226 protein-coding genes (2 of these 226 only partly in view) are annotated in these 230,686 nt (G+C 45.6%); 105 read left to right on the top strand and 121 right to left on the bottom strand.

Annotation, left to right across the window (positions count from 1 at the left end):
* On the top strand, window positions 1-757 hold the 3' portion of the coding sequence (gene lptG, locus AYW75_RS02700; RefSeq protein ID WP_067030383.1) for an LPS export ABC transporter permease LptG. It extends 305 nt beyond the left edge of the window; the window shows 757 of its 1,062 coding nt (coding positions 306-1,062); the start codon falls outside the window, past its left edge; its stop codon occupies window positions 755-757.
* A 21-nt stretch (window positions 758-778) separates the two neighbouring features.
* On the opposite strand, the gene AYW75_RS02695 is transcribed toward lptG, so the two are convergent.
* On the bottom strand, window positions 779-1,204 hold the full coding sequence (locus AYW75_RS02695) for an RDD family protein (protein WP_067094963.1): 426 nt from the start codon (window positions 1,202-1,204) through the stop codon (window positions 779-781).
* Between the two features lie 121 nt (window positions 1,205-1,325).
* The gene (locus tag AYW75_RS02690; RefSeq protein WP_067094960.1) at window positions 1,326-2,486 is read right to left on the bottom strand and encodes an aminotransferase class I/II-fold pyridoxal phosphate-dependent enzyme; all 1,161 of its coding nucleotides are present in this window, start codon (window positions 2,484-2,486) and stop codon (window positions 1,326-1,328) included.
* A gap of 169 nt (window positions 2,487-2,655) precedes the next feature.
* Between AYW75_RS02690 and dksA the strand changes: the two genes are divergently transcribed.
* From dksA to pgi, 8 genes are all read left to right on the top strand, one after another.
* Window positions 2,656-3,090, top strand: coding sequence for an RNA polymerase-binding protein DksA (gene dksA / locus AYW75_RS02685; RefSeq protein WP_067094957.1), 435 nt, complete (start codon window positions 2,656-2,658; stop codon window positions 3,088-3,090).
* A gap of 3 nt (window positions 3,091-3,093) precedes the next feature.
* A complete protein-coding gene (gene gluQRS / locus AYW75_RS02680) occupies window positions 3,094-3,975 on the top strand; it encodes a tRNA glutamyl-Q(34) synthetase GluQRS (RefSeq protein ID WP_067094955.1) in 882 nt (293 codons plus the stop codon).
* A gap of 64 nt (window positions 3,976-4,039) precedes the next feature.
* Window positions 4,040-5,461, top strand: coding sequence for a sigma-54-dependent transcriptional regulator (locus AYW75_RS02675; RefSeq protein WP_067094952.1), 1,422 nt, complete (start codon window positions 4,040-4,042; stop codon window positions 5,459-5,461).
* Window positions 5,462-6,018: 557 nt separating this feature from the next.
* Window positions 6,019-7,443, top strand: coding sequence for a polynucleotide adenylyltransferase PcnB (gene pcnB / locus AYW75_RS02670; RefSeq protein ID WP_067094949.1), 1,425 nt, complete (start codon window positions 6,019-6,021; stop codon window positions 7,441-7,443).
* A 9-nt stretch (window positions 7,444-7,452) separates the two neighbouring features.
* A complete protein-coding gene (folK, locus tag AYW75_RS02665) occupies window positions 7,453-7,938 on the top strand; it encodes a 2-amino-4-hydroxy-6-hydroxymethyldihydropteridine diphosphokinase (protein ID WP_067094946.1) in 486 nt (161 codons plus the stop codon).
* 3 nt (window positions 7,939-7,941) lie between these two features.
* The gene (panB, locus tag AYW75_RS02660) at window positions 7,942-8,769 is read left to right on the top strand and encodes a 3-methyl-2-oxobutanoate hydroxymethyltransferase (RefSeq protein WP_067094944.1); all 828 of its coding nucleotides are present in this window, start codon (window positions 7,942-7,944) and stop codon (window positions 8,767-8,769) included.
* Window positions 8,766-9,617 carry a pantoate--beta-alanine ligase gene (gene panC / locus AYW75_RS02655; RefSeq protein WP_067094940.1) on the top strand — a complete coding sequence of 284 codons (852 nt, stop codon included), beginning with the start codon at window positions 8,766-8,768 and terminating at the stop codon, window positions 9,615-9,617. Before panB ends, panC begins: the two co-directional genes overlap by 4 nt.
* A 30-nt stretch (window positions 9,618-9,647) precedes the next feature.
* A complete protein-coding gene (gene pgi / locus AYW75_RS02650; RefSeq protein ID WP_067094936.1) occupies window positions 9,648-11,291 on the top strand; it encodes a glucose-6-phosphate isomerase in 1,644 nt (547 codons plus the stop codon).
* A gap of 69 nt (window positions 11,292-11,360) precedes the next feature.
* Here pgi and AYW75_RS02645 read toward each other — a convergent pair whose 3' ends face one another.
* From AYW75_RS02645 to AYW75_RS02605, 9 genes are all read right to left on the bottom strand, one after another.
* Window positions 11,361-12,089 carry an SDR family oxidoreductase gene (locus tag AYW75_RS02645; RefSeq protein ID WP_067094934.1) on the bottom strand — a complete coding sequence of 243 codons (729 nt, stop codon included), beginning with the start codon at window positions 12,087-12,089 and terminating at the stop codon, window positions 11,361-11,363.
* 123 nt (window positions 12,090-12,212) lie between these two features.
* Window positions 12,213-12,785, bottom strand: a complete 573-nt coding sequence (locus tag AYW75_RS02640; protein WP_067094931.1) for an Lcl C-terminal domain-containing protein — start codon at window positions 12,783-12,785, stop codon at window positions 12,213-12,215.
* Window positions 12,778-14,142 (bottom strand): Lcl C-terminal domain-containing protein, encoded by a 1,365-nt coding sequence (locus tag AYW75_RS02635; protein WP_067094928.1) that lies wholly within the window; start codon window positions 14,140-14,142, stop codon window positions 12,778-12,780. Before AYW75_RS02635 ends, AYW75_RS02640 begins: the two co-directional genes overlap by 8 nt.
* Before the next feature lie 143 nt (window positions 14,143-14,285).
* A complete protein-coding gene (gene greA, locus AYW75_RS02630; RefSeq protein WP_067030337.1) occupies window positions 14,286-14,762 on the bottom strand; it encodes a transcription elongation factor GreA in 477 nt (158 codons plus the stop codon).
* Window positions 14,762-17,980, bottom strand: coding sequence for a carbamoyl-phosphate synthase large subunit (gene carB, locus AYW75_RS02625; RefSeq protein WP_067094925.1), 3,219 nt, complete (start codon window positions 17,978-17,980; stop codon window positions 14,762-14,764). The genes greA and carB overlap by 1 nt, the downstream gene beginning before the upstream one ends.
* A 17-nt stretch (window positions 17,981-17,997) precedes the next feature.
* Complete coding sequence (carA, locus tag AYW75_RS02620; protein WP_067030330.1) at window positions 17,998-19,128, bottom strand: glutamine-hydrolyzing carbamoyl-phosphate synthase small subunit; 1,131 nt, start codon at window positions 19,126-19,128, stop codon at window positions 17,998-18,000.
* A gap of 249 nt (window positions 19,129-19,377) precedes the next feature.
* Window positions 19,378-19,929 (bottom strand): DJ-1 family glyoxalase III, encoded by a 552-nt coding sequence (locus AYW75_RS02615; RefSeq protein ID WP_067094922.1) that lies wholly within the window; start codon window positions 19,927-19,929, stop codon window positions 19,378-19,380.
* Window positions 19,930-19,932: 3 nt separating this feature from the next.
* Window positions 19,933-20,400: a ribosomal protein S18-alanine N-acetyltransferase gene (gene rimI, locus AYW75_RS02610; RefSeq protein ID WP_067094919.1), complete on the bottom strand. Its 468-nt coding sequence runs from the start codon at window positions 20,398-20,400 to the stop codon at window positions 19,933-19,935.
* Between the two features lie 10 nt (window positions 20,401-20,410).
* Window positions 20,411-21,214, bottom strand: coding sequence for a hypothetical protein (locus tag AYW75_RS02605; RefSeq protein ID WP_082856355.1), 804 nt, complete (start codon window positions 21,212-21,214; stop codon window positions 20,411-20,413).
* A 179-nt stretch (window positions 21,215-21,393) separates the two neighbouring features.
* Between AYW75_RS02605 and AYW75_RS02600 the strand changes: the two genes are divergently transcribed.
* Window positions 21,394-22,182 (top strand): transporter substrate-binding domain-containing protein, encoded by a 789-nt coding sequence (locus tag AYW75_RS02600; protein ID WP_067094916.1) that lies wholly within the window; start codon window positions 21,394-21,396, stop codon window positions 22,180-22,182.
* 11 nt (window positions 22,183-22,193) lie between these two features.
* Window positions 22,194-23,003 carry an amino acid ABC transporter permease gene (locus AYW75_RS02595; protein WP_067094913.1) on the top strand — a complete coding sequence of 270 codons (810 nt, stop codon included), beginning with the start codon at window positions 22,194-22,196 and terminating at the stop codon, window positions 23,001-23,003.
* A gap of 62 nt (window positions 23,004-23,065) precedes the next feature.
* Here AYW75_RS02595 and AYW75_RS02590 read toward each other — a convergent pair whose 3' ends face one another.
* From AYW75_RS02590 to AYW75_RS02580, 3 genes are all read right to left on the bottom strand, one after another.
* On the bottom strand, window positions 23,066-24,151 hold the full coding sequence (locus AYW75_RS02590; RefSeq protein WP_231886130.1) for an alpha-hydroxy acid oxidase: 1,086 nt from the start codon (window positions 24,149-24,151) through the stop codon (window positions 23,066-23,068).
* 28 nt (window positions 24,152-24,179) lie between these two features.
* The gene (locus AYW75_RS02585; RefSeq protein ID WP_067094907.1) at window positions 24,180-24,863 is read right to left on the bottom strand and encodes a Fe2+-dependent dioxygenase; all 684 of its coding nucleotides are present in this window, start codon (window positions 24,861-24,863) and stop codon (window positions 24,180-24,182) included.
* Between the two features lie 68 nt (window positions 24,864-24,931).
* The gene (locus AYW75_RS02580; protein ID WP_082856354.1) at window positions 24,932-27,178 is read right to left on the bottom strand and encodes a TonB-dependent receptor; all 2,247 of its coding nucleotides are present in this window, start codon (window positions 27,176-27,178) and stop codon (window positions 24,932-24,934) included.
* A gap of 147 nt (window positions 27,179-27,325) precedes the next feature.
* Here AYW75_RS02580 and AYW75_RS02575 point away from each other — a divergent pair, with 147 nt between their 5' ends.
* A complete protein-coding gene (locus AYW75_RS02575; RefSeq protein WP_067094904.1) occupies window positions 27,326-28,366 on the top strand; it encodes an extracellular solute-binding protein in 1,041 nt (346 codons plus the stop codon).
* A gap of 184 nt (window positions 28,367-28,550) precedes the next feature.
* Here AYW75_RS02575 and thiL read toward each other — a convergent pair whose 3' ends face one another.
* From thiL to nrdR, 7 genes are all read right to left on the bottom strand, one after another.
* A complete protein-coding gene (gene thiL, locus AYW75_RS02570; protein ID WP_067094901.1) occupies window positions 28,551-29,501 on the bottom strand; it encodes a thiamine-phosphate kinase in 951 nt (316 codons plus the stop codon).
* A 66-nt stretch (window positions 29,502-29,567) separates the two neighbouring features.
* Window positions 29,568-30,050 (bottom strand): transcription antitermination factor NusB, encoded by a 483-nt coding sequence (gene nusB, locus AYW75_RS02565; RefSeq protein WP_067094898.1) that lies wholly within the window; start codon window positions 30,048-30,050, stop codon window positions 29,568-29,570.
* A complete protein-coding gene (ribH, locus tag AYW75_RS02560; protein ID WP_067094894.1) occupies window positions 30,050-30,529 on the bottom strand; it encodes a 6,7-dimethyl-8-ribityllumazine synthase in 480 nt (159 codons plus the stop codon). Before ribH ends, nusB begins: the two co-directional genes overlap by 1 nt.
* A gap of 16 nt (window positions 30,530-30,545) precedes the next feature.
* Complete coding sequence (ribBA, locus tag AYW75_RS02555) at window positions 30,546-31,685, bottom strand: bifunctional 3,4-dihydroxy-2-butanone-4-phosphate synthase/GTP cyclohydrolase II (protein ID WP_067094891.1); 1,140 nt, start codon at window positions 31,683-31,685, stop codon at window positions 30,546-30,548.
* Between the two features lie 34 nt (window positions 31,686-31,719).
* The gene (locus tag AYW75_RS02550; protein WP_067094888.1) at window positions 31,720-32,388 is read right to left on the bottom strand and encodes a riboflavin synthase; all 669 of its coding nucleotides are present in this window, start codon (window positions 32,386-32,388) and stop codon (window positions 31,720-31,722) included.
* On the bottom strand, window positions 32,388-33,530 hold the full coding sequence (gene ribD, locus AYW75_RS02545) for a bifunctional diaminohydroxyphosphoribosylaminopyrimidine deaminase/5-amino-6-(5-phosphoribosylamino)uracil reductase RibD (RefSeq protein WP_067094885.1): 1,143 nt from the start codon (window positions 33,528-33,530) through the stop codon (window positions 32,388-32,390). Before ribD ends, AYW75_RS02550 begins: the two co-directional genes overlap by 1 nt.
* The gene (nrdR, locus tag AYW75_RS02540) at window positions 33,531-34,007 is read right to left on the bottom strand and encodes a transcriptional regulator NrdR (protein WP_067030298.1); all 477 of its coding nucleotides are present in this window, start codon (window positions 34,005-34,007) and stop codon (window positions 33,531-33,533) included.
* A gap of 160 nt (window positions 34,008-34,167) precedes the next feature.
* Between nrdR and AYW75_RS02535 the strand changes: the two genes are divergently transcribed.
* Both AYW75_RS02535 and ettA read left to right on the top strand, forming a co-directional pair.
* On the top strand, window positions 34,168-35,073 hold the full coding sequence (locus AYW75_RS02535) for a DMT family transporter (RefSeq protein WP_067094882.1): 906 nt from the start codon (window positions 34,168-34,170) through the stop codon (window positions 35,071-35,073).
* Between the two features lie 120 nt (window positions 35,074-35,193).
* The gene (gene ettA / locus AYW75_RS02530; protein ID WP_067094879.1) at window positions 35,194-36,855 is read left to right on the top strand and encodes an energy-dependent translational throttle protein EttA; all 1,662 of its coding nucleotides are present in this window, start codon (window positions 35,194-35,196) and stop codon (window positions 36,853-36,855) included.
* An 84-nt stretch (window positions 36,856-36,939) separates the two neighbouring features.
* On the opposite strand, the gene AYW75_RS02525 is transcribed toward ettA, so the two are convergent.
* Entirely contained in the window at window positions 36,940-38,553 is a 1,614-nt protein-coding gene (locus AYW75_RS02525; RefSeq protein WP_067094876.1) for a methyl-accepting chemotaxis protein, read from the bottom strand.
* A 208-nt stretch (window positions 38,554-38,761) separates the two neighbouring features.
* Here AYW75_RS02525 and AYW75_RS02520 point away from each other — a divergent pair, with 208 nt between their 5' ends.
* Together AYW75_RS02520 and AYW75_RS02515 are read left to right on the top strand one after the other, a co-directional pair.
* Complete coding sequence (locus tag AYW75_RS02520; RefSeq protein ID WP_067094873.1) at window positions 38,762-39,988, top strand: DUF2868 domain-containing protein; 1,227 nt, start codon at window positions 38,762-38,764, stop codon at window positions 39,986-39,988.
* Between the two features lie 3 nt (window positions 39,989-39,991).
* Window positions 39,992-41,359, top strand: a complete 1,368-nt coding sequence (locus AYW75_RS02515; RefSeq protein WP_067094870.1) for a DUF3482 domain-containing protein — start codon at window positions 39,992-39,994, stop codon at window positions 41,357-41,359.
* On the opposite strand, the gene AYW75_RS02510 is transcribed toward AYW75_RS02515, so the two are convergent.
* The 3 genes from AYW75_RS02510 to AYW75_RS02500 all read right to left on the bottom strand — a co-directional run bounded on the left by AYW75_RS02510 (window position 41,356) and on the right by AYW75_RS02500 (window position 44,113).
* Window positions 41,356-42,075, bottom strand: coding sequence for a 1-acylglycerol-3-phosphate O-acyltransferase (locus AYW75_RS02510; protein WP_067094868.1), 720 nt, complete (start codon window positions 42,073-42,075; stop codon window positions 41,356-41,358). The genes AYW75_RS02515 and AYW75_RS02510 overlap by 4 nt on opposite strands.
* Window positions 42,076-42,149: 74 nt before the next feature.
* Window positions 42,150-43,100: a 23S rRNA (adenine(1618)-N(6))-methyltransferase RlmF gene (rlmF, locus tag AYW75_RS02505; RefSeq protein WP_067094865.1), complete on the bottom strand. Its 951-nt coding sequence runs from the start codon at window positions 43,098-43,100 to the stop codon at window positions 42,150-42,152.
* 77 nt (window positions 43,101-43,177) lie between these two features.
* The gene (locus tag AYW75_RS02500) at window positions 43,178-44,113 is read right to left on the bottom strand and encodes a LysR family transcriptional regulator (RefSeq protein ID WP_067094863.1); all 936 of its coding nucleotides are present in this window, start codon (window positions 44,111-44,113) and stop codon (window positions 43,178-43,180) included.
* Window positions 44,114-44,223: 110 nt separating this feature from the next.
* On the opposite strand from AYW75_RS02500, the gene AYW75_RS02495 reads away from it, so the two are divergent.
* Together AYW75_RS02495 and AYW75_RS02490 are read left to right on the top strand one after the other, a co-directional pair.
* Window positions 44,224-45,201 carry a DMT family transporter gene (locus tag AYW75_RS02495; protein ID WP_067094860.1) on the top strand — a complete coding sequence of 326 codons (978 nt, stop codon included), beginning with the start codon at window positions 44,224-44,226 and terminating at the stop codon, window positions 45,199-45,201.
* Between the two features lie 63 nt (window positions 45,202-45,264).
* On the top strand, window positions 45,265-45,681 hold the full coding sequence (locus tag AYW75_RS02490; RefSeq protein WP_067030261.1) for a CBS domain-containing protein: 417 nt from the start codon (window positions 45,265-45,267) through the stop codon (window positions 45,679-45,681).
* A 6-nt stretch (window positions 45,682-45,687) separates the two neighbouring features.
* Here AYW75_RS02490 and AYW75_RS02485 read toward each other — a convergent pair whose 3' ends face one another.
* The 9 genes from AYW75_RS02485 to AYW75_RS02445 form a co-directional block, all read right to left on the bottom strand.
* Window positions 45,688-46,050, bottom strand: coding sequence for a DUF6164 family protein (locus AYW75_RS02485; protein ID WP_067030257.1), 363 nt, complete (start codon window positions 46,048-46,050; stop codon window positions 45,688-45,690).
* 61 nt (window positions 46,051-46,111) lie between these two features.
* Window positions 46,112-46,651: a DUF3833 domain-containing protein gene (locus AYW75_RS02480; RefSeq protein ID WP_067094857.1), complete on the bottom strand. Its 540-nt coding sequence runs from the start codon at window positions 46,649-46,651 to the stop codon at window positions 46,112-46,114.
* 16 nt (window positions 46,652-46,667) lie between these two features.
* Entirely contained in the window at window positions 46,668-47,375 is a 708-nt protein-coding gene (locus tag AYW75_RS02475; protein ID WP_067094854.1) for a hypothetical protein, read from the bottom strand.
* Window positions 47,368-47,892 carry a DUF2878 domain-containing protein gene (locus tag AYW75_RS02470; protein ID WP_067094850.1) on the bottom strand — a complete coding sequence of 175 codons (525 nt, stop codon included), beginning with the start codon at window positions 47,890-47,892 and terminating at the stop codon, window positions 47,368-47,370. Before AYW75_RS02470 ends, AYW75_RS02475 begins: the two co-directional genes overlap by 8 nt.
* Before the next feature lie 26 nt (window positions 47,893-47,918).
* Entirely contained in the window at window positions 47,919-49,181 is a 1,263-nt protein-coding gene (locus tag AYW75_RS02465; RefSeq protein WP_067094847.1) for an SAM-dependent methyltransferase, read from the bottom strand.
* Between the two features lie 10 nt (window positions 49,182-49,191).
* Complete coding sequence (locus AYW75_RS02460; protein WP_067094846.1) at window positions 49,192-49,971, bottom strand: DUF1365 domain-containing protein; 780 nt, start codon at window positions 49,969-49,971, stop codon at window positions 49,192-49,194.
* Window positions 49,971-51,224: an NAD(P)/FAD-dependent oxidoreductase gene (locus AYW75_RS02455; protein ID WP_067094843.1), complete on the bottom strand. Its 1,254-nt coding sequence runs from the start codon at window positions 51,222-51,224 to the stop codon at window positions 49,971-49,973. The genes AYW75_RS02460 and AYW75_RS02455 overlap by 1 nt, the downstream gene beginning before the upstream one ends.
* 10 nt (window positions 51,225-51,234) lie before the next feature.
* Window positions 51,235-51,996 (bottom strand): SDR family NAD(P)-dependent oxidoreductase, encoded by a 762-nt coding sequence (locus tag AYW75_RS02450; RefSeq protein WP_067094839.1) that lies wholly within the window; start codon window positions 51,994-51,996, stop codon window positions 51,235-51,237.
* A gap of 1 nt (window position 51,997) precedes the next feature.
* Entirely contained in the window at window positions 51,998-52,447 is a 450-nt protein-coding gene (locus AYW75_RS02445) for a nuclear transport factor 2 family protein (RefSeq protein ID WP_067094835.1), read from the bottom strand.
* A gap of 175 nt (window positions 52,448-52,622) precedes the next feature.
* Between AYW75_RS02445 and AYW75_RS02440 the strand changes: the two genes are divergently transcribed.
* From AYW75_RS02440 to AYW75_RS02405, 8 genes are all read left to right on the top strand, one after another.
* Entirely contained in the window at window positions 52,623-53,204 is a 582-nt protein-coding gene (locus AYW75_RS02440; RefSeq protein WP_067094832.1) for a sigma-70 family RNA polymerase sigma factor, read from the top strand.
* Window positions 53,205-53,210: 6 nt separating this feature from the next.
* Window positions 53,211-53,897, top strand: coding sequence for a ChrR family anti-sigma-E factor (locus tag AYW75_RS02435; RefSeq protein ID WP_067094829.1), 687 nt, complete (start codon window positions 53,211-53,213; stop codon window positions 53,895-53,897).
* Window positions 53,898-53,980: 83 nt separating this feature from the next.
* The gene (locus AYW75_RS02430; protein ID WP_067094825.1) at window positions 53,981-54,163 is read left to right on the top strand and encodes a hypothetical protein; all 183 of its coding nucleotides are present in this window, start codon (window positions 53,981-53,983) and stop codon (window positions 54,161-54,163) included.
* Window positions 54,164-54,307: 144 nt separating this feature from the next.
* Window positions 54,308-56,041, top strand: coding sequence for a GNAT family N-acyltransferase (locus tag AYW75_RS02425; protein ID WP_067094822.1), 1,734 nt, complete (start codon window positions 54,308-54,310; stop codon window positions 56,039-56,041).
* Between the two features lie 359 nt (window positions 56,042-56,400).
* Window positions 56,401-56,706 (top strand): isoamylase early set domain-containing protein, encoded by a 306-nt coding sequence (locus AYW75_RS02420; protein WP_067094819.1) that lies wholly within the window; start codon window positions 56,401-56,403, stop codon window positions 56,704-56,706.
* 254 nt (window positions 56,707-56,960) lie between these two features.
* Window positions 56,961-58,418, top strand: a complete 1,458-nt coding sequence (betB, locus tag AYW75_RS02415) for a betaine-aldehyde dehydrogenase (protein ID WP_067094816.1) — start codon at window positions 56,961-56,963, stop codon at window positions 58,416-58,418.
* A 15-nt stretch (window positions 58,419-58,433) separates the two neighbouring features.
* Window positions 58,434-60,098 carry a choline dehydrogenase gene (gene betA, locus AYW75_RS02410; RefSeq protein ID WP_067094813.1) on the top strand — a complete coding sequence of 555 codons (1,665 nt, stop codon included), beginning with the start codon at window positions 58,434-58,436 and terminating at the stop codon, window positions 60,096-60,098.
* A gap of 259 nt (window positions 60,099-60,357) precedes the next feature.
* Window positions 60,358-60,807 (top strand): GNAT family N-acetyltransferase, encoded by a 450-nt coding sequence (locus tag AYW75_RS02405; RefSeq protein ID WP_067094810.1) that lies wholly within the window; start codon window positions 60,358-60,360, stop codon window positions 60,805-60,807.
* A 43-nt stretch (window positions 60,808-60,850) separates the two neighbouring features.
* Here the strand turns inward: AYW75_RS02405 and AYW75_RS02400 are convergent, their stop codons facing one another.
* Entirely contained in the window at window positions 60,851-61,531 is a 681-nt protein-coding gene (locus AYW75_RS02400) for a zinc metallopeptidase (RefSeq protein WP_067095069.1), read from the bottom strand.
* An 86-nt stretch (window positions 61,532-61,617) separates the two neighbouring features.
* Between AYW75_RS02400 and AYW75_RS02395 the strand changes: the two genes are divergently transcribed.
* Together AYW75_RS02395 and mltA are read left to right on the top strand one after the other, a co-directional pair.
* Window positions 61,618-62,202 (top strand): DNA-J related domain-containing protein, encoded by a 585-nt coding sequence (locus AYW75_RS02395; protein ID WP_067094807.1) that lies wholly within the window; start codon window positions 61,618-61,620, stop codon window positions 62,200-62,202.
* A 63-nt stretch (window positions 62,203-62,265) separates the two neighbouring features.
* Window positions 62,266-63,381, top strand: a complete 1,116-nt coding sequence (gene mltA, locus AYW75_RS02390; protein WP_067094803.1) for a murein transglycosylase A — start codon at window positions 62,266-62,268, stop codon at window positions 63,379-63,381.
* Here mltA and AYW75_RS02385 read toward each other — a convergent pair whose 3' ends face one another.
* From AYW75_RS02385 to AYW75_RS02370, 4 genes are read right to left on the bottom strand one after another with little or no spacing between them, the layout of a single operon-like run.
* The gene (locus AYW75_RS02385; protein WP_067094800.1) at window positions 63,382-64,194 is read right to left on the bottom strand and encodes an energy transducer TonB; all 813 of its coding nucleotides are present in this window, start codon (window positions 64,192-64,194) and stop codon (window positions 63,382-63,384) included. It abuts the gene before it with no gap.
* Window positions 64,191-64,631 carry an ExbD/TolR family protein gene (locus AYW75_RS02380; RefSeq protein WP_067094798.1) on the bottom strand — a complete coding sequence of 147 codons (441 nt, stop codon included), beginning with the start codon at window positions 64,629-64,631 and terminating at the stop codon, window positions 64,191-64,193. Before AYW75_RS02380 ends, AYW75_RS02385 begins: the two co-directional genes overlap by 4 nt.
* Window positions 64,628-65,050: an ExbD/TolR family protein gene (locus tag AYW75_RS02375; protein WP_067094795.1), complete on the bottom strand. Its 423-nt coding sequence runs from the start codon at window positions 65,048-65,050 to the stop codon at window positions 64,628-64,630. Before AYW75_RS02375 ends, AYW75_RS02380 begins: the two co-directional genes overlap by 4 nt.
* Window positions 65,040-65,714, bottom strand: coding sequence for a MotA/TolQ/ExbB proton channel family protein (locus AYW75_RS02370; protein WP_067094792.1), 675 nt, complete (start codon window positions 65,712-65,714; stop codon window positions 65,040-65,042). The genes AYW75_RS02375 and AYW75_RS02370 overlap by 11 nt, the downstream gene beginning before the upstream one ends.
* Window positions 65,715-65,856: 142 nt before the next feature.
* Between AYW75_RS02370 and AYW75_RS02365 the strand changes: the two genes are divergently transcribed.
* From AYW75_RS02365 to AYW75_RS02355, 3 genes are read left to right on the top strand one after another with little or no spacing between them, the layout of a single operon-like run.
* Entirely contained in the window at window positions 65,857-67,176 is a 1,320-nt protein-coding gene (locus tag AYW75_RS02365) for a DASH family cryptochrome (RefSeq protein WP_067094789.1), read from the top strand.
* On the top strand, window positions 67,173-68,660 hold the full coding sequence (locus AYW75_RS02360; RefSeq protein ID WP_067094787.1) for an FAD-binding domain-containing protein: 1,488 nt from the start codon (window positions 67,173-67,175) through the stop codon (window positions 68,658-68,660). The genes AYW75_RS02365 and AYW75_RS02360 overlap by 4 nt, the downstream gene beginning before the upstream one ends.
* Window positions 68,657-70,207 (top strand): cryptochrome/photolyase family protein, encoded by a 1,551-nt coding sequence (locus AYW75_RS02355; RefSeq protein ID WP_067094784.1) that lies wholly within the window; start codon window positions 68,657-68,659, stop codon window positions 70,205-70,207. Before AYW75_RS02360 ends, AYW75_RS02355 begins: the two co-directional genes overlap by 4 nt.
* A gap of 32 nt (window positions 70,208-70,239) precedes the next feature.
* Here the strand turns inward: AYW75_RS02355 and AYW75_RS02350 are convergent, their stop codons facing one another.
* From AYW75_RS02350 to AYW75_RS02335, 5 genes are all read right to left on the bottom strand, one after another.
* Window positions 70,240-71,559, bottom strand: a complete 1,320-nt coding sequence (locus tag AYW75_RS02350; RefSeq protein ID WP_067094781.1) for an MATE family efflux transporter — start codon at window positions 71,557-71,559, stop codon at window positions 70,240-70,242.
* Between the two features lie 58 nt (window positions 71,560-71,617).
* Window positions 71,618-71,782 (bottom strand): DUF2256 domain-containing protein, encoded by a 165-nt coding sequence (locus AYW75_RS18595; protein ID WP_082856353.1) that lies wholly within the window; start codon window positions 71,780-71,782, stop codon window positions 71,618-71,620.
* 18 nt (window positions 71,783-71,800) lie between these two features.
* Window positions 71,801-73,366 (bottom strand): cation:proton antiporter family protein, encoded by a 1,566-nt coding sequence (locus AYW75_RS02345; protein WP_067094778.1) that lies wholly within the window; start codon window positions 73,364-73,366, stop codon window positions 71,801-71,803.
* A gap of 77 nt (window positions 73,367-73,443) precedes the next feature.
* The gene (locus tag AYW75_RS02340; RefSeq protein WP_067094776.1) at window positions 73,444-75,027 is read right to left on the bottom strand and encodes an L-lactate permease; all 1,584 of its coding nucleotides are present in this window, start codon (window positions 75,025-75,027) and stop codon (window positions 73,444-73,446) included.
* 85 nt (window positions 75,028-75,112) lie between these two features.
* Window positions 75,113-75,994, bottom strand: coding sequence for a LysR family transcriptional regulator (locus AYW75_RS02335; protein WP_067094773.1), 882 nt, complete (start codon window positions 75,992-75,994; stop codon window positions 75,113-75,115).
* A 133-nt stretch (window positions 75,995-76,127) separates the two neighbouring features.
* Between AYW75_RS02335 and AYW75_RS02330 the strand changes: the two genes are divergently transcribed.
* The gene (locus AYW75_RS02330; protein WP_067094770.1) at window positions 76,128-77,690 is read left to right on the top strand and encodes an NADH-quinone oxidoreductase subunit L; all 1,563 of its coding nucleotides are present in this window, start codon (window positions 76,128-76,130) and stop codon (window positions 77,688-77,690) included.
* A 2-nt stretch (window positions 77,691-77,692) separates the two neighbouring features.
* Entirely contained in the window at window positions 77,693-80,083 is a 2,391-nt protein-coding gene (locus AYW75_RS02325; protein ID WP_067094768.1) for a YbcC family protein, read from the top strand.
* A 252-nt stretch (window positions 80,084-80,335) separates the two neighbouring features.
* Here AYW75_RS02325 and dkgB read toward each other — a convergent pair whose 3' ends face one another.
* The 7 genes from dkgB to AYW75_RS02290 form a co-directional block, all read right to left on the bottom strand.
* A complete protein-coding gene (dkgB, locus tag AYW75_RS02320; protein WP_197478882.1) occupies window positions 80,336-81,136 on the bottom strand; it encodes a 2,5-didehydrogluconate reductase DkgB in 801 nt (266 codons plus the stop codon).
* Between the two features lie 135 nt (window positions 81,137-81,271).
* On the bottom strand, window positions 81,272-82,099 hold the full coding sequence (gene xdhC, locus AYW75_RS02315; RefSeq protein WP_067094762.1) for a xanthine dehydrogenase accessory protein XdhC: 828 nt from the start codon (window positions 82,097-82,099) through the stop codon (window positions 81,272-81,274).
* The gene (xdhB, locus tag AYW75_RS02310; protein ID WP_067094759.1) at window positions 82,096-84,456 is read right to left on the bottom strand and encodes a xanthine dehydrogenase molybdopterin binding subunit; all 2,361 of its coding nucleotides are present in this window, start codon (window positions 84,454-84,456) and stop codon (window positions 82,096-82,098) included. The genes xdhC and xdhB overlap by 4 nt, the downstream gene beginning before the upstream one ends.
* Window positions 84,449-85,891, bottom strand: a complete 1,443-nt coding sequence (gene xdhA, locus AYW75_RS02305) for a xanthine dehydrogenase small subunit (protein ID WP_067094754.1) — start codon at window positions 85,889-85,891, stop codon at window positions 84,449-84,451. The genes xdhB and xdhA overlap by 8 nt, the downstream gene beginning before the upstream one ends.
* A gap of 225 nt (window positions 85,892-86,116) precedes the next feature.
* Window positions 86,117-86,605 carry a DUF2059 domain-containing protein gene (locus tag AYW75_RS02300; RefSeq protein ID WP_067094751.1) on the bottom strand — a complete coding sequence of 163 codons (489 nt, stop codon included), beginning with the start codon at window positions 86,603-86,605 and terminating at the stop codon, window positions 86,117-86,119.
* 66 nt (window positions 86,606-86,671) lie between these two features.
* A complete protein-coding gene (locus AYW75_RS02295; protein WP_067094748.1) occupies window positions 86,672-87,211 on the bottom strand; it encodes a M23 family metallopeptidase in 540 nt (179 codons plus the stop codon).
* A gap of 168 nt (window positions 87,212-87,379) precedes the next feature.
* Window positions 87,380-88,063: a P-loop NTPase family protein gene (locus AYW75_RS02290; protein WP_067094745.1), complete on the bottom strand. Its 684-nt coding sequence runs from the start codon at window positions 88,061-88,063 to the stop codon at window positions 87,380-87,382.
* 361 nt (window positions 88,064-88,424) lie between these two features.
* Here AYW75_RS02290 and AYW75_RS02285 point away from each other — a divergent pair, with 361 nt between their 5' ends.
* Window positions 88,425-89,204: an SHOCT domain-containing protein gene (locus AYW75_RS02285; protein WP_067094741.1), complete on the top strand. Its 780-nt coding sequence runs from the start codon at window positions 88,425-88,427 to the stop codon at window positions 89,202-89,204.
* A 45-nt stretch (window positions 89,205-89,249) separates the two neighbouring features.
* Here AYW75_RS02285 and AYW75_RS02280 read toward each other — a convergent pair whose 3' ends face one another.
* Window positions 89,250-89,555: a YrhK family protein gene (locus AYW75_RS02280; RefSeq protein WP_067094739.1), complete on the bottom strand. Its 306-nt coding sequence runs from the start codon at window positions 89,553-89,555 to the stop codon at window positions 89,250-89,252.
* Window positions 89,556-89,743: 188 nt separating this feature from the next.
* Between AYW75_RS02280 and AYW75_RS02275 the strand changes: the two genes are divergently transcribed.
* Window positions 89,744-89,929: a DUF6435 family protein gene (locus tag AYW75_RS02275; RefSeq protein ID WP_067094736.1), complete on the top strand. Its 186-nt coding sequence runs from the start codon at window positions 89,744-89,746 to the stop codon at window positions 89,927-89,929.
* A 61-nt stretch (window positions 89,930-89,990) separates the two neighbouring features.
* Here the strand turns inward: AYW75_RS02275 and AYW75_RS02270 are convergent, their stop codons facing one another.
* The 9 genes from AYW75_RS02270 to AYW75_RS02230 form a co-directional block, all read right to left on the bottom strand.
* Complete coding sequence (locus AYW75_RS02270) at window positions 89,991-92,225, bottom strand: methyl-accepting chemotaxis protein (RefSeq protein ID WP_067094733.1); 2,235 nt, start codon at window positions 92,223-92,225, stop codon at window positions 89,991-89,993.
* 357 nt (window positions 92,226-92,582) lie between these two features.
* The gene (locus AYW75_RS02265) at window positions 92,583-94,004 is read right to left on the bottom strand and encodes an FAD-dependent oxidoreductase (RefSeq protein ID WP_067094730.1); all 1,422 of its coding nucleotides are present in this window, start codon (window positions 94,002-94,004) and stop codon (window positions 92,583-92,585) included.
* An 87-nt stretch (window positions 94,005-94,091) separates the two neighbouring features.
* The gene (gltB, locus tag AYW75_RS02260; RefSeq protein WP_067094727.1) at window positions 94,092-98,543 is read right to left on the bottom strand and encodes a glutamate synthase large subunit; all 4,452 of its coding nucleotides are present in this window, start codon (window positions 98,541-98,543) and stop codon (window positions 94,092-94,094) included.
* Between the two features lie 399 nt (window positions 98,544-98,942).
* Window positions 98,943-100,532, bottom strand: a complete 1,590-nt coding sequence (locus tag AYW75_RS02255; protein WP_067094724.1) for an SPOR domain-containing protein — start codon at window positions 100,530-100,532, stop codon at window positions 98,943-98,945.
* A 25-nt stretch (window positions 100,533-100,557) separates the two neighbouring features.
* Complete coding sequence (aroB, locus tag AYW75_RS02250; protein ID WP_067094721.1) at window positions 100,558-101,655, bottom strand: 3-dehydroquinate synthase; 1,098 nt, start codon at window positions 101,653-101,655, stop codon at window positions 100,558-100,560.
* Window positions 101,656-101,658: 3 nt separating this feature from the next.
* Entirely contained in the window at window positions 101,659-102,198 is a 540-nt protein-coding gene (gene aroK, locus AYW75_RS02245; RefSeq protein ID WP_067094718.1) for a shikimate kinase AroK, read from the bottom strand.
* Between the two features lie 39 nt (window positions 102,199-102,237).
* On the bottom strand, window positions 102,238-103,425 hold the full coding sequence (locus AYW75_RS02240; RefSeq protein ID WP_067094716.1) for a type II and III secretion system protein: 1,188 nt from the start codon (window positions 103,423-103,425) through the stop codon (window positions 102,238-102,240).
* Window position 103,426: 1 nt separating this feature from the next.
* Entirely contained in the window at window positions 103,427-104,104 is a 678-nt protein-coding gene (locus tag AYW75_RS02235) for a hypothetical protein (RefSeq protein ID WP_067094713.1), read from the bottom strand.
* Entirely contained in the window at window positions 104,101-104,979 is an 879-nt protein-coding gene (locus tag AYW75_RS02230; protein WP_067094712.1) for a hypothetical protein, read from the bottom strand. The genes AYW75_RS02235 and AYW75_RS02230 overlap by 4 nt, the downstream gene beginning before the upstream one ends.
* Before the next feature lie 184 nt (window positions 104,980-105,163).
* Here AYW75_RS02230 and AYW75_RS02225 point away from each other — a divergent pair, with 184 nt between their 5' ends.
* Window positions 105,164-107,623 carry a penicillin-binding protein 1A gene (locus tag AYW75_RS02225; protein WP_067094710.1) on the top strand — a complete coding sequence of 820 codons (2,460 nt, stop codon included), beginning with the start codon at window positions 105,164-105,166 and terminating at the stop codon, window positions 107,621-107,623.
* Between the two features lie 53 nt (window positions 107,624-107,676).
* Here the strand turns inward: AYW75_RS02225 and AYW75_RS02220 are convergent, their stop codons facing one another.
* From AYW75_RS02220 to AYW75_RS02180, 9 genes are all read right to left on the bottom strand, one after another.
* The gene (locus AYW75_RS02220) at window positions 107,677-108,480 is read right to left on the bottom strand and encodes an HAD-IIB family hydrolase (protein ID WP_067094707.1); all 804 of its coding nucleotides are present in this window, start codon (window positions 108,478-108,480) and stop codon (window positions 107,677-107,679) included.
* A complete protein-coding gene (locus AYW75_RS02215; RefSeq protein WP_067094705.1) occupies window positions 108,473-109,246 on the bottom strand; it encodes a DeoR/GlpR family DNA-binding transcription regulator in 774 nt (257 codons plus the stop codon). Before AYW75_RS02215 ends, AYW75_RS02220 begins: the two co-directional genes overlap by 8 nt.
* Window position 109,247: 1 nt before the next feature.
* Window positions 109,248-109,976: a glycerophosphoryl diester phosphodiesterase gene (locus AYW75_RS02210; RefSeq protein ID WP_067094702.1), complete on the bottom strand. Its 729-nt coding sequence runs from the start codon at window positions 109,974-109,976 to the stop codon at window positions 109,248-109,250.
* On the bottom strand, window positions 109,973-111,049 hold the full coding sequence (locus AYW75_RS02205) for a sn-glycerol-3-phosphate import ATP-binding protein UgpC (protein ID WP_067094699.1): 1,077 nt from the start codon (window positions 111,047-111,049) through the stop codon (window positions 109,973-109,975). The genes AYW75_RS02210 and AYW75_RS02205 overlap by 4 nt, the downstream gene beginning before the upstream one ends.
* Before the next feature lies 1 nt (window position 111,050).
* Window positions 111,051-111,893 carry a sn-glycerol-3-phosphate ABC transporter permease UgpE gene (ugpE, locus tag AYW75_RS02200; RefSeq protein WP_067094696.1) on the bottom strand — a complete coding sequence of 281 codons (843 nt, stop codon included), beginning with the start codon at window positions 111,891-111,893 and terminating at the stop codon, window positions 111,051-111,053.
* Window positions 111,893-112,768 carry a sn-glycerol-3-phosphate ABC transporter permease UgpA gene (gene ugpA, locus AYW75_RS02195; RefSeq protein ID WP_067095066.1) on the bottom strand — a complete coding sequence of 292 codons (876 nt, stop codon included), beginning with the start codon at window positions 112,766-112,768 and terminating at the stop codon, window positions 111,893-111,895. The genes ugpE and ugpA overlap by 1 nt, the downstream gene beginning before the upstream one ends.
* An 87-nt stretch (window positions 112,769-112,855) precedes the next feature.
* On the bottom strand, window positions 112,856-114,154 hold the full coding sequence (gene ugpB, locus AYW75_RS02190) for a sn-glycerol-3-phosphate ABC transporter substrate-binding protein UgpB (RefSeq protein ID WP_067094693.1): 1,299 nt from the start codon (window positions 114,152-114,154) through the stop codon (window positions 112,856-112,858).
* Between the two features lie 197 nt (window positions 114,155-114,351).
* Entirely contained in the window at window positions 114,352-114,690 is a 339-nt protein-coding gene (locus tag AYW75_RS02185) for a hypothetical protein (protein WP_067094690.1), read from the bottom strand.
* A gap of 3 nt (window positions 114,691-114,693) precedes the next feature.
* Window positions 114,694-115,269, bottom strand: a complete 576-nt coding sequence (locus AYW75_RS02180) for a DUF502 domain-containing protein (RefSeq protein ID WP_197478881.1) — start codon at window positions 115,267-115,269, stop codon at window positions 114,694-114,696.
* Window positions 115,270-115,446: 177 nt separating this feature from the next.
* On the opposite strand from AYW75_RS02180, the gene AYW75_RS02175 reads away from it, so the two are divergent.
* The 12 genes from AYW75_RS02175 to AYW75_RS02120 all read left to right on the top strand — a co-directional run bounded on the left by AYW75_RS02175 (window position 115,447) and on the right by AYW75_RS02120 (window position 131,464).
* Complete coding sequence (locus tag AYW75_RS02175) at window positions 115,447-116,181, top strand: 5-oxoprolinase subunit PxpA (protein WP_067094687.1); 735 nt, start codon at window positions 115,447-115,449, stop codon at window positions 116,179-116,181.
* Window positions 116,182-116,183: 2 nt separating this feature from the next.
* A complete protein-coding gene (gene pxpB / locus AYW75_RS02170; protein WP_067094685.1) occupies window positions 116,184-116,894 on the top strand; it encodes a 5-oxoprolinase subunit PxpB in 711 nt (236 codons plus the stop codon).
* Complete coding sequence (locus AYW75_RS02165; protein ID WP_067094681.1) at window positions 116,884-117,807, top strand: 5-oxoprolinase subunit C family protein; 924 nt, start codon at window positions 116,884-116,886, stop codon at window positions 117,805-117,807. The genes pxpB and AYW75_RS02165 overlap by 11 nt, the downstream gene beginning before the upstream one ends.
* Window positions 117,808-117,978: 171 nt before the next feature.
* A complete protein-coding gene (locus tag AYW75_RS02160; protein WP_067094677.1) occupies window positions 117,979-119,181 on the top strand; it encodes an ABC transporter substrate-binding protein in 1,203 nt (400 codons plus the stop codon).
* A complete protein-coding gene (locus AYW75_RS02155; protein ID WP_067094675.1) occupies window positions 119,178-123,029 on the top strand; it encodes a hybrid sensor histidine kinase/response regulator in 3,852 nt (1,283 codons plus the stop codon). Before AYW75_RS02160 ends, AYW75_RS02155 begins: the two co-directional genes overlap by 4 nt.
* A gap of 14 nt (window positions 123,030-123,043) precedes the next feature.
* Window positions 123,044-124,102 carry a response regulator gene (locus AYW75_RS02150; RefSeq protein ID WP_231886129.1) on the top strand — a complete coding sequence of 353 codons (1,059 nt, stop codon included), beginning with the start codon at window positions 123,044-123,046 and terminating at the stop codon, window positions 124,100-124,102.
* 134 nt (window positions 124,103-124,236) lie between these two features.
* Window positions 124,237-124,794: an alkyl hydroperoxide reductase subunit C gene (gene ahpC, locus AYW75_RS02145; RefSeq protein ID WP_067094672.1), complete on the top strand. Its 558-nt coding sequence runs from the start codon at window positions 124,237-124,239 to the stop codon at window positions 124,792-124,794.
* A gap of 202 nt (window positions 124,795-124,996) precedes the next feature.
* Window positions 124,997-126,544 carry an alkyl hydroperoxide reductase subunit F gene (ahpF, locus tag AYW75_RS02140; RefSeq protein WP_067094670.1) on the top strand — a complete coding sequence of 516 codons (1,548 nt, stop codon included), beginning with the start codon at window positions 124,997-124,999 and terminating at the stop codon, window positions 126,542-126,544.
* Between the two features lie 141 nt (window positions 126,545-126,685).
* The gene (locus AYW75_RS02135; RefSeq protein ID WP_067094667.1) at window positions 126,686-127,066 is read left to right on the top strand and encodes an MAPEG family protein; all 381 of its coding nucleotides are present in this window, start codon (window positions 126,686-126,688) and stop codon (window positions 127,064-127,066) included.
* 79 nt (window positions 127,067-127,145) lie between these two features.
* A complete protein-coding gene (locus AYW75_RS02130) occupies window positions 127,146-127,541 on the top strand; it encodes a DUF3465 domain-containing protein (RefSeq protein WP_067094664.1) in 396 nt (131 codons plus the stop codon).
* Window positions 127,542-127,704: 163 nt separating this feature from the next.
* Window positions 127,705-130,026 (top strand): methyl-accepting chemotaxis protein, encoded by a 2,322-nt coding sequence (locus AYW75_RS02125; RefSeq protein WP_067094661.1) that lies wholly within the window; start codon window positions 127,705-127,707, stop codon window positions 130,024-130,026.
* 127 nt (window positions 130,027-130,153) lie between these two features.
* Window positions 130,154-131,464, top strand: coding sequence for a sensor domain-containing phosphodiesterase (locus AYW75_RS02120; protein ID WP_197478879.1), 1,311 nt, complete (start codon window positions 130,154-130,156; stop codon window positions 131,462-131,464).
* Here AYW75_RS02120 and AYW75_RS02115 read toward each other — a convergent pair.
* Together AYW75_RS02115 and AYW75_RS02110 are read right to left on the bottom strand one after the other, a co-directional pair.
* Window positions 131,444-132,634 carry a leucine-rich repeat-containing protein kinase family protein gene (locus AYW75_RS02115; RefSeq protein WP_067094658.1) on the bottom strand — a complete coding sequence of 397 codons (1,191 nt, stop codon included), beginning with the start codon at window positions 132,632-132,634 and terminating at the stop codon, window positions 131,444-131,446. The genes AYW75_RS02120 and AYW75_RS02115 overlap by 21 nt on opposite strands.
* Window positions 132,635-132,647: 13 nt before the next feature.
* The gene (locus AYW75_RS02110; protein WP_067094655.1) at window positions 132,648-132,929 is read right to left on the bottom strand and encodes a hypothetical protein; all 282 of its coding nucleotides are present in this window, start codon (window positions 132,927-132,929) and stop codon (window positions 132,648-132,650) included.
* 193 nt (window positions 132,930-133,122) lie between these two features.
* Here AYW75_RS02110 and AYW75_RS02105 point away from each other — a divergent pair, with 193 nt between their 5' ends.
* The gene (locus AYW75_RS02105) at window positions 133,123-134,019 is read left to right on the top strand and encodes a DMT family transporter (RefSeq protein ID WP_067094652.1); all 897 of its coding nucleotides are present in this window, start codon (window positions 133,123-133,125) and stop codon (window positions 134,017-134,019) included.
* Here AYW75_RS02105 and AYW75_RS02100 read toward each other — a convergent pair.
* Window positions 134,016-135,062, bottom strand: coding sequence for a helix-turn-helix domain-containing protein (locus AYW75_RS02100; RefSeq protein WP_067094647.1), 1,047 nt, complete (start codon window positions 135,060-135,062; stop codon window positions 134,016-134,018). The two genes, AYW75_RS02105 and AYW75_RS02100, sit on opposite strands and share 4 nt — an antisense overlap.
* A 141-nt stretch (window positions 135,063-135,203) precedes the next feature.
* On the opposite strand from AYW75_RS02100, the gene AYW75_RS02095 reads away from it, so the two are divergent.
* Both AYW75_RS02095 and AYW75_RS02090 read left to right on the top strand, forming a co-directional pair.
* A complete protein-coding gene (locus AYW75_RS02095; protein ID WP_067094644.1) occupies window positions 135,204-135,551 on the top strand; it encodes a DUF805 domain-containing protein in 348 nt (115 codons plus the stop codon).
* Entirely contained in the window at window positions 135,548-136,057 is a 510-nt protein-coding gene (locus AYW75_RS02090; protein ID WP_067094641.1) for a hypothetical protein, read from the top strand. The genes AYW75_RS02095 and AYW75_RS02090 overlap by 4 nt, the downstream gene beginning before the upstream one ends.
* 17 nt (window positions 136,058-136,074) lie before the next feature.
* Here AYW75_RS02090 and AYW75_RS02085 read toward each other — a convergent pair whose 3' ends face one another.
* Complete coding sequence (locus tag AYW75_RS02085) at window positions 136,075-137,313, bottom strand: MFS transporter (RefSeq protein WP_067094638.1); 1,239 nt, start codon at window positions 137,311-137,313, stop codon at window positions 136,075-136,077.
* 126 nt (window positions 137,314-137,439) lie between these two features.
* The gene (locus tag AYW75_RS02080; RefSeq protein WP_067094636.1) at window positions 137,440-137,946 is read right to left on the bottom strand and encodes a glycine cleavage system protein R; all 507 of its coding nucleotides are present in this window, start codon (window positions 137,944-137,946) and stop codon (window positions 137,440-137,442) included.
* 237 nt (window positions 137,947-138,183) lie between these two features.
* On the opposite strand from AYW75_RS02080, the gene AYW75_RS02075 reads away from it, so the two are divergent.
* From AYW75_RS02075 to AYW75_RS02060, 4 genes are all read left to right on the top strand, one after another.
* Window positions 138,184-140,013, top strand: coding sequence for a two-component system response regulator (locus AYW75_RS02075; RefSeq protein WP_067094633.1), 1,830 nt, complete (start codon window positions 138,184-138,186; stop codon window positions 140,011-140,013).
* Complete coding sequence (locus AYW75_RS02070) at window positions 139,995-143,018, top strand: ATP-binding protein (RefSeq protein ID WP_067094629.1); 3,024 nt, start codon at window positions 139,995-139,997, stop codon at window positions 143,016-143,018. The genes AYW75_RS02075 and AYW75_RS02070 overlap by 19 nt, the downstream gene beginning before the upstream one ends.
* A gap of 64 nt (window positions 143,019-143,082) precedes the next feature.
* Window positions 143,083-144,996, top strand: a complete 1,914-nt coding sequence (locus tag AYW75_RS02065; protein WP_067094626.1) for a putative bifunctional diguanylate cyclase/phosphodiesterase — start codon at window positions 143,083-143,085, stop codon at window positions 144,994-144,996.
* 113 nt (window positions 144,997-145,109) lie between these two features.
* A complete protein-coding gene (locus tag AYW75_RS02060) occupies window positions 145,110-145,640 on the top strand; it encodes a DUF3750 domain-containing protein (RefSeq protein ID WP_067094625.1) in 531 nt (176 codons plus the stop codon).
* Window positions 145,641-145,661: 21 nt separating this feature from the next.
* Here AYW75_RS02060 and AYW75_RS02055 read toward each other — a convergent pair whose 3' ends face one another.
* Complete coding sequence (locus AYW75_RS02055) at window positions 145,662-145,922, bottom strand: YheV family putative zinc ribbon protein (RefSeq protein ID WP_067094622.1); 261 nt, start codon at window positions 145,920-145,922, stop codon at window positions 145,662-145,664.
* A gap of 208 nt (window positions 145,923-146,130) precedes the next feature.
* The gene (prlC, locus tag AYW75_RS02050) at window positions 146,131-148,161 is read right to left on the bottom strand and encodes an oligopeptidase A (protein WP_067094619.1); all 2,031 of its coding nucleotides are present in this window, start codon (window positions 148,159-148,161) and stop codon (window positions 146,131-146,133) included.
* 164 nt (window positions 148,162-148,325) lie between these two features.
* Here prlC and AYW75_RS02045 point away from each other — a divergent pair, with 164 nt between their 5' ends.
* From AYW75_RS02045 to AYW75_RS02030, 4 genes are all read left to right on the top strand, one after another.
* On the top strand, window positions 148,326-148,883 hold the full coding sequence (locus AYW75_RS02045; RefSeq protein ID WP_067094616.1) for a gamma carbonic anhydrase family protein: 558 nt from the start codon (window positions 148,326-148,328) through the stop codon (window positions 148,881-148,883).
* Window positions 148,880-149,332 carry a hypothetical protein gene (locus AYW75_RS02040; RefSeq protein WP_067094613.1) on the top strand — a complete coding sequence of 151 codons (453 nt, stop codon included), beginning with the start codon at window positions 148,880-148,882 and terminating at the stop codon, window positions 149,330-149,332. Before AYW75_RS02045 ends, AYW75_RS02040 begins: the two co-directional genes overlap by 4 nt.
* Window positions 149,333-149,424: 92 nt before the next feature.
* Entirely contained in the window at window positions 149,425-150,051 is a 627-nt protein-coding gene (locus AYW75_RS02035; RefSeq protein WP_067094610.1) for an RNA polymerase factor sigma-70, read from the top strand.
* On the top strand, window positions 150,048-150,251 hold the full coding sequence (locus AYW75_RS02030; RefSeq protein WP_067094606.1) for a zf-HC2 domain-containing protein: 204 nt from the start codon (window positions 150,048-150,050) through the stop codon (window positions 150,249-150,251). The genes AYW75_RS02035 and AYW75_RS02030 overlap by 4 nt, the downstream gene beginning before the upstream one ends.
* Window positions 150,252-150,311: 60 nt before the next feature.
* On the opposite strand, the gene AYW75_RS02025 is transcribed toward AYW75_RS02030, so the two are convergent.
* Window positions 150,312-150,542, bottom strand: a complete 231-nt coding sequence (locus AYW75_RS02025; protein ID WP_067033409.1) for a hypothetical protein — start codon at window positions 150,540-150,542, stop codon at window positions 150,312-150,314.
* 232 nt (window positions 150,543-150,774) lie between these two features.
* Here AYW75_RS02025 and AYW75_RS02020 point away from each other — a divergent pair, with 232 nt between their 5' ends.
* The 4 genes from AYW75_RS02020 to AYW75_RS02005 are packed head-to-tail and all read left to right on the top strand — an operon-like array spanning window position 150,775 to window position 153,155.
* Window positions 150,775-151,050 (top strand): BufA1 family periplasmic bufferin-type metallophore, encoded by a 276-nt coding sequence (locus AYW75_RS02020; protein ID WP_067033406.1) that lies wholly within the window; start codon window positions 150,775-150,777, stop codon window positions 151,048-151,050.
* Window positions 151,051-151,058: 8 nt separating this feature from the next.
* Window positions 151,059-151,949 (top strand): MNIO family bufferin maturase, encoded by an 891-nt coding sequence (gene bufB / locus AYW75_RS02015; protein WP_067094604.1) that lies wholly within the window; start codon window positions 151,059-151,061, stop codon window positions 151,947-151,949.
* A complete protein-coding gene (locus tag AYW75_RS02010; RefSeq protein ID WP_067094601.1) occupies window positions 151,933-152,679 on the top strand; it encodes an HvfC/BufC N-terminal domain-containing protein in 747 nt (248 codons plus the stop codon). Before bufB ends, AYW75_RS02010 begins: the two co-directional genes overlap by 17 nt.
* An 11-nt stretch (window positions 152,680-152,690) precedes the next feature.
* Window positions 152,691-153,155, top strand: coding sequence for a DoxX family protein (locus tag AYW75_RS02005; RefSeq protein WP_082856349.1), 465 nt, complete (start codon window positions 152,691-152,693; stop codon window positions 153,153-153,155).
* A gap of 81 nt (window positions 153,156-153,236) precedes the next feature.
* Here the strand turns inward: AYW75_RS02005 and znuB are convergent, their stop codons facing one another.
* From znuB to AYW75_RS01965, 8 genes are all read right to left on the bottom strand, one after another.
* Window positions 153,237-154,031, bottom strand: coding sequence for a zinc ABC transporter permease subunit ZnuB (gene znuB / locus AYW75_RS02000; protein WP_067094596.1), 795 nt, complete (start codon window positions 154,029-154,031; stop codon window positions 153,237-153,239).
* A gap of 17 nt (window positions 154,032-154,048) precedes the next feature.
* The gene (gene znuC, locus AYW75_RS01995; RefSeq protein ID WP_067094593.1) at window positions 154,049-154,831 is read right to left on the bottom strand and encodes a zinc ABC transporter ATP-binding protein ZnuC; all 783 of its coding nucleotides are present in this window, start codon (window positions 154,829-154,831) and stop codon (window positions 154,049-154,051) included.
* Window positions 154,828-155,325 (bottom strand): Fur family transcriptional regulator, encoded by a 498-nt coding sequence (locus AYW75_RS01990; protein WP_067094590.1) that lies wholly within the window; start codon window positions 155,323-155,325, stop codon window positions 154,828-154,830. The genes znuC and AYW75_RS01990 overlap by 4 nt, the downstream gene beginning before the upstream one ends.
* Window positions 155,325-156,299 carry a nickel/cobalt transporter gene (locus AYW75_RS01985; protein WP_231886128.1) on the bottom strand — a complete coding sequence of 325 codons (975 nt, stop codon included), beginning with the start codon at window positions 156,297-156,299 and terminating at the stop codon, window positions 155,325-155,327. Before AYW75_RS01985 ends, AYW75_RS01990 begins: the two co-directional genes overlap by 1 nt.
* 76 nt (window positions 156,300-156,375) lie before the next feature.
* Window positions 156,376-156,987 (bottom strand): MarC family protein, encoded by a 612-nt coding sequence (locus tag AYW75_RS01980; RefSeq protein WP_067094587.1) that lies wholly within the window; start codon window positions 156,985-156,987, stop codon window positions 156,376-156,378.
* A gap of 33 nt (window positions 156,988-157,020) precedes the next feature.
* Window positions 157,021-157,653 (bottom strand): LysE family translocator, encoded by a 633-nt coding sequence (locus AYW75_RS01975; protein ID WP_067033383.1) that lies wholly within the window; start codon window positions 157,651-157,653, stop codon window positions 157,021-157,023.
* Window positions 157,654-157,694: 41 nt separating this feature from the next.
* Window positions 157,695-158,267, bottom strand: coding sequence for a DUF1007 family protein (locus AYW75_RS01970; RefSeq protein WP_067094584.1), 573 nt, complete (start codon window positions 158,265-158,267; stop codon window positions 157,695-157,697).
* Between the two features lie 3 nt (window positions 158,268-158,270).
* The gene (locus tag AYW75_RS01965; RefSeq protein WP_067094582.1) at window positions 158,271-159,233 is read right to left on the bottom strand and encodes a homoserine kinase; all 963 of its coding nucleotides are present in this window, start codon (window positions 159,231-159,233) and stop codon (window positions 158,271-158,273) included.
* Between the two features lie 267 nt (window positions 159,234-159,500).
* Here AYW75_RS01965 and AYW75_RS01960 point away from each other — a divergent pair, with 267 nt between their 5' ends.
* From AYW75_RS01960 to AYW75_RS01940, 5 genes are all read left to right on the top strand, one after another.
* Window positions 159,501-160,565: a GGDEF domain-containing protein gene (locus tag AYW75_RS01960; RefSeq protein ID WP_067094579.1), complete on the top strand. Its 1,065-nt coding sequence runs from the start codon at window positions 159,501-159,503 to the stop codon at window positions 160,563-160,565.
* Window positions 160,566-160,697: 132 nt separating this feature from the next.
* On the top strand, window positions 160,698-163,427 hold the full coding sequence (polA, locus tag AYW75_RS01955) for a DNA polymerase I (RefSeq protein ID WP_067094576.1): 2,730 nt from the start codon (window positions 160,698-160,700) through the stop codon (window positions 163,425-163,427).
* 51 nt (window positions 163,428-163,478) lie between these two features.
* Window positions 163,479-165,431, top strand: coding sequence for an ATP-binding protein (locus AYW75_RS01950; RefSeq protein WP_067094574.1), 1,953 nt, complete (start codon window positions 163,479-163,481; stop codon window positions 165,429-165,431).
* Between the two features lie 26 nt (window positions 165,432-165,457).
* Complete coding sequence (locus tag AYW75_RS01945; protein ID WP_067094572.1) at window positions 165,458-165,754, top strand: hypothetical protein; 297 nt, start codon at window positions 165,458-165,460, stop codon at window positions 165,752-165,754.
* Between the two features lie 269 nt (window positions 165,755-166,023).
* Window positions 166,024-167,028, top strand: a complete 1,005-nt coding sequence (locus tag AYW75_RS01940) for a hypothetical protein (protein ID WP_067094569.1) — start codon at window positions 166,024-166,026, stop codon at window positions 167,026-167,028.
* Window positions 167,029-167,316: 288 nt separating this feature from the next.
* Here the strand turns inward: AYW75_RS01940 and AYW75_RS01935 are convergent, their stop codons facing one another.
* Complete coding sequence (locus AYW75_RS01935; protein WP_231886127.1) at window positions 167,317-167,793, bottom strand: transposase; 477 nt, start codon at window positions 167,791-167,793, stop codon at window positions 167,317-167,319.
* 20 nt (window positions 167,794-167,813) lie between these two features.
* The gene (locus AYW75_RS18950) at window positions 167,814-168,017 is read right to left on the bottom strand and encodes a transposase (RefSeq protein ID WP_231886126.1); all 204 of its coding nucleotides are present in this window, start codon (window positions 168,015-168,017) and stop codon (window positions 167,814-167,816) included.
* 258 nt (window positions 168,018-168,275) lie between these two features.
* Between AYW75_RS18950 and AYW75_RS01930 the strand changes: the two genes are divergently transcribed.
* The 4 genes from AYW75_RS01930 to AYW75_RS01915 all read left to right on the top strand — a co-directional run bounded on the left by AYW75_RS01930 (window position 168,276) and on the right by AYW75_RS01915 (window position 170,578).
* The gene (locus AYW75_RS01930) at window positions 168,276-168,683 is read left to right on the top strand and encodes a hypothetical protein (RefSeq protein WP_067094565.1); all 408 of its coding nucleotides are present in this window, start codon (window positions 168,276-168,278) and stop codon (window positions 168,681-168,683) included.
* The gene (locus AYW75_RS01925; protein WP_067094562.1) at window positions 168,680-169,012 is read left to right on the top strand and encodes a helix-turn-helix transcriptional regulator; all 333 of its coding nucleotides are present in this window, start codon (window positions 168,680-168,682) and stop codon (window positions 169,010-169,012) included. The genes AYW75_RS01930 and AYW75_RS01925 overlap by 4 nt, the downstream gene beginning before the upstream one ends.
* Window positions 169,013-169,233: 221 nt before the next feature.
* Window positions 169,234-169,800: a hypothetical protein gene (locus AYW75_RS01920; protein WP_082856347.1), complete on the top strand. Its 567-nt coding sequence runs from the start codon at window positions 169,234-169,236 to the stop codon at window positions 169,798-169,800.
* A gap of 235 nt (window positions 169,801-170,035) precedes the next feature.
* Window positions 170,036-170,578, top strand: a complete 543-nt coding sequence (locus tag AYW75_RS01915) for a hypothetical protein (protein WP_067094559.1) — start codon at window positions 170,036-170,038, stop codon at window positions 170,576-170,578.
* A 37-nt stretch (window positions 170,579-170,615) separates the two neighbouring features.
* On the opposite strand, the gene AYW75_RS01910 is transcribed toward AYW75_RS01915, so the two are convergent.
* On the bottom strand, window positions 170,616-170,834 hold the full coding sequence (locus AYW75_RS01910) for a hypothetical protein (protein ID WP_067094556.1): 219 nt from the start codon (window positions 170,832-170,834) through the stop codon (window positions 170,616-170,618).
* 341 nt (window positions 170,835-171,175) lie between these two features.
* Between AYW75_RS01910 and AYW75_RS01905 the strand changes: the two genes are divergently transcribed.
* Both AYW75_RS01905 and AYW75_RS01900 read left to right on the top strand, forming a co-directional pair.
* Window positions 171,176-171,460, top strand: a complete 285-nt coding sequence (locus AYW75_RS01905) for a hypothetical protein (protein ID WP_082856346.1) — start codon at window positions 171,176-171,178, stop codon at window positions 171,458-171,460.
* A gap of 75 nt (window positions 171,461-171,535) precedes the next feature.
* The gene (locus AYW75_RS01900) at window positions 171,536-172,522 is read left to right on the top strand and encodes a restriction endonuclease (protein WP_067094553.1); all 987 of its coding nucleotides are present in this window, start codon (window positions 171,536-171,538) and stop codon (window positions 172,520-172,522) included.
* Window positions 172,523-172,646: 124 nt separating this feature from the next.
* On the opposite strand, the gene AYW75_RS01895 is transcribed toward AYW75_RS01900, so the two are convergent.
* Window positions 172,647-173,468, bottom strand: coding sequence for an NAD(P)H-binding protein (locus AYW75_RS01895; RefSeq protein WP_067094552.1), 822 nt, complete (start codon window positions 173,466-173,468; stop codon window positions 172,647-172,649).
* Window positions 173,469-173,607: 139 nt separating this feature from the next.
* On the opposite strand from AYW75_RS01895, the gene AYW75_RS01890 reads away from it, so the two are divergent.
* Window positions 173,608-174,585 carry an AraC family transcriptional regulator gene (locus tag AYW75_RS01890; protein WP_197478878.1) on the top strand — a complete coding sequence of 326 codons (978 nt, stop codon included), beginning with the start codon at window positions 173,608-173,610 and terminating at the stop codon, window positions 174,583-174,585.
* A gap of 8 nt (window positions 174,586-174,593) precedes the next feature.
* Here AYW75_RS01890 and AYW75_RS01885 read toward each other — a convergent pair whose 3' ends face one another.
* Window positions 174,594-175,406, bottom strand: coding sequence for an arylamine N-acetyltransferase family protein (locus tag AYW75_RS01885; RefSeq protein WP_067094546.1), 813 nt, complete (start codon window positions 175,404-175,406; stop codon window positions 174,594-174,596).
* A 302-nt stretch (window positions 175,407-175,708) separates the two neighbouring features.
* Between AYW75_RS01885 and AYW75_RS01880 the strand changes: the two genes are divergently transcribed.
* On the top strand, window positions 175,709-176,662 hold the full coding sequence (locus tag AYW75_RS01880) for a YihY/virulence factor BrkB family protein (RefSeq protein ID WP_067094544.1): 954 nt from the start codon (window positions 175,709-175,711) through the stop codon (window positions 176,660-176,662).
* 112 nt (window positions 176,663-176,774) lie between these two features.
* Here AYW75_RS01880 and AYW75_RS01875 read toward each other — a convergent pair whose 3' ends face one another.
* On the bottom strand, window positions 176,775-177,659 hold the full coding sequence (locus AYW75_RS01875; RefSeq protein ID WP_067094541.1) for a LysR family transcriptional regulator: 885 nt from the start codon (window positions 177,657-177,659) through the stop codon (window positions 176,775-176,777).
* 97 nt (window positions 177,660-177,756) lie between these two features.
* On the opposite strand from AYW75_RS01875, the gene AYW75_RS01870 reads away from it, so the two are divergent.
* The 5 genes from AYW75_RS01870 (at window position 177,757) to AYW75_RS01850 (ending at window position 183,052) form a co-directional block, all read left to right on the top strand.
* Window positions 177,757-178,761 carry an NAD-dependent epimerase/dehydratase family protein gene (locus AYW75_RS01870; protein ID WP_082856345.1) on the top strand — a complete coding sequence of 335 codons (1,005 nt, stop codon included), beginning with the start codon at window positions 177,757-177,759 and terminating at the stop codon, window positions 178,759-178,761.
* A 103-nt stretch (window positions 178,762-178,864) separates the two neighbouring features.
* On the top strand, window positions 178,865-179,425 hold the full coding sequence (locus AYW75_RS01865; RefSeq protein ID WP_067094539.1) for a cysteine hydrolase family protein: 561 nt from the start codon (window positions 178,865-178,867) through the stop codon (window positions 179,423-179,425).
* Between the two features lie 148 nt (window positions 179,426-179,573).
* Window positions 179,574-180,107, top strand: coding sequence for an RNA methyltransferase (locus AYW75_RS01860; protein WP_067094535.1), 534 nt, complete (start codon window positions 179,574-179,576; stop codon window positions 180,105-180,107).
* Between the two features lie 268 nt (window positions 180,108-180,375).
* Window positions 180,376-181,467, top strand: a complete 1,092-nt coding sequence (locus AYW75_RS01855) for a cobalamin-independent methionine synthase II family protein (protein ID WP_197478877.1) — start codon at window positions 180,376-180,378, stop codon at window positions 181,465-181,467.
* The gene (locus tag AYW75_RS01850) at window positions 181,460-183,052 is read left to right on the top strand and encodes a response regulator (RefSeq protein ID WP_067094533.1); all 1,593 of its coding nucleotides are present in this window, start codon (window positions 181,460-181,462) and stop codon (window positions 183,050-183,052) included. Before AYW75_RS01855 ends, AYW75_RS01850 begins: the two co-directional genes overlap by 8 nt.
* Before the next feature lie 133 nt (window positions 183,053-183,185).
* On the opposite strand, the gene AYW75_RS01845 is transcribed toward AYW75_RS01850, so the two are convergent.
* From AYW75_RS01845 to AYW75_RS01825, 5 genes are all read right to left on the bottom strand, one after another.
* On the bottom strand, window positions 183,186-183,524 hold the full coding sequence (locus AYW75_RS01845) for an AzlD domain-containing protein (RefSeq protein WP_067094532.1): 339 nt from the start codon (window positions 183,522-183,524) through the stop codon (window positions 183,186-183,188).
* Complete coding sequence (locus AYW75_RS01840) at window positions 183,521-184,249, bottom strand: AzlC family ABC transporter permease (protein WP_067094529.1); 729 nt, start codon at window positions 184,247-184,249, stop codon at window positions 183,521-183,523. Before AYW75_RS01840 ends, AYW75_RS01845 begins: the two co-directional genes overlap by 4 nt.
* Window positions 184,246-184,776, bottom strand: a complete 531-nt coding sequence (locus AYW75_RS01835) for a helix-turn-helix transcriptional regulator (protein WP_067095044.1) — start codon at window positions 184,774-184,776, stop codon at window positions 184,246-184,248. Before AYW75_RS01835 ends, AYW75_RS01840 begins: the two co-directional genes overlap by 4 nt.
* Before the next feature lie 474 nt (window positions 184,777-185,250).
* A complete protein-coding gene (locus tag AYW75_RS01830) occupies window positions 185,251-185,703 on the bottom strand; it encodes a hypothetical protein (RefSeq protein ID WP_067094526.1) in 453 nt (150 codons plus the stop codon).
* A gap of 134 nt (window positions 185,704-185,837) precedes the next feature.
* On the bottom strand, window positions 185,838-186,575 hold the full coding sequence (locus AYW75_RS01825) for a helix-turn-helix transcriptional regulator (RefSeq protein WP_067094523.1): 738 nt from the start codon (window positions 186,573-186,575) through the stop codon (window positions 185,838-185,840).
* Window positions 186,576-186,661: 86 nt separating this feature from the next.
* Between AYW75_RS01825 and AYW75_RS01820 the strand changes: the two genes are divergently transcribed.
* Window positions 186,662-186,988 carry a hypothetical protein gene (locus AYW75_RS01820; protein ID WP_067094521.1) on the top strand — a complete coding sequence of 109 codons (327 nt, stop codon included), beginning with the start codon at window positions 186,662-186,664 and terminating at the stop codon, window positions 186,986-186,988.
* Between the two features lie 68 nt (window positions 186,989-187,056).
* Window positions 187,057-187,905 carry a DNA alkylation repair protein gene (locus AYW75_RS01815; RefSeq protein WP_067094518.1) on the top strand — a complete coding sequence of 283 codons (849 nt, stop codon included), beginning with the start codon at window positions 187,057-187,059 and terminating at the stop codon, window positions 187,903-187,905.
* 71 nt (window positions 187,906-187,976) lie between these two features.
* On the opposite strand, the gene AYW75_RS01810 is transcribed toward AYW75_RS01815, so the two are convergent.
* The 3 genes from AYW75_RS01810 to AYW75_RS01800 all read right to left on the bottom strand — a co-directional run bounded on the left by AYW75_RS01810 (window position 187,977) and on the right by AYW75_RS01800 (window position 190,172).
* On the bottom strand, window positions 187,977-188,537 hold the full coding sequence (locus AYW75_RS01810; RefSeq protein WP_067094515.1) for a YbhB/YbcL family Raf kinase inhibitor-like protein: 561 nt from the start codon (window positions 188,535-188,537) through the stop codon (window positions 187,977-187,979).
* A gap of 88 nt (window positions 188,538-188,625) precedes the next feature.
* Window positions 188,626-189,432 (bottom strand): helix-turn-helix transcriptional regulator, encoded by an 807-nt coding sequence (locus AYW75_RS01805; protein ID WP_067095041.1) that lies wholly within the window; start codon window positions 189,430-189,432, stop codon window positions 188,626-188,628.
* Window positions 189,433-189,575: 143 nt separating this feature from the next.
* The gene (locus AYW75_RS01800; protein WP_067094512.1) at window positions 189,576-190,172 is read right to left on the bottom strand and encodes a glutathione S-transferase family protein; all 597 of its coding nucleotides are present in this window, start codon (window positions 190,170-190,172) and stop codon (window positions 189,576-189,578) included.
* 126 nt (window positions 190,173-190,298) lie between these two features.
* On the opposite strand from AYW75_RS01800, the gene AYW75_RS01795 reads away from it, so the two are divergent.
* Both AYW75_RS01795 and AYW75_RS01790 read left to right on the top strand, forming a co-directional pair.
* Window positions 190,299-191,033 carry a helix-turn-helix transcriptional regulator gene (locus AYW75_RS01795; RefSeq protein WP_067094509.1) on the top strand — a complete coding sequence of 245 codons (735 nt, stop codon included), beginning with the start codon at window positions 190,299-190,301 and terminating at the stop codon, window positions 191,031-191,033.
* A 233-nt stretch (window positions 191,034-191,266) separates the two neighbouring features.
* Window positions 191,267-192,280, top strand: coding sequence for a DUF5924 family protein (locus AYW75_RS01790; protein WP_067094506.1), 1,014 nt, complete (start codon window positions 191,267-191,269; stop codon window positions 192,278-192,280).
* 69 nt (window positions 192,281-192,349) lie between these two features.
* Here the strand turns inward: AYW75_RS01790 and AYW75_RS01785 are convergent, their stop codons facing one another.
* A complete protein-coding gene (locus tag AYW75_RS01785; RefSeq protein WP_067094503.1) occupies window positions 192,350-193,426 on the bottom strand; it encodes a mechanosensitive ion channel family protein in 1,077 nt (358 codons plus the stop codon).
* 117 nt (window positions 193,427-193,543) lie between these two features.
* Between AYW75_RS01785 and AYW75_RS01780 the strand changes: the two genes are divergently transcribed.
* Window positions 193,544-194,500, top strand: coding sequence for a YihY/virulence factor BrkB family protein (locus AYW75_RS01780; protein ID WP_067094500.1), 957 nt, complete (start codon window positions 193,544-193,546; stop codon window positions 194,498-194,500).
* A gap of 59 nt (window positions 194,501-194,559) precedes the next feature.
* Here the strand turns inward: AYW75_RS01780 and AYW75_RS01775 are convergent, their stop codons facing one another.
* From AYW75_RS01775 to AYW75_RS01765, 3 genes are all read right to left on the bottom strand, one after another.
* Complete coding sequence (locus AYW75_RS01775; RefSeq protein ID WP_067094497.1) at window positions 194,560-195,321, bottom strand: substrate-binding periplasmic protein; 762 nt, start codon at window positions 195,319-195,321, stop codon at window positions 194,560-194,562.
* Window positions 195,322-195,361: 40 nt separating this feature from the next.
* Window positions 195,362-196,645, bottom strand: a complete 1,284-nt coding sequence (locus AYW75_RS01770; RefSeq protein WP_197478875.1) for a sensor domain-containing diguanylate cyclase — start codon at window positions 196,643-196,645, stop codon at window positions 195,362-195,364.
* Window positions 196,646-196,766: 121 nt separating this feature from the next.
* Window positions 196,767-197,075 carry a 4a-hydroxytetrahydrobiopterin dehydratase gene (locus AYW75_RS01765; RefSeq protein WP_067094494.1) on the bottom strand — a complete coding sequence of 103 codons (309 nt, stop codon included), beginning with the start codon at window positions 197,073-197,075 and terminating at the stop codon, window positions 196,767-196,769.
* 201 nt (window positions 197,076-197,276) lie between these two features.
* Between AYW75_RS01765 and AYW75_RS01760 the strand changes: the two genes are divergently transcribed.
* Complete coding sequence (locus AYW75_RS01760) at window positions 197,277-198,110, top strand: AraC family transcriptional regulator (RefSeq protein ID WP_067094491.1); 834 nt, start codon at window positions 197,277-197,279, stop codon at window positions 198,108-198,110.
* Here the strand turns inward: AYW75_RS01760 and AYW75_RS01755 are convergent.
* A complete protein-coding gene (locus tag AYW75_RS01755) occupies window positions 198,107-198,697 on the bottom strand; it encodes a LysE family translocator (RefSeq protein ID WP_067094488.1) in 591 nt (196 codons plus the stop codon). The genes AYW75_RS01760 and AYW75_RS01755 overlap by 4 nt on opposite strands.
* Window positions 198,698-198,839: 142 nt before the next feature.
* Here AYW75_RS01755 and AYW75_RS01750 point away from each other — a divergent pair, with 142 nt between their 5' ends.
* The 5 genes from AYW75_RS01750 (at window position 198,840) to AYW75_RS01730 (ending at window position 202,168) form a co-directional block, all read left to right on the top strand.
* On the top strand, window positions 198,840-199,679 hold the full coding sequence (locus AYW75_RS01750) for a helix-turn-helix domain-containing protein (RefSeq protein ID WP_067094485.1): 840 nt from the start codon (window positions 198,840-198,842) through the stop codon (window positions 199,677-199,679).
* Window positions 199,680-199,757: 78 nt separating this feature from the next.
* Entirely contained in the window at window positions 199,758-200,189 is a 432-nt protein-coding gene (locus AYW75_RS01745; RefSeq protein WP_067094482.1) for a GNAT family N-acetyltransferase, read from the top strand.
* A 258-nt stretch (window positions 200,190-200,447) separates the two neighbouring features.
* On the top strand, window positions 200,448-201,140 hold the full coding sequence (locus tag AYW75_RS01740; RefSeq protein WP_067094480.1) for a CsgG/HfaB family protein: 693 nt from the start codon (window positions 200,448-200,450) through the stop codon (window positions 201,138-201,140).
* A gap of 1 nt (window position 201,141) precedes the next feature.
* Window positions 201,142-201,534 carry a DUF4810 domain-containing protein gene (locus tag AYW75_RS01735; RefSeq protein WP_067094477.1) on the top strand — a complete coding sequence of 131 codons (393 nt, stop codon included), beginning with the start codon at window positions 201,142-201,144 and terminating at the stop codon, window positions 201,532-201,534.
* On the top strand, window positions 201,521-202,168 hold the full coding sequence (locus AYW75_RS01730; protein ID WP_156490790.1) for a DUF799 domain-containing protein: 648 nt from the start codon (window positions 201,521-201,523) through the stop codon (window positions 202,166-202,168). Before AYW75_RS01735 ends, AYW75_RS01730 begins: the two co-directional genes overlap by 14 nt.
* A gap of 178 nt (window positions 202,169-202,346) precedes the next feature.
* Here the strand turns inward: AYW75_RS01730 and AYW75_RS01725 are convergent, their stop codons facing one another.
* Entirely contained in the window at window positions 202,347-203,216 is an 870-nt protein-coding gene (locus tag AYW75_RS01725) for an AraC family transcriptional regulator (RefSeq protein ID WP_067094474.1), read from the bottom strand.
* Window positions 203,217-203,352: 136 nt separating this feature from the next.
* Here AYW75_RS01725 and AYW75_RS01720 point away from each other — a divergent pair, with 136 nt between their 5' ends.
* A complete protein-coding gene (locus AYW75_RS01720) occupies window positions 203,353-204,507 on the top strand; it encodes an aminotransferase-like domain-containing protein (RefSeq protein ID WP_067094473.1) in 1,155 nt (384 codons plus the stop codon).
* A 61-nt stretch (window positions 204,508-204,568) separates the two neighbouring features.
* Here the strand turns inward: AYW75_RS01720 and AYW75_RS01715 are convergent, their stop codons facing one another.
* Together AYW75_RS01715 and AYW75_RS01710 are read right to left on the bottom strand one after the other, a co-directional pair.
* Window positions 204,569-205,066: a DUF2867 domain-containing protein gene (locus AYW75_RS01715; RefSeq protein WP_067094470.1), complete on the bottom strand. Its 498-nt coding sequence runs from the start codon at window positions 205,064-205,066 to the stop codon at window positions 204,569-204,571.
* Window positions 205,067-205,133: 67 nt separating this feature from the next.
* Window positions 205,134-205,409, bottom strand: a complete 276-nt coding sequence (locus AYW75_RS01710; protein WP_067094468.1) for a DUF1330 domain-containing protein — start codon at window positions 205,407-205,409, stop codon at window positions 205,134-205,136.
* Between the two features lie 96 nt (window positions 205,410-205,505).
* Here AYW75_RS01710 and AYW75_RS01705 point away from each other — a divergent pair, with 96 nt between their 5' ends.
* Window positions 205,506-206,420, top strand: coding sequence for a LysR family transcriptional regulator (locus AYW75_RS01705; protein ID WP_067094465.1), 915 nt, complete (start codon window positions 205,506-205,508; stop codon window positions 206,418-206,420).
* Between the two features lie 22 nt (window positions 206,421-206,442).
* On the opposite strand, the gene AYW75_RS01700 is transcribed toward AYW75_RS01705, so the two are convergent.
* Entirely contained in the window at window positions 206,443-206,859 is a 417-nt protein-coding gene (locus AYW75_RS01700; RefSeq protein ID WP_067094462.1) for a MarR family winged helix-turn-helix transcriptional regulator, read from the bottom strand.
* 9 nt (window positions 206,860-206,868) lie between these two features.
* Window positions 206,869-207,798, bottom strand: coding sequence for a CDF family Co(II)/Ni(II) efflux transporter DmeF (gene dmeF / locus AYW75_RS01695; RefSeq protein WP_067094459.1), 930 nt, complete (start codon window positions 207,796-207,798; stop codon window positions 206,869-206,871).
* A gap of 207 nt (window positions 207,799-208,005) precedes the next feature.
* On the opposite strand from dmeF, the gene AYW75_RS01690 reads away from it, so the two are divergent.
* Both AYW75_RS01690 and AYW75_RS01685 read left to right on the top strand, forming a co-directional pair.
* Window positions 208,006-209,442 (top strand): SLC13 family permease, encoded by a 1,437-nt coding sequence (locus AYW75_RS01690; protein ID WP_082856344.1) that lies wholly within the window; start codon window positions 208,006-208,008, stop codon window positions 209,440-209,442.
* A gap of 27 nt (window positions 209,443-209,469) precedes the next feature.
* Window positions 209,470-210,336, top strand: a complete 867-nt coding sequence (locus tag AYW75_RS01685; RefSeq protein WP_067094456.1) for a LysR family transcriptional regulator — start codon at window positions 209,470-209,472, stop codon at window positions 210,334-210,336.
* Here the strand turns inward: AYW75_RS01685 and AYW75_RS01680 are convergent.
* Window positions 210,322-211,071: a metal-dependent hydrolase gene (locus AYW75_RS01680; RefSeq protein WP_067094453.1), complete on the bottom strand. Its 750-nt coding sequence runs from the start codon at window positions 211,069-211,071 to the stop codon at window positions 210,322-210,324. The two genes, AYW75_RS01685 and AYW75_RS01680, sit on opposite strands and share 15 nt — an antisense overlap.
* A 473-nt stretch (window positions 211,072-211,544) precedes the next feature.
* Here AYW75_RS01680 and AYW75_RS19095 point away from each other — a divergent pair, with 473 nt between their 5' ends.
* Window positions 211,545-212,852 (top strand): methyl-accepting chemotaxis protein, encoded by a 1,308-nt coding sequence (locus AYW75_RS19095; protein ID WP_067094450.1) that lies wholly within the window; start codon window positions 211,545-211,547, stop codon window positions 212,850-212,852.
* Window positions 212,853-212,929: 77 nt separating this feature from the next.
* Here AYW75_RS19095 and AYW75_RS01670 read toward each other — a convergent pair whose 3' ends face one another.
* On the bottom strand, window positions 212,930-214,201 hold the full coding sequence (locus tag AYW75_RS01670) for an O-acetylhomoserine aminocarboxypropyltransferase/cysteine synthase family protein (RefSeq protein ID WP_067094447.1): 1,272 nt from the start codon (window positions 214,199-214,201) through the stop codon (window positions 212,930-212,932).
* A 264-nt stretch (window positions 214,202-214,465) separates the two neighbouring features.
* Here AYW75_RS01670 and AYW75_RS01665 point away from each other — a divergent pair, with 264 nt between their 5' ends.
* On the top strand, window positions 214,466-215,233 hold the full coding sequence (locus AYW75_RS01665) for a M90 family metallopeptidase (RefSeq protein ID WP_067094444.1): 768 nt from the start codon (window positions 214,466-214,468) through the stop codon (window positions 215,231-215,233).
* A gap of 15 nt (window positions 215,234-215,248) precedes the next feature.
* Here AYW75_RS01665 and AYW75_RS01660 read toward each other — a convergent pair whose 3' ends face one another.
* Entirely contained in the window at window positions 215,249-216,655 is a 1,407-nt protein-coding gene (locus AYW75_RS01660; RefSeq protein ID WP_067094441.1) for an SLC13 family permease, read from the bottom strand.
* A gap of 188 nt (window positions 216,656-216,843) precedes the next feature.
* On the opposite strand from AYW75_RS01660, the gene mtgA reads away from it, so the two are divergent.
* Together mtgA and AYW75_RS01650 are read left to right on the top strand one after the other, a co-directional pair.
* Window positions 216,844-217,521: a monofunctional biosynthetic peptidoglycan transglycosylase gene (gene mtgA, locus AYW75_RS01655; RefSeq protein ID WP_067033243.1), complete on the top strand. Its 678-nt coding sequence runs from the start codon at window positions 216,844-216,846 to the stop codon at window positions 217,519-217,521.
* A 191-nt stretch (window positions 217,522-217,712) separates the two neighbouring features.
* Window positions 217,713-218,993: a hemolysin family protein gene (locus AYW75_RS01650; RefSeq protein ID WP_067094438.1), complete on the top strand. Its 1,281-nt coding sequence runs from the start codon at window positions 217,713-217,715 to the stop codon at window positions 218,991-218,993.
* Window positions 218,994-219,000: 7 nt separating this feature from the next.
* Here the strand turns inward: AYW75_RS01650 and AYW75_RS01645 are convergent, their stop codons facing one another.
* The gene (locus tag AYW75_RS01645) at window positions 219,001-219,933 is read right to left on the bottom strand and encodes a LysR family transcriptional regulator (RefSeq protein WP_067094436.1); all 933 of its coding nucleotides are present in this window, start codon (window positions 219,931-219,933) and stop codon (window positions 219,001-219,003) included.
* A gap of 157 nt (window positions 219,934-220,090) precedes the next feature.
* On the opposite strand from AYW75_RS01645, the gene AYW75_RS01640 reads away from it, so the two are divergent.
* Window positions 220,091-220,747 carry a nitroreductase family protein gene (locus tag AYW75_RS01640; protein WP_067094433.1) on the top strand — a complete coding sequence of 219 codons (657 nt, stop codon included), beginning with the start codon at window positions 220,091-220,093 and terminating at the stop codon, window positions 220,745-220,747.
* 75 nt (window positions 220,748-220,822) lie between these two features.
* Here the strand turns inward: AYW75_RS01640 and AYW75_RS01635 are convergent, their stop codons facing one another.
* Together AYW75_RS01635 and AYW75_RS01630 are read right to left on the bottom strand one after the other, a co-directional pair.
* Entirely contained in the window at window positions 220,823-221,206 is a 384-nt protein-coding gene (locus AYW75_RS01635) for a VOC family protein (RefSeq protein ID WP_067094430.1), read from the bottom strand.
* A 21-nt stretch (window positions 221,207-221,227) separates the two neighbouring features.
* Complete coding sequence (locus tag AYW75_RS01630) at window positions 221,228-222,841, bottom strand: methyl-accepting chemotaxis protein (RefSeq protein ID WP_067094427.1); 1,614 nt, start codon at window positions 222,839-222,841, stop codon at window positions 221,228-221,230.
* Between the two features lie 229 nt (window positions 222,842-223,070).
* On the opposite strand from AYW75_RS01630, the gene AYW75_RS01625 reads away from it, so the two are divergent.
* Both AYW75_RS01625 and AYW75_RS01620 read left to right on the top strand, forming a co-directional pair.
* On the top strand, window positions 223,071-224,999 hold the full coding sequence (locus tag AYW75_RS01625; RefSeq protein WP_067094424.1) for a B12-binding domain-containing radical SAM protein: 1,929 nt from the start codon (window positions 223,071-223,073) through the stop codon (window positions 224,997-224,999).
* 14 nt (window positions 225,000-225,013) lie between these two features.
* Window positions 225,014-225,343: a YnfA family protein gene (locus AYW75_RS01620; RefSeq protein WP_067094421.1), complete on the top strand. Its 330-nt coding sequence runs from the start codon at window positions 225,014-225,016 to the stop codon at window positions 225,341-225,343.
* A gap of 58 nt (window positions 225,344-225,401) precedes the next feature.
* Here AYW75_RS01620 and AYW75_RS01615 read toward each other — a convergent pair whose 3' ends face one another.
* The 5 genes from AYW75_RS01615 to AYW75_RS01595 form a co-directional block, all read right to left on the bottom strand.
* Window positions 225,402-225,905, bottom strand: coding sequence for a substrate-binding periplasmic protein (locus tag AYW75_RS01615; protein WP_067094419.1), 504 nt, complete (start codon window positions 225,903-225,905; stop codon window positions 225,402-225,404).
* Window positions 225,889-226,155 (bottom strand): type 2 periplasmic-binding domain-containing protein, encoded by a 267-nt coding sequence (locus tag AYW75_RS01610; protein WP_067094416.1) that lies wholly within the window; start codon window positions 226,153-226,155, stop codon window positions 225,889-225,891. The genes AYW75_RS01615 and AYW75_RS01610 overlap by 17 nt, the downstream gene beginning before the upstream one ends.
* A 55-nt stretch (window positions 226,156-226,210) precedes the next feature.
* Window positions 226,211-226,873, bottom strand: a complete 663-nt coding sequence (locus AYW75_RS01605; protein WP_067094413.1) for a LysE family translocator — start codon at window positions 226,871-226,873, stop codon at window positions 226,211-226,213.
* A gap of 66 nt (window positions 226,874-226,939) precedes the next feature.
* Complete coding sequence (locus AYW75_RS01600; RefSeq protein ID WP_067094411.1) at window positions 226,940-227,734, bottom strand: AraC family transcriptional regulator; 795 nt, start codon at window positions 227,732-227,734, stop codon at window positions 226,940-226,942.
* Window positions 227,735-227,880: 146 nt separating this feature from the next.
* On the bottom strand, window positions 227,881-228,957 hold the full coding sequence (locus AYW75_RS01595; protein ID WP_067094409.1) for an alkene reductase: 1,077 nt from the start codon (window positions 228,955-228,957) through the stop codon (window positions 227,881-227,883).
* Window positions 228,958-229,216: 259 nt separating this feature from the next.
* On the opposite strand from AYW75_RS01595, the gene AYW75_RS01590 reads away from it, so the two are divergent.
* Both AYW75_RS01590 and AYW75_RS18740 read left to right on the top strand, forming a co-directional pair.
* Window positions 229,217-230,470, top strand: a complete 1,254-nt coding sequence (locus AYW75_RS01590; RefSeq protein WP_067094406.1) for an MgtC/SapB family protein — start codon at window positions 229,217-229,219, stop codon at window positions 230,468-230,470.
* Window positions 230,471-230,522: 52 nt separating this feature from the next.
* Window positions 230,523-230,686, top strand: partial view of a DUF1294 domain-containing protein gene (locus AYW75_RS18740; RefSeq protein ID WP_197478874.1) — the 5' end (the start) only. The gene runs 244 nt beyond the window's last position; the window shows 164 of its 408 coding nt (coding positions 1-164); it begins with the start codon at window positions 230,523-230,525; its stop codon lies beyond the right edge, outside the window.

Raw genomic sequence — 230,686 nt, 5'->3', positions numbered from 1 at the left:
TTGTAAGCCAGTCTTACTTTTGGCTGTACTTGGGTTATTGGTTGCGGAATTTGTATCACCTATCGCAGAACAAAAAGCCAATCTTGTGGATAAGCTTCAAGTTGGCGTCAACCAAGATTTCGCCATCACTGGCGGTAGCTGGCTTAAAACAAATGGCGACTATATCTATATTGATGCCGCAGATCGCGAAGGTAATTTATACAACATTACCATTTACGATCGCGAAGGTGATCAGTTACGCGCCATCCATGCGGCAAAGCGTGCCACTCAAGTTTCTGAAGACACTTGGCAACTACAAAACATCCAGACTTCAACGTTTACCGATACTAAAGTTGAAGTAAGCAACACAAAAAGCCAAGAGTGGACCTCTTCGCTAAAGGCCGATTTCTTGTACTTATCCACACAAGAACCGGACAGTCTGTCACTTACTCAGCTATATCAGTATTCAGCCTTTTTAAAGGAACAAGGACTTAACGCGGGGAATTATGAGCTCGCCTTCTGGAGCAAAGTCTTTAGACCTTTATCATCGTTAGCACTAGTGATCGTGGCCATTTCTACGGTATTTGGACCTCTGCGCTCATCTACTATGGGGGGGCGTATTTTCTCTGGCGTATTGATTGGATTGGCCTTCCAAAACAGCCTTTACATCACGGGACGGTTTAGCCTTGTAAGCTCGTTGCCACCCCTTTTGGGCATCCTAATCCCGATCCTTATTTGCTTTATGATCGGTTTATACCTGCTCAAACGTCGCCATTAGTAATGACGCTCAGCGCAGCCATTAAGAATCTTGGCTGCGCTGCTTGTGGTCAATAAATTCCAACCGCGTCTGTGACATTTTGTCATGCCACGTTTGTTGCTTCTTATCAATTAGCGCCCACAGAAATCCTAACCCACAACATGCCCAAGACACTAACGCAAACACATAGCGCGCTGTCGCTTGTCGAGCCGTAATTGGCGCGCCGCTTTCTTGCACTACGCGAAACTTCCAAACCTGCATTCCCAGTGTTTGACCAGGATAACGCCAAAATTTGAAGAAAAAGCCCCATGCAATCAACAGCAACAACCAAAACATCCAGAAACTCTCCACAGCTTCACCATCGTTAGACATCACCGCAATCCAACCTACGATGAAATACAACGCGATCAATAAAAGAGCATCATAAAAAGCGGCCGCCAAGCGACGCCAAAGCTGAACTTTACGCATATCAACCCTACACCCAAGCACACAAATTTTAATGTCAACTATAATGCAGAGTAATAACGCGCTTTAAAAGGAGGTTTTCCAAAACCTAAAAAGAACACGATTAAGGTCAATAAAAAGCACCTTAAGATGCCATGAATCGCTCGATCCGCACCAAGGCCTGCTCAATTCGTTCACAATCACAGGTATAAGCAAACCGCACATATTTATGCGCCTCTCTGTGTCCAAAGTCCGCACCCGGCGTCAGTGCAATATACTCTTGTTGCAACAAATCTAAACACCATTGCATTGCATCTGTCGTAATCGACGACACATCAACATAAACATAGAACGCACCTTGCGGCGCTGACGCAATAGTCAAACCCAAACGTTTCAAGCCGTTTATCAAGGTAATACGACGTTTAGCTAAGGTCTGACGACGGTCTTCGCACTCTGCCAGCACATCTGGTTCGAAGGCGCGAAGTGCAGCATATTGCGCAACAGATGATGCAGATATAAATAAATTCTGCGCCAGTTTTGTTGCGCCTTCAATGGCCCACTCTGGCACCACAATCCAACCTAAGCGCCACCCCGTCATAGCAAAGTATTTTGAAAAGCTGTTCACGACAAAAATATCATCGCTGATGCTTAACGCGGTAAAATCGAGCCCTTCAAAGACGAGTCCTTGATAAATTTCATCCACCAACAAATGGCCGCCCTGTTGCTGAACAATCGACCACGCTTGCTGTATATATTCCTGAGACAACACTGAGCCGGTTGGATTAGCCGGAGATGCTAACCACAACCCTGTTGTCTGATCACGCCATTCACTTTGCAACTGCTTAAGATCAATCTCGAAGTTATTTTCACTGAAACATTCCAACATACGAGCTGTCGCACCAACTTGTAATAAAAAATGACGATTACAAGGGTAGCAAGGGTCTGGCATAAGCACTTCTGAGCCCACTTCTGCCATCAATGAACTAAGCAGTAATAAAGCACCTGACGCACCTGGCGTCACGACAATACGCTCTGTGCTCACGTCAACGCCATAACGCTGTAAATAAAACTTACTGATCGACTGCCTCAACTCAGGCAACCCTGTCGCAGAGGTATAACCGGTCTTTCCTTCGCTGATCGCCGCAATGCCTGCTTCGCTCACTGCTTGTGGTGCACTGAAATCAGGCTCCCCCACTTCTAGGTGGATAACATCCTGACCAGCGGCCTGCAATTGCTTTGCTCGCGCCATCACCGCCATCACCTGAAATGGGGCTATTTGTTCCACGCGTTTTGCTATTGTTTGCATGCTAAATCTCTAACGTTTGTAAATATGCTTGGAAAAGAATAACGCTTTTTGCGCAAAAAATGTGGTTATAACTCAGATTATCTGATAACTTTCCGCCCGAAAAATTAAACCACTTTAACTTAATGTAAACAGGTTACCACAAGGAACACCTGGGAAGTGAGGCAAGACTATGCCAAGTAAAAATCCTGAATCATTGATGAAAGACTTTACACCTTACGTTGCGGCGGACGGTGAAGAGTACATGAACGAAAAACAATTGGCGCATTTCAAAAGCATCCTTCTCAACTGGAAGCAAAACCTGATGGAAGAGGTTGATCGCACCGTTCACAACTTACAAGAAGAAGCGGTGAACTACGCTGATCCAAACGATCGCGCCAGTCAAGAAGAAGAGTTTAGCCTAGAGTTACGTGCTCGAGACCGTGAGCGTAAATTGGTTAAAAAAATCAATCAAACCATCGAGCGAATCAACGAAGACGACTACGGCTTCTGTGATGAGTGTGGCATTGATATCGGCATCCGTCGACTTGAAGCTCGTCCTACTGCAAGCATGTGTATCGATTGCAAAACACTTGCTGAAATCAAAGAGAAGCAAATCGGCAACTAAACCATGCCCAATGCTTATCGCGGCCGGTTCGCCCCATCGCCTACCGGCCCGCTTCATTTCGGCTCTTTGCTCAGTGCCGTTGCGAGTTACCTAGATGCTCGCCAACAACAAGGCACTTGGTTAATTCGCCTAGAAGATGTCGACGGCACTCGTTGCCATGACACTTTTCAGCAAGCTATTCTCGATACATTAGCCAGCTATCATCTTATTTCTGATGAGGATGTAGTGCGTCAATCCGACCGCCAAAGCCTTTATCAACACTTCTTGGAACAACTTACTGCATCAAACCTAGCCTACCCTTGTCAGTGCACCCGCGCGTCTTTAAAGACCAATAGCGGGCTACACCCAAATCAATGCCAATGTGATGTAAACCACCCTCACTCATGGCGCGCGTTCTGTGAAGTCGGCCGCTACGAATATTGCGACCCTATACAAGGCAAACAATATTTTGATATTAGCCAACCATCGAATCACCCAGTATTAAAACGCAAAGATGGCTACTTTTCTTACCAGTTAGCAGTAGTGGTAGACGACCACCTACAACACATTAGCCATATCGTGCGCGGTGCCGACTTACTGGACACCACTGGCCAGCAACTCTGGCTTTACCAACAGCTTGGCTGGCAAGCACCCTTTATGATGCACTTACCCCTCATTGTGAATGAGTTCGGTGATAAAATAAGCAAACAGAATCATGCTAAAGCCATCCCAAATGGGGAGCGACAGATTCTACGGCGAGTATTGTATTATCTAGGATTCAAAGATGTTCCAAAGGATTACTCGTTGCCTCAACTACTATCTTGGGCAACTGAGCACTGGCAACCTAAAAAACTATCCCAAGCAAACCTTGCCTTGCTTGATACTGACCAACACCTCATCCAATAGCCGCACTCGCACCCCCACTAAAAGTGAGTATAATCGTGACATCAAGTTACAAGGGGTGACAAAAATGTATCATGTTATGGTGATTTGCGATGACTACTCACCACTAAAAGAAGTGGATCGCTGGTTAAGCCGAAATGGTTTTCACGTCAACATTAGCCAATCAATCGACCAAGCCATTAAATACTACGAACTGGATGACTTCGAACTACTTCTGATTGACGCAGACGTGGCCCCGGAAGACGCCTTAACAAAAATAAAGCATCATACTTTTATCATTTTTGATCAACGTCCAAGCCTAAATGCCGCCATAGAATACATGTCTAAGGGCGCGAACTACTTTATTCCACTGCCCACAGATTCCGACACCGTGTTAGCCCAAGTGATCGCAGCACTGGAAAAACCTAAACAAGACAACAGCACTCAATCGCCAGCCACTCCAGAGAACATCAGCTTATTTGCATCGCGTGAAACTGTGCCTAGCAGCCCCACACTTGGCTCTCCTGAAAGCGGTATCATTGGCAACAGCCCAGCCATGCACACTTTGTTTGATGAACTCGTAAAAGTTGCCAAAACAGATGCCACAGTCTTAATTCATGGTGAGTCTGGTACAGGTAAGGAGCTGGTGGCCAAGTCGATCCACAATTTATCTAAGCGCAAAAATAACGCACTCATCAGTGTAAACTGTGCAGCCATCCCCGAAAACCTTATCGAATCAGAACTTTTTGGCCATGAAAAAGGCGCTTTTACTGGCGCCGTATCTGCACGAGACGGTCTTATTATGGCTGCCGATGAAGGAACTTTATTCTTGGATGAAATCGGTGAATTACCACTTGAAGCTCAAGCACGGCTATTAAGAGTACTGCAAGAAGGTGAAATTCGTCGAGTCGGCGCAGTTACGTCAAGCCATGTTGACATTCGCTTAGTAACGGCGACACACCGAAACCTTTTACAGATGGTGCAAAACGGCATGTTCCGTGAAGATTTGTATTACCGACTGTATGTAATGGAACTATCAGTTCCAGCTTTAAGGGAGCGCGGCGAAGACATCTCTCTCATCGCTAAGGTACTGCTCGAAAAAGCCTGTAAGAAACACGACAAGGCTCTACCGCGATACACCAAAGCATTTGATGCAGCAATACGATCACATCAATGGCCTGGCAATGTACGTGAATTAGAGAACGCTCTAGAGCGCGCCGTTATTCTTAGCCCCGAGGGAAAGCTGGACGCTTACAACCTCAAACTAAAGAACAGGGAAGGTCATACAATCGTAACAAAAACAGAGCATAATGGCGCCGCCTTCGATATAGCCTCATCGTTTGAGATTGAAGGCTCCACTCTTGATGATTACTTTAAGCATTTTGTGCTAACGCACCAACATAAAATGACCGAAACACAGCTTGCACAATCTCTGGGCATATCCCGAAAAAGTCTTTGGGAACGCCGCCAAAAACTCAACATCCCACGAAAAGTAACAGAACAAAAGTAACACTTGCTACCACAATACTCACATAAACGAACCTAAATAGTAAAAAAAGTGCACAACCTTACAAATAAATCCTTATTTATCAGTGCATTGTGAAAAGTGGCACAAGAAATGCCTTATATATGACACAACGATAACAAGATTGACGATAATAAAAATAAGTTAATCATTGTAAACGTTCCTTCAAATAAAAATAAAACATAAGGAACACCGTAGTCTCTGAAAATAAAAATAAAATTTGAGACTACGGATGAAAAAATCGCTTTGGATAATTGATTTTTTTAGATATGCAAGCCGTTAAGGCGATGAAGACATTGCAATAATAAAAATAAAACTTGAGTAGAACTGCAGAAGCAGCACGAACTTTGTTTTCGGAACTAGTATCTTCATGTATCCAAAGCGATTATTTTATTTTCGCTTTTTTCTTTGTAATACCCTTTCTTCTTAATATCACTCTCTAACTTGCTATATTCCTTTGTATTCCTTCTTTGTTTATCGTGTAACTTCCATCTCACCCGTGTAGAATATTCAAACACATCAACAATTGAATTATTTATATAATGCTTGCAGGTTTTAAGTCTTTGGTTCGTAAAGCGTCTTCCCTTTTTGGCTCAGACGAGTCTCGACAACTACCTCTGGAAATCCCCAGAGACCAACACACGTTCTCGAGAAAGAACATCAGTCCAAACGCGCTGAAAGTTCTTTACCGCTTACATGAAGCAGGATTCGATGCCTATCTAGTGGGTGGCTGTATCCGAGATCACCTTATAGACATTGAGCCAAAAGATTTTGATGTGGTGACTAACGCCACTCCAGAACAAGCCCATGCACTGTTTTCAAATTCACGTTTAATTGGTCGTCGTTTTAAACTAGTTCATGTTACTTATGGCCGGGAAATGATCGAAGTTTCCACTTTCCGTGCCAACACTGCAGCACAACACCCTGCAGAAACAGACCAGAAAAAGCCTTTAAAAGACAAAGATACGGCCAAATCGTCACATGGCATCATTCTAAGAGACAATGTTTATGGCAGCATCGAAGAAGATGCTAATCGTCGTGACTTCACGTTCAATGCCCTGTACTACAACATCGCAGATTTCTCGATTAACGATTACTGCGGTGGCCTAGAAGACATTGCTAATCGCCAAATTCGCATCATCGGAGACGCTCGTCAGCGCTACCAAGAAGATCCTGTACGCATGTTGCGTGCGATCCGATTTGCCGCCAAACTAAACTTTGAAATCGAAGCAGAAACCGCTGCGCCAATTAAAGAAATGGCGCATCTATTGGACCACATTCCACCCGCACGCTTGTTTGAAGAAGTTCTGAAGTTATTAGGCAGCGGCTATGGCGCAGCAACATACACCTTGCTACGTGAATATGGCCTATTCAAATACCTATTCCCTGATACGGATGCCCTATTAAAGAGCGGCTGGCATCGTAAAGACATTGACCCTGAAGCTTTCATCCTACAAGGCTTAAACAATACAGATCAACGTATTCAAAGTGGTCGCAGTACGGCACCTTACTTCTTATACGCTATCCTATTATGGCCAAGCGTGGCACTTCGTCATGAAGAGTTTGAAAAGCAAGGTTTGCCTGAAATGCCTGCGCTGCATCAAGCTGCAACCATGGTGTTAGATAATCAGGTGGCCTCAACGGCCATACCGCGTCGATTTTCTACGCCAATGCGTGAGATTTGGGATTTACAGTTCCGCTTACCTAAACGCTATGGCAAGCGAGCCTTAACACTTTTGCATCATCCTCGCTTCCGTGCCGCTTACGACTTTCTACTAATTCGTGAACAAAGCGGAACAGAAATGGGTGGACTGGGCGACTGGTGGACCAACTTTCAGCAAGCCCCCGAGAACCAGCAGCGTGACCTAATTAATAAAGCCGACGAACGCAAAACCGATGGCGTAAAACCTAAACGCCGTCGCCCACGCCGCCGTAAAAATAACGCAAAGCAAATACCGGAAGAGTAAATAAGCGTAATGAACCATGTATACATCGGACTGGGAAGCAATTTAGACAACCCACTGGCACAGCTGAAAAGCGCATTAGAGGATCTAAAAAAGCACGGTGATATTCATAATTTCACCTGCTCATCATTGTACTCAAGCAAGCCCGTTGGCCCCCAAGACCAGCCCGATTACATTAATGCCGTCGCCTATTTCAATACGGAGCTCGATGGCATTGCAACGCTCGACTTACTACAGAATATAGAACAAGCACATCGTCGCATTCGTGAGCGCCACTGGGGGCCTCGTACCCTCGATTTGGATATACTACTATTCAACCAAGACGCCATAGAGCTTCCACGCCTGACCGTACCCCATCCTTTTATGCTAGAACGCGGGTTCGTGATCCGTCCCTTACTAGATCTAGCGCCAGAGCTGCTACTGCATAATGGCAAAACTGTTGCAGAGCATGTTAGTCAACTTGATACCAGTGACTTGGTAGCGATTAAAGAAGCGTAAGTTATGTACTCAGACACGTCAGTGAAGAAACCTACTCGCCCTATCACTCTTTCCAAACTACAGCGTATGAAACAGGACGGTGAAAAATTCACCTGCCTTACTTGCTACGATGCCACCTTCACCCATGCGATGAATCAAGCGGGGGTGGAAACAATTTTAGTGGGTGACTCATTAGGCATGGTAGTACAGGGCCAAGACAGCACACTTCCGGTTTCGATTGACGACATGTGCTATCACACTGCCGCTGTAAAACGCGGTAACAGCCATGCTTTCATACTGACCGACATGCCTTTTATGAGTTACAGCTCCCCAAATCAAGCACTCGACAACGCCGCTAAACTGATGCAAGCAGGCGCTAATATGGTCAAGCTTGAAGGTGGTAGCTGGCTCGCAGATACCGTGCGTTTGCTTTCTGAACGAGGCATTCCGGTTTGCTCACACCTTGGTTTAACGCCACAAGCTGTGCATAAGTTGGGAGGCTACAAGGTTCAAGGTCAAAACCAAGCCGCTGCTGATCTTATCCTGAAAGAGTCGTTAGAATTAGTAGAGGCTGGCGCAGATGTTTTGTTATACGAATGCATCCCTGCCGCACTCGGTAAAACCCTAACGAGCGCCATTAACGTCCCCGTTATTGGTATCGGCGCAGGCGCCGATACAGATGGCCAAGTATTGGTTATGCACGATATGCTGGGTATCAACATTGGCCGTCCGGCACGCTTCGTAAAAAACTTTTTAACTGACGGCCGTAGTATCGAGCAAGCTTTTTCGGCTTACGTTGAAGAGGTTAAAAACGGTTCATTCCCTGCACCTGAGCATACATTTGACGCATGAAAACATTTCACACGATTGCTGAACTTCGCACAGCTTTAAAAAGCGAACGCCTACAAGACAAACGTATTGCCTTTGTTCCAACTATGGGGAATCTTCATGAAGGGCACATGGATTTAGTACGCCGAGCTCGTCAAGAAGGGGATGTCGTCGTCGCCTCTATCTTCGTTAACCCGATGCAGTTTTCAGCGAATGAAGACCTCGAACGCTACCCTCGTACACTAACAGAAGATCAGGCATTGCTAGAGAGCAATACTTGCGACTACTTATTCGCGCCATCGGCATTGGAAATGTACCCTGACGGGAAACGCAGCCAAACTCAAATCGAAGTAACAGGCTTGTCTGACATTTTATGTGGAGCAACACGCCCTGGACACTTTGTGGGTGTCGCTACCGTCGTCACAAAACTTTTTAACATCGTAATGCCTGATTGTGCGATATTTGGTAACAAAGATTTTCAACAATTAAAAGTCATTGAAGACATGGCACGCGACTTAAGCTCAAATGTCGAAGTCATTGGTGTAAACATTGCACGAGCAGACTCAGGTCTCGCAATGAGCTCGCGTAATGGTTACTTAAGCGCTGAAGAACTCAGCATCGCGCCGACTATTTACCAAACCCTTCTATGGGCAAAGCAAAGCATTTTAGAAGGTCACGTAAGTTACGCTAACATTTGCGAACAAGCTCTTCAGAAGCTTGAAGCAGTGGGATTTGAGCGTGACTACTTTGAAATACGTGCACAACACGATTTACTAACACCATCAGAGAAAGAGAAGCAACTAGTGATCCTTGTTGCCGCCTACTTAGGCAAAGCACGGTTGATCGACAATATAACTGTTGAACTGCCGTAATACTCTTACACTCAACCTAGGGAGATTGTCATGAGCTCACCAACGCAACTAACCGCGTGGCAAGCACTGGCACAACATCAGCAAGATATGGCTTCGGTACATATGACCGAGCTATTTGCTGATGACGCAACACGTGCCAAGTCTTTCAAAACATCCGCTGCAGGGTGGACATTAGACTACTCTAAAAACCGAGCAAACGCCGACACCATAGAACTGCTACTACAATTAGTAGAGCAAGCAGGTATGAAACCAGCCATTGAAGGTATGTTTAGTGGCGAGCCCATTAATAACACAGAAAACCGTTCTGTGTTGCATGTCGCCCTTCGTGCTAGCAAAGCTCAAGAAACTCTAATGGTTGATGGTGTGAATGTACTGGATGAAGTGCGCAGCACATTGAAACAAATGGAGACATTCGTTTCTCAGCTACACAGTGGTGAATGGCGTGGTTACAGTGACAAGAAAATCACCGACGTCGTATCCATCGGCATTGGTGGCTCCTATCTTGGACCTAAGGTCGTTGCAGAAGCGCTAACACCCTACAAACACGATGATATCGACGTACACTTTGTCGCCAATATCGATGGATCAGACATCACAGATAAACTCAAACGACTGAATGCCGAAACCACCGTATTCATCGTCTCATCTAAGTCTTTTGGCACACTTGAAACCTTATACAATGCCAATGCCGCACGTGCTTGGTGTATTGACCAAGGCGTACCTGAAACGGATATTAAAAAGCACTTTGCTGCGGTAAGCTCGAATGTCGAGAAAGCCGTTAACTTTGGTATGGCTGAAGAAAACATCTTCCCTATGTGGGATTGGGTGGGTGGACGGTACTCACTTTGGTCTGCGATTGGACTGCCTATTGCTGTCGCCGTTGGCATGGATCATTTCTATGAGTTGCTAGATGGCGCTCACGCCATGGACGAACACTTTAAAACAGCGTCTTTTGATCAAAACCTTCCAGTAATCATGGGCGCATTAGGTGTTTGGTATAGTAACTTTCACAACGCTCAAACGCATGCCCTCATTCCTTATGATCATTACTTACGTGCCATGCCTGCACATATTCAGCAGGTAGACATGGAAAGTAACGGTAAAGCGAACTTGGTCGATGGCTCAGGTGTGAAGACCGATACAGGCCCCATCATTTGGGGAGGCGCTGGCACAAATGGTCAGCATGCTTATCATCAGTTATTACATCAAGGCACACGTCTTGTTCCAGTCGATTTCATTGCGCCCTTGAAAACACATAACCCCGTTGCTGATCACCACGCACAGCTGTTTGCAAACTGCGTCAGCCAAGCGCAAGCCTTAATGGTCGGCAAAAGCTTGGAGCAGGCAAAGCAAGAGTTACGTGATGCGGGCGCAAGTGAAACTCAAGTCGAAGAGATTGCACCGCACAAAGTGATTCCAGGGAACCGCCCAAGCAACACACTGCTGACAGAGCAACTTACCCCTTTCACAACGGGTGCGTTAATTGCTTTATACGAACACCGTACCTTTGTTCAAGGTACAATTTGGGGTATTAACTCGTTCGACCAGTGGGGTGTTGAGCTCGGCAAAGTATTGGGCACAGACATCTATAATCGCCTTGTTAATGAAACTGACAATCAGCAATTAGATGCCTCGACTCAAGCATTGATCACCGCCTTTAAAGACGCTCAATAAATACTTTTAAACGCTATCAATTAAAAAGGGCCGTCATCTTATGACGGCCCTTTTCTCATCAATGTCTTCCTATAAATCAAAGTTTGTTGGCATGACAACCACATCTCGAATGGTCATTCCTCGAGGCCGCGTTAACATAAATAAAATAATCTCAGCGATCTCACTGGCTTCAACCAAACTTCCAGACGCTTTCGCTGCCTCTAACTGCTCTTCAGGCCAATCATCCAATAAAGAGGTAATCACAGGACCTGGTGATACAGAACCAATCCGCAAACCCTCTTTAAATACCTGTCGACGCGTTGTTTGCACAAAGCAATCAATTGCCCATTTTGAAGACGCATAAACGGGCTCCCACGGTGTAGGGAAATGTGCCGCCAAGGAACTGGTAACGATAATGTCACCCGTTTTTTGAGGGACCATATGGCGAATGACATCGCGCACGTTTTTCATGACCACATTAATGTTTAGATGCAGCATTCTGTCGATCATATCGGGATCTGAGTCCACCAGATCACCACCAACATATAAACCCGCATTAGCATGAAAAATATCAAGAGGCCCTTCGGTCAAACTTATAATTTGGGGCATCAACGTTTTACAGGCATCTCTATCAAGCAAATCCATAACTAAAGGCTTTGCCTTATCGTAATCCTTGCAAACCCGCTCCAAAGCGCCTATATCACGATCCACTAACACAACCGTGGCACCAGACTCCAACATTGCTTTTGCACTGGCCCAGCCGATGCCAGATGCAGCGCCAGTAATCGCCGCATTTTTGCCGAGAAGTGATTGGTGCATAACAGTGTCCTCTGCTTAAATTTTATTAATTTGCATTCAGACACCTATTATTGACCTTAAAAAGCACGATTTCTCACACACTAAACCGCAAGAAGTAATGCTTTTTTGCGCATATGCCTAACCTTAACGGGCGTCTCGTACTAATCGAAAATACCGAACAAAGTTATACTCACCGACAGAACTTCGATCTAACACCCCTTCAGCAAAACTTACCGTCCAAACAAACGTATCACCAGAATCGTAATAGGACGTGGGAGTTGAAGAAAAAACTACCATATTATTTATTGAGTTTTGATCATCTGCCGCCTCAGTATTTTTCAGAGGGAAAACTTCTTCATTTAAAGAGGGGCGCGTACATCGCTCTTCAACTATGCTGCGTAACTCCTTTATATTTGGTAAACGCCAGTCAGTAAAGCCAGAAAATCCTGCGCTATTATTAAGGCTATCAATATGCTCTATAGCGCCCTCGAAAGTAGACTGCTGCGCGCTACCTGTACGACAATCTGTGCCAGAAAAACCCTCCACACAACGCTTCCACATCAACCCAGTCGAGTGATCCGTTACAACACCGCCTTCCTCATCAATTGTAAACCTAGTTGTTGGTGTGGTTGCCTCAATCGTAGAAGTACTGCAACCAGCGTAAGCGCTACTAACAAAAATACTTGTTAGTAACACGACTAATGATAATTTATTCATGTGCTGTCCTCACCAACATAACACCTACACTTGTACCCTTTGATAAACCATTAATTTTACCTAAATCTTGACCACTAGATCTAACATCACGTAAATAAACACGCCATGCACGACTAGAATTGTCGTAAAATGGGGATGCTGTCCAGTAGCTGTCAACCAAGGTGTCATCAGTTATCGGAAAAAAATTGGTATCCACCGCAAATGTTGAACGACGCGCAAAGTTATTACCGTAATTAATGATACTTATAAATTCATTTGCGCTAGGAAGGCGCCAATCACTGTGACCACAAAGATTTGTAAGATTCACTCGGGCTACAAATTCAGAGGTATTACAGAAGCCATCTGTATCGTTATAGCCAAAGCAAGTGTCTGGAGTATTGACGTTACTTTGTATCCCATCAGTTACACCAGAGCCACTCAAAGATGGCTCATACCAAGTAAACGCATCATCCGCATCGTGCAAACCCGAACTTAAGGTACTACCACGAGCACTATCTCCTGCCTCTTTGACTTCCCACATCAAACCACTTACATGGTCTAAGACACAACTCCAATCTTCTGAGTCAGCTGTCAACACACTGCCATCACTACTGATTTTACTAAAGCTAAAACCACCGACACCATCGACATCATCACTCGCAATTGTATCGACATCGCGTCCAAACGCACAATCTTGACCCTTTGCCCCGCGATCCCCGCCTTCACAGGCATCCAAGTGGGTATCAGAGCTGACTGCATAACGAGTCCCAGTATCATTTAATTCTCGCATTTGAGCTAAATCAGCAACATTAATACCATTATCTTGTGGAACAACCTTTTTAATCGGGCTAAAGCTACTTACTTTTGTTGACTCAGCTGATGTTTTCGCAACAACAGTAACGTAATAAGGCGTACCGTTAGTTAAATATGCCTCTGGAGAAACATAAGTCGTTCCCTCCACATTATCGAAAGCAATTAACAAATCGGCTAGACTAGTGTCTGCGGTAATCTCTTCTGTCGAATAATAAACTGTGTAAACTGCTGCATTTGGCGCGTCGTTCCAGCGCATTACTATCTGCTGATTTGCGGCCACAGCAACTAATGAAACTGGCGCTTGCAGTGCTGCATCTACAGTATAATCTACTGGACTACTTGGTTCCGTAGGTGTTGTCGGAGTCGTTGGTTCCGTAGGTGTCGTTGGCTCAGTAGGAGTCGTTGGCTCAGTAGGAGTCGTCGGCTCAGTAGGAGTCGTTGGCTCTGTAGGTGTGGTTGGGGTTGTTGGAGTTTCAACATCACCACCATTATCACCGCCCCCTTCTGATGCCCCACAACCAGTGAGAGCGATAACACAAAATAAAGGTAGAAATAGTCGCTGCATAGGACGCTTCCGTATTGAGTAAATTGAGATTGCCAGTGATACAGCTTATCGGCGAACCTTACGATATATTGACTTATAAAAACAAAAAAACGCTAAGAAGTCTCCCTCTTAGCGTTTTTTGATCATGCTAAAACACGTTTAGATTAGATGTGTTTTACCGTTTCAATTTCATAAACCACTTCACCGGCTGGAATCTTTACAACAACTTCGTCGCCTTCCATTTTACCAATGATCGCTTTTGCGATAGGTGATGCATAAGAAATCATTTTAGCTTTCACATCAGACTCATCATCACCGACGATTTTGTAAGTAACGGTTTCTTCTGTATCAACGTTAAACAAAGTTACCGTTGTTCCGAAAATCACTTTGCCAGTATGAGCAATCGCTTTCACATCGATGACTTGAGAATCCGATAGCTTACCTTCAATCTCAGAAATACGACCTTCACAAAAACCTTGCTCTTCACGAGCTGCATGATATTCAGCATTTTCTTTCAAGTCACCATGTTCACGTGCAGACGCGATGTCAGCAATCACACGTGGACGAACAACTGATTTAAGATGGTTAAGCTCAGCGCGTAAACGCGCCTCGCCTTCAACCGTCATAGGTACTTTTTTCATTATTTCCCCGTATGCAAATCTTGTAATCTTCTGACTTTGATCTCTTCGCCTTGGCTACTGATCGCAAGGCTAGTTGCTTCCGCACCCGCTAGGGTTGTGGTGTAACACACCTTACCTTGCAACGCTGTACGACGAATAACCGAAGAGTCCGCAATCGCTTGCGTACCAGAAGTTGTATTAATAATGTAGCTGATATCGCCGTTTTTCAACATATCAACAACATGTGGGCGACCTTCATTAACCTTGTTTACTTTCTTAACTTCAACACCGTGCTCCGTTAGGTACTTAGCTGTACCACCCGTTGCAATCAATTTGAAGCCTAATCCAACAAGGCGTTTTGCCACATCTACAGAGCCAGGCTTGTCTTGATCACGTACTGAGATAAACGCATTACCAGACGTCGGCAACACCGTACCGCCACCCAACACAGCTTTACCAAAGGCTTCAGCGAACGTATCACCAACACCCATTACTTCACCCGTAGATTTCATCTCAGGGCCAAGAATTGGGTCAACTCCTTGGAACTTGTTGAACGGGAAGACTGCTTCTTTCACACTGTAGTAGCCAGGAATAATTTCTTCCGTAAAGCCTAGTTCAGCAAGTGATTTACCTGCCATAACCAATGCCGCTACTTGTGCAAGTGAGCGACCGATACACTTAGAAACAAATGGAACCGTACGAGATGCACGAGGGTTCACCTCGATCACGTAGATTTCACCGTCTTGCACAGCAAGTTGTGTATTCATCAGACCAATAACGCCTAGCTCAAGCGCCATGTTCTTAATCATCGCACGAATGTCATCTTGAACATCCGCTGACAAAGAGTAAGGCGGTAATGAACAAGCTGAGTCACCAGAGTGAACACCTGCTTGTTCAATGTGTTGCATGATGCCGCCAATCACAACTTCTTTACCATCAGAGATACAATCGATATCGATCTCGATCGCTGAGTTCAAGAAGTGATCAAGCAATACTGGGCTGTCGTTAGACACTTTCACTGCCGACGTCATGTAGCGCGTCAGTTCTTTCTCGTTATAAACGATTTCCATAGCACGACCACCCAGTACGTACGACGGGCGTACAACCAGTGGATAACCAATTTCAGCCGCTTTCACAATCGCTTGCTCCGTAGAGCGAACCGTCGCGTTTTTAGGTTGCTTATAACCTAAACGCTGGATCATGCTTTGGAAGCGTTCACGGTCTTCGGCACGGTCAATCGCTTCTGGTGTGGTACCGATGATTGGCACACCTTCGTTTTGTAGAGCACGCGCAATTTTAAGCGGCGTTTGGCCACCAAACTGTACAATCACACCTGTTGGCTTCTCTTTACGAACGATCTCAAGTACGTCTTCAAGCGTTACCGGTTCAAAGTACAAGCGATCAGACGTATCGTAGTCAGTCGAAACCGTTTCAGGGTTACAGTTAACCATGATGGTTTCGAAGCCATCTTCGCGTAACCCTAGCGCTGCGTGCACACAGCAGTAGTCAAACTCGATACCTTGACCGATACGGTTTGGACCACCACCTAGGATAATGATTTTCTCTTTATCACTCGGCGCAGCTTCACATTCGTCTTCGTATGTCGAGTACATGTAAGCCGTGTTAGAGGCAAACTCTGCGGCACAAGTATCAACACGCTTGTACACTGGATGTACGTTTACAAGATAACGACGCTCACGAAGAGACTTCTCAGTTACGTCTAGCAATGTTGCTAAACGTGCATCTGAGAAACCTTTGCGCTTTAGACGGCGCATGTAGTCGTAATCAAGCTCAGCAAGACCCGTCACTTTCAGCGCTTGCTCTTCTTTAATCAGGTCTTCGATTTGCACCAAGAACCATGGATCGACACCCGTTAGCTCGTAAATCTCTTCCATGCTCATACCGGCACGGAAGGCATCACCGATGTACCAAATACGATCTGCACCCGGCGCTTTCAGCTCACGCTGCAAAATTTCTTTGCTTGCATCATCTTCAAGATCAAGCTGTGGATTGAAACCGTCAGAGCCTGTTTCAAGACCACGCAATGCTTTCTGCATCGACTCTTGGAACGTACGGCCAATCGCCATGACCTCACCAACCGACTTCATTTGCGTCGTTAGGCGATCGTTTGCCGTTGGGAATTTTTCGAAGGTGAAACGCGGAATTTTCGTTACAACGTAGTCGATTGAAGGCTCGAAACTTGCTGGCGTTAGTCCACCGGTAATATCGTTTTGCAGCTCATCAAGGGTGTAACCAATCGCCAATTTCGCAGCGATTTTTGCGATTGGGAAGCCCGTTGCTTTCGAAGCCAATGCAGATGAACGTGATACACGTGGATTCATCTCAATAACAACAAGACGACCTGTTTCTGGGTCCATACCGAACTGTACGTTCGAACCGCCTGTTTCGACACCGATTTCACGCAGTACCGCCAACGAGGCGTTACGCATGATTTGGTATTCTTTGTCTGTCAGAGTTTGTGCTGGCGCAACTGTGATCGAGTCACCAGTGTGAACACCCATGGCATCGAAGTTTTCGATGGCACAGACAATGATACAGTTGTCGTTTTTGTCACGAACAACTTCCATCTCGTACTCTTTCCAACCGATCAGAGATTCGTCGATTAGAAGTTCGTTGGTTGGCGATAGATCCAAACCACGCGTACAGATTTCTTCAAACTCTTCCATGTTGTAAGCGATACCACCACCGGTACCACCCATAGTGAAAGAAGGACGAATAATACAAGGAAGACCAACTTCGCTTTGTACTTTCAACGCTTCTTCCATGTTGTGTGCAATGCCAGCACGTGGACATTCAAGACCAATGGCTTTCATTGCTTCATCAAAACGGTGACGGTCTTCTGCTTTATCAATCGCATCCGCTGTCGCACCAATCATCTCAACATTGTATTTCGCCAAGACACCGTGACGCTCAAGATCCAGCGCACAGTTCAATGCTGTTTGACCACCCATTGTCGGAAGCACCGCATCTGGACGCTCTTTTTCGATGATTTTCTCAACCGTTTGCCATTCAATAGGCTCGATGTACGTTGCGTCCGCCATAACAGGGTCTGTCATGATGGTCGCAGGGTTCGAGTTAACTAGAATCACTCGGAAGCCTTCTTCACGAAGGGCTTTACAGGCTTGTGCACCTGAATAGTCAAATTCACAGGCCTGACCGATAACAATCGGGCCAGCACCCAAGATTAAGACGCTTTTTATGTCAGTACGTTTTGGCATAGTCTTCTCGTTCTCGCTCAGGCTTTCGTTGCTTTGATGTTGTCAATGAACTGATCGAACAATGGAGCCACATCATGTGGACCAGGGCTCGCTTCAGGGTGGCCCTGGAAGCTGAACGCTTTTTTATCAGTACGTGCAATACCTTGAAGAGAGCTGTCGAACAAAGATTTGTGAGTCGCTTCAAGGTTCGCTGGCAACGTCGCTTCATCGACTGCGAAACCGTGGTTCTGGCTGGTAATCATCACACGGCCAGACTTGATGTCTTGAACCGGATGGTTTGCACCGTGATGACCAAACTTCATTTTTACGGTTTGAGCACCGCTTGCTAAGGCAAGCAGTTGGTGGCCTAGACAAATACCGAAAACGGGGATTTCAGTTTCTAGGATCTCTTTGATCGCATTGATTGCGTAATCACATGGCTCTGGGTCACCTGGGCCATTTGACAAGAAAACACCATCTGGATTCATAGCTAGCACGTCGCTCGCCGGTGTTTTCGCAGGTACCACTGTCAAGCGGCAACCACGCTCAACCAGCATACGCAAAATGTTTGTTTTAACACCAAAATCATACGCCACAACGTGGAATGGGAATTCGCTAGGTGTTGTGTGACCCTTTACTAAATCCCACGTAGACTCAGTCCACTCGTAAGACTTTTCAGTTGTCACTTCTTTGGCTAAATCCATGCCTTTCAAACCAGGGAAAGCTTGCGCTTGTGCAACAGCTTCCTCTTCGTTGATGCTATCACCTGCCATAATACAGCCAGCTAGAGCACCTTTCTCTCGTAGAATACGCGTCAGTTTACGTGTATCAATGTCCGCAATACCCACAACGCCTTTACGTTTAAGGTAGTCATCTAACGTCTCTTGTTGACGCCAGCTGCTAGAGCGTAGAGGTAAATCACGGATAATCAGGCCCGAACACCAAATTTGGTTAGACTCTTCGTCTTCGGCGTTAACGCCAGTGTTACCAATATGTGGGTAGGTCAACGTGACCATTTGTCGAGCATAGGAAGGGTCGGTAAGAATTTCTTGATAACCGGTCATAGAGGTGTTAAATACAACCTCTGCGGTTGAGGAGCCATCTGCCCCGATCGACACCCCTCTGAATATCGTGCCGTCTTCCAGAGCAAGAATCGCTGATGTTGCCAAAGGAACCTCCCGTTAAAGCCTATTTTAGGTTGCAAAAAAGCGAGGTAAACTCGTGGTCCACCTCGCTTTCATAAAATTTCGCTGATGTCGTCGGCATAACTACTGCTTTTTATGAGTTGCCGCGACTAAATAAATCTGATCAATTTTACTCTTATATGGCATTTTCGTCCAGACAAAACACAACCGCAAACCACAAAGTTTGTCGATATTTACGACTTTTCAATTGACCATTCAGACAAGATTAAGCATTTAGCACAACAAGCCTTGCGCGACGTCTTGTGTTTTCTCAATCCCTTCTAAGTTTGCTAGAACCGCCAGCGAAAAAGCCATTGCCATTGCCGGGCCTTGCCCAGTGATCACATTACCATCCATCACTACAGGTTGGTCGGCAATGTACTCCGCCCCCGTCAAACCCTTTTCAAAACCTGGGTAACAAGTCGCTTGTTTATCAACGACAAAACCATGTGTTCCAAAAACAACGGCTGGTGATGCACAGATAGCGGCCAAAAGGGCATCTTGGATATCGTGCTTTTCCAGCATATCAATTAATAACTGACTGTCTCGTAAATGCTCAGCACCTGGCATACCGCCGGGCAGAACAATAGCATCAAACATTTGCTCAGCCACATCCGTCAATAACACATCAGCAGCAAGATTCGTTCCATTGGCTGCCTTGACTTGCTTATCTTCATGCACGCTTGCCACGGTCAAGTCGACACCACCACGACGTAGCACATCGATAATGGTGATCGCTTCAATGTCTTCACTGCCGTTGGCAATCGGTACCAGTACTGTCGTCATAAACTATCTCTCTTTTTTCAGTTTGCATGTCATGAGCACGGCATGTTCATGACCGCCCTCAGCTAATGAGTAATAGTTTTTACGTGAACCAACCTGTTCAAAGCCAAACTGCTTATATAAAGCGATCGCACCTTGGTTCGATTCACGTACCTCTAATAATCCTTCTGTACAGCCTTGATTACCAGCCCAGTCTAACCATTGTTGCAGCAATCGTTTACCTAACCCTAGCCGGCGTTTCGAGGCATCGGTAACCACTAACTCTAGTTCAGATTGATCAAACAAAGCAGAAGCCGTTAACCAGCCAACGAGATGCGACTTTTCCGTACTTTCCAATACCCAATTCTGTCGACTTTGGAGCGCCTCCCTAATCAAGCCTTCACTCCAAGGATGCGGGTCAGATGACCGCTCTAACGCATCAATCGCCTCAGCATCAGATAGCGTTGCCTCTCGCAACATATATTGATTCGTCATATTCACCTTTTTAGCGAAAGCTCAATTGCATGATCTTCCAAGCCTCTTTACGCAGCTCTGGGATGCGCAACATCTGCGGTAGACTGTCTACTTTAGCGTTTGGTAGTAGCTTTAAAGCATGCTCATCAGGCAAAGTTTCAAAGAACTGAATACTTTGCTCACCCGCTAAAATGATCCATTGTGGGGTTTGACCTGAAAGCTGATTACTCAAGAATTGCTCAAACCCACCAAGTGCCCAATCCTTTCGCACAATCAGATAACGGTTTTTTAACTTTCCGGGCCAAACAAACTGTCCACTGTTCCAATCACTGATGTCTTGTTTCAACAATGCTTTAGCAAGGCTTATCGCCAGTTTATCTAACGCTTCAGGCTCGTTAAATGAACGCGGCAAATCCGTCAACAGTAACAGTCGCCCCGCCAACAAATACCCATTCAATTGAACGGAGGTAGGCAAGCCTTGTACCGTTTCAGGCAACGCCACATTAGGAACGGCTATCGTTTCCTCTATAGGTTGAAGGTCTTCTACAATGACCTCGGGCGCCGCACCAAGCTGACGACGTAAATCGGCGACTGATGCATCTTTCTGTTGTGGCTCAACGACCGGCGCAGGCCGTTCAACAGACCGAAAAGACGCCCCATCCTCGACAGTCGGCGCAATCGATTGCACACCGTCAGCACGCAGCCAAGGTTGCGGCGAGCGAAAAACCTCACCATGAACGGGTGATGTGCCATGCATCCAACTCACCACACCTAATTCATTTAGGCTGTGCGTTTGGAAGGCTTGATGATGTGACAATTCACGGGACAAGTTCATAGCACCTTAATAGATCAATAATGAAGGGAATTATACGCACAGGAACGAAGCGCGCCAAACGCCTTAATAATAAGTTTAATATTTTTTTTAACCGATGCGTCAAGATTTCATAGAGGCTCTTATTTTGCATGCGTATAATGCTTTATTTCCAGTCAAGATCGTGCAACTAAAGGTTCCCTATGAAAAAATCATTACTCAGCATTGCCAACATCCTTCTGCTAAGCCTATCGTCTTTTTCCTACGCGGACACCTTACCCGACCTTAAAGGACAAACGATTGTTGCAGTCACAGAGAATGCTTACACACCGCTCAACTTCATCGACCCTAAAACAGGTGAAGGCATTGGTTGGGAATACGATGCTTTTAATGAAATTGCCAAACGCTTAAATGCAAAAGTAGATTGGCAACTGAGTAGCTGGGACACCATGATTCAAGGTGTAAAGCAAGGCCAATATGATGTAGGCATGGACGGCATTACCATCAATGAAGAGCGTAAGCAGCAAGTCGATTTCTCTGACCCCTATATGGTTTCGGAACAATTCATGCTAGTAAGAGCCGATGAAGAGCGCTTTTCAAATGCCCAAGAATTTGCCGCGAACGATGACCTATATTTTGGTGCCCAACCTGCTACGACCAACTTTTATGTCGCCGTTTATGACGTGCTGGATGGTGATGAAACGAACCCTCGTATAAGCCTGTTTGAAACTTTTGGTGCATCGGTTCAAGCTCTTAAAACCGGTGACGTTGACTCGGTTTTGATGGACAGTACATCTGCTCGCGGTTACATGGGAGCAAACCCAGGTGCCTTTAAAGTGGTCGGGGGAGCGCTGGGGGCCGAGGCTTTTGGCTTTATTTTTACTCCCGGCTCAGCATTCATTGAACCTGTCAATGCGGCCATCAAAAGCATGCGAGAAGACGGTACAATGAATGCCCTTAACCAGAAATGGTTTTTTGATTACAACCAATAGTCACTCCTTATATGCCCACTAAACACTATTTTAATAAATTACCATGGTGGCTATTAGCTACTGTGGTGCTCGGGGCGCTTTTAGGCTGGAATATTATTGCCGATCAGAGCTATCAAGATATCACTCGCACGCTTAGCAAAGGCTTGCTGACGACCATTGGCGTCACTCTTTGTGCATTCGTTTTGGCATCTTTACTAGGCCTGATGGTTGCGATCGCGGGATTTTCAAAATGGCGACTCATTCGTGAGTTTTCGCGCTTCTACGTTGAAATATTACGTGGCATCCCTGTACTTGTTCTGCTTTTTTATATTGCTTTTGTTGGTGCACCTGAGTTGATTAAACTCTGGAACTGGGCGCTACAAAAACCAATCGAATGGGGATTGTTAGACAAAGCTCGTACAAGAGATTTCACTTTACTGTGGCGTGCTATTTTGGCGCTAGCAATTAGCTACAGCGCTTTTATAGCAGAAGTTTTTCGTGCTGGTATCCAAGAAGTGAATAAAGGACAAATCGAAGCCGCTCAAGCCTTAGGCCTCAGCAGCTGGCAACGCTTCCGTCTCATCATTTGGCCGCAAGCTCTGCGCAAGATCCTTCCTCCGCTTGGCAATGATTTTGTGGCACTTATCAAAGACTCCTCTTTAGTATCGGTACTGGGAGTACAAGACATTACTCAACTGGGTAAAATCTATAGTTCCTCTACTTTCCAGTTCTTTGAGACTTACAACGTCGTTGCCTTTATGTATTTAACATTAACCCTAAGTCTGTCTTTAATAATTCGTTCTTTCGAAAAATACCTGCGACGTCATGAGGACCTTCGCTAATCAGCCTTACACCTCAAGTGGCCATATAAGATTGCTTGAGGTGTAAACCTAAGTGACCTCTTCTAATAAAGTGATGTGCCTGTTATGTCCTTGACCTGCGCTATGCCAGCCAAGGCCATCGTCACCTCAAACTCTTCGCGCAGAATACGTAACATATGAGCTACCCCAGATGCCCCCGCTACGGCAAGTGCATAGAACTGAGGCCGCCCAATTAAAACCGCATCTGCACCCAAGGCAATCGCCTTAAACACATCGGTACCACGCTCTATTGCACCGTCCAGCAGAACCGTAAACTCAGCACCTACTGCTTCACGTACCGCTGCAACCACCTCAATAGCACTCGGTACACAGTCTAAAGTACGTCCACCGTGATTAGAGACAATCACACCTTGAGCACCCATTTCTTTAGCTTTAAGTGCGTCCGCTGGGTGCAGGACACCTTTAATGATCACAGGGATTTCAGTTTGTTCAATCAACCATGCCACATCGCTCCAGTTTGGAGCCTCACTCATCATGCCTTGAAAAACGATGCTTTGCTCCGGAGTGAAAGCCTGACGCGGCAACTCTGGTCGATCTTTTAAATTTACCGCTTCGATCCCTTCGGGCAAGGCAAATTTAGCTCGCTGAGCACGGTTGCGAATACCATGAATAGCCGAATCTACAGTCAATACGAGTGCTTGAAAGCCCGCTTTTTCGGCACGCCGAATGAGGCTTAGAGTAAAATTACGATCTAACTGCCAATACAATTGGAACCATTTTTCCGAACTGAGCTCTTGGCTGATAGACTCCATTTCCACCGATGACAAAGTACTGACCATCATCCCCACTTCCAAAGCACTGGCGGCCTTAGCGGTTGCAATCTCGCCTTGCTCATGAGCCATTTTTTGAAATGCTACCGGTGCCAGCATTATCGGCGTACGCCAAGTTTGGCCAAGCACCGTCGTATGGGAGCTTCCCTTGCTTACATCATTTAGCATTCGAGGTAGAATTTTTATGTCATTCAAAGCATCACGATTATGATTCAAGGTCACTTCATCGCCACCACCACCATAGACATACTCAAAAATCGCATGGGGTAAAACCCCTTTAGCAAGACGCTCATAGTCCGCCACACATAAAGCATCTTCTGGAATCGCTGCATAACTCACGGTCAGGTTACCTTCTTAAACAATACAATTATGTGTCCGCATGCAAGCGGATTAGTCGATGATAAACAGCATTCAGTTTTACGGTTTCGGTATCCGTTGCGCCGCGTTCAGCGGTGAGCTGTTGAATACTCTGATCTAGGTCGAACAACACCTCGCGCAGTTCATGATCACGCACCATACTTTCAATCCAGAAAAAACTCGCTAAACGCTGCCCCTTCGTTACAGGGCTAACTTGATGCAAACTGGTTGAGGGATACAGCACCATATCCCCAGCTTTTAACTTAACCTTCTGTTCACCGTAACGATCTTGAATACACAACTCACCACCTTCGTAGTCTTCTGGGTTATTCAAAAAGAGGGTCGCCGATAAATCAGTGCGCAGACGGATCGCTGTATTGGGAATAAGGCGAATGGCGTTATCCACATGCCAGCCGTAGGTACCACCATCCTGATACGAATTAAACATGGGCGGTAAGATTTTCAATGGCAAGGCCGCAGAGATAAAGCGTGACTGCTCTGCCAAGACTTGCAGAATATGGTCACCCAACTGTTGTGCTAGCTTGCTATTTGGATCAATCTGCCGATTTTGTTTTACGCTAATCGCCTGACCACCGGCTGTGGCTGCGCCATCCTGCCATTCTGCGTGGCTTAAATGTTGATGATACTGAGCCAATTCATGGACACTTAGTACCTCCGGTATGATCGTCACCATATGAGCCTCATAAACGATAAAAGGCCTCCACTTTATTAAGTGGAGGCCTGAGCTTGATAAATGCGAACTTAGAACTGGTAGTTCGCAGTTAGACTGACAGAGCGTGCATCACCAATAAAGATGATGTCACCACCACGGTAGACAGCTGTGTAGTAGTCTTCATCTGTTACGTTCTGAATATTGGCTTGCAGATCAAAGTTTTCCGTCACTTGGTAAGTCGCAAATAGATCGTACACAGTGTAAGACGGTAGCTTGATCACACTGTCAGCCGATGCACCCGCATCCGGTTGACCACCGATGATCTCGCTTGAGTACGTCATCGCACCACCCAATGCAAAGTCAGGTGTCACCATGTATTTCGCTTGAGCATACAAACTCTTCTCAGCGAAGTTCGCTTTTGGACGACCCACATTATCTTGATTGTAAGATTCCAAGGTTTCAGAATCCATAACCGCCATCCCCAATTGGCCGCTTAGCTTGTCAGTAATGTTACCCGATAGGCCTAGCTCTACACCACGAACTCGGTTCTTACCGGTATTCAAAGAACCGCCGCTTTGGTACGAGTCATTCCCTCCTTCGATAACATCATCTTTAGTAATTTGGAACAAAGCACTGGTTAGCAGCAATTTATGATCCATTAGCTGCCACTTGGTACCGATTTCGTAATTTGTTGACTGCTCAGGATCGGCCGTTGAGTAGTTACCATCAGCATCGGTACACAGACCACCGTAGCCACAGTTAGTACCAGCATCTGACTCGCCTCCGTTGATATTAGACGACGTCGACCAAGTAGCGTAGACGTTACCGTGTTCCCAAGGAGAGTACACTGCGCCTAGCTGACCATTCCAGAAACCATCAGAGAATTGATAGTTGGTATCTGGGTAACTATTACCACGGCTCGTGTAGGCAGGCACAAACATCTCGTAGTCAAAGTGATCGTAACGTACACCTCCACTCACTTCCCAATCGTCATTCAACGTCACTGTATCGCTTAAATAAGCTGAAACAGTTTCAAGCGTCAGCATGCTACGAGCCGCATTACGAGAGTAAGAACCTTGCCATAGATTATTGTTGGTATTGGTGTCAGTAAGAGCGTAGCTATTCGTTGTATTGACCGAGTAGTTGCCAGCATCCACCTCTTCCCGAGCGTATTCCACACCCATCACAACGGTATTGCGTTTACCAAACAGATCACCATCCCATAGGAAGTTAGTTTGGTTACCTAGATATTCGTTTTCTTGCCAGCCAGTAAAGGTACGGTGGTTATTATCAAAGAAAGGACGCGCATCTTGGTTCGAGACGATATAATCGTTTTTAGTTTCACCGTAACGGGTTTTGTTCTGTAAGCGCAAGTTATTGGTCAAATAAGCATCAACGGTCAGCGTCGCAATATCGGCTTCATTATCTCTAAAATCTAAACCCTTTTGGCCCACATAATCACGATCAATAATGTTACCGGTGCTGCGATCAATTTTGTTACCCACATCGTCTTTGTCATCGGCACGGAAGTAATAGTAATCGGCACTGATCAACACATCAGGGTTCACCTCATGGGTACCCGATAGCAAGAAACCTTCGCGCTGCTCATCCGCTGGGGCACGATCAGGAATATCACGTTCAGAGTAAAGCGCATTGAAACGTACAGCAGAGTCTTCACCAATGACTTTATTTGTATCTAAGGTGTAGCGCTGTTTGTTATCCGTTCCCAACGTGCCACTCAAGTTCGTAAAGTCGTCATCTAGGGAGGCTTTTTTGGTAACCGAGTTCACCGCACCACCTGTAGTCCCTCGACCACCAAAGGTTGAACTTGGTCCCTTAGTAATCTCCACTTGGTCTAAGGCAAACGTCTCACGAGTGATGAGTCCCGGCTCACGTAAACCGTCGGTGTAAACATCACTTCGGGCCTCATAACCACGAATGATGTAACGATCCCCGAACGAGTTACCGCCCTCACCGGTTCCCAATGTGATACCAGGTTGTGCACTTAGAATCGACTCCAGATCCGTTTTACCCGATTCTTCAATGGCATCCTTGGTTAGTACTGTAATGGTTTTGGGAGTTTCCGCGATATCTCGAGCGTACTTGATGTCAGACATGCGATTCGCTTTATAAGGCGCATCAGGCTCAGCGTAGGGATTTGCATCCGCTGCCATTTGCTGACCTTCAACCACCAAGGCATCTAGGCTTTTGGTATTTTCTTGTGCATACGCTGCGCCCGATAAAGCGCTTGATACAGCCATTGCTAGCGCAGTCAATTTTATTGGTGAGCGGAGTGTAACTGGCTCTTCCTTGGTAACAGTCAAGATATTAGACACGCGAAACCTCAAATAGTAATAAGAATTAAAATCAATTGAAAACACTGCTTATTATTTGCAAATAAGAACGATTGTCAATACTATTAGCAATAATTATCTATCTTGGTATCCTTTTTTACACGCAGTCATTACATTAGGTATTTACTCATGGCACATACAAACGCTTCTATTTCGCTACTCATGGGAGCTGCGATAGCATTAAATTTTTTGCCGACACAGGCGCAAGCTCGCGGTGAGATCAACATTTATTCAGCGCGAAAGGAAGCTCTGATTGCTCCCGTTTTGGAAGCCTATTCCAATAAGTATCATGTACAAGTCAACCTTATTACGGGTAATGCAGATACACTACTGCACCGTTTGAAAACAGAAGGGAACGCCAGCCCAGCAGACATTTTTATCACAGTGGATGCCGGACGCTTACATCGCGCCAAGCAAGAAGGCGTACTACGCCAACTCGAATCAGATACGATAGTCGAAAACATACCGGCTCATCTTCGAGACTCTGAAGACTATTGGGTAAGCTTGTCACGACGTTCACGTGTTATTTTCTATAACCCGAAGACCGTGAACAAAAATGAGCTCTCTACTTACGAAGACTTAGCCAACCCGAAATGGCGTGGCCGTATATGCACCCGCTCATCGGCAAACATTTATAACCAATCTCTGGTTGCTTCCATGATTGCCGCCAATGGAGAAGAAGCAACAGGAAAATGGATTAATAATTTCGTTGCTAACCTTGCCCGACCACCTTTCGGTGGTGACACAGACCTATTACGTGCTGTTGAAGCTGGCGTCTGTGACATCACCTTAGCCAATACCTATTATTACGGTCGCTTGGGTCACAGTGATGATCCAGCTATGAAAGCTGTTTACGATCACGTTGCGCTCTTTTGGCCGAACCAAGCGGCAGGTGAACGTGGCGCGCATGTCAATGTCAGCGGTATTGGCATCACAAATTCAGCCACCAATGTTCGCAATGCACGTCGCTTGATCGAGTTCTTAGTCAATCATGAAAGCCAAGCATGGTATGCTGAAGCCAACAACGAGTATCCGGTTATTGAAGGCGTAGCCTATCCAAGTACTTTAGAGCCATTTGGAAAATTCAAAGCGGATTCTTTGCAGCTTGACAAGCTTGGAGAAAATAACCGCCTAGCGACAGAGTTAATGGACGCTAATGGCTGGAAATAACTCGTAATAAAATACAAAAAGCCCCGCAATTGTTACCAACTGCGGGGCTACATGAAAGCCATTTGTTTACACCATCAATAGGATAATAAAGCAATCACCAACAGCCAAATGCTAAAAATCGTATGGGGTTACGCCAAACTGTATCTGGCACAGGGTACTTTCAGCCACGAAGACTCTCTAGGTATTAAAAATGTTGCCAGCCAGACGTTTCACCTTCAAAGCCTTCAACATCAAAACCTGATTCGGTTATTTCACCAATACGTGTGCAAGGTAAATGCAAGGTCTGCATTATTAATTGAACTTCATCACGCGCACTTTGCGGTGCAGTAAAACACAGCTCGTAGTCATCGCCGCCCGTTAAAGCCAATACACGAGCGTTTTCAGGCTGCCATGCTAATAGCACATCGGATATCGGCAACGCATTGATATTAATTCGAGCCCCTACTCCCGATGCTCGCGTAATATGCTGCAGATCTTGTCCGATACCATCAGAAACATCCAGCATACTATGCACAACTCGCTTGAGTGCCATACCAGCAATTAAGCGAGGAACCGGGCGCCAATAATGCTCATAGAAATGATCAAAACGGTCAGCATTCACATGTAACTCACCCGTCATAATAGGTACTGCAGCAGCTGCATCACCCAAGGTTCCAGTGACGTATATGTCATCGCCCACCTGAGCCTGACTTCGACGCGGCGTTAAGTCTTGCTCTACATAGCCATGCACTTGCAAGGTAATCGTTAATGGCCCTTTGGTCGTATCTCCGCCAACTAATAACAAGCCGATCGGCTCCGCTAATTCCGCCATACCTTCCGCAAACCCAGCCAACCATTGAGGATCAGATTCTGGCAAGGTTAAACCAAGCGTAAAAAAGGCAGGTTTAGCGCCCATCGCCGCCAGGTCACTGACGCACGTGGCAACAGCGCGATAACCAATATCGACAGGGTCAGCATCAAAGGGAAAATGACGTCCTTCAACTAAAGTGTCCATAGAAAAGACGAGGCTCTGACCTTCCGGCACCTGCACCTGAGCACAGTCATCACCTATCCCCAATAGGATATCGTGACGCCCTTCCGTATTGGCCATCATTGAGGACTGAAAGATCGAGCGAATTAACTCAAACTCTTGCATAGCATTTCCTAGGCTATATAAAAGAAAAGCCATCAAAGGATGGCTTTTCTCGATACAGTAATTGGCTTACTTGTTTGCGTTACGGCGTGCTGCGATTTCTTCGAAGCGCACTCGTTGTGCCAGTTTGTCCAAAATACCGTTTACGTACTTATGACTTTCGCTCGCACCGAACGATTTAGCCAATTCAACCCCTTCGTTGATGGCAACGCGGTAGGGCACATCTAAGCGCTCAGACAGCTCATAAGTGCCAATTCGCAAGGTCGCCAATTCGATGGCATCCAATTCAGAAAGAGAACGATCTAAGAACGGCTCAAATAGCTCATCCAATGCTTTGGCTTTGGACGATACGCCGTAGACCAACTCACGAAAGTACGTTTTATCGCACGTAGACATTTCATGATCCACAGCGAACTGAGCTTCAATCTCGTTCACAGAAGACTGGTTCATTTGCCACTGATAAAGCGCCTGTAAAGCAAAAGAACGAGACGCGCTACGCATTTGTGAGCGAGAAGGTTTTTTAGGCTTTTTAGCCTGTTCTTGATCACTCATTATTTCTCTTCCAAATTACGTAATACAGCAACGGTTTCTAGAGCAGACAAGGCAGCTTCACCGCCTTTGTTGCCGGCTTTTGTACCAGCACGCTCAATCGCTTGTTCAATTGTATCAACCGTCAACACACCAAACGATACAGGAATACCGAATTGCAGTGCCAATTGGCCTAAACCTTTCACACATTCACCCGCAACGTATTCGAAATGAGGTGTGCCGCCGCGAATCACGGCTCCCAATGCGACGATAGCATCGTATTGATTTTGTTCTGCGACTTTCTTCACAACAACAGGAATTTCAAACGCACCAGGTGCGTAAATCACTGTGATATCTTCTTTCTTGATACCGTGGCGAACTAGGGTATCGATGGCGCCTTCTTTTAAGCTTTCAACGATGAAGCTGTTAAAACGGCCAACGACAAGAGCAAACTTTGCTCCAGGTGCTGCGAAATGACCTTCGTAAGTCTTAATATCGCTCATTTTTTGCCTCTAAACTTTAAACTAGATCGGCACTAACAGGCGTGCCCTTGTATGGAATAAATTCCACGGCTTCTAAATCAAATCCTGTGACAGAGAATTTTCGTGGTGAACTAAGTAAGCGCATTTTGCCCACACCTAGATCACGTAGAATTTGAGACCCCGTCCCAACGGTCAAGTACGTACCTGAGCCGCTTTTATCCGAACCTTTGCCCGCAGGCGGGTTCAGTGTCGCCGCAAAACTCTCCGCTAAATCACTCGGGCGATCTAACGTATCGACTAATACCACGACACCTGAGCCTTCTTTGGCTACATATTCTAACGCCCCTGACATTGACCATTTTTGCTCAGTTTCATCAGAGATGATCCCAGCAATATCACGGGCAGGATCACGTACATGCACACGTACCACAGTCGGTGTGTCAGGAGAGATATCACCTTTCACAAAAGCCATATGGCTTAGGCCCTGTACCGTGTCACGGTAGGTGATCAGATTAAACTCGCCCACTTCCGTCTTGATCGTTTGTTCAGCTTCACGCTGGACAGTCGCTTCGTTCAGTGTGCGGTAATGGATCAGGTCGGCAATTGTACCAATTTTTATGCCATGTTTCTCGGCAAACTTTTCTAAATCTGGACGACGTGCCATGGTGCCATCATCATTGATCACTTCAATAATCACTGACGCGGCTTCATAGCCTGCCATACGCGCTAAATCACAACCTGCTTCCGTGTGACCCGCTCGCGATAATACGCCACCAGGCTTCGCCATTAACGGGAAAACGTGCCCAGGTTGAACAATATCTGTAGGCTTCGCATTGGCGGCAACCGCACGTTTCACTGTCAAGGCACGATCCGCTGCGGAAATCCCTGTTGTTACACCTTCAGCCGCTTCAATTGACAACGTGAAATTGGTACTAAACGCCGCACCATTTTGATTTACCATCAACGGTAAGTTCAGCTGCGCACAACGCTCTGGCATTAACGTTAGGCAAATTAAACCGCGGGCATTCATTGCCATAAAGTTGATAATTTCCGGGGTAATACATTCTGCCGGAACAATCAGATCACCTTCATTCTCACGATCTTCGTCGTCCATCAAGATGATCATTTTGCCTTGACGCATGTCTGCCAAGATTTCTTCAATGGTATTAAGTGCCATGCTACTTCACCTTTAAATTCGATTTAGAGCGTCCTTATCGACGCCCCATAAACCCATGTTCGGCCAAAAACGCCTCGCTCAGCATCGATTCTTGGCTGGGCGCAGGTGCGGATTGTGGTGCAATCAATCGTTCTAAATAGCGTGCGATTTGATCCACCTCCACGTTAACCTTTGTTCCAACAGTATAAGCCGACATAATTGTTCCATCCGCGGTATGAGGCACAATACTGAGCTCAAACTCATCTGCCTCGCGCGCTGTCACAGTTAGACTGATACCGTCCACACAAATTGACCCTTTAAGGGCAATATAGCGCATTAATTCAGGCATTACTTTGACACGATAACGGATACTGCGTGCATCAGGCCAAATTGCACAAATTTCCCCAATCGTATCCACATGACCACTCACCAAATGACCACCTAAACGCGATATCGGCTGCAGTGCTTTTTCTAAGTTTACTGTTTGACCAACCTGCCAATGCCCTAATGTAGTATGGGCCAACGTTTCTGAGGATACGTCCGCCCAATAGCTGGCACCTTCCAAACGCGTCACCGTTAAGCACACGCCATTCGTTGCAATGCTATCGCCTAGCTTCACATCACTCATGTCTAATGACTCGGCGTGAATCTTGAGTGTTAAATCACCACCTTTTCGCTGCAACTGAGCGACTCGCCCAAACCCTTCAATGATGCCTGTAAACATTACGCGTCTTCACCCTCTTCACGGTATTGAGGCTGGTACACCAACTTGATGTCTTGACCAATTTTCGCCATGTCTAACAAGTGTAGTTCAACAGCATCCGACATGCTTTCTAACGGCAAACTGACCAAAGGACGAGCCTCTGAGCCCAGTAACTTTGGCGCCATGTAAATAACAAGTTCGTCGACTAGCCCAGCATCTAAAAATGCACCAGCTAAGACTGCACCAGTTTCAACCAGTACTTCATTGATTCCGTCATCGGCTAGTTGTCCCATCGCTTCAACAAGGTCTAAACGTCCATCGTCTGCAAGCGGTAAAAAGCGTACATCGACTTTTTTCTTTTGTAACGTTTTCAGATGATCCGACTCGAGTTCTTCTTCATCACAGAACACCAACACTTCGTTGGTTGGATAGAGAATCTTCGATTCCGGCGGAATCGACAGTGCGGTATCTAAAATAACGCGAAGTGGTTGACGTACTGTTTTGGCATCGGCCTCTTGGTCGTTAGGGTCAATGCGTACCGTCATGCTTGGGTTATCCACAATCACCGAGCCAATACCCGTGACAATCGCAGAGCTTTGAGCGCGCAAACGTTGCACGTCTTGGCGCGCCGCAGGGCCCGTGATCCATTGACTTTCGCCGGATTCCATCGCCGTACGGCCATCAACACTCATGGCCAATTTCACCCGAACAAACGGCAAGCCCTCTTCCATGCGTTTGATAAAACCAGGATTCAAGCCACGACACTCGGTTTCCATAACGGGTCCAATGACTTCGATACCGGCTTGTTCAAGCAATTTCAGTCCATTACCAGCGACTTCAGGGTTAGGATCCTGCATGCCATACACAACAGACGTCACGCCCGCTTTAATTAACGCTTCGGCGCAAGGCGGTGTACGACCGTGATGACTGCATGGTTCTAATGTGACATACGCTGTGGCACCCGATGCAGATTCCGTCAGGTTCGCCAACGCTTGAACTTCGGCATGGCCCTCTCCAGTTTTCAGATGAAAGCCTTCACCGATCACTTGATTATTTTTAACAATGACGCATCCGACTCGAGGATTTGGGTGGGTCGTGTATAACCCTTTACGCGCCAATTGCACAGCACGAGCCATATACGTTTGATGATTTTGCTGTGCCATTTATTTCTCCTCAGAGGGGGTGGTCGCGCTATTTTCTAAGCGCTCAATTTCTTCACGGAATTCACTGATATCTTTAAAACTTCGATAAACAGAAGCAAAACGCACATACGCTACTTGATCAAGGCGCTTTAACTCTTCCATTACCGCTTCACCAATAATGCGAGACGGTAATTCGCGTTCGCCTGTGGCTTGTAGCTTCTCTTTGATTCGGGTGATCGCAGTTTCGATCGCTTCAACACTGACAGGGCGTTTCTCAATGGCTTTAACAATACCGGAGCGTAACTTATCTTCATCAAACGACTCACGGCTGCCATCACTTTTGATCAACCTCGGCATTTGAAGTTCAGCCACTTCAAAGGTGGTAAAACGCTCTTGGCAGTGGCCACAAGTACGACGACGGCGGACTTGCGCACCCTCAGAGACTAATCGAGAGTCTAGAACTTTGGTATCTTGAGTACCACAAAAAGGACAACGCATACTGGTTCCAATGATTGGGAAAATTTCGTACGATGGATGCCAGTTTTAAATGGCTGATAGTGATGATAAATAATACCAATCCCGACACTTATTGGCTACTCATCGACCTGTTTAACTGACTTAGCCCACTCGCTTAATATTTTCAAAACGGAGCCTTTGAATGCCTTTTGCAGAGTTATCCGGTCTCGTTGCTGCACTCTGCTGGACCATCTCCAGTTTGATGGCCCCCCGCTTAATCGAGAGCATGGGCACATTTCGATTTAATACCTGTCGCATCACCCTTGCCGCCATACTATTGTGCTTGATCAGTCTGTGGCGCTTTGTTTCTTGGGACACATTGGGGGACTACCTACCACTCCTTATTTTATCCGGCGTCATTGGTATCTTCATTGGCGATAACTGCTTGTTTAGCGCCGTTAACAGAATTGGGCCGAGACGTGCAGGCATCCTCTTCGCCATGAACGCACCTTTCTCTATTTTGCTGGCGTGGCTTTTCTTAGATGAGACATTATCTATTGTCGAATTGCTCTGTTGTGGTGTCGTATTAATTGGCGTCATGATTGCCATTTTATTTGGCAAACGCGGCCAGACACACGAGTGGGAAAGCACCAAGGGCTCACTTGGCTTAGCTGTCGGCATCGCCCTAATCGCGGCCTTGTGTCAGGCAAGCGGCGCATTACTCGCCAAACCGGCACTGTTAGCTGGCGTTGACCCTGTGGTGGCATCTGCCGCTCGTGTCAGCGCAAGCGCCCTATGTCTGTTAGTCGCCTATCGTTTGTACTTTTCCAAACGAATGCCTCAAGGCAACACTCCTTTGCAACAATTCCCTCTTAATCTTTGGCTACGCTTAGCGGTGGTGGCAACCATCGGCATGGTCATTGGTATGAGTGTTTTAGTATGGGGCGTCGCAAATGCCGACGTTGGCTTAGTAACAACGCTATCGGCGACCGTTCCTGTCTTAATATTGCCAGGATTATGGCTGACGACCAAACAACGCCCCGCGCCGGGTGCGTGGTTAGGTGCTTTGTTAGTTGTATTTGGCGCGATGGGAATTATTCTGCATTAAGCGTTGTTGTGCTATGCTTAGCTCCAATTTTACACCACCTTCTCGGGTGTTATGGCCCCGATCGAAGCGTTCGTAAAGCGTTCTCTTTTTCACTTAACAACTTAGGACAGACATAACCTTATGGCACAGTTTGTATACAGCATGAACCGCGTTGGCAAAGTCGTACCGCCAAAACGCGAGATTCTAAAAGACATCTCTCTGTCTTTTTTCCCTGGCGCAAAAATCGGTGTACTTGGCTTAAACGGCTCAGGTAAATCGACACTGCTTCGCATCATGGCCGGCGTTGACCAAGAATACATTGGTGAAGCACGCCCTATGCCAGGTTTGAAAGTCGGCTACTTGCCTCAAGAGCCTGAGCTAGATGAGACAAAAGACGTTCGTGGTATCGTGGAAGAGTCTGTTGCAGACGTAAAAGATGCCTTGGTTCGCCTTGATGAAGTATACGCTGCCTACGCTGATCCAGATGCCGATTTTGATGCACTGGCGGCGGAGCAAGCCGAACTTGAAAACCTGATCACAGCAAAAGACGGCCACAACCTTGAGCGCGCTTTAGAAGTGGCGGCCGATGCATTACGTCTTCCACCATGGGAGTCAAGCGTAGCGCATCTATCCGGTGGTGAACGTCGCCGTGTAGCACTGTGTCGTCTACTACTCGACAAGCCGGACATGATCCTGCTTGACGAACCGACTAACCACTTGGATGCCGAATCGGTAGCGTGGCTAGAACGTTTCCTTAAAGATTACCCAGGTACTGTTGTGGCCATTACCCACGACCGTTACTTCCTTGATAACGCCGCAGGCTGGATCCTTGAGCTTGACCGTGGCCATGGTATTCCATACGAAGGCAACTACTCTTCTTGGCTGGATCAAAAGAACGCGCGTCTTGAGATGGAAGCGAAGCAGCAAGCGTCGCACAACAAAGCCATCAAGTCTGAGCTTGAGTGGGTACGCCAAAATGCGAAAGGTCGTCAGTCTAAGTCCAAAGCACGTCTAGCGCGTTTCGAAGAAATGAACTCGAAAGAATTCCAAGAACGTAACGAAACCAACGAATTGTACATTCCACCAGGGCCTCGCCTTGGTAACAAAGTAATCGAGATCGAAAACGTCTCGAAAGGCTTTGATGGTCGCATGTTGATCGAAGACCTAAACATGACACTACCACCCGGCGCGATCGTCGGGGTTATCGGTGGTAACGGTGCGGGTAAATCAACACTGTTCAAAATGATCTCAGGTGCGGAACAACCGGATTCTGGTAGCGTGACCTTGGGTGATACAGTACAGCTGGCATACGTTGACCAAATGCGTGAACTAAATGGTGATAATACTGTGTTTGAAGAGATTTCAGACGGTCAGGACATCATTACCGTTCACAACTGGAAAGTGCCATCACGCGCTTACATCGGCCGCTTTAACTTCAAAGGCTCTGATCAACAGAAGCTTGTGAAACACTTGTCTGGTGGTGAGCGTAACCGTCTGCACCTAGCCAAACTTCTGAAAGAAGGCGGCAACGTCTTGCTATTGGACGAACCGACCAACGACTTGGACATTGAAACACTGCGCGCTCTAGAGGAAGCCCTATTGGCATTCCCAGGTGCAGCGATTGTGATTTCCCATGACCGTTGGTTCCTTGACCGTGTGGCAACGCACATTTTGGCGTACGAAGGCGACTCGAAAGCCGTATTCTTCGAAGGTAACTACCAAGAATACGAAGCCGACTACAAAGCACGTACCGGTAAAGACGCTACCCCAACACGTATCAAATACAAACGTATCGACGCGTAATCTTCAGGATTATTCGCTTAGACACCAAAAAGCCGCTTCCATCGAAGCGGCTTTTTTTGTACTAGGCAATTGTTTCGATCAGATCTAGACTTTAAAGCTACCTACTTGGCGATCCAGTTCTTTGAACAAATCACTGATCTGTTTCGATTGAGATTGTACTAAGTCAGAAACCGCCTGCACTTCATCTGTCTGTGTTTGCATCTCAGATAAGTTCTCATTAATTTCCCCAGAGACCTTGGACTGCTCTTGTGTGGCTTGCGCTGTTTGCGCCGCCATCTCTTGAACTTTACCAAACGACTCTTCAAGGGAACCAAAGATTCGAATCACTTCGTCGAAATTTGACACAGTAATATCTGCATTCGTACGGCTGTTTTGGATCGCACGCGATGAATCCTGCACGTTGACTTTCAACTGATCAATCATGGATTCAATTTCATTGGTGCTGTCTTGAGTACGAGTTGCCAGTGTACGTACCTCATCGGCAACCACAGCGAATCCTCGACCTTGCTCACCTGCACGCGCCGCCTCAATCGCTGCATTCAATGCCAACAAGTTGGTTTGCTCTGCGATATTGCGAATGACTTCAAGCACCGATGCAATGGCTTCCGAGCTTTTCTCAAGTTCCGTTGCACGTGAAAGGGCTTGCTCAATATCACCGACCAAACTGTCGATCGCCGACTGGGAGTTATTTACCGCTTTAATCCCTTGATTCGTCAACTCACTGGAATTCTGTGCTTCACTGGCTGTATCGTGTGCTACACCTGCCATTTGTTGGTTTGACATACTCATTTCATGAGCAGCACTGACAATAGAGTTAGACGCGTTGACAAGCGTAGTGGTTACGCTAGCGGTCCGATCTGAGGCGTGATTAAGATCCGAGGTCATGCCGCCAAGTGAATGCGCCTGCTCACGAATACTGCTAATGATGCCACGTAGTTGCTCAACAAAGGCATCAAATTCCTGCGCCAAATCACCTAATTCGTCTTTTGCTGTCGAGTTAATACGCTGTGTTAAATCACCATCACCTTCGGAAATTTCTTTGATACGAGCCGCTAAGTTCGACACGCGATAATGTAAACGTTTTGGCACAACATAACCAAAGCCCGCAGCAATCAGTAGCGCGATAATAATAAAAATCATCTCTATAAATTTAAGGCTGTCAATTTTTTCTTCGGCTTGTAATTGGGCCTCTTGTGCTCGGTTATCAACCGCTTCACCCGCCACATCTAACACATCACGAATCGCTGAAAAACTCGCATCCGCTGTTGCCATCGCGGTACTGAAGTCTTGACCAGACTGTGCCTGATTGAGCAATGTTGCTTCATCCGCTTTCCACTTTTTAAACAGAGCATCAAAATTGGAAAACTGTTTAACAAGCTGAGGTTCGCTGGCGAGCGCTTTACGGTAGGCTTGGAAGCGATCCGCTACCTGTTGCGCGTTGTCTTTGAAATCCGCCAAGTTATCGGCGGCACTGCCTTGACCATTGATTAGATTTTTACGTGCCACTAACGCTTGATAAATATCGCGGTCAGCATTTAACACTAAACTGCTTGCAGCAAAGTAAGCTTCAGCCTGCTTTTCCATATGATTTTTACCTATATCAATGATTGACATAGATGAGAAAAACACGGCTATCAGTATAATGGCCAGCAACGCTATCGGCGCGGTCACTTTGGTACGAATGGAGTTTAAACGCATAACGGATCCAACCTTATCTATTCACTTGAATAGCTTGATAGTAATGTAGCGCCAATTAAAGGCGCAATTCTCTTTAACAATTGCATACAGTTTACGCTTTATAAGTAACAATTCGCCAAACCGTTACACACATTGTTAGACTCCGCTGATACACATCACTAACAAAAAAGAGCCAAGTCGTGAATGCACTTGTTTGGGATATCTGTTAATGACACTGAAAAAAAGAGAACAACAGGCAATTTTGCAGAGCCTAAAGCAAAATACCTCGGCTAAGATAACAAGTACTTCTCTCTTAGAAAGCTACACTAAAGTCGTAAGTCTCGCCAATTCTTTGCAAATTGCGCTCATAGCGTTGTTTGGTTTACTCGGCGCTATGGCCGCCCCGATTGCCTTTAATAGCAACGATCAGCAACAACTTAATATTTTTTGGTTGTTACTCATACTGCTAGGGACACATTTCCTCAGCCTGTTTATTTGGCTAATCGGTTGTTTAAAAAGAACTACCGTTTCCGCGAACCACCATTGGTTCAATGTTTTATTAAGTAAACTGGGGCGGACAATGCGTCTCCCCAAAGAGGTCATTGAGGTATTTTTAACGCTGCGCTTTGGCTCCTCTGCTGGAACGTGGGGCGTCGCTCGCTTGCTGCATTGTTGCTGGACAAGCTACCTATTGGGCGGCTTACTCAGTGCTGTATTGTTCCTGATGACCCATCAAGTACATTTTATCTGGGAAACTACATTGCTGACGCAACAGGATTTTCATAGTCTAACTCAAAGCATTAGCACGCTCCCCAGTTGGCTTGGCTTCCCTGCACCAAGTGCCGCCGATATCGCTTTCAGCCAAGTAGGCATTGACCAACAACCAGAGGATACGCGAAAAACTTGGGCCATTTGGATACTGGCCTGCGTGTTTATTTATGGCGTTTTACTTCGCCTCATGTTGGCTGTTCTTAGTCACATCCTATACCACCAAAAACGCACCGCAGTATGGCATTCATACACTTCGAACAAGCCACTCACGGCTCAAGTAAGCAGCCAAATTGTCGACCCAGCGCCTACAAATCAGTCTGACTCACAAATAGCGCCACCTCGACCGCTGGAGTCCGCCGAACAGCGCTCAACGTCGCTCGATCAGATTTGTTATTTGTTTGAATGGAGTAAGAGTATTCCCACTGATGCATTAAACGGATGTAATGCCGCTTCGCTTAACAATGCAGAACAACAACAGGCATACCTCCAGCATCCAATCGATCATCGTGCCATTATTATTGATGCAGACATCAGCCCTGACCGCGGCAGTTTACGTTTTTTACGTCAGGCCAATGCGACAACTGAATCGTTTTACTTACATGGCAATGCATTCGTTCAAGCGTGGAGCCAAGCACTGCAAGAACGAGAGATCACGCCACATAAGATCATTCATTTAAAGGATTAACCGATGCCTATTTCATTGCTTATCGTGGGGCACGCGAATACTGGTAAAACCTCGTTGATCCGAACCATGATTCGCGATCATGGTTTTGGTGATATCCAAAACTATTCCGGTACCACACGCCATGTGGAGAAAATTGCGCTGACACTGAATCAGAAGCCAGTTTTGGATCTGATCGATACACCAGGGTTTGAGGATTCCATTGGTCTTTGGATGACTCGTTCAGATCCCAGTTATCAGTCACTTACTTCCGATCAATGGTTAACAAACGTTACGCAAGACGCCGCCTTACAAGCAGACTTTGATCAAGAGTTTAAAATACTAAAGCAATTGAAACAGTGTGACATCATTCTTTATGTGATTGATCTACGCCAAGCGCCTTTAGGTAAGTATCTTGATGAACTGTCCATTCTGGCGTGTGCCAACAAGCCCATTGTACCGATATTGAATTTCTGTGACGCCGAACACAACCATGAGCAGGCTTGGCGCCAATGCTTGGCAGAGCGACAACTTCATGCCCATGTACGTTACGATACCGTGGCGTTTTACTTGGCCGATGAGCGTAAGCTCTATCAAACCCTGCAAAGCTTAGCGCCCGATCATTACGACACATTACAAGCGCTAATGAAGCAACGTGAGCAGGACGCAGAACAACGTCTACAATCCGCACAAGATGCGCTCGCTAGAATGCTGGTTCACTGTGCGACTTCGCAATACGTTTGCCAAGCCCATACACCCACAAATGAAGAAACCCAACAGTTTGAAAATAGTATTCGACAACAAGAGCAAGCGTTCATCGCCCACTGCTTAGCACTTTACGATTTTCGTGACCAAGATGTCGCATTGGATGATTTAGCGTTGCAAGAAGGCCAATGGCAACAAGATCTTTTTGATGCCGACACACTAAAAAGCTGGGGCATCAATACAGGCACAAGTGCCGCGACAGGAGCGGCCATTGGCGCAGGTATTGATATTCTGAGTGCAGGGCTCACCTTAGGAACAGCGACCACTCTTGGTGCTTTGTTGGGTGCAGGGCTACAAACAGGACGTTCATTTAAATCCACACTGGTGAACAAGTTGCGCAAGCGCTCCGTGCTCGCTCTTACGCCAAATAGTTTGATGGCATTAATGTGGCGTGGCTGTCAGCTTATTTCACATTTGCACCATCGTGGCCATGCAGCACAGCAAGCTTACCGTGGCGAAGCTGAAACAATGATTAATACAAAAGAAGTCGCGCGCCTAGAAAAGCTGTTTCGTCGCTTGCTTCAAAGAACCGAATGGCACAAGCAGCAATCTCTCCCAAACCACCCCCTGATCACTGAACTACAGCAAGAGATAGAACACGCTATCCCGAACGATGCAAAGGCGGATTAAAGCAGCGCTAACTCATCATCGAGCTCTTGTTGCTTTGCTTGCATAAGAGCTTCACAACGACTGACTAATTGAGGAATGTCCTGCTCTGTCAGGCCATCTGTATAAATCGGATCCATGACCTCTACTTTGGCATGGCCGTTATCAAAGCGATTGAATTTGACCTTATTGTGGGTGGAACTGCAAACAACGGGGATGATCGGAACGCCCGCTTGTATCGCAGCATAAAAGGCACCACGTTTAAAAGGTAGCCAGCCACGACCACGACTGCGTGTTCCTTCCGGGAACATCCAAATAGACAAGCCAGTGTCGCCCATTTGCTCAACGATTTGATCAATCGTCGCGATGGCTTTGTGACGATCATTGCGCTGAATGAGGAAGTTACCCGTCGCCCAATACAACCAACCAAAAAATGGCAGCCATTTAAGCGAACTCTTACCGACAGTGACCGTACTATGCGGCACCACATGAGAAAACGTAAACAAATCAAAGTTATTCTGATGATTCGCAATATAAACGCCTTGTTTCACATCCAGGGTTTTGTATGAAACATGCTTCTGAACACACAATCCAAACAGTCGAGCAACTGGTGCAAACGCTTTGGCGATGAAATACACACGGTCTTTTGAACGCCCTAAAAATAGACACATGATTAAACCACCTGCGGTGACCAGCAGGATTAAAAAAAACAAAACCACTAACCGGACTAATGCGATCATAAGTACACCTTTTTATCGCGCCAACCTTTTTATTTTAGTTCATAGACTGTACGTCTAACGAAACAATGAGACGATTATTTGCGCCAGCGTGTGTCACGCCAAAAATCCACTTGCGCGGGCTCCAAAAAGCTCCACGCAACAAATCGACTGATCTTCTGTCCTTGCGCCATTTCTATGGTTTTCACTTGTACCGCACCAGCTGACTCTAAGGCACGATAGATTGCGGGCAGATTTTCTTTACGAGCGACCAGGCTGGTGAACCAGAAACAACGATCTTTATAAGACACGCTCTCCTTGATCATGCGAGTGATAAAGCCGGCTTCGCCACCTTCGCACCATAATTCAGGTCCATGTCCACCAAAATTCAGCGTACTTTTATTCGACTCGCCTTTTAAACCACGCCACTTGCGCTTATTCTCAGACGCCATCGCACTTTCACTGCTGTGAAACGGCGGGTTGCATAATGTCACATCAAACAGATCTTCTGTTTGCCAAATGCCATCAAAAATCTTCTGCGCATCGATCTGCTGACGTAAAACAATGCGCTTTTTAAGGCAAGGGTTTGCAGTGACAACCGCTTGTGCGGCACTAATAGCAATCGGATTTACATCTGTACCAACAAACTGCCAGCCGTATTCTTGTGAGCCAACAATCGGATACACGCAATTAGCCCCAGCACCGACATCTAATGCCCGCACATTGCGTCCACGCGGTATTTGGCCTTCATTGCTGTCCGCTAACAAATCAGCGAGGTAATGAATGTAGTCAGCACGACCAGGGATGGGTGGGCACAAGTACCCTTCAGGAATATCCCAAAACAGAACCCCGTAAAAATGATTCAGTAATGCTCTATTTAGCGCTTTTACCGCATTCGGGTCGGCAAAGTTAATCGTCTGACTGTCGTATTGGTTTAGCTGAATATAAGGCGCAAGCTCAGGGCACGAATCAGCCAGCAACGAGAAGTTGTAGCGTGCGCGGTGAGGGTTACGAGGATGTAGCTTTAGCTTATGCTCTTTTTTCGACATGCGTTATGTTGGCCAATTTGTGTATACATTGCGTTAAAGAATCTATTTTAAAGGCTTTTCGCACGAACTAACAAATACTACTGCGCAGCAGGGTACGGAATCATGTCTTGAACAACGCCTGCACACAGATTTCGAAGCCAAACCCCACCAGGATCTTGGCTTTGCTCTGAGGGCCATGATAAATAATAATTTACTGGAGCAAACTCATAAGGCAATGGCTTAATCATCAAACCAAACTGATCCTGAAAGCGCAATGCGAGTAACTGGCTAGTGCTAAACAATAGCTCAGTTTTACCAACCGCTTCTAAAGCCGACATAAAATACGGCGTGCGCAATGTATAACAACGCTCTTTTGCTCGCTCACCTAGCGCCGATTCGCTGTAGACTTGGGTACTGCCACCTAAAGTGACAAGAACGTGATTATACGACAAAAACTCGTCCAAGCTGATCTGCTCTTGATCTGCTAAAGGGTGATGATTAGACATAATACAGCCGAACTTTTCCTGCCCTAAAACGTGCTTATCGAAGCGTGATGGCAGCTGCACATACTCACTGCACAATACCGCATCGACGGTCTGGTTTTCAGTTCGCAATAAACTGTTTTCGGTTACCAAGCTGGTTTCAAGCGACGCATTCGGCGCCAGCTGATAAAACCGCTCCGCGATGGTAGGCATGTAAGCCTGGGCTTGATAATGGGACGTCTGCAAACGAAACACACGCTCCGACTTACGCGGATCAAACTCACGTTCATTGTTTAAGCCATTCATTTGTTCGAGTATTTGACGTAATGGCATTTCTAGCGCCAGCGCTTTCGTCGTCGGCAACATGCCCTTATTGGTTCGTATGAACAAAGGGTCGTCGAATGCTTCACGCAAACGACTCAACGTACGGCTCATGGCAGGCTGACTTAGATACAGTTTGGTAGCCACTCGCCCTACATTTCGCTCTTCAAGTAAGTACAACAGAGCGCTCAGCGTTTTGATATCTAAGTGCATCATCGCGGATGACAGCATAGCATTTTCCATAAAACGAATAATGATTAAAAGTATTATGCATTGGATAAAAGTCCAAAACTAGCCCACTCTTTAATCCTTATTGTTTTGCTTCACAGAAGGATCAGGTCATGCCACTCACCAGCCGCCAGCAGTTTTTATACGGGCTCTTCTTTTGTAGCCTCTGCGTGCTGTTTTGGAGCACATTGCCTATTGCTTTAAAACTTTCTGGTGACTTCTCTGACCCCGTGACGCTTACGTGGCTGCGTTTCTCTGTGGCAGCTTTAGTCTTACTCGCGTGGCAAATTCAGCAAGGCAAGCTCAAAGAGTTCCTCACTCTATCCCGTAAAGACTGGGTAACACTGCTCGCCGCAGGCAGTTTATTGATCATCAACTACAGTAGCTTTGCATGGAGTTTGGACTACCTGCATCCAGGTACCGCTCAGCTTAGTTTCCAAGTAGCGCCGCTATTTTTGGCATTAGGTGGTTTGGTTTTCTTTAAAGAAAAAGTGCGTTTGCAACAATGGGCTTGTTTCGCTGTGTTAGCAGTCGGTATGCTGACCTTCTTTCACCCTGTTTTAGAAGGTAAGGCCGTTGGCGACCCTAATACCATTTTGACTGGCTTCTTAATCGTTATGATGTCGGCCATGGCATGGTGCCTATATGCATTATTGCAAAAAGCTTTGTTCAGCAAGCTGTCGCCCACAAACATTTTATTAGGCATCTATGTCTACGCTATGTTGGTGATGCTGCCCTTTAGTCAGCCATCCGAATTACTTTCTATGAACCAGTTCGAATTCTGGGTTGCAGCATTTTGTTGTTTGAATACTTTAGTGGCTTACGGCTCTTTGGCCAAAGCTATGGGCTATTGGCAAACGGTACAAGTCAGTGCCGCCATTGCCCTAACCCCTGTGATTGCGTTCATTATCACGGAGGCATGTGTGCAGATTGGATTATGGCAAGGTGTGATCAAATCCGCTCACGCCGATACACTAAGTTTGTTTGGTATGGTGTTAGTTGTAGGGGCGGCCATTAGCGTGCAATTTATCACGGCCGCACTGAACAAGCGTCAGGCTAAACTCGAACCACTAGAAACCTCGGCCGCCTAGCTCGCAAAACAAAAATCCCCCACTACACTGAAGGTATAGTCATTGTTAATTGGGGGATCGCTTATGAAATTCGATGCTTTATGTGTACGTGACGTCATGTCTCGTGACACGTTTCATGTTTATTCAAACACCCGCATTGACGACTGCGCCGAACAACTGGCACGTCATAAGCTTAGCGGTGCACCGGTCACTGATCGCTATGATCACGTTATTGGTTTTGTGTCAGAACAAGATCTGCTCGAACCGCTCAGCCAAGCGGTCTATTACTGCCATAGCCTTGCGGATGTGGAAAGCGTGATGCACGAACAAGTCTTGTCCGTTTCACCTAGTATGCAAGTCATGCAAGTTGCCAAACTGATGATGGAAGACAAACCGAAAATTTTCCCAGTCGTGGAAGACGGTCGTCTCATCGGCGTGATCACTCGTCGGATTGTGATGCAGACTCTGCTTAAAGCTCAAAAGACCTGTATCCCTGTTTGAAAAGGTTTAGCCTGCTAAATGTTTGCCGACATAAAAGGGAATCAAGCTCAACGACAACACCAGCAGCAAAGCCACCAGCGTAAACAGGAACTCTACTGGGTTTTGTCGTGCATGCGTTAAAAAACCAGCGACCCAATCGCGCGCGGTAATCGGCACTGCCCGCGATGCGCGGTGGGATTGATCTTCGGCAATCAATTTTTTTGCCATTGTGGCTTGCTCTTTGTCGCGCACCCAAATACCCGCCATAGAGATTTGCCAACGGCCAGCACTGGTCTCGTAGAATTCAATGTCATGCTCTTCAAGAAGCTCACGAACATCGTCCGCTTCTTGTTCAGGAACATTCTTTAAACGAAAAACCAACTGCGCCACAAGCTACCCTCAACTCAGATCATTAAAGCGCGAAGACTAGCAGATCGTAGTTTAAAAGTCGTTATTCCATTGCATGAGCACGCTGGCGGATACTTAGGGTTAATGACCCCACTTCAAAGCCAAACTTGGTCAATACCGATTCATTAATCAAATGATCAGGCGTCACTAAATACATACGGTCGTCTACATTCAGATCAATCGTATCGCCATCGTACGGCACTCGAAGAACGTATTTCATAAACAACGCATTACCTGAGGTAACCAACTTGCCCTCGCCAATCACATCGCCCGCTGTTGCGGTATAACTGCCATCGTTGTTGGGCACCAATGTCCAGATACGCTCTTGTTTTTCACCATCGTCAAAAACGAACCATTCTTCTAACGTACCGACACCGTCATCCCAACTGCCTTTTAAGTCGGCCGTAAAGTAACGCGTGACTTTGCCACCACGATCTTTCAACACCCCATGAGCAACTAAGTCACCTTGGAAAAATTCTTGCACATCGAACTCAGGTTCATTCGCTGCGTATTCCTCTACTGCGGTTGATGAACAACCACTCAATAAAACTAATGTAAACAGCGTGGCAAACAGTCGTAACATGGGATCTCCCTATAAATTATTCGGCGTTTGGGTATTGATAATGTATGTCTACGGTTTGATAACTGCCTGAGGCACTGGCGATGTTGCCGCGACCATTAAAGCGCAGTAAATTATGGCTATCTGGGTCGTAAGCCACGGTGATAGGATCCACGGCTAAAGATACCCACCATGACGTCGGCGCAATTTGAAAACACACAGCAGGCTCAGTGGTCCCCGCTAAGCAATCCACTTTACTAACGTCAAAGCCCACTGTCGTCAGCCGACTCGGCACAAGATAATCGATCGAACGCTTTTGCTTTAAATTTACCAGCTCGTTCCAATGCTTTTTAACATAGCGATCAAAGCCCGCATCCACCAATAAGTCATCGTTCACATCAAAACGCTTATCAAACACGACTGCATCGGACGTTTCACGGTATTCGACTTTGATTTTATCGCCTTGCTCGGTGACTTTTATCCATTCACCACGTAGTTCATTGGTTTGCTCAAACTCGGGCGCTTGTTCGTAATCACCATAGCTTAAAAGCTTCTGAGCAAACAATTCGCCTTGCGGATCGTAATACTTTACTTCGTGTTTATCGCCCTGCACATAACGATGCTTTTCAACGTACAATAGCTCGTTTGATTGCGCATCAAAGGCTTCGCCAATGACTGTTTTAGAGGCTTGTGCGATGACTTGCGTACTACACAACGTCAACGCAATGACTGCGTATTGTTTAAACATGATGCGTTCGTCCATTTCGTCGTATCGTTAATCGCGTTGCAAAAACGCCTACCTGCATTAACCAGAACCAGATAAACGCCATTAATGCCCATGTTGCAATACTAGAGCGTCCTAATGACACTTCTGCTAAATCTGCGCCCAGGAAGTAACTGAGTGGGGCAAAGACAGCAGCACCTATACTCAATAGCCAAGGACGTGTAAGTCCCCAACTTAAACAGTGAAAGAATAATGATCCCACCCCAGCCCAGAGACCAAGCAGCCAAGGTGGTGGTATAGGAAATGTCCAAATCGAGGATGGCATAACGAGCCATCCATCGAAGATCAACGCGCCGTCGATGAATACGCCTAAGACCACAAATAGCAGTATGACCCACCACTCTGATACGGACTCAACAAAGAAATAATGGTGAACAACCAGATACAACACAATGGCTGCCACAGACCAATTGTCACCCCCTAATATGCAGGCAAACCATAACAACTGGAAACTAGCGGCATTCAGCAGAGACTTCATCATGGTTTTGGCCTCCGTTGAATCATCAACTAACGGCGAGGGAAGCGATAGTTAGGCTTGGCAAAAACAAACTGCCCAGTACTGATCGCACGTTCGCGGAAACCACCTTCACAGTATGCGAAGTAGTAGTCCCACATTCGACAAAATACATCATCAAATCCTTGCTGCTTGACGCTGTCCATCGCCTTGTGAAAACGCTCACGCCAATCGGCCAAAGTATCGGCGTAGTGCTCGGTGATGTCTTCAATTGCAACAATTTGCATATCGGTTTTATGAGCAATTTTGTCGGCGATCACTGCATTTGAAGGCAGACAACCACCAGGAAAAATATAACGCTGAATAAAATCAACGGATTTACGCGCATAGTCATAACGTTGATCGGCAATCGTAATGGCCTGAATCGCCATAAGCCCATTGGGCTTAAGTAATGAACTGCACTTTTCAAAGTAGCTGTCATAGTATTCATGACCTACAGCTTCGATCATCTCAATAGACACTAATTTGTCGTATTGACCCGCCAGATCTCGGTAGTCTTCCAACAATAAAGTAATGCGATCTTGCAGGCCTAACTGCTTCACTTTCGCGTTAGCGTAGTCGTATTGCTCTTGTGAAATCGTCGTGGTCGTCACATGACAACCATAATGCTGAGCGGCGTGGATCGCCATGCCTCCCCAGCCAGTACCAATCTCGAGTAGGTGATCGTCTGGACCTAGGTCTAATTTCTGACAAATACGATCCAACTTATACACCGCCGCTTCTTCAAGAGAAGCCTCTTCCGACGGGTAAATGGCTGCTGAGTACATCATGGTTGGATCAAGAAAAAGCTTAAAGAAGTCGTTACCCAGATCATAGTGCGCTGATATATTCTTGCGCGAGCCTTCCTTGGTGTTGGCATTTAAACTGTGAAACGCTTTGGTGGCTAAACGTTTCCAAATTGGACTTTTAGCATCTGCTTCGTTAATGAGGTTCAAATTTGCGACCATTAATCGAATCACACCGGTTAGATCTTGCGTCCCCCAATAACCTTTCATATACGCTTCTGCCGCGCCGATACTGGTGTTGGTAAACACATCTCGGTAGACCTGTGGGTCATATACTGTAATGTGAGCATGGTACTCAGCTTCAGCGAGGTTTTGACCAAAAGTGTAGCTATCTTCACCGTCTTCTAGAACAAGGTGCCCTACTTCTAGACGTTCCAGTAATTTTAGAACGGCTTTTTTCGCTGCTTTCTCAACAAAGCCTTGGCGGCGCGTAGCCTTTTTTCGTAAACCGACGCTAACTGAGTTACCCATTGAAAACTCCTTAATCTGAAGAATGTCCCAAGGTGTGTTTTGGGTGGTCTTGTACAGGGACACGCTTTATAAACAGCTTGAGCGCTTGCCAATATATTCCCCATGCGACTTTCGCTGTCATCCATGGGTAACGATACAAATTAGCATTGAGACTGGCCTGATTAATAGGCTCTCGGCGCAAGGCTAAGGTGGCATCAAACACACAATTCTGTTCACCGTGCTGTTCTTTGTTTTGCATATGGATGGCCAGTTTCTTACCCGGAACATTACTACGCCAGTCGTAAAAATGATCCATCGGATGGAATGGCGACACATGCATTGATTTGTCTATATTAGTACGCTGAACAGCGCGTTTCGGATCACAAGAAATAACGTAAGCTACCTTTTCTTGCCAAGGTGTGTTCGTCACTTCAAGCATCATTGCCTGTAATTTCTCTTGCTCATCAAAGCAGTAATAAACAGAAATGGGATTAATTAGATAACCGAAATAACGTGCATTAGTAAGCAAACGCACGGGGCCATTGAGCGCCAACCCTAAACGACTGTTCACTTCCTCTAACACCGCTTGCTTAAGAGGCTTTTTGGCATCACCAAAGTAATCACTTCTAACAAAACGAGCTGGACGCCAACGCTTAGCCGACCACCAAGGGGTTAAAGAGAGCAATTGATCAACTTCATCTAGGTCAAAGTAAATCATGCTCACGGTATAAGTAAATGCATGCGTTTTAGGCGAGAAGCGTCGATGACGGACTTGCCCCGTATACAGTGCACTCGCCCAATGGTCAGACATTACCAGTTTACTCCTAAGGCTTGCGCGACCCGTACGCCACTCCAACAACCATCTTCATGAAAACCATTGCGCCAATACGCGCCACAGAACCATGTGTTACCGAAGTTGATGTCTTTCCAACGCTCTTGTGCTCGAATTCCCTCTAACGTAAACGTTGGATGAGCATATTGATAGCGACCTATGATACTCGTTGGGTCGATTGCATCCGTATGATTTAACGTCACGACGTACGTTTGGTCAGCACCTTCAATGTCTTGCAGGATATTCATGTTGTAACTCAAGGTCGCTGGTTTGCTTTGGTCTGATCCCAAATGATAGTTCCAGCTTGACCACGCCAACTTGGCCTTCGGCAATAACCGAGTATCCGTATGCAACACAACTTCGTTGTTGCGGTATGGAATCGCACCAAGAATGTCACGCTCGTTTTGCGATGCATCATCCCCTAATAACGCCAACGCTTGGTCACTATGACAAGCAAATACAACATGGTCGAATGTCTCTGCATTGCCGTCTGCAAAGTGCAAGGTAACGTTGCCCTGCGTACGCACTACTTTTTGAATATCACTGTTTAAACGAATTTTATTCTTAAACGTTTTCGTCAACGGCTCCAAATAGGCACTGGAACCCCCCTTAATTACATGCCATTGAGGACGATTACTGACGTTTAACAAGCCATGATTCTTAAAGAAACGTACAAAGAATAACAACGGAAACTGCATCATTTCCTGCAGCGTCGCCGACCAAATAGCACTGCCCATCGGAATCAAATAATGACTAGCGAATGTATCGCCGTAGCCTTGACGTTTTAAATAGTCGCCCAAGGTAATGCTGGCATCGATTCGACCTGATTCAAGATCTGCCACAGACTCTTTATTGAATCGCATAATGTCTTTGAGCATGGTCAGAAAAGACCAATTGATGAGGTTTTTACGTTGCGCAAACAGTGTATTTAGATTGTTACCGCCATATTCCAATCCAGTGCGTTCACAGCTCACACTGAAACTCATCTCAGTGGGTTTAGTTGCTACGCCCAATTCTTCCATCAGACGAATAAAGTTTGGATAGGTCCAATCGTTGTAAACAATAAATCCGGTATCAATATGGCGCTCAATACCATGATCATCGACCACCTTCGTGGCCGTGTGCCCGCCAATACGACTGTCACGCTCGAATACCGTAATATCATGTTCATTGCGTAACAAATAGGCGGCTGTTAAACCTGAAATACCGCTACCAATAATGGCAACCTTCATACCTTAATCCTTATTCGGAGCGCTCACGCGAATTGTACTTAAACCAAAGTTTAGGGAAGAGTCGAGCCATTGCCAGTACAGCGGATAGACGCTTGGGAAATGCGTATTCATAGACACGTTTAGCGATGGCTTTTTCAATACGTTGGGCCGCCTGTTCTGGCGGCATAATAAAGGGCATATCAAAGTCATTACGTTGGGTCAGCGGTGTGTCTATAAAGCCAGGCAAGATACAACTAACTGCCACATCGTCAGGCGCTAAATCCAAACGCAATGATTCGAGTAAGTAACGTACCGCGGCTTTACTTGCACCATAGGCTTCAGAACGAATAAACGGAGCCTGCACCGCCTGAGAACTCACCCCAACCAGATGGGCATTTGGTGTCGCTTTCAGTAGCGGCAAACACACTTGAATGGATCGTACCATGCCCATGTAGTTCACTTGATTGACACGCTCAAACAAATCCCAATCTGGCTCATCAATGTCTAAGTACTCACAAGTACCAGCATTTAGGATCGCCAAATCCAAATGCTGTGTTTTCGCTGCTAAGGCTTCTTTAACAGCCTCAACATCGGACGCTTTCGTCACATCAAACGCGATAAACGATAACTCATCAGGGTAGAGCCGCTCTAATTGCTTTAATGATCCTTCTCGACGCGCTGATACAATGACTTTATTGCCTGATAACAAGTAGTGTTTGGCAAGGGCCAGCCCAAGACCAGAGCTTGCTCCAGTAATCCAAATTGTTTTCTGCTGTTCGTCTTGCGCGCTCATATTATCCCTCCGTGGCTAGGCGCTGGCGTAAGCGTTTAACGGCCCAACCGACAACTGGCACATGTTCATAAATCATTTGCCCCATATCATAGACGTCTTCATGGTAGTAGATACGGTCGTCAAACTGTATCTGTGACATACCACGCACTACATGGGTTTCTTTTCCCAATTTGGGATGACAAAAATACATATTCCATTTGATATAGGCTTTATCTTGCCCAACAAGTTGATCAAGAAATTCAAATCGGCCGCTTTCTACGCTTTCACACGTTTCAGAAAGGTAAGCATGAAGTTCATCAAGTCCTTGCACTTGATGGATCGGATCACGGAATTTGATATTGCTCGCATACACGTCTCCAATAGCATCCAGTTTGGGATGTTTGACGTCTTTATAAAACACTTTAAAGCGTTCAATTAAAGCTTGTTTTGAGTTTGTGTCATTTGCTTGCATACATATGCACCCGATAGCCTTACCATTAGTGATTGAATTGTGTCCAATATAAACAGATACGTTTTAAAAAAAACTTCAGATCACTGATCCAGAATAAAGATCTAACCGTATAACAACTTTGCGAGAGTCTTTCGCCACACCCAGACTGACCCACGTGCACGTTTGGAGACCTAGGATGAACACAGTTTCAGAAACGATTAGCGACAGCAAAAACGCTTTTTTAGAAGATATGACACAAGTAGCCGTCGCCCGCGACACGCGAGCATTAGAGAGGCTATTTGATCATTATGCCCCGCGCATCCGAGCTTTTTGCTTATCAGCGCAGCCGGGGGCGAACTTAATGGCGGATGATATCGCACAGGAAGTAATGATCCGCATATGGAATAAAGCGCATTTATACAACCCTGCGACGGCGTCGTTAAATACTTGGGTATTTACGATCGCCCGTAACGCACGTATTGATTACATGCGTAAAAATGGTCGCTATCAAAGCGATATTGATCCAGAAGAATTCTGGAGTGAAATGGCCGATGAAAATGCGGACCCATTTCGAGAAGCACAACAGCAGCGCGACCAAGAACGTGTTCGTGACAGTCTGAAGCAGCTTCCTAATGATCAGCAACAAGTGCTTGCAAAGGTATATTTAGAGGGTAAAAGTCACTCTGAAGCCTCTGAAGAACTCGGTTTACCGTTAGGTACTGTGAAGTCTCGTGTTCGCCTTGCGTTGAACAAGTTATCCGTAATTATTAAGAGGTAGTCGTCTATGCTTAGCTGCCACCCAACTATCGACATTTTGACCGATTATTCATCAGGTTCACTTTCCCTAGCACACGCACTGGGAGTTTCCGTGCACCTTGACCAATGTCCAAAATGCCGTGAACAAGTTAAACGCCTGAACATGGTTGGTGCCGAGTTGTTTGCTAGCCAAACTGACACGGTCAGCCAAGATCATATGGCACAGCTAAAAAGCAATGTGATGGCGGCGATCAACCAAGCCGACGTTACTGAAGCCAAACACCAAGAAAGGGATGTATTTTCTCACATTCCAGCTTCCTTGCGACGCTGGATACCAAAAGGGTTCAATGCACTTAATTGGATGTACCTAACACCCTCCTTCAAGTTGGCAACGCTCAGTAATGAAGCAGGGGGACCGCAGATTGCTTTGTCTAGAATCAAAGCCGGTGCACGCCTGCCAAGCCACACTCATACGGGCAACGAAGTGACCATCGTATTGAAAGGCGCGTTCTCAGATGAGGATGGTTTGTACCGTGAAGGCGACTTCATTAGTCGCGACCATAATCACAAGCATCAACCTCGTGTGACCAAAGATGAAGAGTGTATCTGCTTGATTATACTCGATTCACCGATCGAGTTTACCGGCTGGATGACACGTTTGCTAAATCCAATAATGCGCCATTTCCATCCGAATAATGCGCTAAATGGAGCCTAAGTTCGTCGAAAAAATAAACTAAAGCCTTCGTAGCCGAAATTTGATATGATTACAACTTAATCTAATTAAAAAAGGAATACACCATGGCTGCGAAGAAGAAACAAGCCGATGTTCCAATGGAAACATCAGCAACAATCGAAAAACAAATGGAAGAGTTTTTGGCTCGTGGTGGTCAGATCGAACAAATAGACCAAGGCGTAAGTGGTCAAGCAAACTACAAAGGCTCACGCCACATTACGCTTGGCAACAGTAAGCCAAAAGCGTAACACATCTTAAAAGCCGGTCCCTGATCGGCTTTTTGCTGTTTGATTGATCACTTTGTCATCAACCAGACACAAAATCGTCACCCCGCTGTCACCATCACTCCCTAGCCTGACTAAGAGATATCAAAAGGTTAGCGGAGCTATATCGTGTTACAAGTCGAACAAATCATTTCTAACAAAGCACCCGGTTTTTTAGATAAGAGCCCTCTTATCACAAAGCCTACATTAAGCTTTTTAAAACGTCTTTTTCACGAGAATGAAGTCAACCAATTCCTTGAGCAGAACGGTAACTGCGTAGGCTTTGAATTCATTGACCGCGTCTTGGATCACTTTAACTTTGGCTATCAAGCCAGCCAAGTAGACCGTCGTAACATACCTGCCATAGGACGCTCTTTAATTGTCGCGAACCATCCTCTTGGCGCCTTAGACGGTTTGGCTATCTTACGTTTAATCGGTGAAATCCGCAGTGATGTTAAAATCATTGCAAACGACCTACTGCTTGGCTTTGACGCTTTAAAAGGATTAGTTTTACCGGTTGATAATATGGGTGGAAAAACCGGCCGCAAACAACTAAAAGCCATTATGGATTGCCTTCAACGAGAAGAATGCGTGATTATTTTTCCTGCTGGAGAGGTCTCACGTTTATCACCAAGTGGCGTTAAAGATATGAAATGGAACTCTAGCTATCTTAAGATCGCGGAGAAGACCAATAGCCCAATTCTGCCAGTCCACATCGGCGGCCGTAACTCCATGATGTTTTACACCAGTTCATGGGTATATCGTCCGTTATCTACGATGCAACTCGCAAACGAAATGTTTCGCCAGCGCAACCGTCGCATCCCTATTCAAGTAGGTGAACCGATTCCGATTCAGGAGCTCGCGAAACTTCCACTTAGCACTAAAGAAAAAAATAAACTCGTGAAGCGGCACCTGTATCGCATTGCCAAAGGCCGTAAGCCTCTGCTGAAGACAGAGAAAACCATCTCACATCCACAAAATCGCCAACAGCTAAAACTGGAACTAAAACGTGCCGAACACTTGGGGTCGACCAAAGACAATAAACAAATATATTTAGCCGAGTATGAGCACGAATCCAGCTTGATGCAGGAAATTGGTCGATTGCGCGAAATCTCATTTCGTAAAGTAGGCGAAGGTACTGGCGAACAAAAAGATTTAGATAAATACGATCAATACTATCGCCACCTGATACTATGGGACGAAGAAGCATTGGAAATTGTTGGTGCTTATCGTATTGGGGAGGTTTACCGATACCTCAAATCAGGTGCTGATCATAGCATCTATAGCAGCACTCTATTTAGCTACAGCTGTGATATGGAGCCTTATTTTGAACAAGGTATAGAGCTAGGTCGCAGCTTTGTGCAGCCCAAATACTGGGGCAAACGTAGCCTCGACTACCTATGGTATGGCATTGGTGCATATCTCATTAAACACCCAGAAGTACGTTACATGTTTGGTCCAGTGAGTTTGAGTGGTAACTTTCCACCACTTGCCAAAGACATGATCGTTCACTTTTACCGTACTTACTTTGCCGACAAGGAACACCTAGCAACATCTTATAATCGATACAGTATCCCCACCGAGCACAAACAGTTAGTAGAAAGTTTCTTCAGCGGTGAAAGCTACGAAGAAGACTTCCGTAGCTTAAAAGAACAATTGGGAAATCTTGGCGCTGCCGTCCCAACACTGTTCAAACAATACAGCGAACTGTGCGAGGACAACGGCGTTCGGTTCCTAGATTTTGGCGTAGATGCCAGCTTTGGCTACTGTGTTGATGGTCTAGTATTAGTTGACCTAGAAAAAATCAAAGACACTAAGCGTAAACGTTATTTGCAAGCCAACAACATTGTTCAAGAGTCATGATGATGTGAGTGTCGATGGCTTTGGCGTCGATGCTTTATGTGCCACAAGTAACCGAGTTTAATTACTAAGGCAGCGGCGAGTACTAATAAAACAATGTGAGCGAATTCCATAAAAACCTCCTCATATTATTGCTTTACTCATTAAAGGTTAGTCGCCAAGGCCAAAAAAATGTGCACAGTTTAAACAATATGCCCTCATTTTTAGCGTTCAAGTTATGTACAATCAGTTATAGGAGCGCAAAAAACGAGTTAAGCTGGGGATAACGACTATATTTGTCCCCATTGGCGTAAGACTTGCTTGGAAACAGGCTGAATGTGCATAAGTCACGATTACACTGTCGCGGACTCAAGGAGCTGAAGATGATCGAAAAAACCTACTTAAAAACCAAACCTCAATGCAAAGTGAAGTTTGCCCTGCCCGTCGAACAATTGCACGGCGCCAAAAAAGTCTACCTTGTCGGTGACTTTAATGGTTGGGATGAATTAGCGACGCCGATGCGTAAACAGAAATCAGGTGTGTTTGCCTCCACCGTAAATCTTGAAAAAGACAAGCAATATCAATTCCGCTATTTGATAGATGGCACCACATGGCTAAACGATGACAATGCGGATGCCTATGCGCAAAGCCCTGTTAGTCCAGATCATAATTGTGTACTAGACATATAATCGCGCTTGCAACAGTTCCTAAGGGCCTCTGTTTATATAACAGGGGCTTTTTTATGGTCTTAACCTCATAAGAATCTTCCCTCTCGTCTATTCCCGTACTTTTTTTCCTTATATGGATTTCAAAATCACTCAAATTATGTACAATGTTTTTATTAAATGCTCGTTTAATAAAAAGTAGCCATGCGCTATGCAACACCGAGCAACCCATTTACATCCATTTATGGATCTGATTTTCAGACTTTGAGAGGTGAAACATGGCACATAAGCAACAATACATTCATGGCCGCTACGTAACTTCAACCACCGGAGAAACGTTTGACACTTACAACCCAGCAACGGGTGAGTTGCTAGCTACGGTTGATCTTGCGGGGGAAAAAGAGCTGCAGGCTGCCATTGATTCTGCTAAAGAAGGGCAACGTGTTTGGTCTGCGATGAGTGGTATTGAACGTGGTCGTATCTTGAAACGTGCAGCAGATTTGTTACGTGAACAAAACGACGACATCGCCAAATTAGAAGTATTAGACACAGGTAAGCCACTGCAAGAAGCGCTTGTGGTTGATATTCAAACGGGTGCCGACGTGATCGAATATTACGCAGGCCTAGCCGATAAAATTCAAGGTGACTTCCAAGACCTAGATGCAGACAGCTTCTACTATACACGTCGTGAGCCGCTCGGTATCTGTGCCGGTATCGGCGCTTGGAACTATCCGATTCAAATTGCCTGCTGGAAGTCCGGCCCTGCATTAGCAGCCGGTAATGCGATGATTTTCAAACCGTCAGAAGAAACACCACTGACCGCTTATAAACTGGCAGAAGTGTTCACTCAAGCAGGTCTTCCTGACGGTGTGTTCAATGTGGTCCAAGGCGATGCACGCACAGGTCAACTGATTACCAACCATCCTGAGATCGACAAAGTGTCTTTCACGGGTGAAGTCGGAACCGGTAAAAAAGTCATGGCTGCTGCAGCCTCTTCGCTTAAAGAAGTCACAATGGAGTTGGGCGGCAAATCACCTCTGATCGTTTTCCCTGATATGCCGGTTGATCAAGCTGTCTCAGGCGCTATGTTGGCGAACTTCTATACCCAAGGCGAAGTCTGCACCAATGGTACTCGAGTATTTGTCCATGAAGACATGTTAGAAGCCTTTAACGCTGAGCTAAAACAACGCACAGAAGCCATGATTATTGGCGATCCAATGGATATGGACACACAAGTAGGTTCATTGATTCACAAAGACCACATGGAAAAAGTATTGGGCTATGTGGCCGCTGCAAAAGAAGCTGGCGCGACCCTTTTGTGCGGCGGTGAACGCTACACTGAGAATGGCTGTGAAAACGGTGCTTTTGTAAAACCAACCGTCTTTACCGGATGTACTGACGACATGCCACAAGTACGTGACGAAATTTTCGGCCCAGTTATGTCTGTATTGAGCTTTAAAGACGAAGACGAAGTCATTCAACGCGCCAACAACACGAAATACGGTTTAGCCGCAGGCGTCTTTACCAAAGACATCAGCCGTGCACACCGTGTAATCAAACAGCTTGAAGCAGGTATTTGCTGGATCAACACATGGGGCGCTTCACCGGCTGAAATGCCTGTCGGTGGTTACAAAGAGTCTGGTATCGGTCGTGAAAACGGTCTAGCGACACTGCATGCTTACACTCAAGTCAAGAGCGTGCTGGTTTCAATGACGGATATTCCAAGCCCTTACTAACGAGTGGGAGATGACATGAACGATTTATACGATTACATCATCGTTGGCGCTGGCTCTGCTGGTTGTGTCTTAGCAGATCGTTTGACAGAAAGCGGTGAACATAAAGTGTTGCTCGTCGAAATGGGCGGCTCAGATAAAAGCATCTTTATTCAGATGCCAACGGCTTTGTCTTACCCTATGAATACGGACAAATACGCTTGGCAGTTCCACACTGATAAAGAAACGGCTTTAGACGGCCGTGAAATGCATTGCCCTCGCGGTAAAGTGTTAGGTGGCTCATCGTCAATCAACGGCATGGTTTACGTACGTGGCCACGCTTGCGATTTCGATCAGTGGGAAGAACACGGCGCTAAAGGCTGGAATTATCAAACCGTTCTACCGTATTTCAAGCGTGCTGAAACATGGAAAGGGGGTGCTGATACATACCGCGGAGGTAATGGCCCATTGTCGACCAACAACGGTAACGACATGTCCATGAACCCACTGTACCAAGCCTTTATTGATGCGGGAGCAGAAGCGGGATACGGCACCACTGACGATTACAATGGTTACCGTCAAGAAGGCTTCGGCCCCATGCACATGACCGTTAAAGATGGTGTACGTGCATCGACTTCAAATGCCTATCTTCGTCGTGCTATGAAGCGCCCGAATTTAACGCTACTTACTGGCGTATTGACTAAGCGGGTCACATTCGAAGGTAAACGTGCTGTTGGCTTAGAGTACCGTTATAACGGCAACACCGTTCATAGCAAAGCCAGCAAAGAAGTCATTCTTAGTGCTGGCTCTGTTGGTTCACCGACCATTTTACAACGCTCAGGCATTGGCCCGAAAGCTGTTCTAGACAACGCTCATGTTCCGGTTATTCATAACCTACCGGGTGTAGGCGAAAACCTTCAGGATCACTTGGAAGTCTACTTCCAATACTGGTGTAAAGAGCCAGTGTCACTGAACAGCAAACTCGGCTTAATCAGTAAAGGCTTAATCGGCACACGCTGGATTCTATTTAAAGATGGTCTTGGCGCAACAAACCATTTTGAGTCATGCGGTTTTATCCGCTCTCGTGCAGGGTTGAAGTGGCCAAATGTTCAGTACCATTTCCTACCTGCGGCAATGCGCTACGATGGGCAAGCGGCGGTGGATGGCCATGGGTTCCAAGTACACGTAGGGCCTAACAAACCGGAAAGTCGCGGTAAAATTTGGATTGAAAGTAAGGACCCTGAAGCAAACCCTCGCATTCAGTTTAATTACATCAGTACCGAACAGGATAAACAGGACTGGCGCGACACGATTCGCTTGACGCGTGAGCTACTGCATCAACCGGCATTGGATCGATATCGTGGTGAAGAAATTCAACCAGGTGCCCATGTTCAAACCGATGAACAGATTGATCGTTGGGTAAAAGACAACGTGGAGAGTGCATATCACCCATCTTGTACTTGTAAAATGGGTGCGGATGACGACGCCATGGCCGTGCTGGATGACGAGTGTCGTGTTCGCGGTATCGAGTCCTTACGCGTGGTCGACTCGTCAATCTTTCCAACCATCCCAAACGGCAACCTTAATGCACCGACTATTATGGTCGCAGAGCGAGCAGCCGACATGATCTTAGGCAAATCTCTACTGCCATCGGCCAACGTACCAGTATGGATCCACCCTGAGTACCAAACTCAACAACGCTAGTCGTTGAGTCCAGTGTTACTCCTTTTTAGGCCTCCTTGGAGGCCTTTTTTTCGCCAACATTTCCATCGGTTTAACATAGTTAGACCCAAATCCCATTGGGGATATTTCCTAGTCAACTTTGTAGGGGGCCGGTCTCCGGACGACATAAGCATGGAAAACACCCTCCATTTTTCTCTAGACGCTAAAGCTCGCTGCAAAATGTTTTGGCGTCTGCTTAGAAAGCTGTAATGATTAGAAATCACTTCAAAAGGAGCTACTGATGCAGATAAGGACATTACAGATAGAGGATTTAGAAGCCGTCAGTGCGGTCTGTATGGAAGCGTTTACGACGCCGGTTGCTAAGTCCCTGTCAGAGGAAGGCATCGCGACGTTTACCAAGGTAGCAGCGTCTGACGCTTTCTTCGAGCGGATGAGCAAAGATACCAATATGCTAGTAGCGTTGATTAAAGATGAAATAGTTGGTATCGCCGAGTTACGCGAAGGTCATCACGTGTCTATGCTGTTTGTCAGGCCTGATCATCAAAGACGTGGCCTTGGCACCCAGTTACTCAACGCTTTGTTATTACTGGCCCGCAGTCAAAAAGTGACGGTCAGTGCTTCGCTCTCCTCCATCGCCGCGTACCAAAAATACGGTTTTGTCGAGTGCGGTGACATAAGCGAAATAGCAGGGCTGGTTTACCAGCCCATGGAAATCATATTGCCCATATAGACAAATATAGGGAAATTAAACAGGAGCATCTACCCCCTATAATTCAGCGTCTTGGTAAACGCCAGAACAATAAAATATTCATCAACGCTGAAGCTACATATGTCATGGCGCAGGCCGTCAAGATACGACGTACTTTAGGAATGTCTTGGCTTGGCAAGTAGCGGCCTTTGGTCAGCATCGGTAAAGCTTTGTTAAAACTGGCATCCCATTCCTCTGGCAAAATCGCTAACTGCACAAAAACCGTTACGAGCCCCAACGTCACGATCACTACACCGTGCAGCATAGGTGTGTATGGTAAACGTAACGCGGCGCTGACAATCGGCCATGCAAACAACATAATCACGGCCAAACGCTGGATCATCATGGCATAAGGCAAATAACGAGTACGTAAGCGGGCAACGGTTTCTTGGCGATGATGGGCAATGGCATGACCGACTTCGTGCGCTGCCACTGCCACAGCTGTCAGTGAACGTTCGTTTAACACATAAGGACTAAGGCGTACGACTTTCGCTTGGATATCGTAATGGTCTTTACCTTCTTCGGCCGCTTCGACCTTAACACTCTGTAATTCATAACGTTTTAATAAGTGTCGTGCCAATTCACCACCTGTACCGGGGAGATCTGGACGGGGCGCCTGATGTTGTTTCAGTACTTTTTTGACCCATAGCTGCGGACCAAAAAAAATGGCGATTAACACCAGAAGTAACAGAATGTAAACTATCATCAGTATTTTAACCTCTTGATTACAAGTCTCACTTTGACCCATGTAAATGGCGTCGCCTACACTTAAGCAAAGCATGGAGCAACGCTATGAGAAATCCACTAATTCCCGATATTCTAGCCCTATTACGTGAGCATTCTGATGGCATCTCGGAATACGACCTGCTTAAAGCGTTAAAAAACAAACACTCCATGCTAAATCAATTAGCAGACGATCCTAACTTACAACTGTTTCGCCAGCACTTCTTAATTATGAATGCGCTGTATCAGCTGCAAACCAGCCTATGGCAAGAAGAGCAAATCTCTCTGATGATCACCGGCATGCGCATTAATCTACTCTATGACCCACCCGCGCAGGCCAGTTCAAACGCCACTACTCTCACTCAAAGTGCAGATGCTAAGTTAGCGGCCTACTACTCTGATTGGGACGAATACGTCAGCACCGAAAAAGAAGATGTCGAGCGTTTATTAGACAGCTTCTACAACGGCATCGTAAACACGGATGAGCGTAAAGATGCCTTAAAGACGCTGGCATTAGACAGCGACTTGATTGATGATAAGGACGCGATTAAACGTCAATATCGTAAGCTAGCCCATGATGCTCACCCCGATCATGGCGGCGATCCCGAGCTGTTTATTAGTCTACGCCAAGCCTATGAATGCTTAATGCATTAACTTGGGTGAACTAATAACGCACTTCTTCTGTCTTATCAGCTTTACACCCAACGCGTTGTTACTATGACACCAAAATTCTTACTTTTACTGCTACCTCTGTTAATTTTATCGGCTTGTAGCACCCGCGAAATTGATTCATCGAATGATTTCCCAAATAACGGCCGTAATGAACAGGCGCCTAAGCGTGACGAGCTGTACCTAAGCGAACGTTTACCTCCGGGACTTCCCTACCCTGATGCCACGTTTATTAATGGCCTGCAGCAACAGATTCGTTACTTAGATCGTATTTCAGCACGAAACTATGAATTGGATAATTTGACCGTTAGCCGAGATGATTTACGTGCCACCGCCGAAGAAATCGATACTTGGCTAAATCACCCAACTTACTCGCCCGCGTTAACAGCGCACCAAATTTCAGGACAAGACCAGCGCGGCAACGTGCAAGTTACTGGGTATTACGTACCTGTCATGGAAGTACGTCATCAGCCTGATGAGACTTATCGTTTCCCACTGTATCGCAAACCAAACCGAGCCAAAGGAGAGCCTCTACCTTCACGTGAAGAGATCGACTTTCAAGGCGCGTTGGACAATCAGAATTTAGAAATCGCTTATACCTCAAGCCTAGTGGATAACTTCTTTTTGCACGTGCAGGGTTCGGGCATGGTGGAGTTTGAAGACGGTGAGCGCCGCCTACTGTCTTGGGGAGGCGTCAACGGCCATGCTTATCGCAGTATTGGCAAAGTCCTCATTGAGCGAAATGAAATAACACGAGAAGACATGTCCGCACAAGCCATTCGTGATTGGCTGGCGCAACACCCAGATAAAATGCGTGAAGTCATGTCGACTAATCCAAGCTATCTTTTCTTTAGTGAAGGATTAACACTTCCGGTAGGGGCTGCAAACGTCCCTTTAACACCACTGTATTCGGTCGCGGTCGACCCTCGCGTGATACCTCTAGGCAGTATTCTCTTAGGTGAAGTGCCAACATTAGACGAACAAGGTGAGTTAGTCGGCCATGAGTTTCGTTTGCTGTTAGCTCAAGACAAAGGCGGTGCGATTAAAGGACCAGGGCACATCGATTGGTATCAAGGAATCGGTGAATCGGCCCACTTCCATGCGGGTCAGCTTAAGCATTTTGGCCGAGTGTGGCTGTTACTTCCGCGCTCAGCCCAACACTAATCAGTCACGTAACTGAAATTGTACTGGGAGCGTGATATCAAGGGGCTCACTTCCCATTTCTAAGGTAAACGCTGGCAGAGGTTGCGAGCGTTTCACCATTTCAATGGCTGCTTTATCCAATCGTTTCGACCCTGAGCTTTGCGTAATCGCAATGCGACGTGCATCCCCATTTGGAAACGCAGTAAAGGAGACAGTTACAATACCTTGTTCCCCACGACGCCGAGACGCTCGCGGGTAACGTTTATTGCTGGCAAGTTTGGCAGCCAGTTTAGCATAATAATCGGCCTTGGCTGCGGCAGTTCCACCATTCGATGCCGCTTTGGCTCGGCCTGTCGTGGCCTTTTGTTGCACCACCGTTTTATCTGCTGTTACCTGTTTGGAAACAACAGGTTTAGGTTTTGGCTCTGGTTTCGGTTTGGGTTTTGGCTCAGACCTAGGCGCAATGATCTCGCTTTTTTGCTTTACCTCAACCTTAGGCTCAGGCTTTGGAATCGGCTTAGGCTCAGGTTTATTTTCAGGTTCTGGTTTGATTTCAGGCTCTGGCTCTACTTCTGGTTCAGGTTTAACTTCTGGCTCAGGCTCAATCTCCGGTTCGGGTTCGACCTCTGGTTCTGGTGACATTTCGGCCTGCGCCACCACAGTCTTTTGCTTAACTCCCATGTCACCAAGCATGCCGAGATCAAACTCAACTCCTTGTTCACCTGCAGCCAGGCTGCCCGACTTATCTTGGTTATGCAGAAAAACTCCATAAAAAGCCCCCGCGTGTAACGACACAGCTAAGCCGCCTGCAACAATCCAATGACTTTTCTTCATTCTTCATCTCCGTGACCAAGTTGTGTTGCAACACTGACTTTTGTTAAGCCTGATGCACGGATTTTAGAAAAAATAGGACGCAATGTTTCAATACGCAGATCACCGTCAGCTTTAATTTGCACCCAAAACGAGTCTGGCGCTGGCGCACGATCAAACAGATCCGTTAAACGCGGTTCAATCTGATCTAGCAACACAGGCTCATCATTTAAGTAAATATCACCCTCTTGACCGACCACTAACAACACATTTGGCTCGGACTCTGCGCGCTGTTCATTAATAGAATCCGGTGGGATTATTTTGATCGGATCTGATTTTTGGATTTGTCCAGCAACCATAAAAAAGATCAACATTAAAAAAACAACGTTGATTAGAGGTATGACACCATCATCCCCCCCTTGGCGGTTTCGCTGGGCAATAAATTTTTGATCGATATTCATGGTTGAGTTTCGCTAAACGCATTGGCAATGGAGAGCTTCTCTGCTCCCTGAAGCTTAAGTTGATCGGCTAATGTCATCAAAGACTGCAACGAAACGCTGTCTTTGGCTTGTAGCACAAATAAACGACCTTGATTATCTTGAACGATTGAACGAATACGTTCGCTGTTTTCAACGGCGATAGACTGCCCATCAAACCAGACTAAACCATCGTTGCTACGTAACTCGAACATAACCGGATCTTGTTGATCTTGCTCAGGAATCACCTCCGCCTGAGGAGCAGAGAGTGGCGTATCCAAGACGCGCCATGCGACAAACGAAGACGTTAACATGAAGAACAGTAACAATATAAAAACGACATCAATAAGCGGTGTCAGGCTGATCAGCTGCTTCTTACGAGGCTGATCGAGCTTAAGCGGCATGCAACACCTCGCGCGCAGCGACTGCTGCAAGGCGCTCACCTTCCTTTGATGTAAAAACCTGGGTCACGGCATCGTTCATGTTGTGTGCAACACGCTCAACTTTTCGCTCCAACCACGCGTGCATCGCCACAACAGGGATTGCGACTGCAATACCAACAGCGGTTGTTAGCAAGGCTTGCCAGATACCACCCGATAATACCGATGGATCGACTTGAGCCCCTGCCCCTTCCATTTGCTGAAAGGCAGTGATCATACCCAGTACAGTACCTAATAAACCCAACAATGGACTTAACGAGCCAATGATTTCTAAGGGACGCAAAAATGAACGCAGATCGTGCAATGTGTTCATTGCTCGGCGTTCAGACTCTTCTCTGATAGTTGCAACTTCTCGGTTCGCCTGACGCATAGCATCCATACTGTAAGCAACTATACTTTCTACTGGACGCTTATCAGACAACATTGCTAACGCACCGTCGATGTCACGTGCACGCCAAGCATCCAAGGCTTTGTCGACTGTTTTACGGCTTTCAGCACGAAGCATGGCTAACTGCCAAAGCTTGACGAAGAAAATCGTCACAGCGATCACAGAGAACCCTAGTAAAATCCATACAACTGGGCCTCCAACCATTAGGAAGTCTTTAATTTGTTCCATTGTGCTATTCATTGCACGCTCCAGAGAAGAAATAACAGTAATTATCCAATGATATTGATTCTCACCTACATTTACAAGAATTTGCTCTATAATTTGTTGCAATCCAAACCCACTTTTTTTACGTATAAAAAGCTATTGATATAAGGAGAGCATTATGAGCATTGGTGTTGTTTGGTTTGGTAACGACTTGCGCACGTCAGATCAAGCCATGCTATGGCAAGCCAGTCACGAAGTGGAGCAGCTGATCTGTATCTATTGTAAAACGCCACTACCAGGTCATGCGCGTTTGAACCACCTTGCATCCCCTTCTGAAAAGCGTGAAAGGTTTCTCCAAGATGGTCTCGACGATCTTGCTTCCAGTCTGGCTGAAATGGGACATAATCTATTTGTCAGTGAGCAACAAGCTTTACAGATTTTCCCAATACTCTTCAATGAGTTACCAATTACTCACGTTTATCGCAATTATCATCCTGGCTGGTATGAGCAAATATCACTCAATCAGCTTATATTTGATTTTCCAGATATTCAATTTCAATTGCATCATGGCTTAACTTTATTCTCCCCTAATGAGCTACCATTTTCATTGAAAGAGCTGCCCGATACGTTTTCAAAATTTCGTAAAGCTGTCGAATCTAGCGAACTCTTACCTCCAGCACCGGAAATACAATACCTACCGCCACAAATGTCTTTTGTCTTACCTGGCTTAACGCCCTGGGTGGCACGCCAACGTGAAGAGCAATTTTTATTTAATGGCGGCGAGTTGGCAGCACTGACTCAACTGAGTGATTACTTTGCCACTGAGTTGGCAAGTCATTATAAAGAAACACGTAATGCGTTAGACGGCTGGGAGAATTCCACTAAGTTCTCGCCATGGCTTGCCCAAGGCAGCATATCCCCTAGTCAAATCAAAGCTTGCCTAGATGTTTACGAGCGCGATCACTGCGCTAACGATTCAACCTACTGGATATTTTTTGAGCTGTTATGGCGAGAGTATTTCCAATGGTATAGCACACGTTATGGTAAAGACTTGTTCCGTGCGCAAGGCATTCGTGGACAGGGAACGCGAGGCAGTTTTTATGCCGAACGGTTTCAGAAATGGTGCCAAGGTAATACCCCATATCCGATTGTGAATGCTTGCATGAAACAGCTTAATAGCACGGGCTATATGAGCAATCGCGGTCGTCAACTCGTTGCTAGCTGTTTAATCTATGATCTTGGTATCGACTGGCGCTATGGTGCCGCTTATTTTGAATCGCAATTAGTCGACTTTGACGTGGCATCCAACTGGGGAAATTGGCAATACATTGCAGGTGTAGGAGCTGATCCGCGAGGCGGCCGTCATTTCAATTTAAACAAACAAACCCAAATGTACGATCCTGAACATCACTTTATTGAGCGTTGGGGCGGTCATCAATGTGATCAACAACTCGACTCCGTTGATGCGGCAGATTGGCCCATTGCGCCGAAACAATGAGCACTTCGCTTTCTCCAGTTGTGGTTTGGTTCAAGCGTGACCTACGCTTAACCGACCACACGCCTCTCAATCAAGCATGTCGCAGTGGACAACCACTGATTTTGCTGTATTTGTTTGAGCCTGAGCTCATTAACGATCCCCATTACGATGAGCGCCATTGGCGCTTTGTTTGGCAGTCACTGCAAGACCTACAAGAACAGCTGTCAGTGTACGGGGCAAGACTTTTGATCAAACAAGAAAATGCCTTAAACGCATTTTCTGCCTTACAGAAAATCACCGGTTTCACTCAGCTCTACAGTTCACAAGAAATTGGCATTAATCTTACTTTTGAACGGGATAAAGCTATTAATGTTTGGTGCAAAGCGCACGATGTCACATGGCATGAAAGCCCATCGGGCGCGGTGATTCGCACTTTAAACAATCGCCAACATTGGGACAAAGCTTGGCAGCAAGTGATGCGTGCACCGATAGAATCACCGGATCTTGAAAACGTAGATTGGTACCCAGTCACTTCAGACCCTACTTTTACGCCGAACAGCACATGGCAAACACCGCAAAGAGGCGTTCAAACTGGGGGCCCAAGCCTCGCTTGGCAAACACTGCGCAGCTTTTATGAAGGCCGTGGGCAAGATTATTATCGTCAACTTTCCAGTCCTCTCACCAGTCGCAATGCCTGCACACGTTTATCCCCCTATCTCGCTTGGGGCAATATCAGCTTACGAGAGGTCTATCAGGACTTATTAGCTCGTTGGCATACCAAAGGCTGGCGACGCACATTAATTGCACTCAGTTCCAGGCTGCATTGGCATTGTCACTTTATGCAGAAATTTGAAAGCGAGCATGCTATGGAGTGGCGTCCGGTAAATCGTGGTTATGATGCCTTTCCTTATCGCCAAGACGCACAGGTAGAGCAGGATTTGGTAGCTTGGCAGACAGGACAGACAGGCGTTCCTATGGTGGATGCGTGTATGCGTGCTTTACACTCTACTGGCTATATTAACTTTCGCATGCGCGCTATGCTGGTGAGCTTTTTATGCCACCATCTCAACATCGATTGGCGCCTAGGCGTACATCATTTGGCGCGATTATTTTTGGATTTTGAACCAGGGATTCATTACCCTCAGTTTCAAATGCAAGCGGGCATCACTGGCGCCAATACGATACGCATTTATAATCCAGTGAAACAGTCGCAAGACCAAGATCCTGACGGCCTATTTTTACGCCGCTGGCTACCTGAACTTGTTCAGATTCCAAACCCGCTGATTCATACACCTTGGGAAATGACCGCAATGGAGGAAACCTTGTATCAATGCCAAATTGGCCACGATTACCCTAACCCAATCGTCCCGTTAGCGGAGGCGGCTAAAGCAGCCCGTGATCGTTTATGGGGATTTCGTAAGTCCACATTCGTACAACAAGAGAAGCAACGCATTCTCAATACTCATGTCCGAACTTCTTCCCGTCGAAAAGGCCGTCCATCATGAGCGAATACCATACGTTACGCGTTATCTTAGGCGATCAACTCAATGCGGCTCACCGCTGGTTCCGTAAACCCGAACCTGGGGTACTACATCTAATCGCCGAGCTGCACCCGGAAGCCACTTATGTAAAGCACCATATTCAGAAGCTATGTGCGTTCTTTTTGGCCATGGAGAACTTCGCCAATGTGCTTATGGATGCGGGCCATCATGTACAATATTTAACCCTTGATGACACACAAGGGCAAACCTTAGAGTCGCTTATCTTAGGCTTGGCTAAAGAACGAGGCGTGCGTCGAATCGAGCTATTACGCCCTGATGAATACCGCGTAATGATGCAATACCAAAGCATTGCGACCCACGCACCGATGTCAGTATCGCTTACCGATACTGAGCATTTTATGCTGCCATTTGATGAGATTCCGAAACATTTCAAAGCCAAAAGCATCATTCGCATGGAGCACTTTTACCGCAAAATGCGCCAGCGCTTTAATATCTTGATGGACGACGATCACTCACCCGAAGGTGGCACATGGAATTATGACAATGCCAATCGACAAAAACTCAAACAAAAAGATATGGCACACATTCCAGAGCCTTTGCTGTTCAGTCACGATGTCACACACCTGTTAGAACGTATTGAACGTCATAACATTGCTTATATCGGCAAGGCCCACGAAAAACTACTGTGGCCCGTGAGCCGTCATGATGCCTTGACACTGTTGCAGTTTTTTTGTGATCACTTGCTCCCAAACTTCGGCCGTTTTCAAGACGCAATGACCGACAAAACACCTCATAGTTGGAGTCTTTATCACTCCCGCTTGTCGTTTGCACTCAATACGAAAATGCTGCACCCCAATCATGTCATCAAAGCCGCCGTCTTAAGTTACCGCTATCGTAAAGACATCGACATCGCGCAAGTAGAAGGGTTTGTTCGGCAGATATTGGGATGGCGAGAATACGTACGCGGCATGTATTGGATCAACATGCCCGACTATCATGAGCAGAATGCCCTCGGCGCAGATCGAGACTTGCCGGAGTATTTCTGGACCGGTGATACCAAGATGAATTGCATGGCTCAAGCGATTGGCCAATCACTGGAGTATGGCTACGCCCACCATATTCAGCGATTGATGGTCACAGGCAATTTCTGCATGTTGACAGGCATTGAACCGGATCAAGTCGACGAATGGTACTTAGGCATTTATGTAGACGCTATTGAATGGGTTGAATTACCTAACACACGCAGTATGAGTCAATTTGCCGACGGCGGTTGGGTGGCTTCTAAGCCGTATGCGGCCAGTGGTAGTTACATTCAAAAAATGAGCGATTACTGCTCTTCATGCCATTACAACGTCAAAGAAAAAGTGGGCGAACAGTCTTGTCCGCTTAATAGTCTGTACTGGCGTTTCATGCTTAAACACCGTGACCGTCTGCTTAACAACCCACGTATCGGCATGATTTACGGAAACTGGGATAAACAAGACAAAGCCTTGCAAGACAGCACTATGGAACGTGCCCAATGGTGCTTGGACAATATTGAGTCACTGTAAGCACAGTGACTCAATAATTTCCAAGGCCAGAATTAAGCGGCCTTGGTTTCACACGCGGTTTTAAACATTGACTGATAAATCCACCATGCGGCGATGCCCGCAAAGACATTAGCAAGCATAGCGCCAATGAACAGCCCCCATAAACCGCCAATCTGACCACCGATCCACAAGCAGGGTAGGAAGAACGCAAACAAACGTAGCGCTGACATCCATAATGCCTTGTAAGGCTTACCTAAGGCATTGGATGCTGACACCATCATCATACAAATTCCCAATGGACCAAGGCTGATTGGGACCCAATATAAATGCCAAGTCACAATCTCGATCACCTGCTCATCACTCGACATCAAACCTGCGATACCGCTGGCCGTAAACCATACCAATAGCGCAACTAACGTTTGGAACACCAACACATACACAACGGCTATACGAATCAGCTTTTTGATTTCTTCAAACTGACCCGCACCGTAAAAGCGACCAACCATTGGCGGCAATGTCATCGTCAATGCAAGTACGGTTACGATGGCAAAAAACTCAAAGCGAGAACTGACCGCCCAAGCCGCAACCGCCGCGGTACCAAAGCCAGCCAACAATTTCGTTGCCAGTACCGAGGACAGCGGTGGTAATAGCTGGCTGACCATTGCTGGCCCCATAATATGGCCGATTTTAGCGAGGGTTTGCGCAATATGCAGGTCATCAAACTGAAACGTTAGCCAATGGCTCGACAGACATTTTGGCACGATGAGCAGCAAGCCTATTGTAAACGAAACAATAGTAGCGATGGCTGCGCCCACAATGCCCATGTCCAACACAAAAATAAATACGGGGTCTAAGGCAATATTTAATAAGCTAGTGACCACCATGACGATCCCCGGCAACAGGGTATTACCGTTAGAACGACAGATACTGTAAAAGAAATAGATCATCGCACCCAGCCATGTACTGAATAGCCACCAGCCCCAATAAGCATCGATAATGGGTGAAACACTTTCTGGGGCACTTAACATAGCCAAAACTGCATCACGAAAGAACCAAACGAACAGTGAGACAATAAAGATGCCTATCGCCCCCAGCACAACCACAAGGCCGCCGAGTTGCTTTGCAAAACGTGCTTCAGATGCCCCTAGCGCGCGTGCAATTAGGGAAGTGGTAGCAATGCCTAGACCGACTTGCAGCCCGATGAAGATCATCGCAATCGGTGCGGTAAAACCCTGAGCAGCCAATGGCAACACCCCAAGCTGACCGATAAAAGCGCTGTCGACAAGCTGAACACTCATAATCGACAAAATACCAAATAGCATCGGCCAGGTCATAGAGAAGAGTTGTTTCGCTAAGTTCGCTGAGGATTGCATGAGACTCCTTGAAAGGTGGCAGGGGATCAGTGCAGCATTATACGAGATAAGCGTGACACTACGACGAACTTTCCCCGCTTTTTGCTAGGTTGACTCGCTGACGACGGCAACGCTCAGAGCAGTACTTTACCTCCTCCCAGCAAGACGCCCACTTTTTACGCCAAGTGAACGGCCGCTGACAAACAGTGCAAACCTTTGTCGGTAAATGAGTCTTCTTATGCATAGCAATAAATGGACGAGCCTAGCGAATCAACGCCAAGCTTTCTTCCGCAAATCCCGTACCGGCTTCGGTGTAGAAGTTAAACACGTTATCAATACCTGCATTTAGCATGTATTCACGCTCATCGTGATAACGGGCAATCGCCGCGACCTGTCCGTTAAAGCCACTGCCGCGTAACTGTTTAACCACATTAACGCTGTCATCCGCAGACGGCAATGCCAGCAAAATCAATCGCACATTGGTGAGATCTAAATGCTCCCAAAGGTCCACGTCCTCACCGTCGCCAAAGAATACATTGTGCTCTTCACTTTGCATCTTCTTAATACGGAACTGATCCGCATCCATACCGGCAACCACACCATTTTCCATCATGCCTGTTAACGATTCGTAGGCACCACGCCCCACTCGACCTAAACCGACCACCAGCACCTGCATATTTTTCGGTTGCGCAAAGCAATCCTCAGGCAACGGCACGGTATGTTCGAATCGGCGCACGGTATCTTTATAACGACGGAAATAGCTATGTGCCTTACGATAGAGCACACTCGTAATGACAAATGAAAACGACACAGCAAGCGCCAGAATCACCAACCAATCTTTTACAATCCAACCCGCTTCGACACTCAACGCGACGACAATCAAGCCAAACTCGCTGTAATTTGACAGCGCCAACGCACCAAGAAATGAGGTGCGTCCACGCAAACGTAAACTGCTGAAAAAGTAGAAAAACAAGACGAACTTTGCGAGCAAGAGAACGGTAAGAATCAAACTCAAGCCGACCATTTCCCATGTCGGTAGCGCACTGAAACCAATCGACAAGAAGAAGCCAATCAAAAATAAATCTTTGAAGTTCATCAGCGATTTATTCAGCTCCGATGATTTACTGTGAGAGGCTAATAAGATACCCAAAATCAAGGCACCCAAGTCACCTTTAACCCCCACCAAGTAAAATAGCTCATAGCCCCCTAATGCAAAGAAAAGCCCAGTCAGTGGCAGCATTTCTCCGTGTCCAGATTTATCCAGTAAGCGGCCTAATACTGGACGCAGTGGAATCAGCGCAAACAACAGAATCGCCCAAAGAGAGGGTACTTGGCCCGTTGCCAAGACTAAGAACACCACCGCGACGATGTCTTGCATGACCAAGATGCCCAGCGCCAGTTGCCCATGGCGTGTTTTCATCTCACCCGCGTCTTCTAACAACTTAACGATACACACAGTGCTAGAGAAGCTAAGCGCAAAGCCGATCAGCGCTGCCGTACGCAGTGACAGTACTTCAAACGCTTGTAGGCCAGCTAACCCTAGTAGCGACACTAAGCCAATTAACAGAATCGTCCAAGCACCCATGTGGCCTAATGTCGACGCCCATACTTCTCGCTTCAACAAGTCCTTAACATGCAGCTTTAGACCGATACAGAACAACATCAAGGTGATGCCTAGGTCTGACAAATGCTCCAACACACTCGAAGGCTGCACCTGCATAAAGTTCAGAATAAAACCGGCCGCCAAAAAACCAATCAACGGTGGTAAGTTGACCAGTTTAACGGCTAAGCCACAAATGAACGCAAACAGTATCCAAATAAATTCCATAACGACAAACACTTTCCTACTACGAAACAGTACCCAACGTACTTTGCCGACAGCATAGCGACAAAGCGACTCGCTTTCTATATTAGAGAGATAAGAATCAACTTACCCATCACCGCAGCAATGGCGGCATACACCAGCATTGGCACGATGGTGCGTTTAATCATAGCGCCCTCTTGATTCTTAATACCCAAGATCGTCGAGACCGCGATAATATTATTCAAACAAATCATATTACCCATGGATGCACCTACCGACTGTAAGGCCAGCACCAGTGTAATCGGCAAACGGGTCTGCTCGGCAATACTGTATTGAATACCACCGAAGGTAAGATTCGATACCGTCGCTGAGCCTGAAAAGAACGAGCCCAATGCTCCCAGCAGCGCTGCAACATAACTCCAATTCGCTCCCATCGTACTGGCTAACGTATTGGCAATGATAAAAATCGGGGCTTGATCTCCTCCTTGCATCATGAAGTTCACCATCATCAGCGCGCCCATCAGTGCCAAAATGGGTAACTTGATACGCTGCCATGTCTCCTCGACGGCCTGAAACAGGTGTCGTTGGCTCAACGATAAGACGGGGATTAACACCAGCACCGTCAGAACAAATGGAATCAAAGCGGGCACATATAGGGTTTTATAAGACCATGACACATCTGTACCAAGGATCGAAGACCAAGAGATGATCAACGCTTGGCTGATCTGAACATCTCCGAAAGTTAGCCATGGAGTGCCATCGTTTAACCAGCCTTTCATGCCCAGCTGTTGAATGCGTGTCACCACCAGAATCACGATTAATAACAAAAACGGTGACAAGGCTTTAATAATGGCGCTTGCTGCCAAAGGGTCAGGAGAAGTTAGTGAAGATTTATCAGGTTCAGGTTGTAATCCAATACGATATTTCGCTGCTATGATCGAACCACACAAACCTATCGCGCCCCCAATTAACGACGGAAACTCATAATTCACCTGCGCCAATAAATAATAAGGCAGTGTACAGCTCAACGCACTGATCAGAACAAAAAGAAGATTGGCGCGAATGGTTTGCCAACTGACTAGAAAACGCAGTGCAATCACGGGAATAAACAGACTTGCTACGAGATGAATCAAAGCTGTCCACTGGGACGTTTCCAGCAGCTCTGACTCGCTCAGATTGAGCGCGGCAAAACCAAACCACGCAGGTGTTCCTACCGCACCAAAAGAGACTGGCACACTGTTCATAACCAGTGCTAATAAAGCCACAGGCATGGCGGGAAAACCTAACCCAACTAAAATAGGTGCGGCAATGGCGGCAGGCGTCCCAAAACCAGAGGCACCTTCGAGCATAAAAGCAAACGCCCAGCCGATGATCATAATCTGCGCCACAGCATTTTGACTGATGCTTTCAAGCCATTGTCGCAACACATCTTCCGTCCCAGACAGCACCAACACACGATTTAACAAAATCGCACCTGCGACAATTGAAATCGGCGTTAGCACCGCCATACTGCCTGCCACAGCATTGGCTGCAAGCCTCATTAACTCGGCATTAAAATACAATGCTTGCAGTAACGCCACAATTAGCGCTGTTAGTGGCAGCGCCACGTGCGCGGCCACCGGATGCTTCTTTGTCATACTCCAGACAAGGAAAGCCACTGGAAAAGCCGCGACCAAGGTATCCATACATAAACTCCAAATTAGCTAGGCTCGCATTATCACTTCCTTGTCCATGCAATAACAGTGCGCACATCATGGCAACGTCAGATTGCTACTCTAATTGTTGACTACGTAGTAAATGCAGTAGCACTTCTGGAATAAACTTACGCGGCAACAAGATCGCATAGAAATGCTCATAGGCTTGTGGAAGCGTTTGATAAACTTGAAGTTTTTTAGCTTCGATCTCATCTTTTACTACTACTGGGGGCATGACGGATAAAAAACCACTATCACGCGCCAACAAACGCATCATTGCCATATCGTCCACTTCCGCTTTGATGTCTGCACGGTACTGCTGAGTGGCACAAAACGATTCAAACATCGAGCGTATGCCCATATTGCGCCCCGGAAGGATCCACTTCTTATCTTCATAACCTTGCGGAAAAGGTTGCTCGGGCTGTTCACCATAAGGGCCGACAATGGCCACAGACTGACGTGCTACCAGTTGGTTTTGCCACAGCACGCCATGCACATCATTGGCAATTGCGCGGTTGGTCAAAGCAATGTCTAGCTCATGGTTAGTTAAGCCATCCATCAATCCCCCCATAGTGCGTGCATACAATGAAAACGTGACCGTTGGATCGTCAAATAAAGGCGTAATAAACGCTTCGATAAAGTTACGCGACAAGTGGGTTTCAACCCCAATATTCAGGTGTGTGTGATGGGTATTCCCGCTTTTTAAAAACTGCTCTAATTCCTCGCCGGTAGAGAAAATATCTTGAGCATAAAGTTGCACCCGTTTCCCCACATCCGTCAACACTAAACGACGCCCTTCACGCTCAAACAACGGTTGACCTATTTTGTTTTCCAATTGCTTGATTTGAGCGGACAACGCTGATTGAGAAACATGCAACTGCTCAGCGGCTTGCGTTAAATGGCCAATGCTGGCGACACGCCAAAAATAATACAGGTGATGATAATTAAGACGCGCCATGAAGCTTCCTCTTAGGCGTTGCATTTACATAACTAAAACAGAACGTTTTATTAGAATATATGTATTTTTATTAACTTTAAACTCTCTGCATACTGACGCCAACTTTCATTTATTGGCTAGGTAAGACGAAAAAATGACCTTCATGACTTTTTTACTGCCTGCTCTGTTTGCTGTAACAGGGTTTTTATGTGGTTTACCCAAACTACGTGATCATGCAGCAAGCATTGCACTTTGGGGCGCTCGTCTTGCGCCGTGTTTACTCATCGCCATTCTTACCTCTTGGTTTTTCATTACGCCAAGCCCCGATGCCCCATTTCATGGTTCACTTTTAAGCGCCTTAATGTTGGTTTTAGTCGTCTTTATGGCGTGGGTTTTAGTCCAATTCTCGCAACAATATATGGCCGGTGAACCCCGCGTAGCGCAGTATTATCGCTGGTTGATGCTGACGTTATCCGCCGTCACTCTGACCTTAAGCAGTAACCATTTATTAACGTTTTGGGCTGGCTGGGTAGGCATTAGTTTAGGACTGCACTTCTTACTTACCTTCTACCCAGAACGTCCTCGCGCCATTCTTGCAGCCCATAAGAAATTTATTCTTGCACGTATCGCAGAACTGTCGCTGTTGGCCGCATTTTCTCTGCTTTATCTTGAGCATGGCACTTGGTATTTAACTCAACTGATGAGTCAGATGCAGGGAACGCTGTCACTTACAGAGCAGATCGCAGCCTGCTTGATTGCCATGGCTGCACTGATGAAATGTGCGCAGTTGCCAGTGCATGGCTGGTTAATGCAAGTCGTTGAGGCCCCGACTCCCGTCAGCGCCTTGTTGCATGCAGGCATCATTAACTTAGGCGGCTACCTCGTATTAGCGTTTTACCCACTGCTTCATCTAAGCAACGCTGCAATTTGGCTATTGCTGATTGTTGCGGGTTTAACGACCTTATTTAGCGCCTTAATCATGACCACCCGAATCAGTGTCAAAGTGCGTCTCGCTTGGTCTACCAGTGCACAAATGGGGTTGATGCTTTTAGAGTGCGCTCTCGGCATGTACGAATTAGCGGTTCTGCACTTAATGACGCATTCGGTCTATAAAGCTCATGCCTTTTTAAATTCAAGCAACGCGGTACACGAATATTTGTTACGCAAAATTGCACCCGATGAAACCCCTAATGCAATGGCTTGGGGTGCGGGGGTCGCATTCAGTGGAGTCGCTGTCGGTCTGTCTATTTGGCTTTGGGGTTACCAAGGCCCTTTTAGCCCTTGGTTACTAATGACAATAGCATTAACTTTGCTAATTGCTCAGTGGCGCAGCGTTCCACAGCCTTCGCCTTTATTCCGTTTAGCGGGAGTCGCATTCGCATTGTCGATCTTATACGGCGGATTAAAAACAGCCGCAGGCTGGCTATTATCCGGTCATGTTGCAGCGCATACCAATCAGGCATTTAGCCTGGCAGATCTCTGGGTATGTGCTTTGTTTATAACATTGTTCGCCTTAGCCGTCGGCCTTCGATACTACGCCCATTTAAGTTGGACGCGCCGCTTCTCGATTACCTTATTTGCAGGTCTATATTTAGATGAGTGGTTTACCAAAGTCACGTTAAAAATCTGGCCTGTGGCACTCCCCGCGCACTCTAAAGCCAAACATCATGGCGTAGCGTTGCTGTTCCCTAACCTGTCAAAAGGCTGGAAGAAATAATCATGACGACACACTCTTCTTTAACTCAGTCACAACAAGTAGCCATTACAACAGCGACACAATGTTTGGCACCTAATTGGCCTTTGGATCGGATGATTGCGGTCAACCCCTTGTGGAACAAAGTAGACTTTCCATTTGACCAAGTGGCAACCGAGGTGTCCACTTTGGCAGGCATTCGCTGCCATATGCCTGTCTCTACTTACTTAGAATGGTATGAGCAAGGGCGTATTAAAAATAATTGTTTACTGCAAGCTGCCAGTGAATACGGAGTGCATGTGTCAGCTGAATCGCTGATCATGTATTTGAGTAAAGAGACGGGCCGTGTCCAGAGTTGGCGTAACATTGCAGATTGGGCCGACTTAACCCGTAGCCATCATAAAATGTCATGGCACGATGAGATTACTCACCAAATCAGTCAGTTCTGTGCCGCGCATTACCAACAGCAACGCCCCATGCTGCAGCGTCAATATCGCCAGCAGTCACTCAATCTTTACCAGCACTGGTTACAGGTATCGCGCTTGGATCGTGGTTTGGCGATTATTATGTCGGAAGCCAAACTAGAACAAGAATTCGCGGCACTACCAGAAGATCAAGAAGCACTCTTTGTTGAAGCCATTACTACACTTAACATTCCTCAAAATGCCTTAGCTGAATACGGACAAGCTTTATTGCTCGACATTAATGGCTGGGGCTCTTATCTAGCGTATAGAGCTTTTGAAGCAGAAAAAGTAGGACAACAGCAGGATGATGTACGCTCCTTGCTAGCCATAAAACTCGCATGGGAATTAGTCGTTTGGCGCTATTTAGAAAAACACAATCCTGATGACTTTGATGTGCTAGCTGAACGTTGGAAACAACAAACGCACCATTTAAATGAACTGCGTGAACAACACAGCGAAGCACTAGCGATCCCACGTATTTGGGCACGCGCATTAGAGCTCAGTGAGCAACAGGCACTTCAACAGCAGTTAACCGACACCACTACCAACCTCCCTGATGCACCAGCAATGCAGGCGATCTTTTGCATTGATGTGCGCTCAGAAGTGTATCGTCGAGCACTGGAACAACAAAGTAGCAGCATTGAAACATACGGTTTTGCAGGCTTTTTTGGTCTGCCTATCGAATACGAGCAAGCCGGCACGCAAGTCGCACGCCCACAGTTACCGGGCCTTTTGCCCCCCGCTATCCGAGTCGTTGAAAGCCAGGCAGACGAAGGAAAACTGGCCCAAGATAATCAGTCAGCTAGCTGGAACCGTTGGGGCAACGCCGCCGCAGGAACGTTCTCTATGGTGGAATCCATGGGCTGGTGGTACGCCTTTAAGTTGTTTAAGAAAAACCTAAAAGGCGATACCTCTCATGCTTTATCGCCGACGCACAGTAGCCATTGGACTCTAACACGCCAAGGACGAACGCTGGACATTCAAGACCAAGCCGAACTCGCTAAAGGTGTGCTGGATACCATGGGATTACGTCATTTCACCAGCACAATCCTCCTTGTGGGTCATGGGAGTCACAGCTGTAACAACTTACAAAGTGCTGGCTTGGAGTGCGGAGCATGTGGTGGTCAGACTGGCGAAATCAATGTCCGTGTTTTGGCTCAGTTACTGAACAACCTTAAAGTACGCGAGGCGCTGAAACCGATGGGCTATCAGATTCCGGATCAAACCCAGTTTGTGGCGGCGCTGCACAATACCATCACGGATCACATTACCTGCTACAACGAGGTGAACGATCCAGCCGTTGTTGATTGGTTAATGCAAGCGACTTACTTAGCGCAACAAGAACGCGCGGTAAAAGTCGATCAAGCATTACTCAACATGGATAAAGAGGAGCGTAATGCTGCGTATTTACGCCGCGCAAAAGACTGGTCACAAACACGTCCTGAATGGGGGTTAGCGGACAACAACGCCTTTATCATCGCACCGCGTCAGTACACTCGAAATCTGGATTTAAAAGGCCGTAGCTTTTTGCATGATTATGATTTCAAACAAGACTCTGACGCTGGCATCTTAGAGCGCCTGATGACAGCACCGATGCTGGTGACGCATTGGATTAATATGCAATACAACTTATCCACTACGGATAACTTTAAGTTTGGCAGTGGTAATAAAGTTCTGCATAACGCCGTGGGTGATCATATTGGTGTGTTTGAGGGCAACGGTGGCGACCTACGCATAGGTCTTGCCATGCAGTCGCTGCACGATGGACAACAATGGATGCATACACCGCAACGCTTAGCCGTGTACATCCGTGCTCCCAAGTCGTTCATCGAGTCCATCGTTGCCAAACATGCGTTACTGCAACAACTAATCGACAATCAGTGGCTCTATGTCTTCCAGTGGGATAAACAAAGCATCAGTCGATTCTATCAAGGGGCTTGGCAACAGGGTTAGCCTGTTGCCAATTTAGGTCTAGGATCAATTCAGTTAGACCTATAAATTATTCTAATGAGAACAATTCTTGTTTTTACATTAACTTTTCCAAATAATCGTTTATAATTGGCCCGTCGGACGCATTGCTCCGATCTTACCTGTTCGATGAAGAGATTTGATCTGTAACCGATTAGGTAATACAAAACCGAGTTTACGCGGATGCTTTGTCATCCGCTTTTTTTATCTGAAAATCAGGGGGGGATCTAAAAGAACTTAGTCCCACTCTGGTGCGAAGTCTGGGTCTACTTGACGACCTCCACGCTCTAACTCAGCAATTTTGGCCATGTCCTTGGATTCAAGCGACAAATTTGCTCCAGCAAAATTATCTTGAAGGTTTTCGCGCTTCGTTGACGAAGGAATAACAGTAATACCTTGCTGCTGTGCCCAAGCTATTACCACTTGCGCAGCACTCACCTCATGCTTTTCAGCGATTGCTTTAAGTGTTTCATCTTTAAGCACTTTGCCTACTGCAAATGGCATATAAGCCGTCACATGAATGCCCACTTGGTTACAGTAAGAGCGCAATTTATTATTTTGTAAGTAAGGATGAACCTCTACTTGGTTATTGGCCAAAACACCAGTTGGTAATATGGTTTGTGCTTTTTCTAATAGTCCTATGGTGAAGTTGGAAACGCCGATGCTTTTCGTCAAACCATTTTCTTTTGCTTTCATAAGTTCGCCGAGATAGACATCCATATTGTCACCGTTAGCCGGTGACGGCCAATGTATTAACAACATGTCTACATAGTCTAGCTTAAGCTTTTCTAGGCTTACCTTAACGCTTGGCAAGAAGTCTTTTTGCTCGAAGTTTTTCATATTAACTTTCGTGGTTACGTACAACTCCTCTCTCGCGACACCACTATCAGCAATGGCTTTACCTACTTCAGCTTCATTACCATACATCTGCGCTGTATCGATGTGACGAAAACCTTCGTCAAGTGCCATTTTCACTGAGTTGTAAGCTTCTTCACCTTCTAAGCGAAACGTTCCCATTCCTAAATTTGGCATTTCCATACAGCACTCCTTAATAAGGCCAATAACAATGGCTTTGATAATTAATAGACATTAACTTAAGCATGCTATCTATCAAATTTCCCGCAAGAAAGACGTAATATCCGTAAAGAAACGCTACATCGCTTAAGCTTCCTCCTATAAAGATTGTTTAAGCGATGACCAGTCAATGGCACGTTGCTTTAAAGGAGTAGGTTGCTTAACTTGATACAAAGAAATTAACTGGCCAACGATAGACACGGCTACTTCCATCGGGCGCTTGCCAGGCACTTGCTCAAGACCCACTGGGCAGGTCATCTTATCAATGGCTGCCTCATCAAACTGGCGATGCGCGAGGCGCTGACGAAAACGCAACGCTTTCGTGTCAGATCCAATCACTCCCAAAAAGCCTAAATCAGCACGTTTTAATGCAGCTTCAGTCAATTCATAGTCCAGTTGATGATTATGCGTCAGCACCAGCATGTAGCTGCCTGAGGTGGCACGCTTCAATTCTCCAACAGGGTCATCGGTAAGACATTGCTCAACATTGCTCGGAATGTACTCAGGAAATTGTTCTTCGCGGCTGTCTACCCAATGCACGCGTAAAGGTAACTCGGCTAATAATGACATCATCGCTTTGGATACATGGCCAGCGCCAAATACCCAGACATCTTTACCTCGCTCAGAAAAATGCTCGAATAACACCGTCACTTTTCCACCACAGCATTGACCCAATGTGGCCCCAAGCGGGTATTCTTCGATATGCTGACAATCCTGCTTTGTCAAAATTAGCTCTCGAGCTTTGGCAATCGATTTATACTCTAGGTGCCCGCCGCCGATAGTGTCGTAACTGTATTCAGCGGTGACCACCATTTTGCTACCTGCTTCTCTAGGGGATGACCCGCGCGTGCCAATAACGGTGACAAGTACATACGCTTCTCCGGTACGCTGGAGCGTTGCGACAACGTCCGTCCAAGACTTCATCATAAGGCGCTCTCTTCTATCTCTCGTGCCTGCTGGCGTGTTGCTTCAATGGCATTAAGCACACGCTCTGGCGTTGCGGGGGTGTCTAATGGTGGGCTGATGGCGTAGTCCGACAGCGAGGATATCGCATCGCGCAAAGCCGACCAAACCGAAATCGCTAACATAAACGGCGGTTCACCGACGGCTTTAGAGTGATAGACCGTTTCTTCATCGTTGTCTCGCTCAAATAGCGCCACGTTGAAACGCTCTGGTGTATCACTGATAGTAGGGATTTTATATGTGGCTGGGCCATTACTGATCAACGCGCCCTGATCATTCCATTTCAACTCTTCCGTTGTTAGCCAGCCCATGCCTTGAATAAAGCCCCCTTCAATCTGACCTAAGTCGACTGCGGGATTTAAGCTGCGTCCTACGTCGTGCAAGATGTCCACACCTACGACGCGATACTCGCCAGTCAAGGTGTCGACGACGACTTCCGAGACTGCGGCGCCGTTAGCAAAATAGAAAAATGGACGCCCCTTCGCGTTGTCTCGGTCATACCAAATTTTTGGGGTTTTGTAGTATCCCGTTGCTGAGAGGGAAACCCGGTTTTCGTAGGCAAATAATGCCGCATCGGTAAAACTCATGGATTCGCTTTGGTCCCCCCAATACACGCGACCGTCAGCAAAGTGCACCGTATCGAGGTCACACTGTTTATGCTCCGCAACACATTCACAGATACGTTGTTTTAAAGTAAAAGCTGCATTTTTAGCCGCTTGTCCATTGAGATCGGTGCCACTTGACGCGGCTGTAGGGGACGTATTGGGGACTTTGTCCGTTCGCGTCGCGGTAATTTGAATCTCGTTTGCATCGATGGCTAGCGCTTCGGCAACGATCTGAATAATCTTGGTATGCAGACCTTGGCCCATTTCAGTACCGCCATGATTCACTTGAATACTGCCATCGGTGTAAATATGAATCAGAGCGCCCGCTTGATTGAGATGCTGTAAGGTAAAGGAAATGCCGAATTTAACCGGTGTTAACGCCAAACCGCGTTTCAGAATCCGGCTGTTTTTATTCCATTCATTGATGTCTGATCGACGCGCACGATAATCACTGCTGTGCTCTAATTGTTCAATTAATTCGTTGAGCACATTGTGTTCGACAGCTTGATGATACGGCGTCGTGTCACGGCCAGCATCACCGTATAAATTAAGTTTACGTACATCAAGCGGATCTTTGCCTACGGCTCGGGCGATGTCGTCCATCGCTCGCTCGATGATCATCATCCCTTGTGGGCCACCAAAACCACGAAAAGCGGTGTGTGAGACGGTGTTAGTCATACAGCGATGACCCGCAATGCTGACATTGGCTAAGTAATACGCGTTGTCAGCGTGGAACATCGCACGGTCTACAATCGCGTCTGATAAATCAGCAGAATGGCCACAGTTTCCGGCCACCATAATGTCCGCTGCTTGAATTAAGCCATCTTTATCAAAGCCAATATCATAGGTGTTATAAAACGGGTGGCGTTTACCCGTCATGGTCATGTCGTCTGTTCGAGGCAATCGTAGCTTTACTGGGCGTTTGGTTTTACTTACCAGTACCGCCGCCATACACGCCCACGCCGCCGCTTGGCTTTCTTTGCCGCCAAACCCGCCGCCCATACGACGCATATCAACGGTAATGCGGTTGGCTGGCACATCGAGCACTTCTGCGACCAGCTTTTGCACTTCACTTGGATGTTGAGTCGAGCTGTACACCAACATACCGCCGTCTTCCGCCGGCACCACCAATGCCACTTGTCCCTCTAAATAAAAGTGTTCTTGCCCGCCCACAAGCTGCTCAGCTTTTAGACGCTTTGACGCATTATTTAATGCGGTCTTCGCATCGCCATGAGTCATAAAGTGGGAAGGTCGAACAAACTGCTGAGCGCTTAAGGCTTCAACCACATCCAACGTCGGTGTTTGCTCGGCATATTCAATCTTGGCCTGCTTGACCGCTCGTCGCGCCTGCAACTCACTGTGCGCTACCACTGCAAAGATTGGCTGGCCTTGGTATTTGATTTCATCCGATGTCAGGATCGGATCTCCCCCAAATACTGCGCCAATGTCGGTATGTCCCGGAATATCTTCAAGCTGCAAGACATCTACCACCCCCTCGGCTTGACGGACAGCCGACAAGTCTAAGGAGGTAATTCGACCTTTTGCGATTGGGCTGTAGCCAACCGCGCCAAAAAGAGTGCCGCGCGGCTCAAGCATGTCGTCGACATAAATCGCTTCTCCAGACACATGCTTAGTCGCGCTTTCATGCTTTCGAGCCACGCCGGTCGCACTGCTTGTTTGAATAGCAGTGTTACCGCTGGCTTTTAGATTACGCATATTGCACCACCTCCAACGCTTCTTGCGTCGGGTTATCTTGTTCGAGTACCGCGCGCAGGAGAAGATTCTGTGCCACTTTTAGACGGTACGCGCCACTCGCGCGTACGTCATCAATGGGGCTGAAGTCTTCCGCCAACGCTTTTTGCGCCGCCAAAATGCCTTGTTCGGTAAATGACTGGCCGATGAGCGCTTGCTCTGCTTTCAATGCTCGCGCTGGTGTGGCCGCCATGCCGCCAAAGCCAAGGCGTACGTCGCTCACTTTCCCGTTCTTTAATGTAATCGAAAACGCCGCGCAGACCGCAGAGATATCATCGTCTAGACGCTTAGAAATTTTATACACATAAAGCTGACATTCGGGCTGTAACGGAATTTCAATCGACTCAATAAAACCTGACGCGGGCAATTTTGTTTGACGGTAGCCAGTAAAGAAGGTGTTGACCGGGAACGTTTCACGTCCATTTGGACTGCGCACGTGTATCGTTGCATCCAAGGCTAACAATACAGGCGGCGTATCCCCTATAGGCGAAGCATTGGCCACATTGCCGCCTAACGTGCCTTGATTACGGACTTGTAACGATCCGAGGCGCTCGAGCATGTCGGCAAAGCTGATAAAGTATTTATGTAATGAGGATTGCATCGCGCTGTAAGTAACCGCTGCACCAATCTTAAGGGTACTGGCGCTTTCTTCAATCTGCATGAGTTCTTGTACTCGTCCAGAATAAATAAGGGTTTCAGGCTGCTGTAGTTGCTGGGTAATGCCTAATGATAAGTCGGTACCGCCTGCAACCAATTTCGCATCCGGAAATCGCTGTAGCTGTGCTAACAATTCGTCGCCGTTTGTAGGAATCAAAAAACGGCGTGCACCATGCTCAATAAAGCCACTTGGGTGTTGCTTTAGAATGCCTGTCAGGCGCAAATAAGTAGATGCTTCGCTCTTAGTAAAGCTATCTGAAGCGCCTTTACCCGCTAGACTGAGCGCTGCATCTATAATTGGCCTATAGCCAGTGCAACGACAAAGGTTACCTGCTAAGGCGTTTTCCACATCTGCACGGGTCGGTTGGTCACAGTTTTTGTACAAAGCAAACAGGGACATGATAAAGCCTGGCGTACAAAAACCACACTGGGAGCCATGCAAGTCCACCATAGCTTGCTGCACCGGGTGTAAAGCACCCTGCTCTTTCAAATGCTCAACCGTCAGCAATTGTTTGCCGTGCAAGCTGCCCAGCAAAGTAATGCAGCTGTTGACTGTTTGATAGCGCAGCTGGCCATTTGTTGCTTCCACCAGCACAACAGTACACGCACCACAATCCCCAGACGCACAGCCTTCTTTCGTACCGCGCTGTTCTGCTTTGGTGCGTAAATATTGTAGTACTGTTGTATCCGGTGCACAGCTTTCTTCATTTATGTCCTGATCATTTAGCAAAAAACGGATCATAGTTACCGCTACTCCTCATCCAGCAAGCTCAAAAGATCGAGAGCCATTATCGTAACCTATTATTTTTGTTTGATTTCTTACAAGAAAAATCATGATTACTCCTCTTGTTAATGAGCGAGGCAATCAAGTGTATATCACTAATGTAGCAGGATCCTTGCCAAAACTAACCGATTGGTTAGTTTTGACGGAAATCATTAGGCGGGAGTAACAAAAGTGTCGAGTAGATTAGGGTTGGGACTCAACATTCTCTTCATAAAATACACGGATTTTTTCTTCAAGTAGGTGCTGCTTCTTCTGACCTTCTTGCATCCCCAGTTGGGCACCTAACTGCGTCAGATGAGGCAAACTGTCTAATACTTTTTGTCCTGTCGGAGTTTCATAAAAAGCGATCATTTTTTGCATTTCTGCTTGAGTGAAAACCTTATCGTACTCTAATGATATTTTGTTTATTAAGCTTTCTTGATCAAAATCGTTTTTAAACCAGTCGCGATAAATGCCTTTTAATGTCTGCTCTTGCTCAGGCGTTAATTGCCATTGATCTGATAAGGCATCAATGATTGGTAACATCGCATCAAAGCCTGATGACATGGAGTCCTGCATGCGCATGACGCTCATCAATTCATTAACGGTAGGGCTTGGAGCGTCCTCTTGTGCATAAATCGCCGAGCTGCTTAACCCTATCCATAAAACGGTCGTCCAAATGCGTTTTTTCATTCCTTGAGTCCTTGTAATCAGTTGTTTGAGTCGAGATATCATCTTAAATAATGACAACCATTTTCATTAATTTACTATGACTGGCTTAAGGTATTCAATAGGGTTTAGCCAATAGGCTTTTTGTTCACCAAGAGTGGAATCATCGATCCGCGAGTCATCCGCAATCATGCTACGTATAGCATAATGTAAATGTGGCGGTTTGCCTTTCGCGTTGCCACTACTGCCAACCGTGCCTAATTGCGTACCTGCTTCGATATACCAGCCCAGATCTTCTGTAATCGAATCTAGATGGGCGTAATAATGCAGGCGCCAATTGGGTCCCAATGCCCAAATATTCTTGCCGCCACGAGGGCTATCATTTTCAGAGAGGATAATATGATGAGTAGCCGCGACCACAGGTGTGCCGCGCTCGGCGAAAATATCCATGCCTTTATGTACTAAAGAAGCCCCCCAAGGTTCATACCAAAACGTTTCAGGGTGCCAGTCTCTTGCAGTTGCCCCGACGACAGGCATGACTTTGGGCTCAGACCAATTTTGATTGGCATACCTAATACTGCCAACAACACTGACAAGTAATACTCCAGCGATAAGCAATGTTTTCTTCATATCGTAGCAACTACTTTTAATAAGGCGAGGCTTAACAATGGCAAGTGAATTCAGGGTACTCAAGTCGAAATGAAGAAGAACTGTGGTCTAACTTTGAAAGTAGTTACTCAGAGTACAACAACATACGATTCTGTTGGTACCTGAATAACTACAAGGTAAAAGTGGAGGTTAACCTAGGAATGCTAACTGCTCGTAAGCGTTACGAAGCCATACTTTCATGCGCTGACGCTCAGCAATATTCATCAAACTGCGATTGTTAGCCACTGACCAGAAGCTACTGTTGTTGAAATCAATTTTCTGGGTCAGCTTACTTTGCAATTTAGGCAGCTCAATAATAAAGGCTTCTCGTGCTTCGGCTTTTTTGTACGTCTCTGACTTTTGAAAGCGCGAGAAGTCAGTACCACGCCCTAGGTTCTGTACCACAATAAACTCAAGTTCAGGTTGCTGATAACGTTCTAGCAGACGATCAAGCAACACGACTGAGTCTGCACCGTCATCCATAACATGCCATAAGCACACTTGATAATCCATTTCATCGAGTAAACCAAACACATCGGTTTCGTCGATCCACTCTCCTAATGGCTTAGCGGCTTGTGCAGCCAAGTCAATGATTAAGTCTTTATCTGGGTTTTCTTCCATGGCTTCGAGTAAACCGTCAAGACTGTCTTCTTCACCAATTACAACAGTTGAGGCAAATTCGCTGTAAAAGCGTGAAAAAGTGCCATGAGAGGCATCGCAATCAAAACCTAAAAAAGGCAGTTCGTGATCAATGTAATATTGCGCCAGTAATCGCGCTGTCATCGATTTCCCCACACCACCTTTTTCACCACCTACAAAGTGTACCTTACCCATGTATCGCTCCCTGTTTAAACAGTCTTTTCACGTACTATAAGCACGTTTTCATGACGGGGTGATGACCCCAGTGAATTAACAGTACAGGCAAGCTCTTGAAATGGGAATGTACAGAGCCCTCTTACTGAGTTGTTTAACCAAAGCAGAAGCCATTATTAAGCAGTAGTAGATGCAAAAAATTAAAACAACCCAAATTGATCAAATAATCAACACCTAGGGTAGCCAATGTGTCACAATGCATCGCTATCATTCCATAAAGACTGCGACAACACCCTGTCGCAGTTCATTCACGCCTATTTTTCTCAATATGAATGCTTACAAGTATTCTATCAAGGACAGGCGCAACCGTAGGATACAGATCATGCAACAACTCACCACAGCCGGACAACAGCTCGTCAACGATGTTTCTAACCGTTATGGACTTAGCCAAGATGCCGTCGTACATATGCTTATTGCCGTCAACAATGGTTCTGGTGGCATGGCTCAGTTTAACTGTCCTGAACTAGGTGGCTCCGGTCAATGGATGCGTGGCGGCATGACCATGGTTGGCGACATGTTCAATAATGGCTTAAAAAACACAGTCGACAATTTGTGTAATGAATTGGCCAACGCTCTGACTTACACGACAGTGTTTCCAGTTATTCCAGCTGGCACGCCAGGTAGTAATCAATGGTGGCCAGCTAATCTAGGGCAACCATTCAGCAGCGGTGCTCAAAATAACCTGCGTTACGCTGTGTTTCCTAACCGATTAGCCGTTGAAATGAACGGGGCCGTTACCGTTTACGACACCCTCAACCACAACATTGGTGGTGTTAGCCAGCAACAAGGTGGCAATCAATCACTGACGTTTAGCAGCCAGTTCGGTACTGTATCGGTAGACAGTTTGCCGGTAGTGTCTGGTAATGACTCACAGCCGTCAAAACCAGCACCACAAACTAACTTTGCGCAGCCAAGTCAACAGCCAGCGTTTAACGCTCAGCCTGACTACAATACTTCGCAGCCAGTTAATAACCCGCAAACTTCGGCAAATAGCGACGAGATCTTTGCTTTACTCGAAAAGCTGGGTGGGTTGTTCGAAGCAGGCGTTCTAACTCAAGATGAATTCAACGCTAAGAAATCAGAATTACTAAATCGTATTTAATCTAGCGACATTGCTTTTGCAGGAATATCTCCTGCAAAAGCATCATCAATTGTTAACTTTCTTCTCTTCACGTCGACGCTTTAATTGCGGGTGTATTTGGCCTATATGTACAAATCCCACTAATTTAATGATTGGCTTAATCATCAACTGAGCACTGCCGACGATAAACAACCATGTGCCGCTGTACGTCAAAGACTCACTCAAAAAAAAGAAACTACCAATTAAAAACCATATCGCGATAAGCAGATCATTGATTGCACCTGCCACATCATAACGCCGTTGTACCACAATATGGTCACTGTCGCTTTCTACTTGAGGCTCAGTTTTTTGATTGTCATTAAGAGGGTTCAAATTTTATCCTTTATATTTTTAGCCTAGATACCCTACCCTAACAAAATCGAAGGATGTACATCGAGCAGCAATTGATTTAATTAAAGGGAAAGAGTTAGGAACTCATAGGTAGCATTAAAACATGGTCATCGGTTTTCAATTCGCATGCGTATATCTAGACACATTCTTAAAAAATGCGAGCTCAATATATGTTTGGTTTATTCAAGTCCGATCCGTTGAAAGTGTTACAGAAGCAATACTCTGAAAAACTGGAAGAAGGGCTTCAAGCTCAGCGTAATGGTGATATTCGAGGTTACTCGATGATTACTGAAGAGGCAGAAGCGCTATACAAAGAAATCCAGAAGCTCGAAGCAGAAAGGGAAGAGAAAAAGTAATCATGTAGAAAAGACGTCCTATCGGACGTCTTTTCTATTTTTACAAATAAGCTTGAAGGCTCTACGCTACCTTAAAACGCCCAACTAAAACGTTTAAATCCCCTGAAAGACGCGCAACTTCTTCACTTGAATTTGAAATTTCATCTACTGCTTGTTCAATTTGCGATGAACTAGAACTCAATGATTCAATATTAACACTGATCTCAGATGACACTAAAGATTGTTGCTCTGCAGCACTGGCAATCTGCAACGTCATTTCATCAACATAATCTACTTTTTCCATCGCCTCACGTAGCTGGGAAGCCGCCTCTGTGGTTTGTTCTGATACCTTGCGTGTAGCATCAATACCTTGTCGTACAAACGATTGAGTCTGCTTGGCCCCTTGCTGCAATTGATCAATAATAGCCGAAATTTGTTCTGTTTCTTTTTGAGTACTCTGGGCTAATGTGCGCACTTCATCTGCTACCACGGCAAAACCACGGCCACTTTCTCCCGCACGCGCCGCTTCGATAGCAGCATTTAATGCCAGCAAGTTTGTTTGATCAGAGATCCCTTGAATACTTTCTAAAACAGATGAAATAGTCTGTACTTGTTGAGCTAAACTGTCGACTTGGTCACCCGATTTCTGTAGTTCTGAAGCAACATACTTTAATGAGTTTGACGCATCAGCAGCTGTTTGAGCCCCTTGAGTCACTCTATCTTTCGCTTCACGTGTTGCACTGGCTACCCCTTGGACAGTCTGGGATACTTCATTAGACGTTGAACTCATCTGAGACGTTGCCGTGGCAATTTGCTCTGTATTGGCATGCTGTTCACGGATAGCGCCAGAAGTTTGTTCAGAAATGACCGCTAGCTCACTTGCTGTCGAAGCTTGATTTGCTGCACCACTTCGTATTTGAAGCACCATTGACCTTAACTCTGTCGCCATAGACCTCATGGAGTAGTACACAGTACCTTGTTGGCTTTCCTCAAACTCCATTGTTAGATCGCCCTTAGCAATACGGTCAGCAATGTCACGCATGACTTTTGGTTCCGCACCTAATGGCCTAAGTACCATTCGAGTTACCATTAAAGAAATGATAATGCCTGCAACCGCAGCAAGAAGTGCCAAGCCAATGCTGATTTTGAGCATCGCGTTACGTGACGCCAATGCTTCTTTTTCATCAATCTCAGCAATGATATTCCAACCCAACCCTGCAAATTCTAGCGGTGCATACGCCGATAATACAGGTGAGCCATTATAGTCTTTGATAATATCTGTACCTGCCTGATTGTTCATTGCTCTGCGCACAGCTTCAGTATCAACGCTACCAGTACTTGGGTTTGTAAACGATTTCACAACAGAGCGTTTCTCCGTATCTAAAAAAGAGTCTGAACGCATCAACTTATCTGGACCGACTAAATAGGTTTCACCTGTTTCCCCCAACCCATCACGATTCATCATGACGGCGTTTAACTTGCTAATCGGAAATTGAGTAATCACCACACCAGTTTGCTTGCCATTGTTATAAATAGGCGATGACATAAAACCAGCCGGTGTCTCATAAGAGGGGGTATATAATGAAAAGTCCGTAACGCTTACCTGCTTCGGAGAGAGAGATAAGGCACTTTGGAAGGCTTTAGCTAAACCTGAATTCGCATAAGGACCGGTTTTTAGATTCGTTGCAAAATCGACTTCTTTAAATACGCTATACACAACCGAGCCTTGCATATCAACAAGGAAGATATCGTAAAACTCAAAACGTTGCTGAACCGCACGCATGTACTCATGGATCTGTTCATGTGAAATACTATAGGGCGTATCAGAGGACGTACCTATCAAAGCATCTTTACTACCAACAGGGTTTGGATTATTAGCAATGTATTGATACTGCAAAAACTTAGCTCGATATGTCATTGAACCCAGTAATTTATCAATATCATAATTTGACACTTTGGTGTTATGTTCTTGCCAGCGAGGTAAGAACTCATTGTTATAGTACTGTCCCAATGAACGATTCAATGTGTCTTTGTCAACTTTTTCTGAGTCGTTAGTAACATCATAAAACGCTGAACCTAAAGTCGTCATCGCCTTCTTTACATCAGGACTTTGAGCAAGTATTTCAACTTCATTGGACAGGGTTTCTAAGTACTGTGCCACCGTTGTAGCTTTAGCACTTCGTAAAGAAGAAAGATGATGAAAAACCGACTCTGATATTGATTGAGAAGATACCCATGTCAGTACAGCGGCCATAATAAGAGCAGGAAAAATTCCGACACCTAACAAAATCAGCACTATTTTATGCTTAAAGCTCATTATTGCATTCCCTGTAACAAATAAATTATGACAAACCCTGTCTAGCTTAACTCTATATTATTATGCGAACAGATATTCTTTAGGGTTATTATAAATATGCCTGAACACAGTTCAAGCAATAATTATAAGGATTCTTTATGACTGATATATTACTTTACTACTGATTCCTAAGGTTTGCTAAAAAAGAATAAATAACTTTAACCTTTACCTCTAACGTATATTCACTCAGACCTATAATCTGTAAAGGCCCATTACAAATAAGCTCTGGTAGACTAATTTTTGATATAAAAAAAGCCTCTACCCGAAGATAGAGGCTTAGATGAGACATCACTTATTAGCGAAGCACATGACGAAGAGTTAAACTTCTAAGAAGTCCATAATGCCTTCAGCCGCTTTACGACCTTCGTCAATGGCCGTCACAACAAGATCTGAACCACGTACCATATCACCACCCGCGAAGATTTTTTCGTTGGTTGTTTGGAACATGTACTGACCCTTGTTTGGTGCAAGAACGCGACCACTTGTATCTGTTTCGATTCCAAATTTCTCAAACCAAGGTGCAGGGCTAGGTTGAAAACCAAACGCGACCAATACCACGTCAGCAGGAATAATTTGCTCACTGCCTTCGATAATCTCAGGACGGCGGCGACCATTTTCATCTGGCTCACCCAGCTGTGTTTCCGCAACTTTGATACCTTCTACTTTGCCGTCACCTACAATTTCAATTGGCTGACGGTTAAATAGAAACTGCACACCCTCTTCACGAGCGTTTTGCACTTCTTTACGAGAACCAGGCATGTTTGCCTCATCACGACGGTACGCACACGATACAGTCTTAGCGCCTTGGCGAATTGATGTGCGGTTACAGTCCATCGCCGTATCACCACCACCTAACACCACAACTTGTTTGCCTTTCATGCTAACAAAGTCGTCTTCGCTTTCTTCAAAGCCTAAGCAATGGTTCACGTTCGAAATTAGGAAATCTAGAGCGTCGTGAACACCAGGCAATTCTTCACCAGGGAAGCCACCTTTCATGTATTTGTACGTGCCCATACCTAGGAATACAGCATCATATTCTTCCAGCAGGTGCTCAAACGGTACGTCATCGCCTACGCTTGTGCCAAGCACAAACTCAACGCCCATTTCCTCAAACACTTCACGACGGCGAGTCATCACAGATTTTTCAAGTTTGAATTCTGGGATACCAAACGTTAGAAGACCGCCGATCTCTGGATTTTTATCAAATACCACTGGTTTAACACCGTTACGCACAAGGATATCTGCACACGCAAGGCCCGCAGGACCAGCACCCACAATGGCAACCGTTTTATCAACCGGTACTACGTTGGACATATCAGGACGCCAGCCTAAAGCAAACGCCGTATCAGTAATGTATTTCTCAACAGAACCGATTGTTACTGCACCGAAGCCACCTTCGCCCAATGTACAAGCCCCTTCACATAAGCGGTCTTGTGGGCAGACACGTCCACACACCTCTGGCAGCGAATTAGTCTGATGACTCAGTTCAGCGGCTTCTAAAATGTTACCTTCTGAAACCAATTTCAACCAGTTTGGAATGTAGTTATGTACTGGACACTTCCATTCACAGTAAGGGTTACCGCACTCTAGACAACGGTGAGACTGGTGTTTTGCATTCGTTTCTTCGAATGGACGGTAAATTTCCACAAACTGAGACTTACGCGTCAGTAGTGGCTTTTTCTTTGGATCTTTACGATCTACTTCAACAAATTGAAATACGTTGTTCAAGCGCTCAGTCATAAGCTGCAATCTCCTGTGGCCGCGCTAAGCGCGGCACTCTTTCAAATGGGTCAAACTGGGTTAGAACATTCTCTAAAACCAAGCCGCTTATTCTGGACGCTGACGAGTATTTGCCAATAGCTGGCCAATACTGGCTGCTTTTGGCTTCACTAACCAGAACTTACCGATGTAATCGTAGAAGTTCTCTAAGATTTCACGGCCCCACTCGCTATCAGTTTCACGAACATATTCTTCGATCACGCTGCGTAGGTGCGAACGGTATTCTTCCGTAATTTCTGTTCCAACACGCTGAATTTCCACTAACTCATGGTTGTACTTATCTACGAAAGTACGGTCTAAATCCAGTACATAAGCGAAACCACCAGTCATACCAGCACCAAAGTTGTAGCCCGTATTGCCCAGTATCGTGATCAGACCACCGGTCATGTATTCACAACAGTGATCACCGGCGCCTTCGATAACCGCATGAGCACCTGAGTTACGAACACCAAAGCGTTCGCCTGCTGTACCTGCAGCAAATAATTTGCCGCCCGTGGCACCGTACAAACAGGTATTACCAATGATCGCAGAATCTTTTGAGTCAAACTCAGACCCTTTCGGTGGACGCACAACCAGCTTACCCGCTGTCATACCTTTACCAACGTAATCGTTCGCATCACCTTCTAGGTACATATGAAGACCGCCGGCGTTCCACACACCAAATGACTGACCAGCAGTACCGGTTAGTTTCAACGTCAGAGGCTTATCAACCATGCCTTGGTTGCCGTATCGTTTGGCTATTTCGCCAGACAAGCGTGCACCTATCGAACGGTCACAGTTAGTCACGTTGAAGGTAAACTCACCGCCTTCTTTTTCCTCTACTGCAGATTGAACCGCTGACCACATTTTTTCAGCCAATAGGCCTTTATCATGTGGTGGGTTAAACGGTACTTGGCAGTACTGTGGTTTATCTGCAGGGATCGCATCGTTGTTTAGAATTGGAGACAGATCCAAGTTGGCCTGTTTCTCTGTTTCACCAGGAAGCAGTTTCAACAGGTCCGTACGACCAATCAGGTCCGTCATCTTGGTTACGCCCAACTTCGCCATCCATTGACGCGTGTCTTCTGCCATAAAGCGGAAGAAGTTTTTAATCATTTCAACCGTACCGATGAAGTATTCTTCACGCAGTTTTTCGTCTTGCGTTGCAACACCCGTGGCACAGTTATTTAAATGACAGATACGCAGGAACTTACAACCCATTGCCACCATTGGCGTGGTACCAAAACCAAAGCTTTCAGCCCCTAGAATGGCAGCTTTAACAACGTCTAGACCTGTTTTCAAACCACCGTCTGTTTGCAGACGAATCTTGCCACGAAGATCGTTCGAGCGAAGCGCTTGTTGTGCTTCGGCCAAGCCAAGCTCCCAAGGAGAACCAGCATGACGAATAGAAGTAATTGGCGAAGCCGCTGTACCACCGTCGTAACCAGAGATGGTAATCAAGTCCGCGTAAGCTTTCGCAACACCGGCGGCAATCGTACCCACACCCGGTTCAGAAACCAGCTTCACTGAAACCAAGGCTTCAGGGTTTACTTGTTTCAAGTCGAAGATCAGCTGCGCTAAATCTTCAATCGAGTAAATATCGTGATGTGGTGGCGGTGAAATCAATGTCACACCTGGAACCGAGTAACGTAAACGAGCGATTAGGCCGTTTACTTTACCACCTGGCAGTTGACCACCTTCACCCGGCTTCGCACCTTGCGCCACTTTAATTTGTAGCACTTCAGCGTTTACCAAGTACTCAGGTGTCACACCAAAACGACCGGATGCAATCTGTTTAATCTTAGAACGACGCTCAGTACCATGACGAGCAGGGTCTTCACCACCCTCACCCGAGTTTGAGCGACAGCCAAGCTCGTTCATCGCTTGCGCTAGTGCTTCATGCGCTTCTGGTGACAAGGCACCAAGCGACATGCCCGCTGAATCGAAACGCGGCAGAATACTTTCAATCGCTTCAACTTTGTCTAGACCAACCGTTTTAATATCATCTTTCAATGCAAACAGGTCACGCAGCATAGATGCAGGGCGGCTGTTTACAAGTTCAGCGTACTTACTGAAGTCTTCAAACTTACCACTGGTAACCGATGCTTGTAGATTACGTACCACCTCTGGGTTAAACGCATGGTACTCAGAACCATGAACGTATTTAAGGTAACCACCTTGGTTTATTGGCTTACGTGCTTTCCAAGCGTTGTCAGAAATAAGCTTCTGCTCACGCTGGAAGTCTGTAAAAGTGGAGCCTTCGATACGGCTTGGTACACCTTTGAAACACAGATCAACCACTTTGCTATCTAAACCAACCGCCTCGAACAATTGTGCTCCACGATAAGAAGCAATTGTTGAGATACCCATCTTGGACATGATTTTCATCAAGCCTTTGTTGATGCCTTTACGGTACTTCTGGTGACACATGATAGGGTCACCCAACACCTCACCTTTGTCGATCATGTCATTGATCAAACGGTAAGATAAGTATGGGTATACGGCTGTGGCGCCAAAGCCTAGCAATACTGCAAATTGATGAGGATCACGAGCAAAACCCGTATCAGCAACAATGTTTGAATCACAACGTAGGCCCACTTCGACTAAATGGTGATGCACTGCACCAACGGCCATCGGCGCAGGTACTGGCAAGTGGCCTTTCTCGATTTCTCGGTCGGTTAAGACCACAATCACAGCACCGTTACGTACCACTTCTTCCGCACTTATCTGTAGATTACGGATCGCTTGTTCAAGACCGATTTCATCTGGATTATACGTAGTATTCAAACGTACCAAACGGAAACGATGATCATCCATAGACAGTAAACGGCTGTACTTACGCGCTGACAGTACTGGTGAAGATAGAATGATTCGATTCGCGTGCTTTGGCGTCTCTTCAAACAAGTTACGTTCCACGCCGATCAATGTCTCAAGCGACATAACAACAGACTCACGTAGTGGGTCAATCGGTGGGTTAGTTACCTGAGCAAATTTCTGACGGAAATAATCAGTCACAGGGCGTGTCTGGCTAGACATAACGGCCATTGGCGTGTCGTCACCCATAGAGCCAACCGCTTCATGACCGCTTTCTGCTAAAGGACGGAAAATTTGGTCACGCTCTTCAAAAGAGACTTGAAACATCTTCTGGTAAGTCGACATTTGCTCGCGAGTGAACGGAACGAATTCCATTGAATGCTCTTGGAGCAGCGCTTCGATACGCAAACCTTCTTGCTTCAACCATTTTTTGTATGGGTGAGCAGCCTTTAGTTTATTATCAATGTCATCGGTATGTAGCACTTGGCCTGTCTGAGTATCGACGACCAACATCTTACCTGGACCCACACGACCTTTTGCTACAACGTCTTCAGGCTTGTAGTTGTAAGTACCAATTTCAGAAGCAAGCGTGATGTAACCATTCTTCGTCACAACCCAACGCGCTGGACGCAAACCGTTACGGTCAAGCATACAAATCGCATGACGACCATCGGTCATTACAAGACCAGCAGGACCATCCCATGGCTCCATGTGCATCGAGTTGTACTCGTAGAACGCACGCAACTCCGGGTCCATGTTTTCAACGTTTTGCCAAGCTGGTGGAATGATCATACGAGCGGCACGGAAGATATCCATACCACCAGTTACCAGCAGCTCTAACATATTGTCCATAGAAGACGAGTCAGAGCCAGTGAGGTTAACCACAGGCGTTAATTCTTGTATTTCAGGTAACAATGGCGAACGCAGTTTATTGCCACGTGCAATCGCCCAATTACGATTACCTTCAATAGTGTTGATCTCGCCATTGTGCGCCAACATACGGAATGGCTGAGCAAGTGGCCATTTTGGCAGTGTGTTAGTCGAAAAACGTTGGTGAAAAACACAAATTGCCGTTTTAAGTTTGTCGTTACCTAAGTCTTTATAAAACGTAGGTAAATCAACTGGCATCATTAAGCCTTTGTATGCCAACACTTTGTCAGACAACGAGCAGATGTAAAAGTTTTCATATTGCTCAAGCTCGATCTCACAGCGACGACGTGCAACAAAAAGTCGTGTTGCGAACGTGCGTGCATCCAAGCGGTTGCTGTCTACAAACACTTGTTCAATTCGAGGTAAGCAATCTAATGCGATAGTACCTAAGCAAGAAGGATCCACTGGCACGTCACGCCAGCCCACCACATTCAACCCTTCAGTTTCTAGTGCTTTGGTTAATGAGTCACGTTGCTCTTGTGCCAGTGCTTCGTCTTGGTCCATAAAGACCATGCCGATACCGTATAAATCCGAAAAGACGTGATTGAAAAGTGATTGTGCTTCTTCACGAAGAAACGCATCAGGTTTTTGAATCAACAGACCACAGCCATCACCAGTTTTACCGTCAGCAGCAATACCGCCGCGGTGAGTCATACTGGTTAAAGATTCGATGGCGGTCTTGAGAAGGTCGTGACTAGACGTTCCTTCCATGTGAGCGATTAGGCCAAACCCACAGTTGTCTTTGAACTCGCCAGGACGATAAAGACCTGCATTCATACACCAACTCCCACAATTAAAAGATAGAAAACTTTATTTCGATTTTTTATATACAGTTAGGCGGACAAGCAACTGAAATGCCTGTGAAATGATTGTTATAGACTCACCTAACCATTAAAACGTGGAATCATACTACTCCGCGATAGGGGAGCGCTCAAATCTGATAGACTGATATTTAGACAGAGGACATAGCAAACTAGGCTAAGATGAAAACCATTCTCATGGAAAAGGAGAATTATCTATGGCTGGCTGATTACAGGGCAGAAAAATCCTCTGGCTTTGGAGGTTATTCAGTTAAATATGGTTTTTTTTACTTTTTTTACTTTTTTTTTGAAAAAACAGACTAAAAAGCGACAGATTTTCAAGTTTCAGGCCTAATTCAGCCATATTTTTTGCTCATTACCCACTCACTTTCCGAATATCCTGCTGTATACCACGTACACTGCGAGCCCATGGGTTTAAACTACGCAGTTCACTAGGTAAATTCTCTACCGCTGCAATGGCCTCACTGCGATTACGGTACTCACCATACACAACTACATACCAAGAACGGCCGTTATGAAGCGTCTCAAAATAACTAAACGCGCTTAAACTGCCTTGGTCGCGAATAAAATCCTGTACCGTATCTTTATTATGGGTGCCTAACAATTGCAGGGTATAACGATTGGGGTTTCGATCTAGCCACTCTTTGGTCTTATCAAAAGGGTCTGCACTGGTTGCTTGCTGTAACGGCACAGGTTCGGGTTTAGGTGCGACCTTAGGCGTTTCAGTTTGCAAAATAGGTGTTGAAACCAGTGGCCCTGTTTGGTTAGAGGATTCAGGTGACGCTAATCGAATGGGAGCCGTAGTAATGTTAGAAGGCGACGTAGATGTGTTACTGGATTGATTAGTACCTTCAGCTTCATTAGGTTGCAATGCCTCAGCAGGAATAGGTGGTAACGACACAGGAGACTCTTGCCCGATTTGTCGCTGCATCGCTTCAATTCGGGCAATGGTTTCAGAGCTGGCTTGACGCGGAGCATTTTGTGCGATGGGAGCAATACTGGTGCTGTTCACAACCGGTGTATCATCGTCTCCATCACTGAAAATCACTGCTACAAGAATGCCCAACATAATTACAGACATTAAAGCCATATGGACAATCGGAAAGCCAAACGACCACCCACCTTTAAACTTAAAGCCTGCGCGCTTTTCTTTGCCCAATGATTGCGCGGCTGTCGCATCACCCATCATTGCCAAAGCGGCTTTATTAATGGCGCCTGGTTGCCCTTCTGATTGCTGAAATATCTTCTTAACTTGTTTATCACTGAATGGCAGGTTGATACCACCGCCAATAGCACGCACACGATGCAACATATAAGCACGTGCTTGCTCAAGCGTAAAAGGTTCTAAGATCAACTCATGACTGAGCTGCTCGTAACGACTCTTTTGATAGGCATCTAAATTACGACTTAAGGAGTGTTCCGTGAACAGTGCCACGTGAGGGACTTCTTGAGATTCTGTCGCCAATGACATCATGTCCATCAACATGGTCACAGCATCGGTATTTAGCTCGTGGGCATTATCAATCAAGATAATGGCCTTTTGTCCTTTGACTTCCGTTTCATGAGCAAACTTCAATAGCGGGCCAAACGACGTATCAGCATTACTGCTGTCTAACACATCTGCATAACCCGCATAAACGGCTTGTAACAATTGACCAGCTGTCATCAGCATCGACGCTTTCACATGGCTAATCACAGCCGTGTCAGTTTGCAGACGAATAAACTCCTGCAAAAAGCGCGTTTTGCCACTGCCACTAGCACCTTTTACCACTGATAATAAATTGGAGTAGCGACTTAAATGTTCCAGCATAGCCAATTGCTGGTTACGCTCTTCGCTTGAAAAGAAGACTTGGGTGTCATTTGAGCCAAACGGATTCCTCAGCATCACTTTAGGTTGCTGATCTAAGGCTTCCTCCAGATTAAACTGAAAGTTTGGCTCCGCCATGGGTGTCCTCAAGTTTAAGGGTTATTTATTGGGCACTTGCCGCTTCAATAGCATCGTCTAAACAGCCATTAAAATCATCCATTGAAAAGGCTGATGTAACGTAGGCATCACCCAATGACTGTAACAGCACTAAACGCAAGCTCCCATCCAATACTTTCTTGTCCAATAACATACGTGCAATAAATGCATCACGCGTCATACCTTTGGGCGGTAAGACTGGCAGTTTAGCTTTAGCTAACAAATGAACACTGCGTTCTACATCTTGTTCACTCAGATTGCCCATACGCCAAGAAAGATCGACCGCTAATACAGTACCTGCACCAACGGCCTCGCCATGTAGCCATTGACCATAGCCCATTTCTGTTTCAATCGCGTGGCCAAATGTGTGACCCAAGTTCAAGATAGCACGAATGCCACCTTCTTTTTCGTCTTGAGCCACAACTCGAGCCTTAGCGTAGCAAGACTCATAAATAGCGTGGGTGATTTTCTCACCATCTAGCGTCATTAAGTCGTCAACATTGTCTTCAAGCCATGTAAAGAATGGGGCATCACAGATCAAACCATATTTAATGACTTCGGCCATGCCCGCCGATAACTCACGCTCAGGCAATGTTTTCAACGTATCCGTATCAATGATCACCGCTTGCGGTTGATAAAAAGCACCTATCATATTTTTGCCAAGAGGGTGATTGACACCTGTTTTACCACCTACTGAAGAATCTACTTGAGATAATAAGGTTGTCGGTACTTGGATAAATGGGACGCCGCGCTGATAGGTCGCCGCCGCGAAGCCAGCCATGTCCCCCACCACGCCACCACCCAATGCGATGATTGTTGTCGTGCGGTTATGTTTCGCTTCTAACAACGAAGACATAATGCTTTCGTAGGTTTCCAGTGTTTTATACTGTTCGCCGTCAGGCAAAATGCACGTATCCACTTGGTAGTCATCACCCAATACTGCTAGTACATCGGCTAAATAAAGTTCAGCCACAGTGGTATTAGTCACAACCATGACTTGTTTACCAGCAATAGCATCACTAAACAGTTGCTTCTGCTGGCGGATACCCGCACCAATGTATATCGGGTAAGAGCGATCTCCAAGATCGACAGTAAGTGTGCGCATGATTTAAGCCTCCGTAGCTAAATGCTTTTTAATCGCGTCCATTACTTTATTCGCAACGGTTTTAGGGTGACGAGAATCGGTTTCAACAATGACTGATGCCACTTCTCGATACAAAGGATCACGCACTGTAAATAGGCGCTTTAGGGTCTCCTTAGGGTTACCCTGTTTTAATAACGGGCGATGGTTACTCTTAGAGGTACGCTGTAATTGCTGCGTCACCGAAGCAAAAAGATACACAACTAAGGGTTGCTGTTTCAGCATATCGCGGTTTTCGTCTTTCATAACGATACCGCCACCTGTCGCTAAGACGATAGGGGGTTGGTCCGCTTCCAGCATGGCTTGTAGGGTTTGAGTTTCACGACGGCGAAAACCTTCCTCACCTTCTTTTTCAAAGATCCAAGGAATGTCTGCACCGGCATTCTCTTCAATTACCCGATCAGAGTCGTAAAATTCTCTGTCTAACTGTTGCGACAGAAGGCGTCCGATGGTGGTTTTACCCGCTCCCATTGGACCCACTAAGATAATAGTCGGGGCGTTAATCATGTTTTAGTACTTCGAAGTTAACTGTATTTCGGCTACTGCCTAGTTTACCGACATTTTTAGCAGTTTTGGCGTAATAAATACAAGTAGTTCCCGCTTTTCTTGCTGTTCCGTCCGCTGACGGAACAGCGCCCCCAATAATGGTACGTCCCCTAACACTGGAACTTTGCTAATTGTTACCAACTTTTCTTCTCTAAAAATACCGCCTAATACTAGAGTTTCGCCACTACTGACTTCCACTTGAGTCTGAACTCGATTGGTTTCTAAGCTTGGGACACCGTTCACCATATCTCCAACCGAGTCTTGGTGGATCTTTAAGTTTAACAACAATGTGGTCGCGTCTTTGACCTCTGGCGTTACCTCTAGCACCAGCCCCGCCTGACGAAACTCCACGCTTAAGTTTTCATCATCCATGACTTGATAAGGTACTTCGGTACCTGACTCTATCCGTGCGGGTTGCCCTTCTGAGGTCACAATTTTAGGCCGCGCAATAATGTTCGCTGAGCCATTACGTTCAAGCCAATCCAATGTCGCCGACAAATTTAAGTTGCCACTCACGCCGGACAGCCCCACGCTGATGGGTGCCGACGCAATCCCTAAGTCCACATTAGAAATCAAACCACTGTCCACTTGATCTACTAATCGAGCTTGCCAGTTAACACCCAGCTGCTCATGTACTGAATCACTGACTTGCGCGATTTCAGCTGCAATCTCAATTTGCCTCATAGGACTGTCTAGCCAGACAATAGCGCTGCCTAACACCTCTTCGGTGCCACAATAATGGGTCATAATGGCATTAGTGCGAGCGTCCACAATAACTCTTATCCCCGTGAAGAACTGCTTTACATGCTCTCCCACCAACCCATCTTTAGCATGTTTCAAGTGCCAAATACGATCTTCGCATTCCCCGTTACTCAGTTCACTGTCCATTGCGGTGAGTGATCCCTCTTGCCTCTGTGTCAAAATCGCAATCTCGTCTTGCCAACTGAGTGACAGCGTGAGTTGTTGTGCCACCGCACTGAGTATTTGCTGCCAATTAGCGTCCCGAATAGACAGCGTAATATCCGCATCAATATTGGGGTCAATTACCACGCTGGTCCCCAATTCAGCCGCAAGTTGAGGTAACACTTGTTGTAGCGGCTGTTGGCGCACAAACACGTCTAGGGCCTGAACTGTCATACTCGTAAAATAAAGTCCACATAAAACCATCCATGTTTTGAGTGACTGCATCTTAATATTCCTTTTGTGATTGCTCCAATGTGTTTAAACCTGTCATGAAGAGTTTCTGAGTGTGTCCTTGTGCGCTTTGCAAAATCACGAAATCCTGATCGATCAGAGCAAGCGTGGCTTGGAGGTCTGGAGACCAATGCCCTTCATGAAACCACAATTCTTTTTGATTCACTTTTATCAAGGCGGCCGACTGGTTGCCATGAACAGTACTGATTAACTCACCTGGTAATGGGCGATAAACTCGTTGATCAAACGGCAGAATATTTATCGCAGGTTTTAAGGTACTGGGGCGAAGTAGCTGCCAACGCACATCGGCTTTCCACTTGTGCTCAAGCCTCTGCCAAACGATCGTTTCTGGGGTTAGCCAAAAATGCTGTTGCATTGTTTCTAATACAGTAGCCCACTGAGGTAATGACATTGACGCCGTCATACGCATCCCAATAACCGTGCCATTTTGTTCAAGCAAGGTAACTGGAAATCTTTGGGGCAACGTTTTGAGTGACTGAGCAATTCTACGCCACTGTTGTTCTTGATAGAGATAACGATCCAGCGCCGTTTGACGCTCTAATTTATGTTGCCATAACTTATGAATTCCCCAAGCTACCGCAAAACACTCAACCAACAACAACCATTTCAAATACTTAGACGAGATAAAAGATAGAAGGATACTGTGTTTCATAGCGCTTCCTTACTCGTGGTTACCTCAAGAGGCGGTAATCTATCAGGCCAATTTTTATGCCATGTTTGAAAATCATGAGTGTTTCCCGTAATTATCAAATGCACTTTATCTTTAGTCACTGAAGCTTCATCCAAACGAACACTGACCGGCAGGGTGCGCAATTGAGTTAAACTGCCTAACACATGATCTTGGTGATGACCGATGCTTGGCCAAGGCCATTTAAAGGTCTCCACAAACTCTGGTGTCAAATTACGAATCACTAAACCTCCCCCAATACCTGAGAGCGCAACTAAAGCAATACACGCGGCCAGTACAATTCGCTCCTTTCGCTCTGCACGACGCTCAAGGTAATCTTTTTGGTACGATAAAAAAGGCCTCGAAACAGAACGTATTGCTCGCCATGACCTAGCATTACTCAATCGGATAACACGCTCACTAAATACCTGATGGATACCAAGCTGTAGAAAGGTGTCATGGTATTTTTTCAGCAATACAGCTACGTACATTGAAGGTGAATGCTTGCATTCAGACGTAACTATATAACTGAGCGTGTGCTGCTGAGTGGCGTGCCGAGTGACATTACTTGCTTGCGTATGGGCCGCCATTAGATACAGTGACTCAGGTAACTCTGCGTCCAGCTCAAACTGATCACTTTCCACCCAACAATCAGGTAACAAAACAGCCACAGGTTTAACAGCATTTTGACGAAGCAACACCGCTAACTGTTTCAATGCATCATCTATGGGTGTGTCCGCCGCAGGCAACACATCCCCTTGATTCAACTTAGTATTACTCTGAAAGTAGTCTTTGCAATAATATGATTGCCAGTGGTCTTGACGCCAAACCAATAAATGCGGTCGCGCGAGAAAATGCATGGTTCCCTCCATGAAAATAGTAAAGCCATCCGTAGCCTTAATAACGTTGCCGATTATGAACACGCTTATGCATTCGGCACCAAATCTTTACAAGAAGATAACATGAAAATTCAAGCCCACAAGCCACCAAGGTCAACACAAGTCAGGTATAATCGTCAGAACATAAAATAACCAGTGACCGATCATGGCCAAAACATTCAAAATTCTCTTTATTCTTGCCCTTCTTGGTGCGTTAGCCGCTGTTGGTATTACCTATGGCGTTTATCAGCAGGTAAAAGACAGCATTCCAACCAAGGAGGAAATGAAAGATATTGAACTTCAGATTCCACTGCGTATTTACACCAAAGACGAAAAGCTCATAGGAGAATATGGCGAGCAACGCCGCTCACCGATCCGCTATGAAGACATCCCGCACGATTTAGAAAATGCCGTATTGGCTGCAGAAGACAGCAACTTCTATCACCATCCTGGTGTCGATGTTGTTGGTTTATTACGTGCAGCCTATCAATTGGTTTCAACGGGGGAGATTCAAAGTGGTGGTAGTACCATCACCATGCAGGTCGCTCGAAACTACTTCTTGTCTTTTGAACAGACTTTCATGCGTAAGTTTACCGAGATTTTCATCTCATTGAAGTTAGAACAAGAACTGTCTAAGCATGACATTCTTGAGCTTTATATGAACAAAATTTACTTGGGTAAGCGTGCATACGGCTTCGAAGCGGCGGCCCAAGTCTATTATGGTAAGCACCTCGACGAATTGACGTTGGCACAATACGCCATGATCGCAGGCTTACCGAAAGCGCCTTCACGCTATAATCCAGTTGCGAACTCTTCACGAGCCTTGATCCGCCGTAATTGGATTCTTCAGCGAATGCTAACATTGGGAATGATCGAGAAAGAGGCCTATCAAAATGCTGTTGAAGCGCCAGTAACAGCTGAAAACTATGGTATTCAACCCGATATCGAAGCCAACTATGTAGCTGAAATGGTACGTCAGGAACTTTACCAAAGCTACGGAGAGAAACTTTATACCGAAGGTCTGGTCGTTTATACCACCATCGACTCCGAACGCCAAAACAACGCTAACCAATCGGTCTACGATGGTGTGATGGCGTATGATGAACGCCATGGTTATCGCGGCACGCTAGACACACGAACCAACCTAGTGTCAGCGACATTAGAGGAGCAGCAAGACGTCTTCAAAAGTTTTAACAATATCCCCAACTGGTCAATAGCCCTAGTTCTTGAAACAACCGACACCATTGCGAAGCTTCGTTTAGATGATGGTAGCACCTTTGATCTACCATTCGATGCTCTCAATTGGGCAGCGCCGTACTTTAGCGAAGATTCCCATGGCGCAAAGCCTAAAATGGTTAAAGATGTATTAGTTTCTGGTGACATCATTCAATTACGTCCAGACGACACTACAACTTGGCGTCTAGCGCAATCTCCTGCTGTGCAAAGCGCCTTAATTTCTTTGGATAGTAAAGACGGTGCAATTGAATCTTTAGTCGGTGGATTTGATTACTTTAGTAACAAGTTCAACCGAGTAACACAGTCCAAACGTCAACCGGGCTCTAACTTTAAACCCTTTATTTATGCCAGCGCCTTAGCCAACGGCTACACTGCCGCTTCGGTGATCAATGATGCGCCTGTGGTATTTCATGACAGCAATCTAGCCAGCGCTTGGCGCCCAACCAATGATGGCGGAAAATTTTATGGCCCAACACGCTTACGCCAAGCTTTGTACCGTTCTCAGAATGTCGTATCGGTTCGCTTGCTTGATGAAATGGGTATTCGCCCTGCTCTCGATTACGTTAAGCACTTTGGTTTTGACCCCAATGAGCTACCACGCAACTTATCGCTATCTTTAGGTAGTGCTAACTTGTCACCTTTGCAAATTGCGACAGGATACGCTGTCTTCTCAAATGGCGGCTACCGTGTTCAGCCCTATTTGATTGATCGAATTGAAGATCGTGCTGGAGAAGTTGTTTTCCAAGCAGAACCAATGACGGTGTGTAAAGGCTGTACAATGCTTGAAAATGATACCGACAATCTTGATGCCCCCAACAAAGGGTTATTTGATACGGACAGCGGTGTAATTGAGCTGCCTGTTGCTCCTCGGGTCATCGACAGTGACATTGCCTATATTATGTACGACATTATGCGTGACGTGATTCGTTATGGTACTGGTCGTCGTGCTCGTGTACTGGAACGTAGTGACATTGCTGGCAAAACAGGCACAACAAATGATGGACGTGATGCTTGGTTCTCTGGGTTCAACGGTGACATTGTGACGTCGGTTTGGACTGGATTTGACGATATGTCACCACTAGGTCGTGGCGAGTGGGGTGGGTCAGCGTCTTTGCCTACTTGGATTAACTACATGCGCGCAGCATTAGCAGATACCCCCGCCAGCTACGTCAACAAGCCTGCATCCCTGATTACCGTACGAATTGACCCAGAAACCGGTGAGCGGGCATTGCCAGGGCAATCAAATGCTATGTTTGAAATGTTCCGTCAAGACCACGTGCCCGAACGGCGTATGAATGTTCGATCTGAGCAAGCAGGCAGTAATACGCAGAACAACTCATCGTCTGAACAAGCGCCCTCAAGTAATATCGCTATCGAGAACTTGTTCTAGTTAAATTTAGGTTTCTAGATCGATAAAAAAACGCTGCATCTTGCAGCGTTTTTTTATGGACGACTGGTGAGTACTTTTTCGGCCAACTCCGCAAACCCTGCTCCCCCTGCATCATTCGCAATATAACGTGGTAAATGGGTCAATGTATTCAAATGAGGGGCAATATTGGCGACCCCAACGCTTAGCGGGAACTGAGCAAACATACTTTCGTCATTAGGCGCATCGCCAACATACAACACGCATTTTTTTGCCTCTTTGCTAGAAACACCAAAGAAGTCAGTCAAGACGCGCTCAGTCATCGCGTATTTATCCACCCCTTTTTGACAAACATTAATGTGAATCGAAGAGGCTTTTGCATTTAATCCAAGATTCAGCAAATCAGCTAGCAACGCCTCTTTTTCTTGAGTCGCTGGTGGAGCGATGTCCTGTGCATAATCAATCGCTACGTCCGTCAGTCGAAAATGCTGATCTTTCGTCAATGACAAGGCAGAAAATCGTTTCAATCGAGGCTGTATCATCGTCAATAACTCGGCCTGCTGTGCGCGCATAGATGCTTCATCATTGAAATAGTGGTACTGCACAGAACGCTTACTCGGTTGTAAAAACAGACCACCACCTTCACTGATGACCCCCGCAATCGGCAAGACTCGAACCATCATATCTGACCATCCTGCACAACCACCGGTAACCGGAATCACATGTATGCCAGCTGCATCAAGATCATATAGTGCCTGTAACGTCACCGCAGGTAAGCGGCCATTTAGTGTTAACGTGTCATCAAAGTCAGTAAAAAGATATCGCACCTGTCTCAATACAGAGGCGTCCAACCACTTTAACGGCTTTGGACTATTATTCATCAGTAGCCTCCTTTGCTAATATTAAACGCACTCCTTGTTCTTCAAGTAGCTGTTGTCGTGGGGCAGAAATTTCATCCGTAAACAACATTTCGACTTGCTCAAAACCCGCCACCCGTGCACTGGCTTTTCGCCCCCATTTATATTGGTCTGCAACCAACAAAACATGGCGACTTTGATCAATCAAAGTTCGACTTAAATTGGCTTCGTCGGGATCAAAGTCCAGTACACCAAAACGCTCATGCAACCCGCCACAGCCCAAAACACCATAATCAAAGACATATTTACACATACTTTCAATGGCATCTGACCCAACTAAGTCACAATGACGATGACGCATGCTTCCTGCTGTCATATGAACAGAGGTTTGTGGTGTCAACGCAAAGATAGTCGCCACCGTTAGATTATTGGTAAATATTTTTAGGTCTTGATGTTTCAGCAACGCTTTGGCGACAAATTCTACGGTTGTCCCCACACCCAAAAATACCGAGGCACCATTTGGAATAACATCTGCTACCTGCGCTGCGATCAACTGCTTCGCATCGCTATTCAGAAGCTGACGATTTGCAAACGACAGATTCTCTGCGGTCGATACGGGGGCAATACCACCATGTTGACGACGCACTAATTGTTTTTCCGCCAATTGATTAATGTCTTTACGAATGGTTTGCGAGGACACACCAAAGCGCTCAACCATTTCTTCCACTGGCAGCAGGTCGCATTGCTGTACCCAATTTAAAATATGCTGCTGACGCTCATTTAGCTTCAAACTACGACTCCAAGTGCATGAATTGATTTGGATCATCGGTAATTACCGTGTCCATTCCCCAATTCCAATGCGGCTCGACAAGATGCGCTTCATTGGCTGTATAGCACAACAACTTATAGCCAGCGGACTTCACGGCACGAGCCTGTTGCTCAGTGAGTACTGCGTAATAGCAATTCAAACTAAAGGCCTCAATAGCCGCCAACTTAAGCAGCCAATCACTGGGTACATCTTCGACTAAGAAACCAAGGTACCGCTGCTTATCTTCGCGATAACAGACCTGTAAAGCTTCGTAGTTAAAACTTGAAATCATCAACTTGTCATTATCCTGCCAACGCTCTGACAGCACGGCTAATATAGGCGGTACAATTCGCTCCACATCGGTGTCTTCGTATTTGATTTCCAGATTCAAGCCAAGTCCGAGTGCTTGGATGCAATCAATGGCCTGCTCAAGGGTGGGGACTTTTTCACCATCGTGCTCAGCCCCAAACCACGAACCGGCATCCAGTGACAACATTGTTTCCAAGTTTGCTTCTAACGTATTCCCAAAGCCATTCGTACAGCGCTCTAAAGTATGATCGTGAAAAATAATCAAGCCACCTTGAGCAATGGGGTAAACATCAATCTCGACCCACTGTACCCCCGTCGCTGCGGCTGCTCGGATCGAGGCAAGGGTATTTTCAGGCGCCAATAATGCCGCACCACGATGCCCCATCACTTTGGTCAACTTCATAGCGGTTCAATCCTCTTCGTTGTTACTACATCAAATACGTGCCATGCCTGTTGTGGCACTCTTATACCAATGGGCTGCCCAATATCAGGTGCATGATTACCCGACAAACGCACCACAAAGGGGTATAGCTTATCTTCACTGGTTTTTACCGAGCCATGAATTAATGTTTCTGCGCCCAGCGCTTCGACTGCTTTAACCTGTAAGCTCAAATCAGCGTCCTGCAAAGGTACGATATCCACATGCTCTGGACGAATGCCCCACATGACTTTATCCGTGGAAAACTGTGGACAAGCTAACTGACTGTCCACACCTAACTGCAAAACCCCATTTTCTATCGTACTGGGGATAAGATTCATCGACGGTGAACCAATAAACTGCGCCACAAATGTCGAGGCTGGACGTTCGTATAACGCCATGGGAGTACCCACTTGCTCTGCATGACCTTTATTGAGCACCACTAGACGGTCGGCCAACGTCATCGCTTCCACTTGATCATGGGTCACATACAAAGTCGTTGTCCCTAATTTACGCTGTAACTCTCGAATTTCAACGCGCATCTGCACGCGCAATTTAGCATCTAGGTTAGACAAAGGTTCATCGAACAAAAACACTTTAGGGTCTCGTACCATCGCACGTCCCATGGCCACACGTTGGCGTTGCCCTCCCGATAACTGTCTTGGTTTCCGTGTCAGTAGCTCTTCCAATCCCAGCATCTGCGCGACGGCATTCACTTTGGTTTCAATCTCTGATTTTGGCTCACCACGATTTTTTAAGCCATAGGCCATGTTGTCATAGACCGACATGTGTGGGTACAAAGCGTAATTTTGAAACACCATTGCGATGTCTCGCTCTGCCGGCTCTTTGTTATTGACCTGATCACCTTTAATCAGTAAATCACCTTGGCTGATACTTTCAAGTCCTGCAACCATGCGTAACAAGGTCGATTTACCACAACCAGAGGGACCCACTAAGACAATAAACTCGCCTTCTTCGATGGTTAAATCGATGCTTGGGATGGCTTGGTAGCCGTTGTCGTATGTTTTACCGATATTTCTAAGTACTAAATCTGACACTTTACTTCTCCGCGTCTACCAAACCTTTAACAAATAACTTTTGCATGCCAATAACGACTAACACTGGCGGAATCATCGCCAGCAACGTCGACACCATAACTTTATTCCACTCAATATCGCCATCCGGCACGGACAGCATACGCTTCACGCTCATTACCAACGTGTAGTAAGCATCATCCGTGGTCACGATCAGCGGCCACAAATACTGGTTCCAACCATAAATAAACAAAATCACAAACAGCGCCGCAATATTGGTGCGTGACATTGGCAATAGAATATCGAAGAAGAAACGAATAGGTCCTGCGCCATCAATACGCGCGGCTTCGACTAATTCACCGGGAATACTCATAAAACACTGACGAAACAGAAAGGTAGCGGTGGCACTGGCAATGAGTGGCAGCGTTAAACCGGTGTAGCTATTAAGCAGGTTAAGGTTGGCGACTACTTCATAGGTCGGCACGATGCGTACTTCTACTGGCAACATCAAAGTAAAAAAGATTACCCAAAACGCCAAGCCACGAAATGGGAAGCGGAAGAATACAATCGCGTAGGCCGACAGCAACGAAATCGCAATTTTGCCAAACGTAATACCGAGTGCCATGATCAATGAATTCAAGGTCATACGCAGCATTTGAGAAGCCTGCCCCTCTTTCCCAATCAACACCTGATGCCAATTAGCGAATGCTTGATCCCCAAACCACAGCGGAATATGACCAACACCAAATGCATTGGCAGGATGAGTAGAGGCAACAATCGCCACCCAGACCGGCAATGCAACCACTAACACGCCTAGAACCAAAACGAGATGACTGAAACCGGTCAGCCAAGGACGATTTTCAATCATTAGTACTGCACCTTACGTTCAATATAGCGGAACTGCACCACTGTCATCAGCCCAACAATGACCATTAACACAACTGATTGTGCCGCAGAGCTGCCCAAATCCAGACCAACAAAACCATCGTTGAATACTTTGTACACCATGGTCGTGGTACTTTGCCCAGGTCCCCCTTGTGTGGTGGCATCAATCACACCGAACGTTTCGAAAAAGGCATACACCAAGTTAACCACCAATAAAAAGAAGGTCGTGGGCGATAACAATGGAAATACGATGTCCCAAAATCGTTTGGACGGGCCAGCACCATCGATCGCCGCGGCCTCAATCAAAGATCGAGGAATAGCCTGTAAACCAGCGAGAAAAAATAAGAAGTTGTAGCTAATTTGTTTCCAAGTGGCAGAAATCACCACCAATATCATCGCTTGATCGCCGTTCACAAAGTGGTTCCAATCGATACCAATGTATTCTAGTAGTAAGGCCATAGGCCCCATGCTCGGATCGAATAAAATCCACCACAACACACCCGCCAATGCGGGTGCCACGGCATAAGGCCAAATCAACAAAGTTTGGTACACCATCGCGCCACGAATCACACGATCCGCCATCACGGCTAGCCAAAGCGCCACCGCAAGGCCTAAAAAAGCCACCGAAAAGCTGAACACCATGGTAGTTTTGAGTGATGCGAAATACTCTGGGCTAGTAAACAACTCAGTAAAATTATCTAAGCCAACATAATCACGGCTTAGACCGAAGGCATCTTCTTGATAAAACGCTTGCTCAACTGCCTGTCCTGCGGGCCATAAGAAGAAGATAGCCGTCACCACTAACTGCGGCATCAGCAACAGATAGGGCAGGAGTTTTTGAGGAAAATACACCGACATAAAAAGACTCAACCAGTCACTAATCAGAAGACACATTAAAAGCCTCCCCACTGTAGGGGAGGCTTTCTCATAGAGAGGCAGTGATGACTAGTCGTTTGCTTTTTCGAACTTACGTAGCAAAGCGTTGCCACGCTTAGCAGCCGCATCCAATGCAACTTGAGCGGTTTTATCACCCGCCCACACGGCTTCTAGCTCTTCATTGATAATGTCACGGACCTGAACGAAGTTACCCAAACGCAAGCCTTTCGAGTTTTCTGTCGGCTCAACGGAGGTCATCTGTTTTACCGCTACATCTGTGCCAGGGTTTGCCGCATAAAAACCTTGCCCTTTGGTCAGCTCATAAGCTGCTTGTGTGATCGGCAGGTAACCTGAGAATTGGTGCCAATCAGCTTGCATATCAGCACGCGATAGGAAATTTAAGAAAGTGGCGACACCTTGATACTGTTCTTCACTTTTACCTTGTAGCACCCATAATGATGCGCCACCGATAATGGTGTTTTGTGGTGTCTCGATTTGCTCGGCATTGTAAGGCAGCTGTGCTACACCAAAGTCAAACGAGGCATTACGTTTCATACCAGCGTAACCCGCTGAAGAGCCCATAAACATTGAACATTCTTGGCTATAGAATTTAGGTGCAGAGTCACTGCGGCGGCCACCATAACTGAAGATGCCGTTTTGCTGCCATTCACGCATTTTTTCAATGTGCGCGACTTGAGCAGGGCTGTTAAACACAAACTCTGTGTCCATTCCGGCAAAGCCGTTGGCCTGTGTGGCAAACGGAATATTGTGACGTGCACTGAAGTTCTCTAATTGAATCCATGATTGCCAAGACGTTGTGAAACCACACTCTACACCACTGTCTAATAGTTTTTGCGAGACCGTTTCCATTTCTTGCCACGTTTTCGGTGCGCTCACACCCGCTTTTTCAAATTGCTCTTTGTTGTAGTACAACACTGGCGTCGAGCTGTTAAATGGCATCGACAGCATATTGCCATCTTCATCCGTGTAATAACCCGTCACAGCACTCAGGTAATCGTCCTGGATGAATGGCTGTCCTGTTTCGCGCATCAGTTTGTATACTGGGTAAATCGCACCTTCTGCCGCCATCATGCTGGCAGTCCCCACTTCAAATACTTGAACCAGCGCTGGCTGCTGCTTCGCTCGAAATGCGGCAATCGCAGAAGTCATTGTTTCAGTGTAATTACCCTTGTATACCGGCTTCACTTCATATGCATCTTGTGCCTGATTGAACGCCTCAGCGATCTCTACAACCTTTTCACCATTGGCACCACCCATTGCATGCCACCATTCAATTTGTGTTGCAGAAAATGCTGATCCTGACACAGCTAAACCAACTGCTGTAGAAACTAAAGCTAACTTATTCATGGTACGTAACCCTCGTATCAAAACTAAAATATGGAAGAATAAAATGCATCAAACGAGGATTAGATTACGATGGAGATATTTCATTTTGATGGCAAGATCATTTCAAATGAAACCAATATAAGCTCATTTGAAATAATAAATCATACTCAAGCACAAAAAAACCCGCTATCAGCGGGTTTCTTCTATAGCTTTCTAAACTACGTGACATCTCGTAATATCGCTTCAATTTCTAACTTTTTCTGCCTTGATTTAATGAAGTTGGCAATAACCGACGCAGCCGTAATACCAATCAACGCCGATAACATGTCATCATTGCCATAACTTACGATAAAGCTGTAAATCAGTAACAGACTACCAATGATTAGGATAAGAGGCTGATAAGACACTTTTAGTGCCCCAGTGTTTTCATTTTGAACAATGGTGACCCCATAGAACGAGCCAAGTGAGCCAACATATATGCGTCTTGGAAAGGTTTTTAACTTAGCTGGATAGCCTTTTTCTTCTAGTAATTCAGTCAGTTGCTCTAATTGCATCATAATTTATTTCTTCGATTGCACGCCACCCGTCACGGCAATGCGCATGCCTTCTTCCATGGTGACGTCGAGTGGTGTCAGTTTGTCGCGGGAGACATACACTGTCATCCCTCCAATTTGATAGCTTAGCGGCAAATACACGCCAACTAAATCTTTATCACCAAATAACCGTTTCCCCATTTGCTCACCTGTGACAAAGCCAATCATTTGCATTCCCTGTACTTCGATTGACACGACGCTCTGCTGATCGGTTTTTTTCGACAAATTAAACACCGTCATCATGTCTTGAAGCGCACCATAAATCGATTTAACCAACGGAATCTTCTCAAACAAACGCTGACTGACCTTCATCAAGTAGCGCACGCCATAAAAGTTCACCACCAGCCCCACTAAGGCCAGCAAAAGCAGACTGGTAATGACACCTAGCCCTGGAAAATAGTAATCCGTAGGCCACACCAATAATACCAGCGGACGCGCCAGTTCTTCGGCCGTCGCTAATAACCAGTAAAACAAGTAAATCGTCAGGCCAATGGGCAACACTGCGACCAAACCTTTGAGAATCATGGTAATCAATTTATTCATTATCATCTCCAACTATAGTCTAGAGCATACAAAAGCCGTTCCAACTTAGATAGCGGCGCACCGAGTAAAAGCTCAGTAAAAGCCTTGCAGACCGATCCATCTGCAACATACTTGTTGCACAGAGTAGAGCTGGTAAGCTAGAGGCTTCAGGTAACGGATGGTTTTGGAGAGCACGCGATGAAATTAAACTGTGATATGGGCGAGGCTTTTGGCGCTTGGACAATGGGGCGAGACGAGGAGATTATGCCATTCATCGACCAAGCCAACATCGCCTGTGGTTTTCATGCGTCAGATCCACTGACGATGAGTAAGACTGTTGCACTGGCGAAACAATGTAATGTCACCATAGGAGCGCATCCGGCCTATCCTGATTTAGTCGGCTTCGGTCGTCGTAATATGGACATCGCCCCCGCAGAGTTGAAAGCCCTTATTCAATACCAAATCGGTGCCTTGCAAGGCATCTGCCGCGCTCAAGGCACGCAGGTAACCTATGTCAAACCCCATGGCGCGCTATACAATACGATGATGGCGAATTTTGCAGTCTTAGAAACCGTGATGCAGGCTGTCAGCGAGCTCGACCCTTCACTCATCTTAATGGTCATGGCGATCCCAGAAGTTGAGCAAGTCAAAGCTTTAGCCCAAAAATACAACTTGGCATTGTGGTTCGAAGCTTTTTCAGACCGTCTATATACCGAGGAAGGTTGTTTAACACCACGCCAACAAAACAATGCGGTGCACAAGGATTTTGACTTAATTGAGCGACAAGTGCTCCAGCTTAGCCAACATGGCAGCCTTATCACTGAATCAGGCAACACTCTAGACGTTCATGCCGACACCCTCTGTGTTCATGGGGATGGCGATCATGCTGTGGAAGCAGTACAGAGGATTCGAGCTGTTATCGGTGGTCAATAATCATGAATGACGCGTTAATATTTCCTCCTGATGTCGATATGGTCAGTGATCACGCCTGCTTACTGACATTCTCCAATACAATCTGCAATGAGGTTGCCGATGTCATCGCCGCCGTGAGTAGCGCGCTGTGCGACTCATTGGGCGTTGTTGACTTAGTTCCGTCTTACACGACCCTATTAGTTGTCTTTAATACGGACCACTTTGATCGCTTTAACATCCTAAAACACATCCATGATATTAGCACTGCTATCGATCTTGAGAAGCTGTCACAACAGGCACAAAACGAGGTGGAAATTCCGGTTTATTATGGTTCAGAAGTTGGGCCAGACCTTGAGGGCATCGCCACGCATTGTGGCTTATCGACCGATGAGGTCATTCAGCTGCACTGTGCAACGCGCTACCGTGCCTATGCGATTGGCTTTTCGCCGGGGTTTGCCTTTTTAGGCAATGTTCCTGAAGCGATTCGCATGCCAAGAAAAACCACACCACGACTCAAAGTACCACAAGGTAGTGTTGCCATCGCCGAGCAACAAACGGCCGTTTACCCAAGCGTATCGCCGGGGGGCTGGCAAATACTAGGCCGCACACCCGTTTCACTGGTCGACTGGGAGAGCGATAGTTTGGCTCTGATTCAAGTGGGCGATACCGTTCGCTTCAAGCCTATGTCTCGGGAAGACTTTTTGGCACAAGGAGGACTGCTAGATGGCGTTTAAAGTAATCAAACCGGGCATGTTAGCCCTAGTTCAAGATTTAGGACGCCTCGGTTACCAGCACTTAGGCGTTACCACAGGCGGCCCCATGGACGAGCCAGCCTTTCGGTGGGCCAATGCGTTACTTGGTAATGACGACAATGCCGCGCAGATTGAAATTACCTTTGGCATGTTTACCTTGGAAGCACAAGCCCAAACAAGTATTGCCATTACCGGCGCAGATTTGGCTGCGACGTTAAACGGTCACAGCATTCTGTCATGGCAGACCTACCAAATAAGCAAGGGTGATGTTTTGGCCTTTCACCAACCAACGTTCGGCTTACGAGCCTATTTAGCCGTGAAAGGTGGCTTCCTAATCAAGCCCGTACTGGGCAGTGTTGCGACGGTCATGCGCGAAAAACTCGGTGGCCTAACAGGTAAAGGGGATAAAATAGCGACGGGCGATCGTCTGCCGTTCCAAGAGACCACCTACCACAAGGCTTGTCATGTACCGCGTCTTGCTATCCCAAATTACGATCAAGTCGAAATCGATGTGGTCACGGGTTATCAGTATGACCATTTTTCAGGGCTCGATCGAGCGCGATTCTTTAGTAGCGAATACACCCTCAGTCAACATTGCGACCGGATGGGTTACCGTTTAGACGGTACCGCTATCGGTCGAAACCTCAAGGGAATCATCTCTGAAGGCATCGCCTATGGGGCCATTCAAGTGCCCAGTGATGGTCAACCTATTGTGTTACTCAATGACCGTCAAACCATCGGCGGCTACCCAAAAATCGGCTGTGTGACGCACAGTTCAGGGGCGTTATTGGCTCAAAAGAAGCCGGGCGACAGCATTGGGTTTCGCTATGTCACGGTCGACCATGCCGAGCGTGCACGCCATTTATTAATGTCGCGAATCAATCAATGGCGTTAATTCCAATGTCTTCCACCTCTTAATGTCCTCCATTTACAATACTTGACACATTAACAGCCGAGATTTACATAATTTATTTCTAAACTAGACTCTAAGCTACCGTATGTGAAGGGAATCGCCTCTTAGCGCTTACTTACATACTGCACCCTTCCTTACTTGAGGAGTCTTTCTGTGCGTATTTGCAACGCTTTCTTCGCGGCTACCTTGGTCACTACCATGTTACTGCTGCCGCTTGCCAGTAAAGCGGAAGAGGTCAACCTAGGCTTCACCGGCCCGCTATCAGGCCCAAGTAGTCTGCTTGGAAATCAACTTGTTGAAGGCATAGAACTTGGCTTAAAACGCTTAAATGGCAGCAAAGAATTACCTTTCACCGTATCGCTTATCGCTAAAGATGATGGCTATGAACCAGCTCGTACCGTGCCAATCATTCAGAAACTGGTCAAAGATGAAAATATCGTTGGCCTAATCAGTAGTGTTGGCACACCTACTTTGGTGGCTGCTATTCCGGTCTTAAAAGAGCTTAAATTGCCTCTCATATCGCCTTTCACAGGCAGCAGCATGCTTCAAAGCGAAGGTGTCAGTTCATTAATGTTTAGCCATCGTGCCAGCTATCAAGATGAGGTTAAATTGCTAGCAAACATCGTTGCTAAAGAATTCAATATTGCAATGAGTGACATGGCTATCTTCGCGCAACAAGATAGCTACGGAGAAGTCACAATGCGTAGCCTAACGAAAGCACTGGAAAGCCATGGACTTAAGAACCCTAGTGACATCCTGCATGTTCGCTATACTCGTAATAACCCATCTACAGAAGAAGCGGCTGCAAAAATACTGGCTCGATCGCCGCAACCCAAAGCCATTTTCTTAATCAGCACCTATCCTGCGGCAGCAGATTTAATTACGTCACTAGATGAGCTAGGCGTTTCGCCACTATATGCTGCCCTTTCATTTGTCAGTCACGAAGCCTTAAATTCGCGTCTCGCGCTGACACAGGCAAAAATTTTATCGACCCAACTCCACCCTTGTGACAATGATTTAGATTCACCAGTTATAAAAGAGTTTTGGCAAGATCTTGAACGCTATGACGACCCGAGTAAAGCGACATCAATTATATTAGAAGGCTACATGGCCGCTCGACAAGTTGAAAAAGTACTGCTGCATTTTCAACCCAGCCGAGCGCCAACCAGAGCTGAATTTCTAAGCTACCTAACACAATATCAACGGTTACATAAAAACACTGAAAAAGAAGTGGTCGAAAACATTCTACTGAGTCAGACTGAACTACCTATTTGGTTAGAACTAATAAACCATGGCACGGGACACACTTTTTGCGGTGATACATTACCGTATGAGTTTCTAAGAGGTAGTCTATGAGTAAATCGAGGCAAGTACAGTCTTCAGTATCGCCTCTCGTGTGGCTTTTGGCGCTGTTTAGCCTTTTGTCAATTATCATTGGGGCTTCTATTCTAATTAGCACTGCCCAAGACCTCAGAGATCAGCAACAAAATCTACGAGCCCGTCAGGCCGCCATGTTGGGTGCCGTATCTGAATTACGTGAGGTTGTACCCTCCCAGCGTAATCGCCTTCGTCAAGCGCTACTAGAAGATACCAATCTAGAGTATTTAGATCAAAATCTTGAATCACGTTTTAATAGCGCCACTGATATGCTGATTAAGTCTGCACAGTCGAACTCGGAAATAGCGAAACTAGGACGTGCTCTTCAAGCTCGCGGAAAACAAATCGAGGATTTAAATAGTCAAGTCAATATCTGGTTTAACACTCAAAAACAGGTATTAATTAACTCAGAACGCAACAATCTCTTGGCTCGTGCACAAGAGAAAACCAGTGCAATCACTACCCTTCTCAAAGCACTCAACAGTCGTTCACGGTTAAAAGAAGGCGTCTTACTTTTTCAGTATCGTAGTGCAGATCAAGCGACCGATAAGAATGCAATCAGTGAAGAATATATGTCGCTTCGCTCCAATGCGATCGAAGGTGCGTTAACCACTACGGTTGAAGATATTCTTACTTTGGAAATGGTCATCAGTAGCTTGCCGTTTACCCCCACTCAATCAAAACTATATGATCAACTTAATAACCGCGTATCTCCAACATTTGAACGACTTGACTATGCCATTTCCCAAACCGAGTTTCAGTTTCCCATGTATTACAAGTCGCTCACGAAGGAGTCTAGCGACCTTAAAGCTTTGATTTACGGTGAAGGTCATCGCATTAACGATTTATACAACCTTGAACTGGGTTCTGGCGGCTTATTTGGAGAACGCTTTACATTAATCGCGCTGGAGACTCAACGCCAACAGATTAACGATCAAGTAGAAGCCGTGTTTTCACCTTTAGCTCGCTTTATTGATCAAATCAGTGAGTCAGTACAATACGAAACTCACAATCTAGAAACACAAATTGAAGAGCAATTGACTCGTTTAAGTACCTCAATTTTATGGATCAGTGGCATTACTGTTTTCGTAATCATCCTTTTATCTTGGGCCATTTCAAAGCGTGTAAAGCGCCAGCTGTCAAAACTGCTTGAAAGTGAAGATCGCTTCCGCTCTATGTTCGAATCGTCTCCTGATCCTGCTTGGATTGTTCGCGACCACGCTATTATTGAATGTAATGATGCCGCCGCTAGCATCTTAAAATACCCTTCAAACGATATGTTGTTGCAATTGAGCATGAGTGATTTATCGCCATTTTCTCAAACTGATGGTCAACAATCGCTGAAGAAACTGGCACTTTTAGAAGAACAAGTCTTTGAACAAGGGCACTTCTACCAAGAATGGGTATTTAAAGACTTAGACGACGAACTGATCTATGCAGACATGACCATGATCTCTGTCATTCTCGACGACAGTCCTGCCATTATCTGTACCTGGCGTGATATTTCGGAACGTCACAAATATCAGGTGTCATTGCAATCCTATAAAAGTAAATTAGAAGAAGAGATTGCGGAACAAACACAAGAGTTACAAGAGGCGAAAGAAACTGCCGAGCAAGCAAGTAAAGCCAAAAGTGACTTCCTTGCTAACATGAGTCATGAAATTCGGACCCCGATGAACTCCATCATCGGCATGTCCTACCTTGCTTTAAAATCTGGTTTAGATGATCGCCAACACCATTACATACAAAATGTTCGAAGCTCAGCAGAATCACTGCTGGGCATCATTAATGACATCCTCGACTTTTCAAAAATAGAAGCTGGCAAGGTAGACTTAGAAAAAGAGCCGTTTTACTTACAGGATGTACTCAACGAAGTGGCCAACATTTTGACAATTAAGGTTGATGAGAAAGATCTTGAACTGGTGTTCGATATCGATACACATTTACCCCAAGTGTTCCAAGGAGATGCTACACGGCTACGTCAGATTTTACTGAATTTGGGTAATAACGCCGTAAAATTCACCCAGCAAGGCGAAATAGTTATTCGTGCTCGCTATGTGAAGCACATGGCCGACAAGATGGAAGTGCATTTTTCTGTCTCCGATACAGGCATTGGAATTAGCGAAAAGAACCAAAAACACTTATTCCACTCTTTCTCACAAGCAGATTCGTCAACCACTCGACGTTTTGGTGGAACAGGCCTAGGCTTGGCTATTTCAAAACAGCTGGCTGAACTAATGGACGGCACAATTTGGCTAGAAAGCCAAAACGGGGGCGGTAGCACATTCCATTTTACTGTTGTGCTGGACCGTGTCGAAGACGAAATTCCATTATGTTATGGCAACTCTACTTTAGACGTATCCAAAGTGTTAATTGTTGATGACAACGACACAGCTCGTGACGTTCTCAAAAGCTGTGTTGAAAGCATTGGACTTCATTGCGATGAAGCTGGCGATGGCTACCAAGCCTTAGAATTGATTGCCTTAGCTCATAAAGATAATGCCCCCTATGACCTAGTTCTGGTTGATTGGAAAATGCCTGAGCTAGATGGTGTCGAAACGTGCCGTAGAATAAGCCGTATCGATGACCTCCAATTGCCAACGATGATCATGGTGACGGCCTACGGTTTGGATAAAGTCAAACAAGCGGCTTGTGGCGTAGATGTTGCGGGGTTCTTAACCAAACCTATCACCATTTCTAGCTTATTCGATACCATCGCCGAAAGCCTCGGTATTGATCGTTTTACAGGAAAAGACGACCTTAGCAAACCTTCAGCACTGACAAGTTTTGCTAATCTGAACGGAGCCTCCATACTCTTAGTAGAAGACAATGAAATCAATCGAGAGCTAGCAGTAGAGCTTCTTTCACAACAAAATATAAATGTAAAAGTTGCCGTCAACGGACAAGATGCCCTGACTAAATTAGAAAACAACCCATTCGACATGATACTCATGGATTGTCAAATGCCTATCATGGATGGTTATCAAGCCACCCGTATCATCCGTCAAAAGCCTGAGTATGCGGCGCTTCCAATCATCGCCATGACCGCAAACGTTCTTCAGCAAGACATTACTCGAGCCATTGATGCTGGGATGAATGATCATATTGCTAAACCAATCAATTTAGAGCGTATGTTCAGTACTATGGAGCGCTGGATGCCAGTCAAAAAAGTGAACCTAGACACCCAAGTTTCGAATCATGCAGTATCAAAACACAGTGATCAAAGTGCTAAGCTCCCTATTTCAACTAAAATAGATACGGAAACAGGCTTACAGCACACTCAAACCTTAGCACTGTATACTCGATTACTCGGGCGCTTTAGCGTGACACAATCTGATTTTTCAATGCAATTGCGTCAACACTTAGAGCACCAACAATACGAAGATGCCACTCGTCTAGCGCATACGCTTAAAGGAACCTCAGCCACACTTGGGATGAATTCATTAGCCAAATTGGCAGCAGAACTAGAAGACCAAGTAGGACATCAAAATCCACTACCAGAGACAATTTCTAGCCTAAATACTGAATTAAAGGCTATTCTTAAAACGTTGGATACTTGGCTAAATCAAACGAGCCAAACAGACGCCTTTGATACAGATATAGTGATCATCGACGATGCTGAAAAACGTAGGCAACTTGAAACGCTCGAAGACTATATAGAACAAAACTTGTCCGAAGCGCGCGAGCTTGCAGAAACACTTGCGCCACAATTTATGCATGTGACAGAAAAAGACTTAATGGAAGCTATCATCAATGCCGTCAACATCTACGACTTTGAAAAGGCAGCAGAAGACTTAAATGCTCTAAAAGCACGTATTGTAGATTAAGTGAGTTATCCATAATGGTAGAAAATGAAATCCCAATGCAGGACGCTGAAACACTGCAGAAACCCACACTATTAGTTGTGGACGACATTCCAGAAAACATCGACGTTTTGGTTGCTTCACTACGGGAAAATTACAGCATTAAAGTTGCTCTCAATGGCCCTAAAGCTCTAGCCATTGCACAAAAATCTCCGAAACCAGACTTAATACTGCTTGATGTGATGATGCCCGATATGGATGGCTACGAAGTCTGTCGACTACTAAAATCAGACCCAACCACGGCTAACATTCCAGTAATTTTTGTTACTGCCAAACATGACGTCTCGGATGAAGAAAAAGGATTCTCGCTTGGCGCTTCCGATTATATTGTAAAGCCCATTAGCCCACCTTTAGTAAGAGCACGTATCCGTAATCAGCTAGCGTTATACAATCAAAACCGCCAGCTTCAAGAAATGGTCAGGGAGCGCACAAAAGAGCTGCAGGCCAGCAAATTACGTATTATCCATCACCTAGGTCGCGCGGTGGAGTATAAGGACAACGAAACAGGTGCTCATGTTATTCGTATGAGCCACATCTCGCGCTTGATCGCTGAGCAATATGTAGACGATCCAGAGTGGATTGAACGTATCTTTCATGCTTCACCAATGCATGATGTCGGTAAGATCGGCATTGCTGATGCAATTTTGCTCAAACCAGGACAGCTCGACCAGCCTGAATGGGAAGAAATGAAAAAACACACGTTATTTGGGGCCGAGATCTTATCTGTCGAAGGTGATCCACTATTTGATATGGCTCGCTCAATTGCGCTAACGCACCATGAACGATGGGATGGCAAAGGTTATCCTGCGGGTTTAAAAGGTGATGACATTCCTCTCGAAGGCCGCATTGTGGCTTTAGCCGACGTAATTGATGCACTGCTTTCAAAACGCCCTTATAAAAGCGCATGGTCCACTGAGCAAACCTTCAACTATGTTCAAGAGCAAAGCGGCAAACACTTTGACCCAAAACTTGCCGAAATTGCTTTAGATTTAAAGGTTCAGATTACAGACGTACGATCGCAATACCCTGACGAATAGCTTTTATTAATTCCTAATAGTTTTTTTTTATCTTAGTTTTAGTAAAACACAATTTCATTTCGTCACATCGTCCCCATATTATAGACACTGTTGGTAACGCAAACAGCGAACACACATTTACTTAGGAGATAAACATGATTAACACTCAAATCAAGCCATTCAACGCAACAGCATTTAAAGAAGGCGAATTCGTAGAGATTTCTGAAAAGGACGTGCTAGGCAAATGGGCCGTGTTCTTCTTCTACCCAGCAGACTTCACGTTTGTTTGCCCGACTGAGCTTGAAGACCTTGCAAGCAAATACGACGAACTAAAAGGTATGGGTGTAGAAGTATTCTCTGTATCGACTGACACTCACTTCTGTCACAAAGCTTGGCACGACACGTCTGAAGCGATCGGCACAATCAACTACTACATGGTAGGTGACCAAACTGCAACGATCACTAGCAACTTCGGCGTTCTACGTGAAGGTCAAGGCCTTGCAGACCGCGCTACATTCTTGATCGACCCAGAAGGTACGATCCAAGCAATGGAGATCACTGCAGAAGGCATCGGCCGTGACGCTGAAGACCTAATGCGTAAAGTAAAAGCAGCTCAATACGTTGCAGCACACCCAGGTGAAGTTTGCCCTGCTAAATGGAAAGAAGGTGAAGCGACACTTGCTCCATCTCTAGACCTAGTAGGCAAAATCTAAGACGCCTCTTCCTTTGTTGGGCGCTTAGCGCCCAACATCGGGCTTTGCCTTCCAACGCAAGGCGTTAAAAGCCCACAATAATTTTCGAGCTAAGGTACCTCACACCTCCCTCTTCTTTCCAAAAGACAGGTGCTGACTTCTCTCGCCCGAAATTTATAGGCACACTACATCAGTCAATCTCAACGATACGGATTAGAACATTATGTTAGACGCAAATATGAAACAACAGTTGGGCACTTACCTTCAAAACATCGTTAATCCGATTGAGATTACTGTGTCCGTTAATAACAGCGACAAATCAAACGAATTGTTAGAACTCGCTACTGAAATACAATCATTGAACAGTGATAAAATCACGCTGTCGGTAAATGAAAATCCTCAAGGCCGCGCACCACAAATGTCAGTAGGCCCGAAAGACGAACAAGCTCGCGTAAACTTTGCCGGCATTCCAATGGGACACGAGTTCACATCACTTGTGTTGGCTCTGCTACAAGCAGGCGGTCACCCATCTAAAGCCGCACAAGAAACGCTTGAGCAAATTAAGAATTTAGACACTGAGCTAAACTTTGAAGTCTACATCTCATTGTCGTGCCACAACTGCCCTGACGTAGTTCAAGCCATTAACTTAATGGCTGTATTAAACCCGAAAGTAACCGCGACCATGATCGACGGCGGCGTGTTCCCTGATGAAGTCGAACAACGCAACGTCATGGCGGTGCCATCGCTGTACGTAAACGGTGAGCATTTCGGCCAAGGCCGTATGACGCTGGACGAGATTTTGAACAAAGTCGATACGGGTGCGAGTGATAAACAAGCTGCCGCTCTATCCGAAAAAGATCCATACGATGTATTGATCGTTGGCGGTGGACCTGCAGGTGCCGCTGCGGCCATCTACGCCGCTCGTAAAGGCATCCGTACCGGTGTCGTTGCCGAGCGCTTCGGTGGCCAAGTTGCCGACACCATGGCGATTGAAAACTTCATCTCCGTACAAGCGACAGATGGCCCGAAAATGGTCGCCAATCTAGAGCAGCACGTTTTAGAGTACGACGTGGATGTCATGAAAACGCAACGTGCAGCGCGCATCGAGAAAAAAGACTTAGTAGAAGTCGAGCTTGAAAACGGGGCTGTCTTGAAAAGTAAAACCATCGTCTTAGCCACTGGCGCACGTTGGAGAGAAATGAACGTACCTGGTGAGCAAGAATACAAGGGCAAAGGCGTGGCATACTGCCCTCACTGTGACGGCCCATTGTTTAAAGGCAAGAAAACCGCGGTTATTGGTGGCGGTAACTCAGGTATCGAAGCCGCGATTGACCTAGCAGGCCTAGTTGAACACGTAACCGTATTGGAATTCAGCGACACACTACGCGCCGACGATGTCTTGGTGAAAAAAGCGAAGTCACTACCAAACGTTACCATCATCAAAAATGCGATGACCACAGAAGTATTAGGCGACGGTGAGCGTGTAAATGGTCTGACCTACACCGATCGCACTACCGATGAGTCTCACACAGTAGAGTTAGCTGGGATCTTCGTACAAATCGGTCTGGTACCGAACAGCGAATTTCTGAAAGACGCAATTGAATTAACGGAGCGTGGTGAAATCATTATCGACCAACACGGCCGTACCTCAATGAACGGTGTATTTGCTGCCGGTGACGTTACCAACGTGCCCTACAAACAAATCATCATCTCCATGGGCGCCGGTGCAACCGCTGCTCTAGGCGCATTCGACCACTTGATCCGTCACTAACGGAATAGCGTAAACGCCCATAAAAACCGGACTCAGGTAACTGAGCCCGGTTTTTTTATGTTTACTTTTTCGTACTCTAACCTTGCACTCAAGCATGACAAGCGTACTCTAATCTTCTACCTACGACTCAAGGACGTCCTTATGATCACTCCTATTTATGCAGCACTACTGGCCTTCCTTTATGTGTTCCTCAGTGCACGTGTCATTAAGCTACGTATGAAATATCAAGTCGGTATTGGCGATGGTGAGCAAACGCTGTTAACTCGCGCTATTCGCGTACAAGCCAACTTTGGTGAGTACATCCCGTTCGCATTACTGCTGATCTGGATGTATGAAAGCATGAATGGTGCGCCTGTACTAGTGCACGTTTTTGGTGCTGTTCTGTGTCTTGGCCGCTTACTTCACTCCTATGGTGTGAGTCAGCAGAAAGAGACACTGATCTTTCGTCAGAGCGGTATGATGATGACATTTGCCGTAATCATATTCTGTGCCATCAGCATTTTGCTTAAGTATGTAGGCTAACCCTCCGCGAAACTTGAGGCTCAAAAATCTATCGCGAATCAAAAACTAATCAAATATCGAAAGTTTAATGAATGTAACTATGCGCTTATTATTTGCTCTATTAATTGTGCTAGCTGGCACTCTCCCCCTACACAGCTACGCAGATGATGTACGTTTGCAGAAAGCGTACCAAACTCAGCAAAGTGACCTGCAAATTCGAGGCAGCGGGACGGTCATTAAAGTGTTAAAAGACGACATCAAAGGCTCTCAACATCAGCGTTTTATTTTAAAGCTAGACAGTGGGCAAACACTGCTGGTCGCGCACAACATCGATCTCGCACCACGGATTCCAAATTTGCGTAGAGGCGATACTGTTGAATTTTACGGTGAATACGAATGGAACAACAAAGGGGGTGTAATGCACTGGACGCATCATGATCCACGTGGTCGTCATCCTCATGGTTGGTTGAAGCACCATGATGTTACTTATGACTAACCTCGCCACCAATCGCTTTAAATCAATATGATGGTTATCAGATTCAAGGTCATTTGTTTAGGCATTCACAAAAATACTTAACGTACTCTAACAAACGTTACATTTCAGCCTTATCAGTAACGTTATGATGGGAACATGCCCACTACCGATGGAGACATGTATTATGTCCATCAAGCTAAAAACAATCCTTATTCTAGTTATTACAACCATCATATCTCTTGCTTTACTAACGACAGTGCTAGTAATGCAAATGAAAAAAGATTCGACGGTCGCACTAGAGCAAGCGGCAGCAGACCGACTAATCGCTATTCGCGAAGCCAAAAAATCGAGCCTTGAAAACTATCTAAATACTATTAATGATCAGCTGCTTTCTGAATCGAGCAGCCCTTTAATCATTGAAGCTACACGGGCGTTCACTCAAGCTTATAAAAACTATTCTTCGCAGACCAATGTATCAAGAGACTTGCAATTTGAAGCGGTTAAAAATCATTATCAACAATCCTTTTTAACAACTTTCAAATACAATAATCCTGGCGAAAGTCTATCCTTGGATCCTTTGTATTCTTCGCTAAGTGATTCGGCTCTCGCCCTCCAACAACAGTACATCAGTGCTAATAAGCACCCTCTTGGGTCAAAGCATTTACTAGACGCTGCAGATCAAAAAACAGACTACGATCAAGCACATAGCGCTTACCATCCCTACTTTCGTAATTTCTTAGAACACTTTGGCTTCTATGACATTTTTGTCGTCTCCGCAGAAACAAGTGATGTTGTTTACAGTGTCTATAAAGAAGCCGATTTTGCGACGTCATTGAAAGATGGGCCTTACAAAAACTCTGGATTAGCGCAAGCTTATCAAGCGGCGATGTCTCTTGATCAAGGCGAATCCGCAATTACACAATTTCAGGCTTATCTTCCATCTTATAACAGCTATGCTTCATTTATCGCTAGCCCTATCTTCGACAAAGGGCAACGTATGGGTATATTAATATTCCAAATGCCAATTGACGGCATTAACAACATTATGACCAGTAATCATAACTGGCAGCAGTCTGGTTTAGGGGATTCCGGCGAAGCGTATTTGGTCAATCAAAAATCCAAAGCGATCACTGTAAGTCGATTTCTAATTGAAGACGCGGACGGTTTTAGCCAAGCACTACGCAATGGAGGCACAAGTAATGATGTAGTGAATGCTATCGTAAAACGTAACAGTAATATTGGCTTACAAACGATTGACACTGAAAGTGTTCGTTTAGGTTTGTCAGGACAAACCGGCTATAACATTATCAACGACTATCGCAATGTATCTGTAATTTCTGCTTTTACACCGGTTCAGTTCAAAGGTTTAAAATGGGTACTATTAAGTGAAATTGACACCGAAGAAGCCTTTGCCACAATAACCGATCTCACTCACAGTATTATTATCAGCGCCCTGATCATATTGACTCTTTTCAGCTTACTCGCGGTCTTAATCGGGATTGTTTTTTCAAGAAAGCTGGTACAACCCATACTAAATCTAAACAGCATCATACGGAATTTAGCAGACACAAAAGATCTTAGTATCCGAGTGCCCGTTCGAGGTAAAGACGAAGTTGCTCAAATCAGTCATAATTTCAATGGCCTTATGGAGGCGTTTGATAGCGTTATAAAGGAAATCAAAGGAGCGACAAATGATGTGGATGAATCAGCCAAACATCTAGGCGTTATTAGCGATCAAACTCAACAGAATATGCATCATCAGCTAGTAGAAAGTGAACAGCTGGCGACAGCAATGAATCAAATGACGGCAACCGTCAACGATATTGCCAGTAATGCGGCACAAGCAGCCGAGTCGGCTAAAAAAGCAGATGAAGCCACAACGATAGGCCGTGATAAGTTAGAGCATACAGAGCAACATCTTCAAGGCTTGAACAATGAGATTAAGCAATCCGCCGATATCATTAATCAGCTAAGCAACGACAGTCAACGTATTGCTAACATTCTTAACGTAATCAGTGATATCTCAGAGCAAACCAACTTATTGGCACTTAATGCGGCGATCGAAGCGGCGCGTGCTGGCGAACAAGGTAGAGGTTTTGCTGTCGTCGCAGATGAAGTCAGAACACTTGCTGCAAGAACTCAAGAATCAACATTACAAATTGATGATATTATTAAAGTACTACAAAGTAGCAGCGAAAAAGCGGTTAATGCTATGAGAACCAATGCCCAGCATGCTGAAGAAACAATGAGCCAAGCTCGAGCAGTATGTGAAGCGCTAGATATTGTCGCAAGTAATGTAAGCAACATGACCGATGTTAATATACAAATAGCCAGTGCGGCGGAAGAGCAGACACTCGTTGCCAATGAGATAAACAGCAGCGTTGATCAGATTGTTCATATCGGTAAAACATCAAACGAAAGTGCAGCCCAAGTTGCTCAAACCAGCCAGCAACTTGCGCAACTAAGCCATTCATTAAAGAGCCAATGCATTACCTTTAAATCTTAAATACAGCTCACTTGTGTAACGGCTCGTCTAGTGACAACCTTACATAAGATTTTGATTTTATGACTATTTTTATACTAAATTCATTTCATACATCGTACAAGACGACCTATTAAGGAGAATGCAACGTATGCAAACAATAGCGAATACACAGTCGTCAGAGCATGCATTCTCTACTATCTTAAGTATTCTCTCTGCACCATCAGACCTTGAGAATCTTAGTTCAAAAATCATACATAGAGACATCAATTTACTGGTAGAGTCCATCCGGCATCATTTGAATATGGATGTGGCCTTTCTTTCGCGGTTTAAGAACGGCTTTCGAGAGATTACTCAAATCAATAAACGTGAAGGTTGTCAGATCAATATCGCTGCAGGGCAAAAAGACTGTGAAGAAGTTACCTATTGCAAATTGATTGCCGATAATAAGTTACCGTCTTTGATCCCCAATACCCGAGAAAACTCTGTCACCGCCGAAATGCCGATCACCGAACATCTCACTATTGGCAGTTACATCGGTGTGCCCATCCTCCTAAGCGATGGCTCTTGTTACGGCACGCTGTGCTGCTTTAACGAGCAACCCGACGAAACACTATCTGAACGTGATTTATCCATATTGACGCTCTTTTCTTCTTTTGCCGCACGTAATCTCGAAAAAGATTTACAGCGAAAAAGAATGCACAAGCAGATACGAAAAGAAGTCTCATCGATGATACGTAGCAATGCTTTATCGTCTGTTTTTCAACCTATCTACGATAACCAACAAAAAAAGACAGTTGGTTTTGAATGTTTAACGAGATTCAATATCGAACCTTATCGTACGCCAGACTACTGGTTCAATAGAGCATCGCAAGCTGGGTTTGGCGAGCTACTTGAGCTATATGCCATTGAAATTGCGCTGGCATCTTTCGATAAAGTGCCCGACGATTGCTTTATAACGCTGAATATATCGCCTAAATTCGTGGGCTCACCAAAGCTTAAAGAATTGCTTAAAGATCAACCCTTACATCGTATTGTGTTAGAAGTAACTGAACGAGAGCCGATCGACGATTACAACCAGTTCCGCAATGATCTAAAGCCCTTTCGTGAACGTGGTCTACGCTTAGCCGTCGACGATGCCGGTGCTGGTTATGCCAGTTTTCAACATATATTAGAACTGTCTGCAGATATTATTAAACTCGATCGCAGTTTAATTTGTAACGTAAACCAAGATCTCGGTCGACGCGCTTTATCCGCTGCATTGATTGGCTTCGCCAATGAGACCAATTGCTTGGTACTTGGTGAGGGTGTTGAAACCCAAGCAGAAATGGATACCTTAAACAATCTAGGAGCGCGTTACCTTCAAGGGTATTACTTAAGTCATCCATTATCACTGCAACAAGCCGTGGATTTTTACCACCACACAAATAAGCAACAAACCTCAGCCATTTACCAGCGCTAGTATATCTTCTTCAAAATACCGCAATGCACGACGTTCGATACGGCGAATTCCGCATTGTTGTGCAGGCGCTAGGTGGTGGTATTTGGATGCGGCGCCGAAGTCCCCAAATAAAATATGATGGTCTTGATTAATCAATGTATTGTGGGCATATAGATCACCATGACTCACTTGTCGTGCTTCAAAATAATCCACCAAGGTCTGCATTTGCGAGATGATGTATAGCGCCTGCTGCCTACTAAAGGATTGTCCTTGGGTGAACGTGTCGCGCGTGCATGTCGTCAAACTAGGGGGCTGCCCCAAGTTGTAATAGTCCGCTGGAATAAGCGCCATAACAAGCGCTGCGCAGTCTGGCTCATGAACATGGGCCAGTGGTTTTACAAGGTTTTCATGCTCCCCTACTGTTAAGCAAGCATCCAATTCATCTTGTGGATAGCCATCGCTGGTCACTTCACCTTTGTATACTTTTACCGCAACGTGCTTGTCAAAACCGTACATTGGTTTAAGCCACGAAGCGCGCGAAATTAACCCAGAAGCACCTTGCCCCAGCACTTCATGCAATACAAAATCGTTTGTATGCACTTGTTTGAAATCCAGATGCTCATCACAGGCGGCACAAAATGGATTACCTGAGAATGCTAACCACGCAAGCTTGGGTAATGCGAGTAGCACATCGGGAAAGGCCGCCAGCTGGTTAGCGGCAATACGAAGCAGCCCAAGATTCATCAGATTTGAAAAGGAATCCGGCAACGCGGTCAGTTGATTACCCGCTAGCGCTAATTTTTCTAACTGGCTAAGTTCGCCGATGTTTTCTGGCAGCGCTTGAATCTGATTGTCCGTTAGGATCAACCAACGTGTTTGCTTGGGAAGGCAGTATTCAGAAAGTGTTTCAATCTTACACGACTTGAAACCAATCATCTTTAACTTGGGCATCGTCCCTAATACATCGGGCAACTGCTTGAATGGATTATTCGAGGCAAATAAGATGCTTAACTGGTGCAGGCGTGACAAATCATCGGGCAGACTCGTCAATTGATTACCCGACAAGTCCAGCACTTCCAACGTGTCGGCCAGTGAGAAAATCTCCTGCGGAAATTCCGTCAGGTTTTCCCTCAATGTTAGCCGTGTCGCGCCCGCTAACTCGCCACGACGCAATTGTTCTAGGGTATTCAAGACCGTCTAACGCTTAGTCTTGAAACGCTAGTGGCAATAAAAAGAAGATCAAGTAAGTGAACCAACAAAATGCGGCGCCTCCACCCACCCACATTAACCAACGTAGACCTAATGGCCTTTTGTAATTATCCTGCAGCTCATTGTTAGCGAGATATTCGCTTACCGCTTGCTCCGCTGTATCGGCGTCTTGAAAGCCAATTTCCACATAGCCACACAAGCCTAGCTGATAAATAACATCGGCGTCTTGTTCTGCTCGCATCTGATCATTTCGTTGTAATACGGTATAGGTTGGCATGGCTCTGTCTCTTGCTGTCGTACGCTATTTTTCGTGGACGCAAATGCTACCACTTCTCACCTTTCATAGGGAGTCTGTTTTGCGACCTGATGAGTGGACTGTTGACTCACTAAGAAGTTTCGTTTTGCTGAAAGAGTATTCATGTTAGTTTCCAGCTAAACTATCAAACATCATTACCTTATAGGTTGCACGGATGCTCATTATCTACATTTTATTGGTGCTAATTTGGTCGACGGGGTTTATCACCGGAAAGTTCATTGTTGGCTTAATCGACCCCAATGTGTACTTGACCATTCGCTTTGCGATAGCAGGCGCTATCTTTGTCGTGCTTGCACTTGCGCTTAAGCGTACCTTTCCCCCCAAGAAAGAATGGCCGAAGCATATTTTTGCTGGGGTACTGCTCAATAGTTTTTACCTTAGCTTTGCTTACATTGCCTTAGCGCAAGGCCTCCCCGCTGGGGTGATGGCATTGATTGGCTCTATACAGCCTATTCTTGTCACACTCTTGGCGTTTCTACTGATCAAAGAAAAAACCAGTCTACTAGGCGTCGTCGGAATGTTTATTGCCATTGCCGGATTGCTGTTGGTCATCAGCCCTTCGCTGAACTTAGGTGTTCAAGAAGCCACCTTTAGCCCTTGGATAGCCTTACTCGGTATCGCGGGGGTGTTGTGTCTGGCTTTTGGTTCAATTTATCAAAAAATGTCGATTTCAGGTTCTGACATTTTGGCCTCAATGGCGATTCAGAATCTTGCCGCAGCCGTGGTCGCCTTTGGCTTTATGATGACGTTGCAAGAAAGCCTGTTTGTGCAAAGTTGGGAGTCCTACGCATTAATAGGCTGGGGCGTATTGATTTTGTCATGTGGTGGAGTGTTTTTGTTGGTCTGGCTACTGCGCAAAGTCAAAGCCTCGCAGGTGTCGACACTGATGCTGCTGGTACCACCGTTGGCAGCCATTGAAGGCTACTTTCTGTTCGATGAAGCACTGACTCATTTACAGCTAATCGGCGTCGCAACGACGTTAATGGGCGTGTATTTGAGTCGATTAAAGTGGCCTTTTCTCAGCCGCAAACCTCAATCACAGATTGATTAATCATTAACCTTTGATTGTGTACGATAGGCAGACGGCGTCATACCGGTAATACGTGAAAACTCACGATGGAAGTTGGACTTGGTTTGAAAACCCGAGTCCATGTAGATCTGAGTAATCGAGTCGTCTGTTTGCTTTAGCAAGGTTTTCGCATGCTCGATACGGAACTGATTAACCCACTGAGAAATGTTTTGCTGCGTCAGTTTATTCACTGCCGTGGATATTTGTCGAGCAGGTATCCCCGCTTTACGAGCCAATCTTGCTAACGTCAGATTGGGATCTAAATACAACGCCTGCTCGCGCAATACAGATTCAGTTCGCGCCATGACCTCTTGCTGCTCAACAAGGGATCCCTCAGGCAGTGAAGTCACTTCTGACAAAACGTCAGCGTCCGAAGAATCGGTGCGCTCCATGGCGCTATCATCGGCCATACTCATGCTGATACATATGACTGCCAGTGCTAAAATAGGCAGCATTAACCCATGGCCAAGCGATAGTATCCAAAGTGCATGTTTGCCATCTGTCAGCATAAAATCAACCGTCATAGCACCATCAATCAAAGCCGAAAACAGCAACATGACACCTGCCACACGCCTCGACTGAATCGCCCATTGCCAATCACTGAGTCGAACGTTCTCTGGCGGATGTTCAGCATCATTAGCAGCACGCCACAACATCACACCATAGACGATGTATTGCCCTGTAATCATGATATCTAATGGCGGTAGCCATAGCGGATAGGTCAAGGAACCTAATGTCACCGCAATAGGTACCAGCGCATGCCACCACGAAGGTTTTCGGCTACTCGACGCCTTAGCAAATATCCACCACGCTGCGACAGGAATCATGCTGGCAAAAATCGGCTGCATTGTCCGAAACACAGCCCAATCCAATGTCCAACGTAACCCAACAACCGCAGTTGTTACAGCACACATTAACAAGAACCAACAGGCCAAGGGTGTCGATCGGCGACGTTGTAGCCACAAACTTCCTGCCAAGACACACAGCATTAATGACACAACAAATGGCAAAGGCACCGCTAACATATTTACATCCTTTCTCGTTTATCTAATGACATCAGTATGTCCTAAGTCGTTTTCCTTGACGTCCTATATCTTGATCTAGGACGTGCCATAGCGAGTTTTGAGCGATATTAAACACTCTTCCACCAACATAGGAGTCATAGGATGTATTGGTACATTGAAGCCATTAAACACTACGCCGATTTTAAAGGCGTTTCCCATCGTCAAGCATTCTGGATGTTCATGCTGATAAGCCTGTTAGTCAGTCTTATCATAGCCACCCTCGAAATCCTAATAGATAATCCCGGCTGGCTGGATGCCCTCTATTCCGTCATCACTATCGTGCCATTTTTTGCCATTGTCGTGCGTCGAATTCGTGACACAGGCATGCCTATTTGGAGTGTGCTGGTGATATTAATTCCAATAGTTGGCATGTTATTACTGATGTACTTTTTATGTCTACCTAGCCAGCCAAGAGCACATCTTCTGAGCCCAAAAGGAGAGCCAATATGAATGGTTTCTTGGTGCTCTTAATCAGCGTCGTTATAGGTGCTCTGTCTTTGAGGGCATCTGCCACAAGTTTACCCGATGAAGCACTGGGTGTGGTTTATATTACCTCGGTGAAAACAGGCAGTTTACCGTTTCTACACGGTATCAAAGGGGAAGGTAGTTATCTCACCACAAATGAACAGGGTGAGCTTTGTCATGTTGAACCGGTGATATTGGTAGCAGGAGGATTCAACAGTGAGCGCATTGGGTTTGGCCAAGGTGACCCAATCACCTTAACCATCTATAACCCCACTGTTTCAACTCGCTTGAAACAAGGTAAAAAAACCGTGAGTGCGGATTACAACGTATCAGTCAACCCAGCCGCTCACCAAGATATTTATATTGAGCAAGGGTTAACGCTCACCGAAGGTTTTGTTTTGCACCCGCGCAAGGCTTGGTCCAGCTGGTTTGGCTTTCAAGCGACTCAACCTAGCTGCCATGTCGTAGATGCGGAAAAACAATTATTGTAATCATTTCGCGTGGCGTTTTAATCAGACGTCACGCACGACCGTTTCAGGTAATATCGGCGATAATAGAAAGCACCTAAGGCAAATGCCATAAAGGCTGATAGGCCACTCACACCGATGGACCACCTTGGACTAATGCTGTCGGCAATCCATCCAACGAAAGGTGCCCCCAGTGCCGTGCTGCCTAGCATTGTTGCCAACGCAATCGCCATCACACGGCCTCGATAAACACGCACAGTAGACAGTTGTATAAACGTAAAAGAGGAAATCGTTAGCAGCTGAACACTAAACCCCAAAACCGTCATCATAATCGCGAAGCTGATAAAATTCGGTGCCAGCGCCAATAGCGTACTGCTCACAGCAACACCCGCCGGTAAATACACTAAAAAGCCAAAAGTCGGTTGCTTGCGACTTGCCGTCATAAGCGCTCCAGCAATCGAGCCAATTGCCATCATTGAAATCAACAAACCATATTGTCCAGCATCGCCATGAAATACATGCACTGTCATCGCAGAAAGATAAACAGGGAAGTTCATCACGAACCCTGTCACCATCGCAATGATGACCAGTAATATCGCCATTTCACGGTGCTGATTTAAATAGCCAAAACCTGCCAAAAATCCCGCACTTTCTGCTTTCTCAGATTTTTCCTGTTGACCGACTAACGTGCGTTTGCCGAGTAAATACAGCGCTATGAGAAGGGGGAAAAACGTCACAACGTTTAATATAAACACCCAACCTGCCCCCACACCAGCAATCAAAAGACCCGCAATAGCAGGCCCAATCAAGCGCGCAGAATGAAATGACATAGAATTCAAAGATACGGCATTAGGCACTTCCTTTTCCGTCACCACATCCGATACAAAGGCATGGCGAGCAGGTGCATCAAAGGCCGCCACGACACCTAAACCAAGCGCACAAGCGTAGACGTGCCAAAGTTCAATGATGCCCGATATCGCTAATACGCCCAACAAGAGCGCTAAAAATGCCATTGAGAGCTGCGTCACTAGCAAAAGTGTACGTCGGTCAACTCGGTCTGCCGCCCAGCCAGTAATAGGAAGCAATACAATTTGGGGAATAAATTGTAGGAACACTACAATCCCTACCGCCGCGGCATTATGGTCCGTCAGTTGAGAGATAACGATCCAGTCTTGTGCGGTGCGTTGTAACCAAGAACCAATATTTGAGATAAAGGCTCCGATGACCCAAAGCCTAAAGTTAGAGTTGGATAATGCTCGGAACGTGGGAGGGAGTTGCATGTGTTTAGAGGCGCCCTGTTTCAATGATCATAATATCATTGAAACAGGTTAAAGAAATGCTGCAACTAATCGCACAATATTTCCCTGAATCGCCGTGTAATTACTTATTTAAACTGACCATTAAGCTTACTCGGCCAACTCAACAACTAGATCGCTACTAATCTGCTCGACTGCTTTCTCTAGATCACTGGCACTCAGACCGCTTGGTAGCGTTATTTCAATTTCAGCTTTAAATAGCATTTCCGAACTCATCGGGGCGGGTTCACAATAGCTGTTTAAGTCAATGACGTTCGCACCTAAACTACTCAGAGTCTTGGAGACTTCACGAATAATCCCGGTTCGGTCATTACCCATTACAGACAACACGACCACTTCATCGGAATAAGTACTACGGCCAGCTACTTCAACAGAGACTTTTAACCCCACAGAAGACAACTCTTGCAGCGCTTCAATAAGTCCCTGCTCGTGCTCTTTTGGCACTTCCACTGTGACTATCCCAGCGAACTTGTCAGCAAGGTGAGCCATACGACTCTCACTCCAGTTGCCTTGATGCTCTGCCACTACATGAGATAATGCTTCTACTAATCCGGGGCGATCATCGCCAATTACCGTTAACACTAAATGTTGTGTCATATGGCCATCCTATTCTTTTGTTACTGCTTATTTGTAAGGTCAGTATAAACCTGTAATCCCACTGACGTCAGCAGGGAAATAGAATTTCCCACCTCATCCTGAAATCAAATTTCAGAGGCAAACTTTCTTTCCGATTTTCAGGATTAATTAACATACCTATACGCAATTAACACTTGGTTACTAGACTTTGCATAAAAAATAAACGATTCTGAAACTATCCAAGATGATGGGATCAAGATGAAAGCTTTTACTGTATTGATCGTCGACGATGTACCAGACAACATTGATGTACTGCGCAAGGTACTAGCACCGCTAGATTGCAAGGTATCTGTTGCTACGTCTGCCGAACGTGCTTTATCCATTCTTGAACAGCTCGAGCCTGAATTAATGTTACTCGATGTCATGATGCCTGGCATGAGTGGTTTTGATCTATGTAGCCTCCTTCGTAAAGACCCGCGCTTTAAAGAAACCCCTATTATTTTTGTAACTGGACGCACCGATGACATCAGTCAAGGCTTTGCAGTCGGAGGCAACGATTACATCACCAAACCAATCAATACCGACGAAGTGATTGCTCGCGTCACCCACCACAAAGAACGACATCAGATAATGCAGCAACTGCGTTCATTAAATAACGAACTGGAAGAACGTGTTCGCCAACGTACCGCAGAATTAGTGACCACCAATAAACTGCTGCGTGAAGAGATTAATGAACGACGCTATATGCAAGACCGTCTTAAATATCTCGCAGATCACGACTTTGTCAGCCGGACACACAATCGTAAGGCCTTAGAATCTTTTGTAGTAGAGCAAATCTCCCAACTGGAAGACCGCTTTCAAGAGGCCTATTATTTATCCATAGACCTTTCCCGTTTCCGAGTCGTCAATGAAAGCTGCGGTTTGATCGCTGGCGATGAACTGCTAAGTGAAGCCGCCGAGTTAATTTCGCTTGTAGTCGGCAACAGCGCTTTTGTAGCACGCTTAAGCGGTGATAGCTTTGCCGTAATTTACCCAACCAGCGAATTTTCAATTGCCAGCAATATTGCCAATCAGCTCCATGAAGAGTTTACACACTTTAAGTTTTTCTGGGATGAACGTCACTTTGATGTCGGTGCAACCATCGCCGTTGTGAAAATTGACAACACCCTGACCTCCTTTGACCAATTACTCATGATGGCTGATGAAGTGATGTACACCGCTAAGCGTAATGGCGGCCAATGCGTTAGCTATTTCAGCAATGAAAGCGCACAAGCAAATAAAACCAATGCACGTCAGAACTGGGCATTACGACTCATTGATGCATTAAAACACGATCATTTCCGAGTTTATTTTCAGCAGATTTGCCCTCTCAATGCGCAAAGTAACGGTATACGAATGGAAACTTTGGTTCGTTTATACGCACCTGATCAAAACAAAATATTATTCCCTGACAGCTTCTTATTTGCCGCTGAGCGCTACCAACTGATTGCTGATATTGATCGCTGGATGATTCGCAACGTGTGTGAGTTTCTTCGTGATAACCCGGCACAACAACAACGAATTGATCAAGTCGCCCTCAACCTTTCTGCGACCACATTGCGCGATGCCCATTTGGTTGACTACATACAAGATGTCTTGGAGAAGTATTCAGTTAACCCTCGAAAGTTATGCTTTGAAGTCACTGAAACCGAACAAATCATTCATGTAAACCAAACGTCGTCGATTCTTAAACAAATTAAACAGCTCGGTTGTAGCATCGCTATTGATGATTTTGGCAGTGGCTACTCAAGCTTTAGCTATCTGCGGGATTTTCCATTTGATCATATTAAAATCGATGGGATTTTTGCCCGCGAGATTGAGCACTCAGAAGCCAGCATGGCCATGGTGCAATCGATTTTAGATGTCGCTAAAAAACTAACTAAGCCTTGTGTAGTGGAATTCGTTGAGAACCAAGGGTTGGCCGATCTCTATCAATCCATGAACATTGAATGGGGGCAAGGCTATCATTTTCATAAGCCAGAACCACTCAATGCAGACAATGTGGATCTATGCCTTACTAGGGCAAAAGTATGCGAAGCGTCAAACTAGCTCGCGCTTTTCTTTACGGGATTATTAGTGCTTTTTCTATTTTTGCTTCAACCTATGTGGCGGCCTTTGATCTGTCCAAGGGTGAGCAGCAATGGCTAAAACAACACCCGGCTAAAATCGTTTTTACAGGAGACCCCAACTGGCTACCTTTTGAAGCCTTTGACTCTCAAGGGCAATACCTTGGTATTGTGCCTTCTTTCCTCAAAAAATTTACCGCCGATACGGGTATAGAATTCGAGTTTCGTCAAACCAACTCTTGGAGCGAAACCTTAGAACTGGCGAATAAACAGCAAGTGGATGTGTTATCTGATGTGTTAGGCAGTCTTACACTGCGTGACAATTACACGTTTACCAATTCCTATATCAGCAACAACCTAGTGATCATCTCCAACAGCGTTGGAGGGCAAATTAATGATATTAATGACATCAGCCCCAGCCCTATTGGCATCATTAAGGGTTATGGCTATACATGGGAGCTCTATGAGCGCTATCCAGACACGTATTTTATCGAAGTTGAAAACATTCAAGCCGGCTTGGCTGCGCTAGAAGATGGGAAGTTTAACTACCTCATTACTACGTATGCATTAGGGCAGTTTCAGCTCACCACACTTGAAAAAAACCACCTCAGTATTCGAGGTCAACTCCCTGTACAAGCACATCTAGCGTTTGCTGTCCGCAAAGACTGGCCGCAGCTCAATGACATTTTTAATCGCTGGATAGACTCTCTATCACCCGAACAACGCTATCAAATAGCAGAAAGCTGGTATCTAGACAACACTAACTACTTTAGTAAGAATTCGATCAACTGGACCTATGTTATCTGGTCCTCTTTAATTATGTTTCTGCTGATCAGCATTACGAGCTATGCGTGGTACAGCCGCTATCTTATCAACCGCCAGAAGAAACACTTCAAAGCGTCATTATCCGCTATTGATGCGGCGGGCTGGCGTATGGTGAAACAGTCCTCTTTTTTTCAAATATCTCGAGCATTTAAAGGCATTCTGCCGTTTGAAACAGACCATCCGAAAAGCTTAAGTGACTTAATTAACCTAGCCCATCCGCACGATCAGGAGTCCGTCTACGAAGCATTTCGTCAAGCACGTTTAGACAGCAACAAACCCATCGATGTCGAATTTCGCTTAAACGGCGACAAATCATGCTGGCTTGCAGTTAAAGGTAGTACAGTAGATGAACACAGCAAAAAAGCATTGCTGATTGGTACCATTGAAAACATCACAAACCGTAAAGTGATGGAGGCGGAGAAGCAGCAAAGCAACGCCATAGTCTCGCTGCTCTTTGAAGTTTTGCCAGATTTAGTCGTCTTAGATTTATTCGGTCAACAAGAACCGATCGCGAATCGCGCCTACCGCACCTTCTTTAATCAGCAATCTCTGTTCGAGAGTCTACCCAATGACCAAAAAATCATCTGGATGAAACAAGAAGACACGCTAATCAAGGCTCAAAAACTGTGTCATACCTCAACATGGGTCTCGCCTAACACAGAACGAAAAGCCTACGTCAGCATTATTCGCACCCCTTTTGTGAACAGCGACAAACAAGTCATTGGAATTTTATCTGTGGCACGAGACATCACAGACACGTTCTTACTGCAACAAGAGTTGCAAGAAGCCAAACATCGTGCAGACCAAGCCAATGACAGTAAAAGTGTCTTTCTGGCGAATATGAGCCATGAGATACGTACGCCACTAAATGCGATCTTAGGTTATGCACAATTGCTTCAACAAGAAAACCTTGGGCAAGAGTCAAATCATCAAATACAACGTATCTACTCTGCTGGCCATCGCTTATTGGGTCTTATCAATGACATTCTTGATCTCTCAAAAATTGAAGCAGGACGACTGCAACTGAATGAAACCAGTTTCCCTATTAAGAAAGAGCTGCAAGAACTTGCAACCATGCACCGTCAGCGAGCCGAAACTAAAGGGTTATCGTTTCAAAGTAACATTCAGCTCAACGATCACGATCACGTTTTTTTAGATAAAACTAAGTTCGGCCAAATAATATCTAATGCGCTAGATAATGCAGTCAAGTTCACGGATCAAGGCGCTATTAAACTCATCGTTCAGTACCGCAAAAAACACCTTAAAATCCAGATTTTGGACACAGGTCCCGGCATCTGCTCAGAAGACTTAGATCGTTTATTTTCGCCATTCAGCCAAGGCCAAAGTGGTAAAACCCACGGTGGCACAGGACTAGGACTAATATTATCTCGACGCTTAGCTGATGCAATGGGAGGCTCGTTTACATTACATAGTACAGTCAATCAAGGCACCGAAGTACAAGTATCCATACCAGTCACGCTAAACATTAAGACCAATATTGAAGACAAGGAAGCGAAGTGGCAATTACCACATGGCAGTGTCAAAACAGCGCTTATTGTCGAAGACGATGAACTTAGCCGAGACATGCTCGAACACATGCTGAAAAAAATAGGCTTTAGTGTGCTACTTGCTGAAGATGGTGAGCAAGCACTCGATTATCTAAACGCCCATATCGATGTCGTCTTTTCCGATATTCGGATGCCTAACATGGACGGTATGACTTTGATCAAACACATTCGTTCTAACGCATCACTGCAAGCTTTGCCTGTTATTGCTGTCACAGCATCCAGCTTTGATCATGAAAAACGTCATTTTTTAAGTAATGGCTTTTCCAACTACATCCCCAAGCCCGTTGCCTTGCAACAATTGTGTCAAAGCTTACGTGATATTATGACGCTCATCCCTTGTAAAGATAGGCAAGAAGAAGAGAAGGTCCTTACAGGTTCAGGCCCTACTGCCAACCCGAACGCGAGCATCGATAAAGCGTTACAAGATGAACTGCATCAACAATTTCAAGAAGCCTGTAAGTTAGGGGATGCGGACGAAGCACTGATTTGTCTAAACAAACTTCAAGATTCCGCTATCTCTCCCGATAAATTGGATATAATTAGAAAACATCTTGAGCGTTATGACTTTGAAAAAGCGCTATCCGTAGACCTATAACTGATCGAATCGGGACGACATTGATGCGCTGGATTGTGCGTCCTTAAGAGAAAAAAATACCTTTATGCTCCCAACAGAACTTTCACGAGTTGAACAAAAAGATGCTGTCAGCCTACTCTACAATAATCTCGGAGCAGGACTGCTCATCACGGTTATAACGTCATCGGCATTGGTCTTTACGTTTCCCCATGCTGATGAGGAGCGTACTGTGCAATTTCTATGGTGGGGCTTTATAGCGCTCGTTTGTGTATTACGCTTTACAGACCTGCTGTATTTTTTCTTTCGTACTCGACACACAGACAACTTTTCTTACGGCAGTGCATTTAGCCGTTTTTCTATCGGTGCCATTGCAACTGGGGTTACTTGGAGCGCCTATGCCGTATTAGTGGTAATACAGAATCGAGGTTGGGCAGAGCTCGCCATAACCTGCATCATTATTTCCGCGTTTGCTGGTGGTGCTATCAGTTTACTATCTGGCTCCCGTAAATTATCAACTGCATACTGCGCTGTCATTACGTTACCTTTAGCTATCGCCTTACTATTCTCGGATGAGCCGTTCCATAATACTCTGTCCTATCTAACGTTTGCCTTCTTCATTGTCATGACATCTGGGGCAAAGAAAGCCGCGCAATTCACATCTAGGTCAATACATTTAAAACATCAAAATGACCACCTGTTATCTCATATGGAGCAAGAGGTCGCCAAGCGAACTCAGGAAATTTACTCCTTATCAAACATCGATCCGTTAACCAGTTTATTCAACCGTAAAGCTTTTTCAGAAAAGCTTTATTACCGTCTGCAAACGCAACCGAATACAAAGCTTGCTGTTTTATTTATTGACCTTGATGGCTTTAAAACCATCAACGATTCATTGGGTCATGAGACTGGAGATACAGTCATTCGAAAGGCGAGCAAACGCATACAGCAAAATATAGAACCCAGTGATTTGCTGTGTCGTTGGGGCGGGGATGAGTTTTTATTAGTGGTTGAGCAACATGATCAGTTGCTAGAGGACGCTCAAGAGCTGATCACGCAGATTTCATCCCCATATGTTATTGATGGCTCCAAACTGTGTATTGGTGCAACCGTCGGTATCTCTTACTACCCGCAGCATGGCTCTCAACATGACCGCTTAATCCAGCGAGCAGATATGGCGATGTATCATCAAAAACGTACTGAGAAAGGCCGTGTTGGGATCTTTGATGAATCTTTACGTGAGCATTTGCTACGTGAGTTGCGCTTACGAGACCACCTAGAAAATGCTATTCATCGCCATGAACTCTTTTTGGTGTATCAACCTATTATTGCCACCGATACGGGTAGAATAGATGCAGTTGAAGCACTGCTTCGCTGGCGCTTAGACAATGAAATGATCCCACCCGATGAATTCATTGGCGTTGCCGAACAATACGGCTTTATTCGTGCGATTGGTTTATGGGTACTTGGCGAAGCCTGTCTTGCAGGAAAGCGCATGCATGCCCACAATCCTGAATTAAGCGTCAGCGTTAACGTCTCTATTCAGCAACTGTTGGATGAAGATTTTCCTGACGAAGTCGCGGCAATATTGAAACACACAGATTTCCCGGCGCATTATCTTGATTTAGAAATTACGGAATCTTTATTTGCCCATGACAAGCGCCGCCTGATTGAGAACATAACCCAACTCAAAAAAACGGGCATCAAAGTGTCTATTGATGACTTTGGTACGGGATACTCATCACTATCCGTAATGCAAGAATTTGATGTAGATTATGTCAAAATTGATCGCTCCTTTATTTGGTCCATGGACACCGGCGGTCGCGCTATTGTTGAAGCAGTTTCGCAAATCGGCTCAGCGTTTAACTACAAAGTCGTGGCAGAAGGTGTCGAGACAGAAGAACAGCGTCGCCTTTTAACTAATTTGGGTATTGAGTATTTACAAGGGTATTTATTCTTACCGCCTGTACCTGAAGAACAACTGATTAAGCATTTGGTATGATCCAAACTGATTATCAAAATATGATCGTAATATGAATTAATTCTGGAACTCTTCTCGAAAGGTGCGCTATGCACCTTTTTTTTGTCACACTGATATCAGACGAGGAGATAGATATGAAGAAAGTAGTATTCGCTGCTGTCCTAGCAACGTTATTAAGCGCATGCTCCAACTCAGATTGGCGTACGGCAAGCCGTGAACCCGCAGGGATAGCGCCAACCCCTGATAAAGAACCTAAAGCAGTCATCGAAGTATACGCGGCTGACGCGTTCAGCTGGAGAGGCTGGTTTGCCGTACATACTTGGATCGCCACCAAAGAAGCAGGCGCATTAGAATACAAGGTCCACGAGGTTGTTGGCTGGCGCGTAAAACGTGGTCAACCTGCCCTATATAGCTATATGACGAAGACGCCTGACCGCTACTGGTTTGGCGCGAAGCCAGAAAAAGTCTTATCAATGAAAGGCGAAAAAGCAGCAGAATTAATTTCTAAAATAGATCAAGCGGTACAAGATTACCCTTGGAAAAACGAGTATACCGTGTTCCCAGGCCCCAACAGCAACACCTTCCCTGCTTGGGTCGGCTTACAGGTGCCGGAACTTGAACTCGATTTACCCTTTAGCGCCATTGGCAGCGGCTACGCAAACTAGCGTAGCCACTTTTTCTATCATTTAGTGCTTAGTATTCCCAGGGTTCGGCACAAAATTAATGACTGCTGTATCCGCTTCGGGAGCAGAGCTGTGCGGCTGATTTACACGAGTTTCCAGTTCTTGTGGTTGCACTTGGACTCTAGTCGACTGCTCGTCTTCATAGCCACAGGCAATACACTCGCGAAATTGCTTCTCAGCATCGTCATCGCGCCATGCACGAATTTTATCCATCTCACTGCAACGTGGGCATACTGCCCCCGCGATAAAGCGTTTGGTTGTCATTATTAACCTCGGTTTGTAGAGTCAAGCTCAATGCATCTAAGTTTACGCCATGCCGCTACTGATTGAGACTTTCGGCCATCTAAAAAGACGGCCAATAGATTGATCTGCTTTCCTTCTGACCGCGTCCATGAATGAACACACGAGACGAAGGTGCAAGAGTGCACCTTCGTCGAGCAAAGGGAAACAGACCTAGCCAGAAAACCAAAAGCTAAGCGGCAATACCGCTATGGCGTAGCAGCGCATCGACACTTGGTTCACGGCCACGGAACGCTTCAAACAGCTCGGCTGCAGGGCGTGATCCACCATTCGCTAATATAGTATCACGGAAGTGAGCACCGGTTTCAGTGTTGAAAATACCCTCTTCTTCGAATTTCGAAAAGGCATCCGCTGACAACACTTCCGCCCATTTGTAGCTGTAGTAACCTGCCGCGTAACCGCCCGCAAAGATGTGCGAGAAGCTGTTTTGGAAACGATTAAACGCAGGTGGCACATTCACTGAGACCTTACTGCGTACGTCGTCCAATACATCTTGCACTTGGATGCCATCTTGGTATTCACGGTGTAAGCGGAAATCAAACAGCGAGAACTCCAGCTGACGTACCATTTGCATGCCAGACTGGAAGTTTTTCGCCGCCAGCATTTTGTCGAGCAAATCTTGTGGCAATGGCTCATTGGTTTCAAAGTGACCGGCAATGTGCGCTAGCGCTTGAGGCTCCCAACACCAGTTTTCCATAAACTGACTGGGTAATTCGACTGCATCCCACGCCACACCGTTGATGCCAGAGACCGATGACACATCCACCTGTGTCAGCATATGGTGTAAACCATGTCCGAATTCATGGAACAAGGTAGTGACTTCATCGTGCGTCAACAGTGCTGGCTGATCACCAATCGGCTGCGTAAAGTTACACACCAAGTACGCTATTGGCAGCTGTAAGCGGCCATCTTCTAAACGACGACGCACACGACATTCGTCCATCCAAGCACCGCCACGTTTGCCTTCGCGAGCGTAAGGGTCGAGGAAGAAACGCGCGATGTCTTCGCCATTTTTAGAGATCGTAAATAGCTGCACATCGTTGTGGTACGTATCAAAGCTGGACTCTTCTCGAATATCTACGCCAAATAGCGTTTGTGCGGTATAAAACAACCCCGAAAGCACTTTGTTGATTGGGAAATAAGGGCGCAACACTTCTTGAGAGATCGAGAATTTTTGCTCACGCAGCTTTTCGGCGTAGTAGCCAACGTCCCACGCATTCAGGGACTCGATACCATGCTCTTGTTTAGCAAAGGCTTTCAGGTCAGCTAAGTCTTGCTCTGCAGACGGCTTTGATTTCGCGGCAAGATCGTCTAAGAAGTCGACGACTTGCTGGCCACTTTCAGCCATTTTAGTTGCCACTGACAGTTCAGCGTAATTGTCAAAACCTAGGATCTGCGCCATTTCGTGGCGAAGCGCTAGAATTTCACTGATCAAAGGTGCATTATCAAATTTACCTTCATTGCTAAGTTCAGACGCGCGGGTAGCATACGCGGTGTAAACCTCTTCACGTAATGCTTGGCTGTCCGCGTAGCTCATCACTGGCAAGTAAGATGGCAGGTCTAATGTGAACAACCAGCCCTCTTGCTCTTTGGCTTGAGCCATTTGTTTTGCCTGCGCTAAGGCTGACTCGGGCAAACCGGCAAGCTCAGCTTCATCGGTAATCAGCTTGCTCCAAGCATGCGTCGAATCCAATACATTTTCACCAAATTGACTGCCCAGCTCAGACAAGCGTGCGCTGATCTGGCCATAGCGTTGCTTCGCCTCACCCTCAAGACCTACACCTGATAATTCAAAGTCACGAATAGTTTGAGTCAGCGCTTCGCTTTGTGCAGGTGTCAGTATCTTGGCCTCTTCGCTATCAGCCAAGGCTTTGTAGGCTTCGTATAGCGCTTTGTTTTGCCCAAGTTCGGTGTAATATTCGCTCAGCTTAGGCAAACACGCATTGTAGGCCTCACGAATTTCCGGCGTGTTTTGCACCGAGTTTAAATGGCTTACTGGCGACCAGAACTGCCCTAAACGATCATGAATTTCATCGAGTGGCGTCACCAATGTTGCCCACGTTGGCTGCTGGTTTTTGGCTACGATCGCTTCAATGTCGGTGCGATTTTTTTCAAGCAACGCCTCAAGATCAGCGGCAACCGAACTCGGATCAACGTTAGAAAATTCTGGCAAACTGGTGGCATCCCATACGGACTGTGTCATATCGTGGTATCCTTTTTGGCGTCAGCAAGATGCTCGACACCTTGCAATAATAGGTTTAGTACTGACATATAAGATATGTGGTCTTGGCGCTTTTTCAATGGGGTAACAACGATCACATCCATAGCTTTCATTAATGCTGCACCGTGTGTGCTAAGGAAGAGACAATGACTATTAAGACATTTCGCGGTCACACGCCAACATTTGGAGAGCGTGTTTGGGTCGATGAGAGTGCTGTTATCATCGGTGACGTCGAGATCGGCGACGACAGCTCTGTTTGGCCCTTGGTAGCAATCCGCGGTGATATGCACCGCATTCGCATCGGTCAACGCACCAGCATCCAAGACAATTCGTGTCTGCACATCACTCACGCCAGCACGTACAAGCCAGAAGGCCACCCTCTTCACATCGGGGACGACGTAACCGTCGGTCATATGGCCATGCTACACGGCTGCACCATCGGTAACAAAGTATTAGTTGGCATGGGTACCACCATTTTAGACGGTGCGGTGATAGAGGACGAAATCATTATTGGCGCTGGCTCTTTGGTACCACCAGGCAAGCGTCTCGAATCTGGCTTTTTATACAAAGGTTCACCTGCTAAGCCAGCACGTGCCTTGACCGAACAAGAAATCGAATATTTCCAATATGCCGGACTGAACTACGTCAAACTCAAAGACGAGTATTTAGCAGAAGCGGCCGCAGGGGAAGGGCAATCAAAATGAGCCGTTTAAGTGCGCCATTTATTGGGGTAGCTCTGGTGGCCGGTGCGTTTTGGGTTGCTACACAGTCTTATCAAAAGAACTTTGCAGGCCCAGCACTGTCACCGGACGCGCAAAAAAACTTAGGCATTCAACTACTGGAGTTTCCTCGAAATGTACCGCCACTGGAGCGCTTAACCGCTGAAAAATGGCAGGCCATTAACCTGCAACCCAATGTTTGTGACGCTGTTTGCCAAGGCCAAATGGCACAGCAAGCGTCCTTTGGCGTACATATAGTGCCCCCTTCGCAAGCGGCTTATCAGGATTTAGTTCAAGTCACGAGCGCAGACAACTATGCCGCTCATCAAGGCAAAGTGTTACTCATCAATCCGGAAGGGAAATTTGCGGGTTCTATCAAACCGCCTTACGATAAATCCCGCCTCGACAACGTACTTAACGCCTTAAACCCATAATTTTTGGCTTTTAGTGTAAGAAATCCTCGGCTTGTGGCGTCTACTTAGATACATTGCTAGGTAACTTTTTAATAACAAGCCGAGTTTTTCCTATGACACAGGCCTTATCTCGTTCTGACAAACAACCTAGTGGACAACTCTTTCATAACAACGAATTTATGAATGACCTACGTTTACAGATGTTGAAATTCGCGATACTGCAAGTACGTAATGAAGCGCTCGCAGAAGACGCAGTACAAGATGCTATGCTCTCTGCCTATCAAAACATTGATCGTTTTAATCGCCAAGCCGCCTTAAAAACATGGGTATTTGCCATTCTCAAAAATAAGCTGATTGATATTTTGAGAAAGGAAAAACGTTACACCAACGCCAGTATTCTGGAAGAAGGGGCGAGCCTCAACGATGAAGCTCTGATCGATCATTTATTTACCGAGAATGGCCATTGGCAAAAAGATGAGCGTCCACAGAAATGGGACGAACCCGTTCATAGTGTAGAAAGCAAACACTTTTGGCGTATTTTCGACACTTGTTTAGAGGCTTTACCGGCTAAATACAGTCGACTTTTTATGATGCGCGAATTTCTAGAGTTGGATACCAATGAGATTTGTGACAACGAAGAGGTGACCGTAAGCAATTTAAACACGACCTTGTTTCGCGCTCGATTACGTTTACGAGAATGTCTTGAAGATAACTGGTTTCAGGGGGAGAACAACACATGATGAAGTGCACTCAAGCGACCCAGCTTTTATCTGAAAAACTCGACCGACCTTTGTCCAACAAAGAAAAAATGAATTTAGGCATTCATACGGCAATGTGCCCAGCCTGCCGACAGTTTGGTAAACAAATGCTGTCTCTTAGAGACATCAGTCAACGTTACGTAAAACAAAGTGATCGTGAGGAAAAGGATGGCAACGCTTAAAAGGGGAATGGCAGCATAGCCATGCTAACTATGCCGCCGACATTCTATAACAACGAACGATTATTTTTTCGTTGTTTTTTTCGCAGCTGACTTTTTACCAGAGGCTTTTTTAGCAGATTTGTTGGCTGGCGACTCAGATGGTTTTTTGCTTGTCGCTTTGCTTGATACTTTCTTTTCAACTTTCTTCGCTAATGACTTTTTCAACTTAGCAATCTTGTCTTTCTGCTTTGCAACTTTCTCTTTACGTTCTTTGATTTCAGATTTGATTGCTTTTACTTCTTGCTTAGACATATCCAAACTCCTTGGTTCATCTTTAAGTTGTGGAAATACCATACTCGCCTCATCATCAGAACGAAACCCCGCCCCACCGCATTTCATAAAAACTTAATACTTCAATCATAAAAACATCATAAAAATATTTTTTATGCTTTTAAAATTATTTTATTTTTTTGTGTAAGAAGTAGATATCCGCCTGCGTCTAACGACGGTAACTAACAAAATGTTCCTTTGGAGGATCCAAATTATGTCTACTAAAAATACGTCTCTTGCTCTAGCACTTGGTACAGCCGTGGCTCTTTCTGCAGTCGCCGTTCCAGCTCAAGCAGCGGATAAAGAAAAGTGCTACGGCGTAGCATTAGCAGGTCAAAATGACTGTGCTGCAGGCCCAGGTACTTCTTGTGCAGGCACATCAACAACTGACTACCAAAGCAACGCTTGGAAATTGGTTCCTGCAGGTACTTGTATGGATATGGAATCTCAAACATCACCAACAGGTCACGGCAAACTGGAAGCCTTCTAAGGTAAACCATGACAGCCTTAGACTTTTCGCAAACCGAGGGTAAAACATTACCCTCGTGCTTTGCACAGCGCACCGGCGTGAGCCTTAAACCAAGCTACTACCAGCAAATCCTAGCGGAGTTGCCAAAGGTAGGCTTTTTTGAGATTCATGCAGAAAACTACCTCAGCGCCGGTGGTCCTGCCCGCTATTATCTAGAGCAAGTGCGTAATCACTATGACCTCACCGTTCATGGCGTAGGCTTGTCACTGGGTGGCGAAGAGGCACTCGACCTTGAGCACTTAGAACGTGTCGCTCAGTTAGTCGAATGGACCAATCCAGCTGTATTCTCTGAACACCTCGCATGGTCCACTCACCAACAGCATTTCTTAAACGATTTGCTGCCTGTACCTTACACCGAAGCGCGCCTAGACCTATTATGCCAACATGTAGATCAGGTACAGAGCCGACTTAACCGTCAGATCTTAATTGAAAACCCATCTACGTACTTTGAGTTTCAAAGCAGTGTTTTATGTGAAACACAGTTTATCGCAGAATTAGTACAACGCACTGGATGCGGTTTATTACTGGATGTGAATAACGTAGAAGTCTCCTGCTTCAACCACCAACGCAGCCCGTGTGAATACCTACAGAACTACCCCATGCATGCGGTCAAACAGATTCATTTAGCAGGTTATACCCTAGACGAACAAGCGTCGCTCAAAATCGACTCCCACGACCAAGCGGTTGCCAATGAGGTATGGCAGTTGTATCAGCACACATTAGAGCTGATTGGTGATTGTCCAACGCTGATTGAGCGAGACGGCAACTTTCCTGACCTATCAGAATTACTCACAGAAGCTCGCCATGCAGATTATTTGCGCACCCTTGTAAAGGAGCAAAGTCATGCAGAACCAGTTTAACGCCGCGCTGTTCAAACAATCAGACGAGCTATTGGATGACATCAAAGGCCACTCTACAGAAGAGCGTACTCAGCGGCTAAATGTCTATCGCAACAATGTCCATGTGTCTTTACAAACAGCGCTTGGAGATATTTTTCCAGTGTGTAAACAGTTAGTGGGTGAAGACTTTTTTAACGCGATGGCACATGAGTACATCGAACAAAATCGGCCATCTTCTCCGATCTTGTCAGAATATGGCGACAATTTTAGCGACTTCATTGCAGACTTTCCACCTGCCCAAGCATTACCCTATTTATCAAGCTTATGTGAACTGGAATACCGTCTTCTACAGCTGACTAATACGGCCGAACCCAAGACCCTATCGCTTGAAGCGGCACAGCAAACACTCAGCCAAGTGCAGCACCCAGAAGCCTTAGCTTTACACATTGATGACCAGTGTCAACTCATGCACAGCCCCTTTTCCGTTGGTGCCTTGTATTTAGCGCACCAACAACCCGAACCCAATTTAAAGGGTTTGCAGATCTCGGCACCGGAATATTTATTGCTCACCAAAGCAGGTCTTTATGGCTGCTGCTACCCATTGAGTGAAGCTGAATACCACTTTATCAAGGCACTAAAACTGAACCCAAGCCTTAGCCACGCGTTGCCCGATGACGATGGTTTCGACTTAGGCCAAACCCTTGCTCGATTAATGACGTGGCAAGTCTTTGATGACATTAATGAATCGTAGGAGTCATGGCTATGCGCTTAATCCAAAACACGACTGAACGCCTGTTTTCAGGCTTACCTGAGTCACTCGTATTGTTCCTAGCACGCTTTGCATTAGCCGCTGCTTTTTGGCTTTCGGGTCAAACAAAAATCGAAGGTTTCGCATTCAATCCGTTCGCGGGTTTGTATGAATTCAGCTGGCCTACGTTAAAAGACAGCACCCTGTTTTTATTTGAGTACGAGTACGCTTTGCCCATTATTCCCTTTGAATTAGCGGCGTACTTGGCGACCATTGCTGAGCATGTATTGCCCATCCTACTACTGACAGGCTTATTCGCTCGTTTAGGCGCATTCGGAATATTAGCAATGACGCTAGTCATTCAGATTTTTGTCTACCCAAGCGCCTATGCCTTACACGCCACATGGGCCGCATTGGCACTGTTAATAATGTCCCGCGGTGCAGGTAAATTATCGCTCGATGCACTGAGTCAAAAATAACGCTGAATTGCTCTCTTCAAACGAAAAAACGCGACTCAAGGTCGCGTTTTTTAGGTCTATTGTTTGATTCTAACCGCGTTTCTACGACGCCATTTTACGCGTTGGCAAGGTATATGCGATCAAGAACAACAGCGCGGCACAAACCACCACACTTGGCCCTGTTGGCGTATCCCAATGATAGGATGCCCACAAACCGCCACACACTGACAAACAACCTAGCACACCCGCAAAGGTGGCCATTTGAACCGGTGTCTGCGATAGCTTTCTTGACGTGGCGGCAGGAATAATCATAAGCGAGGTAATCAGCAACACGCCCACGATTTTCATCGCCACGGCAATCACCACTGCCACCAACAACATCAGCAATAAACGAATCGCTTCGACAGGGTAACCTTCGACTTTCGCCAGCTCTTCGTTCACAGTCAGCGCCAACAACGGTCGCCAAAATGCTACCAAAAGCGCCATCACCAGCAAACCACCACCGTAAATCCAATACAAGTCCGTCTGACTAATAGCCAACAGATCGCCAAATAAATAGGCCATCAAATCGATGCGCACGTTATCAAGGAAGCTGACGGCCACCAAACCTAACGACAACGACGAATGCGCCAATATACCCAATAACGTATCGGTCGCAATAATGTGCTTCTTTTGCAGCGCGACCAGCACCAATGCCAAGCCGACACACAGCACCACAATGGCGAGGTTTAAATTAATGTCTAACAAAAAACCCAGCGCCACGCCTAATAACGCCGAGTGCGCCAACGTATCACCAAAATAGGCCATACGACGCCACACCACAAACGCGCCCAATGGTCCTGCTACCGCAGCGACGCCTAAGCCACCCAATAACGCGCGCATTAACAGTTCTAACATCTCAATTCTTCTCCGCGTTAATGAGCGTGATGTTTACAGCTGCTGCTGTGAACATGCCCTTCTTCGACCACTTCACCGCTGTCGTCGTGTACATGGTCGTGATGATGGGCGTAAATCGCCAGCGAGGCATCCGCCCCCGACACACCAAATAAGGCACGGTACGCCGGATGATCCTTCACTTGTTGCGGCGATCCTGAACAACACACATGCTGATTCACACACACCACTGTATCGGTCTGTGCCATCACCAAATGCAAGTCATGGGAGATCATAAACACGCCACAATTCAATTCATCGCGGATGGTTGCAATCAGGCCGTACAACTCAATTTGACCGTTCACATCCACACCTTGCACTGGCTCATCCAGCACTAATAAATTTGGACGATTCAACAACGCTCGCGCTAACAGTAAACGTTGCGTTTCGCCACCAGACAACACATGCACTTGCGAATTTTCGAGGTGTGGAATACCAACTTTATTCAACGTAGGCGTAATGTCTTTTTTATTCACACCACGCACCAAGCCCAAAAAGTGCTTCACGGTCAACGGCAAGGTCGGATCGATGTGCAGCTTTTGCGGCATATAGCCGATACGTAGAGTGTTATGACGAATCACGCTGCCAGAAGACGGCTGTTGCAGGTCCAACAAGGTACGAATTAAAGTGCTTTTGCCACTGCCGTTTGGGCCAATCAAAGTGACGATTTCACCCTGATGCAGGGTAATATTAATATTGCTTAACAACTGGCGATCGCCAAAACGAATGCCAATGTCTTTTAATTCGGCTAAACGGGTACTCATGATGGTTGTGACCCTGTTTCGCGACAGTCTGCGCATAAGCCGGTCAGCTCAATCGTGTCTGAACGCAGCTCAAAACCCTGCTCAGCGGCTTTCGCAATCAAGGTCTTATGAATGTCTTGGTAGTCAAACTCCATGACATTTTGGCACTCATCACAAATTAAGAAGTAACCTTTGTGCGCTTTGTCTGCATGCGCGCACCCTAGGTAAGCGTTCATCGATTCCACTTTGTGAATAAGACCCGCAGAGATTAAGAAATCCAATGCGCGATACACTGTCGGCGGTGCAGAGTTAAAGCCCTCTTCTGCCAACTTTGCCAGCAATTGATACGCCCCTAAAGGGCGATGGCTTTGCCAAATAAGCTCCAACGCACGACGACGTACTTTGGTCAGGCGCTGGCCTTGCTCAGTACACACCGCTTCGGCGGTTTCCAATGCTTGTTCAATACACACATCGTGATTGTGTACATGCTCATGAGAATGCTTGTGTTCGGTCATTAGAATGCCCGCCCTGTTACCTGTAGGTCACTGTAAATCATCGTGACACTGATAAATATTAATGCGCACGCTGCCAACACCCCTAAAACCTTGGTGAGACGACGACGCCATTTGCTGGGGCTAAGGGCGAAACTACCGTCGCGGATCAATACACTGATCAACGCCAACGCCCCGACTGTAATACCCGTGCCCAGCGACATAACAAATGTCGCCAACACGCCCCATTTAAATATGCCAGTACTGGTGGCAAACAACAGCACCAATACAGCCCCCGTACAAGGGCGAATACCAATCGCAGAAACCATCGCAAGGGTACTGCGCTTGGCGGTAGATATTTCATCTTTAGGCGCTTCCAGCCGCGCATGATGGCTCGCATGTTCATGCCCACACGAATGCGGATGTTCGTGATGATGGGCTTCATGATGATGCTCGCAACTATGACTATGCTGATGGGCATGTTCGTCTTGACTGTGGTCGTGACCACAGCTCGATTTCCCTCGTGCCAAACGCCACAGCATCCAGACACCAATTAAGCCAATCGCAGCGTAAGACGCCAGCTCCAACACTTGTGTGGTTTCGGTAATACTGCCTGCTAAATCTAAGACCTGCGCCAATACCCAAACCAAGCTGATGGCAACCACGCCTTGTAATAGAGCCGAGGTAAACGACAGCTGAATGCCTTTACGTAATGGCGCTTTAGTAGACAATAGATAGGAGGCAATCACCGCTTTGCCGTGACCTGGTCCCGCAGCATGAAACACACCATACAAAAAGCTCGCCACTAACAAACTGCCCAGCAAAGCAGGATTTTCTTCTTTCGCCAGCATTTGCACCAAACGCGCCAGCTCACGATGAAAATCACGTTGCTGTTCCATGACCCAACGGCCCATTTCAAACACGATCACTTGGTCTGCTGCCAGCGCCACGCTGGAAAAGAACAGACCAAACACACCTAACCATTTCGCTATGCGCACCCTCAACTCCAACAGGCCATCAATATACTGTTATACTATAACACTGGTAGCATACAGGAAACGCATTCTCTGTTTTTTATCCTGCTGCAGGGTGTAAAAAGCCCATAACACCGCCCATAAAAATTTGCGCGGCCATCGCAGCCAAAATCAAACCGGTGATTTTCGATAGGATATTCAGGCCCGTGCGACCAAGAATCTTCTCAATCAGCGAACTGCAGTACAAAATCACGGCTAAGGTTAATAACGCACCGGTTAAGCCCATCACACCGATGACCAGATCCCAGCCTTTAAATTCGGCACCGTAGACCAAGATCGTACCAATGGTCGCAGGCCCAATAATGGTTGGCACCGCCAGCGGCACCACGGACACATCATCACGCTCTTCATTCGGCATACCGGTCGCATGGTTACGCGTACCGTCTTTCACCAAACTGATCGCCGACATAAACAGCAAGATACCGGAACCGATACGAAAGGAATCCAACGTAATGCCCAGCAGTTCAAACAAACCACTGCCGAAAAACATTAATAACAACGCAATGGCCAGAGCCGCAATAATCGACTTATTGGCAACTTGACGACGCTCAGAAGAATTCTGACCACGGGTCAACGCCAAAAACATTGACATCACAAAGAAAGGAGCAAACAGGAAAAAGAACTTAATCCAAGTGGAGATCAACAGACTCATATAAGGGGATACCTAATAAGCACCGCCACGCGATCAGCGTTGGGTCAGTGCCAATTTAATGCCAAAGCCCACCAGCAATATGCCGGTTAAGCCATCCAAGACTTGCGCCACTTTTGGTCGCGCCAGCCATACTCTTGCTCGGTGAACCATCACCGCAAGAAACGTTTGCCACACCATCGCTATGATAAAGTGAAGGGCAGCCATAAACAGAGATTGCGCCACAGCCGAATACGCTGGGTCAATAAACTGTGGCAGAAACGCCATGTAGAACACGATCGTTTTCGGGTTTAAGATATTTGACAGAATGCCCTGACGGAACGCACTTTTGGCCGTCACTTGACGACCCTCGGGGACATTCAGAGTTAAACCTTTGGGATGACACGCACTGCGCAGCGCCTGAAAGCCTAAATACGCCAAATACAAGGCGCCGGCTAATTTAAACGCAGTAAACAGCGTGGCCGACCCCAGCAAAATTACCGATAAACCGAGCGCTGACACCGTCGCGTGGGCAAACAAGCCTAGGCAAATACCTAAACTGCAGACAAAACCAACACGCCAGCCCGCCACAGCAGAGCTGCGCAGCACTAACAAGGTATCCACACCGGGGCTCATGGTTAGCACCGTAATAGCCAACAAAAATGGCAACCATAGAAAATGCTCTAACATGACACGCCCTCGTACGCAGCGATTAAAAAGACATCAATGCTCTAGGCATCGCATTGAAGATCGACCCAGCCTTCCATATAAAATTCATCCGCTTTCGCTTCGACTGGCGTACAGGTCTCGGCCAACATGCCAGTTAATTTGATCGGCCCAGCTTCCGGCACCACCATGGCAAAATAATTTTCAGGATCACCAAACCCCATACGCAAGGTATCACGACGTAAATCGATGTCTTCCGACAAGGTAATACCAAGGCGAACAGTCATAGCTTGATCTACTACTCCCACGTCCACCACATCGATCTGCGCTGGCGTGATCTCACGACCATCGACTTGCAGTCGAATAAAGTAATCGTATTGGGCAAGGTTGGTGATCGCCGTTGCCGCATCGGCTTTTTCAGCACTGGTTAATTGACCATCGGCGTTTTTATCAAACTCCATCAACATGTCCACACTGGAGAACACATCAAATTGCCAATAAGCTTCAAGAATCTGCACTTTCGGCGACGATAGGTTCACTTGATAGTAGGAATCGATCCAAATATGCGGATGCGCCAACGCCTGACCTGCACTAAACAGAGCAAGACCCGCGCCAATCAAGTGACTCCAGCGACCCATTAATTAATTCTCCGTCAGGCTCGGCACATGACGTACGCGCGCTTCCAAAATACGCTGAAACTCCATTGGATCATGCTGTTGCGCCAATCGTTCAGGATCATCTTTAGCACCGTGCCACGCCTCAAGTCGTGATAACCAGAAACGCAACGCCGCAATTTTCAACATATGTGGCCACGCCAAGATTTCCGCCGCATTTGGCTGGCGTTCATGAATGTAGGCATTCACCAACGCGTGGTATTTGTCCATATCCAACTCACCCGTTGCCATGTCCGAACACCAATCGTTCACAACGATGGCAAAGTCGTACATCAACCAAGAATGGCAAGCATTGTAGAAATCGATAATCGCTGACAGTTGCTCCCCTTCAAACAACGTGTTGTTGAAGAACAAATCACCGTGCACCGTACCTTTCGCCAACTGGTCGTCGTATTGCGCAATAAAAGTATCAAATTCAGACACTTGCTCTAACAATAAGTGCGCTTGCTCAGGCTCTAATTCTGGCGCAATAGCTTTAGACGTGCTGCGCCACCAATCCATACCACGATGGCTGTCACGCTGCTCCGGAAAATCCGTACCAGCGGTATGTAACTGCGCCAACACTTTGCCCATGATGCGACATGACTCAACCGTGGTGCTATCCATGATATCGCCGGGGAAACAATCCACAATGATCGCCGGGCGATCTTGAACCACGCGCAGACGCTCGCCTTGCTGATCGAGTAATGCGGCGGGCACATTAAAGCCCTTCTCTTGTAGATGTGACACCACATCCAAGAAGTACGGCACTTCATCAAATTCAAACTCTTCAAACAAGGTAAGAACGTATTTACCTGTCGTGGTCGTGAGGAAATAGTTGGTGTTTTCTACGCCACCTGAAATGCCTTGAAAAGACACTAATTCACCCAAGTTGTAATCGGCCACAAGGCCGCGCATGTCAGAGTCCGAAAGAGAAGTGTAAACAGCCAAAATCTGTACCTAAAATTATGTGGGATCAAGCGTAATCGCGTTAAGTCGCTTATGCTCCCTAATAAGTGCAAAAAGGTCAATTCGTTATCACAAAAACCTCAATATACAGGCATTTTTAGCGCGTTTGAGGACGATCACGGAACAGGTCGTGACATTTTCCACACACAATCCATACAGACCTTCGCGCCGCCATTGCCTACACTGAATATTGACGCTTTAAAAGAGTGCTGCAGTATCCGCTCGACCCCGTAAACAGGAATGGTTTCAATGCAACAAACTCTATTTTCGATAAAAGCAACGTATATAGCACTTCTATTGTATGGTGCTGTTGGCTTTATTATGGGAACCCTCCACCTATTCTCACCTACGGGTCATGTAATAGATCAAGTCGTGCCTTTATCATGTGGTATCGGCATCACTTTACTGTTGGCCTACTTCCATAAAGATCCCAGTAACCGACAAATCACCGCGATAAAGTGCCTTTATTTGGCCAACATTATCGCTTTCGTGATACCTGTGTGGTATTTCGTCCTAGGCGCTACCTGTTATGGTTGGCCCCTAATTGAAGAGTTCCCTCCGATCAGCGCTATCATCCTGATCGCCATGTCCGTGCTGATTTTTATGATTCCTAAATCATGGACACGCTACGTTATCTTAATGTGGATCTCGATCTGCGCGCCCATAGTATTGTTTCTGATCACCCACCCTTTACAACTGGAAACACCACGAGGCCGAGACCTTATGGTGCTGTTTGGGCCTGGGGGAGCGTTATTATTTATCGTTTTGTCGTATCAGCGTGAACTTCATGATCGTTTTGATCGAATTGAGGGAAGCCTAAAGTACTCTAGAAAACAAGCTGATACAGATTCTCTAACGAACATATCAAACCGCCGCGGCGTACTGTATTGGTTGAGCCAATACTCTACTGACACGGCCCACTTCACTGGCTTAATCATCGACGTTGATCACTTTAAAAGCATCAACGATACATACGGCCATGAAGTGGGGGATGACATACTCAAGCAGATATCAGTGATTTTAGCGGGCAGTTTAAGCGAACAAGATTGCCTTGCACGCTGGGGCGGAGACGAATTCGTGATCTTGCTACCCAACGCCACAGCAGCACGAGCAAAAGAAGTGGCCGACAACTGTCTAACGAATATCAGAAAAAACACCTTCCCAACCGTAGGGCAACTCACCTGCAGCATTGGTGTTGCTCATAATATCCAGTCCAACGACATTGATACCATCATCCGTCAAGCCGATGCTTGTCTGTACATCGCCAAACGACAAGGTCGAGACCAAGTAGTCAGCCGTTCATCTGAAGAATAAAGCATTAAGCGGCCACTCAGACCACTTTAACACTGTAAATTTCTGCTGAACGCCCTAGAATAGACGCCAATTACGGCGTTTTATAACAGAGGTTTTATTTTGGCTACGGACACATTAACAAGCACTTCCCCAATGGTTTTGGTAGACGGCTCGTCTTACCTCTACCGTGCTTTTCACGCGATTCCACCGTTAACCACCAGCGACGGCCAACCGACCAACGCGGCGCGCGGTGTGATCAGCATGATCCGCAGCCTAATCAATAACTACCCCAATTCGCCGATCGTGGTGATCTTCGATGCCAAAGGCAAAACCTTTCGCGATGAGATGTACAGCGAATACAAAGCACAACGCCCACCGATGCCGGACGACCTGCGCGTACAGATCGAACCGATCCACCGCATGATCGAAGCCATGGGCTTACCGCTTGTGGTCATTGACGGCGTCGAAGCCGACGACGTGATCGGCACCATTGCCAAGCAAATTGGCGAAGAAGGCCGCGAAGTGGTCGTCTCGACCGGCGATAAAGACATGGCGCAGCTCGTGACCGATAAAGTCACCCTAGTAAACACCATGACTGACACGGTGATGGACGTGGACGGTGTGAAAGACAAATTCGGCATTCCGCCGGAGTTGATCATCGATTACTTAGCGCTAATGGGCGACAAAGTCGACAACATCCCGGGCGTTCCGGGCGTCGGCGAAAAAACCGCCCTTGCCCTACTGCAAGGCATTGGCTCGATCAAAGACATTTACCAGCGCCTAGACGACATCGCTGCACTGGGCTTTCGTGGTTCAAAAACCATGAAGAAAAAGATGGAAGACAACCAAGAGATGGCCGAGCTGAGCTACCTACTGGCGACCATCAAATGCGACGTCGAGCTGCCGTTTGATCCCCACACGCTGAAAAACGAAGAGATTAACAAAGACGCTCTACGTGAGTGGTTCCAAAAGCTAGAATTCAAAACGTGGCTGCGCGACATCGACAAAGCCCCTGCCCACGGCATGGCTGACGACACCGTCAACAATGAAGATGAGCCGGTACAAGCGGCCAACATTGATGTGGACTACGACACCGTCTTAGATCAAGACAGTTTCTATGCATGGCTAAAAACCATCCAAGACGCTGACCTAGTGGCCTTTGATACTGAAACCACGTCGCTCAACTACATGGCGGCCGAGCTGGTCGGGTTAAGCGTCTCGGTCGAAGTGGGCAAAGCCGCGTACATTCCCGTCGCGCACGACTACGACAGCGCGCCTGAGCAACTGGATCGTGATTGGGTACTCGAACAGCTAAAACCTTGGCTTGAAGACGACACGCAAAAGAAAGTCGGCCAACACCTAAAATACGACGCCAATGTGCTGAATAACTACGGCATTACCCTGCGTGGCATTGCGTTTGACACCATGCTGGAGTCGTACATTTTCAACTCCACCGCTACCCGTCACGACATGAACAACTTGGCGACCAAATTCCTCGGCCACACCACCGTGAGCTTTGAAGACATCGCGGGCAAAGGTGCGAAGCAAAAAACCTTCAACCAAATCGAGTTGGAACAAGCGGCCTTTTACGCCGCAGAAGATGCCGATATTACCCTACGCCTGCACGAAGCCATCATGCCCAAGCTGGAAAAAGAAGGCGACTTGGTCAACGTGCTAAAAGACATCGAGCTGCCATTAGTGCCCGTATTGGCGAAAATGGAGCAAACTGGCGCCTTGATCGACCCCGAGCTATTGCACGCACAAAGCAGCGAGATCGCGGCCAAACTGCAAGAGATCGAGATCAAAGCCCACGAAGAAGCCGGTGAAAGCTTCAATCTCAGCTCACCAAAGCAGCTACAAGTAATCTTGTTCGAGAAGCAAGGGTTACCCGTCATCAAGAAAACGCCTAAGGGCCAACCGTCGACCGCCGAGCCAATCTTGCAAGAGCTGGCCGAGCAATACGAACTGCCGCGTTTGATTATGGAACACCGCAGCCTCGCCAAGCTCAAGTCGACCTACACCGACAAACTGCCCGAGATGATTCAAAAGACGGGCCGTATTCACACGTCTTACCACCAAGCTGTAACCGCAACAGGACGCTTGTCCTCGACCGATCCGAACTTACAAAACATCCCGATCCGTACCACCGAAGGTCGCCGTATTCGCCAAGCGTTTGTTGCCCCCGAAGGCTACAAGCTGGTGGCCGCCGACTACTCGCAGATCGAGCTGCGAATCATGGCACACCTATCACAAGATAGGGGGCTATTAGACGCCTTCGCCAACGACTTGGATGTGCACAAGGCGACGGCCGCGGAAGTCTTCGATACCACCGCGGAAGAAGTCACTACTGAACAACGCCGCCGTGCCAAAGCCATCAACTTCGGTCTGATCTACGGCATGTCGGCCTTTGGCCTGGCGAAGCAACTTGGCATTGGCCGCCCAGAAGCCCAGAAATACGTCCAACGCTACTTCGAACGCTACCCAGGCGTGCGCACCTACATGGACAACACCCGTGAGAACGCCAAAGAACAAGGCTACGTCGAAACCATCTTTGGTCGTCGCTTGTACCTTCCCGAGATCAAAGCGAAAAACGCCATGATGCGCCAAGCCGCCGAACGCACCGCGATCAACGCCCCTATGCAAGGCTCCGCCGCCGACATCATCAAACGCGCCATGATCAACATGCACCAATGGCTCGCCGACACCGACCTCGACGTGAAAATGATCATGCAAGTACACGATGAACTCATTTTCGAAGTGGCCGAGAAAGACCTTGATCCCGCGCAAGAGAAGATCGTTGAGATTATGCAGAATAGCAGCGAGATCGACGTGCCGCTGTTGGTTGAGGCTGGGGTTGGGAACAACTGGGACGAGGCGCACTAGGGCGCCCGCACCCTATAGACAACCATCTAATTTAGTATGTAAGGAAGGCTCATGGACAAGCAAATTCAAGTAGAAGTTCAGGGAGATCATTTAGATAAGGTATCTAAGGCCAACGCTCTAAATGCTATATCTGAATTGGTATGGAATGCCTTAGACGCTGATGCCAACAAAGTTGAAGTATTAGTAGATGCTGATGATATGGGACTATCTGCCATTCATATAAAAGACGATGGGCATGGTATTCACTATGATAAAGCATCAACCTATTTTAGGGGGCTTGGTGGCTCTTGGAAGAGTACCCATGGTCTTTCACCAGAAGGTAGGGCTCTACACGGAAAAGAAGGCCAAGGCAGGTTCAAATCATTTTCAATTGGTCGAGTCGTTGAGTGGAATACTAGGTTCAACTCAAAAGATGATGTTTTTTTTGAATATAAAATACAGGGGGTTGCAGATAACAAGAAAACTTTCTCCTTAAGTCCACAAGCACAAAGCCAAGTTACTACATCGGGAACTAAAGTCTCTATTTATGAACCGTTGAAAGAATTCCCCTCACTAACTAATGGTCGACTCGCAGAACATCTTACTTCGACATTTGCTACCTACTTATCCACGTACAAAAATGTAATGCTTTATATTGATGGAGAGCGTATCAATCCTGATTCTGTAATCTCTAATACAGAAGTAATTGAGTTACCTAAGGTGTTTTATGAAAAAAAAGAATTTAATTATGAACTTCAAATAATTGAATGGAAAATATCAACAAAAAATCAAATTCAACTATGTAACAAAGCGGGCTTTCCTCTACTACCACTAGACAAAAAGGTTAAAGGAAGCAGGAGTGTTTCATTTACTGCATATTTGAAATCTGACCATATTACAGAGCTAAACAGGCAAGGCACGCTTGGTTTAGGTGAATTAGAAACATCTTTGAAAGCGCCAATAGAAGAAGCCATTAAACATATTAAAGATTACTTGATAAGAAGAAAAATTGAGCAATCTTCAGATCAATTGGAAAAATGGAAAAACGAAAATGTCTATCCATATAGAAATGCTGTTAGTGGTCATGTTGAAGTTGCTGAAAAGCAAATGTTTGATTTCCTTGCGCTTAATATCAACGAACTGGTTCCTGAGTTTGACAAATCAACATTGCAATTGAAAAAGTTACAATTGAGCCTGCTAAAGCAAATTGTCTCAACTCAACCCAGTGATCTTCACACAATTTTGACTGAAGTACTGAGTTTAAGCGAGCAAAAACAAAAAGACTTTGCAGAGTTACTTAAAGACGCATCTCTTTCGGCCATTATCAGCACCACAAAAGTCATAACCGACAGATTAAAATTTTTAGCTGGAATTGAAGAAATAATATTTAACCCTGAACTAAAGAAAGCACTCAAAGAGAGAAGCCAGTTGCACAAAATAATTGAAGACAATACTTGGATCTTCGGTGAACAATTTGCGCTATCTGTAAGCGACCAATCTTTAACACAGGTATTACGTAAGCATTTAGATAACCAGGGCATTGAGATTGTCACAGATACACCAGTTAAAAGATTAGATGACTCTGTTGGTATTGTAGATTTAATGCTAACCAGAAATATTGCCCGAAATCATCCTACAGAACGTGAGCACTTAGTTGTTGAATTGAAAGCACCTAAAGTAAAAATAGGACAAAAAGAGATTAATCAAATTGAATCTTACGCATTCGCGGTTGCTGATGATGAACGATTTAATACTATAAATACTAATTGGCACTTCTGGATTATCTCAAATGAATTAGATTCTTATGCTAAGCATAGACTAAGTAGTGACAAATTAGACCAAGGTATTTTGCATAGCGCCAATGGCATTACTATTTGGGTAAAAACTTGGGGGCAACTCATAAATGAATGCAAGCATCGCCTAGAGTTTATAAGACAACAACTAAATATCAATATCGATAGTTCTGATGGCTTAGAGTTTTTGCGAAAAAACTATGCTGAGTTAACTGAAAGTTCTGATAGCTAACATAATGCCTTGGTCTTGGAGAAAAAATGGCTTTACTAAACAAAAAATACAGGGAGTTGAAGCCCGAAGATCAATACATTGCAGATAGTGTTGTGTTAGCTCAAGCATGGAAAAAATCACAGCAATATATTCGTTCTACTAATTGGTATGCAAATACTTTTGAGCTAGATCGTTCAACCTTATCACTAGCCAAGAATTTGAGCCTTTGGGTGAAAGAACTTGAAGGGCTTGATTACGAATTAACTCCACTAAGATTAGTCCCAGCACCAAAATCAACAAGCTGGGTATTTGTTGAACAATTCAGAACAATTGGTGTCAGATGAAAATTAACCTGCTTATATGAAAAGTCATTATAAATTTAAAAAGTATCTGACCTAGGTTTATAAGGAGTCAGGTCCTTTATACGCCGAACCATAAACAATACAATTCACAAGGATGCCACTCTACTAGTGTTTGAAAATTCTTGGCTAACATGGTTCACCATAATATTAAAAACTAAGAGAAACATAATTCAAAAATATCGATTAAAAAAGGGTTTTAAATAATAACTACCTTTAGCCTGAAACAGGCATATATATTATTGGAGATAGAATTGAACAGAGGAATTTTTAACCATATTCTTAGTGAAAAGGATTATGAAGCATCTCTAAAGGAATGGGTTGTTGAGCTAGAGCATAACCATATGTATTGGTATGACTTAATTGAAAACAACAGTGAAGATTTCAACAGCAAAAAGTCCACTATAGATCAGGCAAAATATATAAAAAAAAAGGTCAGTGAGTGCTTAGAAAAAAGATTCATATACTTCATATGTTCGAGAAAAAAAGTTAGGTTTTGCACTCAAACTCTACCGGTGCTTACTCCATTTATGAGCCTCATGAAACTAAGAGTTTTGACTGGAAGAGAAAGAGAAGTTAAAGAATTTGTTTTTGAAACATGGTTCGACCTATATGGAAATCCAATCTACCCTGAATTTGACTCAGCTGGTCGGTTCATAATTTTCAAAGACAAGTTAGAAACAATTAATACAGTATATTCAATTCACGATTTCTTACTGACTTTTGAAATAAACTTAAATATTTCAAGTGAAATACACTACGTAGGCTACACCAAAAATCCACCAAAGAGACCTTTAAACGGTGAGCATGGTGGTCTAACAAGCACTCTGTACAATATATCAAATGAAGAAAACGATACAATAATTTTTTTTAATGTATTTAAAGTTCAGTGTTTTGCAATAAACAAAGAAAGAAACATGGAATTCTTGATATCAAACGCCATGACAAATGAGATAGGCACTAAAGAAGAAGGCTCCATTATTGAAAAAAGTTTTATTTTTTATTTTGACGCTCTAGTACAGAAAAAAAATAAGAAAAGGGAGAAATCCGAATTGAAAAATAGCCTTAAAAGAATAGGCAAAAAAAACAAAATAAATGAATTACAATTTTATTATGAATTAAATAGCAAAAGTGAATACTATAATTTCTCATCTTCAAAAATCAAACCTTCCTATAGGCATTTATTCACGGTAAGACTACAAGAAGATAATCTTACAGTTACAGAAGGAGCTTCTAGGTTTGAAGAAGCACTAGCCTAAGGTCTTAACTGGCCACCCACCTGTAGTGGTCAACTGGAATAATTGGGGTCAGATGAAAATTTAATCCATCTGACTCGGCTTTCTAAACAAGCGGGGAATAGCAATGGTAAGCCAGTTTTCGGAAGGGATGTTAATTCGTTATAGGGTTTGGGATACTTTGACATGGCTGTGCTGGCTTTACGTTGCGGCCACCGACCTGCTAGCCTCTTCTGACAGAAACTCCTTAGAAAGTTTGGTCTTAGCCTCAAAGAATACTGCCTCAGGGAACAATTGGGGTCAGATGAAAATTTAACCCATCTGACTCGGCTTTCTTCCACGCTTCTTTGGTGTCACTCGCCTTCCCGTTAGCGCCTCGATCTCTCCTTTAAATCTGCCATTCCCCAACGCCATATCGGATTGGGTGGCATTGCGAATACATCCGAGTTCTTCTTCTGGTATATGATATTTGAATAGTGCTTGGTAACGCTTCGCTCGCGTTCGTTGCTGAAGACTAAGTTTGAGGTAAAGCTCGTGCGGTTGCCAAAGTCCACTTTGCAATTCGAGTGTTTCTTGGGCATGAAATCGGTAGCTCGACCATTTGTAGTCGGCAGGGTGAGACACCATGTTTGCTCTAACGGGGTTGAGCTCGATATAGCGCTGACAGATAAAAAAGTACTCCTCAGCGCTTATGACACACGACTTAAAACGCCCTTCCCATAATGTACCGGTTCTTTGGTAGGTATGGTTGAAATAACGGACATAGCGGCGACCCAGTGCTTGCATCATCTTAGATATTCCGCCCTCTATTATCGGCGTGCAAGTAAATGTATATGGTTGGTCATAAAGACCCATGCATGCACTTTTACCTGATACTGATAGGCATATTCTGTTAACCAGTGCGCATAAGCGATGAAGTCATCTTCACTGGCAAAACACACTTGGCGGTTATTGCCACGTTGGATAATGTGTTGCGGGATACCAATAGGACAAAGTCGGGGAAGCCTGGCCATATTTCACTCCTTTGAAATTAGCTTTACTGAAAAGACCCTGATATGAACATCCTATTCGTATCAGGTTAGTTAACATCTTATGACAAACACTTATTAGGTCAATAAGGGGATCATTGCTCTATATTTTCATCTGCCCCCAATTTCATTGAGCAATATACTTCTCAAAAATGAGCATTTCAGAGAATTTTGAGAAATATATTTCCCATAAATAACTCAAATCGTCTAAAATGAGCATCATACTGCTCATTTAGGTGTTTTATGAAATCCCTTACTATCCAAGCACTGTTCAACCAACAGTGGCGTGATATCGCTATCATCAATATGGCTGAGCCGGAGAAAGGCAATGCTAGTCCATGTAGCCTTGGCTATGAGATGGATTATTCCATTGAGTGGCTTGACTACGATGATGAGCATGCTTGTGGGCTGATGCTTCCGGTGCAAGTGATGATTCAGAAAGAAGGCGGCGAATACCGCTGGCACGCCATCACGGAAGAATTAGAAGACCTTTGCCCTAGTGATATTTTATTTTCGGCACTGCAAAACACCGCTCAAAAACTTGTTGGGCTACAGAATAGATTAACGGAGCGCGGCGTCGCAGAACGTATTTTAAGTGTCATTCAAATCGAATGGCTGGAAACGAAACTGACTCGTTGGGGGCTCCTATGAGTATGACACCTGCCGAACGCCAGGCCTTATTGGTACGACTACTCCAACAACACTTACTAGGCGAAATAAGCCAAGGGCAAATGCTTAAAAAGTTACGTAAAGAGGTCTTAGGGTTTTCTCAAACTCGCTATGCGGAGTTGGTCGGAGTGAGTCGTCGTACGCTAACAGATATTGAGCAAGACAAAGGCAACCAAGCTCAATCAATGATCGACACCGTATTTAAGCCCTTCGGCATTAAATCTGGCCTAACGCCAATTCATCCACATGTAGCAAAACATATGATGGCTAGCGAGGAGCTAGGTGGCAGTTTAAAAATTGGGGTCAGATGAAAATTAATCCATCTGACTCGGCTTTCTTCCACGCTTCTTTGGTGTCACTTGCCTACGTATAAAGCTAACCCTCAAACATTTATTTGTGATGTGATTTTTATAGCGAACCTTATGTACTGCTAGACATGTAGAGGTCGTGGATCACAGTGGACGGCTTAGTCCAGTCTCGCTACTATGCGTATGATATAACTCTTAATTAGTAATTATGACAAAGACTTACTATGAAAATTCTCCTATGCACAGGGCTTGCTTTGGTGGCGGTTGCGCATACTGGCTACCTCGTTTTGAATGATGATGCCACGACAAGTACTGCGAATGTCACTGCTAGTGATACGGATGTCACGACTAGCACAGCAGATGTCTCAAGTAGTGATGCAGAAACACTCTGCCAAGCAGACGAAAGTGTCTCTTTTTCATGTGACACAAACGCTAAAACTGTGTCCGTGTGTCGCAACACGGATGACAAGTTAGTTTATCGCTTTGGTAATACAGAACAAATTGAGAAGGAGCTGGTGTCTGAGGTGAATTTTAGTCGTACAGCCTACAGTGGCGGCGGCGAAGGCCATTTAACGTTTACTGATGGCGACTATCGATATGTCGTTTACTCTGTTATCAGTAACGGTGAATGGCAAGACGATGGCACCCGTGAGAAAGAGACGCGCGGTGGCATTTATGTGCTTAAAGGTGATCAGGTGCTAAATGATATTCAGTGCCAGAACTATTCCGGTAAACCCACCATCCATAATTTACCCGCCTACGAAGAAGAGCCTTTTGAATACTTTGACTAAATTAATTGAACAATTGGAGTCAGATGAAAGTCAACCCCATTATTGGGTATCTCCATTCTTTAGTTCTATTCTAACGCCATGTCATGATTTCGTTAGGTCTTAAAAAAATCAATTAGACAAGTCTCTTTTAAGGGAGTTACAACCCTCTTTTAATTCTGAAAATTTTTCATTTTTTATCGCACTTAAAAATGTTTATCTTTTAATAAATCGCAATAGATATCTAAGGGAATAAACAGTGAAGTATCAAAAACAAATTGAGAAAATCCGTTCAGGAAACATGACTAGAAGCGAGCTTTCAAAACTTAAAGACAATGCAGAAAGCAAGTTAGCTAAAGGCGACTCAGATGCCCAAGATGTTATTAAAGCAATTCACGCATCTTCTCCAAAAGATGGCTACATCCTCTTTATGGGCTTTTGCCCTGGAGCGAATTTTGACAACCGCTTAGATATCAAATGGAAGCAAGAAAGCATCTGTCGATTTGACTTTGATAAAAGCGAACATCAACTAAAGCGCTTTAGTACAATTTGTACTGGTGATTTAGTGGTTCTTAAAAAACGAGAGAAGTTTGGTGAAACCATGAAGGTTTATGGTCACGGCCGAGTCAAGTCAGTCAAATACGATGAAAACAAATCTCGCTATCTCGAGATGGTCTGGTCAAAGCAAGACGAAATAATTGAAGTACCATTGATGGGTTGTAACTCAACTGTGGATATTAAGTCTATGCCAACCGTCGAAGCCTCTATGCCAAGTGAGTTTTTTAGCTGGTTAGCTGAATAAAACTAAAGTAAATGGAACAATTGGAGTCAGATGAAAGTTAATCCATCTGACTCGGTTTTCTACCTCGCTTCTTTGATGTCACTCGTCTCTCTATTAACGTCTCGATCTCACCTTTAAACCTCTCAATCCCCAACGCCATATCGGATTGGGTGGCATTGTAAATACGTCCGAATTCTTCTGGTATATGATGTTTGAATAGTACAGTAACGCTTCTCTCTCGTTCGTTGCTGACGACAAAGTTTGAGGTAAAGCTCATACGGTTGCCAAGGGCTACTTTGCAATTCGAGTGATTCTTGGGGGCATGAAATCGGTAGTTCGACCATTTTTAGTCTATGAGGTGAGGCAGGCCACCACACCTTAAAAAGGTGATTACTTAGTAGCGATCAAACTTCAACTCATCGCCTCATTCAAGTTCTCGTTATTATGTTTTTTTAGAACCTTTGCTCCTAAAAGTATGAACTCTGCACTTCAATTTTAATAGAAACTCTGAAAGTCATAGCGACGTATCTTGTCGTATTGATACGATAATATACCCAAAAAATTGGAGGGCTAACAATGGACTGATTTGATAAAAATTTCGAAAGTTTGCGTTTAAAAGTGTTTGCTAAACAGTATCCGGAAATCATGAAATATGAAGGTAAGCTTATCTTTATTGCGGAAGATAATGAAGACTATTTTAGTCATGGATGCTGGATATTAGAAGATCATATACAGAAAATGATTATTGATACTGACTTTAAACTTCAATTAATATTACTTATTGAAATTTTAATGCAGCATCGGAGCCAACATAATGTAACTCCAAGAAAAGAAGGAATAGTATTTTTTGGACATGGAGATATAACCATAAAATGGTATCCTGCTGGATCAGGTCTTATTTAAGGGTGAATAATTTCAGCCTAATATTGTCAGACTTTTAAAATAAAAAAGCTTTAATATAAATATAGGAATTAATAAATGAGTAGCAAAAATATTGTTTTAGTACGTAGTCCACAACAGCTAATTAAAGAAAATTTAGCTGGTTATGGTTGGGGGTGCATAGATTTTTCAAGCTACTCATCTGCATCTGAAATTCATACATCATTACGTGAAGATCATAATGTCAATTTAGGCCGACATAAGAAACAGATCCAACGTTTCTTTCAAATAAAAGAAGGTGATCTTGTAGTTGTGCCTATTCCACGAGCAATTGTTTTAGGCATAGCAACAGGCAAAAAATCATTTCAGGAAGGCATAAACTATGGTGAAAACCAAGTTGAAGTTGCTTACTTTCGTGATGTCGATGGCAAAGTAATACGTATACCGCGTTCCAAACTCTCGCAGGGGTTAGAAAGTCGATTAAAAATACGATTTTCAATCGCTTCTCTGAAGGATTTTCAAGATGAGATTAACGATTACGTTGATCAACTTAAAGAAAGTGGCAGCGTGTGTTTTGACACAATATTTCAGCAGAAATTAGACGATGCGGTTGATACATTTAAGTCAGCGTTGTTAGATAGCTTAAAAAATGGTCAAACAAACCTAAAAAGTGGTGGTAATGGTTTAGAACGGCTTCTTAAGGAGCTTCTTGAGATTGAAGGATATACAGCTCATATTGAAGCTAAAAACAAATCCTCAGACATTTCTGATATAGATATCTCTGCAACAAGGACGGACCCAGTTTCCTCTAATCGAGTATTTATTCAGGCCAAACACCATTCAGGGAATACCGACCGTCATGGAATTAAACAGCTTATTGCTATTGATGAGCAGGAACATCATGATAAGTGGCTAATCACAACAGGAACCGTTACAGAAGAAAATCGCAAGTATGCTGAGGAGCATGATATAAAAGTAATGGATGGCAAGGAGCTGGTTGACTGGATATACCATAGAGTTGATCGTTTGAGTTCCTATACAAAAGAAGTGCTGAAAATTGTGTTAGAGCCGCAACATATTCTTTAAGGCTTCTAGTCAAAGAAAAAATAATTGGAGTCAGATGAAAGTTAATCCATCTGACTCGGTTTTCTACCTCGCTTCTTTGGTTTCACTCGCCTATTTTCATCTGACCCCAATTTAAAAGCTTTTACTAACCCCATACGCCCGTTCGAGCTGTCTCTTTGACATACTGCTGGAAACTTTTAGCTGGTCGCCTAAGTACTTTCTCAATCATGTTTGTGGTGCTTTCGTTACGGCCGTCTAATACATTTTCAAAAAGTTCATTGATGAGCCAGGCTAGGTCATCAGGTAACCCTTGCGCTTTAGCCCCTAACAAGTAATCGTCAATGGAGGCGGTGGCAAACGTTATCTCTTGCCCAGTCGCTTCGGCAATTGACTCAACGCATGCTTCAAACGACAGTAATTGAGGACCTGTAATTTCCAGTAAAAGGTTGCGCAAATCAGTACGGGTCAATGCAGCCACAACAACATCGGCGATATCATCCACATCAATAAATGGCTCGTCTGCTTTTGGTTTGGGTAATACCAATTGCCCTGCATTTATTCCCTCTAGCATAAAGCTTTCACTGAAGTTCTGCATAAACCAGCTAGCTCGCACGACATTCCATTCCAGTCCACTTCCAATCAGTAGCTGCTCTGCAAGCTGAGCGCCCTCTTCTCCACGCCCTGACAATAAAACAATATGTTTTACTCCCAAAGATTTGGCCAGCTCAACAAAGGCTCGAATGTCTTCCGCGGCTTGGGGAACCGCTAGATCAGGAAAGTACGTCACGTAAGCGCTGTCTACTCCTTGTAAAGCCTTTGACCAACCAGATCTATCTGTCCAATCGAACGGATATTCACTGTTTCTCGAAAGTGCTCGCACCGAATACTCTAATGCTTGCAATTGTGCCAAAACACGTTGGCCGGTTTTACCTGTAGCGCCAACAATGGCGATTTTTTTTACTTTCATGGGTACACCTATTTCATTAGTAAGAAGTTGCTTAATCAACGTCATCAGAGAACAAAACCAAGTGTACAGGGTCAATCTTTGACTCTTAATGATCATATATCTATACTTTTTTGCAGTTCGTCCAAAATGAGAGTTCATCGTGACAACATCTTCCAAACGAGAGATATCCGCACTTCAAGACATACTCGGAGAAACACTCTATTCATTGAGACTTGAAGGGGCCCTCTATTCAAAGTCAGAATTAACCGCTCCTTGGGGAATAGATATGCCCCCAATGGAAGGGAAAATGATGTTCCACATCCTGACTAAGGGAGAGTGCTGGCTTCGCTTAGCGAATCATGAAGATATTTATCTAGCAGCTGGCGACATTGCTTTATTGCCGCGAGGCGAGGGGCATCAAATTGCTTGTGATCAAAGCGTCGAATGTAAGCCTTTCTTTGAGATACCGGCCACTCAAGTTTCAGAACGGTTTGAACGCATTCAACACGGCGGTAACGGTGAAGAAAGCTTACTGACCTGTGGCGTGATCAACTTAGACAATTTGACCGCTCGAAAACTTGTGTCGCAATTGCCTCCTCTGATTCATATAACCAGTAAAGATTCAGAGCTGCCAGCGTCACTTCAAACTCTTTCCAAACTGATGGAAAAAGAAGCCGAAACGCTCCGTGCTGGTGGTGAAGCGGTGCTATCAAGTCTAGCGGATATCATCGTGATCCAAGTGATCCGTTACTGGATAGAACATGCACCTGAAGCAAACGAAGGTTGGCTGGGTGCACTGAAAGATCCCAAAATCGGCAAAGCACTTGCACTGATGCATGACCACCCCGAATATGCTTGGACGCTCGATCAACTCTCTCATCAAGTAGGTATGTCCAGATCTGGATTTTCTGCACGTTTTACCGAAGTGATGGACATATCTGCCAAGCAATATCTCACCGAATGGCGAATGGCGATGGCACGCCAAAGAATTATGCATTCGCCTGTTTCGCTTATAGAACTTGCAGAGGAGTTTGGTTATACCTCCGAAGCCGCCTTTTCACGTGCGTATAAACGCGTGTTTGGCGTACCGCCACTGCGTGAGAGGCGGTTTAAACAATTAGGGTCAGATGATAATTAATCTATGAACTACGAATTGGCTTTGGCAACAATCCTTTCTAGTAATGGCATCCATTCGCTTTCGACCTTTAGTTCGAAGCACTCTTCTAACGCAGCAGCCAATTGCTCAGGGTTTAATTCTCGTTGCTCCGCGATTCCGTTGCGTGGACGAATTGTTAGACGATTGTTCAATAACGCATAACGAGCGTCCGGTGTTGCTCGCGCCATCATTAAGATGTTGCGAAATTTGGATTGGGGGCTAGCCGAGGTAAACCAGTTAGCGACGTCAATATCGATAGGCTCTTGAGGTTGGCTGCCAATGTCGTATAGATCTTGCCACTCTTCCTGAATATTAACCTGCAACAGCCAGCCGTGATTGTGAGCCTTAAAACGAAACGCTTCATGTTGCCCCTGTTGCGCTTGATCAGTGTCCAAGCGCAATGGATCGGTCAGAACCATGCCACCAAAACCGACATCTGCTAGCCACCATTCGCCGTCGATGCGAACTCTTAGAACTTGGTGAGTTCTTGGACCAAGCGGCATATTATCGGGTTGTCGCCAAACGGTACGGGCCATTAACGATTCGACTTCAAACCCCAGTTGTTTGAGCACCTGCATAAAAAGAGCGTTGTGCTCAAAGCAGTAACCGCCACGGCGATGATCGATTAATTTTTGCTGGATATTATCGATATCCAGACTAATGCCACGATCAAGCAGAACATCAATGTTCTCGAAGGGAATATGTGCAGGATGTAGCGCGTGAATGGCTGTTAGGGTTGAAAGCTCTGGTGTAGCTGGCCCTTGATAACTAATACGGGCAAAATAGTTTTGCAGGTGAATCATATCTCATTCCTTTTGATAAGCAGCATGCTGAATCGGCGTAGAATATTAACAGAAAACCAGCGTTTTTTTGTGCCAAGACTAAAAGTGAAGGAAACGTAATAAAAAGCAAAGCAAACTAGTTTTTAGTTCCCGTGTGCTAGCATGGGTGAGCTGCATCATTGAAGGCACAACAGACGTGGCTAATGTATTTTTTGGCTAATAGATCAGTCGTATCGTCCACGGTTAGTAATTATTCACTTAACTGCGAATTTAAGTTGTCTATTTTCTGCCTTAGTTACGCATCATGGATAGGAATGTTAAATATGAGCAAAACCAAACGAGGCCAAGAAGCCAAGAAACCTGGCGGTATCCCTTTCAGAGGATGGTGGGATATTAGCAAGCGCATTTTTGATCAAATGGGGCGCGACAACTTATCTTTAGTGTCAGCAGGAGTGGCTTTTTACGGCTTGCTAGCGATCTTTCCCGCCATCGCTGCCCTAGTGTCCATTTATACTGTCTTCGCATCGCCCATGGAAATCAGCGAGCATTTGGCTAAATTCGTCACTGTCCTCCCTGAAAGCTCCAGAGAACTGATTTTATCGCAAATCTCAGACTTCTCTCAGAGCTCTCAAGCTAGCTTGAGTTTAAGCGCCACCGGCACACTTCTGATTACCATTTGGAGTAGTTCAAAAGGTAGCCAAGCGCTGATCACTGCTTGCAACATTAGCTATCGCGAACACGAAAGACGCTCATTTTTTAGGGCTTTGATGGTGCGCTTTTTGTTTGCTGTTGGTGCTATTTCGGTGGCGATTTTTGCCCTTTTCATCATTGGTATTTTGCCCATTGCTTTGAATTTAATCGGACTTAAAAACAGTTTAGACTTTTTGATCAAGGCTCTGTCCTGGCCGCTACTGGCCTTTATGTTTCACTTTGCTTTGGTGCTGCTATACCGCTATGCCCCCCATCGTAAAGTAGCAAAGTGGCGCTGGATCACCTTAGGTTCGTTTATTGCTACGATTTTGTGGATTGTTGCATCGGTAGGCTTTTCGTTTTATGTCTCCAATTTTGCCAGTTATAACAAAACCTACGGCTCTCTTGGTGGCGTGGTCATCATGCTCATGTGGTTGTACATCAGCGCCTACATTGTCATCTTAGGCGCTGTGATTAATGCGGCCACCGAGCAGCAAACCGAAAAAGACAGCACTGAAGGTCCGGCTAAAGCGTTAGGTGAACGCGGCGCCTACGTTGCCGATCATGCGCCCATTAAAAACGAATAATGAAAATCGTCTTTAATGGGGCTTACAGCTAGGTAAAAATCCAACTCAAAGCGCTCATCGTCATTCTGAAAATGGTGGCTGTTTATTCAATAACTGAACATCAACATTAGCCTCAGTCTGCGGCGAGCGCTGCACCTAAAAAATCAAACACTGTTTTACACACTCGATTACGCTTTAAATCTTCGTGCATGGTAAGCCACATATCAAGAGAGAGCGCGAGCTGGCCAGGCAATACGGAGATGATTTCAGGGTCGTCAGCAACCAAGCCGCTTTGACAAACACCAATGCCGACGCCCGCTCGCAGCATAGCCAGCTGAGCTAGGCTGCTGTCTGAACGATATTGAAACAGAGTACGGTCCAATGCCATTGGAAAAGCTGCTGTATGGTTGCGAATATAGTCAGACATTGTGTCGAAACCTATGAGTGTATGTTGACTCAGGTCTGCGACAGTCCGCGGTGCTGAATGTTGATTAAGGTATGTTCGATGGGCATAAAAGCCTAGTTCAAGTTGACCGATTAACCGCGCCACGAATGCGTTCTGGGTGGGTCGAAACATGCGCAAAGCAATATCTGCCTCTCGGTATAGCAGGTCATGGGGAGCATCTGAAACGACCAATTCAATCACTAACTCAGGGTAAGTGTGCCGGAGTTTTGCAAGCACAGGCGGGAGAATTTCTACTCCAACCACCTCACTGACGCTGATTCGAACGGAGCCACTTATGCCCTCTCCTACCCGTTGCGCCGAGCGCTGAATCGATGCCGCCGTGGCGGCCATCTGCTGCGCATGAGGCAACAGTTCATGGGCAACATCTGTTGCCACAAACCCTGTTTGAGTACGAATAAACAAGCTCACATTCAGCGCTTTTTCGAGCTCTGTGATATGGCGTCCTATGGTCGGCTGGGTAGAGCCTGTGACTCGAGCGGCGCCAGATAAGGATCCCTGCTCCATAACGGCTAAAAAGGAGTGGTATAACGTCCAGTTAATGGCTTTATCCATAAATTTTTGTATATCCGATAGGCTATTTTAGACAATTTCATATACCTAAAAGAGTAGCTAATGTTGTCATATTCGACCACTACAAAAAGGCAACAAGATGACGGCTACACAACATCTACAATCGACATCACGTCCAATAGGTACTCATGATTTGGAAGCCAGTAGAGCCTTGGTCTTAGGCGCAACAGGCAATTTTGGCTCAGCCATTACTCAGCGGCTGTTACAACAAGGCTGGCATGTCACTGCACTTAAGCGAGATTTAACAGGTTTACCCTCAGACGCTAGGATCGATTGGCGACAAGGCGACGCACTCAACCAAAAGGATGTCGTCAACGCCTGTCAGGGATGTCAGATAATTGTGCATGCAGTCAATCCTGCAGGGTATCGTAACTGGGAGACGCTTGTTATACCGATGCTGGAGAATACATTACAAGCAGCACGACATCATCAAGCATGCGTTTTCGTGCCGGGCAATATATATAACTTTGATGCGCATGCAGGTACCCACATTGGAGAAGACACACCCCAACAACCCTCCAGTAAAAAGGGACAAATACGAGTATTAATGGAGCAAAAGTTACAAGCGTTTGCACAGCAAGGAGGACGCTGTGTTGTGGTTCGCTGCGGTGACTTTTTTGGCCCAAGCAGTAACAGTGGCTGGTTTGAAAAAGGGATTGCGCCTAAAGGGGCCACTAGTAAGCGTCTCTTTAATCTTGCTGAACCAGGGATAGGCCATCAGTGGGCCTATATTCCAGATGTGGCGGAAGTCATGATGCAACTGATCTTGCGTCGCCATGAGCTTCCCGATTTTGCTCGTTTTCACATGGCTGGTCATTGGGATCATGATGGTAAACAAATGATCAATACCGCAGCGCAGGTCATTGCTCAACAACGAGGCAGTAGGCCCTGTATTAAAACCTTTCCTTGGTGGTTGATTTGCGCAGCCTCTGTGTTCAATCCGACCTACAAGGAGCTGCTTGAAATGCGCTATCTTTGGCAACACCCACTGCACCTAAGCAATGAAAAACTAATCGCCTTACTTGGCACTGAGCCACATACTCCATTAAAAGAAGCCATCACTGAAACTTTAAATGAATCATAGAGGGATGGTTGATCTGAAATGTCCCACTGCTTCAAAAAATATTTAACACGTCTGTGGATACACGTTAAATTTATCCACAGATCCTCTAACACGGCCAGCTCCTATGCAGACACTTATCATTATTGATCAACAAGAAGGCATCGATCATCCAAAGCTGGGTGCACGTAATAACCCCGATGCTGAGCGCGTTATGTTGAAACTGTTAGCAAAGTGGCGCAAACAAGGCTGGCCTGTGGTGCATGTTATTCACCGCTCTACTGAGCCAGATTCGGTGTTCTGGCCCCATGAAGCCGGCTTCATGTTGAAAGCGGCATTTCAGCCAGTTGGCGATGAGACGTTATTGGAAAAATCAGTGCCGTGCGCTTTTACCAACAATCGGCTTGCTGAAACTCTCACTCAACTTGGCAGTGATGAATTGATCATTGTCGGCGTCGCTACCAATAACTCCATTGAGGCCACTGCCAGAACAGGCGGGAACCTTGGCTATAAGGTTTGGGTCGTGGCGGACGCATGCTTTACCTTCGCCAAGCACGACTACTTCGGCACACCACGCAGTGCAGACGAAGTACACGCCATATCCCTCGCTAATTTAGATGGGGAATACGCTACAGTGATAAACAGCGATGCTATAGAGACCACGAATGCCAAGGTTGCAACTCAATAGGTCGACAAAACCCACATGTTGATTTTCTTTGAAAGATAAATAACGCCATTGTCGAGTATTTAGCGTAGATATTTCGATATCTGCCCCTAATTTCCAAGAAATGGTATTATGTGCATCTACTTTAACTTTCAGACGTAGAACAACAGTCATGAGAACCGAATTTGTCACCATCGGATTAACCAATCCAAAGAGTACCGAGAATGTCGGTTCCGTTATGCGGGCAGCAGGCTGCTATCAAGTTGATAAAGTGCTGTATTCGGGAGCACGTTACGACCGTGCTATGAAAATGTCCACCGACACCAAAAAGGTGTCTAATGCCATCCCGCTACTGCACCTTGATAGTTTGGCAGCGCTCAATTTTTGTGATGCCGTTGACGACGACACTCAAATCGTCTGCGTTGACTTAATTCCTGGCGCTACGCCATTACCCGCGTTTTCTCACCCCGATAAAGCGCTCTACATCTTCGGCCCAGAAGATGGAACCATCGCCCAAAGTGTAGTGGATGCTGCCGATCATGTCGTGTTTGTGCCCACTGTCGGATGCATGAATTTAGCGGCATCCGTAAACGTTGTTTTATACGACCGTTTGGCCAAATCTGCCAAAGCGATTGCAGGGGATGACCTAATACGAACATCGAAAGACGTGAACAACAATGTAGTGGTGCGCAAAACTACCACTTAGCAGCCCTCCCAATAATTTTACCTAATCACAACACAACAAAGCGCTCGCGACCCTTTCAAAAGACGCTCTTTTTAAGAGCCGATACGGCTATCTTATTGGATTACTTGTCCACAAAAATCAACTATTCACCTACCTCTTAATTCAAAGTGCTTTTAAACATGAAGGCTTATTTCTTTCTCCATAATAAAAGAATGGTCTACACTGCTATTTATATAAAGGTAGTTTGAATGTTGCTTGGATATTTGGGTATTTATAAGGAGAGTAAACAATGATGTTGTTACCTACGGAAGCCATCGGAAGCATCCCTCGATCACCAGAATTAATGCAGGCGCAACGGCAGTTTGATGAAGGTAAGATCGACTCAGCGGCAATGGAAGCATCGTATGAGGAGGCGATTGAGCAGACCATTCGCGCATTCGAAGCGACTGGGTCGCCGATTTTGAGTGATGGAGAACAGCGGAAGACTCACAATTTTGTCACTTACTCTGTAGAAGGCGCTAAGAATCTCGCCCCTGATGGTCTCGAAATCCCCTTCCAAGATGGGCATGTACGGCGTTTACCACGTCTTACAGCTGGCCCATTCCACTTTTTGCTTAACGCCTACAAAACGTTCAGCACAGCCAAGCGTTTCACCACGCTTCCACTCAAACAGTCTATTATTTCTATCTCTGCTCTAAGCTTGTTGTACCCAGCAGAAAGCTTGCCAGATTACAGTCGAGAAGAGTTTTTAAATGACTTAGTCGATGAACAGGAAAGAGAAATTCGTGGTTGCTTTGAGGCCGGTGCTTATAAAGTGCAAATCGATTTTACGGAAGGACGTTTGGCCGTCAAACTCGACCCAAGTGGTGGTTTATTAAACGCCTTCATAGAGCTCAATAATCGAGTTTTAGCACGCTTTAGTGAGGAAGAGCGAGCTTTGATTGGTATCCATACCTGCCCTGGTGCGGATCACGATTCGACCCACAGTGCGGATGTAGATTACGCTGAGCTGCTGCCGAGTCTATTTGAGCTGAAAGCAGGCAATTTTTACATTGCCATGGCAGGAGAGGCCAACCCTGAGCGCGCCTTAAAAATCGTGGCACGTTATTTAAAACCGAATCAACGCGCCTTTATTGGTGTGATCGATGTCATTGACCCTAACATTGAAACACCTGAAGAGGTCTGCCAACGAGTGTTACTTGCGGCTCGCTATATTCCTTTAGAACAACTGGGCACTACGGACGACTGTGGCTTTTCTCCTTTTTGCGATGATGTCTCAACCACGCGCGAAACGGCGTTCGCTAAAATTCGTGCGCGCGTGCTAGGAACCGCTATGGCCGCGGAACAATTAACAAGTAAACAAGGAGTATTGCATGAATGAGTTGCGACCTTTCAGTCGTAGCTTTGCCGTGTTTGATGATCAGCAGTGTTTGCTCGACTGGACGCCAGGCTTCGCCGAGGAATTTTCTGACGCCGCGCCACTTTTGACAAAAGGCATCAGTGCCAAAGAAATTTACGATGCCTGTTTGCTGCCCGAGAGAGCGCTAGACTTGTCATGGGCAGGCCGTGGCGAATGCATAAAACCTTTAGAGTATATCAATAACCGTCAGACTGTTTTGGTAGAGCAAGAAGTCAGTGCTTCTGGGAACATTGTTCGTATGGCACAAAGTACGAGCATCGCATCTCAGGTACATCCTTCCATGCACGATAGTCATGATGAGTTGCTTCGTTCTGCTGCCCTTCAAGTCTCTATTTCTGTACTTAAACAACGAGAGGAAGAAAACACACGCTTAAGTGAGCAGGCTCAAGCGGCTGCACGAACCTCTAAAATGAAATCTGAATTCTTAGCGAATATGAGCCATGAGATACGTACGCCAATGAACGGCATATTAGGCATGGCAACACAATTATCGAATACACCCTTGACCGGCTCACAACAAGAAATGCTCGATATTATTTCCTCATCAGGGCAAAGCTTGCTGGTGATTATTAATGATATTCTAAACTTGAGTAAGATCGAAGCGGATAAAATCGAGCTAGAACATCGTCCAGTAGTGTTGAATAAGTTATTGAAAGATCTTGAACTGCTATTTAAAGGGCTCGCCGTGTCCAAAGGCGTTAACTTATCGACCAAGAGCCAGCTTGGAATGAAAGATATTGTCTTCACCGGTGATGAGACAAGAATTAAGCAAGTACTCATGAATTTGCTTGGCAACGCGATCAAGTTCACCGATCAAGGCGAAGTCACCTTGGCTGCAGAAATCATAAAGGGACCGAAAGAAAGCGTTAGTATTACGTTCAGCGTCACTGATACAGGAATGGGCATTCAGCAAGAATACGCTGCAAAGCTGTTCGATGCATTTTCACAAGCAGACACCTCTATTACAAGAAAATTTGGTGGAACGGGGTTGGGGCTAACTATCGCCAGCAAATTACTCACCTTAATGGGGTCTGAACTCAAAGTAGAGAGTGAAATTGCCAAAGGGTCGACGTTCTTTTTTGTTATTGAGACAAGTGAATACACAGCCGAAAAACCGACTCGCCCCATACAAATCAGTGACAACCCTTCTGAGCGGATTGATTTTTCTCAGTTAACGGTACTGATCGCTGAGGATAATAAAACCAATCAAATTGTGCTCAACGGATTTCTTAAGCAGCTGAAAGTTGGCACCATCACCATCGCTCAAGATGGCGAAGAAGCCATTAATTTATGTAAAGCTGGTCACTTTGACCTTATCTTTATGGACATGCAAATGCCAATTAAAGATGGGCTGCAAGCCACTGTTGAGATCAAACAAATGGAAGCCTTTCATGATGTGCCCATCATCGCGCTCACTGCAAACGTATTTGAAGAAGACAAAAAACGCTGTTTCGACGTAGGCATGTGCGATTTTATTAGTAAGCCAGTCAATTTAGCGCTACTAGAGAGCACCCTTAATAAATGGTCTAATGAAACACACCAATAAAGTAATTCAGACGAACACAGAGCAAGCCTTGAGAAGCGTCTATAGCACTCGTGACTCTACGCAAAGACGTAAGTGGAGCTAGGCGGCTGTTTTTCAAAGTTAAGCTTCCCCAGTGATTTCCCAGCGCATTCCTTTATCCAAAGAAAACAGTCAGCGCACCAAAGACTAAGACGCCAGCCACAATGGGGTAACCCATAGAGCGGGTGCGTCGCCATATAAAATACGTTGCAACGCAACCAATCACGGTAGCGACCCAAGACAGTAGAGACGGTTCAACTGGCACTAAGGACGTGCCAAACATAGCGGCTATCATGGTCGGACCAAGTATCGTCAGCCAAACAGGAGTACTGCTAACATTTCCTTGTGATGCTTGTTTATTGAGTTTTCGCGCCATCCATACGTAAGGTAAGGCGCGGATCAAGTAGGTGCCCAACGCGATGCTGAGAAGAATCATCCAAGTCTGGCCGCTCATGAAAGCACCCCTTTATCGGTTGGGCTGGGATGAACGGCATAATAAGCCAATGCACCGCAAATTGCTGCTGCGGGTATGGCTATGTTGGGAAAGCCAAACAGCTTAAGCAACATGGCCGTACTGGTCGCTATGACCATGGTAATGGTCCAACGGCGATCCGAGCACCGAGGCAGTACCATCACTAAAAACAAAGCTGGCAGCGCGAACGGTAACACTTCGCTTATTAACGGCCAGCGCTCAATCAGCTCATCTCCTGCAATAGCCCCCAAAGCGGTTCCCAAGATCCAACTCATCCATGCAATCACGCCCGCACTCACATACCAGCGCAGGCGATCACTTGGAGTCATATTCGGCATACGCGTCAGTGTCAAAGCAAAAATTTGATCGGTTAATAAGTGCATCAACGGCAGCCAGCGCACGTCCCTTTGCAAATACGGCGCAATATTAGGCCCGTAGACCAAATGGCGTGAATTAATCAGGAGAGTCATGACAATGACAAGCCAGACAGGCGCACCGGACACCACCATCGCCACAAATAGAAATTGAGATGCTCCCGCATAGATAAACGCTGACACTAAAATAGTTTCCAATACGCCAAAACCAGCCTGCACCGAAAATAAACCAAAGGAAACAGCCACGGGAATATAACCACCTAAAAGCGGCAGAGCGTCTTTTGCCCCCTGCTTCCATGGGTTGCTTAAAAGTAGTTGCGCTGGGGTGCTCATGATGCGTCCTCTTGATTTGGATAAGTAATCACAAGCATCAGTGCGGCGGCCTTCTCTTGCGTTTGGTAGCAATGAGGTTGGTCTGCATTCAGCGTGTAAGTATCGCCTGCCGTAAGTCGCTGCAGGGCATCACTGGGGCCAACGAACAGTTCGCCACTGATCAACGTCAGTTGTTCTATCGTGCCATTGGTATGCGCCTCCGACATTTTCTTAGTATTGGCCGCACAAGACATCCAATAGACATCAACTCTTGGATCATCCGAGCCTTGGTCGACCAATTTCACTTGAATGCCATTTTCCCCTAGGAATTCGTGAGTCCCAGCAATCAAATCACCAAACGGAACACTTAGTTGCACCGCTAGGCGCCAAATAGTTTCAATGGTTGGGTTGCCCTCGCCTTGCTCTATTCGACTTAAATTAGACTTGGCAATGCCAGCATTGCTCGCCAGCTGAGACAGAGATAAGCCCTGTGCTAAGCGCATGGTTTTCAGGTTGTGACCAAGACTACTGAGATTGGGGTTTTCCATTGCGTGACTCAAAAGTTGTTCCATATATTGAACGTTCTATATATCGAACAAACTATTGTCAACTTTTTTGTCTGTTTTTTGGGGAGGACTTTTCTCTATAATATTAGGAAAGTGGTTTTGAGAACTTAACAAGTCGCCTAACTTAAACAGTAAGGCTATAAGCCATGAAAATAGCGCTTGTTATAACTGGCTTTCACCTCATGTTTTCGACAAGCGCTTATAGGCTATAAGATAGTCGTTGTTAGATAGGATCATTTCATTACAAATTTCTGCATAGCAATGATGTATATTTACGCCGCTATCGTCTTATTATGGTTTCCTAATAAAGCAACCTTAAGGAAGTGTCACTTAATTTAATTCCTTTGAACAAGGTGACATCGAAAGCGGCTAAGTACGATCGTCCTACTCCTCTAAATCAGAGAAATTAAGGCCTTAGTTAGTCATCAATTTACTTGCCATTCTTCCCAAATTTGACTAGATCACATCAATCAAATCCCAACTAATTTGGTCAGCTTGAACACCTACTAGCTCTAGTGAACCATACTCTCCAAATTCAACGGAAAGCTTGTTGTTCTCATATTCTAATTTCGTTACAAACTGCGCTAACTCTTCAGAACTTGTTAAGTGATTACCTGTATTAAATATAACTGTATCACCTTCATCTGCATCAAAGTTGATTACCCTGACGTATGAACCCACAGAAAATGCAAACTTATCAGCACCATCTCCCCCAAGGACATTTGCATGCTCAAATAGCTCTATTGCTTCGTCATCATCTACTTTTGAGTACTGACCTTTGTCACTTTCATAGACCCTATGTTCATGTTCATGTTCATGTTCATGTTCATGTTCATGTTCATCACCAATGAAATCGTCATCCCACTTATCTTCAATATGCTCTTTATTAAGATAACCTAACTCAGACATAACATTACCCCTGCTCTAAGAATTATTCGTTTGATCACAAGCGTTCGTTTAATACGCTAATATGCTTAGCTTAGGAGAGTCTTATTAGAATAAATTAATATATGTTTATAAATGTAAATAACAACTTGAGCGAATCACAGTGTCTTGGCAATCTGCTGCAATTCAGCATCAAAAAATGCGAAGGGTTTGATTCTAAAGCTTTGATCCATCAAACGTGCGTGACTTAAACGGTCAATACGAAATGTGCGATTCGCTTGGCGTAGATGATCCCAACAGAAGAGATACCAAACAGGCCAGTTTAAAAACAAATAATGGATTTCCACAATGCGTGTGCTGAGCGCACCACCTTCTCTCTGATACGAAATTTCAACACACCGGCTTTCTACAAAGGCTTCCATAACACTGTCAGAAACTTCTTCATGTGTCATATTTCGATAGCTTTCAAGCACCTGTTCTGAGGCTGTCGAACCAACCATTATACGTTGTCGTAGTTGCTGTATATGAGGACGTTGCGTGTCGGGAAAAGAAGCGAATAGCTTGTTTTTTACACTACTTAGATGAGTTAAGAACAAGGCTGAGTCTAAGCGGTCTAGAATAGCGAGAGCCAACAAGAGATCAATCACCTCTCTGTAGTTTAGAGCAAGCCTGCCAATCCCCCAACGGGCATGTAGACGAATACCTCCTCCTCTTCCCTGTTCTGCTTCAATAGGGTAGCCCTGCTCTTTCAGTACTTCTATATCACGCATGAGTGTACGTTGGCTGACACCAAAGTCTTTGGAGAGTTGACTTGCCGTGAAGATATCGCCCGACTTAAGCCTACCTACCAGTTGATTGAGACGATTCATTTTAATCGAGATAGAGGTACGCCCCATAAAATATGCCTTATTATGTCATGTTTACAGATAGCCTATCAGCAATGGTTAATAACGACCAGATAACCCAACAATTAGGAGCTTTTATGCCAAACCAAAATACAACGATCACGATTGAATGGGCGCCTTTTACGGTTGCCAGCCATGTTACATCAGAGCAAGTGATTGAGGCAGCAGAACGAGTTGAACAGGAGTTTTTACAACAACAGCAGGGTTACCTAAAGCGCGAATTGTTAAAAGGAGAAGGAGATCAATGGGTAGATCTGGTGCATTGGCAATCAGAGCAAGACGCCAATAACGCTGGAAAATCTTTTATGCAGTTTTCATGTTGCCAAGACTATCTGACCTTAATGGTGGGGATGGATCAACCGGGGAGTGGACCGAAACATTACCATCAAGCAAAAGCTTGGTAAGACGATATTAAAACGATGCTAGCGCGGTGAGGAATAAAACCTCGCTGTGCTTTTTAAGAGGAAGAACGATGTACTGCTACACTGAGCCTCAATTACCCAAAGCTTCAAAATCCATTGAAAAAGGCATACCGCTTAAGCGGCTATTAAATGAAGAATGTATTCACTACATGGCGCGTAATATTCAGTTGGTTTCGCCCGACCTCGATGTGGAAATGTTCTGTCAGGTTGCTACCGAAAACCTTGAAGAGCTTGCCCTAATGCAAAGGGCGAATCATATAGCAAAGGCATTGAGGGCATGTTTGCCTCCGTCATATGAAGAAGCATTGGAGGTGTTGGTTCGCTCGTTTACCCCAGAGTCGACAGCAAACAGCGATAATGGGCTTGCCGTGTTCTTCTACTTGCCGCACAGCGCCTTTATTGCCGAATACGGCCTAGAACCGCAGGTAGGGGAAGCTGATCCTTTTGATTTGTCCATGGATGCACAATACGAACTAACCAAGCGCTTTACCGCAGAATTTTCCATTCGACCATTCTTGTTACGCTATCCGGAGCGTACCCTCAATACGATTCAGAACTGGCTGACGGACCCAAATGATCATGTACGCCGTTTGTGCAGTGAAGGCACTCGACCACGCTTGCCATGGGGAAAGCGCCTAGCGGAATTTGGAAAAAAACCTGAGCAGATACGCTTCATTTTAGAGACACTTAAAAATGATCCAAGCCTCTATGTACAACGCAGTGTTGCAAACCATTTAGGCGATATTGCTAAAGACAACCCACAATGGGTTATGACGATATGCGAAACATGGGGAGAAGATGCTGATGAACGCTTACGCTGGTTAATTCGGCATGCATTACGCTACTTAGATAAGAAGCACTACCCCGGAGCGAACGAGTTACGCCGCCGAATGAAATAACGCAATTAATTGGGGCAGGTAAACATTGACCTTTATTTTATCCTGCCCTCACGTTACTGCATCTACTCTAATTATTTCACCTGATACATCGCTTCGATGGTATCAGAAGCGAGCGCGTAGCTATTGACCATATAACCCGTTAACGCGGCGGATGGATGAGCCGGTAAGTCTAGTGGTTGTGATAGCGCATAAATGGTAAAGCGATAGCGATGCGGCTGATCACCTTTTAGTGGACATGCCCCGCCAAAGCCTTGGATACCGTAGTCATTGCGTATCTGCTGGCTACCTTCTGGAACACGCTGATTGTCGCTATTGCCTGCACCCGTCTCTAAGTGAGTCACCTCTTGCGGTATATTGATCATTTGCCAATGCCACCAACCACTGCCGCCAGTTGGGGCATCTGGATCGTGTACTAAGATAGCGTAGGCTTTTGTACCCTCCGGCGCTCCAGACCATGAAAGTGCAGGCGATTGATTATCACCAGTACAGCCAAAACCTTGAAACTCTTGCTGCTTGCTCATGGTTTTGCCATCAGCAATATCAGAGCTGGTTAACGTAAATGGTCCCGCGTATGAAACACCGCACGTCAAAGCAATCGATAACCCAATTAAACTCTTTTTTAAATTAACCACACTAATCCCTCACTTGTCTCGTTCAGATCAATCAATCATAACCCCAGCAAGACATAGACATTAGTGCCAAAACGATCAAACTTTCGCCCTAATCGGGCATTCGTGTTTTTCGTAAAGCTGTCGGGGTAATGCCAAAACGCTGTTTAAACTTGTCAGTGAAACGCGACTGAGATTGATAGCCGCAGCGTTCGGCAATGATGCCGATTGACTCAAAGGTTGTTTGAATTAAATGTAAAGCAGTGCCAAGTTTGACGCGGTCTTTAATCTCTTGAACACTCGTTCCCTCTACACGTAACTTTCTACGTAATGTGGATTCGCTTAAAGCTAACTCGGCGGCCAACCACTGAGAACTCATGTCCGCACTTAAATCCGTACTAACCAAGCGATACACCTGATGACTAAGATCTGGAGTCGTTGTTATACAACGGGGGTTGGGAAACCCTTCGTGTTGAAAGAGCTGCAAAAGCTCTTGGCGACGAGATGCCCAAAGCGAGTCTGGGAGATAACGTGCACAGTCTACAAACTGCAGCAGACTCTGATATAACGCGTCGTTAACCTTTCCCTTTATCATCGACTCTTTAGGATTGCTATCGCTGGGCAAGCACTCAAAATCCGACAACTCAAATTCGATCAATAAAGCAAAATACTCGGCTCCTCGAGGAATATTGCGTAGATGAACTTGAGGGTTATTAGAGAGGAAAACAAATTCGCCGGAGTCACATATCACTTCGCTGTTTACACCCAAGCGCTTAGTGCCATCCAGCACACAGATCAACAAAGGTTTAGTGATGGGAACATTGATTATGGTCTGCTCTTTAATGGCGTTATAAATAGAAAACGGTGCACCTTTCTCTGAGGCGATTGCCTGTCGAGCATGAGTAATTAAATCCTTCACAACATCCCCAATAGTTTGCGTAACAACTGGGACAGTATATCGAAATAATGACACGAACTCTTTTAAATACCAGCGCCTAAAAGTGGACAACTCTCAGGAAGAGCCATCCACTTTATTCAGAGGAGCTTTAGAGCGGGTGAAATTTACGCATTGTCAAAAGCGCTATGAGTTGCTCGGTAAGCGGGACGTTGACGAATGCGCGCCACATAAGCTGCGACTTTAGGGGATGGTTCTAGCCATTTAAAGGTCATGGAGAAGTCCAGTAAACCACCGAAGACAACGTCAGCTGTCGTGAACTGCTCGCCAAGCGCCCAATCTGTCTCCGGCGTCATATCTTCTATTGCCGCCAATACACGCGGCATGTCACCCCAGCCAGCCGATACAGGATCAGGGTGTTCAAACCCACAAGCGGCAAGCGCAAAGGCAGGTTCTATAGTATTACAGGCAAAAAACAAGTAACGATAATACGCAGCACGCTCAACTGAACCGACGTCTGGCGCAAGGTTTTTTTCTGGAAACTTGTCCGCTAGATACGCGCAAATCGCTGATACTTCTGTAACCACCGTATCACCGTCTACCAGAGCTGGTAGCTTTCCCATCGGATTAATCTTACGAAATTCAGCCGTGTTATTTTCATTCGTCGTAAAGTCGATGGTGATTTTTTCGTGTGGAGCATCCAGCTCTTTAAGCATCCAGTCTGTGGTAATCGCTCGGCTCATTGGGTTGAAATAGTGCTTCATGTTTTAAAACTCCTTGTCGTCATGACGACATTGAACAATGCGTTGAATGGCCGCCATGTCATATGAAATGTTGCCTCTGGTTTGAAGTATATGGCTATTTATGCCACTTAATGGCACATTAGATACATGATCAATACAAGCTTTGAACAGCGTACCGAGCGACGTAACCGACTGATTGGTTTGCTGCGCTCCGAAACCTACTGGAAGACCTCTGACTTGCGTGAACAACTGGGCATAAGTCAGCGCACCTTAATGCGTGAATTGGCCGAGCTGAAGCGGGCGGGATACCCTATAGAATCGGAAAGAGGCCGTGGCGGAGGCATTCGTTTAAATGGCCGATGGGGCGTGGATCGTCTGCAATTGAGCCATCATGAAGTGGTTGAGTTAATCTTGTCTTTAGCGATCATGGAGTCCCTACAATCCCCGCTACTGACCAGTAACCTAAAAGCCATTAAACAAAAGCTGTTTCAAGCATTCCCTCAGGAACAGCGAAGTGCCGTCAGTAATATCCGTAAACGCATCATGATCGGCAGTAATGCAGGTGATAACATCGTCTCTCGATACATCGCACCAGAACACGCCCTTTCAGAATGTATTGCTGAAGCGTTTTTAGAGCAAAGCTGTTTAGAAATAGATTACCAGTCTGACTCAGGAGAACACACAACACGAGTCATTGAAGCGCAGTACATTTTGCTCAATTGGCCAATCTGGTACATCACGGCTTGGGACCATCTGAGAGAGTCCTCGCGGATGTTCCGAATAGACCGAATAAAAAGCGCTCGGATCGTGAGCGGCCATTTCCAGCTGAAACCCATCGAAGTGTTCATCGGAGTCTACACGCCCTATTACAAGAGCATTTAATACTGATCCAGTTGACTGTCATCATGATCATTACATTGTTTTTTCACTCTAAAAGTAGAGCAAAACTGGTATGCATCGAAAATCGCCTTTAACATGAACGCCCCATCGTCTTCATGCTTAAATGAGGGCGTTATACTATTGATAACAAAGAATTTTACGACAACGATATTAACCTAGGCCATGCAGATAATGTCCGTTCATTAATCATACAGGCTGACTCGGACTTCCATTGAATGATCTATGTTAAGAGCTTAATCACAAAATTTATTGTACTGATGCAGCAGTGGCCTGGTCTATTGGCCGTTATAGCATTCAGTAGTGGTGTTGCAAGTTATGTCTTAGTCGAACGTAACGAATCATTTTCACAGATGATTGCTGTTCTCTTACTGGTTAGTTGGGTATGGCTAATCATTGATAACTGGTTACGCGATAAAGTGAAAGAACGTTTTGGTGTCACCGTCTCACCTAATGTGATGCGCTTCGCCTTACAAATGGTACAGCAGGAAAGTTTATTTTTTGCTTTACCTTTTTTTCTTGCCGTGACGTCTTGGAACCACCCTCAAGCCATCTTTACCTCGTTAATTATTCTCTGCGCGCTGATATCAGTGGTTGATCCGATTTACTACAAAAAATTGGCAAGCCAACAAGTGCTTTTCACTGTATTTCATAACTTCGCTCTATTTTCTGTACTTTCTGTCACATTGCCAATTCTATTGAACCTGACCACAAGCCAGAGTGTAAAAATAGCCTTAATCACAGCGGTCATCTTCACCTTGCCAAGTTTAGGGAATTTAATGCTCAACGCTAGGTGGTGGCGTTTTCCAATCTTAATTTTGTTGCTCTGTGTGTTAAGTGTTGGGCTGTGGCAGTTACGTAGCTGGGTGCCGCCCGCAGCGTTACGCTTAACTGGCATTACCATCTCCCATGATGTGAATATAAAAAAACTAAAACCTTCCGATAGCATTAAGACGATTAGCTCAGATGCTTTGCATGCAAAAGGACTTTATAGTTGGACAGCAGTTAAAGCGCCCAGAGGCTTAAACGAAGAAATATTTCATGTCTGGATTCATAACAACGAAACAGTGGATCGGATCGCTTTGAAAATTACCGGTGGCCGAGAGGAAGGCTACCGAGCATGGACTCACAAAGTAAATTTCCCTGACGATGCCGTGGGCCAATGGCAGGTCCAAGTGGTGACTGATTCAGGTCAGCTCATAGGTTTAACGAAATTTAACGTCACCTTATAGCAAATCAACTCTAGCGCTATAGAAAGATTCTGAGAACCTAAAAATCTGTCTTTTAGGCTCCCAGAATAGCTAAATAATATTTTTACCCTGCTCGGGATCGCGAGACTGTTCCGCTTGTTCACGTATCTCATCGGTATCACTACTCACATCATTCAGCGTATCTGAGTGTTCTTGTGTATCTGTCTCATGCTTAGGAGCTTTTGGCGGATGGAAGTCTGTGTCTGTCCGCTCATCGTTTGCCATGTTTAACAAAATACGTTCGCGCGCGTCGTCCGGCATACTGATATCTTGCTTAGTAAACTCATTAACCAACGCTCTCATAAGTTGAGAGCTGACTTTCAATGTACTGTGTTGTTCACTGTTGACCCAGAAATACAAACCAAGGTTGATCGTAGATGCGCCTAAGCTGTCTATTAATACTTGCGCAGGAGGATCATTCAATACGGCCGTTTGCTGATTGGCGATATTCAAAGCAAGCGTTTGTGCGCTGCGTATATCATTATCATACCCAATGCCAATTTCTACTTTACCCCGCATCCTAGGGTTAGCGGTTAAGTTTTTAATCGTATTCTTATACACGGTCGCATTAGGTATTTGTATATGGTTACCGTCGTAATCCACCAAAGTGGTTGCTCGCGCAGTGACCTTTTTAATCACGCCCAAGCGACCATCAACCTCTATGACATCGTCTATTTTGAACGGCCGCTGTATGCTTAATAACAAACTTGCGATGAAATTCTCCGCGATGTCTCTGAAGGCAAAACCGAGTATTAAACCAATCAAGCCGGTGCCACTCATGATGGCAACTGCAAATTCAGTAAGCCCCGCTAAACGTAAAAATAAATAGGCACCCAATAGAATAACAAGAGTACTGATTACTCGCCTCGCCACAAGCACGACAAGTTTACTATCTGTCATCAAATCTATGGGCTTAATCAGTAAGCGTGACAACGGCCTAGCAAGAACATAGCAAATTATAAACAGAACTAAGCCTAGCAGTAGCGTAGGTAATAATTGCGCAGCGGAATGAACAAGCTGCGTAAACTGATCATGAAAAAAAAACCATGAGACAGCATCACTGTTAACGTTCTCGGAGGGTGTTGATATGCTGGTCAAAGTTAAACTGCTGGGTTGACTCGTTGGCATAGCTTATTATCCGTGGTTAATCTTTATTCACTTTATCAGTAAAGCGGCTATCATACACTTGTTTAGTCTTAGCCACTTTTATGCTTTGATTTAAAGCTATGAACAGGAAAGTTGCACATGAGTAATAAAGAAAGAGGGCTACAAGCAGAGAAACCATGGAGCATCCCAATTCGGGGTTGGTGGGATATTTCGAAACGCACTTTTAACCAAATGACAGAGGATAATCTATCATTGGTAGCTGCTGGGGTAGCATTTTATGCCCTGCTTGCTATTTTTCCAGCCATAGCCGCATTGGTGTCCATATACGCTTATTTTGTATCACCTGATGAAATCAGGCAGCATTTGAGTCAATTCGTCACAATATTACCAGCCAGCTCCCGAGAACTGATTTTGTCGCAAGTATCCGATTTTAAACAAAGCTCTCAAACGAGTTTGAGTTTAAGCGCTATTGGTACGTTGCTATTAACTATTTGGAGTAGCTCTAAGGGCAGTCAGGCGCTGATTACAGCCTGCAACATTAGCTATCGAGAATACGAAAAACGCTCTTTTCTCAAAGCGCTCTTAGTCAGATTTATGTTCTCTGTGGGCGCTATTTCTGTTGCCGTATTTGCTTTGATTATTATCGGTATACTACCGATTGTCTTAAATTTAGTCGGCCTGAAAGACAGCCTAGATTTATTAATAAAACTGATATCATGGCCCTTGTTGGCGTGTATTTTTCACTTTGCTTTAGTGCTGTTGTACCGTTATGCCCCCCATCGCAAAGTGGCTAAATGGCGCTGGATTACATTGGGCTCACTTTTCGCGACAGTACTATGGATTGTGGCATCGATCGGCTTTTCGTTTTATGTATCGCATTTTGCTAGCTATAACGAGACGTATGGGTCGCTTGGAGGTGTCGTGATTATGCTTATGTGGCTATTCATCAGTGCGTACATTGTTATTTTAGGTGCGGTTATTAATGCCGCCACAGAGCAACAAACATCAAAAGACAGCACCATTGGCCCACCTAAAGAGATTGGTAAACGAGGCGCTTATGTAGCAGATCACACAGCGATTAAAGAAGACTTATAGAAGCTCAAAAAGCACAGCGATGAAAATCATTAAAGTCACTAGAAACGGATTACTTCTCTTTAATCATTTTCAAACAAAACTCGATACTTCTTAATAAACGCTTGTTCCTTTTCACCTTTCATCGCTAAACGGCCTTGATTCCAAATACCGATCAATCTTTGCCTTTCGTCAACGGGTATCTGCATAGAATAGATCGGCATTTCGACAAGTTTTTTCTCTAAGCCGGGGCGGACGATTTGCAGTGAGTCCTGTAAATCCAGCTGATTTAAAACATACTGAAGCACCAGCTCGTTATCAGCGTATAAGTCGACTCGGTTGGTTTTAATCATATGGAATATTCGACCAATCACATCATCATTGCCAGCAATCACTTCTACGAGCCGAGCATTTTTGGGATTGTCGATATAATTCTGATAGCTTTCACTCATGGAGCTGTAGTCCCAACCAGAGCCAGTCGCAACACGCCTATTTTTTAACGATGAGATGCCGTCATATCGCCAAGCATCGCCCTGCCTAACGACAAATGCGCTATTGTAGGCAAAAGTAGGTTCATCTGCATAGACAAAGCCTTTATCAGAATGTTTGGAGTACAAGAACTCTGGCAACATGTCACACAACCCTTCCGCCACCATATCAAGACCTCTAGCAAGAGGCACTTCATAGTATTCAAGTGTGTAGCCTTTTTCGGAATAGATATGCTCCAGCATCTCGATAATGAACCCCCGTTCTGGCGCACTTTCTGTGGGAAAGATTGTCATGGGAGGCCATTGGTCGTAACATACTTTGAGTGTCACAGCTTTACTTGCACTCGATACGCTCATAATTAAAGCGCACAAAAGAATCGAAAAAAGTCTGCATTTTCTATTTTTCAACACGATCTCTCCCTTTATCTTTCGCTCCGTAGAGTTTCAAATCGGCACGTTTAAATAGATCATCAATGAGTTGATCATCAGGCTCCGATGATTCAACACCAAGGCTTACCGTATAAGTGACAGTCTTACCTTCTATTTCCAATGTTGTCTCACTGATCGCTCGGCGTATTTCGTCAGCGAGCTGGAAAGCAGCGTCTAATTTCGTATCAGGCAAAAATATGGCAAACTCTTCACCACCTACTCTGCCCAGCAGATCGGATTCTTTTAAAAAACTCTGCAATATTTGAGTAAACTGAATCAGTACTTTGTCGCCGATAAAATGGCCATAGGTATCGTTGATACGCTTGAAGAAGTCCAAATCCAGCAGGATAAAAGAGGCTGTCGATGTTTGTTGCTGAGAAAGCAGCAGCCGTTGCTGCGCAGCTTCAAAGAAGCTCCCGCGATTTAATACATCCGTCAGCGAGTCCCTTGTTGCCAGATATTTAAGTTTTTTATTGAGGATTTGTAAATCTTCAGTGCGTTTTGCGACCGCTTCTTCCAACCAGTCTCGCTTGGCCTGCTCATCGTCTAACAAGTTTTGTCGATCTGTCGACATGGCACTAAGCATCCGATTCATATGCCTTTGAAGTTGGTTCAGCTCATAGCCTTCCGTGTTTGAAAGGTGGATGCGCTTACTAATATTTTGACTTGATTGCACCTCATCAACTTGTGACATCAACTCTTTTAGAGGCGCAGCTAAAAAACGATCAAACGCCCAAATAAACAGCCAAAATAAGATTGTCATTTTGATAATGGCAGTCGTCGCTATCAAGACAAAACCAAACCATACTCGCTCAAATACCACATCAGAGGATGAATAAAGTTTCAATGAACCAAGCCCTATACTTTCGTCATTGAGAGTCCAGCTTAACTGGGTTGTCGAATCAAAAACAGACACTGGTATGGCGTCAGGGTCGTAAAACCTTTTCGATAGAATACTTTGCTCATTTTGGTCGACGATATCGACACCTTCGATGATAGGCATTTGAATAAGCCCAGAGGCGAGTTCATCTAACTGCTTCTGGTCGTATTGCCACAAACTCGTCGAGATTGGGCCACGTACGGTTGCTTCCAATTGCTTTAATTCACTGATAATAGCATCCTGCGTTTTCAGGTACTCACTCAAAAATTGGACACTTGTGATTAGCAAAGTAACCGCTAGGTAGATGGAAAAAATCACGCGTATCATTTTTTGGGAGAGGTTGTTCGGACGACGCAGAAAGCTTATCAACATCAAAAGCACCCCTTTCCAATATACTTAGATTTAAGTTTACCCTAGATAAACACCTATAGTGATTGAGAAAGAGTAAAAAATGTTCCAAACAGAAGCCCTCTCACTGACATATTCAGCTTATTCAAGCTAGACTGGCAAACACATCCATTTGTTTAGCAAGATCAAAGTCTTTATCTGAGAGCCCAGAAACATCATGTGTAATCAGTTGAACTGTGACTTTGCTGTAGACGTTCGACCACTCTGGATGATGATTTTTCTTTTCAGCGTACATGGCACACATGGTCATAAAACCAAATGCGTGTTGGAAGCTTTTAAACTTGAAGGTTTTTGTGAGTTTACCCTCTTCAATAATCCAGTGCTGAATAGTGTCTGCATTAAGTTGAATGAGGGCGGAATCAATTTCATGTTGCTCTAATAATTGCGATGCCATATTGGCTCCTTATGATTTGAATGTGGTGGTTCTTGGCACTCTTCTCAATTTATCAAGGAATTGATAGCGGAGGAAAGCGTCCCCAGCTTATAACCCGCCTCATCTAAGTAATGTGATCTCCCAGGCATTACCACTATGCCTCATGTTTATCGAAACTTGTTATACTAAAACCTCTCCAAGTTTGGTATGTAGACACAAATAATGACCAACGACTCTCAACCTATCTTCTGGCGTGACCCACAGTTCCCGCATATAGACTTACGCTATATTGCCGATGGACATCAAGTTCGTTACATTCCACATTCTCATGAGCAGTGGTCAATAGGAGTCATTTTGAAGGGACAAAGCTCTTTTCTCTGTGGCGACCGACTTCATCAAGTTGCTCAAGGGGATTTGGTGATTATGAATGCCCAAGAGGTACATTGCTGCAACCCAGCCCCAGAATCTGCTTGGTCGTATTACATGATGCACATTGACTGCCATTGGCTGGCTCAAAGACTGTTTGAGGCAGGGATTCAAGACGAAGCGGTTTGGGAACCTACACTGCAAGATGTTATTAAAGACTCAGCGTTATCTGAAATAATGCGTAACGTCTGCGATCTGTTACTGTCCGATGCATCGACTCACGAGAAATCAGTCGCGTTAAATCGTTGGTTAACACAGCTGTTTGAACATATTAAACAGTTACCAAGGGAGTTCAATGAACGGAACGCGCCACCAGCACTGGCTAAGGTGGCGTACTATTTGATTGAGCATGGTGACCTTGATGACCCGATTGATAAGGTTGCTGCACGCTTTGGCTTCAGCAACAGTTACTTAACTCGGCAATTTAAGCGTTATTACCAAACTACACCTCATGCTTTTAGAATCAATCGTCGTATTCAACTTAGTCAAATCGCACTTAAAAATGGCGTATCCATTGCAGAAGTCGCCAGTCAGTTTGGATTCAGTGATCAAGCTCACTTCCAGCGAGCTTTCAAAGAGCGAGTCGCCGCAACACCGAAGCAATATCGAACGACCCCTTGTCACCACTAATAGAAAATCGCAAAACAGCTCAGCACTAATCCCAGAGCAAGCATTCGATTCAACACCCGAATGCGTCGCGGCGAGCTCAACCAATCGCTTATCCAAGCACCTAATAGCACCCAAGCCATAAGTGATAACCAGCAAATGACTAAATAAATACCTGCAAAGACCCAAACGGCACTGGCTTCGGCCTGCTGCGTGTACGCCGCGATCCCCGCAATGGATGCCAACCAAGCTTTCGGGTTTAGCCATTGCATAACCGCGCCTAACCATGGCGTCGGTGCAGACGCTCTCCCCCGGTCAGATAATTCGCCCGAGTCCCGTATTAACTGCAAACTGACATATAACAGAAAGGCAACACCAGCCCATTTTATATACTCCATCAATTGCGGAATCAGACCCACAATCTGATGTAGCCCAAATCCTATTAAAAGAAACAGCGCAATGAAGCCAAGCGTCGCGCCGGTCACAAAATAACATCCAACTCGCACACCAAAACGTGCACCACTGCTCACCCCAACCCAGTTAACTGGACCTGGGGAAAGCGATGCCGCCAAGGCAAACAAACTCATAGAAATTATTGTCGAAATAGCCATGACAGTCTCCTCTTATATGACTGTCCAACAGCATGCTGTAATCGTTTAGGAGAGTATTGAAGAATACTGACCAATTGCTAGCCCCCAAGATACTATTTTTGCTATTTTCATCTGACCCTAATTTAATAATCTAGTTGCTCAAATGAAAACTTGGAGATTACCACCACTATCCGAAGCAGTTGCGCAGTATGTTGAGTGTTATTGGTTTTTGGAAAAAGAACCTCATGACCTGAGCAACCGCTACCCCAAACTAAACCCCGACCCTTGTGCTCATCTGATTATTGCCACTCCCCATAACGTGTTCGACTATGCTCACAAAGAGGAACGTCAGAGTCTGTGCGGCAGTCATTGGATTTTCCCCCATAGACAAACGTTCACAATGGATCATTCTTCACCTTTTAGCATTCTTGGGGTCAAGTTTAGAGTAGGTGCTTTGTATTCCTTGTTCGACAAGGATCCCTGTACACTGATCGAACAAGTGCATTCGGTCGATGTATCTCAGCTATGGGGCAGCACATCATGCTCCCCCGAGTCGCTCTTGGTAAATGCCGCAGAACGGAGTCAGCAACTCAGTCATCGGTTAGACACGTATTTAGCGACTTGGATAGCCAACAGTCATGAAGATCGACATAGCCAGTTAGTGCGCCACATTCTACAACAGCTAGATAAGGGTCAAACCATAACGGAAATAGGCCTTAGCTTGCATCGTTCACAGCGCACCATTGAGCGTAGCTTTATAAAAGTAACGGGGCTAACCATGAAGCAAGTCCATAGTATGAACCGTTTGGAAAATCTGCTGAACTATCTATATCAGCTCGGAGAAGCGGAGATTAATTGGAGCGATGTCGCCAATAAATATGATTTCAGCGATCAGCCCCATTTAATTCGTTACCTCAAGAACACCATTGGACAAACGCCTAGCGACTACGCGCAAAACAGAGATTTAACCATCGATGTCTACGGCGACTTTGAGTACCTCTAAAAATTGCCGTTTTTGTTCAATGCATTGTGCCGTTAACACACTAGAGTATTGGTAATTCATTCACGAGGTACCAACACAATGAAACTGATCATTCGTCAATATAGAACATCAGACCTAGAAGCAGTTCTGGATTCATGGGAACTCGCAACACGGCTCGCTCACGACTTTATGAGCGATGAGTTTATCGCACAGGAACGCAAAAACATCATCAATCTATACCTCCCTAATACCGATACATGGGTGGCGGAAGTCGATGGTGAGGTACAAGGCTTTATCGCATTGATGGGCAATGAAGTAGGGGCAATATTCCTTCAACCCGCTTTCCACGACAGAGGAATAGGTAAAGCGCTAATGGATAAAGCTCAAGAACTGCATGACAATCTAGAAGTGGAGGTGTTCAAAGAAAACACCATTGGCCGTCAGTTTTACACACGCTATGGATTTGAATTTTTAGAAGAAAAACACCACGAACCAACAGGGCAGCAAGTGCTTCGTTTAACATTTCCTTAACACGCAAATGGGGTAATTCCCCCGAAAAATAACAGCAAATAAACTCATTGAAATTAACGTCGAAATAGCCATGACAGTCTCCTCTTCTTTGACTGTTCATAGCATGCGGTAATCGCCGAAGTGAGTATTGAAGAATACTGACAAAGGTTTATGTTTCAATCGCTCCATCATTTGGCGCTGGTCACTGTAGAGGAAGGAATATACAATCTTGCAAACTTTTAGTTGCCCTATCTTTTGCATTTTTACAAGGAGTATAAAATGGCCATTCTTTTTTCATGCCCATTAAAAAAATCGGTTATTAGTGTGTCTGTTGTTCTGCTGTTAGCAACAACCGGCTGCTCTGTTACTCAATCAAACCACTCAGTCACTTCTGAAACAGTCAGCAGCTACAAAACTGACTACAATGGCGTTAAAACAACACTGGTCGTTGGCAACTTTCAAAATCGCTCTTCCTATATGCAAGGTTTGTTTTCGACCAATACGGATCAGCTTGGCAACCAAGCAAAAACAATCCTAAAAACGCATTTGCAACAAACCAATCGCTTCAGAGTCGTAGATCGAGAGAATTTAAACATTTTAAAACGTGAAGCAGAGTTAAACGGTGTCACCCAATCGTTAACTGGTGCGCGTTATACGTTAACGGGCGATGTGACGGAGTTCGGCCGCAAAGTCACAGGTGATAAACAACTCTTCGGTATTTTAGGCTCAGGAAAAACCCAAACCGCTTATGCAAAAGTCAGTTTGAATATTGTAGATGTGATGACAGGAGAAGTTGTTTACGCGACTCAAGCAGCGGGAGAATACGAATTAAGTAATCGAGAAGTTGCTGGCTTTGGGTCTACGGCTGGTTATGATGCAACATTAAACGGAAAAGTTTTAAACTTCGCCATCACCGAAGCGGTTAACAATGTCGTTCGTGATTTAGAAAATGGTACATGGACCGTACAATAATATGAAGCCAACCTCTGTCATTAACAGCAGTAAGGCTCGTTTCTCTTTACTGGGTATTATTTTATTCGCCTTGGTAGGTTGTTCTGCACCACGCAGCACATTCTACTGGGGCGAGTACGAGAGTATGCTTTACGGCATGTATCTAGAGCCAGGCAGTGCAGATTCGGCGACCCAGATCGCTATCCTGCTAGAAGATATTCAAAAAAGTAGATCTATGGGGATGCGCATTGCTCCGGGAATTCATGCTCACTTAGGATATATGTACGCTCTAGAAGGCAACATGCCCCAGGCAAAAGCGGAATTGATTCTGGAAAAGAACCTATTTCCAGAATCAGCAACGCTGATTGACGGCATGCTTACTCGTATTGAGGGAAAAAATAATGACGTCAATTAAAGCGCTAACGCTATTATCAAGCGTGTTGATTACTTTATTTCTAACAGGCTGTTCTGCACCTCCCTCATATAACTACGACGCTCTGCAGGCATCAGAGCCTCGATCTATTTTGATTATTCCGCCAAAAAATAATTCAGTGGAGGTCAACGCCCCGTATATTTATTTGTCTACCATCAGTAGACCTTTCGGAGAAAAGGGATACTACGTTTTTCCGGTCGCTGTTATCGATGCTTTTCTAAAAGAAAACGGCTTACCAACGCCAGAAGAAATGAACTTTGTACCGTTAGATAAACTGTATGAGCATATTGGCGCTGACGCCGTGTTGTACACAGAAATCAATGACTGGGGGCAGAAGTACAAAATCCTGTCCTCTGAAACCGTCGTCGATGTATCCATGACATTAATAGACGGTAAAACCGGCGCACTTTTATGGAACGCAAGGGCTTCCGCTGTAAGAAGCTCAGATTCAGGCGGAGGCGGACTCCTTGGCAACTTAATAAATGCCGTCGCAACACAAATCATTAACTCATACAGCGATCAGACCCCTACAGTGGCCCGAGCAGCTAATAATCTAGCCATCAATCAGCCTAGCCGAGGCCTCCTGAACGGCCCCTATGCTTTACCAAAAGAATAGCTGAGCACTTGCTTATTAGACACCAGATGGACACGCATCCATCTGGTTTTGTGCGCTTTCCAACCGCAAAAATAGTACGTATTGCTATTTAGAATTTGGCTGAAGATTGCGCACCCTCTGAGTCAACTTTTTGCTCATATACCGACGATTAACAACAACCACTCTAGCTATAAATTATCTAAAAAAAGCTGATAGGCAGGTAAAAGTCCAACTCAAAGATCTCGTCGTCTTCCAAAAAATGATTTTTATAGTAGTACACGTAAGCTGGTGTAGAGCGCAGTTTGAAGCCTGATTTGGGCAGCCAGTGCTCTACTATTTTACTGATTTGAGGCAGCAGTTCGCCATACTTTCCTGATAGGCGAAAGATAGCGTGTAAGCCAGCCGGTATCGTCAGCTGGCAAACTATTGAGCGTCTTTCTAGAGGCCGATCAATGGCCAAACAGGCAACGTAGCGACACTTGTCCAATGCCACCCAAGCTGGGTTAGAGTGATGCAAGCCGAGCTGATCTAAAAACACCCTTCCTTCGGTGTCGGCCCACGCTTTGAGAATGAGCCACGCACGGCGTATAGAGCGATCATAGCCGGTGTGCCGAACATATGCGACGAGTCGTTCAGATACATCTTTGATCTTAGGCTCGGGCAATGGATGCTGCGCAACTATACGGTAGCCCGCGGCGATCTCTGGGTCGCTTAGGTAAGGTTTATCGCTGATTTGGTTGTCGTAATGTCGCCAGGCACTGGGGGACATATGAAAAGTGGCTTTGAACGCTTTATTGAACGACGATACCGACTGAAAACCACAACGGTTAGCAATGTCTAGAATGCTCGATTTCGAGGCAAACATCAGCTGGTTAGCAGCGTACTCCATCCTTGTTCGGCGAATATAACTGTGCACCGACTCACCAACGGCGCGTTTGAAGACACGATGAAAATGCTGCTCTGAATACGCCGCTATATCGGCCAATGTTTTTGCACTGAGCGCTTGGCTAATATCTTGGTGTATGTAAAACAGCACATCGTTAATACGTGATTGTTGTAGATCGCTCATAGGCGGAACATCATAAATGGACAATTACAAGATCATATATCGACAAATCAGTTCGCACAAATGGACAATTAAATTTTCACCAACCGCAGTAGCATGATGGCACTCCTTCTCTTTTAACTCATTCTACGAGGCCATTATGGAATTAACACAGTCTTTTCAGTGTCTACAGCCGTCTTATATCCGAGAAATCTTAGCCGTCGCAGGTGACCCCAATACCATTTCATTAGCGGGTGGGTTACCGGCCGAACAGTCTTTTCCAATGCCCATTTTTCAATCCATAATGTCGCAACTCGCAAACGATTCGAGTCTGTTTCAATATGGCCCGACACAAGGGTATGCCCCGTTACTCGACTACTGCGACCAACACTTTTCTCTAAGTCCTACGGATCAGTCCTTAGTGACCACTGGCTCTCAACAAGGTTTGGATTTAATTGCTAGAGCGTACCTTAATCCTAGCGATGGCATTGTGATGGAAGCGCCCAGCTATCTCGGCGCAGTGCAAGTATTTGAACTGGCTCAAGCACGTATCATTCCGGTTGATCAGACGTCTGACGGACCAGATCTAACGCAGCTAGAGCAGTGTTTTGCACAACACATGCCGAAACTATTTTATGCGGTACCCGACTTTCATAATCCCACTGGCGTGTGTTGGTCACTTGCCGTACGTAAACAAGTGGCTCAGTTGTGTCGCCGTTATGATGTTGTACTGATAGAAGATGCCCCCTACCGTGAACTGCGCTTTGCAGGCGAGATGCTACCCATGGTCTCTGAACTGTGTCCTGAACAGGCCATCGTACTGCGATCGTTTTCGAAATACGCCTCACCGGGCATAAGGTTGGGCGTGATTACGGGTGAAAGCCACTATATCCATCCGTTAATTACGCTTAAACAGGCGTCAGATTTGCACTCTAGTCTCCCGATGCAGGCACTGCTATTAGGCTTATTAACCCATGACCATTTCCCACAACATTTACAAGCGATCAGAGCATTGTATGAATCCCGTTACAAGATACTTGCAAGCGCTATAGCAGAGTACTTACCGGACTCGTGTTCTGCTTGGCCGATAGAAGGCGGCATGTTTCTATGGCTCATCCTGCCAACCTGTAATGTGAACACCTTAGCAAAAACGCTGTTAAAAAATGGTGTCGCTGTGGTGCCGAGTTCTGTCTTTTATCCAGCGCATATGGAAGGCTCCTACTCAGCACTTCGTTTGAACTTCACGAATGCTGAGCCAGAAGCGTTAGTTAAAGCGGTCTCCCGAATAGCCGCTGTTTTAACTGATGAGATGTAAACTTACAGAAGTAAATAAGCCTGCCATTTCACTCGCTTAAAGCTTGAATATATCTTGTATATCAGGAGCGCTTCTCCTTGCTCAAGTGCTCATGACGTACACGCGAACAGTGCTTACCGACACGCATTAAGGCATTTCGCGCAATGACAATATGAAAAGGAAGAATGGCGTTTAAATAGAGTGTGCCAGCCATATTATTTGGATGCACCCAAGTCGCGAGATAAACGTGCCCTTGATGGGACATCACCGACACTCTGAAGTCCAAGTGCTTGTCATTGAACCCCGCAATGAGCTCGCTATCACTGTCTGACTCGACAGGGAAAAAGCCTACTTTATCTTCCGCTATGGGACCATTCTTCGAAAGACCAAACGGCGATGTTATAGCATTTCGAACGTATATTAGGGAGCGAGCCCATAACGGGAAGTCGGTTATAATATCTGCTGCTTGGCGTGGTTCTAGTACTGATTCAACACGATAGCAATCTAAGAAATCAAGCGCCCCTACTCGCTTAAGTAACGCACTGTGAGGCGGTAATTCTGCCGATACGACTTTTATCATTTACTTTAACCCTTCTATGAACGGCTCATCTGATCGTGTCGGCTACCGCCACGATCATGGCTCTGCTTTACAAAAGCTGGAAGGTACTGATCATCCCTTGTTCACGAAGAGGTACTAATGCCTGATAAGCCTTACTGTTGTACCAGTTTCTAGCGCTCTCTTTATCGGGAAATTCAATGATGGCTTTTTTGCTGGTCTCTGACACGCCATGCAACAGTTCTGCTGCCCCCTTCGCAATGAACCGACCACCGAATGGCTCGATAGTGGCTTTTGCTTGAGCGCTATACTCGGCTAATTTCTCTTGATTAATCACAGTTGAATCGACAATGACAAAGCTGGTCATATTGTTCTCTCCTTGAGTGGATGAATGAATAGACTTAGCTTAGTCTTGTGTTGTTTATTGAACAATAACTATAAAATTAACAGGATGTTTACTTAAATGAACAACATCAAACTGGCACCGCTGCTGCTTATTTTTGCCGAAGTCGCAACAAGACGCTCCTATACAGCGGCAGCTAAAAAGCTCGGCATCAGCAAATCGGCGATCAGTCAACAAGTTAAGCGGCTTGAGCAAGCAACAGGACAACAACTACTCATACGCAGTACACGAGGCGTTGTCCTGACCACTGCGGGAGAAACCTTACTGGCTCGAAGTGAACTGTTAGATGAGCAGCTAAACATGGCTTTTACAGAGTTAAATCAACTTAAAGCCCAACCGAGTGGGCTCTTTAAGGTCTCAGTACCGCCGTTTTCCGAGAAAGAAATCGTCATACCCGCCATACGACAATTGTGCCTAGAATTCCCCATGCTCACGCCAGAAATTGTGGTCACCGCAAAGTGGCAAGACCTAATAGAGCACAACCTCGATGCGGCCATCTTTGGCGGTGATATTAAAGACTGTGACTACCGTGCTTTATCCGTCAGCACGGTTTCCGAGGTTTTCTGTGCTTCGCCAAACTATATTGCCCAATTTGGCTCCCCCAAAAGCCTAGAAGAGCTTTCACAACATAAATTCATCTCGACTGCATGGCACCGATCTAAAATAGAGATATTTGATAATAACCTAAGCAACAAACAGCTGATCTCTATAGAGCACTCTATTAAAGTGAATACCTTAACAACGGGACTTGAGACGGCATTACTGGATATGGGCATCGCTTTATTACCGGAGTTTTTGGTGCAGACGCATTTGGACGGTAACGGCCTACAAAGAGTGCTTCCAGATCTGCGTGGTAGAGATTGGCATTTCTACTTCTTGCATCAATATAAAGGCGAGAAGCCAACGCACATCACACGCTTTTACCAACTGTACCGCCACTATTTTTTAAAAGCTTGTACCAAACACAAGGTGTGAGAAAAAAGAGGCTTCTCCTCGTTTAAAACTCTTGGTTCACTTTATTCAGTAACGCCATCAACGTATGACGTTCGTTTTCACTTAAATCTTTGCTTAGATCTTCGGTTAAAGAAAGGTGTAACGCATTGTGATGCTCATGAATCGCTTGCCCTGCTTCCGTTAAAGCAACCGTAATCGAGCGACGATCGTCTTCGCTGTGTTGGCGCTTTACCAAGTCGAGTTTTACTAACTTTTCCACTTGGACCGTTAACGTGCCCGTGGTGATGCCCAGCTGATTAGCCAACGACTTCATGTTCATCGCGCCATAATTACCCAGCACTTCCAGCGTATGAATCTGTGCCAAGGAGTACTCTGACTCTCGCACGACGGACGACTCCCACGACGCCATTTTGTCGTAAAACTCTGTCAGTGCTTTGTTTAATGAGACGATTGTAGACATGTGTCGTTCCTATACGGGGTTCACTTCAACAACAAGATGATCGATTTTATCAAACTCTACCAAGAGTTGCTTGAAGAAAGCAGGTTCACGCATCTGTTCATCTTTTAATGTCAAGGTTGCACAGTAGTGGTCCGCACTGACTTTCCAAATGTGGATGTCCTGCAGCGATACACCGAGATTGTCGAGTTTCATGACAATTTGTTGTTGATACGTTTGTTCAATAGCCTTATCCAATAAAATGGGCGACGTTTGTTTCATTAACCCCCACGCCCACTTGGCAATGATGACACTCCCGACAACGCCCATAATAGGGTCTAACCATGTCCATCCGACAAACTTACCAACGAGCAAGGCGACAATCGCCAACACTGACGTCAGGGCGTCCGTCAGCACATGTATGTAAGCGGCTTTTAAGTTGTGATCATCGTGATGGTGGTGGTCGTTATGCTCGTGAGGGTGATCATGACTGTGTTCATGCGCGCCCGAATGATCATGATTGTGGCCCAACAACAGCATGCTCAGCAGGTTAACGATTAAGCCAATCACCGCTACAGCAATGGCCGCATTAAACTCAATCTCAACGGGGCTGACCAGCCGATGTACCGACTCAAACAACATACCCAATGCCACCATGCCTAATAACATGGCACTGGTATAACCTCCCAATACGCCGACTTTGCCCGTTCCATAAGAAAACTGACCACTGCGGCTATGCTTACGTGCGTATCGGTACACAAATAAAGTAATGCAAAACGCCGCGGCATGCGTTCCCATATGCCAGCCGTCTGCCAACAGTGCCATGGAACCAAATATCGTCCCAGCGCCAATTTCCAGCACCATGGTGACAAACGTTAAAGCTAGAACATAACGCGTACGTTTTTCGTTTTCTGAGTCGAAGTAAGAAAATTGATCGACTTTGGTGCAATTAGGGATTGTCATAATAAATACTTTGATTATCAAATATAATCAAATGGTAGATAACTTGACTGTCAAAGTAAATATCACCCACTAAAAATACAGATGACTCGCTGGATTTAGATGAAAAGCACTCACAGATACTTATACCCCTCAAGATAAACGAATCGATCCGGATCATGACTCGTGCCAAAGTTGCCAGTAAGAATTATTAAATTAATAGGGTACGTTATGTCGAACACTTCCAACCAGCCATCGGGCGTTGCCAATCAGGTTCCACCTAGGTCCAAAAATGCTTTTTGGCCTGTGCTTAACATTGCCTTAGGGGCAGCTTTTTGCGCAGTATTCGGGATGTGGCTTTTACCTGTTGAGCAAGCCGCTATGCTGGGCATTTTAATATTTTGTGCGGCGTTGTGGGCCACCTCCTATGTGCCTGAGTTTTGGCCGGCTATTGCCCTCTTTGCATTTATTACGGTGACGCAAATAGCGCCTGGCAACATTGTTTTGTCAGGCTTTGAGTCATCGACATTTTGGTTGTTGTTTAGCGGTATGGTCTTTGGCGCAGCCATTAAGTTTACTGGACTGAACCAAAAAGCGGCAGGTTTACTGATTCAAATACTCGGAGCAAGCTATCGCAGCGTCATCACTCGAACGGCCTTTTTCGGTGTTCTACTTGGATTTTTGATTCCCTCAGGCATTGGTCGTGTTGTGCTATTGATACCTATTGTGGTCGCTATTGCCGACCAATTAGGCTACGAAGAAGAATCAAAAGGTCGCTATGGCATGCTACTCGCGGCGTCATTCGGGACATTTCTACCTTCATTCGCCATCCTGCCAGCTAACGCTCCCAACATGCTGCTTTCGGGAATCAGTGAAGCTCTATACGATAATCCACTTTCATACTGGGATTATCTGTTATTGCACTTTCCAGTCTTAGGTTTAACTAAAACCATTGTCCTCATTGCAGTGGTGTTATGGCTATTTCCTGCACAAGACCCTAGCCATCAAATGAAACCAGTAAATGCTCACCCACAAGACAGTTGTTTTTCCCGTAAAGAAAAACAACTGCTACTCATTTTAGTACTCTGTTTTGTCGCATGGTTAACGGATAGCCTGCACCATGTTTCGCCAGGATGGATAGGCTTAGTCGCTTGCGCAGTGTGTCTCTGGCCCAACTCGGGTCTCACCAGTGAACACTGTTTGAGTAAGGATATTAACTATGGTCCGCTGTTTTTTGCAGCGGGAATCATCGGTCTCGGTGCGACGATTGCTTATACTGGATTGGGTGAAACGATGGTCAATGCGCTGACTCAGGTTGCCCCGTTTGTAGAGGGCGAACACGCTCTTAATTTGGCCTTGATAACAGGTATTTCCATCTTGGTCGGGTTGGTCGCTAACTTAGCGGGTATTCCAGCCATTATTACCCCCTTAGCGGCTGATCTTGCAGACATTACAGGACTGTCTAGCCATGCAATTGTGATGTCGGAGGTGATGGCATTTTCCAGTGTCTTTTTACCCTATCAAGCGCCACCACTTATTACCGCTATAGCACTGGGCAAGCTACCGCTCGCCGCCGTCAGTAAAGTATGCATAATCCTCTTTGTTATTACTGTTTTAGGGGTATTACCGTTGAACTTTCTCTGGTGGCAAATCAATGGCATGCTATAAATACTGGTTATCTCTCTAGGAAAGCATATGGACATTCATCAACTTAAAAGTTTTGCCTCCGTAGCCAATGAAGGCAGCATTCGACGTGCCTCCGAGCTGCTTTTTCTAAGCCAACCCGCGGTCAGCGCACATATTAAAGCGATGGAAGAGATATTAGGCGTTTCTCTGTTTGAAAGAACGCCAAGCGGAATGACGCTTACGGAAGACGGGACGCGTTTGTTGCCTAAAGCACAACATACCCTTCAAGCACACCAGCGCTTTTTGGACGAAGCTAAGCAAATCAAAAACAGCCTCAGCGGAAAACTCATCATTGGTGTGGCGGCCAATACCAGCTCTCAAGCCTTAGGCACTCTGGTCAGTCGCTTAAGCGAACACTACCCCGATATTCAGATGGATATCCTGAATGCGCCGTCACTAGATATTCAAGCTGGGCTTATTAACGGCCGCTTTGATGTGGCGTTTTACAATGAAGGCGACATCCCCCGTCCAGAGCAAAACGTTATTCAAGTGACTCAATTCGGCGTAGACCTAGTCGCACCAGCAGGACTGCTTGACCATTCCAAACAACAAGATTGGTGTTACTTGGCACAACAAACATGGGTGATACCAAGCCCTTCGACCTGCTGCGGTAAACTGGCGGAAGCTCTGTTTCAACAACAAGGCAGCACGCCTAAGCAACTAATACGTGTGGACGATGAAAAAGTGCTACGGACGCTGATATCGGGTGGTGTAGGTGTTGGTTTGTTACATCAAGATGTTGCACAAGAAGCTCGCCTAAAGGGAGAGGTCGAGCTGATTATGACCGTCAAATCAGCTGTACCTGTCTATTTTACTTACTTAAAAAATCGTGCATTCGAACCCATCATTCAAGCCGCCTGCTCAAGCATTCAGTAATCTAGCGCTCGTTTTCTGAATTAATTCTTGCAGCCCATTCATCCCTTGAGCTAACCATTCTACTAAGTGTACCGGATCGGGTATCCAACTAAGGGCTAACTGCCAATCATTAGTATCGGGGCTAAGCCAATAGCCTACAACACACCCTAAAACCAAGGCCAGTGTTGCCAGTGGCTCGCTCCAATCAGTCAACTTTAGCGCTGTGCCAAATGAGCGTTTGATGCGCATACCTGACAGTTCGATACTGTACATTTCATCCAGTATTAAATGGATGGTCGCGCCTAAAAAAACGAAGGCCCCAATGCCCCATGTCGTCTTTGCATCTAACTCAAACAAGTGATAGGCGATGGGCACGATCACCGCAACGAAAAAGAGATTCGCTAAGACACTGTGTAACGCCCCTCGATGAACCGTAAGCTTCTCAAATAGCCAACGTACTGGAAAGCGCACCACAAGATAACCCACTATCGCCACACCAAGCACTTGCCAAGGCAACAGTTGATCCATCGTTGAAGCAATCATTAGACCTGCTATTAATGCGCCAAATAATCTAAACACTATCCGGATGGCAATAGATTCATCAGCATCAATATCAGGTAGTAAACCGCCGAGCGTGCCAGCCAAGGCATAAAAAATCGCTTCATTGGTTGTCGCAAAGCCCATTATAAAAGCACTCGCGGCTAACGGTGCACTGAGCGCAGCAGCCACAGTAACATGGGTTTTAAAATCGGCCATTGGTCGATATCCTTATTGCGTTTCTATCAGGTGATACACAGGTTTTAGAAAGTCTAAGCCGTTAGTGGGCGCATACTACAGGATTCATGTCGTGACGTCTTGGACGCGTAGGTATGTCTCGATCATTCTGTAAAAAAGCCTAAAGTGGTTCCTATCAAAAGACTTTTGTTATAGCTCAATCAGGAGAGCGTTTTAGTCATCGAAGATGTCGCCACCTTCTAACACTCCGTAACATCTGACTTACAATACATTGCAACTTAAAACACTCAGCCTGTTTAATCCGCAATGCTCTGCTAATATGCTAAGTAATGAAACTTGGCGGACACCATCGATATTACATTGCCGTGCAGTTAAAATTTGATCGCAGTCCTCCCCTTCAAAGAGCCGTAACTACTATCCGATTCTCTAATGTATGTTATTAAAGTGAAGCGGTTTTTTAGTATTAAAACTGACGTTTATAAGGGAGTATCTGTATGTTTTTTAAGACAAAAAAAGAAAACGAAAAAGGGGGTATCAATAGCTTAGATATCAGTACCGATATTATAGAGTCTATGAAGAAGTTCTGCCCCGTAATTACGTTTTCGCCTGATGGGGAAATCGAGGATGCCAACCCATTATTCTTATCGGCAATCGGATACTCCTTAGACGAAATCAAAGGTAAACATCACCGTACTCTGTGCCCTTCTACCGTGACAAATGCAAAAGACTACGCTTCTTTTTGGTCAACCCTCGCACGCGGCGAAAGTCATTCAGGTAAATTTCTTCGACGTCGCAAAGATGGTAGTGACCTTTGGATTGAAGCAACCTACTTTCCGATTTTCTCGGATAATAAAGTCATCAAAGTCTTTAAGATCGCAGCAGATATTACAGAAGTTTATGAGCGAAATTTAGCGCGTGGTTCATTAATTGATGCTATAGACAAATCCAATGCCGTCATCGAATTCACCCCAAATGGCACAGTCGTTCAAGCGAACGCAAACTTTGCCCATGCACTGGGTTACAGTAGTGAAAAAGAGCTTCCTGGTAAGCATCATAAAGAGTTTTGTTTTGATGAGTTCTACCAAGAAAACCCAAACTTTTGGAAAGAGCTATCACAAGGCGAAGTCAAATCTGGATTGTTTAAACGTCAGCGTAAAAATGGCGATATCGTTTGGATTGAAGCTACTTATAACCCTGTTTGGAACAATGAGTACAAAGTTACTAAAGTTGTTAAAGTCGCGACGGACATTACCGAGCGAGTCAATAAGCAGCTCTCTATTCAGCGGGCAGCCGAAGTCGCACACAGCACCTCGGTTGAAACCGCTCAAGTGTCAGAGCGCGGTGCAACCATCCTGAAAGATACGGTGACGAATTCAGAAAGCATCGTCGAAGATGTAAAAACCTCTAGTAACTTGATTGAAGACCTTAATCATCAATCAGCAGAGATTTCTAAGATTGTTGATACCATTGGCTCGATTGCCGATCAAACTAACTTACTTGCTTTAAATGCTGCGATTGAAGCAGCGCGTGCAGGTGAACATGGACGCGGCTTTGCCGTCGTTGCTGATGAAGTACGTACTCTTGCGGCTCGAACCAGCAAGTCAACGGATGAAATTAACGACATGGTGAACAAAAACACTCAGCTTGTAGCCAAAGCCAAAGACAGCATGATTAAAGTGAACGCTCAGGTGCAGACCAGCTCAGAAAATATCCGCGAAGCATCGGGCATTATCGATGAAATTCTGAAAGGCGCAGAACATGTGTCTCACGTTGTCGGAGACCTAGTTCAGTCGTCTGACTAGTGCTTAAACAAGAAACGAGTGCCTCTCAAATCATTGAGAGCCACTCGTTTTTTCATGCACATAAAGAAATAGAGTGTTTAAGCGGCATCAAGCGCTTGGCGGATATCTGCAATGATGTCATCAATGTGCTCAATGCCAATCGACAAGCGCACCATGTCTTCACTAGCACCGGCTTTTTTAAGCTCTTCAGCATTCAATTGACGGTGTGTCGTCGAGGCCGGATGACAGGCAAGCGATTTCGCATCGCCAATGTTTACCAGTCGCAAGATCATTTGCAACGCATCGATGAAACGACCACCGGCCTCACGTCCACCTTTGATACCAAAGCTGATGATACCTGACGCTTTACCGCGAGTAATTTTCTGACACGTTTCATAGTAAGGGCTATCCGGTAACGCTGCGTAGTTTACCCAGCTTACTTTTTCATGCTGCTGCAAAAAAGCGGCGGCTTTTTCAGCATTTTCACAATGACGTTCCATACGCAAACCGAGCGTTTCAATGCCTTGTAAAATCAAGAAAGCATTTTGGGGAGACAAGGCCGCGCCAGTATTGCGTAATGGCACCACACGACAACGACCAATATAAGCGGCTTCACCCAGAGCTTCGGTGTAGACAACACCATGGTAGGACGGATCTGGTTCATTTAATGCTGGGAAACGTTGACTGTTTGCTTTCCAATCAAACTTGCCTGAGTCGACAATCACACCACCCACACTGGTACCGTGGCCACCCATATATTTTGTGAGGGAATGCACCACAATGTCAGCGCCAAGTTCAAATGGACGACATAAATAAGGCGTCGCGACAGTGTTGTCGACAATCACGGGGATGCCATGTTTGTGTGCCACGGCAACTAAACGCTCAATATCGACAACATTCCCCGCAGGGTTACCAATCGACTCACAGAAAATGGCCTTTGTTTTGTCATCAATTGCCGCTTCAAACCCCGCATAGTCATCGTGAGAGATCATGCGAACTTCAATTCCTTGCTTTGGGAAAGTATGCGCAAAAAGGTTGTACGTACCGCCATACAACTGGCTCGTACTCAGGATGTTGTCCCCTGCTTCGGCGATACATTGAATCGCATAAGTAATCGCTGCCATACCTGAAGCGACCGCTAGCGCGCCAATACCACCTTCTAGTGCGGCAACACGTTCTTCTAGAACGGCGTTCGTTGGGTTCATGATACGTGTGTAAATATTACCAGCCACTTTCAGATCAAACAGATCTGCGCCGTGCTGCGTATCGTCAAATGTGTAGGACGTGGTTTGATAAATTGGTACAGCGGCAGCTTTGGTGGTTGCTTCTGAGGTATAGCCATGGTGAAGGGCTAGAGATTCAAATTTCATAGCGAGTCCTTTGTTATTTTTAATCAGTATATTGTCGAAAGTCGTTACTTTTTCCACTCAGACGTTATCTCAATTCGCGGGGGCTGTCATGGTCATTTTCCAACCAAATTGAAGACGCATTATCATCCTTATACAAATTGATTCAACAACAGCCTCACCTAATATGCGGGGCTTTTCCTTTTATCCGCCATCGTAACAAGACGAGAACTATTATAGGGTTAACAAGCTCATCGCCTGACAACTGCAATGAAACTAGGTGTTAATATGTTCGATACAATCACGCACTGGTGGGAAGACCGTAAGATCAAACAGCTGCCCGTCACCCGAGAACAATGGGAAGCTGCTAATGCAGAATGGCCAGTGCTCTCTCGTTATCAAGGGGACGAACGCGACGAGCTTTACCAACTCACATTGCGCTTTTTAGTTCATAAAACCATCACCCCAGGCGGCGATGCGGACATCACAGATGAGATGTGTTTACGCGTTGCCACCATGGCCTGTGTGCCAATCCTTAACCTTGGTTTAAATTGGTACGATCACTGGCAAACAGTGATCCTCTATCAAGGGGATTTCATCCCCAATCGACCCTATATCAGTGACGATGGTATCGTTCATAACCAAGCGCCGGGGCTCAGTGGCGAAGCTTGGTTGCGCGGCCCAGTGATTTTATCGTGGGCATCAGTTTGTGCTAGCGGCGCCCATAGACGCCATGGCCATGCCAGCAACGTAGTGATTCATGAGTTTGCTCACAAGCTCGATATGCTGCGCGACGGTGCCAATGGCGCTCCGCCAATGCATTTGGGAATGAAAGCCGGTGAATGGCATGATGTGTTTACCGCGGCATGGCAGCAACTTGAACAACGCTGGCAACACCATGCGTCTTTACCTTTAGATGAATACGCCCTCACCAATCCTGCCGAGTTCTTTGCCGTCTGTAGCGAAACCTTTTTTGAAGACCCTCAAGCCTTAGCCAGCCATTTACCCGACGTCTACCGCTTGCTGTGTCAGTTTTACCGTCAAAAACCACTGTAAACGAAACATATACGGTCACAGCATGCCAACGATTTGCCACCATAGGATATTAAGCGGTAGCAATACAAACAATGTGATCGCAAAGGTAATTAAGCAGACTTTACTCACGATGCTCAGTGGTAGCTTACCAAGCGCCATGGCCGTAATCAGAGGAGGGGCTTGATACGGTAATAATACGGTGGAAAAAGCCATCACTTCTGACATAACGATGGCGTCACTCGACAGCCCGGTAATGTCGGCTAAATCCGCTGCCAAGGGCGTGATGATCGCTGGAATACTCGATAAATTTGCGATGATTCCTACCATTAATGATATGGCGGTTACCAAGGCTAAATTCAGAACATGAGTGCCTTCTTTAAACGGCGCAATGTGCGTTAAAGCATTCACCATGGAATCGCCTAATCCCGTGAACGCAATGGTCGCACCAAGACCAATGATCCCAGCGGCAAAAAATAACGGCCCATAGTTCAAATCCTTACTCAAACATTGCTTACTGGTAAAGCCACCGTTTGGCCAGAGCAATACCGAACACGCTACCAACCCAATCCAACCGGGAGAAATATGATGTAAGCTGTCGGTAAACCAGGCGCAAAAGCAAGCAATCAAAACCAGTAACAGTTGCTTTTCTTTTGCGTTGAAGATGGGCTCTGACGTGTTTAACTGACGCTGTTTCACTGGATGACTAGGGTCTTGAGCTGGGAACAACCACAAGATCACTGCAATCACGACCAGCGCTTTGGCAAGCCCTAACACCGGAAAATGCAGCACCAAATAATCCCAATAGGACAACGTGTTGCCGTACAAGGCTTCATTGATACCCGATAACAGCATATTAGGGGCATTGGCGGGCAAAATAGAAAACGATGGCAGAAAGGTACCAAAAGCGGCCGCCAGCAAAATACCGTAACGCCCTTTTGAGCCTTCTTGATAACCTAGCTGATCAGCAATAGCGATTACTATAGGGATCAATAACACTACTCGCCCAATCCCTGACGGAATCAAAAACGCCAAAAACAAGCCGAACATAACGGTACGAGTGATGACTCTGCGATAACGCCGTCCTAATATCTGAATCAACAAGCGCGCGACTTTATGATTCAGCCCCGTGAACTGGATCGCAGCGCCAAAGACCATACCGCTGAACAATAACCAGAATGTAGATGAAGTAAACCCTGATAATACAACACTGCCGGGAGCAATCTGCGTTACGGTAATCAATCCAAACAGCGCCACGGCAGGCCAGTATTCTGGTACGTAGGAAGTCGCCCACAACGCTGCACATAGAACTAATATTCCTAGCATCGCCGCTTGTATAGAAGGTAAAAATAAAGTTCCAACAGCGGCGATCAATGCTGACACAAGCGCCATGCCTAACACTGGCCAAAACGAATTAGCCCCAGTCTTGTTCTGCTCAACCGACATCCATTTTTCCTTTTTTGTTGTTATCGTGTCTACACCATAACAACAATGATGATTTACACTCATTCAATTACTAACAACTCTTATTCATTTAAGGGTACTGGCCGTCGCAAACGCTTCAACATTGTGCACAGCCAAAACTTGTTATGATGTCAATAAATAGGTGGCTACTTTCTTTTACCGAGGATGAAATGGCAAAACGTAAACGTGGTGTGATTCGTTGGATTTGGTCCATTCTTTGGAAAGTCTTGCTATTACTGATGCTGGTATTACTGCTGTTTCGCTTTGCTCCTCTGCCAACGACCGCTTTCATGTTGCAAAGTCCTTATCCAGTGACTCAAAAATGGGTACCGATTGATGAATTGCCAACATACCTGCCTTTAGCGGTGGTCGCATCTGAAGATCAACGCTTCCCCAATCACTTTGGTGTCGATGTCAAAGCCATCAGCGATGCTTTACATGATTACGGCGATGGCGAAAGTTTACGCGGTGCCAGCACGATCACCCAACAAACGGCAAAAAATGTTTTTCTATGGCCTGGTCGCAGTCTGATTCGTAAAGGGCTGGAAGCCGGTTTAGCACTTGGCTTAGAAGCTATTTGGGGTAAACAGCGTATCTTAGAAGTGTATTTGAACATCGCTGAATTTGGTCAAGGTATTTATGGCGTAGAAGCAGCGAGTCAACATTACTTTGGTCGCTCTGCACGGAACATTACGCCACGCCAAGCCGCTCGACTTGCTGTTCTATTACCAAGTCCTCGAACCCGCAACCCTAATAGTCTTAGCTACCCGCTTCGCGAGCGCGTATCTTGGATAGAACGTCAAATGGATCAATTAAGCGCACAACATTTATCCGCTATTTTAAATTAAGTGTTCACTCACTCATGCACTCCAAGCGCCTTAAAACGTTTCTTACTTGGTTATAAAATAAGCATTGCACAGCCGCAATTTACTTCTATAATGCGCGAGTTTTCATAATGAAAACGCCGTCAATGGACACCAGTGCCGTCTCAAAGCACTGCCCCAAGCACGGTTTAACATCGTGCAAGTGAGGGGCCGTAATGGGTGATTTCTTTGGTATTGGTCTGTTAGTTATATTTGGCGCGCTCTTCGCCATGTCTGAAATCGGTATGGCGGCAGCACGTAAAATTAAGCTGCGAGTGATGATTGAGGACGGCAACGAAAAAGCGCAAGCAGTGCTCGCGTTACAGCAAAACCCTGGTGCTTTTTTTGCCATGATTCAGATTGCTCTGAATGCCATATCAATTCTTGGCGGCATTGTGGGTGAGCAAGCTCTAACGCCCTATATGAAAGAGTTGGTAATAATGGTTTATCAAGGGCCATTACTCGACCAAATCAGCTTTACTCTTTCATTCTTAACACTCACCTCGTTGTTTATTCTTTTTGCAGATTTGTTACCCAAACGCTTGGCCATCATCATGCCTGAAGCCGTTGCAATACGAGTGGTCACACCGATGCGCTGGATAACGTTTCTATTAATGCCATTGGTCTTTTTCTTTAATGGATTCACCAATGCAGTTTTACGCTTGTTGAACTTACCAACGAAGCAAGAGGAATTAGTCACCACTGAAGATATCGTCGCGATGATGGACGCAGGCGCCGAAGATGGCAGCTTGCAAAAACAAGAGTACCAGCTGATCGGTAATGTGTTTGAACTGGACACTTTGACCATCGGCAGCGCTATGACGCCCCGTGATCAAATTATTTATTTCGATGCCAATGAAAGCAGTGAAGACATTAGTCAGAAGATCATCGAGCATCCTCATAACGATTTTTTAGTGTGTGATGGCAATCTCGACAAAATACTCGGAGTGATCGAATCGAAAGAAATTTTGCGTATGGTGTTAAAAGGTGAGAAAGCCTCTATTCTGCCGTCTCAAGTTGAAAAAGATTTGTTCTATTTGCCCGAAACCTTGACCCTTTCGGAAGCACTTAATGCCTTTAAAATCGCACCGCAACCGTTTGCCGTTGTGGTCAACGAATACGGTACCGTAGTAGGCTTAGTCACCGTAAAAGATTTACTCAGCAGTTTCATGGGCGACTTGATCACACCACAATATGCTGAACAAATCGTTCAACGCGACGCCGCCTCATGGTTAATCGAGGGCTTGACCCCGATTATTGATGTCATGCGAAGCCTTGAGATTGATGAGTTTCCCGACCGTAATCAATACGAAACCATTGCTGGTTTTGTTATTTATAAATTGAAACGCCTACCCAAACGTACAGATTCATTTATCCATGAGAACTATAAATTTGAAGTACTGGATTTAGATGGAGTTCGTGTTGAACAGCTACTGGTGACGCGTCTACCAGTGTAAATAGCTATTACAAAGCCTCTTTTGACAATAACCCACGTTCTATCAATGCAGACAGCAGTGCGTGGGTTCGCTCACGAAACATATCTCGCAATAAACGAATGGTGGGAGTGATCGTTTGGCGGCTTGGGTATATAAGCCAAAGCTCCCCCATTGTTATTTGATAGTTTTGCATCACCGGAATCAGCTTGCCTGTTAACAAGTCATCCGCGATATCCAAGCTCGATTTGACAGCAATACCTTTACCGGCAACGCACCAGCGCCGAACTAACTCGCCATCGTTTGCCGAACGATTTGAGTTCGGTTTTACCTTGTATATGCCTTGCTCATCATAAAATTGCCATGTGTCATTCAAGATATTCTGCAGTTGGTAAAACAAGCCATTATGGTGCTTCAATTCACTCGGTGTTTGCGGTTGAACGTGTCGCTTCAGATACTCTGGGCTAGCACACAAAACACGTGGTACATCACAAATTTTAAAGCCATATAGACTGGAATCAGGCGGTGCGCCATAGCGCACTGCGATATCCAACGCATCCCGATAAAAGTCGATATTACTATCACTCAAATGCGCACGAACTGACACTTTTGGGTGCGCTTCAAGAAAATCATCAATCCAAGGCATAACTAGGTTACGGCCTAAATCTGATGACACTGCGACACGGACCTCACCACTTATAATACCTTGCTCTTGATGTACCGCTTGCCTCGCTAGATCTAGCCCCATCAAAGCTTGTTGGCATTGCGGAATATACCGCTCTCCAACATTAGAAAGACGCAGCTGACGTGTCGTACGAATAAATAATTCGGCCCCTATATAGGCTTCGACACGCTTTACGGCCGCGCTGGCAGTAGCCGTTTGCATGTCTAGCTGCTTTGCCGCAGCCGTAATGCTGCCAAGCTCTGCGACTTTTAAGACTACTTCTAAATCTTGGATTTGCATGGACGTTTATACCCAATGTGTGCCAGAAATTTATTATCAATTTATTTTTGATAAAATTTCAACTATTAGCCTATTTTTATAATCAAGTGAATTCCTTAGCATAGCCTCACTTTCAAAGCATCTATCTTGCCAGAACACTGAATTATTGAGGCTCGCTATGAACCACCCTATTATTTCTGATTTATCGAAACGCTATACCACAAAACTCTACGATGCGAAAAAACGCATACCAGTAGCAGATCTGACAGTTATTTATGAAGCATTACGTCTATCTGCTTCGTCCATTAATTCTCAGCCATGGAAATTTATTGTGATTGAAAGCGATGCTGCTAAGCAGCGTTTACACGACTCATTTGTTAATAAGTTTCAATTCAATCAGAAACACGTTAAAGCGGCATCCCATATTGTGCTATTTGCGCATAAAACCCATTACACACGAGATGACTACGCAAAAGTCATTGAGCAAGATATTGAGGCTGGTCGGACTCCTGAGGCGAATCGTGAAGCAGCCTTCGGAGCGTTCGCCTTTGCTGAGCTGAATACAAACGCTGAAGGTAATACGGAAACGTGGACCAAAGCTCAAACGTATTTAGCGCTGGGCAACACGCTGCATACTTTAGCGCGCTTAGGCATTGACTCTACTCCCATGGAAGGCGTTGATCATGAGATGCTAAGTGAATTGTTCGCAGATGAACTGCGTGGTTATCGCTGTGATGTTGCACTGGCCATGGGTTATCGCTGTGATGAAAATGACTACAATGCACCACTGCCAAAATCCCGCCTAGCATCGCATCAAGTCATACAAGTTCTGTAACAAGCGAACAAACTTCCTGTAATGAAAAGAGGGCTTAGATTAGCCCTCTTTTCATTACATCAAGTGTTGAACTAATTAGCCTGGCACCTTATGCATTGCACAGATTTTATTACCCGCAGGATCTCTTAGATAGGCAAGGTAAAGCTCTTGGTCGCCAACTTGACGTGCACCAGGTGGATTCTCAATGGGTTCACCACCACTGGCGACACCTGCTTTATGCCAAGCATCGACTAAGTCAGTACTGCTAGCTTTGAAACCAATGGTCATGCCATTGCCGTGTGTAGCAGGTTCGCCGTCAATGGGTTTAGTCAGCAAAAACACTGACTCATCGTTGAGATAAATACAACGGCCTTTCTGATCATAGAAACCTTCTTTGTAGCCTAATACTGATAAAACCGCATCGTAAAACGCTTTCGACTTTTCTATATCATTTGTACCAAGCATCACATGACTGAACATATCTACTCTCCGTTGGTGTTTTTATATCTTAAAGAACTCTAGTTGTTTCTTCACATCGGTGCTGCTGTCCATCACATTCTGACCGGAGCTTTTGCCTTCTTCCGCATTACGATGCGTCAAATCACGCACCGAGTGCATTTTTTGGTTGATATCATCCGTTACTGCAATCTGCTCAGAGACAGAAGATGCAATTTGATTAGCTTGCTCAGAAATACGTTCAATACGCTCCAGAATGTTACGGGTTAAATCATTGGTTTCAGACACATGTTTGCGCGAACTGTCCACTAGCGTCAAACTGTTATCCATTTGACTTACTGCTCGCTGGCTCGCTTGATTCAATTTAGATAACAAAGCTTCAATTTCATTCACACTGTCTTGAGAACGTTGAGCTAACGCGCGAACTTCGTCTGCAACGACTGCGAATCCACGACCGGTTTCACCTGCACGCGCCGCTTCGATGGCCGCATTCAAAGCCAGCAAGTTAGTCTGCTCTGAAATGCCGCGAATAACGCCTAGAATGGTTTCAATATTATTGGTTTCACTGCGTAGCTCTGTCACCGCCACATTGGTTTCATTTAACGTTGCCACCAAATTATCTGTTTCAGAAAGCGTTTTATCAGCAGTAGTAAGACTGTTTTGTGCAACACTGCGTATGCCATTTGCGGCGTCAGAAGAATCTTGCGTATTCTCAGAAATACTGCGGTTACTCGCTGACATTTGCTCTAGCGCCACGACCACAAGCTCGGTGTTCTCCATAATATCAACCGAACGTTTACCCGCCTCTTTATTAGCTTGCAGTACACCTAGACTGTTTTGATTAACAGCGTCTACTGCGCCCAATATATTCGTGATCACAGAACGTAAATGCTCAGTTGAGGCATTAATTGCACGCCCTAAATCTGCAATTTCATCATCGCCGCTCACTTCTACAGGTTTATTCAAATGACCTTTTGCCATTTCTTGAGCGGCGGCTCTAACATTTTGAATACGTTTTACGATGCTGCCAGAAATAGCATAGCTCAACGAAAGCGATACAATTAGCGTTATTACAATCGCCCCCCAAAAGCTCCATTCAATTTCTGAGATTAAGCTTTCGGTGTCACTTTTAGCCGCGGCTACTGCACTATTATTGGCTTCTGAAAAGCTCTCAAACTCATCCATCAACGCCGTATAAGAATTCATGAACGCTGAGAATACAGGGAAAGGCGCTTTGTGATCTGGCGTAGTTTGCATTGTTGATACAAACGTTTTGGTTTTGGCTTGGAAATCTTTAACCAACACGTTTAACGCTTTTAGCGCTTGCGCATCTCCAGAGTAGCCTGTTTTTAAGTCCTCAAATTGCGCAGGCGTTTTGGCATACGCATCATTGATGGTTTTTAAATAAGGAGGAATCTGATTTTCTAGCGACAGCAAATATCCAATTTGTAGCCCTCTAACATTTAACACAATGTCCACTTGGGTTTCTTTGATACGTTCTAAGCTAACTGAAACGGAGTGATTTTCACTGTAGAAACGGTGAAAACTATCTGCCAAATCGGTACTTTTAGACTTAATGACGATAAGAGCCGCTAAAAATACAATAATAATTGAGGTGGTCAATATCGTAAATTTTGCTCTCATTGAAAACTTATTCATAGCTCAAATTCCTTATCATCCTGCCTGAAAAGAGACATGAAATCGCTTCTTTATAAGACAAGTTTCTTATGATTTCAGTGGTCAAAAACAACTTAGGCAGTCTGTCATATTAACGCTTGTTATAGAACTGGCTTGGCACAGAAAAGACAAAAAAAACTGGACAGTATATTCAACCCGTTAATGCTAAAATAGCACCCTATTTTCTATGCTCTGCATGACAAGGTAAACCATGACCGTTCTTCTAATGACTCCTCCGATGACTCAGTTAAACACGCCCTATCCCGCGACGGCGTATTTAACGGGCTTTTTGCGTTCTCAAGGATACGAGGCGGTACAGCGGGACCCTGCTATTGAGCTTTTTTTGGAGATGATGACTCAGCCGGGCTTAGACATCATGCGCCAGCATGTAGACGATAATTTCGCCGAGTTTGATGACGATGAACTGCCGGAGGCCATATATACCTTTTTAGCCGAATTCGACCGCTATCGCCTGTGTGTCGAACCTGCGATTCGCTTCTTACAAGGCAAAGACCCCAGTCTTGCCATGCGCATTAATACGCGTCGCTTTCTACCGGAAGGGCCAGCGTTCGATGTGATTGAACAAATGGAAGCCGTGTCTGGCGATGTGCTAAAAAAAGCCTTTGGCGACTTAGGGGTACAAGACAAAGCCAAGTACTTGGCGACTTTGTTTATCAATGACCTATCGGCGGTGATCACCCAAGGCGTTGACCCCTATTTTGAGGTCAGTCGTTACGGCGAACGCTTAGCGGCGGCGAACCCAAGCTTTGACGATCTATACAACACCCTGATGTCTGAATCGACATTCAGCTCCGAAATCTTAGAACAACTGATAGAAGTGTATCTGGAAGAGACGCAGCCCAGCGTCGTCGCCCTGACGGTGCCGTTTCCCGGCAATATGCTCGGCGCGCTGCGCATCGCACAAACCTGTAAAGAGCTTGCTCCAGATATCCCGATCGTCATGGGCGGTGGTTTTATCAATACCGAACTGCGCGCCCTGAAAGACACGCGGGTCTTTGAGTTCGTCGATTTTATTTGTGTCGATGATGGCGAGCGCCCATTTTTGACCTTGCTCGAGTACTTTGACGGTGAGCGCGACGTCGACGACTTAGTACGCACCTATTTCTTAGCGCAAGACCAAGACGGCGAGCCGTTTGTCTATTTCAATGACAACAAAACCCTACACGACATCCCCCAGACTGACGTCGGCGCGCCGATCTACGATGGCCTCCCCTTAAGCGAGTATTTAGCGCTGTGTGAGATGCTCAACCCAATGCACCGTATTTGGAGCGATGGTCGCTGGAACAAACTGACCATTGCCCACGGTTGTTATTGGAAGAAATGCAGTTTCTGTGATGTGAGCCTCGATTACATCGAGCGCTACGACTACGCCGGCGCCGATATTCTAGTGGATCGAATTGAACAACTGATCGAAGAAACCGGTCAAACGGGCTTTCACTTCGTCGACGAAGCCGCCCCGCCGAAAGCCCTGTTTGCCATGGCCGAGCGCTTGATTGAACGCGGTGTGGTGATTAGCTGGTGGGGCAACATTCGCTTTGAAAAAACCTTTTCACCAGAAAAGTGCCAGCTTCTAGCCGACTCAGGATGTATCGCCGTCAGCGGCGGTTTGGAGGTCGCTTCAGACCGCCTACTCAAGCTGATGAAAAAAGGCGTCAGCGTCGAGCAAGTCGCGCGCGTTACCAAGGGTTTCAGCGATGCGGGCATCTTAGTGCATGCCTATCTCATGTACGGTTTCCCAACGCAAACCGAGCAAGAAACCGTTGACGCTCTTGAAATGGTGCGCCAGATGATGTCTCAAGGCTGCTTCCAATCGGCGTACTGGCACCGTTTTGCAGCGACCATTCACAGTCCTATCGGCATCAACCCAGAAGACTATGGCATCACCTTAGCAGAGCGCCCTGAAACGCAGTTTGCCGAAAATGATGTGGACTTCTTTGACCCAACCGATGTCGACCACGACATGCTGGGCAACGGACTTCGCAAGGCGCTTTACAACTACATGCATGGTATTGGCTACGATCAGTCGCTGAGCTTCTGGTTTGACCAACCTGTTGCCCATACGAGTGTGAAAAAGGCATTGATTAGCAACGCCTTTCGCCAATTGATTGCCAGCGCTTAATACAAGGACCCACCATGCCGGAACTGAAAACGCTTGGACTGTTTTTACTGACGGCCCTGGCTGAAATCGTAGGCTGCTATTTGCCTTACTTATGGTTGCGCGAAGGCAAGCCCATTTGGTTATTGCTGCCTGCAGCTCTGAGTTTAATGCTGTTTGCGTGGTTGCTGACTTTGCACCCGACGGCGTCGGGCCGTGTTTATGCAGCATACGGCGGCGTGTATATTTTTGTCGCCATCTTATGGCTATGGACCGTCGATGGTATCCGGCCTTCCGTCTGGGACTTGATGGGGTCTGCGGTCGCGTTACTTGGTATGGCCATTATTATGTTTGCACCGAGAAGCTAATCTCAAAAAGCGATTACAACTCTAAAAATCACGCTTCAAGAACAGAATGTGGGTCTAGCTAGTGCTCCAATGCGCTCACATTGTATTTTTCAAGCAGCGCTTGATAACGACCATTTTCTTTAATTTTACTGAGCCCACGGTTAAAGTGGGCGATGATTTCTTCACGGTTTGGGTGTTGTTTAGAAAGCATCAATGACAATGCGTTATGAGCTAACTTTTTTTCGACAAAATCCAATTTACCGGCAAAGCGTTCAGGCTCGGTTTCGATCAAATACTCGACCATCCCTTGATCCCTTACCGTCATATCCACACGTTTCTTTATTACCATGTCTAATGCCTGTTTTTCTTCACCGACATACGTTTTATCTAGTGCGTCATATTGATCAAACTGCTCTTCGTTAACCGCATCTATTAACAGAACAAAGCTGTAAGGAATTAGGTCTTCTAGCTCTTGCCATTGAATGTCAGAGTTTTTTCTTTTAACCATGACGGCATGATTGATTAACAGCACATCACTAAACACAAACGTTTCACTACGCTCTTCGCTATACCCAAGCGGCAACAGCGTCCTTCCTTACAGCTTCAACCGATGCCATCGCTCTCGCCCAAGGCATGATAACGTAATCTATGGTTACATCTTCTTCTGCAAATGCTGACTTGATTAACTCAATGACGAGACCACCGCCCTCAATGTTAGCGGAGGTGTAAGGAGGCCATTCATTTGCAGTCAGAGAGACATGCATGTTTTCCGCCCATGAAAATGGAATCATTGCCGCCCAACATAAAATTAACCATTTACTGAAATTCATCATATATTTGCCTCTTATGCTAATCATGCCATAAAAATCCATTATGAAAGGCAAAAGATTAAGTCATCACAAAATTGATCATCACCAGTTGATATAAAATGGTAGCACCCAATAGAGTAAATACAATTCCGCACAACAGGTCGATGTATCGGCTTATTTTTCGAAGCCCACTTTGCATAGTGGGACGAGTCAGTAACCAAGCCAACATGGCAAACCATGTAAACGATAAGCCCCAAATAATGATCAAAGCTGCACTCTTACCTGCGGTAGACATCCCCATCGGAACCAAGCTCGACATGAGGCTAATAAAAAACACCAATGCTTTGGGATTCAATAAATTCGTCATAAGGCCACGACAAAACGCTAAACGCTTATTTGCCAGCATCATAGCGTTATCAGCCACTATTGAAGCAGAAGGCACACGCCAATGCTTCCACGTTACGAATAAAGCGCCTAATCCTAAATACAACAAGTAACTACCACCTGCACCCTTAAGCAGTGCAAAGAGTGTCGGATGTTGGTGAACAATATAACTCACCCCCGTCACGCTAAATATCGCATGCGTCAAAATGCCCAAAGATAAGCCTAGAGCAATATAAATCCCTGTTTGACGCCCAAAACGTGTGGCATTTTGTACGACTAAGGCAAAGTCAGGGCCTGGACTCATTAGAGCAATAAAATGCACCGTCGCCAGAGTGATAAGAATAGATACTTCGTTCATATAGGTCCTCCATTGCAGAAGACTGTATCACTTCAATAAAAGCGCTCGCTTGTAAAAAACGAACAGCTAACGCACTTGCGAAGGTGTGAGACCAAAGGTTTGTTTGAAAGATTTGCTAAAATGCGCTTGATCATAAAAGCCAACTTGGTGCGCTACCTCGGTGCTCGATAAGTTGGTCTTTAATAGCTTCATGGCCTGCTCTAGACGTAAACGTGTGAACCACGCATAGGGCGTCATACCAACCGAGGCTTTGAAGTGTCGTTGAAACTGAGTCGGCGTCAACTGACACAATTCGGCCAATTGATGAAGATGTACGGAATCAGCTAGGTGCGCCATTAAAAAATCACGTAACATATCCAGTGTTACTCGCCCAATACGCCTTTCTTCTAATCGCTTAGTTTGCCCATATTTAGAGACAACCGCCGAAAAGCTTTCATAAGGCAAACAATCCTGCGCCAATTGACTCAGCTCACCTGAACGCAGTGCAAGATGGGTGCGTCTAAGCAAGGTGAAGACGTTAGAGTCGTTTAAAACAATACTTTTGAAACCTAATCCTGAACGGATACTTGATTCACTCAAGAAGTGATCGAACCATTCTGGCTCAATCGAAAACACATGCGAATGATAACCTGAATGAGCCATAGATCGACCGTCGTGTAACGTATCAGGTGGCATCACGACTACGTCGCCGGGGCCAACATGATATCGCTCTCCCGCACATACAAACTGTTGTTGGCCTTTTGTAATAAGGCCAAAGTGATAATCAAGATGATAATGTCGTTCAAATTCAAACGACTGATATTGCCCCGAAATCAAACTAATCGCACGATCTGGTGAACTGAAATGCTGCACGCTGTCCATAAGCCCTCCTCACGCCATAGCATAGATGACACTGAGTTCCATTGTCTTGTAAAAAATAGACAATCTAGACCTTACTCAGTTTGAACGCTTTCACGCCAGTTCAGACCTAAAAAAACCGCTAGCGGCGGTTTTTTTTGAATCCTCGATTATGCATTCATAAAGGGATAATCGGTGTAACCTTCGGCACCATCCGTATAAAACGTCTCAGGGTTAGGTTCATTCAGCGGCGCGCTGATTTTCGCGCGTTCAACAAAGTCAGGGTTCGCCAATATGGCCTTACCAAACGCGACACTGTCGGCTTGATGATCAGCAATGGTTTGGCCAGCTTCTTCAACACTGTATGCCATGTTAACCATCAGATGACCTTGGTAGGTATTGCGCGCCACACTGACAACATCGGCATGTTGCTGATCAAAAAAGTCCGCACGCATTACGTGCAGGTAGGCCAGATCGTAACCATTTAAGAGATTCGCAAGGTAGCGCATCCATTCAACCGGATCACTGTCGCGCATACTATTAAAACTGTTGAGCGGTGACAGGCGTAAGCCAACACGTCCTGCACCCATTACCTCCGTAACTGCGTCGAGTATCTCCCGTAGAAAACGAGTACGATTTTCCAAAGAACCACCATAGATATCTTCGCGTTGATTGGCGCTGTCACGTAAAAACTGGTCAATCAGATAACCATTGGCGCCGTGAATCTCGACACCATCAAAGCCTGCCTCGCGGGCGTTAATCGCGCCTTGGCGGAAGTCTTCTACAACCTGTTGAATCTCTTCCACTGTTAATGCACGTGGTACGGTATACGGCTTTTTCCCCTCCGGCGTGTGGGTGACGTCGTCAATCGCAATGGCACTGGGCGCCACGGCCTCACGTCCATTGTTAAACAGTGGATGTGCAGCGCGTCCTGCATGCCAAATTTGCATAAAAATGCGACCATCGGCTTTATGAACCGCGTCAGTGGTTAGCTTCCAACCGTCAATTTGATCTTGATGGTAGATACCAGGATCGTGACCAAAAGCGGAGGTACCTTCAGATACCATGGTGCATTCCGAAATCAACAGCCCAGCGCTGGCACGTTGAGCGTAGTATTCGGCCATCAGCTCATTGGGTTGATGATTGATCGCACGAGTACGCGTTAGAGGCGCCATGATCACTCGATTAGGCAACTCTAATATACCTAGCTTAACTGGGGTGAACAGCGCAGTGTTTGATAAAGACATTCTTTACTCCAAATCGTCGAGTATTCATTATGATGAATACGATATGAGGCAGTAGAGCGGCACTTCAATCTTTAGCACGTTTTTTACTGATAATTTGACTATTCGGTCAGCCCTTGTAACAACCCCACTCAGCTCTGCCTATCTTTAATCAGGCTCTCATTATTTTAACTGGGTTTCAGCACCGTTTTTCATATCTTGTGTTACGCTTTTAGAATGACGGTAAAAGCCGTTCCTTCAATAAAAACAATAGGATGGTGCTATGCAGTTTAGTGAATCTTCCATTGTATTGCTGGCGATTGCCTTATCTTTGGGGCTGCTAATTGGCGTTGAACGTGGCTTTAAATACCGCGACCAAAAAGAAGGCTCACGCGTTGCTGGTCTGCGAACTTACGGCTTAATCTCTCTCTTAGGGGCGGTCTCCGCCATGCTTTCCGAGAGTCTTGGTAGTTATTTACTTGGCGTTTTTTTTGCCGCATTGGCTTTTGCTCTGACTGCGTCTTACGTCGTAAACAGCACTCGTGAGCGCGCCTCGCTAACCTCTTTGATTGCTTCGCTTCTAGCGTTTTGTTATGGCGCAATGGTTATGCTGGGGTATGTCGTGGAGGCCTCTTCACTTGCAGTTATTACAACGCTACTGCTCAGTTTAAAAGGCGAACTACACCGCTGGTTATGGCTGATTGAAAAGAAAGAACTGTGGGCAGCGTTGGAGCTATTGCTGATTTCAGTGGTGATTTTGTCAGTCATCCCAAATGAAGACATGGGGCCTTGGGATGCGCTGAATCCCTATGAAATCTGGTGGATGGTAGTACTCATTTCCAGCATTTCGTTTGTCAGTTACTTTGCCATGAAATTTGCCGGAGCACGCAAAGGCATCATGGCCACTGCGTTGTTTGCAGGCTTTGCATCGTCTACCGCTTTAACGTTGCAATTTTCTCGAATGGCTAAACAAGTCCCTGCTGCATCCCCATTGTTGGCGGCTGGTGTTTTGTTTGCATGCGGGACCATGTACCCACGCGTCCTGCTGGTTGCAAGTGTTATTAACCCTGACTTACTGATGCCATTAGCCATACCAACGCTGACCATGGCAGCACTCACCTACTTGCCAGCCTTTTGGCTCTGGTATCGAGGTAATCAATCCGTTCCTGAAGACATCGCACCACCTGCCTCCCCTCTTTCTATGTGGTCAGCATTGGGGTTTGGTCTATTACTTACCGCCATTTTGCTACTTAGTAGCGGCCTTCAAGCCACACTAGGAGACACTGGTATCTTAATATTAGCGGCCGCTTCAGGTGTCGCCGATGTCGATCCAATTAACTTATCTCTATCAGGAATGAGCCGTGAAAACCTTGCGCTAGAAACAGCCGTACTGGGTATCGTCATCGCGGCATCTGTCAATGGCCTGCTTAAAGCCGGTTTAACCGTCGGTATTGGAGGAAAAGCCATGTTGATTCGCGCCAGCATCCCGTTGATGATCGCCAGCGCAGTGGGACTCTTATTAGCACTTGTTATTTAATGCGTTCGAAGACACGCTACGCTTTACTTTTCAACTCATTAAGGACACAAGCTTGCCACCGATTTATGCGAAATGGCTTTCCATAAGCACCCTATTGAGCCTGACGTTCGGCGCTCTGAACTTAATTACTGCGATTTGGTTAAATCGACAAATAACGTTATTTGTCGAGCTTAAGCCCCTGTATATGTGGTTGCTGATTAGTTTTGCTGTCTCACA

The sequence above is a fragment of the Marinomonas atlantica genome (assembly GCF_001639725.1).
Taxonomy (GTDB): Bacteria; Pseudomonadota; Gammaproteobacteria; order Pseudomonadales; family Marinomonadaceae; genus Marinomonas; species Marinomonas atlantica.
The sequence above is the reverse complement of the archived record's forward strand: the minus strand, read 5'-3'. Positions and strand labels throughout refer to the sequence as shown.

Excerpts from the sequence above, each read along its gene's own strand:
- AYW75_RS02695 (WP_067094963.1), bottom strand. The coding sequence starts at position 1,204 with ATGCGTAAAGTTCAGCTTTGGCGTCGCTTGGCGGCCGCTTTTTATGAT.
- AYW75_RS02690 (WP_067094960.1), bottom strand. The coding sequence starts at position 2,486 with ATGCAAACAATAGCAAAACGCGTGGAACAAATAGCCCCATTTCAGGTG.
- dksA (WP_067094957.1), top strand. The coding sequence starts at position 2,656 with ATGCCAAGTAAAAATCCTGAATCATTGATGAAAGACTTTACACCTTAC.
- gluQRS (WP_067094955.1), top strand. The coding sequence starts at position 3,094 with ATGCCCAATGCTTATCGCGGCCGGTTCGCCCCATCGCCTACCGGCCCG.
- AYW75_RS02675 (WP_067094952.1), top strand. The coding sequence starts at position 4,040 with ATGTATCATGTTATGGTGATTTGCGATGACTACTCACCACTAAAAGAA.
- pcnB (WP_067094949.1), top strand. The coding sequence starts at position 6,019 with ATGCTTGCAGGTTTTAAGTCTTTGGTTCGTAAAGCGTCTTCCCTTTTT.
- folK (WP_067094946.1), top strand. The coding sequence starts at position 7,453 with ATGAACCATGTATACATCGGACTGGGAAGCAATTTAGACAACCCACTG.
- panB (WP_067094944.1), top strand. The coding sequence starts at position 7,942 with ATGTACTCAGACACGTCAGTGAAGAAACCTACTCGCCCTATCACTCTT.
- panC (WP_067094940.1), top strand. The coding sequence starts at position 8,766 with ATGAAAACATTTCACACGATTGCTGAACTTCGCACAGCTTTAAAAAGC.
- pgi (WP_067094936.1), top strand. The coding sequence starts at position 9,648 with ATGAGCTCACCAACGCAACTAACCGCGTGGCAAGCACTGGCACAACAT.
- AYW75_RS02645 (WP_067094934.1), bottom strand. The coding sequence starts at position 12,089 with ATGCACCAATCACTTCTCGGCAAAAATGCGGCGATTACTGGCGCTGCA.
- AYW75_RS02640 (WP_067094931.1), bottom strand. The coding sequence starts at position 12,785 with ATGAATAAATTATCATTAGTCGTGTTACTAACAAGTATTTTTGTTAGT.
- AYW75_RS02635 (WP_067094928.1), bottom strand. The coding sequence starts at position 14,142 with ATGCAGCGACTATTTCTACCTTTATTTTGTGTTATCGCTCTCACTGGT.
- greA (WP_067030337.1), bottom strand. The coding sequence starts at position 14,762 with ATGAAAAAAGTACCTATGACGGTTGAAGGCGAGGCGCGTTTACGCGCT.
- carB (WP_067094925.1), bottom strand. The coding sequence starts at position 17,980 with ATGCCAAAACGTACTGACATAAAAAGCGTCTTAATCTTGGGTGCTGGC.
- AYW75_RS02615 (WP_067094922.1), bottom strand. The coding sequence starts at position 19,929 with ATGACGACAGTACTGGTACCGATTGCCAACGGCAGTGAAGACATTGAA.
- rimI (WP_067094919.1), bottom strand. The coding sequence starts at position 20,400 with ATGACGAATCAATATATGTTGCGAGAGGCAACGCTATCTGATGCTGAG.
- AYW75_RS02605 (WP_082856355.1), bottom strand. The coding sequence starts at position 21,214 with ATGAACTTGTCCCGTGAATTGTCACATCATCAAGCCTTCCAAACGCAC.
- AYW75_RS02600 (WP_067094916.1), top strand. The coding sequence starts at position 21,394 with ATGAAAAAATCATTACTCAGCATTGCCAACATCCTTCTGCTAAGCCTA.
- AYW75_RS02595 (WP_067094913.1), top strand. The coding sequence starts at position 22,194 with ATGCCCACTAAACACTATTTTAATAAATTACCATGGTGGCTATTAGCT.
- AYW75_RS02585 (WP_067094907.1), bottom strand. The coding sequence starts at position 24,863 with ATGGTGACGATCATACCGGAGGTACTAAGTGTCCATGAATTGGCTCAG.
- AYW75_RS02575 (WP_067094904.1), top strand. The coding sequence starts at position 27,326 with ATGGCACATACAAACGCTTCTATTTCGCTACTCATGGGAGCTGCGATA.
- thiL (WP_067094901.1), bottom strand. The coding sequence starts at position 29,501 with ATGCAAGAGTTTGAGTTAATTCGCTCGATCTTTCAGTCCTCAATGATG.
- nusB (WP_067094898.1), bottom strand. The coding sequence starts at position 30,050 with ATGAGTGATCAAGAACAGGCTAAAAAGCCTAAAAAACCTTCTCGCTCA.
- ribH (WP_067094894.1), bottom strand. The coding sequence starts at position 30,529 with ATGAGCGATATTAAGACTTACGAAGGTCATTTCGCAGCACCTGGAGCA.
- ribBA (WP_067094891.1), bottom strand. The coding sequence starts at position 31,685 with ATGGCACTTAATACCATTGAAGAAATCTTGGCAGACATGCGTCAAGGC.
- AYW75_RS02550 (WP_067094888.1), bottom strand. The coding sequence starts at position 32,388 with ATGTTTACAGGCATCATTGAAGGGTTTGGGCGAGTCGCTCAGTTGCAG.
- ribD (WP_067094885.1), bottom strand. The coding sequence starts at position 33,530 with ATGGCACAGCAAAATCATCAAACGTATATGGCTCGTGCTGTGCAATTG.
- nrdR (WP_067030298.1), bottom strand. The coding sequence starts at position 34,007 with ATGCGTTGTCCTTTTTGTGGTACTCAAGATACCAAAGTTCTAGACTCT.
- AYW75_RS02535 (WP_067094882.1), top strand. The coding sequence starts at position 34,168 with ATGCCTTTTGCAGAGTTATCCGGTCTCGTTGCTGCACTCTGCTGGACC.
- ettA (WP_067094879.1), top strand. The coding sequence starts at position 35,194 with ATGGCACAGTTTGTATACAGCATGAACCGCGTTGGCAAAGTCGTACCG.
- AYW75_RS02525 (WP_067094876.1), bottom strand. The coding sequence starts at position 38,553 with ATGCGTTTAAACTCCATTCGTACCAAAGTGACCGCGCCGATAGCGTTG.
- AYW75_RS02520 (WP_067094873.1), top strand. The coding sequence starts at position 38,762 with ATGACACTGAAAAAAAGAGAACAACAGGCAATTTTGCAGAGCCTAAAG.
- AYW75_RS02515 (WP_067094870.1), top strand. The coding sequence starts at position 39,992 with ATGCCTATTTCATTGCTTATCGTGGGGCACGCGAATACTGGTAAAACC.
- AYW75_RS02510 (WP_067094868.1), bottom strand. The coding sequence starts at position 42,075 with ATGATCGCATTAGTCCGGTTAGTGGTTTTGTTTTTTTTAATCCTGCTG.
- rlmF (WP_067094865.1), bottom strand. The coding sequence starts at position 43,100 with ATGTCGAAAAAAGAGCATAAGCTAAAGCTACATCCTCGTAACCCTCAC.
- AYW75_RS02500 (WP_067094863.1), bottom strand. The coding sequence starts at position 44,113 with ATGCTGTCATCCGCGATGATGCACTTAGATATCAAAACGCTGAGCGCT.
- AYW75_RS02495 (WP_067094860.1), top strand. The coding sequence starts at position 44,224 with ATGCCACTCACCAGCCGCCAGCAGTTTTTATACGGGCTCTTCTTTTGT.
- AYW75_RS02490 (WP_067030261.1), top strand. The coding sequence starts at position 45,265 with ATGAAATTCGATGCTTTATGTGTACGTGACGTCATGTCTCGTGACACG.
- AYW75_RS02480 (WP_067094857.1), bottom strand. The coding sequence starts at position 46,651 with ATGTTACGACTGTTTGCCACGCTGTTTACATTAGTTTTATTGAGTGGT.
- AYW75_RS02475 (WP_067094854.1), bottom strand. The coding sequence starts at position 47,375 with ATGTTTAAACAATACGCAGTCATTGCGTTGACGTTGTGTAGTACGCAA.
- AYW75_RS02470 (WP_067094850.1), bottom strand. The coding sequence starts at position 47,892 with ATGATGAAGTCTCTGCTGAATGCCGCTAGTTTCCAGTTGTTATGGTTT.
- AYW75_RS02465 (WP_067094847.1), bottom strand. The coding sequence starts at position 49,181 with ATGGGTAACTCAGTTAGCGTCGGTTTACGAAAAAAGGCTACGCGCCGC.
- AYW75_RS02460 (WP_067094846.1), bottom strand. The coding sequence starts at position 49,971 with ATGTCTGACCATTGGGCGAGTGCACTGTATACGGGGCAAGTCCGTCAT.
- AYW75_RS02455 (WP_067094843.1), bottom strand. The coding sequence starts at position 51,224 with ATGAAGGTTGCCATTATTGGTAGCGGTATTTCAGGTTTAACAGCCGCC.
- AYW75_RS02450 (WP_067094839.1), bottom strand. The coding sequence starts at position 51,996 with ATGAGCGCGCAAGACGAACAGCAGAAAACAATTTGGATTACTGGAGCA.
- AYW75_RS02445 (WP_067094835.1), bottom strand. The coding sequence starts at position 52,447 with ATGCAAGCAAATGACACAAACTCAAAACAAGCTTTAATTGAACGCTTT.
- AYW75_RS02440 (WP_067094832.1), top strand. The coding sequence starts at position 52,623 with ATGAACACAGTTTCAGAAACGATTAGCGACAGCAAAAACGCTTTTTTA.
- AYW75_RS02435 (WP_067094829.1), top strand. The coding sequence starts at position 53,211 with ATGCTTAGCTGCCACCCAACTATCGACATTTTGACCGATTATTCATCA.
- AYW75_RS02430 (WP_067094825.1), top strand. The coding sequence starts at position 53,981 with ATGGCTGCGAAGAAGAAACAAGCCGATGTTCCAATGGAAACATCAGCA.
- AYW75_RS02420 (WP_067094819.1), top strand. The coding sequence starts at position 56,401 with ATGATCGAAAAAACCTACTTAAAAACCAAACCTCAATGCAAAGTGAAG.
- betB (WP_067094816.1), top strand. The coding sequence starts at position 56,961 with ATGGCACATAAGCAACAATACATTCATGGCCGCTACGTAACTTCAACC.
- betA (WP_067094813.1), top strand. The coding sequence starts at position 58,434 with ATGAACGATTTATACGATTACATCATCGTTGGCGCTGGCTCTGCTGGT.
- AYW75_RS02405 (WP_067094810.1), top strand. The coding sequence starts at position 60,358 with ATGCAGATAAGGACATTACAGATAGAGGATTTAGAAGCCGTCAGTGCG.
- AYW75_RS02400 (WP_067095069.1), bottom strand. The coding sequence starts at position 61,531 with ATGATAGTTTACATTCTGTTACTTCTGGTGTTAATCGCCATTTTTTTT.
- AYW75_RS02395 (WP_067094807.1), top strand. The coding sequence starts at position 61,618 with ATGAGAAATCCACTAATTCCCGATATTCTAGCCCTATTACGTGAGCAT.
- mltA (WP_067094803.1), top strand. The coding sequence starts at position 62,266 with ATGACACCAAAATTCTTACTTTTACTGCTACCTCTGTTAATTTTATCG.
- AYW75_RS02385 (WP_067094800.1), bottom strand. The coding sequence starts at position 64,194 with ATGAAGAAAAGTCATTGGATTGTTGCAGGCGGCTTAGCTGTGTCGTTA.
- AYW75_RS02380 (WP_067094798.1), bottom strand. The coding sequence starts at position 64,631 with ATGAATATCGATCAAAAATTTATTGCCCAGCGAAACCGCCAAGGGGGG.
- AYW75_RS02375 (WP_067094795.1), bottom strand. The coding sequence starts at position 65,050 with ATGCCGCTTAAGCTCGATCAGCCTCGTAAGAAGCAGCTGATCAGCCTG.
- AYW75_RS02370 (WP_067094792.1), bottom strand. The coding sequence starts at position 65,714 with ATGAATAGCACAATGGAACAAATTAAAGACTTCCTAATGGTTGGAGGC.
- AYW75_RS02365 (WP_067094789.1), top strand. The coding sequence starts at position 65,857 with ATGAGCATTGGTGTTGTTTGGTTTGGTAACGACTTGCGCACGTCAGAT.
- AYW75_RS02360 (WP_067094787.1), top strand. The coding sequence starts at position 67,173 with ATGAGCACTTCGCTTTCTCCAGTTGTGGTTTGGTTCAAGCGTGACCTA.
- AYW75_RS02355 (WP_067094784.1), top strand. The coding sequence starts at position 68,657 with ATGAGCGAATACCATACGTTACGCGTTATCTTAGGCGATCAACTCAAT.
- AYW75_RS02350 (WP_067094781.1), bottom strand. The coding sequence starts at position 71,559 with ATGCAATCCTCAGCGAACTTAGCGAAACAACTCTTCTCTATGACCTGG.
- AYW75_RS18595 (WP_082856353.1), bottom strand. The coding sequence starts at position 71,782 with ATGCATAAGAAGACTCATTTACCGACAAAGGTTTGCACTGTTTGTCAG.
- AYW75_RS02345 (WP_067094778.1), bottom strand. The coding sequence starts at position 73,366 with ATGGAATTTATTTGGATACTGTTTGCGTTCATTTGTGGCTTAGCCGTT.
- AYW75_RS02340 (WP_067094776.1), bottom strand. The coding sequence starts at position 75,027 with ATGGATACCTTGGTCGCGGCTTTTCCAGTGGCTTTCCTTGTCTGGAGT.
- AYW75_RS02335 (WP_067094773.1), bottom strand. The coding sequence starts at position 75,994 with ATGGCGCGTCTTAATTATCATCACCTGTATTATTTTTGGCGTGTCGCC.
- AYW75_RS02330 (WP_067094770.1), top strand. The coding sequence starts at position 76,128 with ATGACCTTCATGACTTTTTTACTGCCTGCTCTGTTTGCTGTAACAGGG.
- AYW75_RS02325 (WP_067094768.1), top strand. The coding sequence starts at position 77,693 with ATGACGACACACTCTTCTTTAACTCAGTCACAACAAGTAGCCATTACA.
- dkgB (WP_197478882.1), bottom strand. The coding sequence starts at position 81,136 with ATGGAAATGCCAAATTTAGGAATGGGAACGTTTCGCTTAGAAGGTGAA.
- xdhC (WP_067094762.1), bottom strand. The coding sequence starts at position 82,099 with ATGATGAAGTCTTGGACGGACGTTGTCGCAACGCTCCAGCGTACCGGA.
- xdhB (WP_067094759.1), bottom strand. The coding sequence starts at position 84,456 with ATGCGTAATCTAAAAGCCAGCGGTAACACTGCTATTCAAACAAGCAGT.
- xdhA (WP_067094754.1), bottom strand. The coding sequence starts at position 85,891 with ATGATCCGTTTTTTGCTAAATGATCAGGACATAAATGAAGAAAGCTGT.
- AYW75_RS02300 (WP_067094751.1), bottom strand. The coding sequence starts at position 86,605 with ATGAAAAAACGCATTTGGACGACCGTTTTATGGATAGGGTTAAGCAGC.
- AYW75_RS02295 (WP_067094748.1), bottom strand. The coding sequence starts at position 87,211 with ATGAAGAAAACATTGCTTATCGCTGGAGTATTACTTGTCAGTGTTGTT.
- AYW75_RS02290 (WP_067094745.1), bottom strand. The coding sequence starts at position 88,063 with ATGGGTAAGGTACACTTTGTAGGTGGTGAAAAAGGTGGTGTGGGGAAA.
- AYW75_RS02285 (WP_067094741.1), top strand. The coding sequence starts at position 88,425 with ATGCAACAACTCACCACAGCCGGACAACAGCTCGTCAACGATGTTTCT.
- AYW75_RS02275 (WP_067094736.1), top strand. The coding sequence starts at position 89,744 with ATGTTTGGTTTATTCAAGTCCGATCCGTTGAAAGTGTTACAGAAGCAA.
- AYW75_RS02270 (WP_067094733.1), bottom strand. The coding sequence starts at position 92,225 with ATGAGCTTTAAGCATAAAATAGTGCTGATTTTGTTAGGTGTCGGAATT.
- AYW75_RS02265 (WP_067094730.1), bottom strand. The coding sequence starts at position 94,004 with ATGACTGAGCGCTTGAACAACGTATTTCAATTTGTTGAAGTAGATCGT.
- gltB (WP_067094727.1), bottom strand. The coding sequence starts at position 98,543 with ATGAATGCAGGTCTTTATCGTCCTGGCGAGTTCAAAGACAACTGTGGG.
- AYW75_RS02255 (WP_067094724.1), bottom strand. The coding sequence starts at position 100,532 with ATGGCGGAGCCAAACTTTCAGTTTAATCTGGAGGAAGCCTTAGATCAG.
- aroB (WP_067094721.1), bottom strand. The coding sequence starts at position 101,655 with ATGCGCACACTTACTGTCGATCTTGGAGATCGCTCTTACCCGATATAC.
- aroK (WP_067094718.1), bottom strand. The coding sequence starts at position 102,198 with ATGATTAACGCCCCGACTATTATCTTAGTGGGTCCAATGGGAGCGGGT.
- AYW75_RS02240 (WP_067094716.1), bottom strand. The coding sequence starts at position 103,425 with ATGCAGTCACTCAAAACATGGATGGTTTTATGTGGACTTTATTTTACG.
- AYW75_RS02235 (WP_067094713.1), bottom strand. The coding sequence starts at position 104,104 with ATGAAACACAGTATCCTTCTATCTTTTATCTCGTCTAAGTATTTGAAA.
- AYW75_RS02230 (WP_067094712.1), bottom strand. The coding sequence starts at position 104,979 with ATGCATTTTCTCGCGCGACCGCATTTATTGGTTTGGCGTCAAGACCAC.
- AYW75_RS02225 (WP_067094710.1), top strand. The coding sequence starts at position 105,164 with ATGGCCAAAACATTCAAAATTCTCTTTATTCTTGCCCTTCTTGGTGCG.
- AYW75_RS02220 (WP_067094707.1), bottom strand. The coding sequence starts at position 108,480 with ATGAATAATAGTCCAAAGCCGTTAAAGTGGTTGGACGCCTCTGTATTG.
- AYW75_RS02210 (WP_067094702.1), bottom strand. The coding sequence starts at position 109,976 with ATGAAGTTGACCAAAGTGATGGGGCATCGTGGTGCGGCATTATTGGCG.
- ugpE (WP_067094696.1), bottom strand. The coding sequence starts at position 111,893 with ATGATTGAAAATCGTCCTTGGCTGACCGGTTTCAGTCATCTCGTTTTG.
- ugpA (WP_067095066.1), bottom strand. The coding sequence starts at position 112,768 with ATGTCGGTGTATTTTCCTCAAAAACTCCTGCCCTATCTGTTGCTGATG.
- ugpB (WP_067094693.1), bottom strand. The coding sequence starts at position 114,154 with ATGAATAAGTTAGCTTTAGTTTCTACAGCAGTTGGTTTAGCTGTGTCA.
- AYW75_RS02185 (WP_067094690.1), bottom strand. The coding sequence starts at position 114,690 with ATGATGCAATTAGAGCAACTGACTGAATTACTAGAAGAAAAAGGCTAT.
- AYW75_RS02180 (WP_197478881.1), bottom strand. The coding sequence starts at position 115,269 with ATGAATAAATTGATTACCATGATTCTCAAAGGTTTGGTCGCAGTGTTG.
- AYW75_RS02175 (WP_067094687.1), top strand. The coding sequence starts at position 115,447 with ATGAAATTAAACTGTGATATGGGCGAGGCTTTTGGCGCTTGGACAATG.
- pxpB (WP_067094685.1), top strand. The coding sequence starts at position 116,184 with ATGAATGACGCGTTAATATTTCCTCCTGATGTCGATATGGTCAGTGAT.
- AYW75_RS02165 (WP_067094681.1), top strand. The coding sequence starts at position 116,884 with ATGGCGTTTAAAGTAATCAAACCGGGCATGTTAGCCCTAGTTCAAGAT.
- AYW75_RS02155 (WP_067094675.1), top strand. The coding sequence starts at position 119,178 with ATGAGTAAATCGAGGCAAGTACAGTCTTCAGTATCGCCTCTCGTGTGG.
- AYW75_RS02150 (WP_231886129.1), top strand. The coding sequence starts at position 123,044 with ATGGTAGAAAATGAAATCCCAATGCAGGACGCTGAAACACTGCAGAAA.
- ahpC (WP_067094672.1), top strand. The coding sequence starts at position 124,237 with ATGATTAACACTCAAATCAAGCCATTCAACGCAACAGCATTTAAAGAA.
- ahpF (WP_067094670.1), top strand. The coding sequence starts at position 124,997 with ATGTTAGACGCAAATATGAAACAACAGTTGGGCACTTACCTTCAAAAC.
- AYW75_RS02135 (WP_067094667.1), top strand. The coding sequence starts at position 126,686 with ATGATCACTCCTATTTATGCAGCACTACTGGCCTTCCTTTATGTGTTC.
- AYW75_RS02130 (WP_067094664.1), top strand. The coding sequence starts at position 127,146 with ATGCGCTTATTATTTGCTCTATTAATTGTGCTAGCTGGCACTCTCCCC.
- AYW75_RS02125 (WP_067094661.1), top strand. The coding sequence starts at position 127,705 with ATGTCCATCAAGCTAAAAACAATCCTTATTCTAGTTATTACAACCATC.
- AYW75_RS02120 (WP_197478879.1), top strand. The coding sequence starts at position 130,154 with ATGCAAACAATAGCGAATACACAGTCGTCAGAGCATGCATTCTCTACT.
- AYW75_RS02110 (WP_067094655.1), bottom strand. The coding sequence starts at position 132,929 with ATGCCAACCTATACCGTATTACAACGAAATGATCAGATGCGAGCAGAA.
- AYW75_RS02105 (WP_067094652.1), top strand. The coding sequence starts at position 133,123 with ATGCTCATTATCTACATTTTATTGGTGCTAATTTGGTCGACGGGGTTT.
- AYW75_RS02100 (WP_067094647.1), bottom strand. The coding sequence starts at position 135,062 with ATGTTAGCGGTGCCTTTGCCATTTGTTGTGTCATTAATGCTGTGTGTC.
- AYW75_RS02095 (WP_067094644.1), top strand. The coding sequence starts at position 135,204 with ATGTATTGGTACATTGAAGCCATTAAACACTACGCCGATTTTAAAGGC.
- AYW75_RS02090 (WP_067094641.1), top strand. The coding sequence starts at position 135,548 with ATGAATGGTTTCTTGGTGCTCTTAATCAGCGTCGTTATAGGTGCTCTG.
- AYW75_RS02085 (WP_067094638.1), bottom strand. The coding sequence starts at position 137,313 with ATGCAACTCCCTCCCACGTTCCGAGCATTATCCAACTCTAACTTTAGG.
- AYW75_RS02080 (WP_067094636.1), bottom strand. The coding sequence starts at position 137,946 with ATGACACAACATTTAGTGTTAACGGTAATTGGCGATGATCGCCCCGGA.
- AYW75_RS02075 (WP_067094633.1), top strand. The coding sequence starts at position 138,184 with ATGAAAGCTTTTACTGTATTGATCGTCGACGATGTACCAGACAACATT.
- AYW75_RS02070 (WP_067094629.1), top strand. The coding sequence starts at position 139,995 with ATGCGAAGCGTCAAACTAGCTCGCGCTTTTCTTTACGGGATTATTAGT.
- AYW75_RS02065 (WP_067094626.1), top strand. The coding sequence starts at position 143,083 with ATGCTCCCAACAGAACTTTCACGAGTTGAACAAAAAGATGCTGTCAGC.
- AYW75_RS02060 (WP_067094625.1), top strand. The coding sequence starts at position 145,110 with ATGAAGAAAGTAGTATTCGCTGCTGTCCTAGCAACGTTATTAAGCGCA.
- AYW75_RS02055 (WP_067094622.1), bottom strand. The coding sequence starts at position 145,922 with ATGACAACCAAACGCTTTATCGCGGGGGCAGTATGCCCACGTTGCAGT.
- prlC (WP_067094619.1), bottom strand. The coding sequence starts at position 148,161 with ATGACACAGTCCGTATGGGATGCCACCAGTTTGCCAGAATTTTCTAAC.
- AYW75_RS02045 (WP_067094616.1), top strand. The coding sequence starts at position 148,326 with ATGACTATTAAGACATTTCGCGGTCACACGCCAACATTTGGAGAGCGT.
- AYW75_RS02040 (WP_067094613.1), top strand. The coding sequence starts at position 148,880 with ATGAGCCGTTTAAGTGCGCCATTTATTGGGGTAGCTCTGGTGGCCGGT.
- AYW75_RS02035 (WP_067094610.1), top strand. The coding sequence starts at position 149,425 with ATGACACAGGCCTTATCTCGTTCTGACAAACAACCTAGTGGACAACTC.
- AYW75_RS02030 (WP_067094606.1), top strand. The coding sequence starts at position 150,048 with ATGATGAAGTGCACTCAAGCGACCCAGCTTTTATCTGAAAAACTCGAC.
- AYW75_RS02025 (WP_067033409.1), bottom strand. The coding sequence starts at position 150,542 with ATGTCTAAGCAAGAAGTAAAAGCAATCAAATCTGAAATCAAAGAACGT.
- AYW75_RS02020 (WP_067033406.1), top strand. The coding sequence starts at position 150,775 with ATGTCTACTAAAAATACGTCTCTTGCTCTAGCACTTGGTACAGCCGTG.
- bufB (WP_067094604.1), top strand. The coding sequence starts at position 151,059 with ATGACAGCCTTAGACTTTTCGCAAACCGAGGGTAAAACATTACCCTCG.
- AYW75_RS02010 (WP_067094601.1), top strand. The coding sequence starts at position 151,933 with ATGCAGAACCAGTTTAACGCCGCGCTGTTCAAACAATCAGACGAGCTA.
- AYW75_RS02005 (WP_082856349.1), top strand. The coding sequence starts at position 152,691 with ATGCGCTTAATCCAAAACACGACTGAACGCCTGTTTTCAGGCTTACCT.
- znuB (WP_067094596.1), bottom strand. The coding sequence starts at position 154,031 with ATGTTAGAACTGTTAATGCGCGCGTTATTGGGTGGCTTAGGCGTCGCT.
- znuC (WP_067094593.1), bottom strand. The coding sequence starts at position 154,831 with ATGAGTACCCGTTTAGCCGAATTAAAAGACATTGGCATTCGTTTTGGC.
- AYW75_RS01990 (WP_067094590.1), bottom strand. The coding sequence starts at position 155,325 with ATGACCGAACACAAGCATTCTCATGAGCATGTACACAATCACGATGTG.
- AYW75_RS01980 (WP_067094587.1), bottom strand. The coding sequence starts at position 156,987 with ATGAGTCTGTTGATCTCCACTTGGATTAAGTTCTTTTTCCTGTTTGCT.
- AYW75_RS01975 (WP_067033383.1), bottom strand. The coding sequence starts at position 157,653 with ATGTTAGAGCATTTTCTATGGTTGCCATTTTTGTTGGCTATTACGGTG.
- AYW75_RS01970 (WP_067094584.1), bottom strand. The coding sequence starts at position 158,267 with ATGGGTCGCTGGAGTCACTTGATTGGCGCGGGTCTTGCTCTGTTTAGT.
- AYW75_RS01960 (WP_067094579.1), top strand. The coding sequence starts at position 159,501 with ATGCAACAAACTCTATTTTCGATAAAAGCAACGTATATAGCACTTCTA.
- polA (WP_067094576.1), top strand. The coding sequence starts at position 160,698 with ATGGTTTTGGTAGACGGCTCGTCTTACCTCTACCGTGCTTTTCACGCG.
- AYW75_RS01950 (WP_067094574.1), top strand. The coding sequence starts at position 163,479 with ATGGACAAGCAAATTCAAGTAGAAGTTCAGGGAGATCATTTAGATAAG.
- AYW75_RS01945 (WP_067094572.1), top strand. The coding sequence starts at position 165,458 with ATGGCTTTACTAAACAAAAAATACAGGGAGTTGAAGCCCGAAGATCAA.
- AYW75_RS01935 (WP_231886127.1), bottom strand. The coding sequence starts at position 167,793 with ATGATGCAAGCACTGGGTCGCCGCTATGTCCGTTATTTCAACCATACC.
- AYW75_RS18950 (WP_231886126.1), bottom strand. The coding sequence starts at position 168,017 with ATGGCCAGGCTTCCCCGACTTTGTCCTATTGGTATCCCGCAACACATT.
- AYW75_RS01930 (WP_067094565.1), top strand. The coding sequence starts at position 168,276 with ATGAAATCCCTTACTATCCAAGCACTGTTCAACCAACAGTGGCGTGAT.
- AYW75_RS01925 (WP_067094562.1), top strand. The coding sequence starts at position 168,680 with ATGAGTATGACACCTGCCGAACGCCAGGCCTTATTGGTACGACTACTC.
- AYW75_RS01920 (WP_082856347.1), top strand. The coding sequence starts at position 169,234 with ATGAAAATTCTCCTATGCACAGGGCTTGCTTTGGTGGCGGTTGCGCAT.
- AYW75_RS01910 (WP_067094556.1), bottom strand. The coding sequence starts at position 170,834 with ATGAGCTTTACCTCAAACTTTGTCGTCAGCAACGAACGAGAGAGAAGC.
- AYW75_RS01900 (WP_067094553.1), top strand. The coding sequence starts at position 171,536 with ATGAGTAGCAAAAATATTGTTTTAGTACGTAGTCCACAACAGCTAATT.
- AYW75_RS01895 (WP_067094552.1), bottom strand. The coding sequence starts at position 173,468 with ATGAAAGTAAAAAAAATCGCCATTGTTGGCGCTACAGGTAAAACCGGC.
- AYW75_RS01885 (WP_067094546.1), bottom strand. The coding sequence starts at position 175,406 with ATGATTCACCTGCAAAACTATTTTGCCCGTATTAGTTATCAAGGGCCA.
- AYW75_RS01880 (WP_067094544.1), top strand. The coding sequence starts at position 175,709 with ATGAGCAAAACCAAACGAGGCCAAGAAGCCAAGAAACCTGGCGGTATC.
- AYW75_RS01875 (WP_067094541.1), bottom strand. The coding sequence starts at position 177,659 with ATGGATAAAGCCATTAACTGGACGTTATACCACTCCTTTTTAGCCGTT.
- AYW75_RS01870 (WP_082856345.1), top strand. The coding sequence starts at position 177,757 with ATGACGGCTACACAACATCTACAATCGACATCACGTCCAATAGGTACT.
- AYW75_RS01865 (WP_067094539.1), top strand. The coding sequence starts at position 178,865 with ATGCAGACACTTATCATTATTGATCAACAAGAAGGCATCGATCATCCA.
- AYW75_RS01860 (WP_067094535.1), top strand. The coding sequence starts at position 179,574 with ATGAGAACCGAATTTGTCACCATCGGATTAACCAATCCAAAGAGTACC.
- AYW75_RS01855 (WP_197478877.1), top strand. The coding sequence starts at position 180,376 with ATGATGTTGTTACCTACGGAAGCCATCGGAAGCATCCCTCGATCACCA.
- AYW75_RS01850 (WP_067094533.1), top strand. The coding sequence starts at position 181,460 with ATGAATGAGTTGCGACCTTTCAGTCGTAGCTTTGCCGTGTTTGATGAT.
- AYW75_RS01845 (WP_067094532.1), bottom strand. The coding sequence starts at position 183,524 with ATGAGCGGCCAGACTTGGATGATTCTTCTCAGCATCGCGTTGGGCACC.
- AYW75_RS01840 (WP_067094529.1), bottom strand. The coding sequence starts at position 184,249 with ATGAGCACCCCAGCGCAACTACTTTTAAGCAACCCATGGAAGCAGGGG.
- AYW75_RS01835 (WP_067095044.1), bottom strand. The coding sequence starts at position 184,776 with ATGGAAAACCCCAATCTCAGTAGTCTTGGTCACAACCTGAAAACCATG.
- AYW75_RS01830 (WP_067094526.1), bottom strand. The coding sequence starts at position 185,703 with ATGTCTGAGTTAGGTTATCTTAATAAAGAGCATATTGAAGATAAGTGG.
- AYW75_RS01825 (WP_067094523.1), bottom strand. The coding sequence starts at position 186,575 with ATGGGGCGTACCTCTATCTCGATTAAAATGAATCGTCTCAATCAACTG.
- AYW75_RS01820 (WP_067094521.1), top strand. The coding sequence starts at position 186,662 with ATGCCAAACCAAAATACAACGATCACGATTGAATGGGCGCCTTTTACG.
- AYW75_RS01815 (WP_067094518.1), top strand. The coding sequence starts at position 187,057 with ATGTACTGCTACACTGAGCCTCAATTACCCAAAGCTTCAAAATCCATT.
- AYW75_RS01800 (WP_067094512.1), bottom strand. The coding sequence starts at position 190,172 with ATGAAGCACTATTTCAACCCAATGAGCCGAGCGATTACCACAGACTGG.
- AYW75_RS01795 (WP_067094509.1), top strand. The coding sequence starts at position 190,299 with ATGATCAATACAAGCTTTGAACAGCGTACCGAGCGACGTAACCGACTG.
- AYW75_RS01790 (WP_067094506.1), top strand. The coding sequence starts at position 191,267 with ATGATCTATGTTAAGAGCTTAATCACAAAATTTATTGTACTGATGCAG.
- AYW75_RS01785 (WP_067094503.1), bottom strand. The coding sequence starts at position 193,426 with ATGCCAACGAGTCAACCCAGCAGTTTAACTTTGACCAGCATATCAACA.
- AYW75_RS01780 (WP_067094500.1), top strand. The coding sequence starts at position 193,544 with ATGAGTAATAAAGAAAGAGGGCTACAAGCAGAGAAACCATGGAGCATC.
- AYW75_RS01775 (WP_067094497.1), bottom strand. The coding sequence starts at position 195,321 with ATGAGCGTATCGAGTGCAAGTAAAGCTGTGACACTCAAAGTATGTTAC.
- AYW75_RS01770 (WP_197478875.1), bottom strand. The coding sequence starts at position 196,645 with ATGTTGATAAGCTTTCTGCGTCGTCCGAACAACCTCTCCCAAAAAATG.
- AYW75_RS01765 (WP_067094494.1), bottom strand. The coding sequence starts at position 197,075 with ATGGCATCGCAATTATTAGAGCAACATGAAATTGATTCCGCCCTCATT.
- AYW75_RS01760 (WP_067094491.1), top strand. The coding sequence starts at position 197,277 with ATGACCAACGACTCTCAACCTATCTTCTGGCGTGACCCACAGTTCCCG.
- AYW75_RS01755 (WP_067094488.1), bottom strand. The coding sequence starts at position 198,697 with ATGGCTATTTCGACAATAATTTCTATGAGTTTGTTTGCCTTGGCGGCA.
- AYW75_RS01750 (WP_067094485.1), top strand. The coding sequence starts at position 198,840 with ATGAAAACTTGGAGATTACCACCACTATCCGAAGCAGTTGCGCAGTAT.
- AYW75_RS01745 (WP_067094482.1), top strand. The coding sequence starts at position 199,758 with ATGAAACTGATCATTCGTCAATATAGAACATCAGACCTAGAAGCAGTT.
- AYW75_RS01740 (WP_067094480.1), top strand. The coding sequence starts at position 200,448 with ATGGCCATTCTTTTTTCATGCCCATTAAAAAAATCGGTTATTAGTGTG.
- AYW75_RS01735 (WP_067094477.1), top strand. The coding sequence starts at position 201,142 with ATGAAGCCAACCTCTGTCATTAACAGCAGTAAGGCTCGTTTCTCTTTA.
- AYW75_RS01730 (WP_156490790.1), top strand. The coding sequence starts at position 201,521 with ATGACGTCAATTAAAGCGCTAACGCTATTATCAAGCGTGTTGATTACT.
- AYW75_RS01725 (WP_067094474.1), bottom strand. The coding sequence starts at position 203,216 with ATGAGCGATCTACAACAATCACGTATTAACGATGTGCTGTTTTACATA.
- AYW75_RS01720 (WP_067094473.1), top strand. The coding sequence starts at position 203,353 with ATGGAATTAACACAGTCTTTTCAGTGTCTACAGCCGTCTTATATCCGA.
- AYW75_RS01715 (WP_067094470.1), bottom strand. The coding sequence starts at position 205,066 with ATGATAAAAGTCGTATCGGCAGAATTACCGCCTCACAGTGCGTTACTT.
- AYW75_RS01710 (WP_067094468.1), bottom strand. The coding sequence starts at position 205,409 with ATGACCAGCTTTGTCATTGTCGATTCAACTGTGATTAATCAAGAGAAA.
- AYW75_RS01705 (WP_067094465.1), top strand. The coding sequence starts at position 205,506 with ATGAACAACATCAAACTGGCACCGCTGCTGCTTATTTTTGCCGAAGTC.
- AYW75_RS01700 (WP_067094462.1), bottom strand. The coding sequence starts at position 206,859 with ATGTCTACAATCGTCTCATTAAACAAAGCACTGACAGAGTTTTACGAC.
- dmeF (WP_067094459.1), bottom strand. The coding sequence starts at position 207,798 with ATGACAATCCCTAATTGCACCAAAGTCGATCAATTTTCTTACTTCGAC.
- AYW75_RS01690 (WP_082856344.1), top strand. The coding sequence starts at position 208,006 with ATGTCGAACACTTCCAACCAGCCATCGGGCGTTGCCAATCAGGTTCCA.
- AYW75_RS01685 (WP_067094456.1), top strand. The coding sequence starts at position 209,470 with ATGGACATTCATCAACTTAAAAGTTTTGCCTCCGTAGCCAATGAAGGC.
- AYW75_RS01680 (WP_067094453.1), bottom strand. The coding sequence starts at position 211,071 with ATGGCCGATTTTAAAACCCATGTTACTGTGGCTGCTGCGCTCAGTGCA.
- AYW75_RS19095 (WP_067094450.1), top strand. The coding sequence starts at position 211,545 with ATGTTTTTTAAGACAAAAAAAGAAAACGAAAAAGGGGGTATCAATAGC.
- AYW75_RS01670 (WP_067094447.1), bottom strand. The coding sequence starts at position 214,201 with ATGAAATTTGAATCTCTAGCCCTTCACCATGGCTATACCTCAGAAGCA.
- AYW75_RS01665 (WP_067094444.1), top strand. The coding sequence starts at position 214,466 with ATGTTCGATACAATCACGCACTGGTGGGAAGACCGTAAGATCAAACAG.
- AYW75_RS01660 (WP_067094441.1), bottom strand. The coding sequence starts at position 216,655 with ATGTCGGTTGAGCAGAACAAGACTGGGGCTAATTCGTTTTGGCCAGTG.
- mtgA (WP_067033243.1), top strand. The coding sequence starts at position 216,844 with ATGGCAAAACGTAAACGTGGTGTGATTCGTTGGATTTGGTCCATTCTT.
- AYW75_RS01650 (WP_067094438.1), top strand. The coding sequence starts at position 217,713 with ATGGGTGATTTCTTTGGTATTGGTCTGTTAGTTATATTTGGCGCGCTC.
- AYW75_RS01645 (WP_067094436.1), bottom strand. The coding sequence starts at position 219,933 with ATGCAAATCCAAGATTTAGAAGTAGTCTTAAAAGTCGCAGAGCTTGGC.
- AYW75_RS01640 (WP_067094433.1), top strand. The coding sequence starts at position 220,091 with ATGAACCACCCTATTATTTCTGATTTATCGAAACGCTATACCACAAAA.
- AYW75_RS01635 (WP_067094430.1), bottom strand. The coding sequence starts at position 221,206 with ATGTTCAGTCATGTGATGCTTGGTACAAATGATATAGAAAAGTCGAAA.
- AYW75_RS01630 (WP_067094427.1), bottom strand. The coding sequence starts at position 222,841 with ATGAATAAGTTTTCAATGAGAGCAAAATTTACGATATTGACCACCTCA.
- AYW75_RS01625 (WP_067094424.1), top strand. The coding sequence starts at position 223,071 with ATGACCGTTCTTCTAATGACTCCTCCGATGACTCAGTTAAACACGCCC.
- AYW75_RS01620 (WP_067094421.1), top strand. The coding sequence starts at position 225,014 with ATGCCGGAACTGAAAACGCTTGGACTGTTTTTACTGACGGCCCTGGCT.
- AYW75_RS01610 (WP_067094416.1), bottom strand. The coding sequence starts at position 226,155 with ATGATGAATTTCAGTAAATGGTTAATTTTATGTTGGGCGGCAATGATT.
- AYW75_RS01605 (WP_067094413.1), bottom strand. The coding sequence starts at position 226,873 with ATGAACGAAGTATCTATTCTTATCACTCTGGCGACGGTGCATTTTATT.
- AYW75_RS01600 (WP_067094411.1), bottom strand. The coding sequence starts at position 227,734 with ATGGACAGCGTGCAGCATTTCAGTTCACCAGATCGTGCGATTAGTTTG.
- AYW75_RS01595 (WP_067094409.1), bottom strand. The coding sequence starts at position 228,957 with ATGTCTTTATCAAACACTGCGCTGTTCACCCCAGTTAAGCTAGGTATA.
- AYW75_RS01590 (WP_067094406.1), top strand. The coding sequence starts at position 229,217 with ATGCAGTTTAGTGAATCTTCCATTGTATTGCTGGCGATTGCCTTATCT.